General features: G+C 73.4%; 210 protein-coding genes, 4 tRNA genes and 3 pseudogenes (1 of these 217 cut by a window edge). 127 read left to right on the top strand and 90 right to left on the bottom strand.

All coding sequences use genetic code 11. The features are described from left to right. Nucleotides 1-757, top strand: the 3' portion of a protein-coding gene (locus K7640_RS10470) for a hypothetical protein (RefSeq protein ID WP_222954560.1). Its footprint begins 557 nt before the window's first position; only the last 757 of its 1,314 coding nucleotides appear in the window; its start codon lies beyond the left edge, outside the window; its stop codon occupies nt 755-757. Between the two features lie 36 nt (nt 758-793). Here the strand turns inward: K7640_RS10470 and mgrA are convergent, their stop codons facing one another. Further along, nucleotides 794-1,792 (bottom strand): L-glyceraldehyde 3-phosphate reductase, encoded by a 999-nt coding sequence (mgrA, locus tag K7640_RS10475; RefSeq protein WP_222954561.1) that lies wholly within the window; start codon nt 1,790-1,792, stop codon nt 794-796. Nucleotides 1,793-1,847: 55 nt separating this feature from the next. On the opposite strand from mgrA, the gene K7640_RS10480 reads away from it, so the two are divergent. From K7640_RS10480 to K7640_RS30570, 7 genes are all read left to right on the top strand, one after another. Further along, entirely contained in the window at nt 1,848-2,816 is a 969-nt protein-coding gene (locus K7640_RS10480) for an aldo/keto reductase (protein ID WP_222954562.1), read from the top strand. Nucleotides 2,817-2,820: 4 nt separating this feature from the next. Then, nucleotides 2,821-3,318 (top strand): hemerythrin domain-containing protein, encoded by a 498-nt coding sequence (locus K7640_RS30565; RefSeq protein ID WP_222954563.1) that lies wholly within the window; start codon nt 2,821-2,823, stop codon nt 3,316-3,318. A 56-nt stretch (nt 3,319-3,374) separates the two neighbouring features. Then, nucleotides 3,375-4,700, top strand: coding sequence for a histidine kinase (locus tag K7640_RS10490; protein ID WP_222954564.1), 1,326 nt, complete (start codon nt 3,375-3,377; stop codon nt 4,698-4,700). After that, on the top strand, nt 4,697-5,347 hold the full coding sequence (locus tag K7640_RS10495) for a response regulator transcription factor (protein WP_222954565.1): 651 nt from the start codon (nt 4,697-4,699) through the stop codon (nt 5,345-5,347). Before K7640_RS10490 ends, K7640_RS10495 begins: the two co-directional genes overlap by 4 nt. Before the next feature lie 290 nt (nt 5,348-5,637). Then, entirely contained in the window at nt 5,638-5,772 is a 135-nt protein-coding gene (fxsA, locus tag K7640_RS10500) for an FxSxx-COOH cyclophane-containing RiPP peptide (protein ID WP_308042500.1), read from the top strand. After that, nucleotides 5,754-6,956, top strand: a complete 1,203-nt coding sequence (locus K7640_RS10505; protein WP_308042501.1) for an FxsB family cyclophane-forming radical SAM/SPASM peptide maturase — start codon at nt 5,754-5,756, stop codon at nt 6,954-6,956. The genes fxsA and K7640_RS10505 overlap by 19 nt, the downstream gene beginning before the upstream one ends. Then, nucleotides 6,953-9,226, top strand: coding sequence for an HEXXH motif-containing putative peptide modification protein (locus tag K7640_RS30570; protein ID WP_222954567.1), 2,274 nt, complete (start codon nt 6,953-6,955; stop codon nt 9,224-9,226). Before K7640_RS10505 ends, K7640_RS30570 begins: the two co-directional genes overlap by 4 nt. On the opposite strand, the gene fxsT is transcribed toward K7640_RS30570, so the two are convergent. Next, complete coding sequence (gene fxsT / locus K7640_RS10515) at nt 9,195-13,250, bottom strand: FxSxx-COOH system tetratricopeptide repeat protein (protein ID WP_222954568.1); 4,056 nt, start codon at nt 13,248-13,250, stop codon at nt 9,195-9,197. The two genes, K7640_RS30570 and fxsT, sit on opposite strands and share 32 nt — an antisense overlap. Further along, nucleotides 13,237-14,526 carry a TIR-like protein FxsC gene (locus K7640_RS10520; protein ID WP_222954569.1) on the bottom strand — a complete coding sequence of 430 codons (1,290 nt, stop codon included), beginning with the start codon at nt 14,524-14,526 and terminating at the stop codon, nt 13,237-13,239. The genes fxsT and K7640_RS10520 overlap by 14 nt, the downstream gene beginning before the upstream one ends. Before the next feature lie 250 nt (nt 14,527-14,776). Between K7640_RS10520 and K7640_RS10525 the strand changes: the two genes are divergently transcribed. From K7640_RS10525 to K7640_RS10545, 5 genes are all read left to right on the top strand, one after another. Beyond that, a complete protein-coding gene (locus tag K7640_RS10525; protein ID WP_222954570.1) occupies nt 14,777-15,841 on the top strand; it encodes a hypothetical protein in 1,065 nt (354 codons plus the stop codon). Nucleotides 15,842-16,005: 164 nt separating this feature from the next. Then, a complete protein-coding gene (locus tag K7640_RS10530; RefSeq protein ID WP_222954571.1) occupies nt 16,006-16,398 on the top strand; it encodes a hypothetical protein in 393 nt (130 codons plus the stop codon). A gap of 50 nt (nt 16,399-16,448) precedes the next feature. After that, nucleotides 16,449-18,020 (top strand): magnesium chelatase, encoded by a 1,572-nt coding sequence (locus tag K7640_RS10535; protein ID WP_222954572.1) that lies wholly within the window; start codon nt 16,449-16,451, stop codon nt 18,018-18,020. A 3-nt stretch (nt 18,021-18,023) separates the two neighbouring features. Continuing rightward, nucleotides 18,024-19,976 (top strand): VWA domain-containing protein, encoded by a 1,953-nt coding sequence (locus K7640_RS10540; protein WP_222954573.1) that lies wholly within the window; start codon nt 18,024-18,026, stop codon nt 19,974-19,976. A gap of 146 nt (nt 19,977-20,122) precedes the next feature. Further along, nucleotides 20,123-20,608, top strand: a complete 486-nt coding sequence (locus K7640_RS10545) for a hypothetical protein (RefSeq protein ID WP_255608596.1) — start codon at nt 20,123-20,125, stop codon at nt 20,606-20,608. A gap of 255 nt (nt 20,609-20,863) precedes the next feature. On the opposite strand, the gene K7640_RS10550 is transcribed toward K7640_RS10545, so the two are convergent. Further along, a complete protein-coding gene (locus K7640_RS10550; protein ID WP_222954574.1) occupies nt 20,864-21,859 on the bottom strand; it encodes a GlxA family transcriptional regulator in 996 nt (331 codons plus the stop codon). A gap of 53 nt (nt 21,860-21,912) precedes the next feature. On the opposite strand from K7640_RS10550, the gene K7640_RS10555 reads away from it, so the two are divergent. Beyond that, nucleotides 21,913-23,214: an MFS transporter gene (locus K7640_RS10555; protein ID WP_222954575.1), complete on the top strand. Its 1,302-nt coding sequence runs from the start codon at nt 21,913-21,915 to the stop codon at nt 23,212-23,214. 13 nt (nt 23,215-23,227) lie between these two features. Here the strand turns inward: K7640_RS10555 and K7640_RS10560 are convergent, their stop codons facing one another. Together K7640_RS10560 and K7640_RS10565 are read right to left on the bottom strand one after the other, a co-directional pair. Then, the gene (locus K7640_RS10560; protein WP_222954576.1) at nt 23,228-23,983 is read right to left on the bottom strand and encodes an RICIN domain-containing protein; all 756 of its coding nucleotides are present in this window, start codon (nt 23,981-23,983) and stop codon (nt 23,228-23,230) included. Between the two features lie 80 nt (nt 23,984-24,063). Continuing rightward, nucleotides 24,064-24,348, bottom strand: a complete 285-nt coding sequence (locus K7640_RS10565) for a DUF427 domain-containing protein (RefSeq protein WP_222954577.1) — start codon at nt 24,346-24,348, stop codon at nt 24,064-24,066. Nucleotides 24,349-24,479: 131 nt separating this feature from the next. On the opposite strand from K7640_RS10565, the gene K7640_RS10570 reads away from it, so the two are divergent. From K7640_RS10570 to K7640_RS10595, 6 genes are all read left to right on the top strand, one after another. Next, on the top strand, nt 24,480-25,877 hold the full coding sequence (locus tag K7640_RS10570; protein ID WP_222954578.1) for an FAD-binding oxidoreductase: 1,398 nt from the start codon (nt 24,480-24,482) through the stop codon (nt 25,875-25,877). Then, complete coding sequence (locus K7640_RS10575; RefSeq protein WP_222954579.1) at nt 25,874-27,217, top strand: class I SAM-dependent methyltransferase; 1,344 nt, start codon at nt 25,874-25,876, stop codon at nt 27,215-27,217. Before K7640_RS10570 ends, K7640_RS10575 begins: the two co-directional genes overlap by 4 nt. 94 nt (nt 27,218-27,311) lie before the next feature. Next, a complete protein-coding gene (locus tag K7640_RS10580) occupies nt 27,312-27,872 on the top strand; it encodes a helix-turn-helix domain-containing protein (RefSeq protein ID WP_222954580.1) in 561 nt (186 codons plus the stop codon). Next, the gene (locus K7640_RS10585; protein WP_222954581.1) at nt 27,865-28,725 is read left to right on the top strand and encodes an SRPBCC family protein; all 861 of its coding nucleotides are present in this window, start codon (nt 27,865-27,867) and stop codon (nt 28,723-28,725) included. The genes K7640_RS10580 and K7640_RS10585 overlap by 8 nt, the downstream gene beginning before the upstream one ends. A gap of 196 nt (nt 28,726-28,921) precedes the next feature. Then, a complete protein-coding gene (locus tag K7640_RS30575) occupies nt 28,922-33,286 on the top strand; it encodes a VWD domain-containing protein (RefSeq protein ID WP_222954582.1) in 4,365 nt (1,454 codons plus the stop codon). Nucleotides 33,287-33,357: 71 nt separating this feature from the next. Next, nucleotides 33,358-34,446, top strand: coding sequence for a hypothetical protein (locus K7640_RS10595; RefSeq protein WP_222954583.1), 1,089 nt, complete (start codon nt 33,358-33,360; stop codon nt 34,444-34,446). 12 nt (nt 34,447-34,458) lie between these two features. On the opposite strand, the gene K7640_RS10600 is transcribed toward K7640_RS10595, so the two are convergent. Beyond that, nucleotides 34,459-34,986 carry a DUF6244 family protein gene (locus K7640_RS10600; protein ID WP_222954584.1) on the bottom strand — a complete coding sequence of 176 codons (528 nt, stop codon included), beginning with the start codon at nt 34,984-34,986 and terminating at the stop codon, nt 34,459-34,461. Nucleotides 34,987-35,154: 168 nt separating this feature from the next. Between K7640_RS10600 and K7640_RS10605 the strand changes: the two genes are divergently transcribed. The 10 genes from K7640_RS10605 to K7640_RS10650 all read left to right on the top strand — a co-directional run bounded on the left by K7640_RS10605 (nt 35,155) and on the right by K7640_RS10650 (nt 45,912). Continuing rightward, on the top strand, nt 35,155-36,033 hold the full coding sequence (locus K7640_RS10605) for a S1C family serine protease (RefSeq protein ID WP_222954585.1): 879 nt from the start codon (nt 35,155-35,157) through the stop codon (nt 36,031-36,033). A gap of 73 nt (nt 36,034-36,106) precedes the next feature. Beyond that, entirely contained in the window at nt 36,107-36,340 is a 234-nt protein-coding gene (locus tag K7640_RS10610; RefSeq protein WP_222954586.1) for a zinc-ribbon domain-containing protein, read from the top strand. A gap of 270 nt (nt 36,341-36,610) precedes the next feature. Next, nucleotides 36,611-38,005 carry an MFS transporter gene (locus K7640_RS10615; protein ID WP_222954587.1) on the top strand — a complete coding sequence of 465 codons (1,395 nt, stop codon included), beginning with the start codon at nt 36,611-36,613 and terminating at the stop codon, nt 38,003-38,005. Between the two features lie 70 nt (nt 38,006-38,075). Further along, nucleotides 38,076-38,558: a SigE family RNA polymerase sigma factor gene (locus tag K7640_RS10620; RefSeq protein WP_222954588.1), complete on the top strand. Its 483-nt coding sequence runs from the start codon at nt 38,076-38,078 to the stop codon at nt 38,556-38,558. Beyond that, nucleotides 38,551-39,261: a hypothetical protein gene (locus K7640_RS10625; RefSeq protein WP_222954589.1), complete on the top strand. Its 711-nt coding sequence runs from the start codon at nt 38,551-38,553 to the stop codon at nt 39,259-39,261. Before K7640_RS10620 ends, K7640_RS10625 begins: the two co-directional genes overlap by 8 nt. An 89-nt stretch (nt 39,262-39,350) precedes the next feature. Then, entirely contained in the window at nt 39,351-40,439 is a 1,089-nt protein-coding gene (locus tag K7640_RS10630; protein WP_222954590.1) for a hypothetical protein, read from the top strand. Between the two features lie 70 nt (nt 40,440-40,509). Then, the gene (locus K7640_RS10635) at nt 40,510-41,967 is read left to right on the top strand and encodes a hypothetical protein (RefSeq protein WP_222954591.1); all 1,458 of its coding nucleotides are present in this window, start codon (nt 40,510-40,512) and stop codon (nt 41,965-41,967) included. Between the two features lie 176 nt (nt 41,968-42,143). Beyond that, on the top strand, nt 42,144-44,432 hold the full coding sequence (locus K7640_RS10640) for a bifunctional diguanylate cyclase/phosphodiesterase (RefSeq protein WP_308042502.1): 2,289 nt from the start codon (nt 42,144-42,146) through the stop codon (nt 44,430-44,432). A 354-nt stretch (nt 44,433-44,786) separates the two neighbouring features. Then, nucleotides 44,787-45,545, top strand: a complete 759-nt coding sequence (locus K7640_RS10645) for a MerR family transcriptional regulator (protein WP_222954592.1) — start codon at nt 44,787-44,789, stop codon at nt 45,543-45,545. Between the two features lie 82 nt (nt 45,546-45,627). Next, nucleotides 45,628-45,912 carry a putative quinol monooxygenase gene (locus tag K7640_RS10650; RefSeq protein ID WP_222954593.1) on the top strand — a complete coding sequence of 95 codons (285 nt, stop codon included), beginning with the start codon at nt 45,628-45,630 and terminating at the stop codon, nt 45,910-45,912. Between the two features lie 23 nt (nt 45,913-45,935). Here the strand turns inward: K7640_RS10650 and K7640_RS10655 are convergent, their stop codons facing one another. Both K7640_RS10655 and K7640_RS30770 read right to left on the bottom strand, forming a co-directional pair. Further along, complete coding sequence (locus K7640_RS10655) at nt 45,936-47,492, bottom strand: GntP family permease (protein WP_222954594.1); 1,557 nt, start codon at nt 47,490-47,492, stop codon at nt 45,936-45,938. A gap of 53 nt (nt 47,493-47,545) precedes the next feature. After that, nucleotides 47,546-49,087: a gluconokinase gene (locus K7640_RS30770; protein WP_222954595.1), complete on the bottom strand. Its 1,542-nt coding sequence runs from the start codon at nt 49,085-49,087 to the stop codon at nt 47,546-47,548. Nucleotides 49,088-49,340: 253 nt separating this feature from the next. Here K7640_RS30770 and K7640_RS10665 point away from each other — a divergent pair, with 253 nt between their 5' ends. The 5 genes from K7640_RS10665 to yidD all read left to right on the top strand — a co-directional run bounded on the left by K7640_RS10665 (nt 49,341) and on the right by yidD (nt 52,499). Further along, nucleotides 49,341-50,465 (top strand): hypothetical protein, encoded by a 1,125-nt coding sequence (locus tag K7640_RS10665; protein ID WP_222954596.1) that lies wholly within the window; start codon nt 49,341-49,343, stop codon nt 50,463-50,465. Between the two features lie 69 nt (nt 50,466-50,534). Then, the gene (locus tag K7640_RS10670; RefSeq protein WP_222954597.1) at nt 50,535-50,729 is read left to right on the top strand and encodes a hypothetical protein; all 195 of its coding nucleotides are present in this window, start codon (nt 50,535-50,537) and stop codon (nt 50,727-50,729) included. A gap of 120 nt (nt 50,730-50,849) precedes the next feature. Next, a complete protein-coding gene (locus K7640_RS10675) occupies nt 50,850-51,716 on the top strand; it encodes a hypothetical protein (RefSeq protein WP_308042503.1) in 867 nt (288 codons plus the stop codon). Further along, entirely contained in the window at nt 51,713-52,093 is a 381-nt protein-coding gene (locus K7640_RS10680) for a GntR family transcriptional regulator (protein WP_222954598.1), read from the top strand. The genes K7640_RS10675 and K7640_RS10680 overlap by 4 nt, the downstream gene beginning before the upstream one ends. A gap of 52 nt (nt 52,094-52,145) precedes the next feature. Continuing rightward, nucleotides 52,146-52,499, top strand: a complete 354-nt coding sequence (gene yidD, locus K7640_RS10685) for a membrane protein insertion efficiency factor YidD (protein WP_255608600.1) — start codon at nt 52,146-52,148, stop codon at nt 52,497-52,499. A 32-nt stretch (nt 52,500-52,531) separates the two neighbouring features. Here yidD and K7640_RS10690 read toward each other — a convergent pair whose 3' ends face one another. The 5 genes from K7640_RS10690 to K7640_RS10710 form a co-directional block, all read right to left on the bottom strand. Further along, nucleotides 52,532-52,831 carry a hypothetical protein gene (locus K7640_RS10690; RefSeq protein ID WP_222954600.1) on the bottom strand — a complete coding sequence of 100 codons (300 nt, stop codon included), beginning with the start codon at nt 52,829-52,831 and terminating at the stop codon, nt 52,532-52,534. 35 nt (nt 52,832-52,866) lie between these two features. Next, the gene (locus K7640_RS10695; protein WP_222954601.1) at nt 52,867-53,916 is read right to left on the bottom strand and encodes a hypothetical protein; all 1,050 of its coding nucleotides are present in this window, start codon (nt 53,914-53,916) and stop codon (nt 52,867-52,869) included. Beyond that, nucleotides 53,913-54,272, bottom strand: coding sequence for a hypothetical protein (locus K7640_RS10700; protein WP_222954602.1), 360 nt, complete (start codon nt 54,270-54,272; stop codon nt 53,913-53,915). Before K7640_RS10700 ends, K7640_RS10695 begins: the two co-directional genes overlap by 4 nt. 217 nt (nt 54,273-54,489) lie before the next feature. Continuing rightward, nucleotides 54,490-54,924, bottom strand: a complete 435-nt coding sequence (locus K7640_RS10705) for a VOC family protein (RefSeq protein ID WP_222954603.1) — start codon at nt 54,922-54,924, stop codon at nt 54,490-54,492. A 79-nt stretch (nt 54,925-55,003) separates the two neighbouring features. Then, nucleotides 55,004-55,381: a VOC family protein gene (locus tag K7640_RS10710; protein ID WP_374198080.1), complete on the bottom strand. Its 378-nt coding sequence runs from the start codon at nt 55,379-55,381 to the stop codon at nt 55,004-55,006. A 74-nt stretch (nt 55,382-55,455) separates the two neighbouring features. Here K7640_RS10710 and K7640_RS10715 point away from each other — a divergent pair, with 74 nt between their 5' ends. From K7640_RS10715 to K7640_RS10730, 4 genes are all read left to right on the top strand, one after another. Next, complete coding sequence (locus tag K7640_RS10715) at nt 55,456-56,727, top strand: RNA polymerase sigma factor (protein WP_255608601.1); 1,272 nt, start codon at nt 55,456-55,458, stop codon at nt 56,725-56,727. Nucleotides 56,728-56,804: 77 nt separating this feature from the next. Continuing rightward, nucleotides 56,805-57,176, top strand: coding sequence for a YciI family protein (locus tag K7640_RS10720; protein ID WP_222954605.1), 372 nt, complete (start codon nt 56,805-56,807; stop codon nt 57,174-57,176). 90 nt (nt 57,177-57,266) lie between these two features. Further along, nucleotides 57,267-58,100 carry a PPOX class F420-dependent oxidoreductase gene (locus tag K7640_RS10725; RefSeq protein ID WP_222954606.1) on the top strand — a complete coding sequence of 278 codons (834 nt, stop codon included), beginning with the start codon at nt 57,267-57,269 and terminating at the stop codon, nt 58,098-58,100. Nucleotides 58,101-58,203: 103 nt separating this feature from the next. Continuing rightward, complete coding sequence (locus K7640_RS10730) at nt 58,204-60,357, top strand: MMPL family transporter (RefSeq protein WP_222954607.1); 2,154 nt, start codon at nt 58,204-58,206, stop codon at nt 60,355-60,357. Nucleotides 60,358-60,413: 56 nt separating this feature from the next. Here the strand turns inward: K7640_RS10730 and K7640_RS10735 are convergent, their stop codons facing one another. Further along, nucleotides 60,414-61,352, bottom strand: coding sequence for a DMT family transporter (locus K7640_RS10735; protein ID WP_222954608.1), 939 nt, complete (start codon nt 61,350-61,352; stop codon nt 60,414-60,416). Nucleotides 61,353-61,432: 80 nt separating this feature from the next. Between K7640_RS10735 and K7640_RS10740 the strand changes: the two genes are divergently transcribed. Then, entirely contained in the window at nt 61,433-62,008 is a 576-nt protein-coding gene (locus K7640_RS10740) for a TetR/AcrR family transcriptional regulator (RefSeq protein WP_222954609.1), read from the top strand. A gap of 1 nt (nt 62,009) precedes the next feature. Here the strand turns inward: K7640_RS10740 and K7640_RS10745 are convergent, their stop codons facing one another. Together K7640_RS10745 and K7640_RS10750 are read right to left on the bottom strand one after the other, a co-directional pair. Beyond that, the gene (locus tag K7640_RS10745; RefSeq protein ID WP_222954610.1) at nt 62,010-62,672 is read right to left on the bottom strand and encodes a response regulator transcription factor; all 663 of its coding nucleotides are present in this window, start codon (nt 62,670-62,672) and stop codon (nt 62,010-62,012) included. Then, on the bottom strand, nt 62,669-63,856 hold the full coding sequence (locus tag K7640_RS10750) for a sensor histidine kinase (protein WP_222954611.1): 1,188 nt from the start codon (nt 63,854-63,856) through the stop codon (nt 62,669-62,671). Before K7640_RS10750 ends, K7640_RS10745 begins: the two co-directional genes overlap by 4 nt. Before the next feature lie 171 nt (nt 63,857-64,027). Here K7640_RS10750 and K7640_RS10755 point away from each other — a divergent pair, with 171 nt between their 5' ends. Next, nucleotides 64,028-64,528 (top strand): DUF1772 domain-containing protein, encoded by a 501-nt coding sequence (locus tag K7640_RS10755; protein WP_308042504.1) that lies wholly within the window; start codon nt 64,028-64,030, stop codon nt 64,526-64,528. 35 nt (nt 64,529-64,563) lie between these two features. Beyond that, nucleotides 64,564-64,968 (top strand): hypothetical protein, encoded by a 405-nt coding sequence (locus K7640_RS10760; RefSeq protein ID WP_308042505.1) that lies wholly within the window; start codon nt 64,564-64,566, stop codon nt 64,966-64,968. A 24-nt stretch (nt 64,969-64,992) separates the two neighbouring features. On the opposite strand, the gene K7640_RS10765 is transcribed toward K7640_RS10760, so the two are convergent. Continuing rightward, nucleotides 64,993-65,346, bottom strand: a complete 354-nt coding sequence (locus tag K7640_RS10765) for a nitroreductase/quinone reductase family protein (RefSeq protein WP_222954613.1) — start codon at nt 65,344-65,346, stop codon at nt 64,993-64,995. Nucleotides 65,347-65,612: 266 nt separating this feature from the next. Between K7640_RS10765 and K7640_RS10770 the strand changes: the two genes are divergently transcribed. After that, nucleotides 65,613-66,170, top strand: coding sequence for a class IV adenylate cyclase (locus K7640_RS10770; protein ID WP_222954614.1), 558 nt, complete (start codon nt 65,613-65,615; stop codon nt 66,168-66,170). On the opposite strand, the gene tmk is transcribed toward K7640_RS10770, so the two are convergent. From tmk to K7640_RS30130, 6 genes are all read right to left on the bottom strand, one after another. Next, complete coding sequence (gene tmk, locus K7640_RS10775) at nt 66,128-66,781, bottom strand: dTMP kinase (RefSeq protein WP_308042506.1); 654 nt, start codon at nt 66,779-66,781, stop codon at nt 66,128-66,130. The genes K7640_RS10770 and tmk overlap by 43 nt on opposite strands. Next, nucleotides 66,778-68,175, bottom strand: coding sequence for a B12-binding domain-containing radical SAM protein (locus tag K7640_RS10780; RefSeq protein WP_308042507.1), 1,398 nt, complete (start codon nt 68,173-68,175; stop codon nt 66,778-66,780). Before K7640_RS10780 ends, tmk begins: the two co-directional genes overlap by 4 nt. 49 nt (nt 68,176-68,224) lie before the next feature. Continuing rightward, nucleotides 68,225-69,028, bottom strand: coding sequence for a hypothetical protein (locus K7640_RS10785; protein WP_255608603.1), 804 nt, complete (start codon nt 69,026-69,028; stop codon nt 68,225-68,227). A 90-nt stretch (nt 69,029-69,118) separates the two neighbouring features. Beyond that, complete coding sequence (locus K7640_RS10790) at nt 69,119-72,193, bottom strand: DUF3427 domain-containing protein (protein WP_222954615.1); 3,075 nt, start codon at nt 72,191-72,193, stop codon at nt 69,119-69,121. 134 nt (nt 72,194-72,327) lie between these two features. Then, a complete protein-coding gene (locus tag K7640_RS10795; RefSeq protein WP_222954616.1) occupies nt 72,328-72,879 on the bottom strand; it encodes a GNAT family N-acetyltransferase in 552 nt (183 codons plus the stop codon). Further along, nucleotides 72,879-74,021, bottom strand: coding sequence for a hypothetical protein (locus K7640_RS30130; RefSeq protein WP_308042522.1), 1,143 nt, complete (start codon nt 74,019-74,021; stop codon nt 72,879-72,881). The genes K7640_RS10795 and K7640_RS30130 overlap by 1 nt, the downstream gene beginning before the upstream one ends. 702 nt (nt 74,022-74,723) lie before the next feature. Between K7640_RS30130 and K7640_RS10805 the strand changes: the two genes are divergently transcribed. From K7640_RS10805 to K7640_RS10825, 5 genes are all read left to right on the top strand, one after another. Further along, a complete protein-coding gene (locus K7640_RS10805) occupies nt 74,724-74,969 on the top strand; it encodes a hypothetical protein (protein WP_222954617.1) in 246 nt (81 codons plus the stop codon). Then, complete coding sequence (locus tag K7640_RS10810) at nt 74,966-75,232, top strand: DivIVA domain-containing protein (protein ID WP_222954618.1); 267 nt, start codon at nt 74,966-74,968, stop codon at nt 75,230-75,232. The genes K7640_RS10805 and K7640_RS10810 overlap by 4 nt, the downstream gene beginning before the upstream one ends. Beyond that, nucleotides 75,220-75,477 (top strand): hypothetical protein, encoded by a 258-nt coding sequence (locus K7640_RS10815; protein ID WP_222954619.1) that lies wholly within the window; start codon nt 75,220-75,222, stop codon nt 75,475-75,477. Before K7640_RS10810 ends, K7640_RS10815 begins: the two co-directional genes overlap by 13 nt. Before the next feature lie 218 nt (nt 75,478-75,695). Next, complete coding sequence (locus K7640_RS10820) at nt 75,696-76,697, top strand: FAD-binding oxidoreductase (protein ID WP_308042508.1); 1,002 nt, start codon at nt 75,696-75,698, stop codon at nt 76,695-76,697. 274 nt (nt 76,698-76,971) lie between these two features. Further along, nucleotides 76,972-77,466, top strand: a complete 495-nt coding sequence (locus K7640_RS10825) for a hypothetical protein (protein ID WP_222954620.1) — start codon at nt 76,972-76,974, stop codon at nt 77,464-77,466. Here the strand turns inward: K7640_RS10825 and K7640_RS10830 are convergent. Next, nucleotides 77,450-79,831 carry a hypothetical protein gene (locus tag K7640_RS10830; protein ID WP_222954621.1) on the bottom strand — a complete coding sequence of 794 codons (2,382 nt, stop codon included), beginning with the start codon at nt 79,829-79,831 and terminating at the stop codon, nt 77,450-77,452. The two genes, K7640_RS10825 and K7640_RS10830, sit on opposite strands and share 17 nt — an antisense overlap. Before the next feature lie 251 nt (nt 79,832-80,082). On the opposite strand from K7640_RS10830, the gene K7640_RS10835 reads away from it, so the two are divergent. Together K7640_RS10835 and K7640_RS10840 are read left to right on the top strand one after the other, a co-directional pair. Next, the gene (locus K7640_RS10835; RefSeq protein ID WP_222954622.1) at nt 80,083-80,997 is read left to right on the top strand and encodes an S-4TM family putative pore-forming effector; all 915 of its coding nucleotides are present in this window, start codon (nt 80,083-80,085) and stop codon (nt 80,995-80,997) included. A 74-nt stretch (nt 80,998-81,071) separates the two neighbouring features. Further along, entirely contained in the window at nt 81,072-81,455 is a 384-nt protein-coding gene (locus tag K7640_RS10840; protein WP_222954623.1) for a hypothetical protein, read from the top strand. On the opposite strand, the gene K7640_RS10845 is transcribed toward K7640_RS10840, so the two are convergent. Further along, nucleotides 81,452-82,273: an alpha/beta fold hydrolase gene (locus K7640_RS10845; protein WP_222954624.1), complete on the bottom strand. Its 822-nt coding sequence runs from the start codon at nt 82,271-82,273 to the stop codon at nt 81,452-81,454. The genes K7640_RS10840 and K7640_RS10845 overlap by 4 nt on opposite strands. A 130-nt stretch (nt 82,274-82,403) precedes the next feature. Between K7640_RS10845 and K7640_RS10850 the strand changes: the two genes are divergently transcribed. Then, nucleotides 82,404-83,396, top strand: coding sequence for a sigma-70 family RNA polymerase sigma factor (locus K7640_RS10850; protein WP_308042509.1), 993 nt, complete (start codon nt 82,404-82,406; stop codon nt 83,394-83,396). Here the strand turns inward: K7640_RS10850 and K7640_RS10855 are convergent. Together K7640_RS10855 and K7640_RS10860 are read right to left on the bottom strand one after the other, a co-directional pair. Continuing rightward, nucleotides 83,310-83,669, bottom strand: coding sequence for an STAS domain-containing protein (locus tag K7640_RS10855; RefSeq protein WP_222954625.1), 360 nt, complete (start codon nt 83,667-83,669; stop codon nt 83,310-83,312). The two genes, K7640_RS10850 and K7640_RS10855, sit on opposite strands and share 87 nt — an antisense overlap. A gap of 50 nt (nt 83,670-83,719) precedes the next feature. Beyond that, nucleotides 83,720-84,646, bottom strand: a complete 927-nt coding sequence (locus K7640_RS10860) for an NAD(P)-dependent oxidoreductase (protein WP_222954626.1) — start codon at nt 84,644-84,646, stop codon at nt 83,720-83,722. A 233-nt stretch (nt 84,647-84,879) separates the two neighbouring features. Between K7640_RS10860 and K7640_RS10865 the strand changes: the two genes are divergently transcribed. Continuing rightward, nucleotides 84,880-86,172, top strand: coding sequence for an FAD-binding oxidoreductase (locus K7640_RS10865; RefSeq protein ID WP_222954627.1), 1,293 nt, complete (start codon nt 84,880-84,882; stop codon nt 86,170-86,172). Here the strand turns inward: K7640_RS10865 and K7640_RS10870 are convergent. Next, nucleotides 86,121-86,885 (bottom strand): SDR family oxidoreductase, encoded by a 765-nt coding sequence (locus tag K7640_RS10870; protein ID WP_222954628.1) that lies wholly within the window; start codon nt 86,883-86,885, stop codon nt 86,121-86,123. The genes K7640_RS10865 and K7640_RS10870 overlap by 52 nt on opposite strands. Before the next feature lie 100 nt (nt 86,886-86,985). Between K7640_RS10870 and K7640_RS10875 the strand changes: the two genes are divergently transcribed. Further along, a complete protein-coding gene (locus tag K7640_RS10875; RefSeq protein ID WP_222954629.1) occupies nt 86,986-87,831 on the top strand; it encodes a helix-turn-helix domain-containing protein in 846 nt (281 codons plus the stop codon). A gap of 92 nt (nt 87,832-87,923) precedes the next feature. On the opposite strand, the gene K7640_RS10880 is transcribed toward K7640_RS10875, so the two are convergent. Next, nucleotides 87,924-88,247, bottom strand: a complete 324-nt coding sequence (locus K7640_RS10880) for a hypothetical protein (RefSeq protein ID WP_222954630.1) — start codon at nt 88,245-88,247, stop codon at nt 87,924-87,926. A gap of 103 nt (nt 88,248-88,350) precedes the next feature. Here K7640_RS10880 and K7640_RS10885 point away from each other — a divergent pair, with 103 nt between their 5' ends. Together K7640_RS10885 and K7640_RS10890 are read left to right on the top strand one after the other, a co-directional pair. Next, nucleotides 88,351-88,692, top strand: coding sequence for a DUF2695 domain-containing protein (locus K7640_RS10885; RefSeq protein WP_308042510.1), 342 nt, complete (start codon nt 88,351-88,353; stop codon nt 88,690-88,692). A gap of 9 nt (nt 88,693-88,701) precedes the next feature. After that, nucleotides 88,702-88,974, top strand: coding sequence for a DUF4240 domain-containing protein (locus K7640_RS10890; RefSeq protein ID WP_222954631.1), 273 nt, complete (start codon nt 88,702-88,704; stop codon nt 88,972-88,974). 27 nt (nt 88,975-89,001) lie between these two features. Here K7640_RS10890 and K7640_RS10895 read toward each other — a convergent pair whose 3' ends face one another. Both K7640_RS10895 and K7640_RS10900 read right to left on the bottom strand, forming a co-directional pair. Next, entirely contained in the window at nt 89,002-89,469 is a 468-nt protein-coding gene (locus K7640_RS10895; protein WP_222954632.1) for an SRPBCC family protein, read from the bottom strand. 196 nt (nt 89,470-89,665) lie between these two features. After that, the gene (locus tag K7640_RS10900; protein ID WP_222954633.1) at nt 89,666-91,873 is read right to left on the bottom strand and encodes a choice-of-anchor J domain-containing protein; all 2,208 of its coding nucleotides are present in this window, start codon (nt 91,871-91,873) and stop codon (nt 89,666-89,668) included. Between the two features lie 246 nt (nt 91,874-92,119). Between K7640_RS10900 and K7640_RS10905 the strand changes: the two genes are divergently transcribed. After that, nucleotides 92,120-94,465: an acylase gene (locus K7640_RS10905; protein WP_222954634.1), complete on the top strand. Its 2,346-nt coding sequence runs from the start codon at nt 92,120-92,122 to the stop codon at nt 94,463-94,465. 43 nt (nt 94,466-94,508) lie between these two features. On the opposite strand, the gene K7640_RS10910 is transcribed toward K7640_RS10905, so the two are convergent. The 3 genes from K7640_RS10910 to K7640_RS10920 all read right to left on the bottom strand — a co-directional run bounded on the left by K7640_RS10910 (nt 94,509) and on the right by K7640_RS10920 (nt 96,761). Next, a complete protein-coding gene (locus K7640_RS10910; RefSeq protein WP_222954635.1) occupies nt 94,509-95,594 on the bottom strand; it encodes a macro domain-containing protein in 1,086 nt (361 codons plus the stop codon). Beyond that, complete coding sequence (locus tag K7640_RS10915; RefSeq protein ID WP_255608706.1) at nt 95,591-96,241, bottom strand: DUF4433 domain-containing protein; 651 nt, start codon at nt 96,239-96,241, stop codon at nt 95,591-95,593. The genes K7640_RS10910 and K7640_RS10915 overlap by 4 nt, the downstream gene beginning before the upstream one ends. Before the next feature lie 199 nt (nt 96,242-96,440). Beyond that, nucleotides 96,441-96,761 carry a GYD domain-containing protein gene (locus K7640_RS10920; RefSeq protein ID WP_308042511.1) on the bottom strand — a complete coding sequence of 107 codons (321 nt, stop codon included), beginning with the start codon at nt 96,759-96,761 and terminating at the stop codon, nt 96,441-96,443. Nucleotides 96,762-96,904: 143 nt separating this feature from the next. On the opposite strand from K7640_RS10920, the gene K7640_RS10925 reads away from it, so the two are divergent. The 6 genes from K7640_RS10925 (at nt 96,905) to K7640_RS10950 (ending at nt 105,367) form a co-directional block, all read left to right on the top strand. Then, nucleotides 96,905-98,230, top strand: coding sequence for an AAA domain-containing protein (locus tag K7640_RS10925; protein WP_222954638.1), 1,326 nt, complete (start codon nt 96,905-96,907; stop codon nt 98,228-98,230). 42 nt (nt 98,231-98,272) lie between these two features. Beyond that, entirely contained in the window at nt 98,273-98,959 is a 687-nt protein-coding gene (locus tag K7640_RS10930; protein WP_222954639.1) for a hypothetical protein, read from the top strand. Continuing rightward, entirely contained in the window at nt 98,956-99,453 is a 498-nt protein-coding gene (locus K7640_RS10935) for a GNAT family N-acetyltransferase (protein WP_222954640.1), read from the top strand. The genes K7640_RS10930 and K7640_RS10935 overlap by 4 nt, the downstream gene beginning before the upstream one ends. Nucleotides 99,454-99,595: 142 nt before the next feature. Then, nucleotides 99,596-100,282: a hypothetical protein gene (locus K7640_RS10940; protein WP_222954641.1), complete on the top strand. Its 687-nt coding sequence runs from the start codon at nt 99,596-99,598 to the stop codon at nt 100,280-100,282. 3 nt (nt 100,283-100,285) lie between these two features. Further along, nucleotides 100,286-101,101 carry a cobalt transporter gene (locus K7640_RS10945; RefSeq protein WP_222954642.1) on the top strand — a complete coding sequence of 272 codons (816 nt, stop codon included), beginning with the start codon at nt 100,286-100,288 and terminating at the stop codon, nt 101,099-101,101. A 45-nt stretch (nt 101,102-101,146) separates the two neighbouring features. Next, nucleotides 101,147-105,367 (top strand): LamG-like jellyroll fold domain-containing protein, encoded by a 4,221-nt coding sequence (locus K7640_RS10950; RefSeq protein ID WP_222954643.1) that lies wholly within the window; start codon nt 101,147-101,149, stop codon nt 105,365-105,367. A gap of 58 nt (nt 105,368-105,425) precedes the next feature. Here K7640_RS10950 and K7640_RS10955 read toward each other — a convergent pair whose 3' ends face one another. Continuing rightward, the gene (locus tag K7640_RS10955) at nt 105,426-106,136 is read right to left on the bottom strand and encodes a hypothetical protein (RefSeq protein WP_222954644.1); all 711 of its coding nucleotides are present in this window, start codon (nt 106,134-106,136) and stop codon (nt 105,426-105,428) included. Nucleotides 106,137-106,325: 189 nt separating this feature from the next. On the opposite strand from K7640_RS10955, the gene K7640_RS10960 reads away from it, so the two are divergent. The 4 genes from K7640_RS10960 (at nt 106,326) to K7640_RS10975 (ending at nt 112,944) form a co-directional block, all read left to right on the top strand. Further along, complete coding sequence (locus K7640_RS10960; protein WP_222954645.1) at nt 106,326-107,564, top strand: hypothetical protein; 1,239 nt, start codon at nt 106,326-106,328, stop codon at nt 107,562-107,564. 120 nt (nt 107,565-107,684) lie between these two features. Further along, entirely contained in the window at nt 107,685-111,212 is a 3,528-nt protein-coding gene (locus K7640_RS10965; protein ID WP_222954646.1) for an AAA family ATPase, read from the top strand. A gap of 372 nt (nt 111,213-111,584) precedes the next feature. Further along, nucleotides 111,585-112,793 (top strand): glycosyltransferase family 2 protein, encoded by a 1,209-nt coding sequence (locus tag K7640_RS10970; protein ID WP_255608609.1) that lies wholly within the window; start codon nt 111,585-111,587, stop codon nt 112,791-112,793. 10 nt (nt 112,794-112,803) lie between these two features. Then, on the top strand, nt 112,804-112,944 hold the full coding sequence (locus tag K7640_RS10975) for an LPXTG cell wall anchor domain-containing protein (RefSeq protein ID WP_222954647.1): 141 nt from the start codon (nt 112,804-112,806) through the stop codon (nt 112,942-112,944). 78 nt (nt 112,945-113,022) lie between these two features. Here the strand turns inward: K7640_RS10975 and K7640_RS10980 are convergent, their stop codons facing one another. The 6 genes from K7640_RS10980 to K7640_RS11005 all read right to left on the bottom strand — a co-directional run bounded on the left by K7640_RS10980 (nt 113,023) and on the right by K7640_RS11005 (nt 117,898). Next, nucleotides 113,023-113,880, bottom strand: coding sequence for an ABC transporter permease (locus tag K7640_RS10980; RefSeq protein WP_222954648.1), 858 nt, complete (start codon nt 113,878-113,880; stop codon nt 113,023-113,025). Next, on the bottom strand, nt 113,877-114,890 hold the full coding sequence (locus K7640_RS10985; protein WP_222954649.1) for an ATP-binding cassette domain-containing protein: 1,014 nt from the start codon (nt 114,888-114,890) through the stop codon (nt 113,877-113,879). The genes K7640_RS10980 and K7640_RS10985 overlap by 4 nt, the downstream gene beginning before the upstream one ends. Nucleotides 114,891-114,916: 26 nt before the next feature. Then, nucleotides 114,917-115,471, bottom strand: coding sequence for an NADPH-dependent FMN reductase (locus tag K7640_RS10990; RefSeq protein ID WP_222954650.1), 555 nt, complete (start codon nt 115,469-115,471; stop codon nt 114,917-114,919). Nucleotides 115,472-115,685: 214 nt separating this feature from the next. After that, on the bottom strand, nt 115,686-115,853 hold the full coding sequence (locus K7640_RS10995; protein ID WP_222954651.1) for a hypothetical protein: 168 nt from the start codon (nt 115,851-115,853) through the stop codon (nt 115,686-115,688). A 10-nt stretch (nt 115,854-115,863) separates the two neighbouring features. After that, nucleotides 115,864-116,940: a glycosyltransferase gene (locus tag K7640_RS11000; protein ID WP_222954652.1), complete on the bottom strand. Its 1,077-nt coding sequence runs from the start codon at nt 116,938-116,940 to the stop codon at nt 115,864-115,866. A 208-nt stretch (nt 116,941-117,148) separates the two neighbouring features. Further along, a complete protein-coding gene (locus K7640_RS11005; RefSeq protein ID WP_222954653.1) occupies nt 117,149-117,898 on the bottom strand; it encodes an SDR family oxidoreductase in 750 nt (249 codons plus the stop codon). Nucleotides 117,899-118,143: 245 nt separating this feature from the next. Here K7640_RS11005 and K7640_RS30775 point away from each other — a divergent pair. Next, nucleotides 118,144-118,200: pseudogene (locus K7640_RS30775) on the top strand (hypothetical protein); the annotation flags it as partial. A 3-nt stretch (nt 118,201-118,203) separates the two neighbouring features. Then, complete coding sequence (locus tag K7640_RS11010; protein WP_308042512.1) at nt 118,204-118,842, top strand: transcriptional regulator; 639 nt, start codon at nt 118,204-118,206, stop codon at nt 118,840-118,842. Here the strand turns inward: K7640_RS11010 and K7640_RS11015 are convergent. After that, nucleotides 118,836-119,921, bottom strand: a complete 1,086-nt coding sequence (locus K7640_RS11015; protein ID WP_222954654.1) for a hypothetical protein — start codon at nt 119,919-119,921, stop codon at nt 118,836-118,838. The two genes, K7640_RS11010 and K7640_RS11015, sit on opposite strands and share 7 nt — an antisense overlap. Before the next feature lie 179 nt (nt 119,922-120,100). After that, nucleotides 120,101-120,952: an aldo/keto reductase gene (locus tag K7640_RS11020; protein ID WP_222954655.1), complete on the bottom strand. Its 852-nt coding sequence runs from the start codon at nt 120,950-120,952 to the stop codon at nt 120,101-120,103. A 211-nt stretch (nt 120,953-121,163) separates the two neighbouring features. Here K7640_RS11020 and K7640_RS11025 point away from each other — a divergent pair, with 211 nt between their 5' ends. Then, complete coding sequence (locus K7640_RS11025) at nt 121,164-121,703, top strand: DUF1697 domain-containing protein (RefSeq protein WP_222954656.1); 540 nt, start codon at nt 121,164-121,166, stop codon at nt 121,701-121,703. 32 nt (nt 121,704-121,735) lie between these two features. On the opposite strand, the gene K7640_RS11030 is transcribed toward K7640_RS11025, so the two are convergent. Then, complete coding sequence (locus tag K7640_RS11030) at nt 121,736-122,728, bottom strand: MBL fold metallo-hydrolase (RefSeq protein ID WP_222954657.1); 993 nt, start codon at nt 122,726-122,728, stop codon at nt 121,736-121,738. A 155-nt stretch (nt 122,729-122,883) separates the two neighbouring features. After that, a complete protein-coding gene (locus K7640_RS11035; protein WP_222954658.1) occupies nt 122,884-123,768 on the bottom strand; it encodes a serine hydrolase in 885 nt (294 codons plus the stop codon). Between the two features lie 38 nt (nt 123,769-123,806). On the opposite strand from K7640_RS11035, the gene K7640_RS11040 reads away from it, so the two are divergent. After that, on the top strand, nt 123,807-124,787 hold the full coding sequence (locus tag K7640_RS11040; protein WP_222954659.1) for a LysR family transcriptional regulator: 981 nt from the start codon (nt 123,807-123,809) through the stop codon (nt 124,785-124,787). Nucleotides 124,788-124,814: 27 nt separating this feature from the next. Here the strand turns inward: K7640_RS11040 and K7640_RS11045 are convergent, their stop codons facing one another. Together K7640_RS11045 and K7640_RS11050 are read right to left on the bottom strand one after the other, a co-directional pair. Continuing rightward, nucleotides 124,815-125,309, bottom strand: a complete 495-nt coding sequence (locus K7640_RS11045) for a Rho termination factor N-terminal domain-containing protein (protein WP_222954660.1) — start codon at nt 125,307-125,309, stop codon at nt 124,815-124,817. Beyond that, nucleotides 125,306-126,238, bottom strand: a complete 933-nt coding sequence (locus tag K7640_RS11050; RefSeq protein WP_308042513.1) for an AAA family ATPase — start codon at nt 126,236-126,238, stop codon at nt 125,306-125,308. Before K7640_RS11050 ends, K7640_RS11045 begins: the two co-directional genes overlap by 4 nt. A gap of 127 nt (nt 126,239-126,365) precedes the next feature. Between K7640_RS11050 and K7640_RS11055 the strand changes: the two genes are divergently transcribed. Then, complete coding sequence (locus K7640_RS11055; RefSeq protein WP_222954662.1) at nt 126,366-127,370, top strand: hypothetical protein; 1,005 nt, start codon at nt 126,366-126,368, stop codon at nt 127,368-127,370. Nucleotides 127,371-127,466: 96 nt separating this feature from the next. Here K7640_RS11055 and K7640_RS11060 read toward each other — a convergent pair whose 3' ends face one another. The 4 genes from K7640_RS11060 to K7640_RS11075 form a co-directional block, all read right to left on the bottom strand. Beyond that, a complete protein-coding gene (locus K7640_RS11060; RefSeq protein WP_222954663.1) occupies nt 127,467-128,303 on the bottom strand; it encodes a hypothetical protein in 837 nt (278 codons plus the stop codon). A 113-nt stretch (nt 128,304-128,416) separates the two neighbouring features. Further along, nucleotides 128,417-129,133, bottom strand: a complete 717-nt coding sequence (locus K7640_RS11065; RefSeq protein ID WP_308042514.1) for a hypothetical protein — start codon at nt 129,131-129,133, stop codon at nt 128,417-128,419. 2 nt (nt 129,134-129,135) lie between these two features. Then, entirely contained in the window at nt 129,136-129,927 is a 792-nt protein-coding gene (locus K7640_RS11070; RefSeq protein ID WP_222954664.1) for an ABC transporter permease, read from the bottom strand. Then, nucleotides 129,924-130,823 (bottom strand): ABC transporter ATP-binding protein, encoded by a 900-nt coding sequence (locus K7640_RS11075; protein WP_222954665.1) that lies wholly within the window; start codon nt 130,821-130,823, stop codon nt 129,924-129,926. Before K7640_RS11075 ends, K7640_RS11070 begins: the two co-directional genes overlap by 4 nt. Nucleotides 130,824-130,955: 132 nt before the next feature. Between K7640_RS11075 and K7640_RS11080 the strand changes: the two genes are divergently transcribed. The 3 genes from K7640_RS11080 to K7640_RS11090 all read left to right on the top strand — a co-directional run bounded on the left by K7640_RS11080 (nt 130,956) and on the right by K7640_RS11090 (nt 133,468). Further along, entirely contained in the window at nt 130,956-132,221 is a 1,266-nt protein-coding gene (locus K7640_RS11080; RefSeq protein ID WP_222954666.1) for a histidine kinase, read from the top strand. A gap of 68 nt (nt 132,222-132,289) precedes the next feature. Then, the gene (locus K7640_RS11085) at nt 132,290-132,898 is read left to right on the top strand and encodes a response regulator transcription factor (RefSeq protein WP_255608716.1); all 609 of its coding nucleotides are present in this window, start codon (nt 132,290-132,292) and stop codon (nt 132,896-132,898) included. 123 nt (nt 132,899-133,021) lie between these two features. After that, a complete protein-coding gene (locus K7640_RS11090; RefSeq protein ID WP_222954668.1) occupies nt 133,022-133,468 on the top strand; it encodes a hypothetical protein in 447 nt (148 codons plus the stop codon). A gap of 128 nt (nt 133,469-133,596) precedes the next feature. Here the strand turns inward: K7640_RS11090 and K7640_RS11095 are convergent, their stop codons facing one another. Further along, complete coding sequence (locus K7640_RS11095) at nt 133,597-134,379, bottom strand: D-Ala-D-Ala carboxypeptidase family metallohydrolase (protein ID WP_222954669.1); 783 nt, start codon at nt 134,377-134,379, stop codon at nt 133,597-133,599. Nucleotides 134,380-134,598: 219 nt separating this feature from the next. Here K7640_RS11095 and K7640_RS11100 point away from each other — a divergent pair, with 219 nt between their 5' ends. Both K7640_RS11100 and K7640_RS11105 read left to right on the top strand, forming a co-directional pair. Continuing rightward, nucleotides 134,599-135,240 carry a DUF6642 family protein gene (locus tag K7640_RS11100; RefSeq protein ID WP_222954670.1) on the top strand — a complete coding sequence of 214 codons (642 nt, stop codon included), beginning with the start codon at nt 134,599-134,601 and terminating at the stop codon, nt 135,238-135,240. A 55-nt stretch (nt 135,241-135,295) separates the two neighbouring features. Continuing rightward, entirely contained in the window at nt 135,296-135,760 is a 465-nt protein-coding gene (locus K7640_RS11105; RefSeq protein ID WP_222954671.1) for a PPOX class F420-dependent oxidoreductase, read from the top strand. 2 nt (nt 135,761-135,762) lie between these two features. Here the strand turns inward: K7640_RS11105 and K7640_RS11110 are convergent, their stop codons facing one another. Beyond that, complete coding sequence (locus tag K7640_RS11110; RefSeq protein WP_222954672.1) at nt 135,763-136,404, bottom strand: NAD(P)-dependent oxidoreductase; 642 nt, start codon at nt 136,402-136,404, stop codon at nt 135,763-135,765. Between the two features lie 78 nt (nt 136,405-136,482). Beyond that, the gene (locus tag K7640_RS11115; protein WP_222954673.1) at nt 136,483-137,715 is read right to left on the bottom strand and encodes a serine hydrolase; all 1,233 of its coding nucleotides are present in this window, start codon (nt 137,713-137,715) and stop codon (nt 136,483-136,485) included. Nucleotides 137,716-137,782: 67 nt separating this feature from the next. On the opposite strand from K7640_RS11115, the gene K7640_RS11120 reads away from it, so the two are divergent. The 3 genes from K7640_RS11120 (at nt 137,783) to K7640_RS11130 (ending at nt 139,922) form a co-directional block, all read left to right on the top strand. Further along, nucleotides 137,783-138,376, top strand: a complete 594-nt coding sequence (locus K7640_RS11120; protein WP_222954674.1) for a pentapeptide repeat-containing protein — start codon at nt 137,783-137,785, stop codon at nt 138,374-138,376. Between the two features lie 121 nt (nt 138,377-138,497). Further along, nucleotides 138,498-139,493 (top strand): hypothetical protein, encoded by a 996-nt coding sequence (locus tag K7640_RS11125; protein ID WP_308042515.1) that lies wholly within the window; start codon nt 138,498-138,500, stop codon nt 139,491-139,493. Nucleotides 139,494-139,607: 114 nt separating this feature from the next. Further along, nucleotides 139,608-139,922, top strand: coding sequence for a hypothetical protein (locus tag K7640_RS11130; RefSeq protein WP_222954675.1), 315 nt, complete (start codon nt 139,608-139,610; stop codon nt 139,920-139,922). 48 nt (nt 139,923-139,970) lie between these two features. Here K7640_RS11130 and dacB read toward each other — a convergent pair whose 3' ends face one another. Both dacB and K7640_RS11140 read right to left on the bottom strand, forming a co-directional pair. Beyond that, nucleotides 139,971-141,551: a D-alanyl-D-alanine carboxypeptidase/D-alanyl-D-alanine-endopeptidase gene (gene dacB, locus K7640_RS11135; protein WP_222954676.1), complete on the bottom strand. Its 1,581-nt coding sequence runs from the start codon at nt 141,549-141,551 to the stop codon at nt 139,971-139,973. Nucleotides 141,552-141,615: 64 nt separating this feature from the next. Next, complete coding sequence (locus tag K7640_RS11140) at nt 141,616-142,341, bottom strand: MIP/aquaporin family protein (RefSeq protein ID WP_222954677.1); 726 nt, start codon at nt 142,339-142,341, stop codon at nt 141,616-141,618. 248 nt (nt 142,342-142,589) lie between these two features. On the opposite strand from K7640_RS11140, the gene K7640_RS11145 reads away from it, so the two are divergent. Continuing rightward, entirely contained in the window at nt 142,590-142,871 is a 282-nt protein-coding gene (locus tag K7640_RS11145) for an iron-sulfur cluster biosynthesis family protein (RefSeq protein ID WP_222954678.1), read from the top strand. Here the strand turns inward: K7640_RS11145 and K7640_RS11150 are convergent. After that, complete coding sequence (locus tag K7640_RS11150; protein WP_222954679.1) at nt 142,855-143,970, bottom strand: beta family protein; 1,116 nt, start codon at nt 143,968-143,970, stop codon at nt 142,855-142,857. The genes K7640_RS11145 and K7640_RS11150 overlap by 17 nt on opposite strands. Nucleotides 143,971-144,288: 318 nt before the next feature. Here K7640_RS11150 and K7640_RS11155 point away from each other — a divergent pair, with 318 nt between their 5' ends. Both K7640_RS11155 and K7640_RS11160 read left to right on the top strand, forming a co-directional pair. Continuing rightward, the gene (locus K7640_RS11155) at nt 144,289-144,681 is read left to right on the top strand and encodes a cupin domain-containing protein (RefSeq protein WP_222954680.1); all 393 of its coding nucleotides are present in this window, start codon (nt 144,289-144,291) and stop codon (nt 144,679-144,681) included. 63 nt (nt 144,682-144,744) lie between these two features. After that, the gene (locus tag K7640_RS11160; RefSeq protein WP_222954681.1) at nt 144,745-146,529 is read left to right on the top strand and encodes a glycoside hydrolase family 15 protein; all 1,785 of its coding nucleotides are present in this window, start codon (nt 144,745-144,747) and stop codon (nt 146,527-146,529) included. Nucleotides 146,530-146,582: 53 nt separating this feature from the next. Here K7640_RS11160 and K7640_RS11165 read toward each other — a convergent pair whose 3' ends face one another. Continuing rightward, nucleotides 146,583-147,764 (bottom strand): threonine synthase, encoded by a 1,182-nt coding sequence (locus K7640_RS11165; RefSeq protein WP_222954682.1) that lies wholly within the window; start codon nt 147,762-147,764, stop codon nt 146,583-146,585. Between the two features lie 19 nt (nt 147,765-147,783). Beyond that, nucleotides 147,784-148,806 (bottom strand): DNA polymerase ligase N-terminal domain-containing protein, encoded by a 1,023-nt coding sequence (locus tag K7640_RS11170; protein WP_222954683.1) that lies wholly within the window; start codon nt 148,804-148,806, stop codon nt 147,784-147,786. 116 nt (nt 148,807-148,922) lie between these two features. Between K7640_RS11170 and K7640_RS11175 the strand changes: the two genes are divergently transcribed. Further along, nucleotides 148,923-149,708, top strand: coding sequence for an aldo/keto reductase (locus tag K7640_RS11175; RefSeq protein ID WP_222954684.1), 786 nt, complete (start codon nt 148,923-148,925; stop codon nt 149,706-149,708). 98 nt (nt 149,709-149,806) lie between these two features. Here K7640_RS11175 and K7640_RS11180 read toward each other — a convergent pair whose 3' ends face one another. Further along, complete coding sequence (locus K7640_RS11180) at nt 149,807-150,952, bottom strand: cellulose binding domain-containing protein (RefSeq protein WP_222954685.1); 1,146 nt, start codon at nt 150,950-150,952, stop codon at nt 149,807-149,809. A 300-nt stretch (nt 150,953-151,252) separates the two neighbouring features. Here K7640_RS11180 and K7640_RS11185 point away from each other — a divergent pair, with 300 nt between their 5' ends. Together K7640_RS11185 and ctaD are read left to right on the top strand one after the other, a co-directional pair. Beyond that, entirely contained in the window at nt 151,253-152,359 is a 1,107-nt protein-coding gene (locus K7640_RS11185; RefSeq protein WP_222954686.1) for an FAD-dependent monooxygenase, read from the top strand. 139 nt (nt 152,360-152,498) lie between these two features. Then, the gene (gene ctaD, locus K7640_RS11190) at nt 152,499-154,256 is read left to right on the top strand and encodes a cytochrome c oxidase subunit I (protein ID WP_222954687.1); all 1,758 of its coding nucleotides are present in this window, start codon (nt 152,499-152,501) and stop codon (nt 154,254-154,256) included. Between the two features lie 80 nt (nt 154,257-154,336). Here the strand turns inward: ctaD and K7640_RS11195 are convergent, their stop codons facing one another. The 6 genes from K7640_RS11195 to K7640_RS11220 all read right to left on the bottom strand — a co-directional run bounded on the left by K7640_RS11195 (nt 154,337) and on the right by K7640_RS11220 (nt 162,954). Further along, complete coding sequence (locus K7640_RS11195; RefSeq protein ID WP_222954688.1) at nt 154,337-155,101, bottom strand: alpha/beta fold hydrolase; 765 nt, start codon at nt 155,099-155,101, stop codon at nt 154,337-154,339. 190 nt (nt 155,102-155,291) lie between these two features. Beyond that, nucleotides 155,292-156,725, bottom strand: coding sequence for a M28 family peptidase (locus tag K7640_RS11200; RefSeq protein WP_255608612.1), 1,434 nt, complete (start codon nt 156,723-156,725; stop codon nt 155,292-155,294). A gap of 334 nt (nt 156,726-157,059) precedes the next feature. After that, nucleotides 157,060-158,313 (bottom strand): MFS transporter, encoded by a 1,254-nt coding sequence (locus K7640_RS11205; protein WP_222954689.1) that lies wholly within the window; start codon nt 158,311-158,313, stop codon nt 157,060-157,062. A 65-nt stretch (nt 158,314-158,378) separates the two neighbouring features. After that, a complete protein-coding gene (locus K7640_RS11210) occupies nt 158,379-158,960 on the bottom strand; it encodes an isochorismatase family protein (protein ID WP_222954690.1) in 582 nt (193 codons plus the stop codon). 15 nt (nt 158,961-158,975) lie between these two features. Then, nucleotides 158,976-160,262, bottom strand: a complete 1,287-nt coding sequence (locus K7640_RS11215; RefSeq protein WP_222954691.1) for a nicotinate phosphoribosyltransferase — start codon at nt 160,260-160,262, stop codon at nt 158,976-158,978. A 16-nt stretch (nt 160,263-160,278) separates the two neighbouring features. Continuing rightward, complete coding sequence (locus K7640_RS11220; protein ID WP_222954692.1) at nt 160,279-162,954, bottom strand: LuxR C-terminal-related transcriptional regulator; 2,676 nt, start codon at nt 162,952-162,954, stop codon at nt 160,279-160,281. A gap of 201 nt (nt 162,955-163,155) precedes the next feature. Here K7640_RS11220 and K7640_RS11225 point away from each other — a divergent pair, with 201 nt between their 5' ends. The 11 genes from K7640_RS11225 (at nt 163,156) to rdgB (ending at nt 172,441) form a co-directional block, all read left to right on the top strand. Beyond that, a complete protein-coding gene (locus K7640_RS11225; RefSeq protein ID WP_222954693.1) occupies nt 163,156-164,718 on the top strand; it encodes a hypothetical protein in 1,563 nt (520 codons plus the stop codon). Nucleotides 164,719-164,833: 115 nt separating this feature from the next. After that, a complete protein-coding gene (clpS, locus tag K7640_RS11230; protein WP_222954694.1) occupies nt 164,834-165,124 on the top strand; it encodes an ATP-dependent Clp protease adapter ClpS in 291 nt (96 codons plus the stop codon). Further along, nucleotides 165,121-165,627 (top strand): DUF2017 domain-containing protein, encoded by a 507-nt coding sequence (locus tag K7640_RS11235; protein ID WP_222954695.1) that lies wholly within the window; start codon nt 165,121-165,123, stop codon nt 165,625-165,627. The genes clpS and K7640_RS11235 overlap by 4 nt, the downstream gene beginning before the upstream one ends. Before the next feature lie 54 nt (nt 165,628-165,681). Then, a complete protein-coding gene (locus tag K7640_RS11240) occupies nt 165,682-166,170 on the top strand; it encodes a Mov34/MPN/PAD-1 family protein (RefSeq protein WP_222954696.1) in 489 nt (162 codons plus the stop codon). Nucleotides 166,171-166,238: 68 nt separating this feature from the next. Continuing rightward, nucleotides 166,239-166,640, top strand: coding sequence for a MoaD family protein (locus tag K7640_RS11245; protein ID WP_222954697.1), 402 nt, complete (start codon nt 166,239-166,241; stop codon nt 166,638-166,640). 11 nt (nt 166,641-166,651) lie between these two features. After that, the gene (locus tag K7640_RS11250) at nt 166,652-167,617 is read left to right on the top strand and encodes a PLP-dependent cysteine synthase family protein (protein WP_222954698.1); all 966 of its coding nucleotides are present in this window, start codon (nt 166,652-166,654) and stop codon (nt 167,615-167,617) included. A gap of 206 nt (nt 167,618-167,823) precedes the next feature. Then, nucleotides 167,824-168,570, top strand: a complete 747-nt coding sequence (locus K7640_RS11255; RefSeq protein WP_222954699.1) for an MBL fold metallo-hydrolase — start codon at nt 167,824-167,826, stop codon at nt 168,568-168,570. Nucleotides 168,571-168,661: 91 nt separating this feature from the next. Next, the gene (locus tag K7640_RS11260; RefSeq protein WP_222954700.1) at nt 168,662-169,801 is read left to right on the top strand and encodes a glycosyltransferase family 1 protein; all 1,140 of its coding nucleotides are present in this window, start codon (nt 168,662-168,664) and stop codon (nt 169,799-169,801) included. Next, complete coding sequence (locus tag K7640_RS11265) at nt 169,798-170,991, top strand: glycosyltransferase (protein ID WP_222954701.1); 1,194 nt, start codon at nt 169,798-169,800, stop codon at nt 170,989-170,991. The genes K7640_RS11260 and K7640_RS11265 overlap by 4 nt, the downstream gene beginning before the upstream one ends. Before the next feature lie 60 nt (nt 170,992-171,051). Further along, nucleotides 171,052-171,777: a ribonuclease PH gene (rph, locus tag K7640_RS11270; protein ID WP_222954702.1), complete on the top strand. Its 726-nt coding sequence runs from the start codon at nt 171,052-171,054 to the stop codon at nt 171,775-171,777. A 46-nt stretch (nt 171,778-171,823) separates the two neighbouring features. Beyond that, nucleotides 171,824-172,441: an RdgB/HAM1 family non-canonical purine NTP pyrophosphatase gene (gene rdgB / locus K7640_RS11275; protein WP_222954703.1), complete on the top strand. Its 618-nt coding sequence runs from the start codon at nt 171,824-171,826 to the stop codon at nt 172,439-172,441. Between the two features lie 275 nt (nt 172,442-172,716). On the opposite strand, the gene K7640_RS11280 is transcribed toward rdgB, so the two are convergent. From K7640_RS11280 to K7640_RS11310, 7 genes are all read right to left on the bottom strand, one after another. Next, the gene (locus K7640_RS11280; RefSeq protein ID WP_222954704.1) at nt 172,717-172,881 is read right to left on the bottom strand and encodes a hypothetical protein; all 165 of its coding nucleotides are present in this window, start codon (nt 172,879-172,881) and stop codon (nt 172,717-172,719) included. A gap of 115 nt (nt 172,882-172,996) precedes the next feature. Further along, entirely contained in the window at nt 172,997-174,532 is a 1,536-nt protein-coding gene (gene hutH / locus K7640_RS11285) for a histidine ammonia-lyase (RefSeq protein ID WP_222954705.1), read from the bottom strand. Next, the gene (gene hutI, locus K7640_RS11290; RefSeq protein WP_222954772.1) at nt 174,529-175,698 is read right to left on the bottom strand and encodes an imidazolonepropionase; all 1,170 of its coding nucleotides are present in this window, start codon (nt 175,696-175,698) and stop codon (nt 174,529-174,531) included. Before hutI ends, hutH begins: the two co-directional genes overlap by 4 nt. Further along, a complete protein-coding gene (locus tag K7640_RS11295) occupies nt 175,698-177,050 on the bottom strand; it encodes a formimidoylglutamate deiminase (protein ID WP_222954773.1) in 1,353 nt (450 codons plus the stop codon). Before K7640_RS11295 ends, hutI begins: the two co-directional genes overlap by 1 nt. Further along, nucleotides 177,047-178,267, bottom strand: coding sequence for an allantoate amidohydrolase (locus tag K7640_RS11300; RefSeq protein ID WP_222954706.1), 1,221 nt, complete (start codon nt 178,265-178,267; stop codon nt 177,047-177,049). Before K7640_RS11300 ends, K7640_RS11295 begins: the two co-directional genes overlap by 4 nt. 11 nt (nt 178,268-178,278) lie before the next feature. Beyond that, complete coding sequence (gene hutU, locus K7640_RS11305) at nt 178,279-179,928, bottom strand: urocanate hydratase (protein ID WP_222954707.1); 1,650 nt, start codon at nt 179,926-179,928, stop codon at nt 178,279-178,281. Between the two features lie 12 nt (nt 179,929-179,940). Then, nucleotides 179,941-180,792: a MurR/RpiR family transcriptional regulator gene (locus K7640_RS11310; RefSeq protein WP_222954708.1), complete on the bottom strand. Its 852-nt coding sequence runs from the start codon at nt 180,790-180,792 to the stop codon at nt 179,941-179,943. A 140-nt stretch (nt 180,793-180,932) separates the two neighbouring features. Between K7640_RS11310 and K7640_RS11315 the strand changes: the two genes are divergently transcribed. The 3 genes from K7640_RS11315 (at nt 180,933) to K7640_RS11325 (ending at nt 185,736) form a co-directional block, all read left to right on the top strand. Next, entirely contained in the window at nt 180,933-182,819 is a 1,887-nt protein-coding gene (locus tag K7640_RS11315; protein ID WP_222954709.1) for a trypsin-like peptidase domain-containing protein, read from the top strand. Next, on the top strand, nt 182,816-184,600 hold the full coding sequence (locus tag K7640_RS11320; RefSeq protein WP_222954710.1) for an O-antigen ligase: 1,785 nt from the start codon (nt 182,816-182,818) through the stop codon (nt 184,598-184,600). Before K7640_RS11315 ends, K7640_RS11320 begins: the two co-directional genes overlap by 4 nt. Before the next feature lie 236 nt (nt 184,601-184,836). Beyond that, complete coding sequence (locus K7640_RS11325) at nt 184,837-185,736, top strand: glycosyltransferase (RefSeq protein ID WP_222954711.1); 900 nt, start codon at nt 184,837-184,839, stop codon at nt 185,734-185,736. A 49-nt stretch (nt 185,737-185,785) separates the two neighbouring features. On the opposite strand, the gene K7640_RS11330 is transcribed toward K7640_RS11325, so the two are convergent. After that, nucleotides 185,786-186,808: a glycosyltransferase gene (locus K7640_RS11330; RefSeq protein ID WP_222954712.1), complete on the bottom strand. Its 1,023-nt coding sequence runs from the start codon at nt 186,806-186,808 to the stop codon at nt 185,786-185,788. 25 nt (nt 186,809-186,833) lie between these two features. Beyond that, nucleotides 186,834-188,399: a lipopolysaccharide biosynthesis protein gene (locus K7640_RS11335; RefSeq protein ID WP_222954713.1), complete on the bottom strand. Its 1,566-nt coding sequence runs from the start codon at nt 188,397-188,399 to the stop codon at nt 186,834-186,836. 162 nt (nt 188,400-188,561) lie between these two features. Between K7640_RS11335 and K7640_RS11340 the strand changes: the two genes are divergently transcribed. Then, the gene (locus K7640_RS11340; protein WP_222954714.1) at nt 188,562-189,782 is read left to right on the top strand and encodes an endo-1,4-beta-xylanase; all 1,221 of its coding nucleotides are present in this window, start codon (nt 188,562-188,564) and stop codon (nt 189,780-189,782) included. Nucleotides 189,783-189,905: 123 nt separating this feature from the next. Beyond that, nucleotides 189,906-191,459, top strand: a complete 1,554-nt coding sequence (locus tag K7640_RS11345; protein ID WP_308042517.1) for a sugar transferase — start codon at nt 189,906-189,908, stop codon at nt 191,457-191,459. Nucleotides 191,460-191,523: 64 nt separating this feature from the next. Here K7640_RS11345 and K7640_RS11350 read toward each other — a convergent pair whose 3' ends face one another. Further along, the gene (locus K7640_RS11350) at nt 191,524-192,594 is read right to left on the bottom strand and encodes an LCP family protein (RefSeq protein WP_222954715.1); all 1,071 of its coding nucleotides are present in this window, start codon (nt 192,592-192,594) and stop codon (nt 191,524-191,526) included. A gap of 121 nt (nt 192,595-192,715) precedes the next feature. On the opposite strand from K7640_RS11350, the gene K7640_RS11355 reads away from it, so the two are divergent. Both K7640_RS11355 and K7640_RS11360 read left to right on the top strand, forming a co-directional pair. Beyond that, nucleotides 192,716-193,534, top strand: coding sequence for an MOSC domain-containing protein (locus K7640_RS11355; RefSeq protein ID WP_222954716.1), 819 nt, complete (start codon nt 192,716-192,718; stop codon nt 193,532-193,534). Between the two features lie 113 nt (nt 193,535-193,647). After that, complete coding sequence (locus tag K7640_RS11360) at nt 193,648-194,646, top strand: expansin EXLX1 family cellulose-binding protein (RefSeq protein WP_308042518.1); 999 nt, start codon at nt 193,648-193,650, stop codon at nt 194,644-194,646. Nucleotides 194,647-194,960: 314 nt separating this feature from the next. Here the strand turns inward: K7640_RS11360 and K7640_RS11365 are convergent, their stop codons facing one another. The 4 genes from K7640_RS11365 to bcp all read right to left on the bottom strand — a co-directional run bounded on the left by K7640_RS11365 (nt 194,961) and on the right by bcp (nt 197,095). Then, a complete protein-coding gene (locus K7640_RS11365; protein WP_222954717.1) occupies nt 194,961-195,491 on the bottom strand; it encodes a GNAT family N-acetyltransferase in 531 nt (176 codons plus the stop codon). A 125-nt stretch (nt 195,492-195,616) separates the two neighbouring features. Beyond that, a tRNA-Leu gene (locus tag K7640_RS11370) sits at nt 195,617-195,703 on the bottom strand. A gap of 5 nt (nt 195,704-195,708) precedes the next feature. Continuing rightward, entirely contained in the window at nt 195,709-196,593 is an 885-nt protein-coding gene (locus K7640_RS11375) for an HNH endonuclease (protein WP_222954718.1), read from the bottom strand. Between the two features lie 31 nt (nt 196,594-196,624). Then, complete coding sequence (gene bcp / locus K7640_RS11380) at nt 196,625-197,095, bottom strand: thioredoxin-dependent thiol peroxidase (protein WP_222954719.1); 471 nt, start codon at nt 197,093-197,095, stop codon at nt 196,625-196,627. Nucleotides 197,096-197,494: 399 nt separating this feature from the next. Between bcp and K7640_RS11385 the strand changes: the two genes are divergently transcribed. The 4 genes from K7640_RS11385 to K7640_RS11400 are packed head-to-tail and all read left to right on the top strand — an operon-like array spanning nt 197,495 to nt 200,257. Next, the gene (locus K7640_RS11385; RefSeq protein ID WP_222954720.1) at nt 197,495-198,214 is read left to right on the top strand and encodes an energy-coupling factor ABC transporter permease; all 720 of its coding nucleotides are present in this window, start codon (nt 197,495-197,497) and stop codon (nt 198,212-198,214) included. Then, nucleotides 198,211-198,699 carry a PDGLE domain-containing protein gene (locus K7640_RS11390; protein ID WP_222954721.1) on the top strand — a complete coding sequence of 163 codons (489 nt, stop codon included), beginning with the start codon at nt 198,211-198,213 and terminating at the stop codon, nt 198,697-198,699. Before K7640_RS11385 ends, K7640_RS11390 begins: the two co-directional genes overlap by 4 nt. 17 nt (nt 198,700-198,716) lie before the next feature. Then, nucleotides 198,717-199,487, top strand: a complete 771-nt coding sequence (cbiQ, locus tag K7640_RS11395; RefSeq protein ID WP_222954722.1) for a cobalt ECF transporter T component CbiQ — start codon at nt 198,717-198,719, stop codon at nt 199,485-199,487. Continuing rightward, nucleotides 199,484-200,257 carry an energy-coupling factor ABC transporter ATP-binding protein gene (locus K7640_RS11400; protein ID WP_222954723.1) on the top strand — a complete coding sequence of 258 codons (774 nt, stop codon included), beginning with the start codon at nt 199,484-199,486 and terminating at the stop codon, nt 200,255-200,257. Before cbiQ ends, K7640_RS11400 begins: the two co-directional genes overlap by 4 nt. On the opposite strand, the gene K7640_RS11405 is transcribed toward K7640_RS11400, so the two are convergent. The 4 genes from K7640_RS11405 to K7640_RS30780 all read right to left on the bottom strand — a co-directional run bounded on the left by K7640_RS11405 (nt 200,221) and on the right by K7640_RS30780 (nt 203,478). Further along, a complete protein-coding gene (locus K7640_RS11405; RefSeq protein ID WP_308042519.1) occupies nt 200,221-201,342 on the bottom strand; it encodes a hypothetical protein in 1,122 nt (373 codons plus the stop codon). The two genes, K7640_RS11400 and K7640_RS11405, sit on opposite strands and share 37 nt — an antisense overlap. Continuing rightward, nucleotides 201,339-202,055 (bottom strand): thioredoxin domain-containing protein, encoded by a 717-nt coding sequence (locus K7640_RS11410; RefSeq protein WP_222954724.1) that lies wholly within the window; start codon nt 202,053-202,055, stop codon nt 201,339-201,341. The genes K7640_RS11405 and K7640_RS11410 overlap by 4 nt, the downstream gene beginning before the upstream one ends. Beyond that, a complete protein-coding gene (locus tag K7640_RS11415; protein ID WP_222954725.1) occupies nt 202,048-202,569 on the bottom strand; it encodes a MauE/DoxX family redox-associated membrane protein in 522 nt (173 codons plus the stop codon). Before K7640_RS11415 ends, K7640_RS11410 begins: the two co-directional genes overlap by 8 nt. A 132-nt stretch (nt 202,570-202,701) precedes the next feature. Beyond that, the gene (locus K7640_RS30780) at nt 202,702-203,478 is read right to left on the bottom strand and encodes an AraC family transcriptional regulator (protein WP_222954726.1); all 777 of its coding nucleotides are present in this window, start codon (nt 203,476-203,478) and stop codon (nt 202,702-202,704) included. A gap of 97 nt (nt 203,479-203,575) precedes the next feature. Here K7640_RS30780 and K7640_RS11425 point away from each other — a divergent pair, with 97 nt between their 5' ends. From K7640_RS11425 to K7640_RS30970, 4 genes are all read left to right on the top strand, one after another. Then, a complete protein-coding gene (locus K7640_RS11425; protein ID WP_222954727.1) occupies nt 203,576-204,424 on the top strand; it encodes an NAD(P)H-binding protein in 849 nt (282 codons plus the stop codon). 163 nt (nt 204,425-204,587) lie between these two features. Further along, nucleotides 204,588-206,252, top strand: coding sequence for a copper resistance CopC/CopD family protein (locus tag K7640_RS11430; protein WP_222954728.1), 1,665 nt, complete (start codon nt 204,588-204,590; stop codon nt 206,250-206,252). Between the two features lie 14 nt (nt 206,253-206,266). Continuing rightward, complete coding sequence (locus K7640_RS11435; RefSeq protein ID WP_222954729.1) at nt 206,267-207,004, top strand: YcnI family protein; 738 nt, start codon at nt 206,267-206,269, stop codon at nt 207,002-207,004. 150 nt (nt 207,005-207,154) lie between these two features. Next, nucleotides 207,155-208,213, top strand: a complete 1,059-nt coding sequence (locus tag K7640_RS30970; RefSeq protein ID WP_222954730.1) for a hypothetical protein — start codon at nt 207,155-207,157, stop codon at nt 208,211-208,213. Between the two features lie 51 nt (nt 208,214-208,264). Here K7640_RS30970 and K7640_RS11445 read toward each other — a convergent pair whose 3' ends face one another. Further along, nucleotides 208,265-209,515, bottom strand: coding sequence for a glycosyltransferase family 87 protein (locus tag K7640_RS11445; RefSeq protein WP_222954731.1), 1,251 nt, complete (start codon nt 209,513-209,515; stop codon nt 208,265-208,267). 76 nt (nt 209,516-209,591) lie between these two features. Between K7640_RS11445 and orn the strand changes: the two genes are divergently transcribed. Both orn and K7640_RS11455 read left to right on the top strand, forming a co-directional pair. After that, on the top strand, nt 209,592-210,182 hold the full coding sequence (orn, locus tag K7640_RS11450; protein WP_222954732.1) for an oligoribonuclease: 591 nt from the start codon (nt 209,592-209,594) through the stop codon (nt 210,180-210,182). A gap of 89 nt (nt 210,183-210,271) precedes the next feature. Continuing rightward, nucleotides 210,272-210,347: transfer RNA gene (locus K7640_RS11455), tRNA-His, on the top strand. A gap of 96 nt (nt 210,348-210,443) precedes the next feature. On the opposite strand, the gene K7640_RS11460 is transcribed toward K7640_RS11455, so the two are convergent. Both K7640_RS11460 and K7640_RS11465 read right to left on the bottom strand, forming a co-directional pair. Then, nucleotides 210,444-211,694 carry an Ig-like domain-containing protein gene (locus K7640_RS11460; RefSeq protein WP_222954733.1) on the bottom strand — a complete coding sequence of 417 codons (1,251 nt, stop codon included), beginning with the start codon at nt 211,692-211,694 and terminating at the stop codon, nt 210,444-210,446. A 190-nt stretch (nt 211,695-211,884) separates the two neighbouring features. After that, entirely contained in the window at nt 211,885-213,171 is a 1,287-nt protein-coding gene (locus K7640_RS11465) for an Ig-like domain-containing protein (RefSeq protein WP_222954734.1), read from the bottom strand. Between the two features lie 184 nt (nt 213,172-213,355). Between K7640_RS11465 and K7640_RS11470 the strand changes: the two genes are divergently transcribed. Both K7640_RS11470 and K7640_RS11475 read left to right on the top strand, forming a co-directional pair. After that, nucleotides 213,356-213,431: transfer RNA gene (locus K7640_RS11470), tRNA-Lys, on the top strand. 174 nt (nt 213,432-213,605) lie between these two features. Beyond that, nucleotides 213,606-214,133 carry a DUF4395 domain-containing protein gene (locus K7640_RS11475; RefSeq protein WP_222954735.1) on the top strand — a complete coding sequence of 176 codons (528 nt, stop codon included), beginning with the start codon at nt 213,606-213,608 and terminating at the stop codon, nt 214,131-214,133. A gap of 55 nt (nt 214,134-214,188) precedes the next feature. Here the strand turns inward: K7640_RS11475 and K7640_RS11480 are convergent, their stop codons facing one another. Next, nucleotides 214,189-214,917, bottom strand: a complete 729-nt coding sequence (locus tag K7640_RS11480; RefSeq protein ID WP_222954736.1) for a hypothetical protein — start codon at nt 214,915-214,917, stop codon at nt 214,189-214,191. Between the two features lie 234 nt (nt 214,918-215,151). Between K7640_RS11480 and K7640_RS11485 the strand changes: the two genes are divergently transcribed. From K7640_RS11485 to K7640_RS11495, 3 genes are all read left to right on the top strand, one after another. Then, entirely contained in the window at nt 215,152-218,136 is a 2,985-nt protein-coding gene (locus K7640_RS11485; protein ID WP_222954737.1) for a glycoside hydrolase family 3 protein, read from the top strand. Between the two features lie 129 nt (nt 218,137-218,265). Further along, nucleotides 218,266-218,341, top strand: a tRNA-Lys gene (locus K7640_RS11490). A 150-nt stretch (nt 218,342-218,491) separates the two neighbouring features. Continuing rightward, nucleotides 218,492-218,917, top strand: coding sequence for a DUF4326 domain-containing protein (locus K7640_RS11495; protein ID WP_255608616.1), 426 nt, complete (start codon nt 218,492-218,494; stop codon nt 218,915-218,917). On the opposite strand, the gene K7640_RS11500 is transcribed toward K7640_RS11495, so the two are convergent. Then, the gene (locus K7640_RS11500; RefSeq protein WP_222954738.1) at nt 218,907-219,797 is read right to left on the bottom strand and encodes a hypothetical protein; all 891 of its coding nucleotides are present in this window, start codon (nt 219,795-219,797) and stop codon (nt 218,907-218,909) included. The two genes, K7640_RS11495 and K7640_RS11500, sit on opposite strands and share 11 nt — an antisense overlap. A gap of 514 nt (nt 219,798-220,311) precedes the next feature. Here K7640_RS11500 and K7640_RS11505 point away from each other — a divergent pair. From K7640_RS11505 to K7640_RS11545, 9 genes and pseudogenes are all read left to right on the top strand, one after another. Continuing rightward, on the top strand, nt 220,312-220,602 hold the full coding sequence (locus K7640_RS11505) for a DeoR family transcriptional regulator (protein ID WP_222954739.1): 291 nt from the start codon (nt 220,312-220,314) through the stop codon (nt 220,600-220,602). Continuing rightward, entirely contained in the window at nt 220,578-220,778 is a 201-nt protein-coding gene (locus tag K7640_RS11510; RefSeq protein ID WP_308042520.1) for a hypothetical protein, read from the top strand. The genes K7640_RS11505 and K7640_RS11510 overlap by 25 nt, the downstream gene beginning before the upstream one ends. A 56-nt stretch (nt 220,779-220,834) precedes the next feature. Further along, nucleotides 220,835-221,659: pseudogene (locus K7640_RS11515) on the top strand (radical SAM protein); the annotation flags it as partial. Then, nucleotides 221,656-221,838, top strand: coding sequence for a multiple cyclophane-containing RiPP AmcA (amcA, locus tag K7640_RS11520; protein WP_222954740.1), 183 nt, complete (start codon nt 221,656-221,658; stop codon nt 221,836-221,838). The pseudogene K7640_RS11515 and the gene amcA, both read left to right, overlap by 4 nt. A 63-nt stretch (nt 221,839-221,901) precedes the next feature. Next, entirely contained in the window at nt 221,902-222,564 is a 663-nt protein-coding gene (locus K7640_RS11525) for a pentapeptide repeat-containing protein (protein WP_222954741.1), read from the top strand. A gap of 15 nt (nt 222,565-222,579) precedes the next feature. Next, nucleotides 222,580-223,150: pseudogene (locus K7640_RS11530) on the top strand (kinase). A gap of 93 nt (nt 223,151-223,243) precedes the next feature. Continuing rightward, nucleotides 223,244-224,752 (top strand): methyltransferase domain-containing protein, encoded by a 1,509-nt coding sequence (locus tag K7640_RS11535; RefSeq protein WP_222954742.1) that lies wholly within the window; start codon nt 223,244-223,246, stop codon nt 224,750-224,752. Beyond that, on the top strand, nt 224,749-226,488 hold the full coding sequence (locus K7640_RS11540; protein WP_222954743.1) for a BTAD domain-containing putative transcriptional regulator: 1,740 nt from the start codon (nt 224,749-224,751) through the stop codon (nt 226,486-226,488). The genes K7640_RS11535 and K7640_RS11540 overlap by 4 nt, the downstream gene beginning before the upstream one ends. Before the next feature lie 510 nt (nt 226,489-226,998). Beyond that, nucleotides 226,999-227,474: endo-1,4-beta-xylanase (locus K7640_RS11545; protein ID WP_222954780.1), on the top strand; the 476-nt coding region annotated here is incomplete at its 3' end.

Raw genomic sequence — 227,474 nt, forward strand, 5'->3', positions numbered from 1 at the left:
CGCCTCCTGGTTCGGGACCGGTACCGACACCGACCGGCACTGGCCGGCCATCGTCCGCGGCGCGCAGGACACCGGGTTCGCCTGGGCCCCCTACTACGAGGCCGAGGGCAGGTCCGACCCGAGCCCCGACCGGATCGCCACCGACCTGCACTACCTGCGGGCCAGCTACGGCGGTGACCGGTCCGCGCTGGCGGTGCTGCCCGGCCGCGGCATGGTCGTCTTCGTCTACAACGCCGGTGATCTCACCACCGCCCAGGGCTGCGGCACGGTGGACCGCTGGAACCGGGCCCGCTCGCTGCTGCGCCAGCGGTACGGCGAGACGATCTACCTGAGCCTCAAGGTGTTCCCCGGCTATGCCGGCTGCCCCGGCACCCCGGCCGTGGACGGCTGGCACCAGTACGGCCCGGCGCGGCCCGAGGCGGACTTCAGCCGGGCGCCCGGCGCCGGCTCGTACACGATCTCCCCGGGCTTCTGGAAGGCCGGGCTGCCGTACACCCGGGCGCCCTTCCTCTCCCGCGACCTGGTCCGGTGGACGGCCGGCATCACCCGGATGAACGCCTCCGGGGCCCGGTGGCAGCTCGTCACCACCTACAACGAGTGGGGCGAGGGCACCGCCGTGGAGAGTTCCTCCGGCTGTCGCGGCCCCGCGCCGGCGGGCGCGCTCTGCGACTGGAGCGGCGGCGGGCGGTCGCTGTTCGTGCAGGCCCTGCACGCGCAGCTACCGCCCGGCTCGGCCGGCGCGGCGGCCCGGCGGTGAACCGGCGCGGCGGCCCGGCGGTGAGCCGGCGCGCCGTCAGCGCGCGCCGGCCAGCAGCCCGTCGATCTCGGCCAGCTCCTCGGCGGTGAAGTCGAGCCGGTCCAGCGCGGCCACGTTCGTCTCCAGCTGGGCCACGCTGCTCGCCCCGATGATCAGGCTGGTCATCCGCTCGTCCCGCAGCGCCCAGGCCAGCGCCAGCTGGGCCAGCGACTGCCCGCGCCGCTCGGCGACCGCCGCCAGCGCCCGGATGGTCGCCAGCCGCTCCTCGCTCAGGTCGCTCTCGTTGAGGAACACGCTGGTGCGCACCCGCGAGTCCGCCGGGATGCCGCCCAGGTAGCGGTCGGTGAGCAGGCCCTGCGCCAACGGGCTGTACGCGATGCACCCCGCGCCGACCTCGGCGAGGGTGTCGAGCAGGCCGTCGTCCTCGGTCCAGCGGTTGAACATCGAGTACGACGGCTGGTTGATCAGCAGCGGCGTGCCCAGCTCGCGCAGGATCGCGGCGGCCCGGGCGGTCTGCTCCGAGTCGTAGTTCGAGATGCCGACGTAGAGCGCCCTGCCGGAGCGGACGATCGCGTCGAGCGCGCCCATCGTCTCCTCCAGCGGGGTGTCCGGGTCGAACCGGTGCGAGTAGAAGACGTCGACGTAGTCGAGCCCGAGGCGGCGCAGCGACTGGTCCAGCGACGAGATCAGGTACTTGCGGGAACCCCACTCGCCGTACGGGCCGGGCCACATCAGGTACCCGGCCTTGCTGGAGATCACCAGCTCGTCCCGGTACGGGCGCAGGTCGGTGGCGAGCAGCCGACCGAAGTTCTCCTCCGCCGAGCCCGGCGGCGGGCCGTAGTTGTTGGCCAGGTCGAAGTGGGTGATCCCGAGGTCGAAGGCGCGCCGGACGATGTCCCGCTGCCGCTCGAACGGGCGGTCCGGGCCGAAGTTGTGCCACAGGCCCAGCGAGATGGCGGGCAGCCGCAGCCCGCTCCGGCCGCTGCGCCGGTAGGTCATCGATTCGTAACGGTCGTCGCTGGCGAGGTAGGTCACGAGTCAAGACCCTAATCCCCGCCGGAGCCCGGCCGGCTTGGGTAGCTTCGAGACCATGCGCTTCGTCCCGATCGACACCCCCAAGCCCGTTTCCAAGATCGGCCTCGGCACCTGGCAGTTCGGTTCGAAGGAGTGGGGCTACGGGCCCGACTACGAGCACCGGGCCGCCGACATCGTCCGGCGCGCGCTCGACCTGGGGATCACCCTGTTCGACACCGCCGAGCTGTACGGCTTCGGGCGCAGCGAGCGGATCCTCGGCGCGGCCCTCGGCGACGACCGGGACAAGGTGGTGGTGGCCAGCAAGATCTTCCCCGTGCTGCCGGTCGCCCCGGTGGTGCAGCAACGGGCGGTCGCCTCCGCCGCCCGGCTCGGGGTCCGCCGCCTCGACCTCTACCAGGTGCACCAGCCCAACCCGGTGGTCGCCGACACCACCACCATGCGCGGCATGCGCGCGTTGCAGGACGTCGGCCTGGTCGACGAGGTCGGGGTGAGCAACTACAGCCTGCGCCGCTGGGAGTTCGCCGAGGCCGCCCTGGGCCGGCGGGTGCTGTCCAACCAGGTCCGCTACAGCCTGGTCGACCGCGGCCCCGAGGACGACCTGATCCCGTACGCCGAGCGCACCGGCCGGATCGTCATCGCGTACAGCCCGCTGGCGCAGGGCTTCCTCTCCGGCCGGTACGACGCGACGCACCCGCCGAGCGGGGCGGTGCGCCGGGCCAACCCGTACTTCCTGCCGGAAAACCTGGCGCGTGGCGCCGCGCTGATCGACACCGTGCGGCAGGTGGCCGACGCGCACGACGCCACCCCCAGCCAGATCGCCCTGGCGTACCTGATCCGGCACCCGAACGTGGTCGCCATCCCCGGCGCGTCCAGCGTGGAGCAGGTGGAACGCAACGCCGCCGCCGCCGAGATCGACCTCACCGACGACCAGTACGCCGCGCTTGTCGACGCCGCCGGCCGGTTCCGTCCGGTCACCGGGCTGGCGGCGGCGCCCAAGCTGATCCGTGCCCGCCTCCGGAAGTGAGCCGATGGACGACATCACCGCGCTGATCCTCGACGACCACGCCGCCTTCCGGCGCGGCTTCGCCCGGCTCGACGACGCCCGGGACGACGCCGAGCTGCTGGCCGTGTGGGAGGCCCTCGCGCTGCACCTGGACATCCACGCCGAGGCCGAGGAGGCCATCCTCTATCCGCACCTGGTGCGGCACGGCGACGACGGCGCGGACGAGACCGCCGACGCCATCGGCGACCACAACAAGATCCGGGACGCGATCGCCGAGGCGAAGCGGCACCCGGTCGGCTCGGAACAGTGGTGGGCGGCGGTCTGGCGGGCCCGCCGGGAGAACAGCGAGCACCTGGCCGAGGAGGAGGACGAGGCGCTGCCCGACTTCCGGCGGCACGCCAGCGTGGAGCTGCGCGCCGAGCTGGGGGCCCGCTGGCTGACCTTCTACGGCGAGCACAAGTCCGGCCGCAACCTGCGCTTCGCCGACAAGGACCCGCAGGGATACGTACGCGACCACCGCTGAGGATCTCCCCGAGGTGGGGGAGTCGGGCCGGTGGTCGGCGGCGGCAGAATGAGGCGGTGACGGTCCGGAGGGTGCTGGGCCCGCTGGTGCGCGGGAGCACCTGGCGGCGGGGCGTGTTCCTGCTGCTGGGTGGGGTGCTCGCGCTGCCGTACGCGCTGCTCGCGGCGACCTTCGCGCAGATGTTCGGCAGGGCGGTGGTGCCGCTGCCGACCGCGGTCGTCCTGTCGCTGGTGGCGGCGGTGATCGCCGCCGTGCCGGTGTTCCTGGACGGCAGCCGGTCGCTGGAGATCGCCGCCGCCCGGTCGCTGCTCGAGGTGGACCTGCCGGACCGCGCGGACGGCTACCGGCTGGACCGGGAGACCCGGATCCGGGCCGCGCTCTGGATCGCCCTGCACCTGGTCAGCGGTGGCCTGGTGCTGTTCGCCGCGATCAGCGCCTTCCCGATGGCGGTGGTCTTCATCGCCCAGCAGTTCGGCCTCGACACCGGGGCCGGGCAGGCCCTCGGGCCGCTCGCCGGCCGCCACCCGGCGTGGCAGACCCTCGTCGGAGTAGTCCTGCTGGTCGGCCTCGGCTACGCGGTCGCCGGCCTGGGCGCGCTCGCCGCGTCGATGGCGCCGGTGCTGCTCGGCCCCTCGCCGGCGGAGCGCATCGCCGCGCTGGAGGCCCGCGCGGCCCGGCTGGCCGAGCGCAACCGGTTGGCCCGCGAGCTGCACGACTCGGTCGGCCACGCGCTGACCGTGGCCACGCTCCAGGCCGGCGCGGCCCGGCAACTGCTCGACGACGACCCGGAGTTCACCCGCCGGGCGCTGACGGCGATCGAGGAGACCAGCCGGCAGGCGATGGACGACCTGGACCACGTCCTCGGCCTGCTCCGGCAGACCGAGCGGGGCGACCCGCCGGTGGCGGAGAAGGTCCCGCAGCGCACGCTCGCCCAGCTCGCCCGGCTGGTCGACGACACCCGGGCGACCGGGCTGCCGGTCCGCGCCCGGATCGGCGGCGACCTGGCCGGGCTGCCCCCGGCGGTGTCCCGCGAGGGCTACCGGATCGTCCAGGAGGGGCTGACCAACGCGGCCCGGCACGGGCGGGGGCCGGTGCGCCTGCGGGTGGGCGTTACCGCCGGGCCCACCCCGGCGGACGGTGGCGGCGCGTCCGGCGGCGGTCGTGGGTGGGACGGTGGCGGCGCGTCCGGCGACGACCGGCGGCTGGAGATCGAGCTGGAGAACGAGCTGGCGGTCGGTGGTGGCCGGGGTGGTGGCGGGCGTGGGCTGGACGGCATGCGGGAGCGGGTGTTGTTGCTCGGCGGCCGGATGACCGCCGGGCCCGACGGTGGGCGGTGGCGGGTGCGGGTCGGCCTGCCGGTGCCCCGGGGGGAGCCGCGGTGAGCACCGACGTGCTGATCGTCGACGACGACGCGCTGATCCGGGTCGGGCTGCGGGCGATCGTGGCCGCCCAACCCGACCTGCGGGTGGTGGGCGAGGCCGCCGACGGCGCGGAGGTGCCGCCGCTGGTGGCGAAGCTGCGGCCCCGGGTGGTGCTGATGGACGTCCGGATGCCGGCGATCGACGGCATCCAGGCCACCCGCCGGCTGCTCGCCGCCTCCGCCGACCCACCGAAGGTGCTGGTCATCACCACGTTCGCCAACGACGAGTACGTCTACGAGGCGCTGCGCGCCGGGGCGAGCGGGTTCCTGCTGAAGCGGGCCCGCCCGGACGAGGTGGTGGAGGCGATCCGGGTGGTGGCGGCCGGCGAGTCGCTGCTGTTCCCGGCGGCCATCCGGCAGCTCGTCGGGGTGTACGGCGGGCGGGGCGGGGACCGGCTGCGGTCGGCCCGGCTCACCGAGCGGGAGGCCGAGGTGCTGCGGTTGATGACCACCGGGCTGTCCAATCCGGAGATCGCCGCCGAGCTGGTGGTCGGGGTGGAGACGGTGAAGACCCACGTCGGCAACGTGCTGGCCAAGCTGGGCGTGCGCGACCGGACCCAGGCGGTCATCGCCGCGTACGAGTCGGGGTTCGTCGTCCCCACCGGCTGACCCGGTGGCCGGGGCATCCCGTCCGGACGCTGGATTTCGGGTGGCCGGACGGCCGACGACAATGTCCGCGGCAACACTGGGGCGTTGAACCGGATGACCCGCCCGATCCCCCGCGTGATCCGCGTGATGCCGCTAGGATGACCCGGTTCGTCGGCGGGTTCGGCGGTTGGGGACGGGCTCTGGTCCGGCGGCTCCCGCACAAAGTCATCGCCCATTTTCGGGCGCGAGTCCCTTTCGCGGGTGGACGGATCACTATGGATAGCACCGAAGACGGCTCCCAGGGTGTCCTCGTGGACCTCAGCGACGTGAGCCTGGCCGATCTGCCGGAGCTGGACCAGTCGGCGTTCGCCTGGTCGCTGCGCCGGATCCTGGAGGAGGTCGACCGCCCGCGCGACGCGGTCGCCGGGTGGAACTCGGCGATGTGACCGTGCCGGGCGACGGGCGCGGCGCAGCGGTGGCGGATCGGCCGGCCCCGGCGCGGCCGGTGCCCTTCTCCGAATTCATCCTCAAGGTCCACAGTCGGTGCAACCTGGCCTGTGACTACTGCTACATGTACGAGCTGGCCGACCGCAGCGCCCGCACCGACCCGCCCCGGATGTCGCCCGAGGTGTTCGCGCGCACCTGTTGGCGGATCGGCGAGCACGTCCGTACCCACGGGCTGGACGCCGCGCGGGTGGTGCTGCACGGCGGCGAGCCGTTGCTGGTCGGCGCCCCGGCGCTGGCTCGGATGGCCGACCGGCTGCGGGCGGCGGTCCGGCCCGCCACGGCCCGGATCACGGTGCAGACCAACGGCACCCGCCTGGACGAGCCCGCGCTGTCCGCGCTGGTCGGTGCAGGGGTGCGGATCGGGGTGAGCCTGGACGGCGACCGGACGGCCAACGACCGGCACCGCCGGTACGCCTCGGGACGCGGCAGCTTCGACCAGGTCGACGCGGCGCTGCGCCGGCTGGCCGACCGGCCGGAGGCGTACGCCGGGATCCTCTGCGTGGTCGACCTCGCCGCCGACCCGCTGGACACCTACGCGGCGCTGCTGGCGTACCGGCCGCCGGTGGTGGACTTCCTCCTGCCGCACGCCAACTGGGAGAGCCCGCCGGCCCGGCCGGACGGCGACGACACCGGCTACGGGCGGTGGCTGGCCCGCGTCTTCGACGCCTGGTACGACGCGCCGGTGCGGCGTACCCGGGTCCGGCTCTTCGAGGAACTGATCAACCTGCTGCTCGGTGGGGCCAGCCGGACCGAGTCGCTGGGGTTGAGCCCGGTGGCCGCGGTCGTGGTCAACACCGACGGCGGGTACGAGCAGGTGGACACCCTGCGGTCCAGCTATCCGGGCGCGGTCGACACCGACCTGACGGTGTTCGCGCACTCCTTCGACGAGGTGTTGCGGCACCCGGCGGTGGCCGCCCGGCAGGCCGGGGTGTCGGCGCTGGCCGCCGGCTGCCGGGCCTGCCCGGTGCACCGGGTCTGCGGGGGCGGCAACTACCCGCACCGGTACCGGGCGGGCAGCTTCACCAACCCGTCCGTCTACTGCCACGACCTGCGGCTGCTCATCGACCACGTGGCGGGCCGGCTGCGGGCCGACCTGGTGGGCCTGCGGGGGCGGGACGGGTGACCGGCTACCACCGGCTGCGGCCGGCCGAGTTGGACGCGCTGGCCGCCGGCCCGGCGGACGCGGAGATCGTCCGTACCCTGCGGGCCGGCCAGCTCAGCAAGCGGATGCTCCAGTTGCGGGCGGTGCTGGACCTGGCTGGTCCGGGGCCGGCCGGCGGGTGGTTCGCGCTGCTCGCCGCCGCGGTGCGGCACGAGCCGGCAGTGGGGCCGGCGGTGCTGGCCCTGCCGCACACCGGGGCCTGGCTGGCGGTGACCCTGCACCGGCTGCGGCACGACACCGCCCGCGTCGCGGACGCCAGCGGTGTGGCGGGTGAAGCGGGCACCGACGGTGTGGCAGGTGACGCGGGCGCCGGCCCTGTGGCGGGTGTCAGCGGTGTGGTCGGCGCCGGCCCTGTGGCGGGTGCTGATGGCCTCGCGGGCGCCGGCGGCGGCGAACCCGGGGTGCCGTCCGGCCGGACCACGGCGGGCCTGGACGGCGTGCCGGCCGAGCCGGTCCGGCCGGCGGGGCCCGACCTGGGCTATCTCGCCGGGCTGGCGGCCGCGGCGGCGATCCGGGCCGGCCTGGACTTCGAGCTGACCGTGCCGTCGGTGGACGGCACCGTCTTCCTGCCGTCGCTCGGCCGGGCCCGGGTGGGCGGTGCCGGGCCGGTGCCGGTGTCCCGGGCGGGCGGCCGGGTCCGGGTGGGGCCGGTCGAGGTGCCGCCCGCCGCCGCCCTCGGCGGGCTTTTCGCGGCTGCCGAGACCGGCCGTCCGCCGGCCGACGAGCCGCCGGGGGCGGGCGTCGAGGCGGAGGGCTGGTCGGGGCTGCACCGGCTGGCCAGCACCGCCGACGGCCTGACCGTGCGGCTCTGCCTCGACGACCTCGACCCGTACCGGGACTGCCACCGGCTCTGCGCGACCGACCGGCTCGACCCGGCGGCGGTGCGGCGCTGGCAGCGGCTGCTCGACGATGCCTGGCCGATCCTGGTGCGGCACCACCGTGGGCACGCGGCGGCCCTCGCCGAGGGGCTGCGGGTGGTGGTGCCGTTGCGGTCCGACTCGGCCAGCGCCGGGGTGAACGTCACCAGCATGGACGCCTTCGGGGCGGTGTCGATGACCCTGCCGGCGGACGGGCCGGCCCTGGCGCTGGGCCTGCTGCACGAGTTCCAGCACGCCAAGCTCGGCGCCACCATCGACGTCGAGCCGCTGTACGCCCCCGACGACCGGCGCTACTACTACGCGCCCTGGCGCGACGACCCCCGCCCGCTGGGCGCCGCCCTCCAGGGGGTGTACGCCTTCGTCGCGGTCACCGAGTTCTGGCGGACCCGGCGGACGGTGCTCGCGGACGGCGGGGCCCGGCTGGCCGAGGTGGAGTTCGCCCGGTGGCGGGACCGGGTGGCGCGGACCTGCGCGGACATCGAGTCGTCCGGCCGGCTGACCCCGGCCGGCCGCCGGTTCGTCGGCGGCGTGCGCGCCGTCATCGACGGCTGGCGGGACGAGCCGGTGCCCGGGGCGGCGGTCGTGCTGGCCCGGGAGGCCGCCGAGGACCACTGGACGGTGTGGCGGCTGCGCAACCGCCGCCCCGACCCGGTGGCGGTGCGACGGCTGGCCCGGGCGTGGCGGGCGGGCCGGCCCTGCCCGGCGGTCACCGTCCGGGTCGAGGTACGCCCGGCCGACGGCCGGTGGTTGAGCCGCAGCCCCCGGCTGGACCTGGTCCGGCTACGGCTGGCCGACCCGGAGCGGTTCGACCGGCTGCGCGGCGGCAGCGAGCGCCTCGCTGACGCGCTGCCCCAGGCGTCGGCGGGTGATCTGGCGCTGGCCGCCGGGGACAACCTGGCCGCCCGGGCCTGGTATCAGCGGGAGCTGGGGCGCGACCCGGATCGGTTGGCGGCCTGGGTGGGACTGGCGCTGGCCGACCAGCGGTTGCCGCCCGCCGAGGCGGCGGTGCGCGTCGATCCGGAGCTGTGCCGGGCGGTGCTGTGCGCGGTGGCCGCGACCGGCGCGGCGGCGGACCCGCTCGCTCTGGCCCGCTGGCTGGCCCCGGTGCGCTGCGTGCCGGCGACGGACGAGCCGACGCCCGTCCCGGCGCCGCCGCACCAGCCGAACCCGGCCGACCCGGCGTCTCGGCCCGACCCGGCGTCTCGGCCCGACCCGGCGTCCCGGCCCGACCCGGCGTCCCGGCCCGACCTGGCGTCTCGGCCCGACCCGGCGGGCGGCCCGGGCTCGGTGGGCGGTCCGGACCCGGCCGGGCCGGCGCCCGTCACGTCGGTGGCGGCTCCAGATCGCAGTTGAGCCGGTTCGCCTCGACCAGGGCGATGGTGTTCGGGTGCTCGTCGCCCAGCACCCGGCGGAACGCCGGCATGACCTCGTCGCGCAGCGTACGGGCGCCGCGGTGGTCCCCGGTGACGCTGAGGCTGGTGGCGAGGTTGTTCGCCACCGCCAGGGTGTCCGGGTGCGACGCCCCGAGGATGCGGCCGGCCCGGTCGTACGTCTCCTGGTCGCTGGCCAGGGCGGCGGCGAACTCGCCCCGGTCGAACCAGCAGTTGGCCAGGTTGATGTTGGCCGCCAGCGTGTACGGGTGGTCCGCGCCGATCCGCTCGGTGAACCGGGCGACCACGTCGTCGGAGAGCGCGAAGGCCGCCTCCGTCTGGCCCGCCTTGCGCAGGAAGATGGCCAGGTTGTTGGCGTAGGCGAGGGTGAACAGGTGGTCCTCGCCCATGTGCTGCCGGTACCACTGGTGCACCGGCCGGGCACGGCGCAGCGCGCCCGCGTCGTCCCCGATGGCCGACTCGTCGCAGGCCAGGTTCATCGCGCTGGCCTGCACGTCGGGGTGGTCCGGCCCGTGCCGGCGGCGGGATCGCACCAGCACGTTCGAGCTCAGCTCGTGCGCCTGTTGCAGTTCGCCGAGCTTGCGCAGGGTCACCGCGTAGTTCTTCAACACCCGCAGCGTCTCGCCGTCCTCCTCGCCCAGCACCTGCCGGTGCGCCTCCACCGCGGTTTCTAGCACCCGGCGGGACTCGAACAGGTCGCCGGTGTCCCGCAGGTCACGGCCGTACTGGCCGTAGGAGAAGAGGGTGTACGGGTGCATCGGGCCGAGCCGCTCCCGGCGGCGGGCCAGGGTGCGCTCGTCGAGGCGCAGCGCGCCCCGCAGGTCGCCGACCAGCCGCAGTGAGATGGCCAGGTTGTGCGCCGCGATCAGGGCCCGCGGATGGTATTCGTCGAACACCTCGCGGGCCAGTTCCTCGGTGCGGGTGTCCAGGTCCCGGGCGCGTTCGAAGGAGCCCAGGGCGCGCAGGTCGGCGGCGAGGCTGCCGGCCACGATCACGGTGTATTCGTGGTCCTCGCCCAGGGTGCGGCGCAGCCGGTCGTGCACGTCCCGGTCGATGTCGTACGCGGCCTGGTAGCGGGCCTCCAGCCGCAGGGCGTTGGCCAGGTGGAACCGCATCAGCAGCGTCTGCGGATCGTCCGGGCCGTACCGCGCCTGCCACAGCGTGATCGCCCGCTCGGCCAGCTCGGCGCAGGCGGCGAAGTCGACCCGGCTCCACATGTAGCGGGCCACGTCCAGCAGCAGTTGGCGCACCTCCGGCTGCTCAGAGGTGAGGGTCTTGGACGGCAGCACGTGGGGCCAGAGGTCGGCGTAGACCTGCCAGTAGTCGGGGTGGTCGGGGTCGTTGGGGTTGGCGGCGGCCAGGATGGCGTGCACGTGCCGGCGGTTGGCGTCCTTCTCCTCGTCGGAGAGCGACTCGCGGATCAGCTCCTGCACCAGCGGGTGCATCCGCAGGCTGGTCTGCCCGGCGTCGTCGGCGCGTTCCGGCCCGCGCCAGCGCCCGCCGCCCCGGACGCTGTCGATGCGGGCCAGCGCGTACCGGCCGACGTCGCGCAGGGCTCGTCCCATCAGCAGCGGGTCGCGCAGCGAGGGGTCGTAGGGCAGTAGCACGGTGATGAACGTGTGGCCGGTGATCAGGCTCATCGGGATCGGTTCGGCGGCGAAGAAGGCGCAGACCTCCAGCAGTTTCGCCGCCGCCGGGTTGCGCTCGCGCAGGCTGTCCAGCGAGACCAGCCAGGGCTCGGCGCCGGTCTGCCGGTAGTCGGCCGGCAGTTCGCTGGCGAGCATGTCCGGCAGGTAGCGGCGGACCCGGGTGAGGTACTGGTCGGGGGACTCGCCGGTGGTGGCCAGCCACGCGCCGGCCTGCTCGATGGCCAGCGGCAGGTCGCCCAGCCGGGTGGCGATCCGCTCGGCGTCGCCGATGGGCAGGTGGTGGGCGCGCCGGCGGAGCAGGGCCACGCTCTCGGTGCGGTCGAACGCGCCCACCTCCAGCGTCCGGGCCTGCCCGGACCAGGAGTGGTTGCGGGTGGTGACCAGCACGTGCCCGGGGCCCTGCGGCAGCAGGTCGTGCAGCTCGGTGGGCTCGTCGGCGTTGTCCAGGATGAGCAGCCAGCGCCGGTACGGTCGGCCGCGGCGCAGCGCGTCGAGGACCCACAGCACGCGGTCGCTGACGTTGCCGCCGAGCGTGGTGTCGGTCTCGGCGGCGATCCGGTCGGCCAGGTCGCCCAGGGCGAGCCGCAGCACGCTCGGCTGCTGGGCGGAGATCCACCAGACCACGTCGTACTCGGCGCGGAACCGGTAGGCGTACTCGAGGGCGATCTGGCTCTTGCCGACGCCGCCGAGGCCGTGCAGCGCCAGCGGCGCGTGCTCCGCCTCGGCGGAGGAGAGCCAGTCCCGCATCTCCTCCAGCAGCGGGCCGCGCCCGACGAACTGCACGTTGCGCGGCAGCGGCACCCGCCACACCGGCGGCTCGTTGCCGGGGAAGCGGCGGCGCCGCTGGCCGTCGTCCTGCTCGGGCGCGGGCCGGGCCGGGTGGTCCAGCGCCTCCAGCAGCCGGGCGGTGGCCTCCTGCTCGGTGAGGCCCACCAGGTCGACGGGGATGCGGTCCAGGAACAGCCCGGGGGCGCGCGAATTGTCCAACCGGACCGGCACCAGGTAGCCGCTGGCGGTGCCGGGGTCGTGGCTGGTCGCCCGGGTCCAGAGGTCGGCCGCGTTGGGCGACTGCATGTATTCCTGGGACAGCAGCACGACCAGCCGGGCCGCGTCGGAGAACCCGACGCCGGCCCGGTCGCCGCGCGCCGGGTCGGCCGGGAAGTCCACCTCCCGCATCACGGCCCGCAGGCCGGCGGCACGCAGCTCGTCGCAGATCCACTCGGCCCAGGCCCGGTCGAGGGCGGCGTAGCTGACGAAGACGTCGGGGGTGCCGCCGGTGGGCCGCTGCCGCTCGAACTTCGCCAGCCACTGCCGGCGGAGCCGGTCGTCGAGCTGCGGCAGGTCGTCGACCGCGCCCTCGGTGATCGCGCGGGTCAACCGCTCGTACGCGGCCAGCAGCGTGCCCTCCTGGTGGGGGCGGTCGCCGAACGCGGCGAGGATCTCCTCGTACGCGTAGTAGGGCAGGTAGGGGACCTCGATCTCGCCCCAGTACCGGTCGGACTCCTCGGCCGAGAGGCGGGGCAGCAGCGGGGTGAACCGGCGGCGTGCCTGGTCCCGGCCGGCCTCCAGCTTGAGCTGTTCGGCGTTGTCCACCCGCATCGGCACCGGCAGGATCCGCACCGGCCGGTCGCCGCGCTGCCGGACGATCGACCGGGCCACCGCCGCCGCCCCGTCGATGCTCTGCTCGTTGAGGGTGAACGAGGTGACCACCGCGTCCGGCAGCCGGACCGTGCAGATGCCGGCCGTGTCGCTGACCCCGGTCCGGCTGTCGATCAGCACAAAGTCGTAGTTGGCCCGCATGCTGGCGGCCAGCGCGTCGAGGAAGGTGTTGCCGCCGAGCCGCTCGAAGAACGCCTGCCAGTCGAAGGTGCTGACCGCCTTCGTGTACGACGAGTCCTGCCGGCCGGCCGGCAGCAGGTCGAGGTAGCCGGGCCGCAGCGGCCGGGCACCGCCGGTCACGTCCCGCTCCGGCGCGGGGAAGCGCCACTCCAGCGACACGGCGTGCCGCAGCACGTCGGAAGCGGCGTCGATCCAGTCCGGATCCTCCGTCTCGGCGGACGGGCGGACGGCCGCGTCGGCGAAGTCCCGGGCCATGTCGATCACGCCGCGGGAGGTGCGCAGGTCCTTGTCCAGCAGGAACGGGTGAAAATATCGGTGCAGGCCGGGTGATTCCAGGTCCCAGTCCACGGCGAGCACCCGGTAGCCGTTGGCGGCGAGGATCCAGGCCACGTTGGCCAGCGCCATGGTGCGCCCGGTCCCGCCCTTGTACGAGTAGAACGTGATGATCCGGCCTTCGCTGCCGCCGGTGCTCGTGCCGAGCGGGTCACTGGTCGTCACGTCGTTCCTCCGTTCCGGGCTCGTCGCCGCCCCAGGGCCCGTCCAGACGTGGTGGCGAGGTGTCCGTCGACGGGTCGGGGGGCCGGTGCACCGTCCCGCGCCGGAACACCCGGTTGCGGGCCACCTCCAGCACCTCCGGAAGCTCCTCCTCGAAGGCGCGGTGGGTGATGATGTTCGACCGGTACAGCTCGTCGTCGGAGGTCAGCTCGTCGAAGATCTCCCGGCAGGCGCGGGAGAGCGACTGCCAGTGCTCGCGGGTCTCCGGGTCGTCGCGGCTGCTGGGGATGAGCACGGCGGTGGTGGCCCCCTGGTCGCGCAGCGCCGCCGAGGCGTGCGCCACCAGGACCTCCCGGCGCTGCGGCAGGCGGGTCAGCCAGGCGTCGACGATCAGCACCAGGATCTGGTTGTACCGGGCGGCCAGCTCGGCGCTGCGGGGCAGCCGGTCCAGGTGCACCACGGTGGAGCGGTAGCTGTGGTCGGCGGCGATCTCCCGGGCGTAGTCGACGAGCGGCTCGGGCATCGGTGGGCGGTAGGGCGCCCACTGCAGCGGGTCGTCGCCGTAGCCGGTGACGTCCTGCCGCACGCCCTGCATCTCGTCGCGGTCGGAGGCGGCCACGATGAAATGGACAAGCATCGGGCTGGTGGTGCTGTCCGTCCCGCCGGTGGTCACCCGGCCGGGCGGGCCGGTGGTCGGGCCCTGGTGGAAGGCGCTGGTGACCGTCTCCAGGTCGATCGGGCGGCGGTGGTCCGGCAGTGGGTGGGCCTCCACGCTGGACACGATCTGGCTGGCCAGTTCGAACAGGAAGGTGCGGTAGTCGTCGCTGTGCCGTTGCAGCCGCATCAGCTGCCGTACGCCGAGTCGTTGGTAGAGCTCGCCGAGGCTGTCGGAGGAATATTGCAGCGGCTCGGCCACCGGGTGGATCCGGCCCGGCTGCGCGGGGATCCACATCAACGGCTTGAGCAGGGAGGTGTCCACCCGGCGCTGGTTCTCGAACCGGGCGGTGCGCTCGGCGAACAGTTGCCACTCCTGGCCGCACGCCTTGCTCTGGAAGTATCGCGGGGTCATCAGGGCCAGAAAGGACCGGCAACTGCCGAGCGCCTCGACCAGCCGCTGCGGCCACCGCTCGCCGAGCAGGATGGTCCGGTCGACGAACCCGACCTGCTCGTCGCGGGCCAGGCCGGCGATCAGCCGTACCTCTGCGCTGAGATCTTCGTAGAACCGTTGGACGAGTGCGTCCTCGTCGCCCCTCGCATAGCTGAGGAAGAAGTACAGCACCGCACCTCCGCGCCTGGGACTCTGGCCATGGGGGTGGCCGGGTCGTGGCCGTCGCCGGGCGGGCCAGTGCCAGTGGCCTTGGCGGCGGGAGCTTAACCGCGAGTATAGGGGCGGAAGCGGGGTGCGACAGCCCGCCGATCGGCGTATCCGGAGCGCCTCTCGGATCTCGCCCCGCCGGTCCCCCGGCCGGGGGACCGGGCTGCTCCCGGCGCGGGAGGAGAGTCACCGCCCGCCGGCCGACGCTGGAGCCATGGACACCACCGACCTTGTTCCCGTCCGCCGCCGGCTCGACCTCGTCCCGCCGCTGGCCGCCGCCTGGCTCGCCGGGTGGGGCCTGCTCGCCCTGGTGGGCACGCTCACCGGCGCCGGCTACCCGTTCGGCGCCAACGACCCGTACGGTGACGGCGCCAACCTGCTGCGGCTGGTCCCGGTGCCGGCCGGGCCGCCGGTCTTCGCCGGGCTGCTGCTGCTCGGCGCGGTCGTCGCCCTGGTGGCGACCGGCGCCGCGCCGGTGCGCGGCCCGCTGCGCGCCCTGGTGCTCGGGTACGGCTGGACGCTGGCCGCGTTCCTGGCCGTGGTGGTGCCGGACGTGCGGGTGCTGATGATGCTCGGGTACGCCCCGATGCTGCTGCTCGGCGCCCCCTTCGGCTGGCCGCCGGTCGACTACTCCGCGCTGTTCACCTGGGCGCTGTTCGCCCGGGTCGCCGCCCTGGCCGGCGGGGTGCTGCTGGCCGGGGCGCTGCTCGTCTGGCGGCGGCGGACCACCGCGGCCTGCCTGGCCTGCGGCCGGGGCGGCGCGGCGGGCGGCTGGACCGAGCCGGCCGCGGCGGCCCGGTGGGGCCGCTGGGCGGCGTGGACCGCGGCGCTGATCCCGCTGGTGTACGCGGCCACCCGCTTCGCCTGGCTCGCCGGGATCCCGCTCGGCATCGGCGCCGACTTCCTGGCCGAGATGCGGGAGACCGGGCTGGTCTGGGCCGGCGCCGGGTTGGGCGCCTTCGCCACCGTCGGGGCGGTGCTCACCGTGGGTCTGGTCCGGCCCTGGGGGGAGCGGTTCCCGCGCTGGCTGCCCGGGTTGGCCGGTCGGCGGGTGCCGGTGGCGGTCGCGGTGGTCCCCGCCACGCTTGTCGCGCTGTCGGTGACCGGGGCGGCGCTGGCGCTGTTGAGCGCCCCGCAGTTCTGGCGGCTCACCGAGGACTTCAGCGCGGCCGAGGCGCCGATGCTGCTCTGGCCGTTCTGGGGTCCGGCGCTGGGGGCGGCGGCACTGGCGTACCACCTGCGCCGGCGGGGCGGCTGCCGGCGGTGCGGCCGGGGTTGACTCCCATTGGCGCACCCTGATGGACGAGATGGCTGAGCTCGTCGACGACCGGTCCCGTTCTCGGCAGGATGGGCCGTACCGGGACGGCTCCGTGGCCGGAGAGGAGGCAACGGGATGGAAAGCGATCTTCGGCTTGCGGGCCGGCGAGCACCCGGGAGGCTCCGGTGACGACCGAACCCGTCCCGGCACCGCGCTCCGGGTCCCGCCCGGCGCGCTGGGCGTACGCCTGGTGGGCGGCCGTGGGCGCCCTGCTCGGCCTCGGTCTCGCGGCGATCCTCACGATCGGGCCGGTGCTACTGCTCGTGGGCGGCGTGCTCGCGGGGGCGGGGGTCCTGCTCAGGGCGGCGCGGAACCGTTCGGCCGTCGCGGTGGTGGGTGGTCTGGCCGCCGCCCCCGGCTATCTGGCCTGGCTGAACCGGGCGGGGCCGGGGTGGGTGTGCGAGACCACGGCCACCCGGACCTCCTGCGTGCAGGCATGGAGTCCGTGGCCGTTCCTGGTGGTCGCGCTCCTGCTCGTCGCCGCCACCGTTTTCCTGCTCCGCCGCGTGCGGCCCTGATCAGGGGGCGGCGCACGCGGGCTCGGCGGGGGTGGCCGCAGCGCGCTAGCGTGAGTCGGGTGACTGCGCCCAACCAGGCAATTCCGGTCCCGCCCGCCGACCTGCCGGGCACGCTCGGCGCGCTGCGCGCGGCCGGACACCGCTACCGCACCGTCAAGCAGGAACTCCGCGACAACCTCCTGGCCCGGATGCGCACCGGGCAGGAGCGCTTCCCCGGCATCGTCGGATACGAGGACACCGTGCTGCCGGAGGTCGAGCGGGCCCTGCTCGCCGGCCACGACATGGTGCTGCTCGGCGAGCGCGGCCAGGGCAAGACCCGGCTGATCCGGTCGCTGGGCGCGCTGCTGGACGAGTGGACCCCGGTGCTTCCCGGCTCGGTGCTCAACGAGCACCCGCTGCACCCGCTCACCCCGGCGTCCCGGGCCCTGGTCGCCGAGGCCGGCGACGACCTGCCGATCGGCTGGCTGCACCGGTCGATGCGCTACGGCGAGAAGCTGGCCACCCCGGACACCAGCGTCGGTGACCTGATCGGCGACGTGGACCCGATCCGGCTCGCCGAGGGGCGCACCCTGGGCGACCCGGAGACCATTCACTTCGGGCTGGTGCCGCGCACGAATCGGGGCATCTTCGCCGTCAACGAGCTGCCCGACCTGGCCGAACGCATCCAGGTGGCGCTGCTCAACGTGCTGGAGGAGCGGGACATCCAGGTTCGCGGCTACCAGCTGCGGCTGCCGCTGGACCTGCTCCTGGTGGCCAGCGCCAACCCGGAGGACTACACCAACCGGGGCCGGATCATCACCCCGCTCAAGGACCGGTTCGGGGCGGAGATCCGTACCCACTACCCGGTGGAGCTGGGCATGGAGCTGGCCCTGATCCGGCAGGAGGCCGACCTGGTCGCCGAGGTGCCGGAGCACGTGCTGGAGGTGCTCGCCCGGTTCGCCCGGGCGGTGCGCGAGTCGCCGTCGGTGGACCCGCGCTCGGGCGTCTCGGCCCGGTTCGCCATCGCCGCCGCCGAGACGGTCGCGGCGACCGCGTTGCGCCGCGCCGGTCTGCTCGCCGCCTCCGCCGGCGCGGGCGCCGCCGCGGGCGCTGCCGCCGCTGGTGCCGCCTCTGCCGACGGCGGCTCGGGTGAGGTGTTAAGCGGGGGCCCCTATACAACGGAAAGCGTTAACAAGGGCACCCTCCTTACCGGGCCGGAGGAGCCGGTGGCGCGGGTGGGGGACGCGGTGTCGGTGACGTCGACGCTGCGGGGCAAGGTGGAGTTCGAGAGCGGTGAGGAGGGGCGGGAGACGGAGATCCTGGCCCACCTGCTGCGTACCGCCACCGCGGAGACCTTCCGGGCCCGGCTGGCCGGGCTGGACCTGTCCGGGTTCACCGCGCTGGTGGCCGAGGGCGGGTTGATCGAGACCGGTGAGCTGGTGCCGTCGGCGGAGCTGCTGCGGCAGGTCGGCACCGTGCCGGGGCTGGCCAAGGCCCTCGACCGGCTCGGCCTGGGCGACGCGCCCAGCCCGGCGCAGGCGGCGGCGGGGATCGAGTTCGTGCTGGAGGGGTTGCACCTGACCCGCCGGCTCGGCAAGGACGTCACCGAGTCCGGCCGGACCGTCTACGGCGGCCGGGGCTAGGCGATGGCCGGCAACCGGTTCCGGTACGGGCAGTGGCGGGGTGGCCCCGACCCGCTCGCCCCGCCGTACGACGTGCGGGCGGCGGTGGACGCGGTCGGCGCGGAGGTGCTGGCTGGCGGCAGCCTCCGGGAGGCGCTGCGCGACCTGCTGCGGCGTGGCCCGCGGGGGCGGGGTGGCCTGGACGAGCTGGCCGCCCGGGCCCGGCGGCTGCGGCGGGAGGCGCTGCGCCGGGGCGACCTGGACGGGGCGGTGACCCGCTCTCAGGCCCTGCTGGACCAGGCCCTCGCCGCCGAGCGGGACGCGCTGCGCGAGCGGGCTGACGACGACGCCCGGTTCGCCGAGGCGGTGCTGGACAACCTGCCCCGCTCCACCGCCCGGGCGGTCCAGGAGCTGGCCGGGTACGAGTGGGCCAGCGAGCCGGCGCGGCAGACGTACCAGCGGATCCTCGACGGGCTGCGCGGCGACGTGCTGGAGCAGCGCTTCGCCGGGCTGCGGGACGCGGCCCGGGTGGCCAGCGACCCGGCGGTGCAGCGGCAGCTCGCCGAGATGATGCGCGACCTGAACGACCTGCTGGCCCGGCACGCCCGCAGCGAGGACACCACCGACGCGTTCGCCGAGTTCATGCGCCGGCACGGGGAGTTCTTCCCGGAGCGGCCGAAGGACGTCGACGAGCTGGTCGACGTGCTGGCCCGCCGGGCCGCGGCCGGTGAACGGCTGATGCGTTCGCTGTCGGACCGGCAGCGCGAGGAGCTGGCCGGGCTGATGCAACAGTCGCTCGGCGACCGGCTGGCCGGGGAACTGTCCCGGCTCGACGACCACCTGCGGGCGTTGCGCCCCGACCTGAACTGGCAGCGCGGCGAGCGGGTCCGTGGCGACCGGCCGCTCGGCTACGGGGAGGCGACCGGGGCGCTGGACGAGATCGCCGAGCTGGACGAGCTGCTGGACGGGCTCGACCAGGACCAGCCGGGGGCGACGCTGGACGACGTGGACGTCGACGCGGTGGCCCGAACGCTGGGCCGGGAGGCCGCCGACGACGTACGCCGGCTGCGGGAGCTGGAGCGGGAGCTGCGCCGGCAGGGCTGGGTGAGCCGGGACGCGGACGGGTTGACGCTCAGCCCGAAGGCGCTGCGCCGGCTCGCCGCCACCGCGCTGCGCCGGGTCTTCGCGGACCTGACGGCCGGCCCGCGCGGGCAGCACGACCTGCGCTCGGCCGGCGCGGCGGGCGAGGTGAGCGGGGCGTCGCGGCAGTGGGAGTACGGCGACGAGCAGCCGCTGGACGTGGTGCGCACGCTGACCCGGGCGGTCCGCCGGGCCGGCCCCTCGGTGCCGGTGCGGCTGGCGGTCGAGGACTTCGAGGTGGTGGAGACCGAGCGGCGGGCCTCGGCGGCGGTGGCGCTCTGCGTCGACCTGTCGTACTCGATGATCTCGCAGGGCCGGTGGGGCCCGATGAAGCAGACGGCGCTGGCGTTGTCGCACCTGGTGGCGACCCGGTTCCCGCAGGACGCGTTGCAGATCGTGGGGTTCGGGCGGGAGGCGGCGGCGCTGACCCAGCAGGAACTGGCGGCGGTCGAGCCGGAGCTGGAGCAGGGCACCAACCTCCAGCACGCGCTGCGGCTGGCCGGCCGGCACCTGCGCCGGCACCCGGGCGCCGAGCCGGTGGTGCTGGTGGTGACCGACGGTGAGCCCACCGCCCACCTCGACCCGGAGGACGGCGAGGCGTACTTCCACTGGCCGCCGCTGCCGGAGACGATCGAGGCGACCATCCACGAGGTGGACCGGCTGACCCGGTACGGCGCCACGATCAACCTGTTCATGCTCGGTGACGACCCCGGCCTGCGCCGCTTCGTCGACGCGGTGGCCCGCCGCTCCAACGGCCGGATGTTCACCCCCGACCCCGACGACCTGGGCGAGTACGTCGTGGCCGACTACCTCCGCGCCCGCCACGGCCGCCCCTGACCCCGCCCCCACCCCCACCCCCACCCCCACCCCCCCCTCGCCCCCGCCGATCATGGACTTGTGGCACTGGGCAAAAGCCACTCATCCGGATGAACCAGGCGCCATAACTCCATGATCGGCGAGGGCGGGCGGGGTTGAGTGGGGGGATGGACGGGGTGGACGGTGGTCAGTTGCGGCGGGCGTACGGGGAGGTGCTCGCCGAGCTGGACGGGGGCGGGTTCGGGGCGCCCGAGGAGGGCGGGTTGAGCGCCGATCAGATCGTGGCGCACCTGGCCGCCAACGACGAGCTGATGAGCGAGGCCACCGAGGCGGTGCTGGCCGGGTCGCCGTTCGCGTACTACGACCTGGAGACCATCCACCGGCCGCAGCTCGACGCGCTGGTCGCCGAGTGCGGTGGCCTGGACGGGCTGGCCGCCCTGCTGCGGGCCACCAGCCAGAAACTCTGCGCGCTGGCTGACCGGCTCGGCCCGGCGGCGGAAACCCCGGTGGACACCGTGCTGCGGGAGGGCTTCGACCTGGACGTGGACGAGTCGCTGCCCTGGGGCCGAGTGCTGGACCTGCACACCCGGGTGCACCTGCCGATGCACCTGGCCCAGCTGCGCGCCCTGCGCCACCACCCCCACCCGGCCTGACCCCGCCGTCCAGAGCGACGGCGGACGGCGCTGCCTGCCGCACGTCGGGCCTTCCTGAGGCGGGGATGCCCCGCCTTGCCGCGCCTCGGGCCTTCCCGGGGCGGAGGTGCCCGCGTTGTCGCAAGCTGGGCCTTCCTGGGGCGGGGATGGCCCGTTCTGCCGCACACCGGGCCAACCCGGGCCCGAGGCGCGCGGCCCGTGCCCGGGGCCCGTGCCCGGGGGCCCGCGCCTCGGGCCCGAGGCGTGGGGCGCGGGTCAGGTGGGGACGCGGCGGAAGGTGCGGCGGTAGGCGGACGGGGAGACGCCGATGCGCAGCTGGAGTTGCTGGCGCAGGGCGGCGGCGGTGCCGAAGCCGGACCGGTGGGCGATCTGGTCCACGCTCAGGTCGGTGGTCTCCAGCAGCAGCCGGGCGTGGTCGGCGCGCTGCTGGGCCAGCCACTGCGCCGGGCTGAGGCCGGTCTCGGAGCGGAAGTGCCGGGTGAAGGTGCGGACGCTCATCCCGGCGTGCGCCGCCAGGTCGCGCAGCGCGACCGGCTCGTGCAGCCGTTGGCGGGCCCAGTCCCGGGTGGCGCCGGTGCCGTTGCGCGCCTTCGGCGGGATCGGCCGTTCGATGTACTGGGCCTGGCCGCCGTCCCGCCAGGGTGGCACCACGCAGCGCCGGGCCGACCGGTTGGCCACCTCGCTGCCGTGGTCGGTCCGGATGACGTGCAGGCACAGGTCGATCCCGGCGGCCACCCCGGCGGAGGTGAGCACCGGGCTGTCGTCGATGAAGAGCACGTCGGGGTCGAGGTCGACGCCGGGGTGCAGGCGGCGGAACCGGCTCGCGTACGCCCAGTGGGTGGTGGCCGGGCGGCCGTCGAGCAGGCCGGCGGCGGCGAGGACGAACGCGCCGGTGCAGATGGACATGATCCGTACGCCCCGCCGGTGGGCGGCCCGCAGCGCCTCGGCGACGGCCGGTTCGACGGTGCCGTCGGTCAGCGGCGGGCCGGCGTGGATGCCGGGGACGACGACGGTGTCGGCGGACTCCAGCAGCTCCAGCCCGTGGTCGGGGAGGACCTGGAAGCCGGCGGTGCTGCGGACCGGCCGGCCGCCGGGGGTGCAGGCGGTGACGGAGTAGAGCGAGGTGCCCTGGTCGGTGCGGGCGGTGCCGAAGACCTGGGCGGGGGTGCCGAGGTCCAGGCCCACCACGTCGTCGACGGCGAGCACCGCGACCCGGTGCCGAGCGATGGTCATGGCCCGATTATTGCGCATGATGGCTTTCCGGCCACTCGTCGGCGGCCCGCCGGCCCCGCAGACTCGACAACGTGATCCGACACCGCCTCCATCCGGCCTGGTACGTCGCCGCCGTCGCCTTCGTGGCGCTGGTCGGCGCGGCCGGCTTCCGCGCCACCCCCAGCGTGCTGCTGCACCCGCTGCACGCCGAGTTCGGCTGGCCGCTGGCCACCATCTCCGCCGCCGTCTCGGTGAACCTCCTGCTGTACGGGCTGACCGCCCCGTTCGCCGCCGCGCTGATGGACCGGTTCGGCATCCGCCGGGTGGTGGCCGCCGCGCTGCTGCTGGTCGCCCTCGGCAGCGGGCTGACCGTGTTCATGAGCGCGAGCTGGCAGCTCGTCATGTGCTGGGGCGTGCTGGTCGGGCTGGGCACCGGCTCGATGGCGCTGGCGTTCGTGGCGACCGTCACCGGCCGCTGGTTCATCAAGCGGCGCGGGCTGGTCACCGGGGTGCTGACCGCGGGTGGCGCGGCCGGGCAACTGGTCTTCCTGCCGCTGCTCGCCGTGCTGGTACGCGACCACGGCTGGCGCACGGCGGCGCTGGTCGTGGCCGGGGCGGCGCTGGCCGTCGTACCCCTGGCGGCCTGGCTGCTGCGGGAGCACCCGGCGGATCTGGGCCTGCCGCCCTACGGCGGCACCGAGGTCGTCCCGCCGCCACCGGCCACCGGCGGAGCGGCGGCCCGGGCGGTCGGCGCGCTGGCCGCGGCGGCCCGGACCCGGCCGTTCTGGCTGCTGGCCGGCGGCTTCGCCATCTGCGGCGCGACCACCAACGGGCTGGTCGGCACCCACTTCGTGCCGGCCGCCCACGACCACGGCATGGCGGAGACCACCGCGGCCGGGCTGCTGGCCCTGGTCGGGCTCTTCGACATCGCCGGGGCGCTGCTCTCCGGCTGGCTCACCGACCGGGTGGACGGCCGGCTGCTGCTCGGCGTCTACTACGCGCTGCGCGGCGGGTCGCTGCTGGTGCTGCCGAGCCTGTTCGCCGGCACCGCCGAGCCCAGCATGCTGGTCTTCATCGTCTTCTACGGCCTGGACTGGGTGGCCACCGTGCCACCCACCGTGGCGCTGTGCCGGGAATACTTCGGCGCCTCCGGCGCGGTGGTCTTCGGCTGGGTGTTCGCCGCCCACCAGTTCGGCGCGGCGATCGCCGCGACCGGCGCGGGCCTGGTCCGCGACCGGCTCGGCGACTACGCCCTGGCCTGGTACGTGGCCGGCGCGCTGTCGATCGGCGCGGCCGGGCTCTCCCTGCTGCTGCGCCGGCGGGGCGCGGTGCTCCCGCCCGTCCCGCCGGCGCCGGTGGCCGCCGGCCGCCGCGCCTGGAGCTACCGGGGCTGACCGCCGGCGGCCGTCAGCCCAGGGTCCACTGCTGCTCGGCGGTGGCGGTGCAGGTGGACTGCTCCAGGACCGCCCCGGCGGTGGTGGCGTTGTCGCGCACCTTCACGCACTTGCCGCTGTGTACCGGGGTGAGCAGCACCGGTCCGGTGCCGATGGCGACCACCCGCCACTGCTGGTTGGGCTGGCCGTGGCAGGACCACTGCTGCAGCACCGCGCCGTCGTCGCCGCTGCCGCCGTCCAGGTCGAGGCACTTGCCGCTGGCGGCGTTGGTCAGGGTGACCACCTCGCCGTCGACCGGGGTGGCCACCCACTGCTGCTCGGGGCCGCCGGTGCAGTCGACAAGCATCGCGTCGGCGCCCTCCGGGTCGCCGCCGGCCACGCCCACGCAGAGCCCGGAGGTCGCCGCCCGGAACACCTGGGGGCCGGTCGGCGGCCCGGCCGGGGCGGGCGGCGGCGGAGGCGCGGTGCTGGCCTCGGGGGTGGGTGACGGCTCGGCCGTGGGCACGGCCTCCTCGGTCGTCTCGGCGCCCGCCGACGACTCCTGGGCCGCCGGCTGCGGGGTGGCCGCGGCGGCCGGGATCACCGGCTCGTCGCCGCCACCGCCGAGCGCGCCGGAGGCGAAGAAGGCCCCGAGGAGTACGCCGATCACGCCGATCGCCAGCGCGGCCCGCAGCAGCGGGTCCCGGGGCAGGCCGGGCAGGCCAGGACGGCGGCGGGCGGCGCCGTAGACGGTGCCGGCCGGGTCGTTGCGGTCATCGGAGACGGCCATGGGGGCATCCTGACGCACACCGCCGTCCCGGGGCCAATCGCCGCCCCGTGCGGTCACCCACCGTCAACCGGCCGGCCCGGTCAGTCGACGACCGTGACGTCCTTCCAGAAGGCCACCCGGTCCCGGACCATCTCGGCGTCCGGCTTCGGCTCCGGGTAGTACCAGACCGCGTCGGCGCTGCGGTGGCCCTCGTGTTCCAGCGTGTAGTAGGAGGCGGTGCCCTTCCAGGGGCAGACCGTGTGCGTGTCGGAGCCCCGGAGCACGTCCTCGCGCAGCGTGGCGCGGGGGAAGTAGTGGTTGCCCTCGACCAGCACCGTGTCGTCGCTCTCGGCGATCACCAGGTCGTTCCACACAGCTTTCGGCATGCCCTCCACGCTATGCCCGGCGCCGCCCGCCGGCCACCGCTGGCGGGAACGCCGCCAACAACGCTCGGCGGACGCGAAACGGCCACCGTGGACGTCCCCCCGTCGGGCCGATCATGGCGTAATGTGATCTCATGCGCGCTGAGCGTGTGGATCATCCGGTTGACCATGATCAGGCGGTGGACACGCTGCGACGGTCGTACGCCGCGGTGCCCGCCGGCGAGCCCGTACGGCTGGCCAAACGCACCTCCAACCTGTTCCGCCCCAGGTCCACCCCGCGCACCCCGGGGTTGGACGTCAGCGGCCTGACCGGGGTGCTCGGCGTGGACCCGCGGGCCGGCACGGCCGACGTGCAGGGCATGTGCACCTATGAGGACCTGGTCGACGCGACCCTGCCGCACGGCCTGATGCCGCTGGTCGTGCCGCAACTGCGCACCATCACCCTGGGCGGGGCGGTGACCGGGCTGGGCATCGAGTCCACCTCGTTCCGCAACGGCCTGCCGCACGAGTCGGTGACCGAGCTGGACGTGCTCACCGGTGCCGGTGAGATCGTCACGGCCCGGCCGGTCGGCGAGCACGCCGAGCTGTTCCGCGCGTTCCCCAACTCGCTGGGCAGCCTCGGCTACGCCACCCGGCTGCGCATCGAGCTGCAACCCGTCCGGCGATACGTGAGCCTGCGCAACATCCGGTTCACCCGGCTGGAGGAGCTCACCGACGCGATCGCGGAGGTGGTCGAGAAGGGCGCCTGGGCGGGCGAGCCGGTCGACGCGATGGACGGGGTGATGTTCAGCCCCGGCGAGGCATACCTGGTGCTGGGCACGTTCACCGACGAGGCCGAGCGGCCCAGCGACTACACCGGGCAGGACATCTACTACCGGTCGTTGCGCCGGCGCACCCGGGACGCCCTCACCGCGTACGACTACCTGTGGCGCTGGGACACCGACTGGTTCTGGTGCTCGGCGGCGTTCGGGGTGCAGCATCCGGTGGTCCGTCGGCTCTGGCCGCAGCGCTACCGGCGCAGCGACTTCTACCACCGGCTGGTCCGTCTCGAGCACCGCCACCAGGTGGCCGCCCGGGTGGACCGGTGGCGGGGCCGGCCGGCCCGGGAGCGGGTGGTGCAGGACGTGGAGATCCCGCTGGCCGAGACGGCCGGCTTCCTGCGCTGGTTCGCCCGCGAGGTGGGGATGACGCCGGTGTGGCTGTGCCCGCTGCGGCTGCGCGAGCCGGCCGGTCCGGGTTCCGCCCGGGCCTGGCCGCTGTATCCCCTCCAACCGGGCGAAACGTATGTGAACATCGGGTTCTGGGGGAGTGTGCCGATCGCCGGGGCGGCGGCGGACGGCGACGTCAACCGCTCCATCGAGCGGGCGGTGTCCGAGACGGGTGGGCACAAGTCGCTCTACTCGGACGCGTACTACGACCGGGAAACGTTCGACCGGCTCTACGGCGGCGCGGTGTGGCGCGCCGTGCGGGACCGCTACGACCCGGAACACCGGCTGACCGGACTGTACGAGAAGGCGGTAGCACGGAAATGAGCCTGACCGACCGAACTCAGGGGGCGGCGAGCACGCCCTCGACACCGCCGCCGGGGGGCCGGCGGGGCGGAACGACCGTGGCGGACGTGGTCCGGGCGGTCACCACCGGCACCCTGCCGGTGCGGATCACCGCGTACGACGGCAGCGCCGTCGGGCCGGCCGACGCCGGGATCACCCTGTCCATCCGCACCGAGCGGGGCCTGTCGTACCTGCTCACCGCCCCGGGTGACCTGGGCATGGCGCGGGCGTACGTCAGTGGTGACCTGGGGTTGGACGGGGTGCACCCGGGCGACCCGTACGAGGCGCTGCGGGTGCTCAAGGACGACCTGCCGCTCCGGCTGCCGTCGGTGGCCGAGGGGCTGGCCCTGGTCCGCGGGCTGGGCTGGGAGCGGCTGCTGCCGCCGCCGCCCCCGCCGCAGGAGGCGCTGCCGCGCTGGCGGCGGGTGATGGGCGGGCTGCGGCACTCGAAGAGCCGGGACAGCGCGGTCATCTCGCACCACTACGACGTGTCGAACGCCTTCTACGAGAAGGTGCTCGGGCCGTCGATGACGTACACCTGCGCGGTGTTCCACACGCCGGGCGACACGTTGGAGCAGGCCCAGGCGGCCAAGTACGACCTGGTGGCGAACAAATTGGCGCTCAAGCCGGGGATGCGGCTGCTCGACGTGGGCTGCGGCTGGGGCGGCATGGTCCGACACGTGGCCCGAGAATACGGCGTCAGGGCGGTCGGGGTGACCCTGTCGAAGGCGCAGGCGCAGTGGGCGCAGGCGGCGATCGAACGGGAGGGGCTGACCGAGCTGGCCGAGGTGCGGCACCTGGACTACCGGGACGCGCCGCGCGAGCAGTTCGACGCGGTCTCCTCGATCGGGTTGACCGAGCACATCGGGGTGCGCAACTACCCGTCCTACTTCCGGGCGTTGCGGGAGCGGCTGCGCCCGGACGGGCGGCTGCTCAACCACTGCATCACCCGGGCCGACAACCGGGCCCCGCACCGCTCCGGCGCGTTCATCGACCGGTACGTCTTCCCGGACGGCGAGCTGGCCGGTCCGGGGCGGCTGATCGGTGAGATCCACGACGCCGGGCTGGAGGTGCACCACGAGGAGAACCTGCGCCAGCACTACGCGCTGACGCTGGCCGCCTGGTGCCGGAACCTGGTCGAGCACTGGGACTTCTGCGTCTCGGAGGTCGGCGTGGGCACCGCCCGGGTATGGGGGCTCTACATGGCCGGGTCGCGGCTGGCGTTCGAGCGCAACGGCATTCAGTTGCACCAGGTGCTGGCCACCCGCACCGGGCCGGACGGCGAGTCGTCCTACCCGCTGCGCCCGGACTGGACGCCCTGACCCCACCCGGCGTCACGAAAGGCCGCGCGGCCCGCGCGGCCTTTCGTCGACCCTATTGACAAGAAGATTTTGTACGTACAAACTTGTTTTTGCCATGAGAGACGTCCTGTACCTGGAGCAGATCGAGCAGGCCGAGACCCTGCTCAAGCCGCACCGCGTCGACGTGCTGCGGCAGCTGGCCGAGCCGCGCACCTGCACCGAGGTCGCCGCCCGGCTGGACCAGACCCCGCAGCGGGTCTACTACCACGTCAAGCAGCTCGCCGCGGCCGGCCTCGTCGAGCAGGTCGCCACCCGCAGGGTGCGCGGGATCAACGAGGGCATCTGGCAGGCCGCCGCCCGGTCGTACTGGCTGTCGCCCCGGCTGGTCGGCCGCATCGGCGGGCTGCGCCGGGTGCGCGACGAGCTGAGCCTCGGCCACCTGCTGGACCTGATGGAGGAGGTCCAGGCCGACGTCGCCGCACTCGACCGGTCCGCCCCGGAGCTGCCCTCCATCGGCGTCTCCGGCGAGATCCGGGTGCCGGCCGAGCGCCGGCAGGAATTCCTGCACGACCTGCAGTCCACGCTGCGGGACCTGTTCAGTCGCTACGGGGGCGCCGAAGGCGACGCCTTCAAGCTCGCCGTGGCCTGCTATCCGAAGGGCGAAGCACATGAGTGACCTGCTGACCATCCGCGTACGCCTGGCCGCGCCCGTCGAGGCCGTCCGGCGGGCGCTGACCGACCCCGCCGAGCTGCGCGTCTGGTTCGCCGAGCACGCCGAGGTGGCGCTGCCCGACCGGTACGAGTTCTGGGGCCGCTACACGCCCGAGGGCGACGCCCCGCACCAGCGCCCGCTGCACGTCGACGCGCACACGCTGCGCTTCGCCTGGCTGCTCGACGGGGTGGAGACCACCAGCGAGCTGACCCTGGCCCCGGACGGGCCGGACGCCACCGTCCTCACCCTCACCCAGTCGCACTGGAGCTTCGCCGACGCGCTCGCCGGCACCACCATCCGGGGCGTCCTGCAAACCTGGTGGTCGCTGTCGCTGGCCAACCTCGCCGCCCACCTGGAGGGGCAGCAGCTGCTGCCGCGGACCGACTTCACCTCCGCCGACCTGCGCGGCGAGCTGCTCATCGGCGCGCCCACCGACAAGGTATGGACGTCGCTCACCGACTCGGAGCAGGCCAGCGCCTGGTTCGGCCACCCGATCGGCATCGAGCCCTGGGTCGGCGGCCGGTACGCCATGGGTGGCTTCGACGCGGGCTACGCGGCCAAGGTGGTCGACCTGGAGCCGGGCCGCAGGATCGCCGTCGACTGGGGACCGACCGGCGTCACCACCTGGGAGCTGGCCGAGTCTGGCGGACAGACCAGGCTGACCTTCGTGCAGAGCGGCTTCGACGACGCCAACCCGCCGTACGGGGCGTGGAGCGGCACGGTCTCCGGGCTGCACGAGCTGCGGCGCTTCCACGAGGTGGCGGACTGGCAGCCGATCTGGCTCGACGTGGAGATGCCGTCGGAGGCCCCCGCCTGACCGGCGCCTGCCCCGTCCGCGCCTCCCCGCCCTGACCGGCGGGGAGGCGCGCTCCACTCTGGACGGTCTGGTGCGAGCGTGCCACCTGACATAGACTCCGCTCGCTGCACAGTGACGATCAGCTTCGATGTCACTACCGGCGATCACGGGGGAATACATGTCAATAGCTCGCTCAGTCCTTGCTGCCCTGGTCAGCTTGTCCCTGGTCGTGGGCGTCCAGACGGTGCCCGCGCCCGCGGCGGCTGCCGCGTTCGCACCGGCCGCCGCGCCGGCGGCCGCCAAACCGGGCGATCCCTGCACGCCCAACAGCACCGACGTCACCACCGCCGTCGGCCTGCGCTGCGTCAACAAGGTCCTGCTCCGGACCCGGGGTCGGCTCAAGCCCGGCCCGACCTGCCTGCTCGGCCGCCCGGCCGGGCGGATCTATGTGTCCCGGGAGTGCGGTGGTAACGGACGCGGCCTGGAATACATCGCCCAGGCCCGCGCCGTGGCGTACCTGAACGAGAAGCTCGAACCGGCGCTCGTCGGGACCGGGGTGACGCCCAAGGTCCAGTGGGAGGTGGAGGTCGGCTCGCCCTCGGACCGGGCGGACATCCTCTACTACGAACCGGACGCGGCGACGCCGAGGATGCACGTCATCGAGGCGCGGTCCTCGGCGACGGGGCGGTTCGCCGCCGCACCCGGCGATGTCGCCCGGTACGTCGCCAAGCTCAAGGCGTTGCCGATGGCCGACGTCGTGCCCGGCACGATCCTCGACAACTGGGGCAAGTACGCGGACACCTTCGAGCTGGCGTCCGGCGTCTGCCGCTCCGGGGCGCGCCGCATCTACAGCTACTACGCGGCGATGGCGCCCAACCTGCCCGGCGTGCTCCAGATCGACACCATGCGCAAGACCCGCTGCGAGGACGGGTCCAAGGACGAGCAGGACGTCGGCAACGAGGGCGAGGAGGCGCACGACCCGCCGCACGTGATCCCGCTGCCGGGCAACACCAACGGCGACGGGGAGAGCGAGCCCGAGGCCCCGCCGAACGTCATCCCGTTCCCGCAGGCCCGGCCGCTGCCGCAGCCCACGCCGCTGGACCCGGCGGCCTCGGTGGCCGACCAGTGCTCCTGGCTGTGCGTGACCGCCGAGGGCCTCGCCGCGCTGTGGGCGCTCAACGAGGCGTTCTGGACCGGCACGGACGCGCTCACCCGGGTCTTCATGAACCTGGCGATCAGCCACATCGAGGCGAACGTGCAGTTCGCGCACGATTTCCTCCGGGCGCTGGCCGGCAGCACGAACGGCTACGGGGACCCGCACCTGGTGACGGTCGACGGCCGGTACACCTCGTTCCAGTCCGCCGGCGAGTTCGACCTGGCCGTCTCGGAGCGCTACGACATGGACATCCAGACCCGCTTCAAGCCGATGAGCAACTGGTCCGCGTTCGACCGGGCGGCGATGGAGGTCAACGGGCACCGGGTGGAGTTGACCCAGGACGGCCGGCTGCTGGTCGACGGGGCGGTCGTGGACCTGCCCGAGAACTCGCTGCTCGACCTGCACGCGAACGCCGCCGTGGTGCACACCAAGAAGGGCCTGTTCACGGACACCTACTACGTCATCTGGCCCGGCGCCGGGGAGCGGCCGATCTTCTCCTGGCAGCCCGGACCGGGGTCGCCCCGGGTCGGCCTCTACTTCCCCCGCTCGGCCCAGTCGGACCTGCGTGGCCTGCTCGGCGACGCCAACGGTGACCCCGCCGACGACCTGCGGCTGCGCGACGGCACCCGGCTGCCGGCGGACACCTCCCCGTCGACGATCCACGGCGCGTACGCCGACTCGTGGCGGATCACCGACGCCACCTCGCTGTTCACCTACGGACCGGGGGAGAGCACCGGCACCTTCACCGACAAGACCTTCCCGCACCAGATCGTGACGGTGAACAGCCTGACCCCGTCCGAGATCGCCCTGGGTACGGAGGTCTGCACCACCCACGGCGTCGCTCCCGGCCCGCAGTTCGACGCCTGCCTGGTCGACCTGGCGCTCACCGACAACAACGAGTTCGCGGCGATGGCGGCCGAGCGTCAGGAGATCGCGGTCGACTACTCCGGCGTGCGGCCGGACGCCCAGGGCAAGCTCACCGTCGACTACGAGGCGGCGACCGTGCCCAACAACTTCTATCCGGCCCAGTTGACCCGGGACCCCGCGGCCGGTTCCTTCGCCGGCCCGTACACCGGGCGGGGGACCTACCGGTTCTACGTGCAGACGATTCCCGGGCACGTGACCGGCACGCTCAGCTTCGACGTGGTCGCGGTCGGCGACTGGGCGGCCGACGGCTCGGCGGAGACGATGGCGTTGCAGGTGGACCGGACCGAGGTTTGGCGCAAGACCGTCGACGCCAGCACGCCGCCGGTGCGCACCGGGACACTGGCGAACGGCAAACCGTATGCCGTGTACCGCTTCCAGGTCCCGCTCACCCACTCCGCCTCGCAACTGGAGGCGGTCTTCTCCGCCAGCGGGGTGGACGGTCTTGCCGGGGAGGGCTTCGGCATCGACAACGTGTCGCTGGCGTTTCCGGTGATCGCGCCGCAGCGCTTCGACGTCACGCTGCCCTTCTCGGTCTCGAACGGCTCGCCGGGCACCGGCGCCGGCAACCTCGAGACGCCGGTCTCCGTGGACGAGTACCGCTTCACCGTGGCCGCCGGCCAGTCGGTCTTCGTGGACGTCCAGTCCTGCCCGGCGACCTACTACCTGAGCTGGCAGATCGTCGCCGCCGACGGTCGGACCGTCGGCTCGTACGCCTGCGGTGACGACGAGGTGGAGAACCTGCCGGCGGGGACGTACCGGTTGGTGGTGACGCCGATGTTCGACCGGACGGGCACGTATTCGTTGTCGGTGTTCGCGGTGCCGGCGGCGCAGGTGTTCGACGTGTCGTTGCCGTTGTCGGTGGCGGAGAACGTGCCGGGACCGGGTGCGGGCGTGCTGGAGACGAAGGCGTCGCGGGACGAGTTCCGGTTCACGGTGGCGGCCGGGCAGTCGATCTACGTGGACCCGGTGACCTGCCCGACCTCGTCGCCGCTGAGCTATCTGAGCTGGGAGCTGATCGGCCCGACGGGTGCCACGGTGCTGTCGAGGATGCTGTGTTCGGACGAGCAGATCGACAACCTGCCGGCGGGCACCTACCGGCTGGTGGTGTCCCCGGACAGCGGTCTGATCGGGAAGTACACCCTCCAGGCGTTCGTGGTGCCGGCGCCGCAGGTGTTCGACGTGGCGCTGCCGGTGACCATCTCGAACGGGGTGCCGGCGGTCGGGGCGGGCAACCTGGAGACGAAGGCGTCCCGGGACGAATACCGGCTCACGCTGGCCAGCGCCGGCACGATCGACGTCAACCCGCAGACCTGCCCCTCGGGCGGCGCGTACACCGGCCTGAACTGGCAGGTCGTCAACTCCGCCGGGACGACGGTGGACACCGGGTTCTGCGGACACGAGCGGACCGTGCCACTGGCCCCGGGCGCCTACCGGTTCGTGGTCAGCCCCGCCTACGGCCTCACCGGCGCGTACAAGATCGGGTTGACGGCGGTGCCGGCCCCGCAGGTGTTCGACGTGACCCTGCCGGCGGCGGTGTCGAACGGGGTGCCCGCCGCCGGGGCGGGCAACCTGGAGACGACCCTGTCCCAGGACGAGTACCGGTTCAGCGTGACCGCCGGCCAGTCGGTGTACGTCGACATCCAGAACTGCGTGGGGGGCTACTACCTGGCCTGGAGCCTGGTCGACGCCGCGGGCCGGTCGGTCAACTCCGGCGCGTGCTCCGACCTCCAGGTCGACGGCCTGGCGGCGGGGACGTACCGGCTGGTGGTGACGCCGATGTGGGACCGGACGGGTACCTACTCGCTGGAGCTGTTCGTCGTGCCGGCGCCGCAGGTGTTCGACGTGTCGTTGCCGTTGTCGGTGTCGACGAACGTGCCGGGGCCGGGCGCGGGCGTGCTGGAGACGAAGGCGTCGCGGGACGAGTTCCGGTTCACGGTGGCGGCCGGGCAGTCGATCTACGTGGACCCGCAGACCTGCCCGACGTCATCGGTGCTGGACTACCTCGACTGGAAGGTGGTCGGCCCGACGGGTGCCACGGTGAAGTCGAGCAGCCTGTGTTCGGACGGGCAGGCGGACAATCTGCCGGCGGGGACGTACCGGCTGGTGGTGACGCCGGGTAGCGGGGTCACCGGTGCGTACACGCTGCACGCGTTCGTGGTGCCGGCGCCGCAGGTCTTCGACGTGGCGTTGCCGGTGACCATCTCCAACGGGGTGCCGGCGGTGGGCGCGGGCAATCTGGAGACCAAGGCGTCCCGGGACGAGTACCGGTTCACCCTGACCACCGCCAAGGCCGTCAACGTCGATGTCCAGAGCTGCCCCTCGCAGAGCGTCTACACCGGGCTGAACTGGCAGGTCGTCGATTCCGCCGGGACGGTCCTGAAGAGTGGTACCTGTTCGGACGACCGCACCGCGAGCCTCGCCCCGGGCACCTACCGGCTCGTGGTGACGCCGTACCTCAACCTCACCGGCCCGTACCGGATCGCGCTGGCGACCGTCTAGGGTCACGCCCCGGGGTGGCCGACCCGCCGCCCCGGGGCCCCAGGACCGGAACGACCAGGAAGGCGGCGGCGGTGACCACGATCGACAACGCGCTCTGGGACGCCTGGTTCGACGACGACCGGATCGAGCCGGGAATCGTGGTGCGGCTGGCCGGCGTGGGGCCCGAGGTGGCCCTGGTGCCCCGGATCCGGGAACTTGTCGAGCAGACCCTGGCCGAGGCGACCGAGCACGCGGAGGCGCTGCCGCTGGTGGCGGAGGTCGTGGTCACGCCCGACGGCATCTGCCTCGCCGTCGTCGACGGAGAGGACGCCCGGCCGCTCCTGGAACCACTCGCCGTGCGGCTGACCTCGGCGGGAGTCGGCGGCGTGTTCGTCCCGTACCCGGTGGGCGCACCGTCGTTCGAACTCGACAGTGACCTGCTGGAGTGCCGGGTGGTGCTCCCGGCGACCCACACCCCGGCGGACCTGCCGAGTTGGCGGGCGTCGCCGGGGGCGCTGCGCGACGCCGTACGCGCGGCGCTGTCCTGGCTGGCCGTGGACGACTGGGCGCGGGCGACGGTGACGGTCGGTACGGTCCCGTGGGCCACCGCCGGACCAGACCTGGTCGCCGACCTGCTACCGGTGGCCCTGGCGGCGTCGAGCCGGGAGGGCGCCGGCATCGTCGTACGGGAGCACGGCCGGTTCCGTGCCGTCGCCTTCCTGCCCGACGAGGGTCACCTGGCCTTCGCGGTCGGTCCGCTCGCCGCGACCCGCCCGCCCGGGGAGGTCGACGTGGCGCGGGCCCTGGCGGCCCTGGAGGCATGCGCGCCCTGGTCCCGGTACGGCTTCGTCCGGCGCAGCCGTGGCCTGGTCGGTCTCGGTGCCGAGCTGAAGCTCGGCCACGAGCAGCCGGACCTGCTGACCGATCCCACCGGCGCCAGCCAGCGCGAGATCGAGGAGCATCGCCCGCTCGACGCCTTCGGCGCCCAGTTGATCGCCCGCGCCTGGCGGTCGCTCGTGCCGGGTGAGCGCTGGCTGGACCGCCCCACCGGCCCGGCGGACCTGATCGTGGCGCGTGACCTCAGCCAATGGTGGGCCGCGCCACGACCCGGGCCGCAGGCGCTGGCGCGGGGCCGGGCGGACCTGGCCGGCCTGCTGGGGCGGGGCGGCCCGGTGGGGTGACCGCGCGCGGGCTCATTCGCCTGCGGCGCCGAGGTGGCGGGCCTCGGCGATGGCCGCCTCCACGGCCTGCCGGGCGCCGGTGGTCCGCTGCACCACCAGCGTGAGCACCTGCTTGACGCTCTCCAGCGCCGCCAGCAACGGCCCCGGCTCGCCGCCGAGCAGCACCGTACGGGCGAGTTGCTGCACCTCGCCGACCTGGGCGATGGACCGGGCGGTCGCCTGCCGCGCGGCGTCGACGGCCTGCCGCACCGGGGCCAGCCCGGCGATCGTCTCCTGCGGGGTGGCCCGCTGCGGCACGGTCGCGGTGCCCCTGGTCGCCTCGTTGAGGGAGGTGGCGAGCCCGCCGAGCCCGCCCTGGACCTCGCCGATCGCCCCGCGTACCCGGACCACGCCGGCGGCGACCGCCGCGAAGCCGGCGCCGGCGGCCCGCAGCGCGACCTGCTGGGCCTGCTTGTCGGCGGCGCCGACGAGGCCCTGCGCGCGTTCCACGCCGGCGGTCAGCGCCCGCAGTTCACCGGTGATCTGCTCGATGTGCGACACGGGAGCCGGCTTCCTGATCGACGAGGGTGAGGATGCCGTCGAACCTACCGGGGCGGCGCCGGCCCCACCAGGCGGCGGACCGACGCACGGCATTCCCACAGGAAGCGCACAAGCGGGCTCCAGTGAAACGAGCGACGGTTCACCTGTCGCCGGATTCGAGGAGGAGCCATGCCTGACACGTTGATTCGCCCCACGCCCACCGAGCCCGTGGGGCCCGACCTCCCGTGGGGCGCGCCGGAGCCGGTTCCGCCGTCTGCCGCCCGGCCGGACGAGCCGCCGCCGCCGGACGGCACCACGACCGCGGCGGTGCCGCCGCGTCGGCGCCGCCGACTGGCCGCGGCGGGGGTGGCCCTCGCGCTCGCGCTGGGCAGCGGGGCGTCCGGCGCGCTGGTCGCGGAGCGCCTGGCCGGCGACGGTACGGCCGTCCGCGTCACCCCCGCCACGAACGCCGTCGCCAGCGTCGACTCGCTCTCCGGGGTGGTCGCCTCGGTGTCGCCGAGCATCGTCACCGTGCAGGTGACCGACGGTGGTTCCGCCACCCTCGGCTCCGGGGTGGTCCTCGACCGGGACGGGCTGATCCTCACCAACGCGCACGTCGTCTCCTCCGGCGGCCAGGTCACCGTCGAGCTTTCCGACGGCCGTACCGCCGCGGCCACCGTCGTCGGCCGGGACAGCCGGGAGGACATCGCGCTGTTGCGCGCGTCGGGCCTGTCCGGGCTGACCCCGGCGACGCTGGGCAGCGACGCCACCCTGCGGGTCGGCGACCAGGTGTTGGCGTTCGGCAGCCCACTCGGCCTGCAGGGCACGGTGACCTCGGGCATCGTCTCCGCGCTGGACCGGACCGTGGACGAGATGTCCGGCCTGGTGCAGACCGACGCGGCCATCAACCACGGGAACTCCGGCGGTGCGCTGGTGGACACCGCCGGGCGGGTGGTGGGGATCAACGTCGCCATCGCCACCAGCGGGCAGGACAGCGGCAGCATCGGCCTGGGCTTCGCCCTCCCGATCGACACGGTGCGTACGGTGGTCACCCGCCTCGAAGGGTGACTGGCGGTCGTGGGGCCCGTCCTTCCACACCGCGGCAGGTGCAAAACGCGAGCCGGGTGGGTAATGGCCGGCGATGTTCTTCATCTTCGGTCTGCGGACCAAGGTCGACCGGTCGGGCGTGCGCCAGGAGGTGTGCCGCAACTGCGGCAACCGGGCTGCCCAGGTGATCACCCGGCGGGTCACCAAGTTCAGCCTCTTCTTCGTCCCGCTGATCCCGGTGCGGACCCGCCACACCCAGCAGTGCAGCTTCTGCGGCGCCGAGTACGACATCTCCCGCGCCGACGCGCAGCGCCTCCCGGTCGGCTGACCGTGGCCCGCTTCCTCTGCTGGCTGATCGGCCGGCAGCCGGCCCTCCCGCCGGCCGCGCCGGTGCACACCGTCTCCCGGCCGCCGTGCACGCCCGGCCGCCGGCACCGGCGCCGCCGCCGGCCCACGGCCGGCGCCGGCTCGCCCCGCTCCCCGTGGAACCGCTCCGCCGGCCGCTGACCGCGCGCCCGGCTGTGATCTTCGACCCGCTTCCGACCGACCCCGACCTGCCCGAACTAGGCTGAGGCGGCCGCGAAGAACGGGGAGAGTCGTGCGCAACCACCCGGCCGTCGTGCTGGTCGCCGTCCTGCTGTCCACGCTGTCGCTGCCGGTCTCGCTGACCGGCGCGTCCGTCGCGCTGCCGGACATCGGCCGGGACCTCGACGCCAGCCTCTCCGCCGTGCAGTGGGTGGTGAACGGCTACAACGCCACCTTCGCCAGCTTCATGCTCGCCGCCGGGGCGCTGGCCGACCTGTTCGGCCGCCGCCGGGTCTACGCCATCGGCCTGGCCGTCTTCACCGTCGGCGGGCTGCTCGCCTCGGTCGCCGGGGACATCCTGCTGCTCGACCTGGCCCGGGCCCTCGCCGGGGTCGGGGCCGCCGCCGCCGCGACAAGCGCCTCCGCCCTGCTCGCCGGGACGTTCCACGGCCGCGCCCGGGCCCGCGCCTTCGCCGCCTTCGGTACGACGATCGGGGCCGGGCTGGCCTTCGGCCCGTCGATCGCCGGGCTGCTGATCGAGGCGTTCGGCTGGCGGTCGGTCTTCGCCGCACCGGCGTTGGCGGCCGGAGCGGTGCTGGTGGCGTTGGTGCCGCTGCTGCCGGAGTCCCGCCAGCCGCACCGGGGCCGGGTGGACTGGCCGGGCACGGTCACCTTCACCGCCGCGCTGCTGCTGCTCATCTTCGGGTTCGTGCAGGGCCCCGAGTACGGCTGGGCGGCCCCGGTGATCGTGGCCGCGTTCGCCGGCGCGGTGGCGCTGCTGGTGGCCTTCGTCCGGGTGGAACGCCGCCGCGCCGACCCGATGTTCGACCTGTCCCTGCTGGCCAGCCCCCGGTTCGTCGGCATCTGCCTGGCGGCGGCCACCATCGTGGCGGTGCTGGTGCCGCTGCTGGTCTACCTGCCGTCGTACCTGACCACGGTGGTCGGGCTCAGCCCCGGCGCGGCGGGGGCCACGCTGATCCTGCTGACCGCGCCGACGCTGGTGCTGCCGCTGCTGGGCGGTGCGCTGACCCGGCTGGTGCCGGCCACCTCGGTCACCGTCGTCTCGGTGCTGGTGGTGGCCGCCGGGGCGGCGTGGGCGACGGTGCTCGGCCCGGACGCGGACACCGCCCGGCTGGCCGGCCCGCTGCTGACCATCGGGGTGGGGGTGGGGTTGTCCATCGGGCTGCTCGACGCGATCGCCATCGGCAGCGTCCCGCCGGACCGGGCGGCCACCGGCGCCGGGATGATCAACACGGCGCGGCTGGCCAGCGAGACGGTCGCCATCGCGGTGGTGGGGGCGGTGCTGGCCAGCACCACCGCCGGCCGGCTGGCCGACCCGGGGTTCACCGGCGGGCTGCGTACCGTCCTCTGGACGATGGCGGCGGCGGCGCTGGTCGCCGCGGTGGCCACCGCCCTGCTGGTGCGCCGGGCCCGGATCCGGGCCCGGGAGGACGTGCCGGTCGGCTGAAACCCCGACGCCGTCTCGTGCGCCCTGTCGGTGACGCCCGTCGACGCGACGGGCGGGAAGCGGAGGGGGCATGACGGGCCGTAGCGGGTTGGCGGACGTCGGCGAGGACGTCTTCGGCGCGGCGTACGAGCAGCACTTCCGGGCGATGGTGCGGTTCGCGTACCTGACCACGGGCAGCGCCGCCGCGGCGGAGGACATCGTGCAGGAGGCGTTCGTCGACCTGTACCGCCGGCGGGACGCGGTGACGCAGCCGCAGCGGTGGCTGCGCCGGGCGGTGGCGAACCGCTGCACCTCCTGGGTACGCCGGCGGGTGCTGGAGCGCCGGCACGCCTTCACCGAGCCGCCGCCGCACGCGGCGCCGCCCGGCGAGGACGCGGCGGTGCGGGCGGCGCTGCGCCGGGTCCGGCCGCGGCAGCGGGCCGCCCTGTTCCTGCGCTTCTATCTCGACCTGCCGGAACGGGAGATCGCCGAGGTGCTCGGCTGCCGCCCCGGCACCGTCAAGACCCTGATCCACCGTGGACTCGCCGCGTTGAGGGAGCAGCTCGATGACTGATCCGAGGAACCAGATCCACCGCATCGTCGACCGGTTGGTCCCCGCCGAATCGGTGACCGTCCCGCCGGTGAGCGAGCTGGCCCGGGCCGCGACGGCGCGGCCCCGCCGGAGCTGGCCGAGGCTGGCGCTGGCCGGCGTCGCCACCGCCGCCGTGCTGCTCGCCGGGGCGGCGGGCTGGCAGGTGAACGGGGTGGCCGACCGGAACGCGGAACAGCGGATCGTGCCCGCCACGATGGCCGGGAACGGAGCGGATCTCGCCGCGAGCTGTCCGGTGCCCAGCGGCGACGGCCGGACGATCAACGCGGTGCGCTGGCCGGGCGGTCTCGCGGTGCTCGCCGCCAGTTCCACCACCTTCGCGCTCTGTTTCGGCGGGGAGTCCGGCCCGATGGTGTCCGAGAGCTGGGGCGGTTTCTCCCCGGGCGCCACGTCGTTGGTCTGCCGGCCCGGGGGCTGTGAGGGGGGCGCGCAGCCGGTGACCAGCCGGTTCGCGCTCACCTCCGCAGTGCTGGTGTACGGGGCGACGTGGCCCGGTACGGCCCGGGTGCGCGCGGTCAGCGACAGCGGCGTACGGGTCGAGGTGCCCGCGCAGAACGGCACCTTCCTGCTGCGGCTGGAGACGGCGGGCACCCGCGAGGTCGGGGTGCGGCGGGTGGAGATGTTCGACGCCACCGGAGAGAGGCTGTACACCTGGGACTGGGACTGACCGGGCCGCCGGCCGGGCCCGGCGGCCGACCCGCGGCGCGCCGGCCGGGCGAGGGCCCGGCCGGCGATCGCCCGCTATCGTGGCCTGTCATGACCGACACCGCCCGGCGCCTGGCCGAGATCCGTGGGGACGGGCCGCCGAAGCGGCACAACGCCCGGACCATCGCCGCCCTCACCGGCAACCCCGGCTGCTCGCGGCGGGCGGTGCTGGACAGCGCCGGGGTGGACAAGCCGAAGCTCGCCGAGCGGATCGGCTTCCCGGCCCGGTTCGGCCAGTCCCGGTTCGCCATCGGCCGGGGCAACGCGTTCGAGGCGCAGGTGAAGGCCGACGGCGGCGCGGAGCTGCTGCGGCTGGTGGCCGAGCGGCTGGGCGTACCGGTGCCGGCGGGGGCGAGCTGGACGGACCTGGGCGGCGCCGACGACCTGCCGGACCGGCAGGAACGCTCCCGGGCGGCGCTGACCGCGACGGACGACGGGGCGGCGCTGTTCGACCATCCGCTGCTCGGGCTGGCGGTGGCCGGGCAACGGGTGCACCTGGAGCCGGACCTGGTGGCCGCCCGGCTGGCCGGCCGCTACCACGTCGTGGAGATCAAGTCGTTCCCGGTGGTGGACGGGCAGGCCGACGCGGCGAAGGTCTCCGCCGCCGCCGTCCAGGCCGCCGTGTACGTGCTCGCGCTGCGCGAGCTGCTCGCCGCCGAGGGGCACGACCCGGAGTCGGTGTCGCACGAGGTGGTGCTGGTCTGTCCGCGCGACTTCACCAACCAGCCGGTGGCCAGCCTGGTCGACGTCCGCAAGCAGTTGCTGGTGCTGCGCCGGCAGTTGGACCGGATGGCCCGGGTCGACGACCTGCTGGCCGAGGTGCAGGCGGGCTTCACCGCCGACCCGTCGGCCGACCCGGCGACCCTGGCCGCCGCGCTGTCGCAGGTGCCGGCCCGCTACGCGCCGGAGTGCCTGGCCGCCTGCGAGCTGGCGTACTTCTGCCGGCACGAGGCCCGGGCGCAGACCGGGGCGATGGGCCGTCCGGTGCGCGAGGCGCTCGGCGGGGTCGCCGACGTGGCCGAGGTGCTGGCCCTGGCCGCCGGGGAACGCGCCCCGGAGCCGGCGCAGGCGGAGGCCGCCGCGCTGCTGCGGGCCGCGGCCCGGCTGCGCGCCGAGGCCCTGGCCGGAACCCCCGCATGAGTACGCCCCGGACCGCCGTGTCCGCCGGTGCCGCCACGCCCGCCGGGTCTGCCGGAACCGGGCGGTCGGCGTGAGCACAATGCGCGCGCTGGCCAAGGCGCAGGCGCTCGCCGCCGGGGTGGCCCAGCCGGTGGCCACCGTCCGGCACGTGCACCTGTCGGCCCGGCCGCTGGTGCTGGTCCCGCTGGCCATGGCCGGTGAGGCGCACGCCCCGCTGGCCGCGCTGGTCGGCGCGACGCCAGGCGAGGCGAAGCTGCTGATCGTGCCGCAGCCGCGCAACCGGGACCAGCGGTTCCGGTTCGTCGCCGAGCTGGCCGAGGTGGTGCTGCCGTACCTGGACTCGTTCCGTGGGGTGTCCGAGGCGGTGCCGGTGGACCGGGGCCGCGACGTCCGCTACCGGTACGTGGACGCGCCGCAGCTGCTGGTGCCGAACCCGGCCGGGGTGACCTTCCTGCGGCTGCTGGGCCGCTCGACCCGGTTCCGCCGGCCGGACGGCGACTATCCGGTGCACCCGTCGGTGCCGCTGCTCGGGCAGTGGCTGACCTTCTTCGCCGAGCGGGCCGAGCAGCCCGGCTCGTCGGCGCTGCTGGCGATGACCGAGGCGGTGACGCTGCACTGGGCGACCGGCCAGAGCGCGGTGGAGGATCTGCACCTGCCGGCGCTGCTCGGCTGGCTCGACCCGCCGCCGGGGCTGACCGGGGCGCAGGCCGCCGCGCGGGCCGAGGACCCGACGGTGTGCCCGCCGGCCGGCCCGGCCACCGACCCGGACTTCGACAACCGGGTGCTGGCCCCGGCGATGGCCCGGTACGCCGACGCGGGCGACGACGCCGGGGCGCGCGCGACGGCGTACGCGGAGCTGGAGCGGGTGTTGCGCGATCAGCTCGCGCCCACCTGGGAGCTGATGTGGCGCGGCGTGGGGCTGCTGGCCGGCCTGCCCGCCGGGGCGCGGGTGGCGGGGCGCTGGGACGGCGACAAGGACGCGTTCACCGGGTACGCCGAGCACGTCGACGCCGGCGGCGGACCGCAGCCGCGCCGGGACGGGGCGGTGGCGGCAGCCCGGCGGCTGCACCGGCTGGAACGCGCGCTGACCTCGTACGCGGTGCAGCGCGCCTACGACGACCCGCTGGTGATGGCGGAGCACCGGCTGGCCGGGGAGGCGTTCGTCGGCGAGGTGACCCTGGCCGACCCGAGGCGGGTGGACGACACCGGGAAGCGGCCGGTGCTGCGGCCCCGGATCCAGGTGGTAACCACCGAGCCGGTGGCGGTGCCGGTCGGGGCGACGCTGTGGTCGCCGGCCCGGCCGACCCAGAAGGCGAAGCTGGTCTTCCTGACCCCCGGCGACGGCAAGACCGAGGTGGTGCTGGAGCTCTCCGGTGGGATGGGCCGGGGGCTGACCGCCCCACCGGGCAGCGTGCCCGAGGTGGGGGAGCGGCTCTGCTGGACGACGCTGTCCGACGCATACCTGCCGGCGGGCGCCTTCCCCGAGCCGGACCAGACACCGTGGACCCACGGCGGCCCCGAGGTGTAAGGAGGGGCACCTTATTAACGCCTAGCGTTGTACAGGGGGCCCCTGTTAACACTTCACGCCAGGGTCGGTGGACCCTGGCGGCCGGGGGGAGGGGTGGCTAGGCTTGCCGGGTTCGCCGTCCGTGACCGGTCCTCGCCGTGAGGGTGCCCACCGGAGAGAGAGCCGGAGCGACCGTTGTGCTGTCTCAGGACGTGACCGGGGTGCGTGCCGCCCCGGTCCACCCCGGCCTCGCGGGCCGCGTGGGTCTGGTGGCCGCCGGCGTCGCCGTACTCGTCGAAGCGATCTGGCTGTTCGGGGCCCTGCCGGACGCGGCGCTGGTCAGTGACCTGGGCGGGCTGGTGGTGGCCGGATGGGCGGCGCTGGCCTGCGTCGGCGCGGCCCGCCGGCAACCGGAGCAGCGTCGCTTCTGGACGCTGCTGGCGGTCACCATGGGGCTCGCGGCGCTCGGCCGGACGGTGTGGACGGTGGAACGGCTCGGCGCCGACGACCTGCCGCACACCCCGCTGATCGGCGCGCTGTTCGTCGTCGGCCTGGTCACCGGCACAGCCGCGCTGTTGTGCTCGAACGCGGCGCCGCGCAACGCGGTCGGCCGGGCCCGGGCCGTGCTGGACGGCGTGATCGTCGGCCTGGCCCTGATCCCGATCGGCTGGGTGGTGGTCTTCAGGGACGTCGCCGCCGCCGACCTGACCGATCCACTGCGGACGATCGGTCTGCTCTACCCGATGCTCGACCTGATGCAGCTGACCATCCTGATCGCGGTCGCCGGGCCGTCGCGGCGGATGTGGCCCGCGCTGGCCATGATCGGGGTGGGGCTGGCGATCCGCGCCGTCGCCGACGCCGGGTACGTGTCGCTCGTTGCCCACGGCACGTACGCGCCGGGGCATCCGATCGATCTGTGCTGGCCGCTGAGTTACCTGCTGGTGGGCCTCGCCACCGGCTATCCGCCGCCGGCGGCCGGTGACGCCGTCGACGACACCGTCGAGTCGCCGGTGCCGCCGTGGTGGCGGGTGGCCCTGCCGTACCTGCCGGTGGGTGGGGCGATCGTGGCGGTGGTGCTCTCCCGCCGGCCCACCGGGCAGACCCCGCACCTGGTGTTCTACGGGATGATGACGCTGCTCGGCGTGCTGGCCGTACGCCAGGGGCTGGCCGCCAACGAGAACCTGCGGCTGGTGGCCCGGCTGCGCCGGCTGGCCTACTCCGACCAGCTCACCGGCCTGCCGAACCGGCTGATGTTCACCCGGCGGCTGCGCCGCGCGTTGCGCGACCGCGTCCCGGTCGCCGTGCTGCTGCTTGACCTGGACGGGTTCAAGCAGGTAAACGACCGGTTCGGGCACGCCGCCGGTGACCGGCTGCTGACCGGCATCGCGGAGCGGATGCGGGACGTGGTCGACGGCGCGGGGACCATCGCCCGGCTCGGCGGCGACGAGTTCGCGGTGCTGGTCGACGGCACCCGGGGGGTGCCGCCGGAGCGGCTCGCGGACCGGCTGCTGGCCGCCCTGCAACCGCTGCCCGGGGAGGAGGACCTCGGGGTGCACCCGTCGGCCAGCATCGGCATCGCCGAGTACGGGCCGCAGCACACCTCCCACACCGACCTGCTGCGCGACGCCGACATCGCCATGTACGCGGCGAAGGCGGCCGGGAAGTCGGCGTACCGCACCTGCACGCCGCTGCTGCGCGAGTCGGCGGTGACCCGGGCGGAGCTGATCGCCGACCTGCGCCGGGCGGTGGACGAGGGGCAACTGCACCTGGAATACCAGCCGATCGTGGACCTGGCCACCGGGGCGGTGCGCAGCGCGGAGGCGCTGGTCCGGTGGCAGCATCCGCGGCTGGGCCCGCTCACCCCGGCCCGGTTCCTGCCACTGGCCGAGGAGACCGGGCTGATCCTGCCGATCGACCGCTGGGTGATCCACGAGGCGTGCCGCGCGGCGGGTGCCTGGCGGCAGCACGCCCCGGAAGCCACCGTGGCGGTGAACATCTCCGCCGCGCACCTGCGCCGCCCCGACCTGATCGCCACGGTCACCGGGGCGACCGCCGGGGCGGGCCTGGCGCCCCGCGCGCTGACCCTGGAGCTGACCGAGTCGGCGCTGATCGAGGGCAGCGAGGTGGTGCTGGAGCGGCTGCACCAGCTGCGCGAGCTGGGCATCCGGATCGCCATCGACGACTTCGGCACCGGCTACTCGTCGCTGAGTTACCTGCACCGGATCCCGGCCACCGAGTTGAAGATCGACCGGTCGTTCGTGGCCCGGCTCGACGACGACGCCCGCGCGTACGCCACGGTGGAGATGGTGACCCGGCTGGCCGGGGCGTTCGACCTGGCGGTGGTGGCCGAGGGGGTGGAGACGCAGGCGCAGCACGAGGCGGTCGCGGCGATCGGCTGCCTGCACGGCCAGGGCTGGCGGTACGGCCGCCCGGTGGGCCTGGACGACCTGCTCGGCTCGCTCACCCCGATCGACGCTGGCCGCTGACCGCCCGGCTCGCTGACCGCCTGGCTCGCTGACCGCCTGGCTCGCTGGCCGACCCGGGGTCGTGTTCGGCCCGGTCGTGACCGGCCCGCTGAGACGGGCTGGAGGCCCCGACGAGTACGGGGCGCGCGCGGCATCCGCCGAGGCGAGGGGTCCAGCGCCCGTTGGTGCGTGCCGCGAGGTTCCAGCGCCGTGGGTGGCGTGCCCGCGCGCGGGTCCAGCGCCAACCCCCGCAACCGGGGCGGGCGGCGCTCTCACGTGGGCGGGAGCAGGGCGGGGCAGGGCAGGGCCGGACGGAGTGGGCTTGACCCTCACGTGACGGGAGGCCGCAGGCTGGATCGCGGAAGGGAGGGAACCATGGCCTACACGGTGGGACAGGTGGCGAAGGCGGCCGGCGTGACGGTGCGGACGCTGCACCACTACGACGAGATCAGCCTGCTGTCGCCGAGCGGGCGCACCGCGGCGGGCTACCGCCGGTACGACGACGCGGACCTGGAGCGGTTGCAGTTGATCCGCTACTACCGGGAGCTGGGGTTCCCGCTGGAGGAGATCGCGGCGATCCTGGACGACCCGCGGGTCGACCCGGCGGCGCACCTGCGCCGGCAGCACGAACTGCTCACCGGGCGGATCGGGAAGCTCCAGGAGATGGTCGCGGCGATCGAGCTCGCGATGGAGGCGAGGCGGATGAACATCAACCTGACCCCGGAGGAACGCTTCGAGGTCTTCGGCGACGTCGACCCGGACCAGTACGCCGACGAGGCGGAGCGGCGGTGGGGCGGCAGCGAGGCGTACCGGGAGTCGAACCGGCGGGTCGCCCGCTACGGCAAGGACGACTGGCTGCGGAACAAGGCGGAGAACGAGGACTGGGGGCGGCGGTTCGTCGCGGTGATGGACTCGGGCGTGCCGGCGGACTCGGCGGAGGCGATGGCGCTGGCCGAGGAGCACCGGCAGCTGATCAGCCGCTGGTTCTACGACTGCTCGTACGAGATCCACACCGGGCTGGCCGACATGTACCTGGCGGACGAGCGGTTCACCGCGCACTACGAGGCGATCCACCCGGGCCTGACGGCGTACCTGGCGGAGGCGATCCACGCCAACGCGATCAGCCGCGCCTGACCGCGTCGGGCGCGCGGACGGGCCGCCGGTCCGGCATATTTCATGCCGGAGCGGCAGCCCGCCGCGCGATCGGAGGCTCGTCTTGTTCATCGTCGCCGGCACCCTGTACGTCGATCCGGCCGAGCGGGACGCCTACCTGGCGTCCTGCGTCGAGGCGGTGCGGGCCGCGCGGGCCGCACCGGGCTGCGTGGACTTCGCGGTCAGCCCGGACCTGGTCGAGCCCGGCCGGATCAACGTGTACGAGCGGTGGGAGTCGGAGGAGGAACTGCTCGCCTTCCGGGGCGCCGGCCCGGCTGACGAGCAGTCCGCGGCGATCCGCGGTGCGGAGGTGCACCGCTTCCTGATCTCCTCCGTCGAGGCCCCCTGACCGCGGGGCCCGTGTCGGCACCGCTAGATGAAGATGTCGAGGACCAGCACGCCGAGGAAGCCGACCACCGAGATGATGGTCTCCATCACCGACCAGCTCTTGATGGTCTGCCCGACGGTCAGCCCGAAGTATTCCTTCACCAGCCAGAAGCCGGCGTCGTTGACGTGCGAGAAGAACAGCGAGCCGCAGCCGATGGCCAGGGCCAGCAGGGCCACCTCCGGTCCCTGCAGGGTCGCCGCGAGCGGCGCGACGATGCCGGCGGCGGTGATGGTGGCGACGGTGGCCGAGCCGGTGGCCACCCGGATGCCGACGGCGACCAGCCAGCCGAGCAGCAGCGGCGACAGGTTGGCGCCGTCGGCCGCGTCGGCGACCAGGTTGCCGACCCCGGCGTCCACCAGGACCTGCTTGAAACCGCCGCCGGCGGCGACGATCAGCAGGATGCCGGCGATGGCCGGCAGCGAGCCGCCGACGAAGCCGGAGACCTGGGTACGGCTGAAGCCGGTCCGGTAGCCGAGGAAGATCATCGCGAAGATGACACCGGCGAGCAGCGCCACGATCGGGGTGCCGACGATGTCGAGGGCCTGCCGGCCGGCGGTGCCCTCGGCGAGGGTCAGTTCGCCGATCGCCCGCAGCAGCATCAGCGCCACGGGCAGCAGCACGGTAATCACGGCGGCCCACAGGGCGGGGGCGCGGCGCGGGCGGACGTCCTCGGGGATCGTCTCGCCGGGCCGGCCGCTGCCGGCGTTGGCGAGGTCGTCCTGGCTGACCAGGTCGCCGTCGGAGTCGATCCGGTCGCCGCCGGGGGTGGTGGGGCGGCGGTCCGCGGCGTCATCGCGGTCGCCAAGCGTGGCGCGGGACCGCCGCTCGCCGGTGACCGAGACGGGCCGGCGGGTGGGCAGCAGCGCCGCCGGGGCGGTGGCCGGCACGTAGCGGGCGATGAGGTTGCCGAAGATCGGCCCGGCGATGATCACGGTGGGGATGGCGACCAGCAGGCCGAGCGCGAGGGTCTGGCCGAGGTTGGCGCCGAGGGCGTCGATCGCGACCAGCGGGCCGGGGTGCGGCGGGACCAGGCCGTGCAGCACGGAGAGGCCGGCCAGCGCCGGGATGCCGATCTTCATCAGCGGCACGTTGGTTCGCAGCGAGACCAGCAGCACGATCGGCACCAGCAGGACCACGCCGACCTCGAAGAAGAGCGGGAGCCCGATCAGGGCGGCCACGCCGGCCATCGCCCAGGGCAGGGCGCCGCCGGAGACCCGGCCGACGACCCGCTCGACGATGCTGTCGGCGCCGCCGGACTCGGCGAGCAGTCCGCCGATCATGGCGCCGAGCGCGATGAGCAGGCCGACGCCGCCGACGGTGGAGCCGACGCCGCCGCTGAACGAGGTGACGATCTTGTCGGGGGCGACGCCGGCCACGACGCCGAGCACGGCGGCGCCGAGGATCAGCGCCAGGAACGGGTGGACCTTGCCCCAGGCGATGAGGAGCACCACCGCGGCGATGCCGAGCAGCGCTGCGATGACCAGTTGGGTGCCGCCGGCGTTCGTGAGGGGTTCCGCCGGTGCGGCCAGCAGGGTGGTCACGGGATATCACGACCTTCGTCAGTCGTCGTCCGTGCCGTCTCGGGTACGGGCGATCACATGGGTGGTGCGGTGGGTGGGGGTTCCGCCGGCAGGCTGGGTGCCAGCCGGCGCAGGGACGCGAACGTGGGGACGAGCGCGTCGTACAACTCGTTGAACAACGGCAGCAGCGCCGCGTAGGTGGCGGCGGCGCCCGGGTCGGGGCGTACCGTCTCGTCGATCCGGACCAGTTCGGCGGCGAGGTCGATGGACTCGATCACGCCGAGGGCCTGCATACCCAACAGGGCGGCCCCGAAGCTGGAGCCCTCGTGGCCGGCGGGGAAGCGCACCGGCATGCCGAGGGCGTCGGCCAGCATCTGCCGCCACAGCGGGCTGCGGGCGAAGCCGCCGCTGGCGCGTACCTCGCGGACCTCGTTGCCGGCCGCGCGGACCGATTGCAGGACCAGGGCGAGCTGCTGGCAGACGCCTTCCAGGGCGGCCCGGACGAGGTGTTCGCGCCGGTGGCCGTGGGTCAGCCCGACGTACGCGCCGCGGGGCAGCGCGCTCCAGTGCGGGGCGCGCTCGCTGAGCAGGTACGGCAGCATGATCAGCCCGCCGGAGCCGACCGGCGCCCGGGCGGCGAGGTCGAGCAACTCCTCCTCGGTGCCCTCGCCCAGCTCGGGGGCGAGCGCCTCGCCGGCCCACTGGAGCACGATGCCGCCGTTGTTGATCGCCCCGCCGACCACCCAGCGGCTCTCGGTGAGGGCGTAGCAGAAGACGCCGCCGAGCGGGTCGACGGCGGGTCGTTCCACCGCCACCCGCATCGCGCCGGAGGTGCCGATGGAGCAGGCCACCACGCCCGGTTCGACGGCGCCGAGACCCAGGTTGGCAAGCGGCCCGTCGCCGGCGCCGACGACCACCCGGGTGTCCGCGGGCAGCCCGGTGGCCCGGGCCGCCTCGGCGCTCAGGCCGGGCAGCACGGTGGTGGTGGCGACCAGTTGGGGGAGCTGTTCCTCGGTGATCCCGGCCAGGCCGAGCGCCTCGGCGTCCCAGGCCAGCCGGTGGATGTCCATCAGCCCGGTGCCGGAGGCGACGGAGTGGTCGGTGACCAGCGCCTCGCAGAGGCGCAGCAGCACGTAGTCCTTGATGCCGACCCAGTGCGCGACCTGCTCGAACAGCTTCGGTTCCTGCTCGGCGAACCAGACCAGTTTGGACAGTGGCGCCATCGGGTGCACGGGGGTGCCGGTGCGCCGGTGCAGCGCCAGCCCGGTGGGGACGGCCCGGATCCGTTCGGCCTGCCGGCTGGCCCGGGAATCCGCCCAGGTGACCGACGGGGTCAGCGGTTCGCCGTCGGGGTCGAGGCCGATCAGGCTGTGCATGGCGGTGCTGAACGACAGGCCGGCCACCGGCCCGGGCAGCTCCGCGGCCACGGTACGGATGGTCTCCAGCACGGCGTCGTAGATCAGCTTCGGGTCCTGCTCGGCGTACCCGGGGTGTGGCTCGTCGAGAGGGTAGCCCACCGAGTGGCTGGCGAGCTGCCGGCCGCGTTCGTCGTAGGCCACCGACTTGGTGCTGGTGGTGCCGATGTCGACGCCGATCACCACCGCCGTCTGCGTCACCGATCGCCCCCTCGCCTGTGACCCGGCGGCTGGGACGCCACCGCTGCGGCCGACGTTACCGACGGGGGAGCGTGCCCGCACGGTGGGCGAGACGGGTCGTCGGGAGGGGTCACCCGGCCTTCCCGGACGGACCCATCGTTCCGGTTAGGTCACGGTTCGAGCACAAAGGTGGACTTTGACGTGTCCGTCCCGCTAGGGCCGGCAGTTGAACCGGACGAACACCCCGGTTGGCTCGCGCGGCGAAGGAGTCGGCGTGGCGGAGACGGATTCGACGGGCTCGACCTGGCGGTACCGGTGGGCCCACCGGCAGAACGAGCGGCGGCAGGCCGCGTACCGCGCCACGGCGGCGGCGTGGCAGCAGCGGGACGAGGAGTTGCGCCGGTTGCGTACCCTCGCGGCCGAGCTGCGGGGAACGGCCGGCGGTGGCCTGCCGGTCGAGCTGACCGCCGGCGAACTGGTCTTCTGGACCCAGCCGGCCGCCCAACTGGTGGAGGTTCGGCACACTGCCGTGCTGCCCGCCCCCGACCTGGCCGTCGAACCGGCGCCGGCCCCGCTGCGCCCGCGCCGCCCGGACGGGGTGAAGGTCCTCGACGCCGGGCTCGCCGTGCTCACCAACCGCCGGCTGGTACTGCTCGGCGGTCGCGGCCGGCGCGACTGGTCGTACGCGAAGCTGACCGGGCTGGCCCACGACCCGGCGGCGCCGGTCACCCTGCTCCAGGTCCTCGACCGGCGCGGCACCTCCGGCCTGCTGCTGCCGCCGGCCGCGGCGGCCGAGTTCCGGTTCACCCTGACCCTGGCCTTCGCCGAGGCGATCGAGCAGCGCGACACCGTGATCGCCCGGCTGGACGAGCTGATCGCCGAGCACGGGCAGCGGCAGCCGTTCCGGCCGGCGATCATCACCCCGGCGCAGGCGCGGCTGTCGGCCCGGGTGCCGGGCGGCCGGCGTACGGTCGCGGTGGCCGCCGCCGCGGCGCTGATCATCCCGGCGGTGCTGCTGGAGTCCGACCCGCCGGCGCGCACCGACATCGCGGTCGCCGCCACCCCCGCGCCGACCCACACCGCGACCGGGCTCGCCCCGGCCGGTCCGGCCGGTGCCAAGTCCAAGCCCAAGTCCAAGTCCAAGCCGTCCGCCACGCCGTCGGGCGACGGGCGCTGCGGGGCGCCGCGCAACCCGCTCGGCTACACCTTCTGCGGCGGCGACCAGGTCCGCAAGCCGCCCCGCCAGGTGTGCGACCACTTCGACTGCGCCCCCGGTTTCTGGAAGGGCAAGGGCTTCCTGGTGCAGTGCCGCGACGGCCAGTACAGCCTCAACGGCGGCCGACCCGGCGTCTGCCTGCGCCACGACGGCGTACGCCGCACCGTCTACGCTGCGCGGTAAGGAGGGGCCCCCTGTTAACGCATTCTGCATAGCAGGGGCCCCTTCTTAACAGGCAAGGCACACCGTCGGGTGCGGAAACCGCTGCGCCGGGCCGGCCTGCTGACCGCGATCCTCTCCCCGCTGCCGGTCATCCTGGGCGCGCTCCACGGTGACGCGCCGGTCAAGGTGGCCGCCGTGGCGATCGGGCTGATCCTGGTGCCGCTCGTCGGCTACCTCGGCTACCTCGGGCATCGGGCGGCCGTCACGGTCGACCGGCCGGCATAGCCGCACTTGTGCCACATGCTTGACACAAGTGCGTCCGCCTCGCCAGGCTGTTAAGAGGGGGCCCCGCCTATACAGAATGCGTTAACAGGGGCCCCCTCCTTACAAGCGAGGGGCGAGATCGTGGCGAGAGATCTGTTGCTGGCGGTGGTGGTGCTGGCGCTGGCCGGGGCGGCGGTGGTCGGCCGGCCACCGGCCGGCGAGGACGCCCCGGAGGCGGTCCGCCGTACGCTGCGCCGGTGGCGCTGCGCCGGTCTGATCCTCGGCGTGGTCGCGGCCGGCGTCGCCGTCAACGCCGACGAACTGGGCCGCGGCGTGATGGTCGCCGCACCGCTGTTCGGCCTCTGCGTACTCGCCGGGGTGGTGGTCGGGGAAGCCCGGGTCGTGCGGCTCCCTGGGTCGGTCCGGACGGCCGCGGTCGAGACCCGGCACCTGCGGCACTTCCTGCCGGCCTGGGCGGCCCCCGCGGTGGCCGTCGCCGGCGGTGCCCTCGTCGTCCTGCTGGCCCTGACCACCGTGGCCGGCTCCGCCGACGACCTCGGGCGGGCCGGCCGCCGGCTCAGCTACGCCTGCCCCGACTTCGCCGGCAGTCACGGCCCGTGGGCCGGCTCGTTCTACAGCCTGCCGCTGGCGCTGGTCGTCGGGGCCGGGGTGGTGCTGGCCGTGCTGGCGCTGCGCCGGGTCGTCGGCCGGCCCCGGCCGCTCGACGCCGCCGGAGAGCTGGTCCGCGACGACGCCGAGCGGCGCCGTTCCGGACGCGCCGTCACCGGCGCGTGCGGCCTGCTGGTCACCCTGCCCCTGATCGGCGTCTCACTGACCACCGCCGCCGCGCTGCTGGCCAACCCGTGCCGTCCACTGTGGTGGACCGTGGCGGTATGGCTGCTGCACCTGCTCGTGCCCGCCTGGCTGGCGCTGCTCGCCTGGAGCGTCGCCGCCGTCGTCGCCACCGACGTCCGCCCGGCCCGGGCCACGGTGACGTCCCCGCGATGACGCCGCTCCTCCAGGTCGACGTCACCGACCCGACACCCCCGTACGAGCAGTTGCGCCGGCAGTTCGTCGACCTGATCGGCTCGGGGGCGCTGCCCGTCGGGGAGCGGCTGCCGCCGCTGCGGCAGCTCGCCGCCGACCTCGGGCTCGCGGTCGGCACGGTCGCCCGCACGTACCGCGAGTTGGAAGCCGCCGGGCTGGTCCGGTCCCGGCGTGGCGGCGGGACCCGGGTGGCCGCGAACCCGGCGCGGCCCGCCGGGGAGCGGGCCCGCGCCCTGGACGACCTGGCTCTCGGGTACGCGCGGCAGGCCCGGCTGCTCGGCGCGGACCGCGACGCGGCGCTCGACGCGGTGCGGAGGGCCTGGCCGGCGGAGGGCTGATCCAACCGTTCCGCTGAGCCTCCGCTGGCGCCCGTATCCGATCATGGTCGGCATGTTCCACCGCAAGCGCCGCAAGAAGAAGTCCCGCTCCGATTCGAGCGTCTGTGACGCCCTGGACTGCTGCGACTGCGGCCTGATCTCGCTGTCGCTCACCTTCGCCTCGGTGGTGGCCGGGGTGACCCGGGCACCGGTGGCCGACCGGGCCGGGCGGGCCGCCATCCTCGGCTACCGGCGGTGGCTGTCGCACCGCTGGCCCGGGCAGTGCCGGTTCACCCCCAGTTGCAGCGCCTACGGCCTGGCCGCCGTGGAGCGGTACGGCCTGGCGGTGGGTGGGCGGCTGGCCGCCGCCCGGGTGCGCCGCTGCAAGCCCGGCGTGCCGCGCGGCACCCGCGATCCGCTGCGCTGACGCGGACCCCAACCGTCCGCCGCGGATGCTGGCTAGGCTCGGCTCCTGCTCCGGTGCCGCCGGTACTGCCGCAGGGCCACCCGCACGACGACCACCGGCAGGATCACCAACGCGGGAACGGCCAGCATCGTCCAGTCACCACCGACCAGATTGCCGGTGCCGAGCAGCACGATCGAGGTGCCCTGCCACAGCAGTTCGCGCCCGCTGAACGACTCACCAGGCAACGGGCGCCGGCCCCGGCGGCGCTCCTCCCGCACGAGTTGCGCTCCGCTGAGCAGGAACAGCAGGCCCAGCCCGAGGCAGAGCCAACCCGCCACCACGGCATCAAACATGACGCACCTCCCGCCAACGGCTCACGGCGGCCCGATCATCCCTGCTGGAACACCTCGAAGTCACCCCGGAAGATCTTGTACATGTGCGCCAGGCTGGTGCACATGAACTCGATCTGTTCCTTCCACATGACCGTCTGCTCCCAGATCAGCTTCGCGGTGCCGACGAGGACGTCCCACAGCTCCTTCACCAGGCGGAAGAACGTGCCCAGGTACTTGCGCCAGTCGGTGGCGCTGAGCAGCAACGCCAGCACCCGGCGGATCTTCTTCTCATAGAAGTTGGTGACGAACACCAGCGAGCCGATGATGTACCCGTACGACTGGGCGAGGGCCTCGCACTCCTGCTGGAAGGCGTTGCAGCCCTGCGCCAGCGCGTCGAACCCGGGCACCCAGCGCTGCCGGATGGTCTCCTCGAACAGCTCCGCCGGGCTGCCGGAGTGGTGACCCCCGCTGGTCCAGTGCGGCGCCAGCACGTCCATGCCCTGGGCCAGGTCGCGGGAGATCGCCCGGAAGCCGTGCTCCAGCTCGCCGAACCCCTCGCCGATATACCGCACCCGCCCCCAGTCCCCGACCGCGAACTCCATAATCTTGGAGAAGAGGTCGAAGCCGGTGAGGGCCTTGATGACGCCGTTGATGTCGCCGATCGTGCCGTGCGCCAGGGCCTCGACGTCGCCGAGCGCCGACTCGAAGGCCGGTGGGGCCGGCGACACCTGCGCCCCGCCGGTGAACGCCCCGCCGGCGCTCGACGGGTGCGCCTCCCAGGACTCGTCGACGGTCGCCCAGCGCTGCCCGACGGTCTCCATCGTGGCGGTGTTCGCCTGCTCCGCCCGGTCGTACAGGCCCGCCGAGTAGCGCAGGTTGTACGCCAGGGAGGACATGCCGGCGTGCGCGCCGGCGGCCATGTTCAGGGTGAACTCGACCATGACCTCCAGCGGCGCCCGCGCCGGCCACAGCGTCCCGTCCAGGCCGTCCCGGTTGTCGCAGTGCTCGCGGCAAAACTGTTGCAGGGTGGCGAGGGCGCCGTCCCGGTCGGCCTCGATCTGCTCGGCGTAACCCCGCAGGTAGTCGGGGTCGACCTGCATGCTCATTCCGGCTCACCGACCATCCGCCGCCCCTCCGGCGAGCGCAGATAGTCCCGCATCTGCTGCATCCGGGCGTCCGTCCAGACGTGCACCTTGCGCCCGTCCGGGTCGTCGGTCTGCCCGGAGAGCACCTCGGCCCAGGTCAGCTCGCCGCGGGCGATCTTGTCGCGGACCGCGCGGTATTCCGGTGGGGCGTCCGCCGGCACCGCGTCGTCGTCACCGTCGTCGTCGGGCTCCCGGTCGTACGCCTCGATCCGCGCGTGCAGTTGGTGCCGCCACTCGACGGCCGCCTGCTGCATGGCGTCGCGCCGGCCGCGCAGCCGGTGTTCGATTTCCCCCATGATCCCCAGGATTTCTGACATGCCAGACATGCTGGCAGCCGGCGGCTCGCCGCGAGGCCCGCGCCGGCGTCCTTTGTGGCCGGCCGGGCGGTTTGTGCCTTCACGCTGTCCCCATCCCGACGACCGCACCCGCCCCTCGACCTGCGGCGGCGCCGGGCCGGTCGGGACGTGCCGCTCGACGGCCGCGGCACGCCGGGCCGGTGACGAGGCGCCGAGGTTCGGCCTTGAGCCGGGCCGGTCAGGGCGGGCCGAAGTCCGGCACGGTCAGCGACCCGTCCTCGGCCAGCGAGAACCCCGGGTTGTGCGCGATCTCCCACACGTGCCCGTCCGGGTCGGTGAAGCAGCCGGCGTACCCGCCGTAGAAGGTCTCCCGGGCCGGTCGGGTGAGCGTCGCCCCGGCCGCCACCGCGTCGGCGAGGATCGCGTCGACCTCGGCCCGGGAGCGGACGTTCTGCGCGAGGCTGAGCCCGCCGAACCCGTCGACGCCCCGGTCGGTCACCCCCGCGTCCTCGGCGAGTTTGCCGCGCCCCCACAGCACCAGCGCCAGCCCGCCGGCCTGGAAGAAGACGGTCTCCTCGACCTCCTGGCCGCGCCAGCCGAGCCGCTGATAGAAGGCGCGGGCCCGGCCGACGTCGGCGACCCCGAGGGTGATCAGGCTGATCCGCTGCTCCATGCCCGCCAACCTAACCGCCGGACCGGCGCGGCCGGCGTGGGCCGTGCCGCTTGCACCGACATGGTCGACAGGACGCGGGCTACTCCGGGCGGTGGCAGACCGCCTCGACGTTGTTGCCGTCCGGATCGCGGACGAACGCGCCGTAGTAGGTCGGGTGGTATTCCGGCCACAGCTTCGGCTCGTGCAGCACCTCCGCCCCGGCGGCGACCGCCGCGTCGCGGAACGCCCGCACGGCCGCCCGGTCCGGGGCGGTGAACGCGATGTGCGCCGGCAGCGGCTGGTTGCCGTCGCCGGCCGGCTCCAGCCAGAAGTCGGGGGTGTCGACCCCGTAGCCGATCGGGCCGGGCTCCAGCATCCGCCGCCCGCCGAGCGGGGCCAGCACGGCGTCGTAGAAGGTGGCGCTGGCCGGCAGGTCGCGCACCTGGACGGAGAAGTGATCGAGCACGTCAGCCCCCATTTCATCGTGTCGGCCCGGCCAGCCTAGGCGCGGGCGGTGACATTTCCTTGAGAACGTCGGACCGGGCTGCTGTCATGAGCCCTGTGACGGAGCCGGAGGCAGCGCGGCGCACGGTGGAGACGGTCTGGCGGATGGAGTCCGCCCGGGTGGTCGCCGGCATCGCCGGGGTGGTGCGGGATGTCGGCCTGGCCGAGGAGTTGGCGCAGGACGCGCTGGTCGCGGCCCTGGAGCAGTGGCCGCGCGACGGGGTGCCGGCCAACCCGGGGGCGTGGTTGACGGCCGTGGGCAAGCGCCGGGCCGTCGACGCGCTGCGCCGCCGCCGGACGCAGGAGCGCACCCTGGCCGAGTTGGGCCGCGACCTCGACGATGGGGTCACGCCGGATCTCGACGCGGCCGTCGAGGAGACCATCGACGACGACCTGCTGCGGTTGATCTTCGTGGCCTGCCATCCGGTCCTGTCGCCGATCGCCCGCGCCGCGCTCACCCTGCGCCTGCTGGGCGGGCTCACCGTCGGCGAGATCGCCCGCGCCTTCCTCACCTCCGAGTCGACAGTCGGGCAGCGGATCACCCGCGCCAAGCAGACCCTGGCCACCGCGCACGTCCCGTTCGAGGTGCCCGGCCCGGCCGAGCGGTCCGAGCGCCGGGACTCGGTCCTCGAGGTCGTCTACCTGATCTTCAACGAGGGGTACGCGGCTACGGCCGGCGACGACTGGGTGCGCCCCGCGCTGTGTCAGGAGGCGCTGCGGTTGGCCCGGCTGTTGCAGGCCCTGATGCCGGGCGAGCCGGAGGTGCACGGGCTGGCCGCGCTGCTGGAGATCCAGGCGTCGCGCACGGCTGCCCGGTCCGGCCCCGACGGCGCGCCGATTCTGCTCAACGACCAGGACCGCGGCCGCTGGGACCAGCTGCTCATCCGCCGCGGGCTGGCCGCCCTCGACCGCGCCCGGACGCTGGGCGACCCCGGCCCGTACACGGTGCAGGCGGAGATCGCGGCCTGCCACGCGCGGGCGCGTACCCCGGAGGAGACGGACTGGGCGCGGATCGCCGGGCTGTACGCGGACCTCGCCCGGATCGTGCCCTCGCCGGTGGTGGAGCTGAACCGGGCCGTCGCCGTGGCCCAGGCCGACGGCCCCGCCGCCGGCCTGGAACTGGCCCGGAGGCTGGCCGACGAGCCGGCGCTGGTGCACTACCACCTGCTGCCCAGCGTGCTCGGTGACCTGCTCGCCCGGCTGGGCCGGCACGAGGAGGCCCACGCCGAGTTCGCGCGGGCGGCCCAGCTCACCGGCAACGCCCGGGAGCGGGCGTTGCTGCTCGACCGGGCCGCCGCGTGCCGCTCGAAAAAATCTTGAACCGCGATGTCGGATCCCGGGTGAGCCGTTCGACGCGTCGGTGAAAGCGCAGATGCGAGATGAGAGGAACCACTGCGATGCGTTACATGCTCATGCACAAGCTGGACGAGAACACCCCCGGCGCCTTCGACCCGAGCCCTGAGTTCATCCAGGACATGGGCGGCTACATCGAGGAGGTCGCCAAGGCCGGCGTGCTGTTGGCCGCCGAAGGGCTGGAGAAGAGCAGCGAGGAGTCCGCGCGGGTCACCGTGACCAAGGGCAAGGCCACCGTCATCGACGGGCCGTTCACCGAGACCAAGGAGCTCATCGCCGGCTTCGGCCTGCTGGAGGTCCGGTCGAAGGAGGAGGCGGTCGAGTGGGCCAAGCGGTACGCCGACCTGTTCGGCCGGCACGGCATCGACGTGGAGGTGGACGTGCGTCGGGTCAGCGAGGGCCCGATGGAGAGCTGACAGCGCCGACGGGGGGCCACGGGGGTGCCCGATCGGGAACCCCCGTGGCCGGCTCGGTCACATGCCCGGGCGGTCCGCCGTCAACCCGGCATGAGAAACCTGGTACGCGCCCTCACCGCCCTGCTCGGCCTGATCACGGTGGCGGTGGGGGTGTGGGCGCTCACCGCGCCCCGGTCGTTCAGCGAGTTCGTCGGGTTCCCGCCGCACGAGCACTTCGTGCACGACATCGGCGCGTTCCAGTTCGGCATCGGCGCCACCCTGCTGTTGGCGCTGATCTGGGCGGACCCGCTGCTGGTGGCGCTCGCCGGCTTCCTGGTCGGCGCGGTCGCCCACACCGTCAGCCACCTGATGGACGACAGCCTCGGGCAGAGCGTCCAGGTGGCCCTGTTCGCCGTGCTCGCCACCGTCGCCCTGGTCGCGCGCTGGCGGGAGCGGCGCTTCCTGGTCGGCCGGCTCGGCCCCGCGCCCGCCCCGGGCTGGGCGGCGTTGCACGGGCAGAAGACCGTGGCGTTGACCAGTCGCCGCCGCGACGGGACCCCTGTCGCCACGCCGGTCAGCATCGCGGTGGCCGGGGACGTCGCGTACGTGCGCAGCTTCGAACGGGCCTGGAAGACCGTGCGGATCCGCAACGACCCGCACGTCACGGTGGCGCCGTCGACCGCGCGCGGTGTCCCGGTGGGACCGGCCGTCCCGGCCGTCGCGCGCCGGCTCACCGGTCCGGAGTACGCGGCCGCGCGGCGCGCGCTCGCCGCCAAGTATCCGTTGCTGCACGGCGTGCTGGTGCCACTGTTTCATCGGGTGGGCCGGCGGCGCACCGGGCGGACCGTGCACTTCGCGCTGACCCGGGAACCGGAACCGACCCCCGGCGCCGCAGAGCCGGCGGAGGGGCAGGGGCGACCGGTCCGGCTCACCGTCACCGGCTGACGCCAGCGCGACCGTCGGCAGGCCGCTCCGCGAGGCGTCCGAAAAGGATTGCTGCCGGACGGTAGGATTCACTCGGAGTGACGCGACCGACACGGGGGAAGCGATGTTCGAGCGGTTGGGCAGTTTCGTCGTACGCAGGGCATGGTGGGTGATCGGCGGCTGGCTGCTCGCCGCGGTGGCGATCATCTTCGCCACCCCGTCACTGAGTGACATCACCTCCGCCGACCAGGAGAGCTTCCTGCCGCACAGCTACGAGTCGGTGCAGGCCACCGAGTTGGGCAAGAAGGCGTTCCCGCAGCAGGTCACCGCCACCGCCGCCATCGTGGTCAAACGCGCCGACGGCAAGCCGCTCACCCCGGCCGACGAGGCGCGGGTGGGTGAGTTCGCCCGGACGTTGCAGGGCCGGAACATCGCGCACACCTCCGGCTACCTGACCGGCCCGCAGGCCGTCGCGCCGGACAAGTCGGTGCAACTGGTAAACGTCGGCCTGGCCGCGCCCACGCCGGACGACCCGGCGCTGCTCGACGCCGTCCGTGAGGTGCGGGCCGCCGTCGGGCCGGCGCTGGACGGCAGCGGGCTGACCGCCGGGGTGGGCGGCGACGTGGCCACCTTCGTCGACAACGAAAACACCTTCAACGACGCCTTCGCCGTCGTCGGCATCGCCACGTTCGTGCTCATCATCGGGCTGATCCTGATCATCTTCCGCAGCCCGATCGCCGCGCTGCTGCCCATCGTGGTGATCAGCGTCGTGCTGTCCGTCACCACCGGGCTGGTCGCCGCGGCCGGCAAGGCGTTCGACCTCAACGTCAGCCAGGATCTGCAGACGATCCTGCTGATCGTGCTCTTCGGCATCGGCACCGACTACATCCTGTTCCTGCTGTTCCGCTACCGGGAACGGCTGCGGGCCGGCGACGACAAGCGCACCGCGATGGTCGTCTCGGTGCGGCGGGTCGGCGAGGTCATCACCTCCGCCGCCGCCGCGGTCATCGTCGCCTTCCTGGTGCTGCTGCTCGCCTCGCTGGGCTTCTTCGGCTCGCTGGGCCCGGCGCTCGCCATCGGCGTCGGCGTCATGCTGATCACCTCGCTCACCCTCATCCCGGCGTTGGTCTCCCTGCTCGGCCGGTTCGTCTTCTGGCCGTCGAAGGCGTGGCAGCGTACGCCGAAGGCCACCCTGGCCCGGCGGCTCGGCGGCGCCATCGGCCGCCGGCCGGCGCTGGTGGCGTTGGGTTCCGGCGCCCTGCTGGTCGCGCTGGCCGCCGGGGTGCTCGGCTACAAGGCCGACTACGACTTCAGCGCCGGCTTCCCGCAGGACACCGAGTCGGCGAAGGCCGCCGCCGACCTGCAACGCGGCTTCGCCGCCGGCGCGCTGGCCCCCACCGAGGTCTACCTGACCACCGGCAACGGCACGCCGCTGACCGACCAACAGGTCAACGACTTCTCGGCGGCCGCCGCGGGCGCCCCCGGGGTGGGCCGGGTGCAACCGGCCGAGCGGGGCAGCGACCCGAGCGTGGCCCGGATCAACCTGCTGCTCAACGAGAACCCGGTCTCCAACGAGGCGATCACCCTGGTCCGCGGCGACCTACGCGACGCCCTGCACGCCGCCGCCCCCGCCGGCACCAGCGCACTGGTCGGTGGCACCACCGCGATCTTCGCCGATATCAACTCGGCAAACAACCGGGACCTGTCGGTCATCCTGCCGGTCGCGGCCGGCCTGATCGCGCTGATCCTGGCGTTGCTGCTGCGCAGCCTGGTCGCCCCGATCTATCTGGTCGTGGCGGTGCTGCTCAACTTCGCCGCGACGCTCGGTGCGACGGTCTATCTCTTCCAGGGCTTGCAGGACAAGCCGGGCGTGACGTTCCAGTTGCCGATCATCCTGTACCTGTTCGTGGTGGCGATCGGCACGGACTACAACATCCTGATGATCGCCCGGTTGCGGGAGGAGGCCCGGGAGGGCAACGAACCGCACGAGGCCGCCGCGATCGGGGTGGAACACGCCGGGCCGACGGTGGCCGCGGCCGGGGTGATCCTGGCCGGGACGTTCGCGGTGCTGATGCTCGCGCCGATCTCGTTCCTCCAGCAGATGGGGTTCGCGGTGGCGATCGGGATCGTGCTGTCGGCGTTCGTCATGTCGATGTTCTTCGTGCCGGCGTTGACGGCGTTGATCGGGCACGCGGCGTGGTGGCCGGGGCACGGCGACCGGCGGCGCAACGGCGGCCGGCACGCCGAGCCGGAACCGGAGGCCGTGGCGCAGGCGTAGGCCCGGCCCTGGCGCGGGCCGGCGCCGAGCACGGCGAGGACCGCGACGCGGGCCGGTCAGCGCCGGGCCGCGACGGGTCCGGCCGGCGACCGGCGGCGCGGTGACGGGCCGCCGGTCGCGGCTGGTGCGCTGTCGGGGCGGCCCGCGCGGTGCACGACGGCGACCGCCGCGAGGGCGATCGCCAGGCCCACGGCGGTCTGCCCGGTGAACGGCTCGTCGAACATGGCCGCGCCCCAGACCGCCGTGACCGGGGCCATCAGGAACATGAGCGTGTTGACCCGGGTCACCCCGGAACGCTGGAGCACCAACCAGTAGAGCCCGTAGCCGCCGAACGTCGAGAGGATCACCAGCCACCCGATGGCGAACCAGAACGAACCGGCGGGCGGGGGCGTGGCGGCCCCGAAGGCTGCGGCGGCGGCGGTGAATACCACCGCGCTGGTGGCGCAGTGGATGGTCAGCGCCGTCCACGGGGTGACCCGGGTCCGGGACCGCTGGTCGAGGAAGGTGGCCGCGACCAGGGAGAGCATGCCGGCGAACGGGATGAGGTAGGTCCACCAGGCGACGGTGCTGTTCGCCGCGGCGTCGGCGGTGGTGACCGTGACGACCCCGGCGAGCCCGAGGCAGAGGCCGAGCCACTGCCGGCCCGAGACGTACTGGCGCAGCAGCGGGCCGGCCAGCGCGCCGGCGACGAGGGGTTGGGTGCCGTCGATCAGGGCGGTGGTGCCGCTGGAGACGCCGAGCTGGATGGCGTAGTAGACGGTGAGCAGGTAGCCGCTCTGGGAGAGCAGCCCGATGACCGCCTGCCGCCCGACGTCGCGCGGGGTCAACCCCCGCCAGCCGGCCCGGGCGGCGGTCACGGCGGCGAGGACGAGCGCCAGCGGCAGGAACCGCCACATCAGGAGCGTCACCGCGTCCGCGCTGCCGGTGCCCAGCTTGGCGCCCACGAACCCGGAGCTCCAGCACAGCACGAAGGCGGCGGCGAGGAGGAGGTTCATGCTGGTCACCCACAATCACTAAACAGATCGGTATACCTGGCGTAGGGGAGCCACTATACAGATCGGTATACGATGGGGTGATGGCGACCAGGCGGATCACGATGACCCCCGGCGCGCGGCGCGTGCTCGCCGCCGCCGGGCGGCTGTTCTACGCGCGCGGCATCCACGCCGTCGGCGTGGACCTGATCGCCGCCGAGGCCGGGGTGACGAAGAAGACCCTCTACGACCGGTTCGGCTCCAAGGACCAGCTCGTCGTCGAATACCTCGCCGACCGCGACGAGCGCTGGCGGGCCTTCCTCGCCGACCGGCTCCAGCAGGTCGAGCCGGGCTCCGCCGACCGGGTGCTCGCGGTCTTCGACGCCTCCCGCGCCTGGATGACCGACAGCAGCCCCCGGGGCTGCGCCATGATCAACGCCTCCGCCGAGATCAGTGACCCCGACCACCCCGCCTACCCGGTCATCACCGGGCAGAAGACGTGGATGCTGGACCTCTTCGCCGAACTGGTCCGCGAGTTCCACCCCACCGGCGCCGAGGAACTGGCCCGCACCCTGCTGCTGCTGCACGAGGGCGCGCTCGTCGCCCACGGGCTGCGCACCTTCCCCGACCCGATCGGCCACGCCCGCGACCAGGCGCGCACCCTCCTCGACCGGGCGTAGCTCAGCCGTCGCCGGGGCGGACCAGCCCACTCTCGTACGCGATCACCACGAGCTGGGCGCGGTCGCGGGCCCGCAGCTTCTGCAACAGCCGGCTGACGTAGGTGCGGGCGGTGTCCGGGCTGAGGAACAACGCCGCGCCGATCTCCGCGTTGGACCGGCCGGCGCCCACCTGCGCCAGCACCTCCCGCTCCCGCGCGGTGAGCCCGGCCAGCCGCGCCGGATCCGCCACCGGCGAGCGGGCCGCCGCGGCGAGCACCCGCCGGGTCACCGCCGGCGACAGCAGACCCTCCCCGGCCGCCACCACCCGTACGGCGTCGCGCAGCGCGTCCGGCGGGGTGTCCTTGAGCAGGAAACCGGCCGCCCCGGCGCGGATCGCCTCGAACAGGTACTCGTCGTCGTCGAACGTCGTCAGCATCACCACCTGCACGCCGGCCAGCTCCGGGTCGGCGAGGATCCGGCGGGTCGCCTCGATGCCGTCCCCGCCGGGCATCCGCACGTCCATCAGCACCACGTCGGGGCGTTCCGCCCGGACCAGCCGTACCGCGCTCGCGCCGTCACCGGCCTCGCCGACCACGGTGAGGTCCGGGGCGCGGTCGAGCAGCGCGCGCAGGCCGGTGCGCACCAGATGCTGGTCGTCGACCAGGACGACCCGGACGGCACTCACGCGGTGTCACCCTTCGTTCGCGACTGCGCGGCTCGCACCCCCGGCCCTGGTGCACCCCGGGCCAGCGGCAGCTCCACGTACACCCGGAAGCCGGCGGCCCCGGTGCGGCCGGCCTCGACGGTGCCACCGAGCAGCGCGACCCGCTCGGACATGCCCCGCAGGCCCTGGCCGGGGCCGCCCGGCGACGCGCCGCGACCGTCGTCGACCACCGCCACCGACAACCGCTCCGGCGTGGCCTCGATGGTCACCGTCACGCGGGTGGCGTCGGCGTGCCGCAGCACGTTCGTCAACGCCTCCTGCACCACCCGGTAGACGGTGGCGCCCACCACCGCGGGCAGCGTGTCCACCGCGCCGTCCACCCGCAGCTCCACCGCCAACCCACCCCGGCGTACGCCGTCGACAAGCGCCGCCAGCTGGGCCGGACCGGGCACCGGCTCGCGCGGGCTGGGCTCGCGGCGCAGCGTGCCCAGCGTCGCGCGCAGCTCCGCCATCGCGGTGCCGCTCACCGACCGGATCGCGTCCAGCGCGGTCGACACCTGCGCCGGCTCGTCGTCGACCAGGGCCTCCTGCGCCACCGCCGACTGCAACGTGATCACCGACATCGTGTGGCCCAGGGTGTCGTGCACCTCCCGGGCGATGCGCAGCCGCTCCGCCTCGACCTGCCGGGCCGCCTCCCGCCGCTGATCCTCGGCGGCCGTCACCGCCTGCCGGACCAGCGCCGCCCGCAGCGACCGCCGGTTACGCACCGCGTCGCCGAGCGCGATCACGGCCAGCATCAACGCCGCCTCCGACCCCAGCTCCACCCCGACGACCACCGAGACGGCGTCGCCCTCGACCAGCCGGGCCGCCACCGACACGGCCAGCAGGCCCCCGCCCACCACCGCCGCCGGCACCACCCGCCCCCGCTCCGCCACCCGGAACAGCACCGCGGCGGCCGGCGCGGCCAACCCCACCGGCGGCAGGTCCAACACGTAGTAGCCGAGGATGCCCGCCGCCGTCGCCAGCAACGCCGGCACCGGCCACCGCCGCGCGGCCAGCAGCAACCCGCCCAACCCCACCCCGAAACCGCAGGCCAACGCCGCGCGCGGCAGCGCCACGCCGTCGGCCGCCACCGCCGCCGCGACCAGGCCGAAGGTGGCCACGGCGAGCAGCGCGTCGCCGCGGGTCGGTGAGGTGGCCTGCACATCAGCCAGCGTAGGGCCGCGCGGGCCACGGACGCTGTCGCCGGCAGGCGTCAGGGACCACCCCCAGGCGTACGCCGAGAAGCGATCCCCGCTCGCGCGGCCGCGCGGCAGACGGCCGACCGGCGCGAACCTAGCGTCGACAGCATCCCCTCGAAGTGAAGGAGAACCGTCGTGCGTGCCAAGCTCACCTGGGCCGCGCTGATCGCGCTGACCTGGACGGCGATGATGTCGTTCGGCGGGGTCGCCGCCGAGACCGTCATGCTCTATCCGAACATCTTCGGCGACCCGCCCGCCTCGCTGGACCGGGCCCGGGAGTTCCTGGTCGACGGCGGTCCCAGCGACTACTTCCCGCCGCTGGGCGCCAGCGTGGTGCTGTTCAGCCTGGCCGCGACCGTGCTCACCTGGCGGGACCGGCGGCTGCGGTGGCTGGTCGCCGGCGCCGCCGCCGTGTTCATCGCGTGCGAGTTCCTGTTCTCGGTGGCGTTCTTCTGGCCGCGCAACGAGATCATGTTCGTGGACCCGCCGGGGACACACTCCGCTGAGTACCTGCGTCAGGTGGCTCGGGAGTTCGTCGCCGGGCACTGGGTACGGCTGGCCGGCGGGGCGGTCACGGCGGCGTTGGCCTTTGTCGCCCTGCTGCGGTTCGCTCGGCAGAACCCGGTGTCGCGATGAGCGGGGCTCGGCGGGCGCTCGGGTTCTCCTGGCCGGTGCTGATCGGGTTGGCGGCGTTGGCGGCGCCTCGGGTGGTGCTGCACGACCTGCGGCTGGTCTCAAGTCCGTTGGTCGCGGGGCTGCTGGTGGTGGTGCCGGCGGTGTGCTGGATCGGGGCGGTGGTGTGGCGGCGACCGCCGCACCCGTTCCTGACGGTGCTGGTGATCGGGGCGATCTACGGGGTGTTTCTCGCCGTCGGGCATCAGGTGTTGTGGGATCGGGCGTTCGACGGGCGTCCGCCGTCGCTTGATGTGGTGGATACCTGGGCGCAGGGGCCGATTTTGCGGGTGGCGGCGTTCGTGTCGAGTGTGTTCACCGGGGTGGTGGTGGGGGTGGTTACCGGGGCGGTGGCGGCGCTGCTGTGCCGGGTGGTGCCGGCGTCCCGTCGAGCCGAATCGTGATCAACCGCGCCTGCTGCCGGCCAGCTATGTCAGCGAGACCTGGACCGCGACATCGTGCTTCGGGTAGTGCGCGTCGATCTGGTCCGAGCCGTACTTCTCGCGGAACATTCGCACGATGCGGTCGACCCGGTCCGCGTCGGTGATCGGGGTCGCGGTGCTGCTCACCGCCGTCCCGTTGACACTCAACTGCACCATCGGCGTCTCGCGTACGTTCTTGTACCACTGGCTGTCCGAGCCGGTGATCGGGACGAGGAAGGCGCTCTCCTCCTCCTGGACGAACCAGACGGGGCGGGTGATCTGCCGACCGGTCCGACGGCCGGTCACGGTCAGCTCGACCTCGTTGGCGTCGCTGAGGGCTTCTCTGACGGCCTTGGTCACGGCGTCCTCCGGGCAACATCTCGGCATGCTCTCCACTGGCAGGCTATTGACGTTTGCCGCCGGTCGAGGCGTGATCCGCGAACACGGCCACGTCAGGTTCCGGGGCGTGGTGGCGCTGCTGTGGGCGGGTGCCGCCGAGGTGGACTGGCCTCTCCGTGTGAGCCGGTATGACCGGTTGGTGGGGTATCGGGGTGTCGTCAACCGACAGCACGGCGGCTGTGATTGAGTACCCCGGGTACGCGGCGGCCCACAGCCATGGAGACGTGATGACCGACGGCATCCGGGAGATCGAGGTCAAGTACCGGGTCGCGGAGCCCGCCGCCCTGATCCGGGCGCTCGCCGTCAAGGGAGTGGCCTTCTCGGCGGCGTCCCGGCAGGACGACCAGGCATACGCGGCGAACGGCTGGAGCTACGGGCAGAGCAAACAGGGCCAGGCCTTCGCCCGGCTGCGAACCCAGGACGGCCGGCATCTGTTCTGCGTCAAGACTCCGCTCGACAACGAACTGGCCTGCCAGGAGCACGAGACCGAAGTGCTTGGCCGCAGCGAGATGCACGCCGCGATCCTGGCGATGGGCTTCTATCCAACCGTACGGATCGTGAAGACTCGCCGCACCGCCCGGCTCGGGGACATGGTGCTCTGCCTGGACGAGGTGGACGGGCTGGGCGCCTTCTTCGAGATCGAGGTGATGGTCGGCGGGGGCAGACCGGCGCAGCAGGTGCAGGCGGAGCTGGATGGGTTCGCCCGCTCGCTCGGTGTCGAGCTGGAACGCAGCACGGAAGGCTACGACTCGTTGATCAGGTCGGCGTCGACCGTCGGGGTCTGAGACGCCCCGGCGAGGACGCGCCGTACCTCGGCAAGCAGCGCGGCGGCGACCTGGTCGGGGAACTGTTCGCCCACGTCGTGCAGATGAACCCGGAAGCCCACCCCGATCAGTTCCTCGGCGACCTGCACGTAAAGGTCACGCTCCTGCCGGCCGGCCTCGGGTCCGCCGCGATGAAAGCGGCTATGGATGCCGCGTTCCGCGGCCCGAGTGCGGGAGCGGGTCGGGTCGCCGGTGAGGATGATGGTCAGGTCGGGGCGGTCGGCATACCGGTTGAGTCGCCAGATGTAGTCGGACTCGACGCCGTCGAGGCGTTGCAGCACCAGCGAGGTGGGCAGGTAGCGGTCGCAGACGACGATCTTCCCGGCCTTGAGCGCTGGCCGGATCTCCGTCTCCAGGTGGTGGTAGCGGTCGGCGGTGACGAGGCAGGCGAGCGCCAGGCCGCGGTATTCGTCGGTGCCGTGGCGGGCGGTGCGGCCCAGCTCCGAGTTGGTCGGTTCCTTGGTCGGATGGACCGGCCAGCCCTCGCTGGCAAGTAGCCGGGTGAGCAGGGCTGCGACGGTGGTCTTCCCGACTCCGCTCGGGCCGTCGACAACGACGAAGACGCCGGTCACGATCGCACCAGGCGATCATGCTGGGCCCGGGCCAACTCCACCAGTTTGCGCCGGACGTACGCGACCTCCGCCTCACCGAACTGCAGGTTGACCGAGAAGTTGAACTCGTCGCGTTCTCGCATTGCCTCGTCCAATCCGTCGTTGGTCAGGTCGACCGCGGCGTAGTCCAGCAGTCGCGCCGGGTCGTACCGACCGGTGGCGAGCAGCCGGTTCCACTCCGGGGTGCCCGGGTACGGGCGGAACTCGAAGACACTGGCCCGGAACCGGCCCGGCGCGTCATCGGTGAGCTCCCACAGCTCGTGAACGTGCCGGACGGTGGCGTCCAACTCGGCGCGGGTCTCGGTCGGCAGGCCGAGGATGAAGTAGCCCTTGACCCCGATGCCGACTTCGGTGAGCCGGCGAACCACCTGCCGGGTCAGGTCCGGGTGAATCCGCTTGCCGATGTGGGTCAGCACCCGTTCGCTGCCGGACTCGATGCCCAGCGCCACCTCCCGGCAGCCGTTAATCGCCAATGTCTCGAGCAGCGCGTCGTCGGCGCGGGCCAAAACGTTGATCCGGCCGGTCGCGTCCCAGACGTACCGGCTGCCCACGTCGGCCTCGGTGAAGGCCGCCATGCAGCGGCGAATGAACCGCTCGTAGCCGAGGAAGAGGTCGTCGACGAACCGGAACGCGGTCACTCCGAGGTGGGCGTGCAACTGGTCCATCTCGGCGACGATGTTCAGCGGGTCCCGGGTCCGGATGGTCACATCGGGATTCGCGCTGACCGCCGCGCCACAGAAGGAACAGTCGTACGGGCAGCCCCGAGCGCCTACCATCGCCGCCTCCAACGGACCGTCGGCCGGCTGGTACGGGTCGGCAGCGAAGAATCGGCGGTCGACGAAGGGCAGCGCGTTGATGTCCGGTGCCAGGTGGCCCATCGAGCCGGGCACGCCGCCCGTCACCGGTGTCTTGAGAATCGGGTCGCGCCACATGACGCCGGGCAACCGCGACCGGTGACCGCGATCGCGTAGCAGCTCCACGACTCGGCTCTCCGCCTCGCCGACGACGAGCGCTTCCAACCGCCGGAACCGCTCATCCTCGATGACCACCTGCGGCATGGCCTTTGCCTGGTGACCACCCACCATCACCTGGATGGCCGGGTCGATCCCGGCGGCGATGCGGGCGCTCAACTCGTAGGTCGGCGCCAGGAGGTTGAAGCCCACCCAGCGTGGTGCCGATTCGTCGATGACGCTGATGATCTGATCGATGCCCAGACCCGACGCCTCACCGTCAAGGACTCCGATGTTGAATCCGTGAGCCGACGCGGTCGTGGCGATGTAGCCCATTCCCAGGACCGGCAGGGTGAAGTCGTTGACCCGAGGGCGCAGCGCGTAGTCCCGTAGCGGCGCGTTCACCAGAAGCAGATCGAGCGGGGCCCCCGGCCGGCTGCCGAGGATGGGTCGCTCAGACCGCTCCGACCTGCTGGCATCCGAAGGCGAGGGTGAGGAGGGTGTACGTACCGAGCTGCTCACCGGTCACCCGCCGCCAGCTCGCGGCAAATGCTGGCTCGTCAGCTGGCCAGGCTGCCCCGGGGTCGGCGTGCCGGGCCCAGGTACGCACGGCCAGGTCACCGTAGGGGTAGAGAGCCCAGTCATGGCTCCAGTCGGCGACGGCAGCGCCGGCACTCCACGGCCCGATGCCGCTGACAGTCTGAAGCTCCTTGACCAGGACCGGAGGGGACAGGCGAGCCCAGTGGGCACCGTGCGCCAGGAACGCCTCGGCAGCCCGACGCAATGGTCGACGCTTGAACGCCATGCCACTGTCCGTGAAATCACCATCGCTTAGAGTTAACACACGTTCCGGGGATGGGAAAGAGTGAATGTCCGTCTCATCGGATCGCGCGACGGCAGCCCCGAAGCGGTCGCAGAACTCGCGATACAGCTTCCGCGCCTGGCCGGCCCGGATGACCTGCCGGACGATGGCGGTGCCTAGCGCGTCCCAGAGGCTGGGGTTACGTAGCCGGACCACGTCGCCGAGCTGCGCCAGGGTGGCGTCGAGGGCTGCCGTCCGCGGCCGGGATGGCGGTCGAAGTCGGAAAACCTCCGTCACCGGAACCGAGCCGCCTCCCGAAATGGTCGTCCAGATAAGCCGCGCCCCGTCCGCCTCGACCAACCAGGACGGCCCGGTGTCGGCCATCAAGAGACGTAGATGGCGGCCGTGGACGGATCGCCATCCTGGGTGATCGGTCATGAGGAAGTCGAAGCTCATGCCGCCTCCTGTGGACCAACAATCCGGCGATTGTGTCAGCTCGATCAAGCGATTGCGGTAGCGGCTCGCCGACTGTCCGGCTGCGACAGCTCAGGCAGCGATGGCGCGGGCGGCGGCGTACATGTCAGCGGGCAGCGGATGGTGCAACCGCCACAGGATCCGCATCGGCCGGTCCCCGGTGTGCTCCTGATATGTCATCGGCCCGGCATACAGGTACGGCGGCGCACCCAGGTCACGATCGGCGACCCGGGTCTCCCGCACGAACAGGTGCACTGTCGATCCGCGCTCGGCGTGCTGCGTGTATCGCTGGCCGGTCGCCGACTTCGAAGACGTGGTGCTCTGCGACTCCCACTGGAACAAGCTGTCGGTGATGGCCCGGTCGGCGTACATCGTCGTGGGGGAGTAGTGCTGCTCGGACTTGACCAGGGTGACGAAGAAGAGGTCGGCATTCTCATCTTCCAGCCACTTCACGCCCTCGCGCAGCGATCCCGGGTTCGGCATACCGAAGGCCGCGCACGCCTCGTTGCGGCTGTAGCGGGCGTGCACCCGCAGCGGCACCCGATCCGACGCGGGCTCCTCGGTGACCCGGTGGATGCGATCCCGCAGCACCTCGGCGACCTGCCGCAGCTCGGCGCAACGCGCCGGCTCCGCCCAGAGCCGCTTTAGCCGGGCGTCGCGCTCGGTCAGCGGCACCGACGGCCCCCAGAGGCTGAAGTGCAACATGTCGAGCAGCCGCCCGCCGCCGACCGATTCGCCGTTCGCGATCCGGGCCAACAGGTCCAGCCGGTCGACGTCGTCGAGGTGCAGCATCCGTCCGATGGCGCGTCCCAGCTCGCGGTCGGCCGGACCGCCGGTGGAGCTGTCGATGCCGGCCAACCGACGCAGCCCGGCCCATCCGCCGAGGCTCGCCGACCGATAGACGTCCTCGATCTCCAGCCCGCTCTCGCGTAGGAACTCGGGCAGGCTCACGTCACCGAGCTGTCGCAACTCCGCCACCAGGCCGTTCTTTAAGGTCGGCAGAGCGGACTTCAGGTTGGCAAGAACGATGTCCTTCGCTACCCGGTCAAGTTCGATGTGGCAGCCGCTGGGCAGCGACGGAAAGTCATGTCGCACGGCCGCCTCGACTGTCCGCCGGCTCACCCCGGCCAGCGCCCGCCAGCGCAGGTCGAAGCGGAAGTTCGCGTGCTGCCCGCCAATGAAGTCGAGTACGGTCAGACAGGGCTTGTCGTCGTCCAGGCGCAGACCACGACCGAGCTGCTGAAGGAAGATCGTGGCGCTCTCGGTGGGCCGCAACATGAGGATCGTGTCGACCATCGGCAGGTCGACGCCCTCGTTGAACAGGTCGACGGTGAAGAGCACCCGCAACTCGCGCTTGCGGAACCGGTCGATCAGCGCGTGCCGCTCGGCGCGGTCAAGCGTCGACGTCACCGCCTCGGACGGCACACCGTGCCGGGTGAACCAGTCGGCCATGAACTCGGCGTGCCCGATGCTGACGCAGAAGCCGAGCGCCCGCATCCGCCCCACGTCCGCGATGCGCCTGACGGCTTGCAGGACGAGCCGGGCCCGGGCGTGATTGCCGGTGTAGACACCATCCAGGTCGGCCTTGTCGTAGCCCTGCCCACGCTTCCAACGCACCCGCGTCAGATCCACCTCGTCGTGGAGTCCGAAGTATTGGAAGGGTGCGAGCAACTGCCGTTCCAGCGCTTCCCACAGGTGCAGCTCCACCGACGCGCGCCCGTCAAACCACCGGCGCACGTCCCCGCCGTCACTCCGGTCGGGAGTCGCGGTCAACCCGAGGAGTACGCGTGGCCGCAGCCGTTCCAGCAGCCGCGTGTACGTGGGGGCCTCGGCGTGGTGAAACTCATCGACGATCACCATGTCGAATGCCTCGGGGTCGATCTCCTGCCGGTGGAGCGACTGGATCGACGCGAACACGTGCTTCCATCTCTGCGGCCGATCACCACTGACCAAGGTTTCGCCGAAGGTGCCATCACCCATCACCTGGCGGAACACGGAACGGCTCTGCCGCAGGATTTGCTCCTGATGGGCCACGAAGAGCAACGAGTCGACGCGGTCATCCTTTCGGAGCCGCCGGTAGTCCAGCGCCGCCACGACCGTCTTGCCGGTGCCGGTCGCCATTACCACCAGGTTGCGCCAGCGGCCGTGGATCAGTCGCTCGGCGTCGAGGTCATTCAAGACTTCCTGTTGGTACGGGAACGGCCGGACGTCCAGGTTCGCGATCTCGGTAGGTGCCTCGTCGGCGCGCTCCCCGCGCAGCGCTAAGCGCAGCCGCTCGGCGTCCTTCGCCGGGTCGTACGGTTCGAACGCCGAATCGTTCCAGTAGTCGGCGAAGGTCGCCTCGAACGTGTCTATGACGTGCGGCTGCTCCACGTTCGAGATGCGCACGTTCCACTCGACGCCGTCGACCAGCGCGGCCTTGGACAGGTTGGACGAGCCAACGTACGCGGTGGTGATGCCGTTGTTGCGCCGGAAGAGCCATGCCTTGGCATGCAGGCGGGTGGTCCTGGTTTCGTAGGAGACCTTGACGTCCGCGCCGAGCTCAGCGAGTCGGTCGAGGGCGCGCTGGTCGGTAGCGCCCAGGTACGTGGTCGTGATGACGCGAACCCGACCGCCTCGGGCGATGAGATCTTTGATGGCGGGCTGGATGATGCGCAGGCCGTGCCATTTGATGAAGGCACACAGCAGGTCGACCGCGTCCGCCGAAGCCATCTCGTGGCCGACCTCATGCCCGATCCGCGGCTGATGGCGGCCGTTGACCAGCAAGGCGCCGGTGGAGAGCGGCGTAGAGGGGCGGATCGGGAACACCGGCGCGGCCGGCGGTGTGGGACGCGCGGCGATGGCGTGCAGCAGACGTTGGGCGTCGGCTACCTGGTCCTCGGCGGTGACAGCACGAGGCTCAGCCTGAGCAATGTGCGCGGCGATCCGGTTTGCTAGGTCGATCTGCCGAACCAACTTGTTCTCGCCGCCACCGACGGCGAGAAGCGCTCGTCGCGCGAGCGCCGCGATGTGTCGGGCCAATAGGTCGTGCGCGTCAGCGGGATCAAGCTTCCCGTCCTGGACAAGGTGGCGGTCGACGTGCTGGAGCTGTTTTGCCAGCTCCTCCGTGATCAAGTGTTCGTAGATGCCCTGCTCAAGATCCCCCACGAAGGCAAGCTAGCCGCAACGAAGGCCCTGTGGAAGACGGCACAATCTCGGAATCGGTAGGTGTCGGGCGCTTCGGCCGTGGGATGTCAGATCTTCGACATCGAAAATGAGGCGGTGGATGCACCCCGGCGATGCTATCCGCCGCTTGGCATGGTGGGCCTCGTGCGGACCTCGAACAAGGGTGCGCCTTCCCACGACGGCCTAAGCCGGGCGATGAACTGCCATCCCCAGGAGTCGTACGCGCGGCGAGCAGCAGAGTTGTCCGGCCGTACAAGCAGTGTGGCGCGTTCTTCTCGTCTTGTGGTCAGGAGCCGGTCATGCAGGGCCTTCGCGACGCCCCGGCGCTGCCAGGAGCGCCGGACTACCAATTCGCAGATCCCGAACGTCCGGTGCCCGTTCTCGTTCGTGAAGCCGTCAGGAACCTGGCCCTGGATTCCGTCCCACCAATGCGTGTCGACAGCCAGCGGAAATCCGTATATATACCCGATCAGTTCGTCACCGATCGACGCCGTCACCATCTCCCAGCCGTCCCGTGGCATGTGCATGGCGAGCTGGCGCTCGTACCGCTCGGCGGTGTAGAGCGGCCCGTCGTCGGCATGCGCGTCGAGATAAACATCCACAAGCTGTGCGACCATGCTCTCGGCCTGCGAGGCTGTGTGATGGCGCAGCCGGAGGTTCTCCACCATCAGGCCAGCGCCCCGTCGTACGCGTCGACGAAATCACGTGCCTCGGGCACCGAGCGGTGCGTCGCGAGACTGGATCGGACCTCGGAGAGCACCCGAAGCGTTCGCCCCGATCGAACCTGGGCAAGCTCTGGTAGTACATGCAACCCGGCTTCAACTCCACCAGCCAGGTCACCCTCCCGAATAGAAGCTCGGGCGAGCTGCACGGTGTAGTGAACCCGATTACGCCGGTGGGCGTCGGACTGGACGGTGATGGCTGAGCGGAAGCAGGCGGCAGCACGGTCAGGCCGATCGAGTTCGAGGTATGAAAGCCCCTGGATGCCGGTAACCTCCTGCGCGGTCACGAATGAGATGAACGGTAGATCATCCTCGTGGCTGCCACCCTCGAACGCCCGGCGTGCTCTGGTCATTTCTTGTTCGAAGCCGAAGGTGTCCTTGAGTACGGCGTGCGCGTGGGCCGAGCGGAGGTGAAGGAGCGCAGTCAGTCGAGGAGTGGACCAGCCGGCAGCCGTGCGCAACGCAGCCTGCGCGCAATGCATCGCCTCGGTCGGCTGGTCCTCACGGAGTAGCAGAGACATGCAGGCGAGGGCGCGTACCTCGACCCGCGAGTCATCTGCGATCCGAGCCCGGGTGATGGCCTCATTCAAATAGGGCCTGGCCTCGGCGCGCCGGTCCGCGTCGATGGCGAGCCAGGCTGCCTGGATAGCCAGTTCCGCCAGGGTGCTCTGCAATGCCTCGCCCACCGACCGGCTGTACGGAGATTGCGCCGCCCAGGTGGAGAGGCGCTGGTGCACCTGCATGGCGATGTCGCAGAGGGCGTCCGCACCCACGGCCGCATCCGCCGAACGGAACTGGTCGACGAGTGAGGCCGCATACCGGACCTGATCCATGCCGAGAGCCGACGGCGGCTGTCCGCTTGTGGTCAGGAGGTCCATGACGCCGCTGGCCTCGATGCCGGCTAACGCGGCCAGGGCATGGAACTGCCGGCGATTCGTACTACCACCTTCTTCGATGCGCATGCCTGACACCACTGTAGGCGCCGGCTCGCCTGGCAGGGCGAACCAGAGGCGTACCGGTGGCATGCCGAGCAGTTTTGCCCAGTGCGTCAGCCGGTCGAGGTGCACCAGTGGCGGCCCGTTCTCCACCCGGCTCAACTGGGCCTGCGTGATCCCCAGCCACCCCGCCACCACGCCCTGCGGCAACGGCCCCCGCCCGTGGTAAGGGTGGTGCCGGTACGCCCGAATGACCCGCCCGAGGTGCCTCTCCGCGAGCGCCACCCGTACCGGCTCGTGGTCCCAGAAGGACGCCGGCACCGATGGCGGGGTGCTGAGCCGGTCCCGCTCCGCGGCCTGGCAGGGCGCGCACCGTCCGGTGTCGTTGTCCCGGGCCAGGCGTCCGCCGCAGCGGGGGCAGTTCGCTGATGTCACCGGCAACCTCGCCAATCGCGGGAAGCTGTGTCCGAACAGAGCCTATCCATTCAAGCCGCTATCTGGACGGACGGTATGCGTGCCGCGCATATCGACGATCCTCGCCGTTTCATGCCCGGTGGAATGTTCGGCGCGCAGCCTGGCGGCGCGGGCCGTTCCTCGACGCCGCCCGCCGCTGGCATGACCACCGATGAGTCCCCAACCGCCGTCGACCCTATCGTCACCGAACGTATACGGAACGTGCATGGCCGTCACGATCATCGCGGCATAAATGCGCCCCTGATCAGCCCCGACAGTGATCCGCATGGCCCGGGGCGGGTGCCGGGCTCCGGTGGTGTCGCGTCCCCCGATCGCGGCTACCCGCCGTCCCCGCCCGCCCCGGCGCCACTCCATCGATCACCACTCCGGAGGCGCCCACCGGTGTCCGCCGTACTCGCCGACTTTCCCGTGCTCACCCCGGTCACCGACGAGGACCTGACCCTCGCCGCGCTGGCGGTCCGCGTCCACACGCCCGAGAGCTGGCCGCACGGCCTGCTCTGCCGCAGTGAGCGCGTCCCGTACCCGTGTCGGCTGGCTCGCTGGGGCAGGGCGACCCTCGACGCGGCCGGGTTGCCCGACGGCGAGGTCGAGGCGCTGGCCGGCGGTGCGGGAGTGATGGGGTCATGATCTACGTGACCGGGGAGCGCCTTCAGGCGTACCAGATTCGGGCGGCCGTCTTCGACACGCGCTGGCGTGGTCTCGACCCCGCCCAGGTCCATGCCTATCTCACCCGGGCGGCCGACGAGCTGGACCGCCTGCACCGCGACCTGACTACCGCGAACACCGAGGCGGAGCGGATCCGTCAGGCGCTGCGCCAGTGGCAGTCCCACCACGCCGGCTGCCGTCAGCCGGACCCCGACGGGACGCCGAACAGCCGGTGGCAGCGGTGACCGCGCCGCGCTGGGTCGTCCACCTACCCACCACGCTGACCAGTCGGGAGGCCGCCGCCGGCCTGGCCGCCGTGCTCCGGCAGTCCCTCGCCCACGTGGAGGCCATCGACTTCGCCGAGACCACGCTCAGCGAGGAGGACGCGCAGCACCTGCGGCACCGGGTGTGGTGCGATACCCGGCTCGACGGCGGCCGGCGCTGCGGCCTCGGCCACCGGCATCCCGGCCGGTGCGGGACCACACCATGAATGACGACTTGGCGAGAACGGATCCCGCTGCGGCGCTCGCTCGGCATCTGGTGAGTTGGGAGAGAGCAGCATGATCCTGCGGGGAAGCCGGACATCCCGGATGCGTGACCTGCGACAAGCGGCAGCGGGGCAACGGCTGCGCCTGCCGGACTACGAGGCCGATTTCTGCTCGACGGTTGATTCCGTGGACGGATCGGCTTCGGTGCGGGGCAGCTGCCGTGAGTGACGCGGCGGCCGGCGGCTTCTGGGCGGCGGTGGAGGACCGCTGCCCGGGGTTGCTGCCGGAGCGGGACGCGCCGCTGCTCTTCGCCTCGTTGCTGCGGCTGCTGGAGGGTGGCGACGATCGGGCGGGGCGGCTCGCACTGCTGCGGGTGCTCGGGTGCGCGTACCGGTGGTTCGGGTTGCGGACCCGGCACGTGGTGGTGATCGGTGACGCATTGCGGCCCGCGGTGGGGGCGCCGGGCCTGAACTGGTGGCGGGCGTGGCGGCTGGTCGAGCGGGCCGCCGCCCGGGCGGGGGACGGGCCGGCCTGGTGGCCGGTCGAGGTGCTCGGCCACGAACGCGCCGCCGACACGGTGGCCGTGCTGACGGTACGGCCGAGGTGGCGGCTGCCGTTCCGGGCCGGGCAGGCCGTGCCGGTGTGTACGCCGAGCATGCCGGGACGGTGGCGCTGGTTGTCGCCGGCCGGGATACCGCGTGCCGACGGGACGGTGAAATTCCACGTCCGCGCCGTCGCCGTCGGGTCCGTCTCACCCGGCCTGGTCCACGAGGTACGCCCCGGCGACCTGCTGCACCTCGGCGCACCGATGGACTCCGGATTGGAGCTGGTCGACGGCGACGATCTGTTGCTGGTGGCCGGCGGCACCGGGCTGGCACCGCTGCGCGCCCTGGTGGAGCAGGTCGCCACCGCCCCAGCCGGGCGGCGGGTGACGCTGATCGTCGCGGCCCGCACGCTCACCGATTCGTACGGCTCGAACGCGCTGGAAGAACTTCAGCAGGCCCACGACTGGTTGACCGTCGTACCGGCGTTCTCCGACGACCCGGAAGCCGCACCCGCCGAGCAGGGCACCGCCATCGCGTTGGCGACCTACCACCACCGGCCCGGCCAGCACGTCTACGTCTGCGGCCCACCCGCCATGATGGTCGCCGCCCGCCGCTGGCTGACCATCGCCGGGGTGCCCGCCGACCGCCTGCACCTCCCGGTGATCGGCGACCGGTGACGGTCGTCCACCGCAGCCGCGACGCCCGGCCGGGCCCGCTTGCGGTGCGCCGGCTCGGGCCGGGGGCCGCGACGCGGGCTCAAAATGCACTGCGCAATTGGCGGGCGGAAAATGGCGACGCTGGAAATTCCACCGAGTCGACGACCGATTGAACGGCGGCGAAGAATGTCGACGTGGCGACAGGATGTGCTCGGTGCTGGCCCTGGTGATCAGGGAAGACGTCTGCCTACTCTGATTAAAGAGAGGAATTAATCAATATTAACGGGGGTCTGGAATGGCTCTTTCTCGGGCGTACCGAATGGTGGTGGCCGCCGTCCTCGGCGGCGTCCTGATCGTCGCCGGCGCTCCCGTTCCCACGCCGGGGATGGCCGCCGCCTCGCGCGAGATGTCCGACTATCTGGCGGCCCACCCGGGCGGGGTGCCCGTGAGCGCCAACGAGATCAGCTACGGCGACGGCGCGGTCCTGGTCACGCTGCGCCCGCCCGTCGGCGTCTATGCCCTGGCCGACTGCCCCTGGGGCTGGTACTGCTTCTACGACCGGCCCGACTTCGGCTACCCCCGGGGAAAACTCTCCTCCTGTGGTCGGCAGAACCTCGCCGACTGGCAGTGGCAGTTCCGGATCGGGTCCGCGCACTACAACATGGCCAGCGGATCGGCCACGTTCTACTACAACGACACCGCCCTGTTCAGCGTCGGCGTCGGCAACCCGGTCCGCGCCGACGCGGCGCCGTGGCGGGACTGGGCCAACTACGTCAACCGCCGCTGTTGACCGTGGCGGGATCGCCGCACGCCTCATCGGTGATGGTGTCGGTTCGATAACTGGCCAGGAACAGGTAGTAGCCGAGCACCTTGTCGTTGGCGCTGGTCTTCGTGTGGCTGAGCAGCCTTCCGGTCTTCTCGTCGAACAGGAGCGTATCCCGCTGGCCCGCGCCGTTGTCCGCGCTGATCGCGTACCCGTACCGGCCGGCGCGGTCCGGGGACTTGCCCTGGTGGACGATGCCATCCGTGCTGCCGAGCAGCCGTAGCAGCGTCGCGCGCTGGGAGGCGGTGAGCGGCCGGTAGCGGTAGATCCAGGCGACCGTTTCCAGCGTGCCGGCCGCGTTGCGCAGCGCCGGCGGCTTCCCCGCCAGCTGTTCGGCCATCTGCTTGCGCAGCGTGGCCAGCTCCTCCGATGGGTTCGGTGGCACGTCGGTCAACTCGTCTCGGTCGTACCAGGTGTCCTGGTCCTTGGCCCGCTGGCCGTCGGCGACGTCGATGACGGTGTGCCGGCCGGACTGCTCCCGGGTCCACCAGCGCCACTCCTCCCGGTAACGCATCAGGTCGTCCGAACCAGGTGGCGACCACACCCGCAGGCAGGTGAACGCGTACCGGCCCCGGATGGGGCGCTCCGACAGGCGGGCGACGCGGTCGGCGATCTGGCTTAGCTTGACGCTCGGATCCACCAGCATGGGCGGCACCGGATCACGAGAGTTGTCACGGCTGGGCGGCGTCTGATCGCGGCTGGGCGGCGGCACCGTCACCGGCGGCCGGAAGTCCCGGCCAGACCCACCGTCCGACGTGAGGTATGCGGCGAGACTGCTGCCGAGCGCAAGGAACACCACCAGGCGGATGGGCAGCCGGCGCTTGCCGGCCACTCCGGTGGGCCGGCCGGCCAGCGGCCCGGTTTGTGGGTGCCGCATCCCGGCGGCCGGCCCCCCGGCGAGTTCCCGTCGGTTGTTTCGGTGGACCGGCCGTCCGGCCTGGTCCGGTTCGATGCCGGCGGGGGCCGCGTTGCGTGGGCCCGCTGCGGCCCGGTGCCGCCCCGGAGCGACCGGCTCGTGCCGCTGCCCCGGTGGCATGTCGTAGGTGAGGGCGTTGTTGAGTGGCCAGGACTGGTCGACCGGCCGGGGTCGGGGCGTGTCGGTGGAAATGGCTTTCGGGGCTGCCACCTCCTGGCGGTAATCCTCCCTGCGGTATGCCTCCGTCGCGTGCGCGGCCAGCCGGAGGCACCACCTGCGGGCCTCCGGGCCGAGGTTGTCGAAGGTGGTGGCGGTGAGCGCCGTGGCGATCAGCGACAGCCGGTACTGTCGCCGCCACTCCGGCCGCCAGTTGCCCGGCGTCGCATACGCCAACCCGGCCTCGTGGGTGAGCCGGACCAGCCCGGCCAGCACCCGCAGCAGCCGGGTGGGCGCGGTCTGGTCGGGTCGGATCAGCTGGGTCAGGAGAGCGTCGGCCTGGTCGGAGGGGAGCCCGTGCGGCGGCCTCCCGTCCGAGGCGGCCTGAGGTGCGACCCACCGGAGCACAGTGGAGATCAGGAGGACGACCGGGTCGCGACTCACCGGAGCTTCATGCTCGTACGACTCGAAGTCGATCAGGGTGAACGTGTTCGGGTGGAGAACGCCCTCGGCCGTCTTCGCGATCAGCAGGTTCCCCCCGTGCGGGTCACCATGGCTGAACCCGTGGATGTAGCGGAGGTGGCTCTCACCAAAGGGTCCGTCGGGCTCGGCGAGGCGCAACGGGTTCGGCAGCGGCGCACCGTCGATCTCCAGCCAGTCGCTGTACGGGTCGCTCTGCCCTAGGTCGCGGACGGCGGCACGGACCGCCGCCAACTCGCTCCTCGCCGCCAACTCGCGGCGGACGTACTCACAGACGGTGGTGGGGGCGGTGGACGGTGGCCCCTGGTTCCAGTCCGTCAGGAAAGCGGTGATCACCGTCCGGTAGACGTCGACGAGGTCGCCGTCGTCCTCGATCTCGTCCATGGTGACCACCGGGTCACCGCCGTTGGCGACATCCTGGAAGGAGAGATGGCGGCCGTCCCCGACCGGGTGCCAGCCGTGGTGTTCCTCGACCATGTGCCGTGCGGCGAAACCGGGCGCATCCGCTTTCGCCTGGATGTGGCGGCCCGATTCCGGCTGGCCTTTCCCACCCGGTGGGTGCACCTTGACCAGCATCTTGCTGTCCTCGGTGCGGCCGGGGCCGGTCGGGCTCTCCCGCCTGACGGTGAAGAGGTATGCGCCGGTGTAACCGTGCAGGGGGTTGCCCTGCGGCAGCACCTCGATCACGCTGCCTTTGCCGGCCGCCCACTTCCACAGCGCTTCCAGCACAAGATTGTCCCGCTTGAGCCACTCCGGCACGGTGCCGAGACTCTTGTCCATCTTCGTCGTTGAGCCTTCTGCTGATGAGGGGTGTCGGGGCGCGGGCGACCGTTACGTCCGCAAAGGGGGAGCGCTCCGGGGAGCGCCGCCCGAAACTACCTGAGCTTGCATCAAAGCGGTACTAACTCGCGCCTCAGTATTTAAACGTACTTATCGGTAGTTCAAAGATCACCGAGAGGTGACCTGAGGTGACCATGGGTCACATCTAGCCTGCTGGATGTAAGATCGGGTCGGCGGACCGGGAGGTTGACGTGACGGACCGGACTGATTCCCTGCTCAGACGCCAGACCGACCCGGCGATGATGTCGTTGCTCAGGGCCATGTCGGTCTGCCACACCCGCGCCCAACGCCTCGACGGGCTGCGTGTCGTGGTCTCCGTGACGATCGCCGGCGCCGGCGCGGTGGTCGCGTTCACCGGCGTGTCGTCGACAGCCGTCACCGCGCTCGGCGCGTTGTGGGCCGTGATCAACGCGCTCGGGCTCGCCTCCTGGTCACGCGGGCAACTCCGGCGGGCAGCCACCATTCAGGAGATGTTCGACGTGGATCTGTTCGGCCTGCCGTGGAACGAGCTGGCTGCCGGGGAACGGGTCGCCGCGCCCGAGGTGAGCCGGCTCGACCGGGCGTTCCGGGGCACCGAGCGCTACCTGCGTGACTACTACGAGATCCCGGACCTGCCCGCGCCGTACGACGTGCTGGCCTGCCAGCAGCAGAGCCTCGGTTGGGGCGCTAGGCTGCGCCGCCGCTACGCGTACACCGTGCTCGCCGCCGTGGCGACCTGGGCGGTGGTGGGCGTCGTCTACGGCGTGCTGGCCGGACTGACCGTGGCCCAACTGCTGCTTACCTGGTTCGTGCCGTCGCTGGGCGCGCTGCTGCTTGGCGTCGAGATCTACCGGGGGCAGCGGGATGTCGCGGTCGAGCGTGACCGGGCTATGGCCATCGTCCACGGGTACATCGTGTCGGCCGTCCGCGTCCCCGCCGCCGACCTGCTCACCGTGGCCCGGCAGGTGCAAGACCTGCTTCTACGCAGTCGCCGCACCCAGCCCCGCGTGCCGAACTGGTTCTTCCGGCGGTTCCACGCTGCCGACCGGATCGACTTTCAGTCCACCATGAGCGGCGTCAGTCAGTTGCTCAACGCACCGGCCGCGGTGGCGCGACTCGACGGCTGAGTGACCGCGGGCGCACGGTGATTCCGGTTCGCGCGGGACGGCGGGGCAGGGCTTATCCCGGTACCGTCCGCAGGATGATCGACGCCGATGACCTCCTGGCCGGCTTCACGCCGCCGCAGGCGTACACCATGGAGACCGCCGCCGGCGCGCCCGCCGCGCCCGGCGTGCATGTGGTCTTGGACGGCGGCACCGTCATCTACGTCGGCCGGACCGGCAACCTGCGCGACCGGCTGCGGCAGCACCTGACCGGCAACCGCGACTCGTCGGTGCTGCACCAGCAGGTCGGCGCCGAGCTGGACCGGCGCGGCCCGGCGGCCACGGCCCGCGACATCGCCGGCTGGCTGGCCGGGCGCGAGGTCCGCTGGCAGCAGACGGACAACCCGGAGGGTACGAAGGAAGCGCTGGTCCTGGCGCTGCGACCGCGTTTCAACCGGCAGCTGCCGAAGCCCCGCAATTAGCTCTGCTGGTCGAGGAAGGCGAGCGCGACGGCCGCGAACAGCGGCGACATGAAGATGCTGTAGTGGGTGAGCCCGGGCAGGATGGCCAGCGCGTGCCCGCCCTTGGGCCGGCCCTCGCCCATCCAGCCGCCGTCGCGCAGCCCGCCGTCGAGCAGCGTGAACACCTCGGCGAAGTGGCTCGGCGGGGCCAGGTCGGCGTCGGCGGCCACCACCAGGGTCGGCACCCGCAGGCCGCGGACCTCCTCGGTGAAGTCGAAGTCCTGCGCGAGCGCCTCGCCGATCTTGTCGAGCAGCCGGGGGAAGTCCTCCGGGCGGGGCGCGACCCGCGCGTACAGCTCGTACATCGGGGTGTCCTTCAGGAATTCGGCGGCACCGGCCCCCATCTGGCCCTGCTGGGCGAGGATCTCCGGGTAGGTGGCGTCGCGGCGGATCTGCGCCGACGCGCAGACCAGGCGGCCCACCTTCGCCGGGTGCCGGACGGCGAGCTGGAGCCCGACGCCGCCGCCGAGGGAGTAGCCGACGACGTCGGGCTGCTCCAGGCCGAGGTGGTCGATGAGGGCGGCGATGTCGTCGGCCATCAGCGTCAGGTCCAGCGGCCGGTCGACGTCGGCGGTGCGGCCGTGCCCCTGGAGGTCGGGCAGGATGACCTGGTGCTGCTCGGCGAGGGTGGGCAGGATGGGCGCGAACATCTCGCCGGAGCCGAGCCCGCCGTGCAGCAGGATCAGCGGGCGGCCCTGCCCGTGCGTCTCGTAGTAGAGGTGGACGCCGTTGACGTCGGCGTACCGGCCGGTGGCGGTGGCCTGCTGCGTGGTGGTCATCGCGGGTTCCCTCGGGTCGGGTGCGGTGCTGACGACCGGGTTGATCGGCCGGGCGCCGGAAACTCATCGGTGCCGGCGACACGACTTTCCGCCGACCCGGGTTGTCGGGGGTGCGGGCTAGATTGGCGGCGTGAGTGACGTGGCGACCAGCACAGGAGCGACCAGCACCTCCGTCGAGACGCTCCTGGAGCCGTTCCGGACGGAGCTGACCGGCTACTGCTACCGGATGCTCGGCTCGGCCTTCGAGGCCGAGGACGCCGTGCAGGACACCTTCGTGCGGGCCTGGCGCAGCTTCGAGCGGTTCGAGGGCCGGTCGGCGCTGCGCACCTGGCTCTACCGGATCGCCACGAACGTCTGCCTGACCATGCTGGGCAGCGCCCAGCGCCGGGTCCGTCCGATGGATCTCGGCCCGGCCGGTTCCGGCACGGCGACCAGCGCGGGGGAGCCCCGCCCGGAGGAGATCTGGGTCGGCCCGGTGCCGGACAGTCGGGTCCTGCCGGAGGGCAGCGACCCCGCCGAGGTGGTCGCCGGCCGCGAGTCGGTCCGGTTGGCGTTCGTCGCCGCGCTTCAGCACCTGCCGCCGAAGCAGCGGGCCGTGCTGATCCTGCGCGAGGTGCTGGCCTGGTCGGCGCAGGAGGTGGCCGAGCTGCTCGACACCAGCGTGGCCGGCGTCAACAGCGCCCTGCAACGGGCCCGGGCCACCCTCGCCGCCGCCGACACCCGCGCCGACGCCCACCGGCCCCTCGACGACGAGCAGCGGGCGCTGCTCGCCCGCTACGTGCGGGCCTTCGAGGCGTACGACCTGACCGCGCTGACCGCGTTGCTGCACGAGGACGCGACGCTGTCGATGCCGCCGGTGCCGCTGTGGCTGCGCGGCCGGGACGACATCTTCGCCTGGATGACCGGCGCGGGCAGCGGCTGCCGGGGTTCCCGGCTGCTGCCGGTGGCGGCGAACGGGCTGCCGGCGTTCGGGCAATACCGTCCCAACCTCGACGGCCCCGGTCACCACCCGTGGGCGGTGATCCTGCTGGAGACCTCAGCCGGGCGGATCACGGGCGTCAACAGCTTCCTCGACACCGACCGGCTGTTTCCGCTGTTCGGGCTGCCGGACCGGCTCGCCTAGCGCGTCGGCCAGGCCGAGCAGGTCGATCAGCTCGCGCAGCCCGCCGCCGCCGCTGCCGACCACCAGCCGCCAGCCGTGCCGCCGGGCGGTCAGCAGCAGCCGGGCCAGGGCCTCCACGGTGACCACGTCGGGGCAGGCCACCGCGGTCACGTCGCAGACCACCACGCCGGGGCCCCGGTCGCGCAGCACCTCGGCCAGGTCGGCGCAGAGGGCCGGGATGTCCGCCCGGCCCAGCGCCCCGCGTAAGACGAAGGTGATCGCGACAGTGCTCACCCCGGTAGGACCGGCGGATACCGGCGAATTCATCGGTCCCGGGTGGACGGTCAGCGGCTCGCCTCCGCGATCAGCGGGATCCCCTCGCGGTAGGTCGGCACCGACGGAGCCCAGCCCAGCTCGCGCTTGGCCTTCGCGTTGGACACCCGCATCGAGGTGCCCATCAGCGCGTGCAGGTACGGGACGGGGCGCAGCAGCCAGCTCGGCACCCGCCACGGCCGGCGCGCCCCGACCGCCGCCGCCAGCGTGTCCAGGTAGTCCCCCCAGCGCACCGGCTCGTCGTCGACGACGTTGTACGCCTGCCCGGCGCGCCCCTTCTCCAGCGCGCACACGGTCGCCGCGGCGGCGTCCTCCAGATAGATGAAGTTGACGAAACCGGCGGACGCGGGCACCGGCAACCGGCGCCTGCGCACCAGGTTGACGAGCATGCTGGTCATGCTGTCCCGGCCGTAGAAGAGCCCGTACCGCAGCACGACGCCGTCCAGCTCGTCGGCCGCGAACGTCTGCTCCTCGGCGGAGCGCATCGCGGCGACGGCCTGCCCGAGCGTGCCGCTCACCGGCTCGCCGAACGGGTCGTCCTCGGTGATCACGCGCGGGCCGTGGTCGTGGTAGCCGTACCCGAACATGATCGACTGGGTGACGAAGCGGTGGGCGCCGACCGTCCGGGCCGCCGCGAGCAGGTTCGCCGTCCCGGTGGTACGCAGGGCGTTCGTGCCCTGGAACGCGTCCCGCATCTTCGTGTTGCCCAGCGCGGTCAACTCGTGGATCACCGCGTCGGCCCGCTCGCCCCGTACGGCGGTGAGCAGGCCCTCGCGGTCCAGCACGTCGGCCACCACGGCCTCCGCGCCGGCCCCGCGCAGCCGTTCGGCGTTGGTCCGGCTGCGGCTGATGCCGACCACCTCGTGACCGGCGGCGACGAGGCGGCGGGTCAGCGGCATACCGACGGCACCCGAGGCGCCGGCGAGCAGGACTCTCATGGCTTCGGTTCCTTCCTGCGGGTCATCACGCCCACAAGACGCGGCACCGGACCGGCATGTGATGCCCGGCGGGTGTGCCGTCCCGCACAACGGCGGCCTGCGCGGCATGGGTTCGGCCCGGCGCCCCGCGAAGGCGAGCGCGGCGGTGCCCATCCCGGGTCGGACCGGCGAAAACCGTCGAACTCATCGGTGCCGGAACGATGAATCCCGCCCCGCGCCCCGATCTCACCGGCATGACGATTCGACGCACCCTCCGCATGGACGGCCCGGTCCACTGGCCCGGCGACGACGGCTACGACGCGTACCGCAAGCCCCTCAACCCCGACCTCGACCCGCGGCCCGCCGTCGTGGTCCGGGCCGCCGGCCCCGCCGACGTACGCCGGGCGGTGCTGGCCGCGCGCCGCGACGCGCTGCCGCTCGCCGTGCAGGCTACCGGCCACGGCACCCACGTCGCCCACGACGGCGCGCTGCTGCTGCACACCGGCGCGATGACCTCGGTGCAGGTCGACCCGGACCGGCGGGTCGCCCGGGTGGCCGCCGGCACCCGCTGGCGGGACGTGCTGGACGCCACCGCGCCGTTCGGGCTGGCCCCGCTGTCCGGCTCGTCGCCCGACGTTGGCGTGGTCGGCTACACCCTCGGCGGCGGCCTGGGCTGGCTGGCCCGCGCGCACGGCCTGGCCGCCGACAGCGTGCTGCGCGCCCAGGTCGTCACCGCCGACGGCACCCTGCGCACCGTCGACGCCGACCGCGAGCCCGAGCTGTGCTGGGCGCTGCGCGGCGGCGGCGCCTCCTTCGGGGTGGTCACCGCGCTGGAGTTCCGCCTCCACCCGGTCGACCGGGTGTATGCGGGCGCGGTCACCTTCGGCCGGGACCGGGCCGCCGAGACCCTCGCCTGCTACCGGCGGTGGATCGAGCGGGTGCCCGACGCGCTCAGCACGGCAGTGCTGCTCACCCGGGACGGGAAGCTCGTCGTCAAAGCCATGTACGCCGGCGACCCGGACCGGGGCCGGGCGCTGCTCGCCCCGCTGTGGCGGGCCGCCGGGCCGGTCGTCGACGATGGCATGCGGGTCGTCGAGTACGCGCGGGCGGCGATGGGTGGCACCTTCGCCCGTACCTTCGATCAGGTCCGTGCCCTCGACGACGAGCTGGTGGCGGCGCTGGTGGCCGAGCCGGACGCGGGCGTCGAGATCCGGCACTGGGGTGGCCGGATCGCCCGCGACTGCGGCGCCGCCGCTCACCGCGACGCCCCGCTGTCGGTCATCCTCGACACGGTCCCGTCGCCGCGGGTCGCGGCGGCGCTGCGCGGCGCCGGACTGGGCAGCAGCTTCCTCAACTTCCTGCCCGACCCGGCCCGCACGGCGACCGCGTTCACGCCGGAGAACTGGACGGCGCTGCGCCGGGTCAAGGCCGCCTACGACCCGGAGAACTTCTTCCGCGCCGGCCACGCCGTGCCACCCGCGCCGGCCGACCCGAATTACCTGCCGTGCGGGTCGGCGGCGTTGAGCGCCGCGACCACCTTGTCGTAGTCGCCGCGCGCCTCGGCGTACCGGAGGAACTTCACCCGCTCGACCTGGATCTCCGTCGCGTCCGGCTGCGTCTCGATCAGCCCGACCACCTCGGCCACGAACTCGTCCAGCGGCATCGCGAACTCGCTGCTCTCCTGCCCGGGCAACAACCCGGTACGCACCGCCGGCGGCACCAGCTCCACCACCTTGACGTTGGTGTCGGCGAGCTGGAGCCGCAGCGACTCGCTGAGCAGGTGGATCGCGGCCTTCGACGCGTTGTAGCTGGGCGTGGCCTTCAGCGGCGCGAAGCCGAGGCCGGAGGAGACCGTCATGATGGTGGCGTCCGGCCGGGACCGCAGGTGTGCGATGAACGCGGCGATCAGGCGGATCGGGCCGAGCACGTTGGTGGTCACCACCGACTCGGCGGAGTCGAGGAACGACTCCGGCTGGTGCCAGTCCTCGACCCGCATCACCCCGGCCATCGTGATCAGCACGTTCAGGTCCGGATGCCGGGCCAGCACCTCCTGGGCGGCCGTGGCGATGCTCGCCGGGTCCGCCGTGTCGATCGTGACCGTGTCGATGCCGGGATAATCCGCCGCGATCTTGCCGAGCAGGTCGGTGCGCCGGCCACCGAGGATCACGGTGTTGCCCCGGGCCTGGAGTTCCAGGGCCAGCGCGAGGCCGATCCCGCTCGTCGAGCCCGGGATGAAGATCGTGTTTCCGGAGATGTCCATGCCCTCAGCCTGCCCCCGGCGGGGGTCACCGGGGCAGAGATCAGTGATCGGGGGATCGGCGATCCCTGGTTCCCGCCGGCCGCCGCCGGATACTGGGAGCATGGACCGCGCAGCACTTGCCGACTTCCTGCGCCGCCGCCGGGAGGCGCTGCGACCCGGCGACGTCGGCCTGCCCGTGGGCGCCCGCCGACGCGCCCCCGGCCTGCGCCGCGAGGAGGTCGCCGCCCTCGCCACCATGTCCACCGACTACTACACCCGCCTCGAACAGCGGCGCGGCCCGCAGCCGAGCACCCCACTGCTGGCCGCCCTCGCCCGGGCGCTGCGGCTGACCGGCCAGGAACGCGACTACCTGTTTCGGGTGGCCGGGCACAACCCGCCGACGCCGGTCTCCGACACCACCCACGTCGCCCCGGCGCTGCTGCGGGTGCTGGACCGGCTGGCCGACACCCCGGCGCTGATCCTGTCCAACCTCGGCGAGACCCTCGTGCAGAACCGGCTGGCCGAGGCGCTCTTCGGCGACCGGTCCGGCTACACCGGCCTGGCCCGCAGCGAGATCTACCGCTGGTTCACCGACCCGGCCGAGCGGCTGCGCTATCCGCCCGACGACCGGGATCGGCAGAGCCGCGCCCAGGTCGCCAACCTGCGCGCCGCGTACGGGTCGATGGGTCCCCGCTCCCGCGCCGGTGAGCTGGTGCGCGCCCTGCAGAAAACCAGCCCGGAGTTCGCGGCGCTGTGGGAACGGCACGAGGTCGCCCAGCGCTTCGCCGACCACAAGACGCTGATCCACCCGGAACTCGGCCCGATCGAGCTGGACTGCCAGGTGCTGTTCACCGAGGACCAGTCGCAGGCGCTGCTGGTGCTGACCGCACCGCCGCGCAGCGAAGGGGACGAGAAACTGCGGCTGCTCGCGGTGCTCGGCACCGAACGCTTCCCCGCCGGCGCGTAGTCAGCGATCCTGGCCGCGCGCCTTGCGGCTCAGCGGTCCTGGCCGCGCGCCGTGCGGCTCAGCGGTCCTGGCGGCGCGCCTGCGGCCAGGCGTCAGCGGTCCTGGCCGCGCGCCTTGATGACTTTGAAGGTGCCCTGGATGGTCCAGAAGATCCCCAGCAGGACACCGATCGCGCCGAACGCGAGCAGCACCAGGATCAGGAAGCCGACGAACTTCACGCCGGGGAAGTCGTGCCCGGTCGCGAGGTAACCCACCCCGCAGCCGAGGACCAGCAGGACCAGACCGCCGCCCAGGAACGCCAGCCCGTCCTTCAGCTTGTCGCTGGCGACCTTTGCCGGCTCAAGGTGGGGCGGTACGGGCGGGGCGGGGTTCGGCTGTGCGGGCGGTTCCTGACCAGGCTGCGGCTGATCGGTCATTGCGGGGCTCCTGTCCACGTGATCGGGGCGAAGGGTAGCGTGCCGAGCCGGTGGAGGTCTGCCCCGGTCCGATCGACATCCAGCGATCAATCGGTGGGGGCGGGTGGCCGGGCGTCTGGCGCTTGGCGGCGAGGCGCAGCCACCGGAAGATGGGCCGGTGGATGATGCGCGACGTCGGCAGCTCCGCGCCGCCTACCGGAACGCCGAGGCGGCGGCGCGCGCCGCCCTGATGCCGATCAGCGAGGAGCAGCTCACTGCCCTGATCGGGTACGTGGACGAGCGGGTTGTCACGGACGGCTGTGACCACACGACCCGGTTCGCCGAGCTGTGGGCCGAGCGGAATCCGGTGGACTGGGCGCGGCTCGGCGCCGGGCTCGCGGAGTTCGGCGGCTACTGCGACTGCGAGATCGTGATGAACTGTGCGCCGGAAGACGTCTTCCGCTGAGCCACCGACATGCCGGCCGTCGGCGAGCACGGGCGACCCGAACACCTCAGCGATGACAGCTTCCTCTACGCCCGGTGCGCGGTGGTGGTCGCCGGGCGCAGCGCCTTTGCCTCGGTTCTCGACAACCCGGCCAACTTCGCTCGCTTCACGACCGCGGAAGCCGCGCACGCCGAGTCGATCCTGGACGTGGCCTCCGACGCGTACCAGGAGAAGACAGGGCGCGACTGGGACCATGTCGAGGAGTACGACTACGAGACCGGCTCCAACGAGGAATTGTGGTAGGGCCGCGCTGGCGGCGCTGACCGCTGGTCAGCGCGCCGTTTCGACGTACGCCGCCAGGTTGGCCAGCGAGGAGGCGATCCCCGCCTCGTGGTCCGCCTGGTCGATGCCGGGTGGCACGCCGGTGGCGGTCACCGTCACCTCGGTCCCCGCGCCGGTGGCGGCGAGGTGCCAGGTCATCGTCATGGTGCCCGCGTACGCCGGGTCGTCGGAGGCGAACACGGCCCGCTGCACCACCCGCTCGGCCGGCACCAGGTCGGCGAAGTCGACGTCCACGACGTCCGTCGCGTCGCACGACTTGCCCGGGCTGTCGGCCGAGTCGAGGTAGGTGAGGACCATCCGGAACCCGCCACCGGGGCGAGGATCCCACCGCGCGATCCGCCCGCGCATGCCCTCGGGCGGCAGCCACGCCTCCAGCGAATCCCGGTCGAGCAGGGCGTCGTAGATCGTCGCCGGTGGTGCCCCGATCACCCGGCTGGCCCGGTCGGTCCTGTCCATGGCCCGATCCTATGACTCGGCTTCGGCCGGCCCACGGCGATCGTCCGCCGGATGAACGAGGTCTGAGCCAAGCGAACGCCCGGGTGCCTGCCGTGTGGGGCAGACACCCGGGCGTTCGACGCTCCCCGGCGAGCGGGGTGTTAAGAAGGGGCCCCTGCTATGCAGAATGCGTTAACAAGGGCACCCTCCTTTCACCTCAGCCGGGCTGGACTACGTTGTTGACCTTGAGGGTGTAGGGGGCGTACTGCTGGACCTGCTCGGTCGGCTCGTCGTAGGCGACCACGGCGACCACCTTCGGGAACAGGTAGAGCAGCGCCAGCTGCACCGGGTTCAGCGTGACGCTGGACTTGCCGTCGAACTGGAGCTGGAGCGCGATCGAGTGCTTCTCGTCCAGGCCGATCAGCCGCAGGTTCCAGTTGTGCACGGTCGCCGGCTTGATCTCGCTGGGCGAGTCGAACGGGGCGAGGCTGCTGCCGTCGCTGACCGTGCTGCCGCCGACGGTGATGTCGTCGATGAGCAGGCCGCCCTCGTTGACGCCGCCGTCGCTGACGTACCGGAAGCCGAGCAGGATGCTCTTGCCGGCGTACGCGGACAGGTCGTAGCTGTGCGGCTCGAACCCGTCGGTGGTGCCGTTCAGCGCCGGGCCGAGCGGACCGTCGACGGTCTTGTCACCGGGAATCGCGGTGTAGGTCGCGCCGCCGTCGGTGGAGACGGTGACGTACCCGTAGTCGAAGCCGGCCTCGGCGCCGTACTTGGCGAGGAAGCGCAGCGTCGGGTCGGTCGTCGGCACGGTCACCGGGGTGACCGCGGCGGCGTCGGTGTTGTTGGCGTTGCCGGAGAAGAGCACCGGGTTGCCGGGCCGGTCGGGGTCGTTGTTGACCACGGTCCAGGCCAGCGGCTGCGACGGCAGGGTCTTGGCGCCGGTGAACGACACCGACCGCAGGTCACGGCCGCGCAGCACCGTGCCGTCGGCCTTCTGCAGCGGGACGAAGTCGGCCCCGTTGGGCGCCGCGCCGGGGGTGGCGTAGGCGGCCGGGTTGGCCAGGTTGACCGTGGAGCGCAGGCTCTTGGCGGTCACCCGGCTCTTCGGTACGCCGAGCATGACGCCCTTGCGCTCGCCGACGATCTTGTCGACCAGCGTCATCGTCTGGTAGTCGTGGATCACCTGGTACATGTCCTTGGCGCCCTCGGCGGCCAGCGCCGCCTTGAGGCTGGCCAGCCCCTGCCGCTCCCCGTCGCGGTGCAGCCGGGACAGGATGTCCGCGCCGTACCGGTCGTACAGGAACTGCATGAACGAGTACGCGTTGCCGTAGTCGGCGAGCACCGCGTTCGGGTTCGGGCTCTCGCCCCACAGGGTGAGCGAGTTCTCCGGCCCGCCGCAGTCGCGCGGGTTGGTGTTGTACGGCGTCTGTACCGTGCCGAAGCCCTGGTAGCAGTAGAGGTGGCTGTCGGCGCCCCGGTCGTAGACGGTGGCCGTGGTGTCGACGTAGCCGACCAGCGTCTGCGCGTAGTCCGACAGGCCCTCGTTGATCCAGGACGTCTCGAACGGGTCGGTGTAGTAGTGCGCCAGGTGCTGCCACTCGTGCGCGAAGGTGCCCTCGTACAGGTGCGGGCGGGCCGGGCGGCTGGTGCACAGGTCGTCGGTCGGCTCGTTCGGCGGGTTGGCGCCGGTGCGGTGCGCCCAGTCGAACGCGTCGATGGTCATCACGTTGCGGTCGAACAACTCGTTGAGCTGCGACGAGAAGAAGCCGGCGATGTAGGTCGGGGCGGCCGGGAAGGTGTAGTAGTTGTCGTCCCGTACGTTGTCGACCAGGGTGACGGTCTTGTTGCCGCCGCCGGTGTAGTCGCCGCCGTTGCCGCTGGCGTCCGGCCCGAGCAGCGCGTTGCTGCCGTCGCGGTCCGGCGGCGTGCTGAACGCCGCCGTCTCCTTCGGGTACATGTTGTTGTCGAACTCGTCGACCAGGGCCGTCACCTGCGCGTCGGTGACCTCGGTCGAGTTGGCGATCTGGGTGCGGCAGTCACCGGCTGGGAAGGCGATGTCGTTCGCGACCCAGACCTCGATGTTCTTGCCGACGCCGCGCAGCGTGTAGTTCTTGCGGTAGTACGTGCCCTGGTAGTCGTCGAGCCCGAGCCACTGCCGGACGGTGCCGACCGGCGGGGTGTCGGCCGCCGCCTGCCGCTGCGACCGGGCCTGCGCCCGCGCCTGGTAGCGCGACGGGGTGTCGACCTTCTTGCCGTCGACGCTGAAGTCCTTGCGGGGCAGTTCCCGGACGTCGCTGGTCCGGGACTGCTTGCCCGCGTCCGGCGCGGCGGGTGCGGCCGACGCGCCGGAGGCGGGGATGACGCTGAGCAGAGGTGCGACGAGTGTGATGGCTGCTGCGCCGGCGAGGCGGCTGCGTGCCATTGGCCCCCCTATGGGTGAGGTTGGTCCGATCCGCCGGGAGCTGTGTCCGCGCGGCCGGGATGCCATCCACGTTCGTACTGCTAAACGTTGCCTTTGGCAACATCTGCGCCAGGACAATTTTCTGCGGAGGGGGTGCCCGGCGGCGGATGACGCGGCCTGCCGCGACGGCTAGCGTCAGTCGGGAATGGACACCCGCACCCCCGGAGGACCAGCGATGTTCCACCCCCACCGGCGGCGGACGGCCCGATGAGGTCACGCCTGCTCGCCGCCACCACCACCCTCGCCTGCCTCGGCGCCGCCGCGCTCACCGTCGGCTCCGGCACCGCCGCCGCGCACGCCGGCGGCTACTCCGCCCTCATCCAGCGCGCCTCCTACGGCGTCCCGCACATCACCGCCCGCGACTTCGCCGGCCTCGGCTTCGGCGTCGGCTACGCCCAGGCCGAGGACAACATCTGCCTGATCGCCGAGAACATCGTGACGGTCAACGCCCAACGCTCCCGCTGGTTCGGCGCGACCGGCACCGCCGCCCGCAACGTCACCAGCGACCTGTTCCACCAGAAGGCGATCGACGACCGGACCGTCGAACGGCTGCTCGACGGCCGCCGCGACGGCCTGCACGCGCCCTCGCATGAGGTCCGCGACCAGGTCCGCGGCTTCGCCGCCGGCTACAACGCCTACCTGCGCCGCACCGGCGCCGCGAAGCTCACCGACCCGGCCTGCGCCGGCCAGCCCTGGGTACGCCCCATCACCGAACTCGACCTGTGGCGGGCCAACTGGGCGCGGATGGTCCGGGCCAGCTCCGGCGCGCTCGCCGACGGCATCGTCGCCGCCGCCCCACCCACCGCCGGGGCCACCGCGCTGCCCGCGCCCGGGGCCGCGGCGGTCGTCGCCGCCCGCGACGGCGCGCCCGCCGGAGTGGGCAGCAACGCGTACGGGCTGGGCCGCCAGGCCACCGCCGGCGGCGGCGGGATGCTGCTGGCCAACCCGCACTTCCCGTGGGACGGCAACGAACGGTTCTACCGGATGCACCTCAAGGTCCCCGGCCGCTACGACGTCGAAGGCGCCGCCCTGGTCGGCGACCCCCTGGTCGAGATCGGCCACAACGGGCGGCTGGCGTGGAGCCACACCGTCTCCACCGCCCGCCGCTTCGTCTGGCACCGGCTCGCCCTCGTCCCCGGCGACCCGACCAGCTACTACTACGACGGCAAGCCCCGCAAGATGACCACCCGCACGGTCACCGTGCAGACCCCCGCCGGACCGGTCAGCCGCACCCGCTACGACACCCACTTCGGCCCGGTCGTGGTGGTGCCCGGCACCTTCGGCTGGACCGCCGACGCCGCGTACGCGATCACCGACGCCAACGCGACGAACAACCGCGCGCTGGACGGCTGGCTCGCCATGGGCCGGGCCCGGTCCGTGGCTGAGCTGCGCACCGAGCTGGACCGGCGGCAGTTCCTGCCCTGGGTCAACGTCATCGCCGCCGACCGGGACGGCAAGGCCCTCTACGCCGACCACTCGGTCGTGCCCCGGGTGACCGACGACCTCGCCGCCGCCTGCATCCCGGCCCCGTTCCAGCCGCTCTACGCCAGCAGCGGCCAGGCCGTCCTGGACGGCTCCCGCTCCGCCTGCGAGCTGGGCCGCGACCGGGACGCCGCGGTGCCCGGCATCCTCGGCCCGGCGCACCTGCCCACGCTGGTGCGCGCCGACTACGTCACCAACTCCAACGACAGCTACTGGCTGGCCAACCCCGCCCAGCGCCTCGAAGGCTTCCCGCGCATCGTCGGCGACGAGCGCACCGAACGCAGCCTGCGTACCCGCCTCGGCCTGCTCCAGGTCCAGCAGCGCATCGCCGGCACCGACGGCCTCGGCCGCGCCGGCTTCACCACCGGCACGCTCTGGTCGGTCATGTTCGGCAACCGGGCGTACGGCGGCGAGCTGGTCCGCGACGACCTGGTGCGATCGTGTACGGCCGACCCGGCCGCCACCGCCTCCGACGGCACCCCGGTCGACCTCACTGCCGCCTGTGCGGCGCTGCGCGGCTGGGACCTGCGGGTCGACCTGGACAGCCGGGGCGCGCACCTGTTCACCGAGTTCGTGCTGGCCGGCGGGCTGCGCTTCGCCGACCGGTTCGACGTCGCCGCCCCGGTCACCACCCCGGCCCGGCTCGGCGACGACCCGAAGGTCCGCACCGCCCTCGCCGACGCCGTCCGCAAGCTGGCCGGCATCCCGCTCGACGCCCGTTTGGGCGACATCCAGACCGAGCCGCGCGGCGACCAGCGCATCCCGATCCACGGCGGGCGCGCCGAGGCCGGCATCTTCAACATGATCATCAACGATCGGGTCCCCGGTGTCGGGTACCCGAAGGTGCGGCACGGCTCGTCCTTCGTGCTGGCCGTCGAGCTGGGCCGCGACGGGCCGTCCGGCCGGCAGATCCTCACCTACTCGCAGTCCGCCAACCCCAACTCACCCTGGTACGCCGACCAGACCCGGCTGTACTCGGGCAAGGGCTGGGACACCATCAAGTTCACCGAACGGCAGTTGCGCGCCGACCCGAACCTGGTCTCCTACCGGGTGGGGGAGAGCCGCCGCTGACCTTGTGGAGCGCGGGCCGCTGGTCGGCCCGCGCTCCTTCCGGTCACGCGGAGGAGGCCGCCATGCTCGGCAACAGGCCACCGGAGGCCAGCCGCTCGTAGGCAGTCGTGATGTGCGCCGCGGTGAAGAGCCGGGCTTTCCGGCCGCTCCAGGCCTGCACGCGTTCGATGAGCTGATCCAAATCGCGCGTCGGCGGATCCGACCGGGCGGCGTAGTGCACGGTGGCCAACAGTTCCAGGCTGTACGGGGATTCGAAGCCGTGGACCAGCTCCGCCAGCCGGTGCAGCGTGGCCGGAACCCGTCGACCCGGGGCGTCGAACCAGGCGGCTACGGCATCGCTCGTGCCCTCGGTGAGTTGGATCGGGCGCAGTTCCTCGACCCGTGCCGAGCGGTCCCCGAACCCGATCAGGTAATGCCCTTCGAGCAGGTCGAGGACGTGGTTCAGGCCCTCCGCGTACGGCCCGTAGCGCCCTCGGTCGAAGGAGAGGCGCAGCGGCTCACCCATGGCTTGGAGGAAATAGGCGATCTTCTGGACTTCCAGGGTCGTGATCCCGTCCCGCGGCTCCAACGCGCGTGCCTGCTCGAGATACCGCTCGATGGCGCGAAGCAGCGTCGCCCGGCCGGGCGTCAACGGCGGCTTAGGGGTCGCGACCGGCATGTCCGACGGCTCGGGAGCGCCTTCGGGGGGAAACAGCAGCACCCGGACGTCGGGCAGATCCGCGAACGCATCTTCGATCATCGGCCGGACCTGTTCCCAGTCGAGACCGCCGTTGCCGCAGCCGAGGGCGGGCACGGCAACCGAGGAGATGCCGCGTTCGCGCACCACCTGGACAAGATGGGCGAGCCCGGCCTCGATGTCGGGCAGCTTCGAGGCGGTCCGCCAATGACCCTTCGTCGGGAAGTTGATCACGTAACGCCGGGGGCCGATGCGGGCGGAGTCGAAAACGTACATCTCGCCGAGCCTGACCTGCCCCGCCGCGCAGGCGGCGCGGTAGGCGGCGTAGTTCGCCGGGTAGGCGCGCTTGAACTGGAGGGCGATGCCCTTGCCCATGACGCCGACGGTGTTGACCGTGTTGACCAGGGCTTCGGCGTCGGCGGTGAGCAGGTTGCCGTGACTGATCCTGATCATTCGCGCACCTCCCCCCGTCGGAATCCGTAATACCAGTGCCGCCTGACAACAACGTACGGGTCGATGATGCCAGCGTGGTGGAGGATCTGCTTCAGCTGTGTGAGCCGTTCCGGCGTGCGGGCGACATATCCGGTCACCAGTTGGAGAGGGAATTCACGGTGAACCAGGAACTCGGCCGCCCTCCGGCGTACCCGATCGAGGTCCTCGGGCGTGTCCTTCCAGATCCGCTCCCTGAGTAGCGGCCAGTCGACAAGCTGGGTGAGATCCTCGTAGCTGGGTGAGAAGCGGGTGAGGGCGGCTGCGCAGTTGCCGTCGCTGGCGACCCACGGCAGCCTGGCTGCCCGCACCCGCTCGACCGAACTCACCAGATAGACCAACGGGTCGTCACCGTCGGGGTAGCAGCCCGCCTTCCCCTGCTCGTGCTCGCGGGCGATTCGGTACATCATCGGCGAACGGGGCGCGAAGTAGAACGGCACGTAGTCGGCGACCACACCACCCGGTGGGCAGGGAACGACGCGCGTCCGCCGGCCCGCCTTGATGTCCACGGCACCGACGTTCGTGGCCAGCCGTCGACCCACCAGCGTGTCGGCGAACAGGCGGCCGTGGGCCAGGACCGTGGGCAGGTTGTCGATATGCGTGAAATGCATGATCAAGGTTGGCTGCTGCGCTCCGGCCGCTGGAGTCACGCTCACCCTGCCGCCGGGTCGCGCGCGATCATGCCCACGTCATTCCTGCTGTGTAGCGAAGGGTGATGGAGTCATCACCCTAATGGAGGTGCCGTCGGGCGGCGACCCCGGGTGGGCCGGAACCGTGAACTATGCGCGCGACTCGCGAGCCTGCTGCCGGTCACCTCCCCGGCGGCTCGTAGAAGACCGGAAGCTGGGTCACCGCGTCGACCTCCTCCGGAGTCATCAGCGGGGTGATCCGCACGTCCAGCCCGCGCCCGGCCCGGATCGCGATGGTCAGGCTGGCCGCCGTCATGTTGTCCGGCAGCTCGCACAGCACGTACGCGTCGTGCTCCTCGAAGGCGAAGTACAGCGCCTCCACCCGCCCGCCGGCGTTCTCGATCATCGCCTGGACCACCTCGGCGCGTTTCGTCCCGCCGTCGCGGCGCAGCCCGCTGATCCCCTCGGGGGTGTAGCTCGCCTTGAGCAGGAACCTGGCCACCTCGGCACCCACCTCCCCGATCTCCGCGTCGTGTCTGCCGCGGCTACCCGTTCCGCGCCCCGCCATGCCTCGCCGCCGGGGAGGATCCGGCCGGCCGGCGTGCGGCCGGTAGGGTGCCCAGCACCCGGTGGGAGGGGGAGAGGATGCTCGGGCTGGAGGTGCCGCCCGCCGTCGAGGCGGAACGGGTGATCACCGCCGTCCTGGCCGACCTGCGCGGCGGCGAACACCGCGGCGTGGTGGTCGACTCCCCGCCCGGCGCCGGCAAGTCGACGCTGGTGGTCCGCGCCGCCACCGAGCTGGCCGCCGCCGGCGAGCCGCTGATCATCGTCGCGCAGACCAACGAGCAGGTCGACGACCTCGTCGACCGGCTCGCCCGCAGGGCTCCGCAGCTGCGCATCGGCCGGCTCTCCGCCACCGAGTACCGGCCGTCCGAGCGGGTGCGGGCCCACGACCTGGTCCGGGTCGCCGCGAAGGTCACCGACCTCGCCGACTCGGCCGTCATCATCGGTACGGCCGCCAAGTGGGCCACCGTCGCCGAGGGCGTCTGGCCGTGGGCGATCGTCGACGAGGCGTACCAGATGCGCTCGGACGCCCTGCTGCGCGTGGCCGGACGCTTCGACCGGGCCCTGTTCGTGGGCGATCCCGGCCAGCTCGACCCGTTCTCCACCGTGGAGACCGCCCGCTGGACCGGCCTCACCTGGGATCCGATGCAGTCGGCGGTGGCCACCCTGCTGCGGCACAACCCGGACCTGCCCGTACACCGGCTGCCGGTGTCCTGGCGGCTGCCGGCCAGCGCGGCGCCGGTGGTGGCCGCCGCGTTCTATCCGTTCACCGGCTTCCGCGCCGGCACCGGCCGCGCCGACCGGGCGCTGACGTTCGGCGCGGCGGGGCCGGGCGACGAGTACGACACGGCCGTGGAGCTGGCCGCCGCCACCGGCTGGGCGCTGCACGAACTGCCCGCCCGGCACACCCTGCGTACCGATGGGGAGGCCGCCGCGGCCTGCGCGGAGCTGGCGCTGCGGGTGCTGCGCCGCGGCGCGGTCGCCGTCTCCGAGCAGACCCCCGAGGGCACGCCGGTGACCGCCGACCGGATCGCCGTCGGCGCCGCCCACCGGGACCAGGTCGCCGCGATCCGGTCCCACCTCGGCGCGGCCGGCGCCGGCATCACCGTCGACACCGCCAACCGGCTCCAGGGCCGGGAGTACGACGTGACCATCGTGCTGCACCCGCTGTCCGGGCGGCGCGACGCGACCGCGTTCCACCTGGAGTCGGGGCGGCTGTGCGTGCTGACGTCGCGGCACCGGCACGCCTGCGTGGTGGTGGCGCGGGCCGGGATCGGCGAGCTGCTCGACGCGCACCCGTCGACCGAGGTGGTGCACCTGGACGTGCCGGTGAAGTTCCCGGACGGCTGGGAGGCCAACCAGACGATGCTCACCGCGTGGCAGCGGGACCATCTCGTCACGCGGTAAAGGGGACCACGCGCGGCAGCGGAAGACACTAACGTCGCTGCGGTGACCCCGACCGTGCTGCGCCGTACCGCCCGGGCCCTGCTCGTGTTGCTCGCCCTGCTCGCCTTCGCGACCTTCGCGCTGCCCTGGCTGACCCGGGCCAACGGTGACGTCCTCATCGGCTTCGACATCGGCTACCTGGCCTACGGCCTGGGCCGGCAGCCGTATCCGGTGACGCAGCTGTTCACCGAGGTGGCGCCGCTGCCGGCGCTGCTCGCTCTGCTGCTCGTGCCGGGGGTGGCGGTGCAGTCCCGGCGGGGCCGAGGGGTCGCGGTCGCGCTCGGGCTGCTCGCCGCCGGGCTGGCCGGGTTCGCGGCGACCGGCCTGTTCAACAGCATCGAGGACTACTGGGAGCCGGCGCGCAGCACCCGGTACCAGCTCTTCGCCGTCGCGGTGGCCGTGGTCGCGGCGCTGGTGCTGGCCGCCGTGGTGACCCTCGCCGTCGGGCGCCGCCGGGCGTACGCGAGGGCGGTGGCGTTGCTGCTGGTCGGCGCGGCCGCGTTCCACCTCGCCGGCGTCCTGGTCATCTCGTCGGTGCGGTCGATCGGCGTGGAGCTGAGCCCGCTGGCCTGGATGCCGGCGGCGGCGTACCTGCTGGCGGCCGCCTGCGCGTTCCTCGCCGCCAGCCAGGACACCGTGCCCGTGGCCTCCGCTCGGATGTCGGGGGCCCCGCTTACGCTCGGGCGGTGACGGAGCTGCGCATTACGCCGTGGGGCGAGGACGACCTGGAGTTGCTGCGGCGGCTCAACCAGCCGGCGGTCCGGGCGCACACCGGCGGTCCGGAGACCGACGAGCAGGTGATCGCCCGGCACGGCCGCTACACCCGCGGCATCGAGGACGGTCAGATGTTCGCGATCGTGCTGCCCGACGGGGTGCGGGCCGGCAGCGTCGGCTACTGGCCCCGGGTCTGGCGCGACGAGCCGGTCTACGAGATGGGCTGGGCGGTGCTGCCCGAGTTCCAGGGCCGGGGCATCGCCACCGCCGCCGTCCGCGCCGCCGTCGAGGCGGCCCGCGCCCGGGGCGACCGGCGGTGGGCGCACGCCTACCCGTCGGTGGACAACCCGCCGTCCAACGCGGTCTGCCGCAAGGCCGGTTTCGAGCTGCTCGGCCCGGTCGACTTCGAATACCCGCCGGGGCGGTTGATGCGCTCCAACGACTGGCGGCTCGACCTGTTCGTCCGCTGAGGACGGCGACGAACTGGTGTTTTCGTAGTCCGGCAACCTCACCGTAAGAGATCGCTCAGCTTCCGTGACCAGGTTGGTCACTCGCGGCCGAAACAGTCAGGGCGTTCCCCCCGCCCGACCGCGAGTTTAATGAGGATCTGCCGTGTCCGGACCACACCATGCCCTCCGGTACGCCTGGCGTGGCTCCTGCCTGCTGGTGCTGGTGGTGGTCGCCGGGCTGGTGCCGGCGCCCGCCTCGGCTCATCCCTTCGGCGCTCCACAGCAGATCGAGGTGGCGGGTCAGGGTGACCGCGGGGTACGGGTCCGCTGGCTCGCCGGCGGCACCGACGACCTGACCCTGCTCGGCATCGCCCTCGGGGTGCTGCCGGAGGACCGGGTCATGCTGGACGGCGCGGTGAGCTACCGGGCCTCCGACGCCGAGGCGGTGGCCGGCGCGCCCGAGTTCGCCCGCTACCTGACCGAGCGGATAGCCGTGGTCCAGGACGGGCGGCCCTGCCCGGGGCGGGCCCGGGTCGGTGCCGACCTGGCCGGCGACGGCGCCGAGGTGGCGTACACCTGCCCGGCGCCGGTGGGCACGGTGACCGTGACCTCGCGGATGCTCACCGACCTGCACACGGCCTATCGCACCCTGGCCAGCGGCCCCGACGGGCAGAAGACGGTGTACGACGCCGCGCACGAGTCGGCGGACTGGACGTTCGGTCCCGGCGGCGGGTCGGTTCGGTCCGCGACTCGGGAGAGCGCGTGGCAGCTCGCCGTCGCCGGGGGTGCCGTGCTGGTCGCCGTCGTGGCCGGGGTGCTGTGGCGGCGCCGTCGGGGACGGAGGGGCTGACCCGTGAACAGTCTCCTCGGTGCCGCCGACCTCGGCGATCGGTTGGTCGGTGCGGTGCAGTCGCCGGGCTTCGTGCCGGTGGCGCTGGTGACCGCCGTCGTGGCCGGGGCCGCGCACGGGCTCGCCCCCGGCCACGGCAAGAGCCTCGCGGCGGCGTACCTGATCGGTTCCCGCGGCCGGGTGCGCGACGCCGCCTGGCTGGGCTTCTCGGTGGCCGCGATGCACACGGTCTCGGTGCTGGCCGTCGCGTTGGCCTGGACCTTCTTCTCCCTCTCCGACCTGGTCAGCCTCGAACGGCTGACCACCGGGCTTCAACTGGCGGCCGGCCTGACCGTCGTCGCCGTCGGGCTCTGGCTGCTGCGCCGCCACCTGACCGGCCACCGCCACGACCACGGGCACGACCACGGCCACCCGCACAGCCACGGCCACAGCCGCAGCCACAGCCACAGCCACAGCCACAGCCACAGCCACAGCCACGACCATGATGGCGGCTCCCGGCCCGGGCTGTTCCTGCTCGGTGTCTCCGGCGGCCTGACCCCCTCGCCGGCGGCCTTCCTCGTGCTGGTCACCGGCATCTTCGCCGGCCGGGCCGGGTTCGCCCTCGCCCTGGTGGTCTGCTTCGGCCTCGGGCTGGCCGCGGTGCTCTTCACCGTCGGGGTCATGGCGCTCACCGGCCGCTCCCTGGTGGCGCGGGTCGCCGGGTCGCGTGCCCTGCTGCGCGCGGCCACCCGGGTCGCTCCGGTGCTCGCCGCGGCCGGAATCACAGTCATCGGCGTGGGCATCTCCGCCGCCGCCGTGGCCGGCCTGCCCGGCACCTGACCGCAGACCCTCCTCCTGACAGCAACCCCCAACGAAGGAGATGTCGTGACGACACCACTTCATGCCCTCGCCCGGAGGTGGCGCCGTCTCGGCGCGGCCACCCTCGGGCTCGCCCTGGCCGGCGGCGCGCTCGTGCTGCCCGCCCAGGCCGCCCCGACGTCGACCGGCGCGGCGCTCACCGCCGCCGGCACCAGACAGGCGGTCGCGGTCCCGGCGGCCGACGTGCTCGACGTCGCCTTCGGCGGCGGCGCCAGCACCGACCGGGCCCAGGGACTGCCGGCGACCACCTGGGGCGCCCCCGCTTACGCCACCGACGCGGCGTTCGGGCACGACATCCTCCGGGTGGACGGCGTCGACGACGCGGTCTCGTTCGACTTCGCCGACCAGTGGGGGCGGTTCTCGGCCGGCTTCGCCATCGAGTGTGTCTTCCGGGTCGACACCACGATGCCGGTCAGCGGTGAGAAGGACCTCTGCTCCGACAAGGAGGCCGGCGGTTTCTCGGTCTACGTCAACGGCGGCAACCTGGGCACGATGGCCCACATCGGCGGCGGCTACAAGTCGGTGCTGACCCCGATCAGCGGCAACCGCTGGTACCACGCCGTCTCGGTCTGGGACGGCCAGACCCTGAGCCTGTACCTCAACGGCCAACTGGCCGGCTGGACCGCCGCCACCGGCGCGCTCACCCCGCCGGCCGCCACGTCGCGTCGCTTCGTGGTCGGCGCCGACGCCGCCCCGACCGGCATCGGGCAGGTCGCCCCGCCCGCCTCGTTCGCCGCGAGCAAGGTGTGGAGCGCGGCGCTGACCGGCGCGCAGGTGGCCGAGCTGGCCTCGGCGTACGACACCCGGCCGCCGGTCCCGGTGGCCGACGTGCTGGACGTCGACTTCGCCGACGGCACCCCGAAGGACGACGCGCAGAACCTCGCCGTCACCGTCCACGGCGCACCGGTGATCGCCGCGGACACCGCAGTGAAGGCGCCGGTGGCCACCTTCGACGGCGCCGACGACGCCTACTCGTACGCCTTCGGCGACCAGTGGAGCAAGATCAGCAGCCGGGTGTCCATCGAGTGCACCCTGAAGTCCAACGGCACCCTGCCCAACAGCGGTGAGCACTCGGTCTGCTCGGAGAAGGAGAGCGGCGGCTACTCGATCGTCATCTACGGCGACAAGCTGACCTTCACCGCGTACGTCGGCGGCGGTTACAAGCAGGCGCAGGCGCCTATCGTCTCCGGCCGCTGGTACCACGCCGTCGGCACCTGGGACGGGCAGTACGTCCGGCTCTACGTCGACGGCGCCCTCGCGGCGCAGACCCCGGCCGCCGGCACCCTCGGGCTGCCCAGCGGCGCCGCCCGCAACGCCTTCTATCTCGGCGCCGACGCGGTCAACCAGTTCTGGGCGCCGGCCTCGCTGCGCAACGCCCGGGTCTACTCGAAGGTGCTGACCCTCGACGAGGTCAAGGCGCTGGAGATCGCCGCCTTCGGCGACGTCCGGGACGCCGGCGTCGCCGTCACCGCCACCGTCCCGGCGCAGGGCGCCCACCTCAGCCGGCCCACCGAGTTCCAGGCCACCATCGCCAACCAGGGCAACGCCACCGGCTGGCGGTACCTGCTCGACGGCCAGCCGATCCAGCTCGGGCAGGAGATCGGCGCCGGCCTGCGGTCCGGCGGCCACACCCTGCAGATCTCGGCGACCGACGTCTTCGGCAAGCCGATCAGCCGGACGGTGACCTTCACCTCCGACGCCATCCCGACCGGCGGCGGCACCGACGTGGGCCAGGGCAGCGGCAGGGTGACCCTGTCCGCGATCGCCCAGAACCCGGACGGCGGCCCGGTCACCACCACCTTCAAGCAGGCCACCGCGAGCGTTCCCGCCGGCGGCGTGCAGGGTGTCGTTCCGGTGATGCCGGCCGCGCTGGACTTCTCGTACACCGAGGGCGGCCAGATCGGCACCGCGCCGCGACCGGATGGCAGGACCGTCGACAGCCCCTCCACCGGCGAGATCCCCTTCCAGCGGTACGACGTGCGGGTGCCGGCGTCGGCCGAACGTCGCCAGCTGCTGTGGAACGGCGTGGTCGACCCGGAGCGGGCGGTCGCGCTGCACGCCTGGAACACCACCACCGGGACGTGGACCGAGCTGGCCACCGCGCGCGGCCAGGCCGAGGGGGAGACCACGCTGAAGGCCACCGTCCGGCCGGAACTGGTCGACGACGGGGTGGTCCACGTCCTGGTCACCGGCCAGGACCCGTTCGCCGACGACCTGGCGCCGCGCGACGCCACCGCCGGTGACCCGGCCAACCGGGACCACTTCGAGGACCCGTCGGACTACGACTTCTCGCTGGCCCACTTCACCGACACCCAGTACCTCGCCGAGGGCGCGGTCGGCGGCACGTACGACGACTTCGACGGCGTCGACGAGCCCAGCGACAAGATGACCATGGAGGAGCGGGCGCTCTGGGCGAAGTCCTACCGGGACACCACCCAGTGGCTGGCCGACAACGCCGGCAAGCGCAAGATCGCCTACACCGCGCACACCGGCGACATCATCGAGAACGACTACAGCAACCCGCTGGCCACCGACTCCAGCGGCAAGCTGCTCTACCCCGGTCTCGACGAGCAGGTGACCAAGGAGTTCCAGTTCACCGCCGAGGCGCAGCGCACCATGGACAAGGCCGGGCTGGTCAACCAGGTCGTCGCCGGCAACCACGACAACCAGGGCGGCAACGAGACCGGCCCGACGTCGCGGTTCAACAGGTACTACGGCCCGGAGCGCTACTACGAGGGCGCCAAGCTGTGGCCGGCCGAGGCCAAGGCGTCGTACCACGCCTGGGACGAGACCACCGACGACTCGGGCGCCGTGGTCACCCGCGGCCGGGACAACCAGAACAACTACGTCCTCTTCTCCGCCGGTGGCCTGGACTTCGTCGCGGTGGGCCTGTCCTACGGCGTCACCCAGGCCGAGGCCGACTGGGCCAGCTCGATCTTCCGGCGCTACCGCGACCGCAACGGCATCCTGCTGACCCACGCCTACCTCGCCCCGTCGGGCACCCCCGACGGCCGGGGCGCGAGCTTCTCCACCGACGGCTCGCGGGCCTTCTCCACCATCGTGTCCGCCAACCCCAACGTCTTCCTGGTCCTCGCCGGCCACGAGCACGGCGTCGGCACCAACCTCAAGACGGGCGTCGGGGTCACCGTCGAGCACAACGTGGTCGAGCTGCTCGCCGACTACCAGTTCTACAAGATGACGGCCGGTGAGCTGTGGCCGGAGAAGGTCGACGCCAACGGCAACCTGGATCTCGACGGCGACGGCACCGTCGACCACCGCAAGGGCGACCTGCTGCAGTTCGGCGCCAGCTTCCTGCGGCTGCTGCAGATCGACGTCGACCGGGCCCGGATGAGCGTCGACACCTACTCGCCGATGCTCAACAACTTCGGTGCCACCGAGTACGACGACCGCAACCGCTACAACGGCGCCGAGGACAACATGGTGCTGCCCATCGACCTGTCGTCCCGCAAGACCAGCTTCGGCACCGACGGTCTGGTGCTGGTCACGCCCACCGACACCGTCATCGGTACGGCCACCGCCCGGTCCGGCTGGCCGGCCACGGTGCAGTGGAGCGGGCTGAGCGAGGGGGAGCTGTACGCCTGGACCACCACCAGCCGGACCGGCGACGGCGAGCAGGTCGGCTCGGCCGACCAGTTCGGCGGCGTCTTCGTGGCCACCGCGGCCGGCACCGACGTCACCCCGCCGGTGCTCACCGTCCCCGCCTCGACCACCGTCGAGCAGGGCAGGGCCTTCGACCCGCTGGCCGGAGTCACCGCGGTCGACAACACCGACGGCGACATCACCGACCGGATCCAGGTGATCGGCGCCGTCGACACCACCACCCCGGGCAGCTACGCCCTGACTTACCTGGTCGCCGACACCAACGGCAACCAGGCGGTCGCCAACCGGGCCGTCACCGTCACCCGGAAGCCGGCGGTGGAACTCACCCCGACCTCGGTACGCGCGAACGACGTGACGGCCACCTGGGGCAAGACCCTGAAGCTGACCGCGGCCGTCACGCCGACCAAGGCGACCGGCCCGGTGCAGTTCCTGCTCGGTGAGGACGTGCTCTGCGAGGCCCCGGTCAAGAAGGGCACCGCCTCCTGCACCGTCAAGATGCTGCCCAACCCCGGCACCCACCAGGTGCGGGCGGTCTACGGCGGCGACAAGACCCACGCGGCGTCGTACGACGACTTCACGCTGACGGTGGTCGAGCGCAAGCGCTGACGGACACCCGGGCGGGGCCGGTCCTACGGGGTCGGCCCCGCCCGCCGGGCGACCCGGCTCAGCCGTCGACGCGAGCTGGCCGGCGCAGCCGGCGGACCAGCAGGACCCCGATGATCGCCACCGGGAGCGCGCCGAGCAGCCAGCCCGGCACCAGCCCGACCGGATAGAGCGGGCTCTCCTCCCCGTCGTACGTGTCGGTGAAGGCCTTGTCGCCCCACGCGTACGCGGCGATGGCCCCGGTGCCGGCGTCGTGGCCCTTGGTCCCCCAGTCGCCGCCGCCGGTGTAGAGGGTGCCGTCGACCGTCTCGCCGTCGGCCTGCCAGGTCGCGTCGCAGGTCGTGTAGTTGGTGTCCTGCCGCATGTTCGAGTAGTTCCAGCAGTCCTGCTCGCCCTCGACCTGGACCTGAGTGCCGTAGTGGCGGGCGAAGGCGTAGCTCTCCCGCTGCGCGAAGCCCAGCACCGCCAGGGCGGTCAGCACCAGCGACGCGGACACGGCCAGGGTGGCGACCGCCTTGCCCCAGTTCGGCGACCGGTCGGCGGCTTCGCCGGCGGTGGCCGGCCGCCGAGCGCTGCCCAGGGCCAGCACCGTGGGGATCACCGCCACCAGGACGGCGGCCACCACCAGCGCCACCAGCCGGGTGGACCGGTTGAGATACAGCACGACGGTCGCGATGCCACCGACGAGGCTGAGCACGCCGACCACGTTCTCGAAGCGGTTCTTCGGCGTGGGCGCCGGGCCGGGCGTGGGCGTGCCGTGCTGGCTGGTCATCGTGAACCCTCCCCTGGATCGTGCCACCGCCCCGGGCGGACGGCCGTCCCCCGAGGACGGCCCGGATCGTACGCGGGCGACCGGCCCGGCGCTGCCCGCCGTCGAGCGACGGGGCTGATACGACGGCCGTCGATCGATAGGGTGGGCCGCTGATCGACCCGCGCCGGCGGGTCGGGAGGGAGAACACCCATGAGGCGCACCGGACGCATCGCGCTGGTGGTGGCGGTCGCGGCGGCCACGCTGGTCGGCCCGGCCGGCCCCGCGCGGGCCGCGGACCCGCCACCGACGAAGCTCTCCGCCTCGGGCTATCCACTGCAGACCCCCCGCGACTACGGCAACGCGGACCTGCTCGGCGGGGCCATCGGCGCCGCCAAGAAGCGGGGCGTCGACTGGGTCCTGGCCAATGCCAACCGGTCGCTGGAGCCGCTGTCCTGCCAGACCGGCAGCGGCAAGGCGATGTACCACCTGGCCGCCGGGGGCACCGGCGAGTACGGCTTCTGCTGGGACGAGACGGGCAGCTCCACCGACGACCCGAGCACCACGGTCTGGTACCCGCAGGGCATCACCACCACCGCCGACGCGTACGACAACCGCACCTACGACGGCGTGCAGGCCGTGGCCACCACCTGGTACAGCAGCGACGCCGGGCACGTGCGGGTGTCGCTCGCCCCGGCGGCCGGCTACTCCAGCGGCGCGAAGTACCGGCACCTGCTGCTGGTGAACCCCGGCTCCGGTGGCACCTTCAGCGCGGTCAGCGACTGCCACGCCGGCGGCGCGATGTGGTACGGCACCATGCTCTACGTCGCCTGCACCGACCACATCAAGCTGTTCAGCTGGGATCACCTGTGGAGCGCCGACACCACGTCGTACTGCGCCGACCGGGTCGGCCGCTACTCCGACAACGGCACCACCCGCTTCTGCGCCAGCGGATACGCGTACCTGATGGCGCAGGTCGGGCAGATCACCCCGACCAGCGGCAACGTGCGGTTCTCGTCGCTGGCGCTGGACCGGGCCGCGTCGCCGGACAAGCTGGTGGTCTCCCAGTACTCCACCAGCAACGGCGGCAAGATCTGGCGGTACGACCTGGACTACACCACCCGGCTGCCCAAGGTGACCGCCCCGTCGACCACCACCCAGGCGTACGACGTGTGGTCGATGCCGTGGGCCCGGGTCCAGGGCGCGGTGACCCGGGGTGACAACTTCTGGTTCCACAGCAGTGGCGGCTCGGACTTCTACGGCAAGCTGCGGTACTGGAACGCCACCGCCGGCAACCCGGTCAAGACGTACAACGGCGCGCACGGCGCCGAGGCGATCTCGTACTGGGGTTGGGGCGACGGCGCCGGCGGGCAGCCGGACATGCTCTACACGCTGAGCGAGCACCCCGGCTACCGGGCGGTGATCGCCATCCGGCAGGGCGACTTCAACTGAGTACGGTCCGTCCCGGCCGGCGTCCCGGGCGGCCGCCGGCGCGTTCGAGTGACCGGTCGGGGTGGACCACCGCGTTGACGGATCGGCGTTGTCGGACCGGTCCGCTACCGTCGGTAGGTCATGGAGCCGTGGCCGGTCGAGACGCTCATCGGGCGGGAGCACCCCGCGGGCCTGCTGCGCGCCGAGGTGGATCGGCTGACCACCAGCCACGGCGGCCTGGTCCTGGTCGCCGGCGAGCCGGGCATCGGCAAGACCACCCTGGTCACCGCCGTGGCGGCGGAGGCCCGGCGGCGGGGCGCGCTGGTGCTCGGCGCCGCCTGTTGGGATTCGGACAGCGCACCCGGCTACTGGCCGTGGGTGCAGGTGCTGCGACGGTTGCGCCGCTCCGCCGACGACTGGGCGCCGGCCCGGGAGGCCGCCGAGCCCGCCCTGGCCGTGCTGCTCGGCGAGAGCACCGGTGACGGTGACCGCGCCGGCCCGCGCCGCGACGCCGACGGCGACCCCGGCGACGGCGACCGGGAGGAGTTCCGCCTGCACGACGCGGTGACCAGCGCGCTGGTCGCGGTCGCCCAGCGGCGGCCCGTGGTGGTGGTGCTCGACGACCTGCACTGGGCAGACCGCGCCTCGCTGCGGCTGCTGCGCTTCGCCGCCCAGCACACCTGGTTCGAGCGGCTGCTGCTGGTCGGCACCTACCGCGACGCCGAGCTGGAGGCCGGCGAGCACCGGCTCGCTCCGCTGCTGACCTCGCTGACCGCCAAGGCGACCACGATCACCCTCACCGGGCTGGGCCGCGACGAGGTGGCGGCGCTGATCGCCCGCACCGCGGGCCGCACGCCCGACGCCGGTCTGGTCGACGAGGTGCACCGGCGCACGGGCGGCAACCCGTTCTTCGTCGAGCAGACCGCCCGGCTGTGGCGGGCCGACGGCCTGGTCACCACCATCGCCCCGGGAGTGCGGGAGGCGGTGCGGCGGCGGCTCGCCCAACTGCCCGCCCCGGTGGTCGAGGCACTCACCGTCGCCGCGGTGCTCGGCCCCGCCTGCCACCGCCAGCTCCTCGCCGCCTGCGTGCCCGGCCCGGCCGCGCAGATCGACCGGCTGCTGGACCGCGCGGTCGCCGCCCGGCTGGTGGTCGCCCGTGGCGGCGGCCGGTTCGCCTTCGCCCACGACCTGGTCCGGGAGACCCTCTACGACGGGCTGCCGGACGACGAGCGGCGGGCCCGGCACGCCGCCGTGGTCCGCGCCGTCGACGGGTCGGCGTCGCTCGCCGAGTGGCTGATCCCGGCGGAGCTGGCCCGCCACGCCTGGCTCGCCGGGGCCGACCTCGACCCGTCCCGGGCCGTCGAGCTGCTGGTCGCCGCCGGCCGCGACGCCGGTGGCCGGCTGGCCGGGGAGGAGTCGATCCGGCATTTCCGCCGCGCGCTGGAGCTGGACCCGGTGCCGGTGGAACGGGTGAAGATCATGATGGAGCTGGCGGAGATGCTCCGGCACACCGGCGAGTCCGCGCAGGACGAGTCCGACCGGCTCTTCGCCGACGCCGCGGCGCTCGCGCTCACCCTCGACGATCCGGTGCTGCTGGCCCGCGTCGCGGTCGCCACCCACCGGCGGCAGCGCCTCGCCCACCATCCGGTCGACGCGCGACCGCTGCTGCACGAGGCGTACCGGCGGTTGATCGGGGAGCCCGGCGCCGACGTGCCGGTCAGCGCACTGCTGGCCGACCTGATCACCGCCACCGAGACGCTGGCCCGCCGCGGCCAGGACGACGAGGCGCTCACCTTCAGCCTCTGGGCCCGGCACGACACGACCTGGGGCCCGGGCACGGCCGCCGAGCGGGCCGCGCTCACCGCCGAAATCCGCGAGGTGGCCCGCCGCACCGGTGACCGGGACACCGAGTTGTGGGCAACCTCGCTGCGCTGGGTGGCGCTGCTGGAGCTCGGCGACCCGGGCTACCACCACGAGCTCACCGCGTTCGTCACCGGCTGCCGGGCCGGTGACGTCGCCCTGCGGCGGGTGGCGGCGGCCGTCGACTCCGGGATCACCGCCGGCTTCCGGGGCGACTTCGCGGCGGCGGACGCCGACCTCGCCGAGGTGGACTCCTTCGGCGAATGGGAGCACACCGACCACGCCTACCTGGGCCCGCACCTGCGCTGGGCGCGACTGCTGTTGCAGGGGCGGTTCGACCAGGCGGCCCGGCTGCTGGACGGGCCGGACGTCGCCGCCCACCCGCACGCGGAGCTGCTGCGGGCGATCACCGCCGCCGAGCGCGGCGACGCGGACGAGGCGGTCCGGTTGACCGCCGGCATCGAGGCGGCGGGGACCATCTACTCCCGGGCCCAGTCGCCGCTGTGGCTGCGGCTGCGGGCGCAGGCCGCCGCGTTGAGCCGGGATCCGCGCCGCTGCGACGAGGCGCACGCCGCCCTCGCGCCGTACCGCGGCCAGTGGCTGGTGGCGCTCTTCGGCTGCGACCTCAGCGGCCCGGTCGACCACTGGCTGGCCGTCCTGGACGCGGCGCGGGGCCGCTGGGACGACGCCGTCGCCGGGTTCACCGCCGCCCGCGACGCCGCCGACCGGATGGCCGCCCGGCCCTGGTCGCTGGTCAGCCGCGCCGGCCTGGTGGCGGCGCTGTCCGCCCGGGGCCGGGCGGGTGACGCGAGCGCGGCGGCCGAGCAGCGGGCCGCCGCCGTGGCCGAGGCGCGGGCGCTGGGCATGACCCAGGTCCTGCACCGGCTGGGGGCGACCGGGCCGCCCGACGAGGCGGGTTCGGCGGTGCCGTTGGCCGATCCCGCCGTGGCCGGGGGCATGGCGGGCTCGGGCGCGCCCGCCGGGGACGCGGTGGGCGCGGGCGTGCCCGCCGGTGCCGCGGGGACCGGGAACGCGGTGGGTGCGGGCGTGCCGGCCGGTGCCACCTCGGCCGGTGCCGCCTCGTCCGGTGCCACTGCGGCCGGGGTCGCCGCGTCTGGTGCCGTGCCGGGCGAGGCCGGCGCCGGGGGCACCGTGGCCGCAGCGATCGCTGCCGCGGCCGGGTCCGTCGGGGCGGAAGCGGCCGGCGCAGGTGCCGCTGCGGCCGAGGCCGCCATGACCCAGCCGGCCGGTGTCGCCGTGGCCGGTGCCGAGTTCCGGCGCGACGGCGCGGTGTGGCGGCTCGCGTACGCCGGGACGGTGGTGCACCTGCCCGACGCCAAGGGCCTGCACGACCTGCGCCTGCTGCTCGGCCGGCCGGGCGTCGACGTGCCGGCGGTGGAGTTGCTCGACCCGGCCGCCGGCCCGGAACTGGTGGCCGCCCGGCGGTACGGCGGCGATCCGGTCCTCGACGACGAGGCGAAGGCCCGCTACCAGCGGCACCTGCGCCGGCTCGACGAGGAGATCGACCGGGCCGCCGCCCGCGACGACCGGGCGAAGCTGGCCGCGCTCGACGCGGAACGGGAGGCGCTGCTCGACCAGTTGCGCGCCGCGGCGGGGCTGGCCGGGCGCACCCGGCGCCTCGACGACCAGGCCGAGCGGGCCCGCAAGGCGGTCACCGCGCGGATCCGGGACACGCTGCGCCGCATCGACGAGCGGCACCCGGTGCTCGCCGCCCACCTGCGAGAAACGGTGTCCACCGGCAGCGCCTGCCGCTATCTCCCGCCGGAACCGCCACCCTGGCGGCTGTGACCCGCCCGCCGCCACCCGCTGCCTGCCGCCCGCCACCCGCTGCCTGCCGCCACCCGCTGCCTGCCTGCCGCCTGCCCGCCGGGACGGGGCGGGGCGGCCGGTCCGGACGGCGTAGCGGGGGCGCCGGACGGGCGAGGCGCGTCCGGGCGCGAAGGTTGAGGGGATTTCCGCTGGTCAGAGCGGTGCTGGTCCGGCTGCCCGGTTCCGGCCGTGCGACCCGGTCGCCACGCGCCGTTCGGGCGGCGGCTCGCGGCGCATGTCCGCAGGTCAGCGCCATTAGGTGGGGTCACCGGCACCGCCGCGAAAGCTACCTTCACCGCAGGTGAACCCGAGCCGCTCTCGGGGCGCGTCGGTGGGGGGAGAGAGCGGGCCTTGCTTCGTGTCTTCCTGATCGCATCCGTCGTCTTCGCCGGCGTCGTGCTGTCGGCGGCCGTCGTCTCGTTCTGCTATGGATTCCTCCGCCCCGAGCGGGCGGCGCGCGGCGCGCACCGACGGCCGACCCACCCCCGCTACGGGCCGGTCCGCGCCGACGAGGTGGCGATCCTGATCGCCTGCCGCAACGGCGCCGCGACCATCGCCACTGCCGTCACCGCCGCCCGGGCGACCGGAGCGCCGGTGTACGTCGTCTCCGACGGCTCCACCGACGACACCGCGCGGGTCGCCGCCGAGGCGGGCGCCCGGGTCCTCGCCCTCGGCACGAACGTCTGCAAGCCCGCCGCCCTGCAGATCGGCTTCGTCTTCTTCGCGCTCAACGTGACCCGGCGCGCGGTGGCCATCATCGACGACGACGTGTCGGTCGCGCCCGACTTCGTCACCGCCGCGCTGGCCCGGCTGGACGACGACGTCGCCATCGTCGTCGGCCACAACGTCACCTGGTGGCCGCCGGAACACCGGTGGAACCCGTGGCTGGCGAAGCGGGCGTACAGCTACTGGAACTATCAGGTGATCACGCGGCGGATCCAGAGCCACTTCAACGTGATGAACTGCATCTCGGGCAGCAACTCCCTCTACCGGGTGGAACTGCTGGACGAGGTGCTGCCGCAGCAGCCGCCGTACATCGTCGACGACACCTTCTGGGTCCTGGAGACCCACCGCCGCCGGCTCGGCCGGATCGTCTACGCCCCCCGGGCGGTGGCGTACCTCCAGGATCCGACCAGCATGGGGGACTGGTACCGGCAGAACCTGGGCTGGATGTGGGGCACCTTCCAGGGCATCATCGGCCACCGGGTCGGCCGGGTGCACAGCCGGTTCGACTACGCGTACCTGCTGCTGATGGCGCACTGGGCCCTCTATGTCGCCGGTGGCCCGCTGACCCTGTGGGTGCTCGCCGCCGCCGGTGCCGGGGTGGGCCCGGGCCTGCTGCTGATGCTCGGCGGTCAGGGGATCTGGGTGGTGCTGGCCGCCTGGCGGCTGTCCCGCCCCCGGCTGGTGCTCTTCCTGCCGTTCATCGTCGTGGCGGACCTGCTCTATCGGGTGGTCCTGGTGCACGCGTTGGTGAAGGCGCTGCGCCGGCCCACCGTCGACCGCTGCGTGTGGGCCTCGCCGGCCCGCATCGGCGCCACTGACCCGGCCAGCGCGTGAGGAGGTGAGTATGTCCGCGAATCAAGAGCTGCCCCTGACGGGCGCGTCGACCGCTGCTGTGGGGGTGATCGGTGCGATCGCCCTCAGCATCGGCGCCCTGTTGGTGACGGCGGCCCAGTGGGGCGCCAGGACCCGCCGCCGGTTCCGGTGACACCCTCGCCGGCCTGCTGGGGCGCGGGCCGGCGAGGTGGGGGCCGCGGACCCGTCGCCGGGTCCGCGGCCCCGCCGGTCAGCGCCGGTTGTAGCGGTACATGGTCAGCGTGCCGAACACCAGCACGAACCCGGCGCTCCACAGCAGCAGCCACATGACGTTCGTCGCGTCGAACGTGCCGGCGGTCGCCCCGCGCACCGCCGACACCAGGTGGGTGATCGGGTTGACCTTGACGAACGCCTGCAACCAGCCGGGCATGGTGGCCGGCTCGACGAACACGTTGCTCAGGAAGGTCAGCGGGAACAGCACCATCATGCTGACCCCCATCACCGACTTCTCGCTGCGCAGCACCAGGCCGAAGAAGGTCCAGACCCAGGAGAAGGCGAACGAGAAGACCACCAGCAGGCCGATCCCGCCGAGCACCCCGAGCACGCCGCCGCTGGGGCGGAACCCGAGCACCAGGCCGACGCCGAGGATGACCAGCGCGGCGAGGATGTAGCGCAGCAGGTCGCCGAAGATCATGCCGACCAGCGCGGCCGGCCGCCAGACGGGCAGCGTCCGGATCCGGTCGAAGACGCCCTTCTCGATGTCGTTGTTCAGCCCGACCCCGGTGTACATGGTGATCATGACGACGCTGGTCACCATGATGCCGGGCAGGAAGAACTGCAGGTAGTCCCGGGGACTGTCGGCGAGCGCGCCGCCGAACAGGTACGTGAACATCAGCACCATGATGATCGGGAAGGCGGTCACGTCGAACAGCTGCTCCGGCACGTGCTTGATCTTCAGCAGGGCTCGCCAGCCGAAGCTGAGCGACGCCGACAGCGGCCCCGGTCGCGCCGGCCGGCTGCCCGGCGCGAGGACCGTGGCAAGTGCCTCCGCGGAGGGCACGTACACGGACGGGGCCCGCCCGGTGGTGGTGGTCGCGGTGTCGCTCATCGGGCCGCCTCCAGCTCGTCGTCCCGCTCGTCGGCCGCGCCGGCGGGGTGGTCGGTCAGGGCCAGGAACACCTCGTCCAGACTGGGCTGGCCGAGGGAGAAGTCGTCGACGACGATGCCGGCGCGGGCCAGCTCGCCCAGTGCCCGGGCGGCCTGCTCGCTCGCCTCCAGGTCGGTGCCGTCCTCGCCGACCCGGGCGGTCATCGCCACCGGGTCCGGCTCCAGCTGCACCGGCACGCCCAGCGCCGCCCGCAGCACCTTCTCCGCGTCCGGCCGCCGGCCGGCGTCGCGCAGTCGCAGGTGGATGGTGCCGGAGCCGACCGACGACTTCAGCTCACCCGGCGTGCCCTCGGCGATCACCCGCCCGTGGTCGACCACCGCGATCCGGCCGGCGAGCTGATCGGCCTCGTCCAGGTATTGCGTGGTCAGCAGGACCGTGGTGCCGTGCGCCACCACCGCCCGGATGATCTCCCACACCTGGTTGCGGCTGCGCGGGTCCAGCCCGGTCGTCGGCTCGTCGAGGAAGAGCAGGTCCGGAGTGTTGAGGATGCTCGCCGCGATGTCGATGCGCCGCCGCATGCCGCCGGAGTATTTCTTCACCTGGCGGCCCGCCGCCTCGGTCAGCCCGAACGCGGCCAGCAGCGCCTCCGCCCGCTCCCGGGCCGCCGGTTTGCGCAGCCCCAGCAGCCGGCCGAGCAGCACCAGATTCTCCGAGCCGGTCAGGTCCTCGTCCAGAGAGGCGTACTGGCCGGTCAGGCTGACCCGGGCGCGGACCTGGTCCGCCTCGGCCACCACGTCGTGCCCGAAGACCCGCGCCTGGCCGCCGTCGGGGCGCAACAGGGTGGCCAGCACCCGGACCGCGGTGGTCTTGCCGGCCCCGTTCGGGCCGAGCACACCGTAGACGGTGCCGGCGGGGACCCGCAGGTCCAGGCCGTCGAGCGCGCGGGTCGCGCCGAACGACCGGACCAGGCCGTCGGTCTCGACGGCCAGACCGGTGTTCCGGTTGCTCATGATCACTACCTCTCTTCAGCGATGCCTCAGCAGACGTACGGGCGCGCCGCGCGGCCCTCGCGCAGCGCCAGACCCCACCAGCAGAGCTCGTCCAGCAACACCCGGGCGTCCTGCCGCAGTTGCTCCTGCGCCTGCGCGCCGGGCGGGTCGGCGAGCAGGTCCACGCCGACGGTGTCGCGCACCGTGACCGCGTGCAGCGCGGTGAAGACCGTGCGGAGCTGGTCGACCGCGTACCGGCCGACCGAACGACAGCCGTACGACACGAAGCCGACCGGCTTGGCCTGCCACTCGTCGTACGCGTAGTCGATCGCCTGTTTCAACGAGGCGGGGAAGCTGTGGTTGTACTCCGGGGTGACCAGGACGAACGCCTCCGCCCGGCCGACCTGCCCGACGAAGGACCGGATGGCCGGCGTCGGTTCGGCGGGATAGCGGACGGGGAAGTCGTATCCGGCCAGGTCGACGACGCTGACCGCCAGGTCGTCCCGCCGGCGCGCCTGGTCGACGAACCAGCGGACCACCCGGTCGCCCAGCCGCCCTTCCCGGGTGCTGCCGACGATCACAGCGAGCCGCAACGGCGACATGCTCCCTCCCCGCGTGTCGTGGGATCTCACCCGGAAGGCGCGAGACGCCCGCCAGATCACATCTGGCGGGCGCGGAAGTCGCCGACGAGCACGGCGCGGCGGACCGTCGAAGGGCACAGCGCGGCGGCCCGTCGAAGAGAGCAGAGCGCGGCGGACCGTTGAAGAGAGCACGGCGCGGCGGCCCGCCCCGGGCCGCCGCGCCGTGCTCGCCGGGTCAGCGTTCCTGGGGGCGGCGCCGGATGACCGGGGCGAGGCGGACCAGCGCCAGGCCGGCGATGAGCAGGGTGGCCCCGGCGATCACCGACCAGCCGATGCTGACCCCGGTCAGGGGGAGGGTGGCGGTGCAGCCGGCGGCGGCCGCAGTGCATCCACGGGTGTACATACAGTTCCTCTCAGGAGTTGATCCATACGCGGTCTGTTCCGCGTACGGTCTGGGCCAGCGCCCGCCAGTAGGCGAAGGAGCGGACCTGCTCGTAGCACCATTCGGGAAGCAGTGCGGCGGCGGTGAGCAGCGCCCACCAGCCCTGCCGGCGGACGGTCAGCACCCGCTCGGCGACGAAGATGCCGGTGATCGGCAGCCAGCGCGGATCCCATGGCAGGTAGCCGAGCAGGTACCAGCCGGCCACCAGCGAGACCAGGTAGAGCGGCACAAGGAGAGAACTGCTGTAGATGCCCAGTTGGCGCAGCCAGTTGCCGGCGTTCCACCAGCGGAAGCCGTACAGCCGCAGCGAGTCGAGCATGCCGCGCTGCCAGCGCACCCGCTGGGTGATCAGCGCCTGCACGGTGGGCATCGAGTCGGTGATCGCGTCGAAGCCGGGCGCCACCCGGGGCCGGTAGCCCAGCGAGCGCACCGCGAACGTCATCTCGATGTCCTCGGTCGCCGGGTCCCGGTGGTAGAACTCGCCCGGGTAGCCGGGCAGCCGTCCGCTCGCCCGGCCGGCGAGGATCTGCCGGACCACCGGGACGCGGAACACGGTGGCGACGCCGGAGAGCACCACCGCCTTGCCGTCCTTGCGCCACACCCAGCGGGAGAACCGGGCGTACTCGTTGCGCTGGAGGATGTCCAGCAGCCGCCGCCCGTCGTCCAGCCGGTAGTCGGCGCAGACCGCGCCGACCCCGCGCCGGGTCAGCGCCCGGACGGCGGCGGCCACCGCGCCCGGGGCGAGGATGCTGTCCGCGTCGGTGACCAGCAGCAGGTCCCGGTCGTGCAGGTGCGGCAGGAGCAGGCCGATGGACCAGTTCAGCGCGCCCGCCTTCTTGTGCGGGTTGGGACCGGGCATGTCCCACACCTCGGCGCCGGCCGCCCGGGCGATGGCCGCGGTGTCGTCGGAGCAGTTGTTGGGCACCACGATGAGCCGGTCCACCGGCCGGGTCTGGGCCAGCAGCGCGCGCACCGTCGCGGCGATGGTGGCCGCCTCGTTGTAGGCGGGCACCACCACCACAATCCGGGTGTGCCGGTACGTGCTCATGTGATCCTGCCGCCCCCACGCCGCTGGTCAACCAGGAGTGGAACACGCTCTGACCTGCAGCGCCATGGGACGTGAGAGGGATTACGGGGGCACCGGTGGTGCCATCGGAGGGATCATGAGGGCCGGTGGCGCCCGGCGAAACGGACGGCCCCGCTGACCGGGTGACCAATCGGGCGCGGCCGATCGGGCAAACCCGCCTTCGACGGCCTCACCAGGGCAGCACCCCGTGGTCGCCACCGTTATCCATTCGGTATCCCCAGAGCAGGCCGCTCGGCCCATCCGCCGGCAGCGTCGCCAGGTGCACGCTCACCTCCGCCCCCTGCTCCGCCGTGCGGAAACCGGAGTGGTGGTTGAAGTCGGTGGCGCAGTAGCCCGGGTTGGCGGCGTTCACCTTGATCGGGGTGTCCCGCAGCTCCTTGGCGTACATCGCGGTGACCATGTTCAGCGCGGTCTTCGACGCGGGGTACGGCACCGACGTCAGCGCGAACAGGGCGCCCTGCGGGTCGGTCATCACCCCGATCGAGCCGACCTCGCTGGAGACGTTGACGATCCGCCCCGCCGGGGCCCGCCGCAGCAGCGGCAGCAGCGCGTTGGTCACCGTCACCACCCCGAACACGTTGGTGTCGAAGACCTCCCGCAGCGTGGCGAGGGTGGTCTCGCTGGGCAGCGCGGTGCCGTCGGCCCGGACGATGCCGGCGTTGTTGACCAGGACGTCGAGCCGGCCGTACTCCCGCTCCACCAGCTTCGCCGCCGCCGCGACCGACTCCGCGTCGGTGACGTCCAGCGGCACGAACCGGGCGTCCGCGCCGCCGGCGCGCAGCGTCCGTTCCGCCTCCCGGCCCCGCGCCTCGTCCCGCGCGCCGAGCAGCACCGTGGCGCCGCGCGCGGCGAGCTGCTGGGCGGTGGCGTACCCGATTCCCTTGTTGGCCCCGGTGACCAGGGCGAGTGTCGTCGTCATGGGGTCGAGGCTGCCGGCGGGACCGGCCGGCCGGGAGAGACCCGGCGAGCCTGGTACCGGTGGTACCACCCGGGACCGCCCGGGTTGCGGCAGGCTGGTCGGCATGACGACGCTGCGCCGGGCGGAGCTGGCCGACTTCCTGCGGGCCCGCCGCGCCCGGCTGCGGCCCGCCGAGGTCGGCCCCCGAGGGGGTACGCCGGCGCACCCCCGGCCTGCGCCGGCAGGAGGTCGCGCAACTCGCCGGCATCTCCGTCGACTACTACATCCGGCTGGAGCAGGGGCGCGGGCCGCACCCGTCCCGGCAGGTGCTCGCCGCGCTCGCCCGGGCGCTGCTGCTCAACCGGGACGAGCGGGCGTACCTGTTCCGGGTCGCCGGGGTGGCGCCACCCGAGCCGGCCGGTCCGAGCCGGACGGTGCCCCCGGGGCTGCGGCACCTGCTGGACGCGATGACCGGCACGCCCGCGTACCTGGTCGACGCCGCGTACGAGGTGCTGGCCTGGAACCGGCTGGCGGGCTGGTTCGTCGGCGACCTGTCGACGGTGCCCGCCGGCGAACGCAACATGGTCCGCTGGATGTTCGCCCGGGGAGTGCCGGCGGCATACTGGCGCGATCCGGAGGTGCTGGCCTTCGCCCGGACGACGGTGGCGGACCTGCGCGCGGCGTACGGTCGCCACCCGGCCGACCCGCCGCTGGCCGCGCTGGTCACCGAGCTGCTCGGGGTGTCGCCGCGGTTCGCCGCGCTCTGGGCCGAGCACGGGGTGGGGGAGCGCCGCCCGACCGTCAAGCGGGTCGCCCACCCCGAGCTGGGTCCGCTGGAGTTCGAGTGCCGGGTGCTGCACGTGCCGGAGACCGACCAGCGGCTGATCGTCTACGTCCCCGAGCCGGGCTCGCCGACCCAGGCGGCCTTCCACCGGGCCGGCGAGCGGCTCACCGCCGGTCAGTAGCCGACGAACAGGCTGCCGGTGGCGGTCCGGCCCTGCCAGGTGGCGGTGACGGTGCCGGTGCTGGACGGCGGGAGGGTGCTCGGCCCGGTGATCGGAAAGACCGCCCCCGGGCTGCCCGGCGGCACGTCGACGGTCGCCGGCACGGACACCCCGGGCAGGTCGACGGAGAGCGACACCCGGGTCCCGTCCGGGTTGGGCGTGTCGCCGATGCCGACCACCCCGGTGGTCGTGCCGCCCACGGGGACGTACGCGCCGCCGACGGCGAAGGTCGTCGGCACCGCCGCGACCGGGCTGCTGTCCCCGGTGCTGCCCAGGTACGCGCCGGGTCTGCCCTCGCCGGGGACGTTGTCGCCACGGACCGGCACCGTGAAGCTGACCGTGGTCGCCCCCTCGGGCACGACGACCAGCGCCGGCACGAACACGCGTACCCCGGTGTAGGCGGTGTTGGACCAGAGGTCGACGTTGATGCCACCGGCCCGGGCCGGGGCGGTCAGCTCCACCGTCCCGGTCACGTCCGATCCGTTGAACACCACCCGCCGGTCGAAGCGCAGGTCCTTGACCCCCTGCACCGCCGGATCCTCGGGCACGACGGTGACCGTGCCGGCCGGGACGAGGCCCTGCCCGGTCGCCTGGGCGTGCAGCGTGCGGTGCAGCGTGGTGTTGATGCCGGCGGCGAGCCGGATCGGGAAGGTGATGCTGGTCCGCCCCTCGGGCACGTGCACGCTGCTGCCCACGAACGCCCCGTAGACCACGTCGGCGCTCAGGTACACCCACAGCCCGCCGGCCGGGGCCGGACCGGTGAGGGTGATCGTCTGGGTGGCCAGTTGACCCGCGACGATGGTCGACGGGGTGATCGTGCCGCCGAGGACCACCGGGGCCGGGCTGGGACTGGCGGTCGGTGTCGGGGCGGGACTCTGGGTCGGGCTCGGTGGCGGGACGGCGGTGGGGGACGGGGTGGGTTTTCCGGGCTTGCCGGGCTTGCCGCCGGGAGCGGCGCCGGCCGTGACGGGGACGGCGGTGAGCAGCGCCACCGCCAGCGCGGCGGCGCCGAGTGGGCGGAGCAGGGTGGACACTCGCATGTGGTACTCCGTTCCGGTCGGAAGGGGAGACTCCCCGAGCCAACCGGCCCCGCCGGCCGCCCACCAGCCGGGCGGCGGGTCCGTAGCAGTCTCGTAAGAAGTGGCCGGACCTGCGGCGGACGCGGGGAAGGGGGCCCGATCGGGCCCCCTTCCCGGCTGCGTCGCGCCCGCCGGCCGCGTCAGCTCGGTACGTAGTCGAAGGTGTCCGGGTTCGGGCCGCGGCGACCCGCCTCGCCCTTGTCCAGGGCGGTGATCCGGTCCATCGCCGCGTCGTCCAGTTCGAAGTCGAAGATCGCGAAGTTCTCCTCGATCCGCTTCGGGGTGACCGACTTGGGGAAGACGATGTCGCCGCGCTGCACGTGCCAGCGCAGCGTCACCTGGGCCGGCGTCCGGCCCACCTGCTCGGCGATGTCGACGACGGTCGGGTCGCCGAGCACGTCGCCCTGCGCGATCGGTGACCACGCCTCGGTGAGGATGTTGTGCGCCTTCCCGTACGCGCGCACCTCCTCGTTGCCGAGGTACGGGTGCACCTCGATCTGGTTGACCGCCGGCACGACCTCCGCCTCGGCGGCCAGCCGCTCCAGGTGCGCCACCTGGAAGTTCGACACGCCGATCGACCGGGCCCGACCGTCGCGCTGGAACTCCTCCAGCGCCTTCCAGGTCGAGACGAAGTCGCCGTCGTAGAGGGTGGGCGGCGGCCAGTGGATCAGGAACAGGTCGAGGTAGTCGAACTTCAACGCCGCGAGGGTCTGCTCGAACGCCTTGCGGGCGTCGTCCGGCCGGTGGAAGCCGTTGTTCAGCTTGCTGGTCACGAAGACGTCGTCCCGGTCCAGCCCGGACTCGCGGATCGCCTGCCCGACCTCGGCCTCGTTGCCGTACATCTCGGCGGTGTCGATGTGCCGGTAGCCGACGTCCAGCGCGGTGCGGACGGCCTGAACGGTGTCCTTCGGCTCGATCTGGAATACGCCGAAGCCCAGCTGCGGGATGGTGTTGCCGTCGTTGAGGGAAATGTTCGGGATCGTGTGCGCCATTCGGCTTGTTCTCCCATCGTGTCGGGGCGGTCCGGCGCGGGAACGTTCCCACCTTCTCCCGGCCGGATCAGGCCACCGCAGCGAGTTACCCGCTGCGGTGGCCGTGTCACCCGGATCGGTGACGTGATCTGCGCCAACCCGGGCGGCCGGGCCGCTCGCACCGGGAGTTCCGGTCCGGCCGGGGGGCCGCTCGACGCCTAGGCTGGACGGCATGAACCGCTACGTCGCGCTGCTGCGCGGGATCAACGTGGGCGCCGGCCCCCGGGTGGGGATGGCAGACCTGCGCCGGGTGGTCACCGACCTCGGCCACGAGGACGTGCGGACCCACCTCCAGTCCGGCAACGTGGTCTTCGGCAGCCGGGCAGGCGACGCCGGCGCGCTGGCCAAGGGCCTGGAGAGGGCGATCGCCGAAGAGTTCGGACTGACCGTGCCGGTGCTGATCCGCGACGCCGGCGAGCTGGCCGCTGTCGTGGACGGCAACCCGTATCCCGGGCAGGACGACCCCACCCGGCTGTTGGTGGCGTTCCTCGCCGCCGCGCCGGCGAAGGCGAAGGCGGCGGCGCTGACCGTGCCCGGCAACGAGAACGTCGAGTTCATCATCGCCGGGCGGGAGGTCTACCAGCACTTCCCCGACGGCGGCTACGGCCGGTCGAAGTTCACAAACGTCCACCTGGAGAAGCGGCTCGGAGTGGTGGCCACCACCCGCAACTGGAAGACCGTCCGAGCTCTGAGCGAGCTGGCCACTGGCTGAGCCGGGACCGGCCGGCGCCGGCTCCCGTTCCGTCAGAAGTGGTACGCGGTGTGGTACTCGGGCAACAGCACCCGGCTGCGCGGCGAGACCCGCCGCACCTCGGTGATCAGCGCGTCGAGGCGGGTACGGTCGTTCGGCTCCACCCGCGGCGGGTTCGTCAGCGGCGTCTCGAAGTTGTCCCAGTGCACGGGCACCACCACCTTCGGGAAGTCCAGCGCCGCCATCAGCCGGGGCACGTAGTCGGCGGTGGCGGTGGTGGCCGCGGTGGCGATCATCGCCACGTCCGGGGCCAGCCCGGCGAGGTTGCGCTCGTTGAGGTCGCTCGCCCCCATGAAGAACACCGACGGGCCGTCCACCACCCGCAGCTGGAAGGCCAGGGTGTCCCCCTCGGGCAGGTCGGAGATCTTCGTCGGCTTCGGCGGCGGGGTGATCCGTACGCCGGGGAAGGCCATCGACCAGGAGCCGTTGCGGCTGTGCAGCGAGCTGACCACCTCGACCGTGTAGTCGCCGAAGTCGAGCATCTCCCCGCCCCGGACCGGCGCGAGTTTCCCGGCGGGCAGCCCGTAGGCCAGCCCCAGGTGGTACGCGGTCAGCGTGCCGAAGACCCGGGCGCCGGTGCGCCGGGCGAGGTACGGAACGTCGTTGAAGTGATCCCAGTGGGTGTGCGTGACGAAGATGTTCTCCGCCCGGTCCACCAGCGGGTCGATCACGCCGGCGTCCACGGTCAACGGGGTGTCCTCGTCGAACGCCCTGCGGAACAGCCCGGTGTCGAAGCGGCTCAGGTACGGGTCGACAAGGACGGTGCGGTCGCCGATGTCGATCCGCCAGCCGGACGTACCCCACCAGCGGAAGCTGACCGCTCCCCGGCGGCGTGACCGGGCGGCGGCGGGCGCCGCGACGGTGGGCGCCGCGGCCTGGGCCGGGGTGGTGAGCGCGGCGCCGGCCAGCCCGGCGGTGGTCAGCGCGGCGGTGCCGGCGGCGGCGTCGCGCAGCAGTCGGCGGCGGTGGATGCGAGGTGCGGGCATGCGGATGCCTTTCGGTGCGGTGTGGAGCGTGGTCGGCACCGACCTCACCATCGCACCCGCCGTCGCGTCCAAGATCGACCGGCGGTGGCGGCGATATCCGGACCGATATCACCGCAGGTCGGAGGCAGCGCGCGGGAACGCCATGAGCTGAAAACTCATCCGTCGCGCAGCACCTCCACGGCGACCCGGGCGGCCCGGCCCAGCGCCAGGTCGACGTCGATTCGCCGGACGCTCAGCCCCACGGTCCGGGCGTGCACCAGGATCGCGTACCGGCGGCCGTCGGGGTATTCGGCGACGCCGGCCTCCAGGTGCAGGCCGGGCAGGTTGCCGGTCTTGCCGGCGACCCGGACACCGGGCGGAAAGCCGGCGGCGAGCCGGGTCCAGAAAAGTTGGCGGTCCATCAGCTCGCGCACCATGGCGCAGGCAGCCGCCGGCCCTGCCTCGTCCCGCCAGATCAGCCCGAGCAGGTGGGTGATCTCCCGGGCGGTGCTGGACGTGGTGTGCGCCGGGTCGAAGACCCGCATGGACCGGACCCGTTCGGCGGACAGGGTGGGGAAGATCCGGGCGAACTCCTCCTCGTCGCGGGCACCCACGTCGGCGAGCATCACCTCGACCAGTTGCCGGGGGCCGCCGACGATCCGGGTGCGTGGCAGGCCCAGCTCGGCGGCGAGCATCGCGGGCACGTCCGGCCCGACCCGACGCAACAGCAGGTCGGCGGCGGTGTTGTCGCTGACCGACATGGTGAAGTACGCGAGGTCACGCAGAGAGATCTCGACGTCGTCGGCGCAACCGGCGACTCCCCAGCCGCCGAGCCGGTCCTCGGCGCGCACCAGCACCCGTTCGGCCGGGTCGAGCTGTCCGGCGACAGCCTGCCGGGCGAACTCCAGCACCAGCAGAATCTTGAACACGGACGCGATGACGATCTGCTCGTCCGCCCGGAGGGCGACCTCCCGCCCCGCCTCGTCGACGTCCGCCACGTGCAGCGCCCCGCTGATGCCCGCCCGGCCGTAGATCTCCTCGATCCGCTCTCCGATCCCCATGCACCTCACGCTAACCACCGCCCCCGTAGGGTCGGGGCGTGGATCTGCTGCGGCACCTGGGGCATTTCGTGGTGGTGGCCCGGGAGCTGCACTTCGGGCGGGCGGCCGAGCGGCTGGGGATGGCGCAGCCTCCGTTGAGCCAGTCCATCCAGCGGCTGGAGCGGGAGTTGGGGGTCGAGCTGTTCGACCGGTCCCGGCGGCAGGTGCGGCTGACCACCACCGGGCAGCTCCTGCTCGGCGAGGCCGACGAGCTGCTCGGCGCCGAGCGGCGGCTGCGCAACCTGATCCGACAGGTCCGCGACGGGCAGTTGGGGGTGCTGCGGGCCGGCGTACCGCCGGAAACCCCGGCGGTGATGCTGCGGGCGCTGCTGGACGGGATCACCGCGCGGGCCCCGGGCCTCGATGTCGACCTGCACGAGCTGACCAGCGCCGAACAGGTACGGATGCTCGGCGAGGGGCGGCTCGACGTGGGGCTGCTGCACCACCCGGTGGACGACGCGGGGCTGCGCCTCGGGCCGGCCGTGGACGTGCCGCTGGGCGTGCTGCTGCCTCGGGCGTCGCCGCTGGCCCGCGACCGCGCGGTCAGCCTCGCCGCGCTGGCAGGACTGGACCTGGTCACCGCGCCGCGGGCCACCGCGCCCGGCTGGCACGATCACCTGCTGCGGGTGTGCGGGGAGCAGGGATTCACGCCGGGACGAGTCCGGCCGGCGAGCAACCCCGAGTTCCTGTTCGGGCTGCTGCTGGCCGGGGGCGCGGTGGCCGTCGAGCCGGCTGCCCTCGCCCGGCGGGAGCCCCGGTTGGCCTGGCGGCCACTGGCCGGCGTACGGCTGGCGAAACGCACCTCGGCGGCCTGGCCGGACCGGTCGGCGCACCCGGCGGCGCCGATGTTCGGGCAGCTGGCGGCGGAGGTACTGGCGGTCACCGAGCCACCCGGGCCGGCAGCGCTCGCGTCCGCCGCCCGACCGTGGCCGGTGCTCTTCGAGGCCGGGCAGGACGAGCGGCCGGCCGCCGTCACGTGACCACGCGGCCCGGCGCCGTCACGACGCCTAGCGTCCGCGGACGGCGGTCGAGTCGAGCCGGAACCCGATGGTGCGGTCGACGATCCGCTCGACCAGGTCGCCCTTGCGCAGCCCGGTCACCCCGCGCAACCCCGCCCGGGCGGCCAGCGCCCGCAGGTCCCGGGCCGTCCAGCCGGCCAGGTACGCGGTGCCGTCGGTGCGCCGGGACATGGCGGCCAGCGCGGCGTGGGCCCGCTCGACGTCCCGGTCGGGTCCGGTGGCCGGCGGGTCCCCGGCATGCCGTGCGCCGACGGGCGCGGGGGCCGGCCGGTCCTCGGCCCGCCGTGCGCCGACGGGTACGGGGGCCGGCGCGTCCTCGGCGTGCCGGGGCCCGACCGGCGCGGGGGCCGACGGCGGGGGGTCGGCCACCGGCAGGACGGCCAGTCGGGCGCGGCCCTGCGTCAGGTCGGTCAGCTCGGCGGTGGTGAGGCCGGCCAGGAACTCGGCCACCCGGGCCAGCGCGGTCCGCGTCGGGTCGGTCACGCGTCCGCCCCGGCCGGCTGGAGGTGGTCCCAGAACTCGGTGGTGATCTGCCGCAGCTCCTCGCGCACCGGCGGGACGGTGACCCGGTCGCGCAGCACCACCGGCACGCCGCGCGGGGTGTTGGTGGCGAACAGGGTGACGTTCTCCCGCAGCGCGGTGGGGAAGACCGGCACGCCCAGCGCCCGTACCTGGTCCATGTAGCCCTGGTGCGCGGCGATCGGGCGCTGCGCCATCAGCTGGATCATGGTGAACACCACCCCGGCGATGTCCGGGGCCACCTTGTGGTGCCGGCGGATCCGGGCGAATCGGCGGGAGTCGGCGTTGTATCGCTCGACCAGCTCCCGCACGTTGCCGTGCAGGTAGTCGATGCCGAGGGTGGACAGGTAGTCGGCCTTCGCCGGGATGAGCAGGTGGTCGCTGGCGATGATCGCCGACTGGGTGACCACGTTGAAGTTCGGCGGGCAGTCGATGAGCACCAGGTCGTACGGGGCCAGTGCCGGGTCGTGCAGGCCCTGGTCGAGCGAGCCGCGCACCCGGAACAGCTCGGCGTCGTACTCCTCGCCGTCGGCCACGCCCCGGGCCAGCGCCAGGTCGATGTCGACCAGCTGGAGGTGCGAGGCGATCAGGTCGAGCCGCCCGGCGCCCTTGAGGTGGGCGTTGGCCGGGCCGGGGGAGACCACCAGCTCACCGAGGTTCACCGCCGGGGTGTCCCCGCGCAGGCCGTCGTACCAGCGCTTGACCGTGCGCTCGTCGCGCAGCCGGTCCCGCCAGTCGTCCGGGTCGTAGAAGCTGAACGTCAGGCTGGCCTGCGGATCGAGGTCGATCAGCAGCACCTTGAGTCCCCGGTTGGCCAGTTCGGCCCCGAGGTTGGCGGTGACCGTGGTCTTGCCGACCCCGCCCTTGTAGTTGATAACCGATACGACGTACACCGATACCTCCCCGACCGGGAACGGTAACGGTCGGCCCGGGGGCGTGGCACACCTGCCCGGCGCCTCGGTCGCCCCCGCCGTCCGGCGCGGCCGGCGGGGGTCGGCCGCGCGGCATATCCTCGCGGCCATGCGAGCCGACATCCGGTACGTGGCCGGCCTGGTCCTCGCCGCGGTGGCGGCACTGTGGTGGGCGGTCGGCGTGACCGTGCTGCAACCACTGACCGAGCCGCTCGGTCCCTGGTCGGAGCTGCTCCTGCGGGGCAATCCGTACTGGGCCCGGGAGCTGCGCTGGGGCACCGTGTTCGCGGTGGCGCTGGCGTTGATCCTCGCCGCGGGTGGCGACCGCCGGCACACCGGTGCGGCGGTCCTGCTGGCGGGCGCCTGGGTCGCCGCGGACGTCCTCGCCGACCGGGCGCAGCCGCAGGGCGCCCCGGCGACCGTGCTGCTGGCCGCCGGTGGGTGGCTGGCGATCGCCGGCACCGTCCTGCTGGCGCAGCGGGGGAGGAGCCGGCCCGGCGAGGTCCGGGGCTGGCCCGAGCGACGTACCCTCACCGCCGCCGCCTGCGTCGCGGCGGCGCTGCTGGTGGTTACCGCGCAGCTCGGCGACCCGGGTGGTCGGGCGGCGGACCTCGCCCCGGCGGCGTACGTCACCGGGGCGCTCCTGCTCGCCGTGACCGTCGGCTGCGCGCTGGCGGCGGCGCCCTCGCCCGACCGGGTCCGGCCGGCGCTCGCGCTGGCCGGGGTGGGCGCGCTCGGCTTCTGGCTGGCCCGGCTCGCCCCGGCCGGCGGGTTGCTCGTCGCCGCGCTGCTGGGTGCGGTCGTGCTCACCGGGGTGACCGTGCTGGCCTGGGACCGGGCGGCGGAGGGGTCGCGGTGGAAGCGGTCCGCCCTCGTCGCGTTCGGCACGCTGCTGGGCGTGCCCGTGCTGCTCGTCCTGGCGGCGCTCGTCGTCCAGTGGCTCCGGCTGGGCGCCCTGTTCACCTCGCTGGCCGGCAACGTCGTGGTCAGCAGCGACGACGGCGACGTCCCCTACGCGTTCGCCGGGCTGCTCGCCGGCCTGGTGATCGCGCTGGTGCTGGCCTGGCCGAACGCCCTGGGCCAGCGGCCGCCGCACGCGGTCCGCCGGCAGTAGCACCCCGCCGTCCGCCGGCACTGGAACACGGAAGTAGTGGCCTCACCCGAGTCGCGAGGCCACTACTTCCAGGATGGAGCGGGTGCGGTGATCCGGTCAGCGGGCCGCGGCGTGCCGGCGGCGGCGGGTGGCCACCAGCAGCAGTGTGCCGATCGCCAGGCCGGCCGTCCCGGTCCCGCCGAGGAGGTGCAGCTCGGCTCCCGAGGTGCCGGTCCGGGGCAGCTTCGGCCGGTGGAAGAGCTTGGCCGGCCCGGCCGACGGCGAGCCCTTCGCCGGGATCCGGACGGTGTCGACGAGCCAGAACATGTTGTCCCGCGGCACGGCGCTCAGGCTCCAGTCCCCGGTGGCGGCGAGCCGGATCGGCGGGGACGTCCACGCGCCGTCGGCGTCCACCCGGACGTCGCCGGAGACCCGGGTCCACCGGCCGCCCTGGTCGGGGCGCTCGGGGTTCGTCTCGTCGACGCCCTTGGTGAAGAAGATCGAGACGGGCCCGGTGAAGGTCTGCCGGCAGTGCGGCCGGCCCTTCCAGTGCATGGTGGCCGTCCAGGCGTCCTCACCGGCCGGCTTCACCACGGTCTCGAAGCAGTTCGGCGCGACCGGTTCGGCCTTCGGGGCCGCGCCGCCCCACTCCGGCCCGCCCGGGCTCCACGGCTGCTGGCCGCCCCACTCCGGCCCGCCGGGGGTGTCCGGGTGCTGGCCCCCCTCCTCGGGCCAGGGCCGCTGGCCGCCGCCGTCGGAGGGCAGGCCGCCGCCGTCGCCGCTCGCCTCGGGCGTGGCCGGCTGGCCCGCCTCGTCGTGCGCGGCGGCCATCGACGCCTGGTGGAACCGGACGGCACCGTCGTCGGCCTTCGCCGCCGGCGGTGCGCCCAGCACCGTGGACAGGACGAGCGCGGCGGTTCCCAACAGCAGCTTCGGGCGGTACAGCCTTCTCATGCAACGTTCCTTCAAGTAGGGCAGACGTGCCCACCATTGAAGGCGTTATCTGGGCTTCTGTCCTATTTATTGGCAAACTGGGGATCGAATCACCCGATCAGCGGTACGTCGACTCAGGACTCCCCGTCCGTCGCCGCGGTCCCGCTCAGCCGCCAGTACTGCCGTTTGTCGTCGTCGCGGACCACCACGCCGAGCCGGGCCAGCTCGCCCCGCAGCTCCCGGGCCTCGCCGCGCCGGTCCCGCTCGACCGCCCGCTGCCGGGCCCCCAGCAGCACGTCCGCCCCCGCCGGCAACCCGGGCAGCCCCGCCACCCACCGCCGGTACGCGTCCCGGTGCGGATCCCCATCCGTCCACGGCACGCCGTGCCGCCGGAAGGCCGCCGCCAGCCGCGCGCCGTCGAGGTCGGCCCGCTCCCGGACCAGCTCCTGCTCCCGCGCGCCGAGCAGGACCAGCGCCGTGCCGTCGAGGAAGGCCGCCCGCACCGCCGTACGCGGGAACTCCTGGACCTGGCCCGCCCGGCGCATCCGCACCCGGTGCCGCTCGACGCTGACGGTGAGCCGGTCCCGGTGGCCGGCCGCGGCCACCGCCACGCCGGCCAGGACGCCGACGGCGACCGCGCCGATCAGCGCCGTCCGGTCGGGCAACTCGGCGACCGCCTTGAACAGCCCGCGAAACGGCACCCAGCGCAGCTCGGTGGCCACCCACGGCGCGACGGTGGCGAACAGCCAGCCCACCCCGGCGCCCAACAGCGGAAAGCCGCCCCACAGCACGGCCAGCTCGGCGGCGCCGCCGGCCACGGTCACCGCGTCGTCCCCGCCCGGCGTCGACACGGTCAGGACACCTCCCGCCGCACCGTGCGCAGCAGGCCGGCGACCAGCGGCACGACCACCCAGACCAGCCACGACACCGCCATCCGGCCCCACTGCCCGGCGGTCACGTCCGGACCGAACAGCGGTTCCATCGTCACCGACGTGTCGAGCCAGCCGGCCGGCCCACGCAGCGCCGTCACCATCGCGGCCAGGACCGACCAGATGGTCGGCAGCACCAGATAGCTGACGATGGCCAGCGGCGGGTTCAGCAGCAGCAACCCGAACGCCGCGCCCAGCAGCACGTTGACCACCTGGAGCACGGCGGCGTGCAGCAGCAGGGACCACGCGAACTGCCAGCTGCCGGCCCCGCCGGTCGCTCCGGAGAGCAACGTGCCGGCCGCGGCCACCGCCAGGCTCACCAGCACCGACACCAGCGCGGCCAGCACCACCGCGGCGAGCTTGGCCACCACCACCCGCTCCCGGCGGGGCACCAGCGCGTACGTGGTCAGCGCGGTGCGCTGCGACCACTCCGCGGTGATGGACAGGATGCCCACCACCGGCAGCAGCAGCCCGACCGGCAGCAGTGACGGGGTGAAGAAGGCGGTGAACGTCTGCCGCTCGTCCGGGACCACGAACAGCTGCACGGTGACGATGGCCGCCGCGATGACCCCGATCGTGATCAGCAACCAGCGGCCGGCCCGGGTGTCGACCAGCTTGCGCAGCTCGACCTCGGTCAGCCGGGCGAGGGTGGGCGCCCGGTCGGCGGGGCGTACCGGGGTGGGGGGCGCGGGGGGCGCGGTGGCGACGGTGCTCATTTCACGGACTCCTTGGTCGACGAGCCGGCGGTGAGGGTGAGGAACAACTGCTCGAGGCCGCCCGAGTCGGCGGGCCGCAACTCGGTCAGGACCAGGCCGGCGTCCGCCGCCGCCTGCCCCACCGCGCCCGCCTCGGCCCGCACCACGAACCCGCCGTCGGTGCCGGCGGTGGCGTCCAGGCCGGCCCGGTCCAGGGTCAGCCGCAGGGCATGCGGATCCCGGGCGCGGACCAGGGTGCCGGCACCGGCCAGCAGCTCGTCCCGGCCGCCCTGGGCGACCACCCGGCCACCACCGATCACCACCAGCCGGTCGGCGACCGCCTCCACCTCGCGCAGCAGGTGCGAGGAGAGCAGCACGGTGCCGCCCCGGTCGGCGAAGTCGCGCAGCAGGCCGCGCATCCAGAAGATCCCCTCCGGGTCGAGGCCGTTGGCCGGCTCGTCGAGGATCAACACCCGGGGGTCACCGAGCAGCGCGTGCGCCAGGCCGAGCCGCTGCCGCATGCCCAGCGAGTACGCCCGCACCCGGCGCCGGGCCGCGGTCGGGTTCAGCCCGACCTTGTCGAGCGTGTCGGCCACCCGCCCCCGCTCCACGCCCATGGTCCGGGCGGCCACCGCGAGCACCTCCCGGCCGGTGCGGCCGGCGTGCTGGGCGGAGGCGTCGAGCAGCACGCCGACCTCCCGGCCCGGGTTGGGCAGCCGGCGGTAGGGCCGCCCGCTCACCGTCGCACTGCCCGCCGTCGGTGCGGTGAGGCCGCAGATCATGCGCATGGTGGTGGACTTGCCGGCACCGTTCGGGCCGAGGAAACCGGTCACGGTGCCCGGTTCGCAGCGGAACGAGACATCCTCGACGGCGGGGTGCGGGCCGTACCGCTTGGTGAGGTTTTCGACTTCGATCATGTGTCGAGCCTGCCGGCGCCACCCGGCCGGGCGCTGCGGCCGGCGGTCGAGCGGGGCACCGTCTCCGGTCTACGGCGGGCGTCGACTTTGGTAGCTGGTGGCCCCGACCGGCGGCTCCCTACCATGGGCTGGGTGAACAGCGTCGCCGTACCGGATCATCCCTGGCTGCTGCCGGGCTCGTTGGCCGCGGCCGGCCGCGCGGCGCCCGCCGCCCGGGTCGTGCGCCGCACCCCCCGGGACTGGCTCGTCGACGGCCTGGCCTTCCTCGTCGCGCTCGGGTGGGTGGCGCTGACCTGGAACGACTCGCTGTCGGCGGACCCACAGGTCGCGCTGAACGCCGGGCCGTCGTGGCTCAACGAGGTCGACGTGGTGATCGGCGTCCTGGCCGGCGCGGCGCTGTGGCTGCGCCGGCGGTGGCCGGTCGGGCTCGCCGTGGCCACCGCCCCGCTGGCGTTGTTCTCGGTCAGCGCGGCCGCGGCCCTGCTGATCATCCTGTTCACCGTGGTGGTGCACCGGCCGCTGCCGGTCGCCGCGGCGCTGGTCGGCTGGCACCTGCTGACCAGCCCGATCTACGTCGCGATCCGGCCCGACCCGACGATGCCGTTCTGGGCGAGCATGGCCTGGACGGTGATGTTCATCGGCGTCCTGGTGGCCTGGGCGCTGTTCGTCCGGGCCCGCCGGCAGCTCGTGCTCTCGCTGCGCGACCGCGCCGAACGGGCCGAGGCCGAGCAGCAGCTGCGGGTCGCCCAGGCCCGGCAGCTGGAACGCACCCGGATCGCCCGCGAGATGCACGACGTGCTCGCCCACCGGATCTCCCTGCTCAGCCTGCACGCCGGCGCCCTGGAGTTCCGGCCCGACGCGCCGGCCGACGAGGTCGGCCGGGCGGCCGGGGTGATCCGGTCCAGCGCGCACGCCGCGTTGCAGGACCTGCGCGAGGTGATCGGCGTGCTGCGGGCCGGGACCGGCGACGGGGAGACGGCCAGCCCGGAGCGCCCCCAGCCCACCCTGGCCGAGGTGCCGACGCTGGTCGCCGAGTCCCGCGCCGCCGGGGTCCGGGTCTGCGTGCTGGACGAGGTGGTCGACGCGGCCGGCGTGCCGGTCGCGGTCGGGCGCAGCGCGTACCGGATCGTGCAGGAGGGGCTGACCAACGCCCGCAAGCACGCCCCCGGGGCGGTGGTGACCGTCCGGCTCGCCGGTGGCCCCGGGATCGGCCTCGCCGTGGAGATCCGCAACCCGTGGCCGGTGGGGGAGGCGGCGGGCGTCGCCATCCCGGGCACCGGGACGGGACTGGTCGGCGTCGCCGAGCGGGTCAGCCTGGCCGGCGGCCGGCTGGAGCACGGGCGCGACGCCGGCGGCGACTTCCGGCTGGCCGCCTGGCTGCCCTGGCCCGCCGCGTGAGCGCCGGGCAGCCGCCGGTCCGGGTCCTGATCGTCGACGACGACGCGCTGGTCCGGGCCGGCCTGTCGATGATCCTCGGCGGGGTGCCGGAGGTGCTGGTCGTCGGCGAGGCGGCCGACGGCGCCGAGGTGCCCGCGGCGGTCGCCGCGTACGCCCCGGACGTCGTGCTGATGGACATCCGGATGCCCCGGGTCGACGGGCTGACCGCCACCGAGGCGCTGCGGGCCGCGCCGGACCCGCCCGAGGTGCTGGTGCTGACCACCTTCGACGCCGACGAGCAGGTGCTGCGGGCGCTGCGCGCCGGGGCGGGTGGCTTCCTGCTCAAGGACACCCCGCCGGCCGAGATCGTGGCCGCCGTGCGGCGGGTCGCGGCCGGCGAGGCGACCCTCTCCCCGGCGGTGACCCGCCGGCTGATCACGCACGTGACGGCCCCGGCGCCGGCCACCGGCCCGGACGCCCGGCGGGACCGGGCCCGGCGGCTGCTGGACGGGCTCACCGCGCGGGAGCGGGAGGTGGCCGTCGCCCTCGGGCAGGGCCGGACGAACGCGGAGATCTCGGCGGAGCTGTTCATGAGCGTGGCGACGGTCAAGGCGTACGTGTCCCGGCTGCTGGCCAAGCTCGACCTGAACAACCGGGTGCAGGTGGCCCTGCTCGTGCACGACGCCGGCCTGGTCTGACCGGCTCCCCACCGAGGGCCGGCCACCGGGTTTGAACCGCTGCCGCTCACCCTCCGTACCACCTGCCGAGGATGCGGTACGGCGCTTCCGCCGTCACCGATGCCGAGCTGCGGGAGGCCTGCCGTGCGAGTTGGTGAGCAGTCGACGGATCCCATCGACCTGATCCTGGGCGAGGTGCCGGTGCCGGCGCCGTTGACCCCCGAGGACGTCCGGCTCGCGGTGCGCGCGGTCGTCGTGCACACCGCCGAGGAGTGGCCGAGCGGATCGCTGTGCCGCAACGACGGCGCCACCTACCCCTGCCGCCTGCACCGGTGGGGCCGGCGGGTGCTGGAGGCGCACGGGCTCAACGAGCGTCAGATCGAGGCGCTGATCCGGCACGGCAACCCGTTCGTGCACGTGCCCTTCCCGTTCGTGATCAACGGTCCGGCGCGCCCGGACCGTACCGCCGTCTCCGCCCCGCGCGGCCCGGTCGGCCGGGGTGTCCCGCCCGCGGCGCGGCCCGCCTTCCGGCCCGGCGGGCCCGGTCGGCCGGCCCCGGCCGCCGCGCCGCGCTGGCCCCGGGCGAGCTGACGGCGCCGCGGCCGGGCGTCGGGGAGACGGCCCGGCCGTGGTGGCCGGATCGGGGGTACGCCCGATCGCCCGGGTGCCGCGACGCCGGCCCGGCCCAGGACCCCCACCCGGGGCCGGGCCGGCGTCGCTCACCTGCCGCGGATCCCGCACTCCGACGCGGACCAGCTGGTCGTGTTCCGGGACCGGTCGTCGTTGTTTTCCCGCCGGGAGTCCAGGTGCACGTGGTCGTCGTGGTTGGGGTAGCCGGGCCCGTAGAGGCCGCTGAACCCGTGGTTGCGGGCCTGCCGGGCGATCTGGCAGAGGGAGACGCCGCGGGCGGTCACGTCGGCGGCGTTGCCGTAGAGGTGCTGGCTGTCGCCGGCCCCGCCGGCCCGGTTGTTGCAGGCCCGGCTGCGGAACCCGCTGGACACGGAGAGCGGCTTGTCGCCCAGGCCGCGGCGCAGCGCCTCCAGCTTCCACATGGTCCGCACGCTGTTGAACCGGGTACGCGGCGCGGACAGCGGCCCGCCGTTCCACCCGGTCCGCCCGCAACCGTCGTCCAGTTGGGCGTAGTCGAAGTGCCGGGGTGTGCAGTCGTCGTCCTGGAGCTCGTACAACTTGCCGAAGGTCTGCGGGCCGGCGACGCCGTCGACCCTCAGCCCGTACGCGGCCTGGAAGCGCCGGACGGCGGCGGCGGTCTTCGGCCCGTACCGGCCGTCGTTCTCGACGACGTCCCGGTAGCCCGCCCAGCCGGCGACCCGGATCTGGAGTTGGCGGACGTCCGCACCGGTGCGCCCCTGGCTGAGGGTGCGTTTCCAGGTGTAGCAGCCGTCGGCGTGGGCGGCCGGCGCGGCGGCCAGGGTGGCGATCGCCGCTCCGGGTAGGGCCAGGGCGAGCGCGACGGCGGCTCGGCGCACAATGGTGAGACGCACGGGAATCCTCCAGGTTGCGGAGCGAAATGGAATGGCGGGACGCCGGTCGGCGTCGCCATCACCCTCGCAAGCTCCGCTCGCATTTGATGGCAAATGGTGAGAATCGCTCGCGCCGCCGCGCGATGCCGTAAAGGTGGCGTACCGCCACCGTGGGTGACTCCCCTCCCTTTCCCGCCGCGAGGTACCGTCACGACGGGCCCGCGGACGGGGGAGGTGGGCGTGGCGCGCGGAGGGGTCTTCTGCGTCGAGGGGCAGTGGCACCGCGATCTGAACGAGCGCGGTTCGGTGCTGCCCACGTTGGAGCTGCTCGAACGACTCGGCCGGATCCGCTTCATCCACAAGGACGCCGCCACCCGCGACGAGCTCTTCTACTTCCTGGACCGTTGGCTGCTCAAGCAGTACGCCGACTACCGGGTCGGCTTCTTCGCCATGCACGGCGAACCCAGCCGGCTCTGCCTGACCGACTGGGACTCGGTCGAGCTGACCGACGTGGCGGAACGGATGGCCGGCCGGTGCGACGGGCGCCGACTCTATTTCGGCAGCTGCTCGGTGCTGCGTGCCTCCGACGCCACGCTGCGCGATTTCCTGGAGGTCACCGGAGCCGCTCTGATCTGCGGTTTTACCCGCGATGTCGACTGGGTTGAATCGGCCGCCTTCGAAACGGTGCTGCTCGACGTGCTCGCCAACGGCCAGCGGCACAACGCCGCCGAGCTGCGGATGGGCTCGGCGCACTGGGCGCCGCTCGCCTCGTACCTCGGCTTCCGGGTGATCTACGCCAACGGCCGGGCCTGGCGGCCCAGCGGCCGCCCCCGGGTGCCCAACCAGGCCACCGCCCGCCGGGCCCTGGGCCGCCCGCGCTGAGCCGCACCGGCTCCCGGCCCGGGCGGCCGGCGCCGGCGGCTGGTAGAACCGACACATGGCACGCAGCATCGCGAGCAACACCCGCGTCGACCGGGACGCGCTCACCGAGTTCCTCCGCCCCCGGCACCGGGTGCTGCTGATGACCACCCGGGCCGACGGCCGGCCGCAGTCCTCGCCGGTCTCCGGCGGCGTCGACGCGCAGGGCCGGCTGGTGATCTCCACCTATCCCGAGCGGGCCAAGGTGACGAACATCCGGCGCGACCCCCGGGTCTCGGCCTGCGTGCTCTCCGACGACTGGAACGGCCCGTGGGTGCAGGTCGACGGCACCGCCGAGGTGCTGGACCTGCCGGCTGCGCTGGAACCGCTCGTCGAATACTTCCGCAGCATCTCCGGGGAGCATCCGGACTGGGACGAGTACCGGGCGGCGATGGTCCGGCAGGGCAAGTCGCTGATCCGGGTGACCATCGAGGCGTGGGGGCCGATCGCCACCGGCGGCTTCCCCGCCCGGCTGGCCGACTGAGCTCAGTACGCGGCGGTGAACCGCATGTTCTCGAACCGCGGCTGCTCGATCTCGTCGACGACCGCCACCGCCAGGTCCTCGTAGGTGAGCACCGAGCGGCCCTGCGCGTCGGTCACCGGCTGCTCGGTGCCGGTCCGGTAGTGACCGGTCCGCTCGCCCGGGTGGAACTCCAGCGGCGGCGGCGAGACGTACGTCCAGGTCACGCCGTCGGCGGCGGTGCGGTAGACGGCCAGCGCGTCGGCCTGTCCCAACGCCGCGTCCCGATATTCGTCGGGGAAGTCCGGCTCGTCGAGGAACGGGGTGCCCTGCGGGGTGAGCAGCGTCGACCCGCCCCCCACGTGGATGATCCGCGGGGGCGCCGGCAGGTCGCGCAGCACGGTGACCAGGTTCTGCGCCGCGTCGCGCCAGAGCGCCCGCTCACCGCCGCCGACCGCCACCACCAGCACGTCCGCGTCCGGCGCCAACTCCCGTACGCTGCGCGCCGAGGTGACGTCGCCGGTGACCAGCCGTACCCCGGCCGGCAGGTAGTTGGTCGCCTCCGGGCGGCGCACCGCGGCGGTGACGCGGTGCCCCCGGTCGAACGCCTCGGCGGTGATCCGCGACCCCGCGGTGCCGCCGGCACCGAACACCACCACGTTGCTCATCGCCTGACCGCCTCCCGCCCGTGCCACCGTCCGCCTCCCAGGCTAGGGAGGCGGCGGGCGTCGGCGGGCGGTAACGGCTCAGTCGATCAGCGCGGCGTAGACCAGCTGGCGCAGCTGCGAGCGCAGCGGGTACGTGCTCGACGGCATCAGCTGGGTGAACAGCAGCGCGGTGACCTCCTCCACCGGGTCCACCCAGAACGCGGTGCTGGCCAGCCCGCCCCAGTAAAATTCGCCGACGCTGCTCGGCACCCGCGACGGCACCGGGTCCAGCACCACGGCGAAGCCCAGCCCGAAGCCGATGCCGTCGAGGATCGTCTCGGAGAACCCCTCCGGGGCGAAGGAGGCCAGGTCGCCGCCGCCCGGCAGGTGGTTGCGGGTCATGAAGCGCACCGTGCGCGGGCCCAGCAGGCGGACCTCGTCCAGCTCGCCGCCGCGCAGCAGCAACTGGGTGAACCGGTGGTAGTCGGCGGCGGTGGAGACCAGCCCGCCACCGCCGGAGAACCAGCTCGGCTCGGTCAGCGCGGCCCGGCCGATGCCGTCGGCCCGGACCGCCTGCCCGGTGGCCGGGTGCGGGGCGTAGAGGGCGGCCAGCCGCTTGGCGTCCGTCTCGTCGACCCACCAGCGGGTGTCGGTCATGCCCAGCGGGCGCAGGATCCGCTCGGCCAGGAACACGTCCAGGGACTGCCCGGAGACCACCTCCACCAGCCGGCCCAGCACGTCGGTGGCGACGCCGTAGTTCCAGCTCGTGCCCGGCTGGAACAGCAGCGGCAGCCGGGCCAGGCCGGCCGACGCCGCGGCCAGGTCCGCGCCCGGCGGCACCCCCAGGTCGAAGCCCGCCTTCCGGTACAGGCCGTCGACCACCGAGGTCTGCGCGAAGCCGTACGTCAGGCCGGCGGTGTGGGTGAGCAGGTGCCAGATGCGGATCGGCTCGACCGCCGGCACGGTGTACGGCTTGAGCAGCGAACCCTTGTCGAAGACCCGGACGTCGGCGAACTCCGGCAGCCAGCGGCTGATCGGGTCGGTCAGCTCGAACCGGCCCTGCTCCCAGAGCATCATCGCGGCGACCGAGGTGAGCGGCTTGGTCATCGAGTAGATCCGCCACAGCGTGTCCGCCTCGACCGGCGTGCCGGCCTCCCGGTCGCGCAGCCCGTACGTGGCCGAGTGGGCGATCTCGCCGCGCCGGGTCACCACGATCTGCCAGCCGGCCAGCCGGCCGTCGTCGACGTACCGGCCGAAGTGCTCGTCGATGCGGGCCAGCCGCGCGGGGTCGAAGCCGATCCGGTCCGGGTCGATGGTGCGCGCCACAGTCACCCGTCGAACCTACTAGTGGGTACTCCGGCATCGGAAGGGTGTCGGTGGGCGGCGCTAGCCTGGGTCGGTGCCGGAGCCGACCGAGGACGCGACCTTCCATGACGACGACTGGTATGCCGAGGAGTTGGTGGACCGGCACTTCGTCCGCTGCTCCTTCCAGCGGGTCGACCTGACCGAGGCGCTCACCCAGGGCGCGGTGTTCACCGAGTGCGACTTCGGCAACGTCCGCTTCAACGCCTCCCGACACACGGCCTCCGCCTTCATCCGGTGCACCTTCCGCCGGTGCAACTTCTTCGACGCCGAGTTCACCGGCTGCAAGCTGGTCGGCAGCAGCTTCACCGACTGCGACCTGCGCCCGCTGCGGATCGACGGCGGGGACTGGTCGTTCGTCACCCTGACCCGGGCCGACCTGCGCGACGCGCGGCTGACCGGGGTGCGGATGCGGGAGGCCGACCTCGTCGGGGCGGACCTGACCGACGCCACGGTGACCGGGGTGGACCTCTCCGGCGCGCAGCTCGACGGCTGCCGGCTCACCCGGGCCGACCTGCGCGGCAGCGACCTGACCGCGCTCGACCCGAGCGCGGTGGAGCGGGCCGGTGCGCTGATCGACCCGGAGCAGGCGGTCGTGCTGGCCCAGGCGCTCGGCTTCCGCATCGGCTGAGCCCGCAGGTGGCGCGGTGCCCGGCCGGGGCGCCAGGCCCAGCCCCGGGAATACCGGATGGTAACGAACTGGAAACGCCCACCGTCCGACATATGGCGCGCAGCGCCCCGGCGATGACACCGTGAGGGGCCTCGCGTTCCGTGGGGCGGAGCACCGGGAGACGGAGGTGCGGGTGGGGGAGCGGGACCCGGCCGGCGAGTTGCGGCCGCTGAAGGCCGGCGAGCGGCGAGGGGCGGCCGGCGGCGGAACCGGCCACGGCGCACACCGACCGGCACCGACCGGGCGGGGCCGGCGCCGGGTGGACGTGCTGGTCGGGCTGGCCGTGCTCGCCTGCCTGATCGCCCTGGTCAACTACCTCGGCGTGGTGCGCGACCGGGAGGCCGGTCCGTCGACCGCCGGCGCCCCACCGGGGACCGGGCTGCCCGGTGCCGCCTTCCCGGCCCCACCGACGGCCGACGCGGCCTCGCCCGGGCTGCGCCCCCGGCAGCAGCACCCGAGCACCCGGCCACCCGCCCCGACACCCTCGGCCCGGCCCACCCGCCCGCCGGCGTCTCCCGCGCCGCCGCCACCGGCGATGCCACCGCCGATCGCGGTGGGCCAGACCGACGTGCCGGCGGTGGTCGACCTGACCGCCGTCGGCGGCACCGACTGGGCGCACTGGGGTCTGGGTGGCGGGGCCGCGGTGCGCAAGCGCGGCGGCTCCGGCGAGATCGCCGACGAGGGCGGCCCCGGCGGTCGGGCCGGCTACGACACCAACCCGGAGGGGTTCAGCTGGCGCGACGGTGACCCGGTGGACCGGGTCGACGCCACCATGACCGGGGTGTACTCGTGCGACGTGGGCAACGGCTTCCGGCTGTCGGTGGCGGGCGACGGGACGACCCGCACCGCCGTGCTCTACGCCGGGGTGTGGATGGCCCGCGGCCGGCTGGACGTGCGGCTCTCCGGCGGCGGCCCGACCACCACGCTGCGGCTGGAGGATCCGCACACCACCCACACCGCGCAGTTCACCATCCGGTTCCGGGCGGCCCGGGGCGCGAAGCTGTTGATCGCGTGGACCACCGAGGAGTCGTTCACCCGGTGCGGCAACGTGAACCTCCAGGCCCTCGCGCTGCGCTAGGGGTTCTGCCCGGAGCGGTCCGGGGCGCGGGACAGTTTGTCCGTCGCCCGCCGGTCAGCTGGCCGTAACTTCTGGCTGTCCGGCTCCGACCATCCTCTGTGGAGGCCCGTTCCGATGACCAGCAGTGCCGTCCGATCCGCCCCGCCGTCCGAGGGTCCCGACGTGCTCCGGGAGATCCCGATGCCGCCGTACGTGACCGGCGAGGACGTCCAGTTCGCCGTCCGCGCGGTGGTGGTGCACGCGCCACGGCGCTGGTCGGGTGGCACGGTGTGTCGCAACGACGCCAGCCCGTACCCGTGCCGGCTGCACCGGTGGGGCCGGCGGGTGCTGACCCTGCGCGGCCTGCCGCCGGCGGAGATCGACGCGCTGGTGGCGCAGGGCGACCCGGCGGCGCCGGTGGCGTCCGGTCCCACCCGGCCGGTGGCCTGACCCGACCCGCCGGTGCCCCGTCCCCCGGCCCGGGGCACCGGCGGTCGCTCAGCAGGCGATCGGCTTCACCCACGAGCACTCCAGGCCCTCCGGCACGCGGGGGGCCTCCGGCGCGACCGGGACCGCCACCCGCGCGGTGGTCGGGCCGCCCGTCCGGTACGACGCCAACGCGATCGCGATCTGGTCCTCCAGGCTCTTGACCGACGACGCCAGGTAGCTGTTCAGCACGATCGAGAACGCCAGCAGGTGACCCGCGCCGTCGGTGGCATACCCGGAGAGGCCGGAGACCCCGGTCAGGCTGCCGGTCTTGGCGTGCACGTTGTTGGCGGCGGCGGTGCCCCGCATCCGGCTGCGCAGCGTGCCGCCGACGAACCGCTCGGCGTTGCCGGCGACGGGCAGCGCCGCGTACCAGGTGTCGAACCAGGGCTCGTCCCGGACCGCGGTGAGCAGCGAGACGAACTCGGCCGGCGGGATCAGGTTGCGTCGGGACAGCCCCGACCCGTCGCGCTGGCGCAGCGTGCCGGTGTCCATGCCGGCGTCGGCGACGTACTCGCTGATCGCGGCGAGCCCGGTGGACCAGGCGCCCCGGCCGGAGATGATCCGCCCGATCTCCTTGGTCAGCACCTCGGCGTGCCCGTTGTTGGACAGCTTCAGGAACGGCGTCATCAGCTCGCCGAGGGGCATCGAGTCGTGCTCGGCCACCGGGGCCGCCTGGGCCGGGGTGGCCCGGCCGAGGACCGTCGGGCCGAGCACCCGGACGCCGTGCCGGCGCAGCGCGGCCCGGAAGACGTCGGCCGCGTATCCGGTCGGTTCCCACACGGTCATCCACTCGTCCACCGGGTCGTCGCCGAGCGCGATCCGGCCGGTCACCACGACGGTGTTGCCGCCGTGCTCCCGCTCGAAGGAGAGCTCGGTGCCGCCCTCGGTCACCGTCTCGGCCCGGTTGTCGATCTTCACCCAGTTGTTGGCCGGGGTCATGGTCACCGTCGGCCGGTCACCGGCGGCGCCGCCGGGCGCGGCGTGCATGATCACGGTGCCCGCGTCGTAGTCGGTGTCCGGCGCGACGGTCAGCGCGGAGACCTGTGCCGCGTAGTAGTAGGACTCGTCGTCCCAGGTCCAGTCCGGCCCGAGCCGGGTGTCGTCGTAGCGGGTGTCGTCGGCGACCAGTTTGCCGGTGACCATCCGGACGCCCGCGGCGGCGACCTGGGCGGCGAGCGCGTCGTAGTCGGCGGCGAGCATCGTGGGATCCCCGCCGCCGCGCAGGTAGAGGTCGCCGGAGAGCACCCCGGCCCGGCGGTTGCCGGTGCTGCGTACGTCGGTGGTGAAGCGGTGGCCGGTGCCGAGCAGTTCCAGCGCGGCGGCGGAGGTGAGCAGCTTGGTGTTGGAGGCGGGCACCAGCCGGCGGTCGCCGTTGCGGTCGTAGAGCGTCTCCCCGGTGGCGGTGTCGACCACCACCACCCCGGCCTGCGCCCCGTCCAGCCGGGGGTCGGCGAGGACCGCGTCGATGGCGGCGTGCAACCGGAGCTGTGCCGGGTCGGGCGCCTCGGCGGTGGCGGGTGCGCCGGCGCCGGCGGTGGCGACGAGCAGCGCGGTCAGCGCCAGCCCGCGGGTGAAGAGACGTCGTTGCATCTGTCGATGTTCGCACGGAGTTTTCTGTCAGTGAAGCCTCTGCGATGAAGATTTGTTACCACGTTCAGGCGGTACGCGGAGCCGGGCCGGCCGGTTCCTCCGGCTCGGCCCGGTAGCGCGGGTTCCGCCGGATGATCAGCGGTGCCACCAGCGCGGCCAGCGCCCCACCCAGCAACGGGAAGGCGATGAAGACCCAGAGTTGGCGCAGCGCCGTCCCGCCCTGGAACACGGCCGGGCCGAACGACCGGGCCGGGTTGACCGAGGTGCCGTCCAGGGTCACCCCCACCAGGTGCGCGGCGGCCAGCGCCAGCCCGATGGCCAGACCGGCGAAGCCGGCGTGCTCCGCCCGGCTGGTCACCACCAGCACCACCAGGACGAACAGGAACGTCAGTATCGTCTCCAGCACGGCGGCGCCGCCCCGGTTGATGTGCACGCCGTAGCCGTTGCTGCCCAGCGCCCCGGTCTGGTCCACCACGTCACCCCATCGGGTGAGCCCCCAGATCACGAAGCTGGCGACGGTGGCGCCGGCGAACTGGGCGATCCAGTACGCGACCGCGCCGATCAGGGAGATCTTGCCGGAGAGCAGCACCCCGAGCGTCACCGCGGGATTGACGTGGCTGCCGGAGAGCGGGCCGATCGTGTAGACCAGCGCCAGCATGACGAAGCCGAACGCGAGCGCGACCACCACCACGCCGCCCTGCACCCGGGCGAAGACCGCGCTGCCGACGCCGAAGAAGACGAGCAGCAGGGTGCCCAGGAACTCGGCGGCGTACCGGCGGGCAGCGTCCATGACCTGAGCATATGGATGGATCCGACATTTGCGGGCCAAATCCCCAGGGTGTCGCCCGGCTGTCGAGTCACCCGGCTCTATTTGACGGATGGCTGGTCAGGGGGCACCGTGGGGGGTGAGGGACGGCCCCGGCCGGCCCCGACCCCGCCCGCGGCGGCCGTTCTGGCCCCGCGCTCCCGGCCCGACGCACGGGCCGTCTCCGGCCCCGTCGAACGGCCGTGATCCGACACCCACGAGGAGTCCTCAGCATGCTCACCATGACCGACAACGCCGTGCTCGTGATCCGCGACCTCGCCGCACAGCAGGACGTCGCCCAGTCCGGTGGGCTGCGCATCGCCGCCGACACCGAGGCCGGCTCGCTCACCATCGAGCTGGTGCCCGAGCCGGCGCAGGGCGACCAGGTGGTGGACAACCAGGGCGCCCGGATCTTCCTCGACTCCGACGCGGCCGAGCTGCTCGGCGAGACCTCGGTCGACGCGATGGTCGACGACGAGGGGGTCGTCCAGTTCGGGTTCAGCGAGCAGGAGTGATCCGCCGGGCGGGCCGCCCGCGCTCGGTGTCGCGGCCCGTCCGCCACGGGCCCGGCCCGCCCTCCGGTGCCGGGTCCGCGAGCGCGCGCAGCACGTACGCCAGGTGGTGCGAGGTGCTCCACGCGATCCAGTTCGCGGCGGAACTCGCGCCGGCCCCCCGGCGCGCCCGGCGCAGCAGCTCGTGGTCGCCCCAGGAGAACGCCGCCCCGGCGGCCGGCCAGTGCGGCGCGGCGACCAGCTCCCGGCACAGGTCCGCGAAGCGCTCGTCGCCCCGCCCGCCCCGGCGCGACCAGCGGTAGACCCACCACTCGGCGTCGCCGGTGTACGCCACCGTGGGCAGCCGGTCACCCGCCGGCGCCGAGCCCGGCGCCGCGCAGCCGACCCCGTAGTCGCCGTACCCGACGCCCAGCTCGGCGAGCCGTTGCCAGAGCAGCCAGTCCCAGCGCGGCAGCCGTACCGGCTCGTCGGTGGGCAGTCGGGCCAGGGACGGCGGCAACCCGCCCGCCGCCAGCGTCACCGAGCGCCAGGCGTGCCGGCGGGCCCAGTCCAGCAGCCGGCGGGCCCGCGGCTCGGCCTGCCGCACGTCCGCCGGGCAGCACACGTCCCCGGCGTCGATCAGCAGGTCGCACTGCTCGGGCACCAGGCCGGTGAACCGCCAGACCCGCTCCACCGCGGCGGTCGTGGCGTCCGGGCCGGCGCGGTCCTGGCCGGTGCGCAACCTGACCACCGCCCGCCGGGCGTACGCCCGCGCGGCCAGCCCGTGCGCCAGCATCCGGCGGTCGGCGTCCGCCAGCCCGATCACCGGGACCAGCGGTACGCCCAGCCGGACCACCTCGGCGGCGGTCTCCTCCGGCAGGGCGGAGACGTCGACCGCCGGCAGCAGGCCCTCGGGCAGCCGGCGCAGACCGTCCACAACGGAGCCGTCCATGGTCGACAGCACCAGGATCGGGGCGAGCAGCGGGAGCGCGGCCGGGTCGAGGTGACCGAGCGCCTCCAGCTCGCCCCGCCGGCCCGGGAGAACGGGCCGGTAGACCGGGTCCGCAGCGAGGCGCCCACCACCAGGTGGTCGTACCGCCCGGCCCACGTAGGCGGGCACCATACCTCAATGTAGCCAGACGGGAGCGTTCCGCACAGGCCCTTTCGGGCCGGGAACCCTTGCCCTGGAAGGCGGCCGGCGGGCAGACGAGCGCACGGCGCCGCCGGACCCGAGTCCCAACGTCGCCGCGCTCGGCCGTCTCCCACCACCGCAGCCCGACGGCGAGTACGTCGGCGGGGACCTGGCACCGACCGGTGCGCGCCCGCACCGGTCGTAGCACTCGATCCCCCGATCCGGCGCGACCAAACCTGGGAACCGTGGCGAATTCCACCATCTGCCAGTCCCGGCGTGAGCCGCCCCCGCACCGGGTATGAGCGCGGCATGGAGCATTACACGATCGCAACCGTCGCGGAGAAGAGCCCGGACTTCCGGCGCGTGCTCTGGACCGGCGGACACAGCCAGTTGGTGATCATGACCATCCCGCCGGGTGGCGAGATCGGCGAGGAGGTCCACGAGGGCATCGACCAGATCCTCACCTTCGTCAGCGGGACCGGCGAGGCCCGGGTGGCCGGCGAGAAGAAGGAGGTCGTCGCGGGCGACCTGGTGGTCGTGCCGGCCGGCACGAAGCACAACTTCGTCAACACCGGGCCGAACCCGCTGGTGCTCTACACCGTGTACGGGCCGCCGGAGCACGCCGACCAGGTGGTCCACCGGACCAAGGAGGAGGCCGACGCGGCCGAGGCCGCCGGCGAGGACGAGCCGCCGACCTCCTGACCCGGAGCTGCCCCGTCCCGCTCCCGGAAGCATCCCGGCGCGTGGGACGGGTACCCGGCGCTCGTGGAGCAGCCGGCCATCTCCGACTACGGGTTCCTCTCCGACTGCCGCTCCGGCGCGCTGGTCGGCCGGGACGGCTCGATCGACTGGTGGTGCCCGGACCGGTTCGACAGCCCGTCGGTGTTCGGCCGGATCCTCGACCCGGACGCCGGCCACTGGCGGCTCGCCCCGCTCGCCGCCGGCCGGGTGGAGCGGTCGTACCACCCGGACACGCTGGTGCTGCGCACAGTGCACCACACCCCGGAGGGCAGCGTCGCGGTCACCGACGCGCTCGCCGCCGAGGTCGGCGCCCGGGGGCACCAGCTGGGCATGAACTCACCCGCGGTGCTGCTGCGGGTGGTCGAGGGGCTCAGCGGCCGGGTCCGGATGCGGCTGGACTTCACCCCACGGCCGGAGTACGGCCTGCTCACGCCGTACCTGCACGAGCAGGACGGCGGCGGGGTGCTGGCCACCGCCGGCCCGGTCACGCTGGTCCTGCGCGGCGGCGGGCTGCGGCTACGCGCCGACCGCGACGGGGTCCGGCACGGCTTCGAGGTCGGCGCCGGCGAGACGGTCGGCTTCGACCTGGCGTACGCCCCGGCGTACGGCCCGCCGCCGGCCCGGCTGGACCCGGTCTTCACCCTCGCCGAGACGGTACGGGCCTGGGAGGCGTACCGGGAGACGCACACCTACGACGGGCGGTACCCCGAACCGGTCCGGTTCAGCGCCACCGTGCTCACCGGCCTGACGTACACCCGCAGTGGCGCGGTCGCGGCCGCGCTGACCACGTCGTTGCCGGAGCAGGTCGGCGGCGACCGCAACTACGACTACCGCTACTCGTGGTTGCGCGACTTCTCGCTGACCATGCGCGCGTTCTGGGTGGCCGCCTGCCCCGACGAGACGACCCGGCTGTTCGCCTGGGCCGCCCGGTCCATCGGCCGGATCGGCGACCGGCCGGTGCCGGTGCTGTTCGGCCTGGAGGGGGAGCGGGACATCGCCGAGCACGAGCAGGACCAGCTGCGCGGCTGGGCCGGCAGCCGGCCGGTCCGGGTCGGCAACGACGCCTGGCGGCAACGCCAGCTCGACGTGCCCGGGGAGATGCTGCACGCGGTCTGGCGGCTGCGCGACTACCTCGGCGAGCCCTTCGACGAGCAACTGCGGGAGATGGTGGTCGGGCTGGCCGAGGAGGTCGCCGCGAACTGGCGGCGGCCCGACCGGGGCATGTGGGAGACCCGGGACGCCGAACGGCACTACCTGTCGTCCAAGGTGCTCTGCTGGGCGGCCCTGGAGAAGGCGGTCACCCTGGCGCCCCGGTTGGGTGAGCGGGCCGACCCGCGCCGGTGGGCGGCCATCCGGGACGAGATCCGGAGCACCGTGCTGCGGGAGGGCTGGAACGACCGGATCGGCGCGTACACCGGGGCGTTCGGCTCCGCCGAGCTGGACGCCTCGGCCCTGTTGCTGCCGGTGCTGGACTTCCTCGACGCCCGGGACCCGCGGATGCGCTCCACCATCGAGGCCGTCGAGCGCGAGCTGGGCACCGACGACGGCCTGGTACGCCGCTGGGCCACCGACCCGGCCGGGTTCGTGCTCTGCTCGTTCTGGCTGGTGGAGTGCCTGGTGCTGGCCGGGGAGCGGGAGCGCGCCCGGGTGCTGTTCGAGAAGGTGCTCGGGCACGCCAACGACGTCGGGCTCTTCGCCGAGCAGATCGACCTGACCACCGGCGCGCAGCTCGGCAACACCCCGCAGGCACTGTCGCACATCGGGCTGATCAACGCCGCCTGGCGGCTCACCGACCCGGACTGGACCTGAGGTGTTAACAGGGGGCCCCTGCTATACAAAATGCGTTAACAAGGGCACCTTCCTTACACCACGGGCACGGTGGAGACGTCGATGGTTTCGGGGTATTTCAGGCCGGCGCCGGTGTTGAGCACCACCACCCGCTCGTCCGCCCGGATCCAGCCGCCGGCCCGCAGGTGCCGGGCGGCGGTCAGGCAGGCCGCCCCCTCCGGGCAGAGCAGCAACCCCTCCACGGCGGCGAAGTCGCGCAGGTCGGCCAGGATCTCCGCGTCGTCGACCGCGACCGCGGTGCCCGAGCTGTCCCGCAACGCGGCCAGGATCAGCTCGTCGCCCAGCGGCGCCGGCACGGTGATGCCGAACGCGACGGTGTACGCGTCGGCCCACGGCCGGGCCCGGTCCTCGCCGGCGGCGAAGGCGCGCACGATCGGGGCGCAGCCGGTGGACTGCACCGCCACCAGCCGCGGCAACCGGTCCTCCACCCAGCCCAGCTCGCGCAGCTCGTGCAGGGCCTTGTGGATGCCGATCAGCCCCACCCCGCCGCCGGTCGGATAGATGATCACGTCGGGCACCTGCCAGCCGAGCTGCTCGACGATCTCGTACCCCATCGTCTTCTTGCCCTCCAGCCGGTACGGCTCGCGCAGCGTGCCGGCGTCGAACACCCCACCGGCGGCGACCAGCTCGGCCACGTGCCGGCCGGCGTCGCCGATCAGGCCGTCGACCAGCCGCAGGTCCGCCCCGGCGGCCAGGCACTCCCGCCGGCAGATGGTCGGCGCGGACAGCGGCATGGCGATGGTCGCGCCCAGCCCGGCCCGGGCCGCGTAGGTGGCCCACGCCGCGCCCGCGTTGCCGTTGGTCGGCATGGCGATCCGCTCGACGCCCAGCTCCCGGGCCCGGCTCACGCCGACCGCCGCGCCCCGGGCCTTGAACGAGCCGGTCGGGGTGAGCCCCTCGTCCTTGACGATCAGGTCCGGGATGCCGATCCGGGCGCCGTACGCCGGGGTGCGCAGCAGCGGCGTCCAGCCCTCGCCAAGCGTGGTGACGTGCCGGGGATCGGCCACCGGCAGCAGCTCCCGGTACCGCCACAGGTCCGCCGGCCGCAGGGTGAACCGCTCCGGGGTGACCGCCGCGGCCACGGCGGCCAGGTCGTAGCGGGCCAGCAGCGGCGCGCCGCACTCGCAGAGGTTCTGCGGCTGGTCCGCCGGGTGGCCCCGGCCGCAGCGCGAGCATTCCAGGTGGGTCAGGTACACGTCGCGCTCCTCGCAGGTCTCAGCTCGCGTCGATGCTGCGCCACTGCCGGCTGCGCCGGCCCGGCTCGTAGACCGAGTCGAGGCGTTTCGCCACCACCCCGGGCAGGCCCTGCTCCCGGCCGGCCCGCAGGGCGTCGGCGCCGGCGCCGGGAAACCACGGCGGAGTCTGCCAGTGCGGCCCGGCCAGCGCCAGGCCGTCGAGCAGCTCACGGCGCTGCGCGTACGGCAGGTCGACGCTGCCCGCCCCCTCCAGCCAGAGCAGGTCGAACAGCAGGAACTGCCCGTCGCGCCGGGTGGGCTCCCGCACCCGGCCGGCGCCGTCGACGCGGACCAGCACGCCGTCCAGCACCGCCTCGGTCGGCGCCAGCTCCTCGGCCAGGCCGCGCAGCCACGGGTACCCCCCGGTGATCTCCTGGTCCGCCTCGTCGAGCAGCCGCAGCCGCCCGCCGGAGACGTACGCCACCGCCCGCACGCCGTCCCAGCGCAGCTCGTACCCCCAGTCGGCGTCGTCGCCGGGCAGCCGGCGGGCCGGCGTGGGGTGCATCGGGCGGACCAGCTCCGGCATGCTCGTCCAGCCGGGCGGCGGCGGGTCGGTGCGGCGGATCATCCAGTCCCGGCCGCCGGTGCCGAACAGCACGTACCGGCCCTGCGTGCGCCGGCCGTCGAGGACCACGATCACCTCGTCGTCGCGCCACTTCTCCGTCCGGTACGTGCCGGTGTCGTGGACGGTCATCTTCCCGCCGCCGTACTCGCCGGCCGGGATCTCCCCGTGGAAGGTGAGGTACTCCATCGGGTGGTCCTCGGTGTGCACGGCCAGGTGGTTGCGCCCGGGGTCCCGGGGCAGCCCACGCGGCACCGCCCAGGAGACCAGCACCCCGTCGCGTTCCAGCCGCAGGTCCCAGTGCAGGCTGCGGGCGTGGTGCTGCTGGATGACGAACCGGTCCCGGCCCCGGCCGCGCCGGGCGGGGCCGCGCTCCGGCACCGGCTCGGGGGTACGCCGGGCGTCCCGTCGCCGCCGGTACTCCTCCAGCCGGTCCGCCATTCTGTGCATTCTGCGGCAGAACGGGGCGCTCGGCACGGCACGCCGCCCGGTTCCCGCCCGGCCGGGCGCGGCGTGCCGCCGGCATGGCCGGCCGGATCACGGGTAGAACAGCCGCCATGACCACCGTTGACCAGCCCACCGCCCTGCTGCCCGGCGACGTACGGATGCCGCTGCTCGGTTTCGGCACCTGGCAGGCCACCGGCCAGGCCGGGTACGACGCCGTGCTGGCCGCGCTGGACGCCGGCTACCGGCACATCGACACCGCCACCATGTACGGCAACGAGAAAGAGGTGGGCCGGGCGATCAAGGAGAGCGGGCTGCGCCGCGAGGACGTCTTCATCACCACCAAGCTGCCCCCGGACCGGGTCGGCCGGGAACGGGAGACGATCGAGGCGAGCCTGCGCGCGCTGGACACCGACCACGTGGACCTGTGGCTGATCCACTGGCCGCCGTCGTCGCCGGCGGACAACATCCCGGTCTGGCGGGAGCTGCTCGCCGCCCGGGAGGAGAACCTGACCCGGGCGGTCGGGGTGAGCAACTACTCGATCGCGCAGATCGACGAGCTGATCCAGGCGACCGAGGAGAACCCGGCGGTCAACCAGATCCGCTGGAGCCCCGCGTTGTACGACCGGCAGGTGCACGCCGCGCACCGGGACCGGGGGGTCGTGTTGGAGGGCTACAGCCCGTTCAAGACCAGCGACCTGGCCGACCCGGTGCTGAGCCGGATCGCCGGCGCGCACGGCGTCTCCCCGGCGCAGGTGGTGCTGCGCTGGCACATCGACCACGAGATCGTGGTGATCCCGAAGTCGGTCACCCCGGACCGGATCCGGGCCAACGCCGACGTCTTCGGCTTCTCGCTCACCGCCGAGGAGATGCGCGACATCGACGCCCTCGGCGGCTGAGGTGCAAGGAGGGGCCCCCGCTTAACGCATTCGGTATAGGCGGGGGCCCCGCTTAACACATCTGCGTCAAGCGGGGCCCCGGCGATCATTCGGACGGGTCAGGCCCGGGCGCAGGTGGTGCCGTTCAGGCTGAAGCTGCTCGGCGCGGAGTACGAGCCGCTGAGCGTCGCCTGGTAGCCGAAGTTGGTCGAGGCGCCGGGCGCCAGCGTGCCGTTGTAGCCGGCGTTGCGCGCGGTCACCGCCGACCCGCTCTGCGTCACGGTGGCGTTCCACGAGTTGGTGATGGTCTGCCCGCCGGGCAGGTTGTAGTTCAGCGTCCAGCCGTTGATGGTGCCGGAGCCGGTGTTGGTGATCGTCACCTCGGCGGTGAAGCCGTTGTTCCACACGTTGGTCGAGGTGTACTTCACCGAGCAGGACGAGCTGCCGCTCGGCGGCGGGGTGGTGGGGTTCGGCGGGGGAGTGGTGGTCGGCGGCGGGTTGGTGCCGCCGGTGTTGACGCTCTGCGAGAACGAGTTCACCGCGAGGCCGACGCCGCCCTGCCACGGCTCGAAGCCGGCCTGGATGCTGGTCAGGTACCAGTCGTTGGTGATCGCGCCACGGTTGCGGGTGTCGTTGATGAACGCCATCGCGTCGAAGCTCAGGCTCGGGATCGGCGACGACGCGACGTACGAGATCACGTTGTTCGAGCCGTTGCTGCCCCGCCAGACCTCCCAGGTGCGGCCGGCCACGCTGGCGCTGCCGACCGGGGAGCCGATCGGCTGGATGGAGCCCTGCCGGTTCAGCCAGATCATGATCTCCATCTGGTTCACCCCGTCCCGCTTGGGCGAGGGGTCGAGCCAGATGTCGTACGAGGCGTTGTAGGTGGCGCCGCTGACGTAGTTGTAGCTGATGCTGCCCGGCGCGCTGCTGATGTTCTTGACCTGGACCGGCAGGTTGGTGCCGGGCGAGCAGTTGGTGTAGTGGCACCCGAAGAAGATCGACGGGTACGACACCGGTGCGCCGTTGGTCGGCGCGACGCCGTCCTGGCGGGTGATGGAGAAGCCGGTCGAGGTGACGTTGATGCACTGCTGGGCGCTGGTGCCCCAGCGGTTGTTCTGCACCACGTACCGGTTGCCGATGACGGTCGAGCCGTACTGTTCGCAGATCTGGGTGTCGGCCGAGGCGTTGCCGCCGAGGGCGACGGCGACGATCGTGCCGGCGGCCAGCAGGCCGGCGGCGGCGATGGCCCGGAGGGGACGTCTCATGATGCTCCTTGGCTACGGCGTGGGCGCGCCGAACGGGTCGGGGGATACGGCCGGGAGCGCTCCCAGGTTCAACCGACACATTTACATGCCTGAAACCGTTGCGCAACCGCGCCGGGTCCGGCCCGGCGCGGAACGGCTGGTGGCGGGCGGCCGATCGACGGCCCGGCCTGCGCTGACCTCCCCGGCGGGCGGCGGGGCGGCGCGCCGGGCGGGCCGATCGGCCCTGGCGTGCCGGCGGTCGCTCCGAGTAGTGTCTTGCCTCCGACGCGTTCCGAATCCCCTCCGGAGGCGTGCAACCCCATGCGTGGTTCCCCCCTGCGCATCCTCGTCGTCGGCGCGGGCCTCGCCGGCCTCGCCGTGGCCCGAGCCCTGCGGCTGGCGGGCCTGCGGCCCGACGTCACCGAGAAGCTGCCCCCGTCCGAGCGACCCGATTTCGGCCTCTACCTGCCCGGCAACGCCGAACGGGCGCTGCGCCGGCTCGACCTCGACGGCCCGGTACGCCGGCTCGGCCAGGTGATCCACCGCCAGCGCTTCCTCGACGCCACTGGCGCCCCGCTCTGCGAGGTCGACCTCGACGGGTTCTGGGGCGGGGTGGGGGAGTGCCGCGCCCTGCCCCACCGCGACCTGTACCGGGTGCTGCTGACCGGCGCCGGCGGCGCCGTCCGGCATGGCGCCGAGGTCAGCGCCGTGGAACCGCTGCCGGGACGCGTCGGGGTGACCTTCACCGACGGCACCGCCGCCGAGTACGACCTGGTCGTCGGCGCCGACGGGCCGCGCTCGTCGGTCCGCGCGCTGGCCGCCCTGGGCGGCCCGCCCCGCCCCGCCGGGCAGGTGGTCTACCGCAGCGTCGTGCGGGACGGGCCGGCGGTCGCGGACTGGACCGCCCTGCTCGGGCAGCGCGCCGGCTTCCTGGTGGTGCCGATCGGCGCGGGGCGGCTGCACTGCTATGCCGACGAGGCCGGCGGCACGCTGCCCGCCGACCCGAAGGCCCGGCTGCGGGAGGTCTTCAGCGGGTACGGCGGGCCGGTGCCCGAGGTGCTCGACGCCCTGGACGAGGTGCACGTCGAGCTCTCCGACGAGGTCGAACTGGGCCGCTGGTCGCGGGGGCGGGTGCTGCTGGTGGGGGACGCCGCGCACGCCACCGCGCCCGCGCTGTCGCAGGGTGCCGCGATGGCCCTGGAGGACGCCGTGGTCCTGGCCGAGTCGCTGGCCGCCGCCGGCAGCGTCGAGGCCGCGCTGCTGGCGTACGAGAGTCGCCGCCGGCCGCGTACCCGGTGGGTGCGGGACCGGACCCGGGACCGCAACCGGACCCGGGACGTCCCGCCGGCGCTGCGCGATCCGTTGCTGCGCGGGCGCGGCGGGCGGATCTTCCAGGAGCACTACCGACTCCTGGTCGGCCCGCTCTGAGCGCGTACGGCGCGCCGCGATCCTCCCACGCGACCCCGTTCAGCACTGCCACCTGCCGGGGACTATCCTCCTTGCGGATGACGGCTGCGCAGATGATCAGCGCGTGCCGAGCGGGACAACCCAGAACCGGAGGCCACTCGTGACCACCGTCGCACCCAAGCCGGTCGTGACCCGGCCCTGGCCGGTCCGCGAGCCGGTCAAGGGGTCGGCCCTCGCGCGGCTGCTGCGCACCACGGACGCGAAGCAGATCGGGATCATGTACATGGTCACCGCGTTCGCGTTCTTCATGATCGGCGGCCTGATGGCGCTGATCATGCGTGCCGAGCTGGCACGCCCGGGCCTGCAGTTCCTCTCCCCGGAGCAGTACAACCAGCTCTTCACCATGCACGGCACGATCATGCTGCTGTTCTTTGCGACGCCGATCGTGTTCGCCTTCGGCAACTACGTCGTGCCGCTGCAGATCGGCGCGCCCGACGTGTCGTTCCCCCGGCTGAACGCCTTCGCCTACTGGCTCTACCTCTTCGGCGGCACCATGGCCACCGCGGGCTTCGTCGCCCCGGGCGGCGCCGCCGACTTCGGCTGGTTCGCGTACGTGCCGCTGAGCAACGTGCAGCACTCGCCGGGTGTGGGCGCCAACATGTGGATCGTCGGTCTGGCCATCTCCGGTCTGGGCACCATCCTCGGCGCGGTCAACATGATCACCACGATCCTGACCCTGCGCGCCCCCGGCATGACCATGTTCCGGATGCCGATCTTCACCTGGAACCTGCTGGTCACCAGCCTGCTGGCGATTCTGGTCTTCCCGCTGCTGGCCGCCGCGCTCTTCGCGCTCGCCGCGGACCGCCTGCTCGGCGCCCACGTGTACGACCCGGCCACCGGCGGGCCGATGCTCTGGCAGCACCTGTTCTGGTTCTTCGGGCACCCCGAGGTGTACATCATCGCGCTGCCGTTCTTCGGCATCATCTCCGAGATCATCCCGGTCTTCTCCCGGAAGCCGATCTTCGGCTACAAGGGCCTGGTCGCCGCCACCATCGCCATCGCCGCGCTGTCGATGAGCGTCTGGGCGCACCACATGTTCGCCACCGGCCAGGTGCTGCTGCCGTTCTTCAGCTTCCTGAGCTTCCTGATCGCCGTGCCGACCGGCATGAAGTTCTTCAACTGGATCGGCACCATGTGGCGGGGCCAGGTGAGCTTCGAGTCGCCGATGCTCTTCTCGATCGGCTTCCTGGTCACCTTCCTCTTCGGCGGCCTCACCGGCGTGCTGCTGGCCAGCCCGCCGCTGGACTTCCACCTGTCCGACTCGTACTTCGTGGTGGCGCACTTCCACTACGTGCTGTTCGGCACGATCGTGTTCGCCGTCTTCGCCGGCATCTACTTCTGGTTCCCGAAGATGTTCGGCCGGATGATGGACGAGCGGCTCGCCAAGATCCACTTCTGGCTGACCATGATCGGCTTCCACACCACCTTCCTGGTGCAGCACTGGCTCGGCGCCGAGGGCTTCCCCCGCCGGTACGCCGACTACCTGCCGGGTGACGGCTTCACCGGGCTGAACATGCTCTCCACCGTCGGCGCGTTCGTCACCGGCATCTCGACGCTGCCGTTCATCTACAACTGCTGGAAGTCGTACAAGGCCGGCCCGGTGGTCGAGGTCGACGACCCGTGGGGTCACGGCAACTCGCTGGAGTGGGCGACCAGCTCGCCGCCGCCGCTGCGCAACTTCGACCGGATGCCCCGGATCCGCTCCGAGCGGCCGGCGTTCGACCTGAAGTTCCCGGAGCTGGCCGCCGGCCGGAGCCTGGCCGGCCCGCCGGAGGGCGGCGCCAAGCCGCTGAGCCGGGAGTCCAACGGTGGCGCCAGCTACCAGGAGGACACCGACACCACCGTCGAGCGGAACTGACCCGCGCCACGACGTCCGACGGGCGCCGCCCCCCCAGCACCTGGGGAGCGGCGCCCGTCGCCGTTAGGGTGCGCCGGGGCTCAGGCCGGCGGCGCGTGCTCGGTGAGGAAAGCGGCCAGCTTCTCGCGGAGGTCGGCGTCGCCGGTGCCCGGGTTGACCAGGCTCACCCCGTGCGCGACGGACGGGGCGAGCACCAGCTCCCGCGCGGCGGTCTTCGGAGTGGTCTCGTACAGCCGGCGGGTGGACTCCGCGAAGCTCGTCTCCTGCTCGCCGACGCCGTAGAAGACCGGGACGGTGATCTTCGGGGTGGCCGCCGCGGCGTCCGCGTCGCCGTACCCGGCCGGCGGGGAGAGGGCGACGACCGCGACCGCCGCCGGGTCCAGCGTCGGCGTCGCGGCCAGCACGGCGCTGCCGCCCATCGACGCGCCGACCAGCACGATCTTCGCGGCCCCCTCGGCGCGCAGGGCGGCCGCCGCCGCCTCGACCTGGCGGGCCATCGGCACCCCGTTGCCCAGCGAGACACCGGACCCGAGGAAGTCGAAGGCGAGCACCCGGTAGCCCCGGTCGATCAGCTCGCGCCCGTAGGGCAGCCACTGGCAGACGTCGCCGGCCGCCTGATGCGCCAGCACCACGCCCGTCGAGCCGGACCCCAGCACGACCCCGCCCAGCTCGGCGCCCACCTCGTCGCCGAAGACGACCTGCTGGCCGCCCTCGGTCAGCTCGGGGCAGGCGGCGCCCGCGCTCAGCCCGGTCGGCTCCGGCTCCGGCTTCGGCTCGCTGGCGCAGGCGGCGGCCACCCCGACGACGAGGGTGGCGGCGAGCAGGGACAGGGCGCGGCGTCTCATGGCGGCTCCTCGGCGGTCGGTGGAAGCGCTCCCATCGTCGCCTGCGGAGCGCCCGCTGTACCGACCCGGTCGCCGGTTCCGTGGCGAAACTGTTACCGCCCGTCAGCGCCGCCCCCGCTGGGGGGACGGCGCTGACGGGCGGTGCGACCCGTCCGTGGCGTCAGCTCCGGACACCGCGGGCGGGAGCGGCTCAGCGAGCCGTCGCGTACATCGCGCAGCCGATCAGCTCGAGCGAGACCTGCAGCCGCTCCAGGCTGATGTTCTTGGCGATGGTGTCCGCCGGCGTGTGGTACGGCGGCTCCAGCAGCGCCGGGGTCTCCTCGCCCCGCCAGGAGAAGTTCGCGCTGGCGATGCCGACCTCCTGGAAGGACTGGTGGTCGCTGGAACCGCGCAGCGTCACCGGCGAGATCCGCGAGTCGTAGCCGAGCCGGGCGGCGGCGGCCGACACCTCGTCGGTAGCCCGGTTGGCCTGGCCGGTGAAGGAGAGCAGCCAGTACCGGGTCGCCGGGTCCCAGCTGGTGGCGACCATGTCGTTCTGGTAGACCGCGAGGAACCGGTCCCGCTCGGCCTGCGGCAGCTGGGCGACGTGGTAGCGGGAGCCGATCAGCCCCTGCTCCTCCGACCCCCACAGGGCGAACCGGATGGTGGCGTCCACCGGGATCGCCCGCAGCACGCGCGCCAGTTCGAGGCAGAGCACCGTGCCGGAGCCGTCGTCGTTGGCGCCGGGCGCGCCGATCACCGAGTCGTAGTGGGCGCTGACCATGACCACCGGCCCGTCGGCGCCGGCCCGCCCGACCCGCTCCCCGATCACGTTGTGCGAGGTCAGGCCGCGGTGCGCGGAGGTCGCCACACTGAGCGTGTACCGGCCGGCGGCAGCCATCGCGCGCAGCCGCTCCTTCTGCACCTGGGCCACCCCGACCACCGGGATCGGCACCGGCGAGCTGGCCGAGCCGGGCAGGGTCGGCGAGAACGCCGACGCGCTACGCGGGTACGCCTGGTCCGCCGGCAGGAAGACGACGGCGGCGGCGCCCCGGGCCACGGCGGTGGCGACCAGTTGCTCGCGCTGCGCCGCCACGTAGTCGACGAGCACGACGCGCCCGGTGACCTCCGCCGGGTAGTTCGCGGGGGCGCCCGCGCCGACGTCCACCACGTCGCCGCTGACGCTGGTGTCCAGCGCGGCGTGCGGCGAGGCGCCGACCTGCCAGCACAGGTCGGCGGGGAGGCCGGTCGGCGAGTCGAGCTGGGCGAGGAACTTGTCCGCGACGGCGAACGGCTGCAACTGGGTGTCGTAGCCCAGGTGGTCCAGCTGCCGGGCGATGTAGTCGGCGGCGCGGCGCTCGGAGGCCGTACCCCCGATCCGGGGGCCGATGTCCTCGCTGAGCACCCGCAGGTGCGACAGCGCCCGCTCGGCCGAGACCTGGGCGATGATCTTCCGATCGTCCGGGGTGAGGGCCGGCGGCCGGACGGCACCGGGCCGCTGGTCGGTGGCCGCCCAGGCCGGCGCGGGCAGAGCGACGGTGGCGGCACCGCCGAGGGCGACGGTGAGCATCCGCCGGCGGGTCACCGCGGAACGCGACGAGTCGGCCGAAGGGCTGGCGGGGTGTCCGCTGTGGTTGGTGGTCAAGGGGTTCTCCTCCTGATCCAGGGCTGAGCCCGGTGCGACCGATGGGTGACCGGGCTCACAGGCCCCCGACGCTATCCCGAAGCCAGCAAAAGGCCAAGATCCAAATCGGACGTCACCCTGGTCACGCCGCCATCGCCGTCGCCATCGCCGTCGCCATCGGGCGGAAAGCCCGACATGCCGCATGTCGCGCCGTCGTCGTCCGGGTAGGGCCCGACGTGCCGCATGTCGGGCCGTCGTCGTCGGGGGAGGGCCCGGCGTGCGGCATGTCGCGCCATCGTCGTCGGGGGAGGGCCCGGCATGCCGCATGTCGGGCCGTCGTGCGTTGGGGTGGCGGTCAGCGGGCGGCCGGCTCCAGGCCGGGTGCGGCGAGTGGCTCCTGGTCGGGTGCGGCGGGCGGGCCATCGTCGGGGGTGCCGGCGGCCGCGCGGCGGCGGCGCAACTCGACCGGGAGCACCAGCAGCGTCACCACCAGGCCCACCGCGCCCGTCACGGCGAAGCCCCAGAACGGCGTCGAGGCGTCGATCACCGCCCCGGCCAGCGGGGCGCCCAGCGCGATCCCGACGGTGACCGCCGAGCCGTGCAGGCCGATGGCGACCCCGCGCACCCCGGCCGGCGCGAGCCGGCTGACCGCGTCGGAGGTGGCGGCGAGGGTCGGGGCGCAGAGCGCGCCGGCCGGGATCAGGGCCAGGCAGAGCAGCCACCAGTGGCCGCCGCCGAAGCCGACCGGGATGGTGCACAGGCTCAGCGCGGCGGCTAGCGCGAGCGGCGAGACCGGCCGGCTGGCCGTCCCGTACGCGAAGCCGCCCAGCAGCGACGCGACCGCCCAGATGGCGAGCACGGCGCCGGTCCAACCCACCTCACCGCCGGCCCGCAGCACGGCGACCACCGCGACGTCGGTGCCGCCGAGGACCAGCGTGGCGGCGGCGCTGACCGCCAGCACGGCCAGCAGCCGGGGGGTCAGCCACTCGCGCCGGGGCACCCGGGCCGGTGGCCCGGCGGCCTCGCCGGCACTGCGGACGGGCGGGTTGAGCACCAGCAGGGCGAGGCCGGAGGCGACGATGCCCGCGCCCACCGCCCAGAGTGTGCCGCGCGGGGAGAAGCCGGTGGCCAGCGCCACCGCGAGCGCCGGGCCGGCCATGAACGACAGCTCCACCGACATCGAGTCCAGCGCGTACGCCGGGCGGCGCTGGCTCTCCGGCACCAGCGCGGCGATCGACTGCCGGATCACCGAGAAGACCGGCAGCGCCAGCAGCCCGGCGAGGAACGCCGCGGGCAGCAGCAGTGGATAGCTCAGCACGGGGGCGGCCGCCCAGAAGACCGCCTCGGCGGCGGTGGTCAGGGCCAGCACCGGCCGCAGGCCCCGCCGGTCGACGAGCCGGCCGAGCAGCGGGGCGCCCAGCGCCGAGCCGATGGTCAGCGCCGCGCCGACCAGACCGGCGGCGCCGTAGCCGCGGCCCAGGTCGAGCACCACGAAGAAGGTGAGCGCGACCCCGGTCATGGTGAACGGGATGCGGGCGGCCACCGACGCCAGCAGCAACGAGCGCAAGCCGGGCAGGGCGAGCGCCCGCCGGTAAGGCGTCAAGTTCATCGTGGTCCGTACCTCCGGCCGTCATCCTCGGCCCGGGGTACGACAACGGCAAGCGGTTTGCCGCCTCAAGCGGCCCTGATCACAGGCTCCCCGACCGTGGTGACGCCGGCGCCGTCCAGGGCCCGCAGCGCCACGTCGAGGGTGGCCGGGGCGACCGCGGCGGTCAGGTCAAGCAGCACGGTGGTGGCGAAGCCCTCCCGGGCGGCGTCCAGCGCGGTGGCCCGTACGCAGTGGTCGGTGGCGATGCCGACCACGTCCACCCGGTCGACGTCGCGCCGGCGCAGCCACTCGGCCAGGCCGAGGCCGTCCCCGGCGTGCCCCTCGAAGCCGGAGTACGCCGCCGCGTGCTCGCCCTTGTGGAAGATTTCCTCGACCCGGCCGGTCTCCAGGCGCGGGTGGAACTCGGAGCCGGCGGTGCCGACCACGCAGTGCCGCGGCCACGAGTCGATGAAATCCGGCGGATCGCCGAAGTGCGCGCCCGGGTCGACGTGGTAGTCCTTGGTCGCCACCACGTGGTCCCACCGGTCGGGCTCGGCGGCGAGCAGCCGGGAGATCCCGGCCGCCACGTCGGCGCCACCGGCCACCGCGAGCGAGCCGCCCTCGCAGAAGTCGTTCTGCACGTCGACGATGATCAGTGCGTTGGCCATCGGAGCGGCCCTCCCTCAGCTGGCTGGAACCACGGTGACCGGGACGGCGGGGTCCCCGCCGGACAGCTTCAACCCCTCCCACGGGATGGAGATCAGGCACTGCCGCAGGTGCTCCCGGGACTCGGTCAGCGACGGCAGCGCCACCGGCTCGCCCTCGACCACGAACGAGCGCTGGAGCAGCCGGTCGTTGGGCATCCGGTCCGGCACGCCCTGCGGGACGATCACCTCCTCGGTGGCGGTCCCGGTGGGCTTGTGCCGGCGTACGGCCACCTTGCGGCCGCCGATGGTCGCCTTCTGCTCGGAGCGCTTGACCACCGGGCGCCCCTCCACCTCGACCAGCTTGTAGACAAGTCCGGCGGTCGGTGCGCCGGAGCCGGTGACCACGGCGGTGCCCGCGCCGTACATGTCCACCGGCTCGGCGGCCAGCGCGGCGATGGCGTACTCGTCGAGGTCGCCCGACACGATGATCTTGGTCTCGGTGGCGCCGAGCGAGTCGAGCAGCTCGCGGGACTGCTGGGCGATCACCGCCAGGTCACCGGAGTCGATCCGGACCGCCCGCAGCTCCGGCCCGGCCACCTCGATCGCGTTGCGGATGCCCTGGCTGATGTCGTACGTGTCGACCAGCAGCGTGGTGTCCTTGCCCAGCGTGGCGACCTGGGAGGCGAACGCGGCCTTCTCGTCGTCGTGCAGCAGGGTGAACGCGTGCGCGGCGGTGCCGGCGGTGGGGATGCCGTACCGCGCCCCGGCGGCGAGGTTGGAGGTGAACTGGAACCCGGCCAGGTACGCCGAGCGGGCGGCGGCCACCGCGGCCTCCTCGTGCGCCCGCCGCGAGCCCATCTCGATCAGCACCCGGCCGCGGGCCGCGGTGACCATCCGGGCGGCCGCGGCGGCCACCGCGCTGTCGTGGTTGAGCACCGACAGCACCAGCGTCTCCAGCACCACGCACTCGGCGAAGCCGCCGGAGACGGTGAGGATCGGGGAGCCGGGGAAGAAGAGCTCACCCTCGGCGTATCCCTCCACGTCGCCGGTGAAGCGGTAGTTGCTCAGCCATTCGGCGCCGGCGTCGTCGACCACCCCGGTGCGGCGCAGGAAGTCGACCTCGGCCGGGTCGAACCGGAAGTCCCGGAGCAGGTCGACCAGCCGCCCGGTGCCGGCGACCACGCCGTACCGGCGACCGGCCGGCAGCCGCCGGCTGAACACCTCGAACACGCAGCGGCGGTCGGCGGTGCCGTCGCGCAGGGCGGCGCCGACCATGGTCAGCTCGTAGTGGTCGGTCAGCAGCGCGGGGCGAAGGGTGCTCACCCGCCCAGCCTAGGGTTCACTCCCCGGCCGTGTCGGTCCGGCCCGGTATCGACCGCAGGACCGCGCCGAGCTCGGCCCGCCCGGTCACCCCGAGCTTGCTGTACACCCGTTGCAGGTGGTTTTCCACCGTGCGGCTGGACAGATAGAGCCGTTCGGCGATGACCCGGCTGGTCACCCCCTCGGCGGCGAGCCCGGCGATCTCCCGTTCCCGGCTGGTCAGGGTGGGCCGGACCAGGCGCAGCGCCGGGGTGTCGAGGTCGTCGGCGGCGCTGAGCAGGGCGGCCAGCCGCTGGTGGGCCACCCCGGCCGCGCCGGAGCGGTCCCGCCGCAGCCGGTGCAGGGCCATCGCGGTGGCCTCCGCCGCGTACAGCGGGAGCCCCAGGTCGGTGAAGCAGTCGGCGACCGCGAGCAGGCCGTCGGCGGAGTCCTCCACGGCGGCCCGGGCCTGCCGGGCCAGCACCGGCGCGAGCGGCCCGTCGACCGACTCGGAGAGCTCGGTCAGGCGTTGTGCGACCGTCCGGCGGGTGCCGTCGGTGCAGGTCGGGCCGACCAGTGTGGTGGCCCGCTCGTACCGGACCAGGTCGTGCAGGACGAGCGTCTCGTGACCGGCGAGGCCGTCGGCGCGCAACCGGTCGGCCAGCTCGGCGAGCTGCCGGGTGGCGGCGGCCAGATCGCCGGCGGCCGCGAGGGCTGCCCCCCGGGCCTGCTCCAGCCAGGGGTAGAGCACCGCCATCCCGGGGGCGTGGATCCGGTCGGCCTCCGCCACCGCCTCCGCGGCGTGCGGCGCGTCGCCGCGCAGCGCCGCCGCCTGGGCCCGCTCGGCCTGGCCGAGGCTCGCGTAGACCCGGCTGGTCGCCAGCACCGCGCAGGCGCCGAGGCTGATCTTCAGGGCGTCCCCGCTCTGCCCGCGCAGCCGCGCCGCGTACGCCCGCAGGATGGCCAGGTAGCCGGTGCCGAGCCGGAAGTCACCCGCCCCGGCGAGGTCGGCGAACTCGTCGGCGACGATGGCGTCGATGCCGGCCAGGTCGCCGGCGAGGGTGAGCTGGGTGCCCCGGGCCAACTCCATCGCCAACTGGAGATATGGCATGTCGGTGCGCCAGGCCGGCGCCTCCGCGGCCACCCGCGCCACCGCCTCGGCGCTGCGCCGGAAGTGGCCCTGGGCGGCCTGCAGGTGCGCCACGGTGCAGCGGGCCAGCTCCCGGGCCGACGCGCCGGCCGCCGGCCGGTCCAGTACGCCCCGGCCGAGCCGCAGCGCGGCGTCCGTGTCGAGCCGGTGCAGCCGCATGATCGCCTCGAACGCGCGCACCCGGGCGACGTCGGCCGGGTCGGTCAGCTCGTCCGCCCGGCGGGCGAGCTCCTCCACCGTGGACTCCTGACTGAGCCCCCAGTAGGTGACCATGCCGCGGGCGGTGAGCCAGCGGGCCCGCCGCCCGTCGCCGGGGATCTCGTCGGCGACCGCGTCGAGCACCCCGAGCGCCTCGGTGGGCCGGTCGCCGAACATCAGGATGGTGGCGAGCAGCTCGGCCGCGTCGTACCCACCGTCGGCCTGCAACGCGGCCCGGGCGAGCCGGGTCGCCAGCGGCACGTCGTAGCGGGTGAACGCCTGCACCGCCGCGTCGAGCAGCAGCGCCGGATCCTGCGCGGTGCCCGAGTCCAGCCGCCAGACGGCCACCCGGAGCAGGTCGTCGCGGCGCCGCTTGCCGGCCTTCTCCAACAGGTCGGCCAGCCGGGCCTGCAACCGGCGGGTACGGCTGACCGGGCAGCGGCGGCGCAGCACCTCGCCGTAGAGCGGGTGGGCCAGCCGCACGTTCACCCGGCGGTCCTGCTGGATCACGCTGATCAGGCCGCGTTCCTCGGCGGTCTCCACATCGGTCGGCTCGACCGCCTCGTTGAGCAGTTGCAGGCCCAGCGGTTCGCCGAAGGCGACCAGCTCGACCACGGTGCGGACGCCGGAGCTGAGCTGGCCGACCCGGGTGTCGATCAGCTCGGTCAGGTTGGGCGCCAGCTCCAGCCGCCCGGTCCAGGTCCACACCCCGTACGTCTGGTGCAGCTCGCCGCCGGCGGCGGCCATCACCAACTCGCGCAGCAGCAGCGGGTTGCCGCCGGAGAAGCGCCACAGCCGCTCGGCGGCGCCGTCGTCGACCGGGCCGTCCAGGATTTCGGCGAGCAGCTCGGCGGTCTCCGGCCGGCCGAGCGGGCTCAGCTCGGCCAGGTCGACCAGGTCGTCGGTCCAGAGCGCGCGGATCGGCAGCGGCAACTGCTCGCCGTCGCGCAGCGTGCCGACCACCGTGGTGTTCTCGGCGCGGGCGACCAGGTGGACCAGGGCCGCCGACGGCGGGTCGAGCAGGTGGGCGTCGTCGATCGCCAGCACGATGGGCCGGCCGGCCGCCTGCTCCCGCAGCGCCTGCACCGCCCAGCGCAGCAGCCCGGCCGGGGAGAGCCCCTGTGGCTGCTCGGCCGGCAGCACCTGCACCAGCCCGCCGAAGGGCAGCGCCACGGTGGTGGCGCTGGCCGCGACGAACGAGATCGCGTACCGGTCGGTGGGCAGGGCCGCCATGCCCTCCCGGAGCAGCCGGCTCTTGCCGATGCCGGCGCTGCCGCTGAAGAAGATGCCGCGCCGCCCGATGTCGGTGATCGCCGACAGCAGACGGTCGAGTTCATCCGTTCGGCCGACGAAGCTCCACCGACTCATCAGGGCAGCATATCGACGCGAATCGGGCTGCGCGTAGACCGTCACGCAGTGAAGTTGAGTAATCTCGTGGTTACCGCTGAGTATCGGAGGTATTCGTCACGGAGTCGCTGCGCTCCGTAGGCTTCCGTCATCCGGGCTCAGCGCCGGATATGTCGACGCGACCGGCTCGCGACCGGTCGCCCCGCACCCGGAGGGCACCGGATGAAGCCACGTCCTCTCTCCTCGGCCGACCACCCGGGCGTCGCCTCCGACGACGGGGACCGGCCGGTGGACCTACCCCGCTGCGGTCCGCTGCCGGAACGGCTCGGGGCGGCCGGGCCCGGGTCCGAGGAGCCGCTCGCCGTGGTCGCCGCCGGGCCGGCCGGGGCCGGTCGCAACGAGGTGCTGGCCGCCCTGCTCGGCCAGCCCGCCGGGATGCTCGCGGTGACCGCCGGCGCCTGCCTGGTGGTCCGGCACGCACCGCAGGCCACCCGCGCGGCGTACGTGCCGGGTTACCGCCAGCCGCTCGGGTACGGCGCGGACCAGCTGGCCGCCGGACCCGCGCTGGCCCGGCCGCCGCGCCGGGTCGAGTTGAGCCTGCCGGTGCCGCTGCTGCGGCACTTCACGCTGGTGGACACGCCGGACTCGGGCACGCTCGGCATGGCCGGCGGCCGGCTGCTGCTGGACGCGGCCGGGCGGGCCGGCGCGCTGCTCTTCGTGATCGCCGCCGACCAGGCGTTCACCGCCGCCGAGCTCGACCTGCTGGCCGAGCTGGGCTCGTCCACCGTCGAGGTCTTCTTCGTGGTCACCCCCGGGGTGGCCGGCTGGGAGCCGGGGCCGGGCGGTGCGGCGACGGGGGACACGGGGGCCTCCGTCCCGCCGACCGTCCGGTCCGGCATCCCGGAGGACGCGGTCGCGCTCAGCGCGGCGGCGCACCGGGCCGCCCTGCTGGCCGCCGTGCCCACGCTGGCCCGGGCGCCCTGGTTCCCGGCCCGCAGCCCGGTGCTGCCCGAGCTGCAGCGGGCGCTGGTCGGCTGGGCCGCCGACGAGGGGCTGCGCCGGGCCAGCGCCGAGCCGCCGGTGCCGCCGGGCACGCACGAGCGGGTGGCGGTGGCACCCGCGGCGGCCCGGGGCGACTGGGCCGACCGGCTGGACCGGCAGGCCCGCGCCTGCGCCCAGCGGATCCGCCAGGACCTCGCCCTGGAGCTGGCGAAGATCCACCTCAGGGTGGTCCAGGAGATCGTCTTCGGGGTGGGCAGCGCCGGCCTGCCGCAGCTGCTGGACCGCGAGATGGAAGCGCTGTCGGCGCTGGCCACGGCGCAGTGCGACCAGGCGGTACGGAGGCTGCTGCACGACGCCTCGACCCGGGTCCTCGGGGCGCCCCCGGCCGAGGGGGTGCGCCGGCGCATCGCCGGCGCCGTGCGCTGGGGGCTGGCCGAACACGCCGCCGGCCGGGAACTCGACCGCGTGCTGCTGGTCACCAGCACCGCCGGGGTGGCCGACCTGGCGGGCGCCGGAGCGATCGACGCGCTGGCCGGCTACCCGGGGGCCGAACGCACCGAGGTGCTGCCGCCGCTGGCGGTCGCCCTCTCCGGGGGCTGCTGGCAGCACTGGCGCAGCCCCGGCAACGACGATCCGGCCGGGGCCCGGTCCTGGGCGCAGCGGGCGCTGCGCGAGGTGGAACTGGAACTGACCCGCGAGGTGTCGCGGCGGTTCGAGGTGATCCGTCTCTCGATCTTCACGGTGCTCACCGATGCGGTCGATCACGGCATCCTGCTCGCCTGAGCGCGGCGGGAGCATCGACGCCGGTACGGCGGCACCGGCCCTGCGGCACGCCGATCCCGGCCGTCCCGGCGTTCCGGTTCATCGGTTCGCCGATTCCGGTGGCACGATGGGGGGCATGGCGGCTCCGCAGGTTGCACCGGTCGAGACGCCGGCCACCGAAGAGGTGCCGGTCTCGGACCGGCCATGGGTGACGATCGTGTGGGACGACCCGGTCAACCTGATGACCTACGTGACCTGGGTCTTCCAGAAGTGTTTCGGCTACAGCCGGGAGAAGGCCGAGCGGCTCATGTTGGACGTGCACCACAAGGGCAAGGCGGTGGTCTCCAGCGGCGCCCGGGAGCGGATGGAACACGACGCGTCGCAGCTGCACGCGTACGGACTGTGGGCGACGGTGGACCGTTCATGAGCATGTTCCGTTGCCAGGGCGGGCGGTACGTCGCCACCTTCGCCGTGGACGAGGTCCGGGTGCTACGCAAGGTCGCCTCCGAGGTGGTCGGCCTGCTCACCGACGGCTTCGACCACACCGACCCGGTGGTCGGCCGGCTCTTTCCCGACGTCTACCCGGACGACACGGCGAGCACCGTCGAGTTCCGCCGCTACACCGAGGGCGACCTGAAGACGGCCAAGATCGACCAGGCCGGGGCGATCCTCGCGGCGCTGCCCGACTCCGCCGAGGCGGGTGGTGAGGTGCGGCTCGACGCGGAGGCGGCGGAGGCGTGGCTGCGGGCGCTCAACGACGCCCGGCTGGCCATGGGCGTCCGGCTCGACATCTCCGACGGCACCGACCTGGGTGAGGAGCTCGACGAGGCGGTGGCCGCCGACCCCACCTCGTCCCGGGTGTTCCAACTGTCGGTCTACGCATACCTGGGCTATCTCCAGGAATCCCTGCTCAACGCCCTGATCGACTGATTGGTGAGCGCCGCCACTTCGCCGCCGTCGCCGGTCGGCGCTAGGCTGGTCGGCGTGCTGAGCATCGACCGGTCGATCATCGACGCGATCGTGGCCCACGCGCGCCGGGACCACCCCGACGAGGCGTGCGGCGTGGTCGCCGGTCCCGTCGGCGCTGACACCCCCACCCGGCACATCCCGATGGAAAACGCCGCCCGCTCGATGACCTTCTACGAGTTCGACTCGATGGAGCAGCTGCGGGTGTGGCGGGAGATGGACGACCGCGACGAGGAGCCGGTCGTCATCTACCACTCGCACACCGCCACGGAGGCCTACCCGTCCCGCACGGACATCTCCTTCGCCGGTGAGCCGGGGGCGCACTACCTGCTCGTCTCCACCCGGGAGAGCGACACGGAGGAGATCCGCTCCTTCCGCATCGTCGACGGCGTGGTCACCGAGGAGCCGGTGCGGATCGTGGACGCGGCCGTGGACCCGCACGCCGTCCAGTCCTACATGTTCGGGCAGAGCCCGGCGACGGTCGACTACGAGTGTTCGGGCCGCTGACCTCCTCAGCGTCCGGCCAGCTCCCCCTTCCCGTCACCGTGGCACACCCGATCAAGGAGTACGACACCATGTCCATCGAGGTTCGCATCCCCACCATCCTGCGCAGCTACACCGGCGGCGCGAAGGTCGTCGAGGGCGCCGGGGACACCCTGGCCGACCTGCTCACCGACCTGGACTCCCGGCACGCCGGCCTGAAGGCCCGGCTGGTCACCGAGGCCGGTGCGCTGCACCGCTTCGTCAACGTCTACGTCAACGACGAGGACGTCCGCTTCCTGGGCGCGCTGGACGCCAAGCTCAACGACGGTGACAGCGTGACCATCCTGCCGGCCGTCGCCGGCGGCGCGTTCGGCTTCGCGGCGGCAGCCGCGATCTCGCAGCACCGCGCGGCGGCAGCCGCGATCTCGCAGCACCGTGCCGCGGCCGCGACCGTCGCCTCGCACGCGGCCGGTCTGCGCGCCGCCGCCCGCTGAGGGCGGTCGCCATGGCGCGCTACGACAGCCTGCTCGACGCCTGCGGCGGCACGCCCCTGGTGGGCCTGCCCCGGCTGTCGCCGACGGTGCCCGACGGGGCGCCGCCGGTGCGGCTCTGGGCGAAGCTGGAGGACCGGAACCCGACCGGCAGCATCAAGGACCGGGCGGCCCTGTTCATGGTCCGCGCGGCCGAGGCGGCCGGCCGGCTCCGCCCGGGCGACACGATCCTGGAGCCGACCAGCGGCAACACCGGCATCTCGCTGGCCATGGTGGCCAAGCTGCGGGGATACCGGCTGGTTTGCGTGATGCCGGAGAACGTCTCCACGGAGCGGGTCCAGCTCCTCAGGATGTACGGTGCGGAGATCATCTTCTCGCCGGCGGCCGGCGGCTCGAACCAGGCCGTCGCCAGCGCGAAGCAGATCTCGGCCGAGCACCCCGACTGGGTGATGCTCTACCAGTACGGCAACGAGGCCAACGCCCGGGCGCACTACGAGACCACCGGGCCCGAGCTGCTGCGCGACCTGCCCACGATCACGCACTTCGTGGCCGGCCTGGGCACCACGGGCACCCTGATGGGCACCGGACGATACCTGCGGGAGAAGGTCGACGACATCCAGATCGTCGCCGCCGAGCCCCGCTACGGCGAGCTGGTCTACGGGCTGCGCAACATCGACGAGGGGTACGTCCCCGAGCTGTACGACGCCGCGGTGCTGTCCCGGCGGTTCTCGGTGGGCACCCGGGACGCGGTGCTGCGCACCCGGCAGCTCGTCGAGGTGGAGGGCATCTTCGCCGGGTTCTCCACCGGCGCGATCCTGCACGCCGCCCTCGCCGTGGCGCACGAGGCGGTGCGCGACGGGCGCGGTGCCGACGTCGCCTTCGTGGTCTGCGACGGCGGCTGGAAATACCTGTCGACCGGCGCCTACGGCGGCACGCTGGCCGACGCCGAGGACGCCCTGGAAGGGCAACTCTGGGCCTGACCGGTCCGGTGCGGGCCGTCCGGCGGCCCGCACCGGCCACCCCGGCGACCGCGACACTGTGTCACCTTGATGACAACTTCGGGGAGACGATTCTTGCCGCCGCCCACCGCGCGTAGGCTGCGCAGCGTGGCGTACGCGTCGGTAGAGATCATCGGCGGGCCGAGGGCCGGGACGGCGACTACTAGGCGTGAGCGCGGGACGACCGGATGCGACTGACCGTTCTGGGTTGTGCCGGGAGCTTCCCGGGCCCCGACTCCCCGTGTTCGGCATACCTGGTCGAGGCCGACGGGTTCCGGCTGCTTGTCGACTTCGGTCCCGGTTCGCTGTCCACCCTCCAGCGGTACGTCGGGCTGCACGCCCCGGACGCCATCCTGCTGACCCACCTGCACTGCGACCACTTCCTCGACGCGCTCAACTACGTGGTGGTCCGCCGGTACGCCCCGGACGGCCCGTACCCGCCGCTGCCGATGTACGCGCCGCCCGGCGCCCCGGACCGGCTGGCCACCGCGTACGGGCAGGACGACAGCACGGTCGAGGACGTCTACCAGTTCTACGGGCTGCAACCGGGCACCTTCCCGATCGGCCCGTTCACGGTCACCGTCGACCGGATGAACCACCCGGTCGAGACGTACGGCGTGCGGCTGGAGCACGGGGGCCGGGTGCTCTGCTACTCGTCCGACACCGCGCCCTGCGACGCGCTGCTGCGGCTCGCCCAGGGCGCCGACGTGTTCCTCTGCGAGGCGAGCTACCTCGACGGCGTGGAGAACCCGCCGGACCTGCACCTGACCGGCCGGGAGGCGGCCGAGTACGCGACCAAGGCCGAGGTCGGCCGGCTGCTGCTGACCCACCTGGTGGCGGCCTGGGGCAGCGAGGCGCACACCGTCGAGTCGGCCGCCGCCGCGTACGCCGGGCCGCTGGAGGTCGTCCGGGCCGGCGCCAGCTACGAGGTCTGACCCGGCGCGCGGAGCGTCTTGTGCCGCACTGTTCGCCGGCCGGTCAACCCCGTGTCGCCTGGTGCACCCGTGCCGCCTCCACGGTGGGCCCATGCGCATCGCCATCGTCACCGAGTCGTTCCCACCGGACGTCAACGGTGTGGCGCACTCGGTAGTGCGCACCGCCGAGCACCTGGCGGCGCGCGGCCACGAACCGGTGGTCATCGCGCCGGCGCCGCCCGGCGGCCGCCGGTACGCCGAAGAGCGGCACCCCTATCCGGTGGTCCGGATCCCGAGCGTGCCGCTGCCCCACTACCAGGGGTTCCGGCTGGGTGTGCCGAGCCCGCGGCTGGCCGGCACGCTGCTCGGGCACGCCCCGGACGTGGTGCACCTGGCCAGCCCGTTCGTGCTCGGCGCCCGGGCCGCCGCGCTGGCGTCCCGGCACCGGCTGCCCACCGTCGCGGTCTACCAGACCGACGTCGCCTCGTACGCCCGCGAGTACCGGATGGGCTGGGGGGTCAGCGCCGCGTGGCGGCGGATCCGGGAGATCCACAACTCGGCGGACCGGACCCTGGCCCCCTCCACCCGGGCGGCGGCCGACCTGATCGCCCACGGCGTACAGCGGATCTGGTTGTGGCGGCGCGGCGTGGACGCCGACCGGTTCCACCCGGACCGGCGCTGCCCGGCGCTGCGGCGCGAGCTGGCCCCCGGCGGGGAGCTGCTGGTCGGTTACGTCGGGCGGCTCGCCCCGGAGAAGCGGGTGGACCTGCTGGCCGGCGTCGCCCGGTTGCCCGGGGTGCGCCTGGTGGTCGTCGGGGACGGCCCGGCCCGGCGGCAGCTGGAACGCCTGCTGCCCGGCGCCCGTTTCCTCGGCGTCCGGCACGGCGCGGAGCTGGCCCGCCTCTACGCCAGCCTGGACCTCTTCGTCCACGCCGGTCCGCACGAGACGTTCGGGCAGACCATCCAGGAGGCGCTGGCCAGCGGGGTGCCGGTGGTGGCGCCGGCCGCCGGCGGACCGGTCGACCTGGTGGAGAGCGGCGTCACCGGCCTGCTGGTGCCCCCCGGTGACCCGGCGGCGCTGACCGGCGCGGTGGCCGCGCTCGCCGCCGACCGGACCCGCCGGGCGGGCTACGAACGCGCTGCCCGCGACGCGGTCAGCCGCCGGGGCTGGGCCACCGTCGGCGACGAGCTGATCGACCACTACCGCGCCGTGCGGGCCGGCACGCGGGCCGCCGACCTGAGCGCGGCGTGACCGTCCCCGAGCCCCGGCCCACCCGGCCGGCCGCCGCCGACGGTGACCGGAGCCTCCGGATCGTCCGGCTGGCCAACTTCGTCACCGGCCGCTCGGGGGGCCTGCGGACCGCGCTGCACCACCTCGGCGCCGGCTACCTCGCCGCCGGGCACGAGCCGGTCCTGGTCGTCCCGGGCGACCGGTACGCCGACGTCCGCCGTCCATGGGGGAGGGTGATCACCCTGCCCGGCCCGGAAGTGCCCGGCACCGGCGGCTACCGCCTGCTGACCGGGCGGCGTCGGCTCGCCGCGCTGCTGGACGACCTCGCCCCGGACCGGCTGGAGGTCTCCGACCGGTCCACCCTGCGCTGGACCGGCCGGTGGGCCCGGTCCCGGGGCGTCGGCTCGGTGATGGTCTCCCACGAGTGCCTGACCGGCCTGCTCGGGCAGTGGCGGATGCCGGCCACCGCCGCCCGCCGGACGGCGGACCGGCTGAACCGGGAGACCGCCCGGGCGTACGACCGGGTGGTCTGCACCACCGGGTGGGCGGCCGAGGAGTTCCACCGGCTGGGCGCGGCCAACGTCGACCTGGTGCCGCTCGGCGTGGACCTGGCCACCTTCCGCCCCGACCGGGCCGACCCGGTCCTGCGCGAGCGGTACGCCGACCCCGGCGAGGTGCTGCTGGCGCACTGCGCCCGGCTCTCCCCGGAGAAGCGGCCGGACCTGGCCGTCGACGCGGTCGCCCGGCTGCGCCGCGCCGGCGTACCCGCGGTCCTGGTGATGGTGGGGGACGGCCCGCTGCGGCCGGCGCTGGCCCGGCGGGCCGAGGGGCTGCCGGTGACCTTCACCGGCTTCTTGCCCGACCGGGACGCGGTGGCCGCGGTGCTGGCCTCGGCCGATGTGGTGCTCGCCCCGGGCCCGGTGGAGACCTTCGGGCTGGCCGGACTGGAGGCGTTGGCCTGCGGCACACCGGTGGTGGTCAACGCCGCCAGCGCGCTGCCGGAGGTGGTCGGCCCGGCGGGCGTCGCCGCGTACGGCACGCCGGCCGCGATGGCGGCGGCGGTGACCCGGCTGCTCGGCCGGCCGCGCGCCGACCGGGAGCGCGCCGCGCGGACCCGGGCGGAGCAGTTCGGCTGGGACGCGGCCGTCGCCGGTTTCCTCGGGGTGCACCGGGCGGCGCCGGCGGGCCGGGACCCGGGGACCGCCGGCTGATCCTCGGGCGGGCGGGGCACCCCGGCGGCGGTCGATCACCGCACCACATAGGGTGCAGGCATGGCGCGACCTGACGGGCGGCAACCCGACCAACTCCGACCGGTGACGTTGACCCGGGGCTGGAGCACCCACCCGGAGGGATCGGTGCTCGTCGAGTTCGGCGGCACCCGGGTGCTCTGCACGGCGAGCGTGACCGAGGGCGTCCCCCGCTGGCGCAAGGGCTCGGGCCTCGGCTGGGTCACCGCCGAGTACGCGATGCTGCCGCGGGCCACGAACACCCGCTCCGACCGGGAGAGCGTCAAGGGCCGCGTCGGCGGGCGGACCCACGAGATCTCCCGGCTGATCGGGCGCAGCCTGCGGGCCGCCATCGACCTCAAGGCGCTCGGCGAGAACTCCGTCGTGCTCGACTGCGACGTGCTCCAGGCCGACGGCGGCACCCGCACCGCCGCGATCACCGGGGCGTACGTGGCGCTGCACGACGCGGTGAGCTGGCTGGCCGCCCGCAAGGCCCTCTCCGGCCGGCCGGAGAAGGTGATGCGCCGCTCGGTCGCCGCGGTCAGCGTCGGCATCATCGCCGGTGAGCCGCGACTGGACCTGTGCTACGAGGAGGACGTGGCCGCCGAGGTGGACATGAACGTGGTCTGCACCGGCGCCGGCGAGTTCGTCGAGGTGCAGGGCACCGGCGAGGACGGCGTCTTCGCCCGGGACCAGCTCGACGCGCTGCTCGACCTCGGGCTGGCCGGCTGCGCCGAGCTGGCCGAGGTCCAGCGCAAGGCTCTGTCGTGATGACCGCGCGGGGTGGCCATCCCCTCGCGAACGGAAGGTGACCGGCATGAACAAGGTCCTGCTCGCCACCCGCAACCGCAAGAAGCTGATCGAGTTGCAGCGGATCCTGGACGGCGCGCTCGGCGCGCACCGGGTCGCCTTGCTCGGCCTCGACGACGTGGACGAATACCCCGAGCTGCCCGAGTCCGGGCTGACCTTCGGCGAGAACGCCCTGATCAAGGCGCGGGAGGGCTGCCGGCGGACCGGGCTGCCCACCATCGCCGACGACTCCGGGTTGGCGGTGGACGCGCTCAACGGGATGCCGGGTGTGTTCAGCGCCCGCTGGGCCGGCTCGCACGGCGACGACCTGGCCAACCTCCAACTGGTGCTGGACCAGATCGCCGACCTGCCCGACGAGCACCGGGGCGCGTCCTTCGTCTGCACCGTGGCGCTGGTGCTGCCCACCGGCAAGGAGCACCTGGTCGACGGCCGCCAGCCGGGGCGGCTGCTGCGCGCGCCGCGCGGCGACGGCGGCTTCGGCTACGACCCGATCTTCCTCGGTGACGGGCAGGAGCGGACCAACGCGGAGCTGACCCCGGAGGAGAAGGACGCGATCAGCCACCGCGGCAAGGCGCTGCGCGAGCTGGCCAAGCTGGTGGCGAAGGTGCTGCCACCGACCGCCTGACCGGCTGGCCCCTTTCGCGCCGACGATCAGCCGTTCCGTCACGGAAAGTCACCTGAGTCCGGGAGTCGAGGGCCGGGTCCGCAGCCTTTGCTCTGCTGCCCCGCACGCAACAGGCACGCAGGGTAGCTACATCCTGGTCCGCCCGTCGGCCGCCGCGACCGGTTGTTCCTGGTCGGATGCGGTGTTGCCGGCAGGGCAGCAGAGCAAAGGCGGCGATGAGGGTCGGCTGCGCCCGCAGGATGGCGACGGAGGGTAACGGCCTGCTGGCTGGCCGGTCAGGAACGCAGGTACGCGACGACCGCCAGCACCCGCCGGCGGGCCAGCACGGCGGTGAGATGGGCGAGGACCCGCCACCACCGGCGCAACCGGCGATCGGGCCCGAGGAACAACCGGCCGGCCGGCCCGGGCCGGTGTGGTCGGTGGAGCTGCGCCGTCGTCATGTCGTCCCCCTCGGATGGGCGGGCAGGGCGACTCCGACGCTATGAACCCCGCTGCGCGGGGGTACCGGGCTGACCTCCGACCTTCCTGGGGGACAGCCCCCGGGTCGGGTCCCGCTCAGTCCAGCGGGCCCACCTCGCGCTCGATCGCGGCCCGCAGCTGCGGCCCGGCCACCACCGCCCGGGCGGCCTCCATCACCGGGGCGAGGAACACGTCCGGCCCCGGCTCGCCCGCCGCGGCGCCCAACGCGGCCAGCGCCGCCCGGCCGGCCGGCGACGGGGTCAGCGGAGCGCGCAGCTGGAGGCCGCGTACGGCGGCCAGCAGCTCCACCGCGAGCAGGCTGGTCAGGTTGTCCAGCACCGTGCGCAGCTTCTTGGTCGCCGCCCAGCCCATCGAGACGTGGTCCTCCTGCATGCCGCTGGTGGGCAGCGAGTCCACCGACGCGGGCGCGGCCAGCCGGCGGTTCTCCGCGACGATCCCGGCCGCCGTGTACTGGGCGATCATCAGCCCGGAGTTCACCCCGGCGTCGGGGGACAGGAACGCCGGCAGGTCCCGGGACCGGGTCACGTCGAGCAGCCGGTCCACCCGCCGCTCGGCGATCGCGCCCACCTCGGCGGCGGCGATGGCCAGGTAGTCGGCGGCGAAGCCGAGCGGCGCGCCGTGGAAGTTGCCGGTCGACTCGACCCGCCCGTCGGGCAGCACCACCGGGTTGTCCACCACCGACAGCAGCTCCCGGCCGGCGACCGTCTCGACGAAGTCGAGGGTGTCCCGGGCCGCGCCGGCGACCTGCGGCGCGCAGCGCATCGAGTACGCGTCCTGCACGGCGTGGGCCAGGTCGTCGCGGTGCGAGTCCATCACCGCCGAGTTTTGCAGCAGCCGGTGGATGTTCGCCGCCGACGCCGCCTGGCCGGGGTGCGGCCGGATCGCGTGCAGCTCCGGCAGGAAAGGCCGCTCCGAGCCGAGCATCGCCTCGATGGCCAGCGCGGCGGTCACGTCGGCCATGGCGAACAGGTGCCGGGCGTCGTGCACGGCCATCAGCAGCATGCCGAGCATGCCGTCGGTGCCGTTGATCAACGCCAGCCCCTCCTTGGCGGCCAGCTCGATCGGGGCCAGCCCGGCCCCGCGCAGCGCGTCGGCGGCGGGGAGCCGTTCGCCGGCCGGGCCGAGCACCCAGCCCTCGCCGAGCAGCACCAGCGCGCAGTGCGCGAGCGGGGCCAGGTCACCGGAGGCGCCCAGCGAGCCGTGTTCCGGCACCCACGGGGTCACCTCGTGGTTGAGCAGGTCGACCAGGGCCTCGGCGACCAGCGGCCGGACCCCGGAGCGGCCCAGCGCCAGCGAGCGCACCCGCAGCAGCATCATCGCCCGCACCACCTCGCGGGGCATCGGCGCGCCGACCCCGGCGGCGTGCGAGCGGATCAGCGCGTGCTGGAGCTCGGCCCGCCGCTCAGGGGCGACGAACGTGTTGGCGAGCGCGCCGAAGCCGGTGGAGACGCCGTACACGGGCCGGCCGGCGGCCTCGATGCGGTCCACGATGGACCGGCTGGTCCGCATCGCCTCGACGGCGGCCGGGTCGAGGACGACCTTGGCCGTGCCGCGCGCCACGGCGAGCAGGTCGGCGGGGGAGATCCCGGTGGGCTGGATGGTCACGGTCATTGCGGCACTCCGTTGTGCAGAACCTGGCGGATCAGTGGCACACCGGGCCGGTAGGCCAGGTGCAGATGGCTGGGGGCGTCGAGGATCGTCAGGTCGGCCCGGGCGCCGGGCCGCAGCACCCCCACGTCGGCGCGGCGCAGCGCCGCCGCCCCGCCGGCGGTCGCCGCCCAGACGGCCTCCGCCGGGGTCATCCCCATCTCGCGTACGGCGAGGGCGAGGCAGAACGGCATCGACGAGGTGTACGACGAGCCGGGGTTGCAGTCGGTGGCGAGGGCCACGGTGACCCCGGCGTCGAGCAGCCGGCGGGCGTCCGGGTACGGCGAGCGGGTGGAGAACTCCGCACCCGGCAGCAGCGTGGCGACCGTCGCCGAGCCGGCCAGCGCGTCGACGTCGGCGTCGGACAGGTGGGTGCAGTGGTCGACGCTGGCCGCGCCCAGCTCCACCCCCAGCCGCACGCCCGGCCCGGGGCCGAGCTGGTTGGCGTGCACCCGCACGCCCAGCCCGGCGGCCTGCCCGCAGGCCAGGATCGCCCGGGCGTGGTCGGCGTCGAAGGCGCCCCGCTCGCAGAACACGTCGATCCAGCGGGCGTGCGGGGCGGCGGCGGCGAGCATCGGCCCGCAGACCAGGCCGACGTAGTCGTCGGGGCGGTCGGCGTACTCGGCGGGCACCACGTGCGCGCCGAGGAAGGTGGTGTCCCCGGTGAACTCGGCGGCGATCCGCAGCGAACGGGCCTCGTCGGCGATGGTGAGGCCGTACCCGCTCTTGATCTCGATGGTGGTGGTGCCCTGCCGCATCGCCTCGTCGCGCAGCCGGCGCACGTTGGCGCGCAGCTCGTCGTCGGTGGCGGCGCGGGTGGCGCCGACGGTGGTCCGGATGCCACCCCCGGTGTACGGCTCGCCGGCCATCCGGGCGGCGAACTCGGCGGCCCGGTCCCCGGCGAAGACCAGGTGGGCGTGGCTGTCCACGAAGCCGGGCAGCACGGCCGCGCCGCCGGCGTCGATCCGGCGGTCGGCGGCCGGCGCGTACCGGGCCGGGCCGATCCAGGCCACCTCGCCGTCCTCGACCAGCAGGGCGGCGTCCCGGCGCAACCCCAGCGGGTCGGCCACGCCGTCGCGGGGGGCGTTGGTGACCAGCTCCCCGATGTTGTCCACCAGCAGGCTGCCGATCATGCGGTCACCGCCGCGATCGCCGCCCGCAGCTCGGCCGGCACGTCGACGGTCAGGTGCCGGCCGTCGGCGACCACCTGCTTCCCGTCGACCACCACGTGGCTGACGTCGGCGGCGGTGGCCGCGAAGAACGCCCCGACCGGCGGCACCCCGGCCGTGCGGGCGGTGTCCAGCCGTACGGTGACCAGGTCGGCCCGGTCGCCGACGGCGAGCCGGCCGGCGTCGCCCCAGCCCAGCGCGGCGTGCCCGCCGACGGTGGCGGCGGCCAGCAGTTCGGCGGCGGTGAAGTGCCCCCGCTTGCGGGTGCGCAGTCGCTCGTCCAGTTCCACCGCGCGGGCCTCCTCGAAGAGGTCGATCACGGCGTGGCTGTCGCTGCCGAGGCTGACCGGGCTGCCCGCCTCGGCCAGCCGGCGGGCCGGCCCGATCCCGTCGGCCAGGTCCCGTTCGGTGGTGGGGCAGAGGCAGACCCGGGTGCGGCTCTCCCCGAGCAGGGTGACGTCCGCACTGGTGGGGTGGGTGGCGTGGATCGCGGTGGTGTGCGGGCCGAGCGCCCCGTGGTCGGCCAGCAGCCGGGTCGGGGTGCAGCCGTGCACGGCCCGGCAGGCGTCGTTCTCGGCGGGCTGCTCGGAGAGGTGCACGTGCAACGGCACGCCGTTGCGGTCGGCCCAGCCGGCCACGGTGGCGAGCTGCTCGGCGGGCACCGCGCGCACCGAGTGGATGGCCGCGCCGAGGCGGGCGTGGCCGTTCTCCGGGCGGTACGCGTCGACCCGGGCCGCCCAGCGCAGCGCGTCGCCGTCGCCGAACCGGCGCTGCGGCCCCTGAAGCGGCGCCCCGTCGACGCTCGCGGTCAGGTATGCGGTGTCCAGCAGGGTGAGCCGGATCCCGGCCTGCGCGGCGGCCTCGACCAGCGCCGCCGACATCGCGTTCGGGTCGTCGTACGGCTGGCCGCCCGGGCCGTGGTGCAGGTAGTGGAACTCGCCGACGCAGGTGACCCCCGCCAGGGCCATCTCCGCGTACGCGGCCCGGGCCAGCGCCAGGTACGAGTCGGGGTCGAGCCGGCCGGCGACGTCGTACATCACGTCCCGCCAGGACCAGAAGTCGCCCCGGCCGCCGTGGGTGCGCCCGCGCAGCGCCCGGTGGAAGGCGTGCGAGTGCGCGTTGGCCAGCCCGGGCAGGGTGAGGCCGGGCAGCCGGGCGGCGTCGCGCAGCACCTCCACCCCGGCGGTGGGCCGGCCCCCGCCGGTCAGCGGGGCGACCGCGGTGATCCGGCCGTCCTCGGCCTCGATCAGCACGTCCGGGGTCGGTTCGGCGTGCTCGGGCAGCCAGGCGTACTCGGCCAGCCAGCGGGTCAACGGCATGCCAGCTCCTCCAGCACCCGGGCCAGGGCGGTCACCCCGGCGGCGCAGTCGGCGTCGGTGGCGGACTCGGCGGGGGAGTGCGACACCCCCGTCGGGTTCCGTACGAACAGCATGGCGGTCGGCAGGTGCGCGGCGAGCACTCCGGCGTCGTGTCCCGCCCCGGTGGGCAGCACCGGCGCGTCCAGCAGCCCCGCCAGCCGGTCGGCCAGCCCGCCGTCGAACGCGACGAGCGGGGTGGCCGACTCCTGGGTCAGGGTCAGCTCGGTGCCGTCCCGCTTCGCCCGCTCGGTGGCCTTGGCGCGTACCGCCTCGACCAGACCGTCAAGCGTCTCCGCCTCGGCGGCCCGGGCGTCCAGCCAGCCGGTCACCCGCGCCGGGATGGCGTTCGTGGCGTTCGGCTCGACCGCCACCCGGCCCACGGTGGCGTGCGCGTCGCGCAGCCGGGCCTCCTTGTTCGCCGCGAGCACGGTGAACGCGTAGGTGAGCATCGGGTCGCGGCGGTCGGCCATCCGGGTCGTACCCGCGTGGTTGCCCTCGCCGTGCACGTCGAAGCGCCAGCGGCCGTGCGGCCAGATGGCGGAGGCCACCGCGACCGGCGCGCCCTGGTCGACAAGCGCGCGGCCCTGCTCGACGTGCAGCTCGACGAAGGCCGCGAAGCGGCCGAGCAGGCCCGGGTCGGCGCCGGCCGGCGGCGCGCCCAGCGCCTCGGCGAAGCTCACCCCGTCGGCGTCGCGCAGCCCGGCCGCGCGGTCGACCGCGATCTCCCCGGTGAGCAGCCGGGACCCCAGGCAGGGTACGCCGAACCGGGCGCCCTCCTCCTCGACGAAGGCGGCCACCACCACCGGCCGGTCCGGGGTGACCCCAGCGGCGCGCAGCTCGTCCACGGCGAGCAGGGCGCTGACGATGCCGAGCGGCCCGTCGTACGCCCCGCCGTGCGGCACCGAGTCGAAGTGGCTGCCGGTGAGCACCGCGTCGCCGGCCGCCGGGTCGCCCCACCAGGCGAACAGGTTGCCGTTGCCGTCCTGCTGCACGGGCATGCCGCGGGCGTCGGCCTGGTCCCGGAACCACGCGCGCAGCCGCAGCTCCGGCTCGGTCAGCGCGTAGCGCAGGTAGCCGCCGCTGCCGGCGTCCCGGCCGACCGGCGCGATCTCGTCCCACAGCTTCCGGAACCTGTTAACAAGGGGCCCTTCACCTACCGAATGCGTTAACAAGGGCACCTTCCTTACGCCTCGGTCATGGGGACGCGGACGCCGGTGCGCTGGGCGACCTCGCGGGCGTCGTCGTAGCCGGCGTCGACGTGCCGGATGACGCCCATCGCCGGGTCGTTGGTGAGCACCCGCTCGATCTTCTGCCCGGCGAGGGCGGTGCCGTCGGCGACGCAGACCTGCCCGGCGTGGATGGACCGGCCGATGCCGACCCCGCCGCCGTGGTGGAGGGACACCCAGGACGCCCCGCTGGCCGTGTTGACAAGCGCGTTGAGCAGCGGCCAGTCGGCGATCGCGTCGGAGCCGTCGGCCATCGCCTCGGTCTCCCGGTAGGGGCTGGCCACGCTGCCGCAGTCCAGGTGGTCCCGGCCGATCACCACCGGCGCGCTCAGCTCGCCGGCGGCGACCATCTCGTTGAACCGCACCCCGGCGACGTCCCGCTCGCCGTAGCCGAGCCAGCAGATCCGGGCCGGCAGGCCCTGGAAGGCGACCCGTTCGCCGGCCATCCGCATCCACCGGGCCAGGGACTCGTTCTCCGGGAACAGGTCGAGGATGGCCCGGTCGGTGGCCGCGATGTCCTTCGGGTCGCCGGACAGCGCGGCCCACCGGAACGGGCCCTTGCCCTCGCAGAACAGCGGCCGGATGTACGCCGGCACGAAGCCGGGGAAGTCGAAGGCTCGCTCGTACCCGCCGAGCTTCGCCTCGCCGCGGATCGAGTTGCCGTAGTCGAAGACCTCCGCGCCGGCGTCGAGGAAGCCGACCATCGCCTCGACGTGCTTCGCCATCGAGGCCCGGGCCCGGTCGGTGAACTCGGCCGGCTTCGCCGCGGCGTAGTCCCGGGCGTCGGCCAGCTCCACCCCCTCGGGCAGGTAGGACAGCGGGTCGTGCGCGCTGGTCTGGTCGGTGACGACGTCGATCGCCACCCCCCGGCGCAGCAGCTCCGGGAAGACGGTGGCGGCGTTGCCGACCACGCCGACGGACAGCGCCCGGCGGTCCCGCTTCGCGGCCAGCGCCCGCTCGACGGCGTCGTCGAGGGAGTCGGCGATCTCGTCGAGGTAGCGGTCGTGCGCCCGGCGCTCCAGCCGGGACCGGTCCACGTCCACGATCAGGCAGACGCCGCCGTTCATGGTGACCGCGAGGGGCTGCGCGCCGCCCATCCCGCCGCAGCCGGCGGTGAGCGTCAGCGTGCCGGCCAGGGTGCCGGTGAACCGCTTCGCGGCGACGGCGGCGAACGTCTCGTAGGTGCCCTGGAGGATGCCCTGGGTGCCGATGTAGATCCAGGAGCCGGCGGTCATCTGCCCGTACATGGTCAGGCCGAGCGACTCCAGGCGGCGGAACTCCGGCCAGGTGGCCCAGTCGCCGACCAGGTTGGAGTTGGCCAGCAGCACCCGGGGCGCCCACTCGTGGGTGCGCATGACGCCGACCGGGCGGCCGGACTGCACCAGCATCGTCTCGTCGTCGCGCAGCTCGGTGAGCGTCCGCACCAGCGCGTGGTACGACGGCCAGTCCCGGGCGGCCTTGCCGGTGCCGCCGTAGACCACCAGGTCGTCGGGGCGCTCGGCCACCTCCGGGTCGAGGTTGTTCATCAGCATCCGCAGGGCGGCCTCCTGCGGCCACCCCTTCGCGGTGCGGGTGGTGCCGCGGGCGGCGCGGACGGGCTGGTGCATCTCGTACTCCTCTCAGCCGAGGAACAACTGGCGGCGGGCGGCGGACGACTCGAACGCCTCGAGCCGGGCCTGGGTCTCGGCCGGGGTGGCGTCGCAGATCGCCTGGAGCACCACCATGGCCAGGGTCATCGGGGCGGTGTGCAGGTCGAAGACGAGGCCGGTGCCGACGGCGGCGGGCAGCACCAGCGCGGCGTACTCGGCGGCGGGGCTGACCGGCGAGTCGGTGATGGCGACCACGGTCAGCCCGGCGTCCCGGGCGGCGCGCAGCGCGTCCAGCGTCTCCCGGGGGTAGCGGGGCAGCACGAAGGCGAGCAGGGCGCGGGCCCCGGCCGCGGCGGCCTGCTCCAGGCGGTCGGTGAGCAGGCTGCCGCCGTCGTCGAGGACCCGCACGTCGGGGTGCACCTTCGCGGCGAAGTACGCGAAGTAGGCGGCCAGCGGCGCGGCGGCGCGCAGCCCCAGCACGGGCAGTGGCCGGCTGGTGGCGAGCAGCCGGCCGGCCTCGGCGATCCGGTCCCGGTCGGCCAGCTCGCCGGCGAGCCGGTCCAGGTTGCCCATCTCGGCGCGGACCGCCCGCTGGAGTTCGTTGCCGGCGTCCGCGCCGTCGGGGCCGCCGGCCGGGGTCAGTTCCCGCAGCCGGCGGCGCAGCGCCGGGTAGCCGTCGTGGCCGAGCGCCACCGCGAACCGGGTGACCGAGGGTTGGCTCACCCCGGCCAGCTCGGCCACCTCGGCGGCGGACAGGTACGCCGCGGCGGTGGCGTGCTGCACGAGGCAGTGCGCGATGCGCCGCTGGGTCGGGGTGAGTCGGACGCCCTGGAACAGGTCGAGCAGCCGGTCCGGCGCCCCGGCGACAGCTCCCTCATTCATGCCGCGACTCTATGCATAAAAACTTTCAGAGGCAACCGTCCGCGCGGACCGGGCGCCCGTCCCATCCCGCCGCCCACGGGTCGGTGCCGGTGCGCGTTCTCTGTACTATCCGCACGGCGGGTGAGCAGAGGAGTCGTGGCATGCAGCCGGTTGGTCCGTACAGGTTCACCGAGGCGCTGGGCGTCTGCCAGGTGGGTACGGCCTGGTGGGCCGTCGACGGGCAGGATCGGCTGGTCACAGTGGCCCTGCTCGAGGGCGCCGCCGCGACCGATGTGGCCTGGCGACAGGCCTTCGGCAACGCGGCCAACGCGATGGCGCAGGCGCCGGGCGGTCAGCGGTACGTCAACGCCGACCTCGACGCCGCGCAGCCGTGGGTCGCCTACCCCTCCGAGGAGGGGATGGGCGCCCAGCGTCTCTTCCAGACCCTCGGCATGGACCTGCACCCGCCCGAGGCGCAGGCGACCGTGCTGATCCCGGCAACGGACGCGATAACCTCACCGCCGCGCCCGGTCTCCGGCGCGCCGACGTCCGGCTCGCCCACGCCCACCTCCGGGCCGCCGCACCTGCCGTGGGCGATGCACGCCACCGGTCAGCAGCCGACCGTCCACGTGCCCCAGCAGCCGGCGCCGCAGGTCGCCGTACCGTCCACACCGGTCCCGGCGCCCACGGACCCGGCACCCGCCGACCCGTTCGCCGACCCGACCCGCCGCATCCAGCCGCTGCCGGCCGGCAGCGGCCCCGCCCGCTCCGGCGCGGCGCTCTGGCTCGCCGTCGCCGCGCTCGTGCTGGGCATCCTCGCCGGGGTCGGCGCCGTCGGCGTCGCCACCGCCGGCGGTGACGAGGCCGGCGACCCCGCCCCTGCGACGGCGTTCCCGGCCGACGACGCGGTGCGGCCGGGGCTGAGCCCGTGGGCCAACGCCGCGCCGTCCAGCCCGCAGGAGCGGGCCCTCGCCGCGGCCGGGCCGTCCCTGGTGTTCCTCGAGGCCGTCTTCACCGGCTACCTGCGGGACCGCGCCACGAACGCCCCGGTGCGCACCACCCCGATCACCTTCAGCCGGCGGTGCACCGGCTTCGTCGTCGACCCCAACGGCCACGCCCTGACCAGCAGCTCCTGCGTGCGCCCCGGCGAGGAGTACGCCCGGCGGATCGCCCTGGACGCGGTGGCCCGGATGCTGGTGCGCGAGGGCAAGCTCGCCGAGAACCAGGTCGAGAACTACGTCACCACCAACCTGGAACGGACCGTGTTCACCGGGGTGGACCAGGGCACCGAGCCGGCGACCCAGCTCTTCGCGCAGCTCAACGAGGCCAAGGGCAACGTCACCGAGGACCCGGCCATCGGCGGGCAGGTGGTCTCGGCGCAGACCGAGGAGACGGGCAACGTCGCCCTGGTCAAGCTGAACCGCACCGGCCTGCCCGCGGTCGGCCTCGACCCCGGGGCCGTGGTCAGCGAGAGCGGCAACCTGCTCGTCCTCGGCTTCGCCACCACCGACGCCGACTTCCGGACCGCCACCTACCGGCCCCGCACCATGAGCGTCAAGATCGCCGGCACCGGCCGGCGCGGTGACGTGTCGATGTGGCGCATCGGCGAGGACCTCGGCAACACCTCCTACGGCGGCGTCGCCATCGACCCCGCCGGCCGGGTCATCGGGCTGATCGACCAGGACCTGGCCCGGCCCGACCGGGCGAACCGGGTGGTGCTGCCCGCGTCCGCCTTCACCGGCCTGCTCGGCGAGGCGGGGGTCAAGGCCGAGCCGGGCGAGTCCGACCGGCTCTACCGCGCCGGGCTGGACGCCTACTTCACCGGCCGGTACGCCACCGCCGCCGACGACCTCGCCACGGTGGCCCGGCAGGTGCCCGACAACCGGCTGGCCGAGGCGTACCGGCAGCACGCCGACAGCCGGGCACAGCTGGAGGGCGAGCCGGCGAGCGCGCCGGCCTGGGCCTGGTGGCTGCTTGCCGGCGCGGGCGGCCCGCTGCTGGTGCTGCTGGTCCTGCTCGTCGTGCTGAACGCCCGGCGTCGGCCGTGAGCGCCGCCGCCCCGACCCGGCCCGCCACCGACGGCTACCGGTCCCGCGGACTGTCGCACCTGCTGTCGGTCACCATCGTCGTGGTGGTCGGGATCCTGCTGGTGCACGTGCTGGTCGAGACCTGGGCGCAGGTGCTCAGCGGGCCGACCAGCACCGACCCCCGGGCCAACCTGGACAACGCGGCGCAGTGGCCCAAGCAGCTCAAGACGCTGCTCTATCTGGGGCTGGCCGGGCTCACCGTGGTGAAGGTGGTCGTCGACCGGCTCTGGCACCGGTTCCGGACCGGGGCCGACCTCGCCCTGCTGGTGCTCGGCCTGATCATGGTGCTCGCCGGCCTGGTGAACGACTCCTCGCTGAGCCTGATGGGCCAGGCGCTGTTCGTCTACTTCCGTGGCGTCCTGGTCTTCTACGCCCTGCGGGCCGCCGACCTGGCACCCGGCCTGGTCCGCCGGCTGCTGCTGGTGGTCGCCGCCGTCGTCGGGGTCAACGTGCTCCTCGCGCTGGTGCAGATGCTCGTCGGGGCGCCGGCCTACCGGATGCTCGGCTGGGTGGACATGACCTGGGCCGAACAGAGCCGGGCCCAGGGCCTGCAACCCCACCCGAACCACCTCGGGCACCTGCTCGGGCTGGCCCTGCTCGGCTTCATCGCCTGGGTCGCGGTGCGGCCGCGGGTCCACCGCGCCTGGTGGGCGGTGGCGGCCGTGGTGGCGCTGGCGCTGTCGGCGAGCCAGTCCCGCGAGTCGTTGCTCGGCGTGCTGGTCGCCGGGGTGCTGATCGCGATCCTGGTGCGCGGCAGCGCCCGGCGCGTCCTCACCGTCTGCCTCATCCTGGCGCTGTGCACCGCCGCGCAGATCGCCGCCCGGCCGGACAACCGGGCCGAGTGGGAACGGCGGCTGGGCAACGCCTTCACCAGCTTCCTCCACCCGGCCGGCAGCGAGCACCGGACCGCGGCGCCGCCGGCGGCCGGCCCGGCCTCCCCGCGCCCCGCCGGCTCGCCGGCCGCCGCGCCGAGCCGATCCGCCGCGCCGAGCGGGAAGCCCACCGGGAAGCCGAAACCGTCGGTCACGGCCACCCCGAAGCCCACCGCGCAGCCGTCCGGGCCGGCCGCCGGGCCCGCGCCGAGCCCGTCACCGGCACCGGTACGCGAGATCCGGGTGCTCTATCTCCAGCAGGCCGCCGACATCCTGCCGCGCCAGCCCCTCCTCGGCTTCGGCATCGGCCAGTTCGGTGGCGTGGTCGCCGAGAAGAACAACCCGGACTGGCACAAGAACCCGAAGCTCGGGCCGAAGGGCTTCAACCGCTACGGCTTCCAGGCCGTCCAGATCGACTCGTTCTGGCTGCACCTGGTCATGGAGGCCGGCGTACTCGGGCTCATCGCCTTTATAGTGTGGCTCTACTTCGTGCTGCGGCCCCTGCTGGCCGCGCTGCGGCGGCGGGGCCGGGAGCGCACCGCGCCGCCCCCGTCCGCCGCGGTGGTGTGGGGCGTCGGCGCGCTGGTCTTCGCCGCGCTGGTCGCCTTCCTGTCCCCGGCCTTCGAGGACCCGCTGTTGCCGGCTCTGCTGTGGACCGTGGTCGGGCTCGCCTGGTGGGCCTGCCGCCGCTCCCGCGAGGAGGAGGCCTCGATCTACACCGCGGCGACGGAGATGCTGCCGGTGGTCCGCCGTCCCTCGGACACCGGCGACGTCAACACCCACATCCTCGCCACCGACGACATCCTGGCCCTCGCCCGCCGGTCCCGGCGGCCGGGCGGGAACCGGCCGGACGGTGGAAGCGCCCACTGAGAACAGCCGTTCGGCGGACCTCCGACCAGCGGACCGGTGCATAGAATCCGGGATGCAAAGCGGCGACATGTGTCGATCCGGTGACGCTTCGGGGTGACATCCGGGGCGTTCCGGACGCCAGGTCGGACAAGAGAACGTGCACGGGGGGCGGTTATCGACATGGACGTACGGGAATGGGCGTCGACATCGGACGGTGACTCACCGGCCGTCGACGCGGCAGGTGACGATCGCCGGTGATGGTCCAATCTTCTGATCCGCCGGCCCTCGGCCCGTGGCCGGCGTCGTACGGCGCCCAGTGGCGACCGGAGGTCATCGCGCCCGGCGCCCGATCGGCCCACCGGGAACGGCCCACGACCCCGGTCATCTCGGTCTGCATCGCCGTCCGGAACCGGCCGGACCTGCTGGTGAAGTCCGTACGCAGCGTCCTCGCCGGCGACTTCCCCGACTACGAGGTGGTGATCGTCGACGACGGTTCCACCGTCCCGGTCCAGGAGAGCCTCGCCGGGGCCGGTCTGCTCGCCGACGACCGGATCCGGCTGGTCCGCCAGCCGCCCGCCGGCATCAGCGCGGCCCGGAACACCGCGTTGCGGGTGGCCCGTGGCCGCTACGTCACGGTGCTGGACTCCGACGACGAGCTGGCGCCGGACGGCCTGAGCCGGATCCACGCGGCGCTCGCGGGCACCGGGGCGCGCTGGGTCTACACCGACTACGAGGAGCTCACCAGCGCCGGCAGCCGGGTCATCCGGCTGCCGTCGTTCGACTCGCCACGGCGGATGCTGTGGTCCGTGCTGACCCGGCCGCGGCTGCCGTTCAAGCACTCCGGCATGTCCATGGAGCGGGAGCTGCTCACCAGCATCGGCGGGTACGACGAGCACACCCCGATCAAGGTGGACGTCGAGCTGGTCCTGCGCGCGCTGGCCAGCGGAGTGCACCTGGCCCACCTCGGCCACCCGGTGGTGCGCTTCCACCGCCACGACACGAACATCAGCCGCCGCCGGCTGGCCGGCCTCGCGGTCTGGTACCGGCTGATCAACACGTACGGCGACAGCCGGGTGCCCGGCGTCGCCCTGGCGGTGGTGGCGGCCCGCGCGGCCAGCGAGATCGGCAAGGCCGTGGTGACCGCCCTGGGCAGGTGAGACCGGGCCGGAGCCGGGCCCGTGGCCCGGCTCCGGCCGGCTCGCGACCTCAGCTCGCCAACACCCGCCGGTAGACCGCGGCGATCCGCTCCGCCACCAGCCGCTCGTCCAGCCAGGCGTTCTTCTCCCGCCCGTCGGCCCGCCGCCCGGCCCGCAGCACCTCGGCCGTCCGGTCGGCCAGGTCCCGCACCAGCCGGTCCCGGTTGGCGCCCTCGACCGGGCCGTCCGGGAAGCCGACCACCGCGCCCGGCCGCACCCCGTCCAGCACCTCGGCGACGTCACCCACGTCCACCGACACCACCGGAAGGCCCATCGCGGTGGCCTCCTTGACCACCGTGGGCGAGCCCTCCTTGCCCCGCCGGGAGGTGAACAGCAGGACGTCGGCGGCGTCGAACTTGCGGACCAGGTCGGTCTGCAACTGGCCGGGCGCGTGCAGGATCAGCTCCCGCACCGCCGGATCCCGCCGGCGCAGCTCGGCCACCACGTCGGCGAAGACGTCGTACCCCTTCACCTCGCGGGCCGGGTCGGCGGCGAAGAGCACCACCCGGGACGGTTCGGGAAGGCCGAACTGGCGGCGGGCGGCCGCCCGGTCGCCCGGCCGGAAGAAGGAGAAGTCCACGCCGTTGGCGATGATGTGCCCCTCCGGGTCGCCGGCCGTCTCGGCCAGTCGCCGGGAGACGTAGATCCGGGCGCGGGTGCCGCCCCAACCGGCCTTGGTCATCAGGCGCTGGCGCGGCACGTTCACGTCGCTGCCGTACAGGGAGAGCACGGTCGCCGGATGGTTGGCCAGCCGGGCGGCCGGCGCGGCCATGCCGTAGTGCACGTGCACGATGTCGTAGCCGCCGTCCTGCACCCGGCGGCGGACCCGGGGACCGGCGGTCAGGTAGTCGAGCTTGCCCCGCGACTGCGCGATCACCTCCACGTCCACGTGGTGGCCCAGCGCCCGCAGCGCGGTCACCTGGCGCTGCACGAAGATGCCCCGGTAGCTGGTCGGGTCCTCCGGCCAGAGGTTGGTCACCGCGAGGACCCGCAGCGGGCGGGTGGTCGTGGCGGGGTCGATCAGGTGCGTCAACTGTGCTCCCAGCAGAGATCCGGCGTCATTCGGCGCCCGCGCGGCGGCGGGACGGCAGCACCGCGAGCAGCCCGACCAGTTCGGTACGCAGCACCGCCAGCGCCACCAGCGGCGCGACCACGGCCACCAGCCCGGCCGGCCACGACCAGACCCGCAGGGCGTCGAGGCTGGCCACCAGCGCGCCGGCGGTCATCAGCCCGAGGCACCGGGCCAGCGGACCCGCCCACGACAGGCGGTGCAGCCGCCACACGGTGAGGATCGGGACGAGCGCGGTGACGGCGGTGCCCACGAGGTAGCCGAGGCCGACGCCGGTGGCCCCCAGCGGCCCGGCCGCGACGGCCACCACCCCCAGCCCGACCAGGCACCCGGTCACCGCCGAGGCGACCGGGATCCGGCTCTGCGTGGCGGCCCCGGCGGCCAGCGCGTTGACCGAGGGCACCTGGAGGATGCCGAAGAAGGAGGCGCAGAGCATCAGCCGCAGCACCGGCGCGCCGCCGGCGTACCCGGCGCCGCCGAAGAGCGTCAGGATCAGCGGCGCGGCCGCCAGACCGACCAGGAACACCGGGGTCATCACCACGGCCAGCGCCCGGGTCGACACGTCCACCTGCCGGCGGACCGCCGAACGGTCCCCGGCGCCGTGCGCGCCCGCCATCGCCGGGAACAGCGCCAGCGCCATCGCCCGGGGCAGGAAGTACAGCGGGGCGATCAGGGCGACCGCCGCGACGAGATACGCCACCTCGGCCGGGGCCGCGAAGTGCCCGGCCAGCAACTGCGTCGCCTGTAGGAACCCGGCGCTGGCGAGCGTCCCCACGCTGGCCAGCAGCGCGAACGACACCACCTGCCGCCGGTCGAAGGAACCCGGTGCGGCGGACCGCTCCCGGCGGCGCTGCTGACGTAGCTGCCGCCGGCACAACACCACGAAGGTGCCGTAGCCGAGGCAGAGCGGCAGCAGGTAGAACGTCCGGCCGGTGACGATCACCGCCACCGTGGCGGCGATGGCAAGCGCGGACGTGCCCAGCTCGATCCGGGCGTACCGCGGGACCAGGCCGTGCCCGTACATCGCCGCCTTGTCCACCGTGTACAGCGCGTAGCTGGCGGTCAGCACGGCCAGCGACGCGGTGTCCACCGGCCCCAGGTCGTGCAGTTGCCGGACCACCAGCGCGGTGAGCAGACCGAGGACCAGCGAGGACAGCACGCCCACCCGGGACAGGAACCGATGCACGGCCCACGCGCCCGGCACATCGGCCGCACCCCGGTGGAAGGCCACGAACTTCGACATGCCGGCGGACACCCCGCCCGGCAGCAACAGACTGGCGATCATGCTGGCGGCCAGCATGATGCCGACCACGCCGTACGTCGCCCGGTCGGTGTGGTGGCTGGTCAGCGAGCCGTGCACCAGGCGGGTCAACCCGACGGCGAGCAGCGCGAGCATGGACAGCGCGCCGGCCTTGACGACCGAGGCGGACCGGCCGCCGGTCGGCGGTGCCGGCTGCCCGGCGGCGGGCGCCGCCACCTCCAGCAGCGGCCCGGCGGCCGGCGGTGGGGGCGCGGCGGGCGGCTGCGCGGGCTGCGACGCGGGTACTCGTGGCAAGGTCGACCACCTGAGGGGTGAGGTGCGCGGATCCGCCCGCTGCTGCGGCGTCGAGCAGCGAAGGTAGCAGCCGACACCGACCAGTGGGGACCGGGACGTAGGATGGGCCCGGCCAGCGGTCATTTTTCGTCAGCCACCGTGCTGTCTCACCCGAGGATGGTAATGGCCGAAGACGCCCGCCGCGGGGCCCGGCCCGCCAGTGGTCCGAGCGTCCCCGCCGACGCTCCCACCGGCCGCCCGGTCTGGCCCGCCACCGGCCGGCTGACCGGGCTGCGGCTGACGGCCCGGCGGTGGACCGCGCTGGCCGTGGCGTCGGCGCTGCTGCTCACGGGCGGGCTCACCGTGGCCTGGTCCGGCGCGGACGAGCCGGACCCGGCGGACCAGGTGGCGATCGGCTGGCACACCTCCGAACCCCCGGGCCGCCCCACCCTGCGCGGCCTCGCGCCCGCCACGGTGCGGTTCGGCACGGCGGTCAGCGCCCGGATGCTCGACGACGTGCCGTACCGGGCCACCCTGGCGGCGGACTTCACCGCCGTCACCCCGGAGAACGCCATGAAGTGGGAGGTCCTGCAACCCACGCCGGACCGCTACGACTGGACCGACGCCGACCGGATCGTGGAGCTCGCCCAGGCCAACGGCCAGGCCGTCTACGGACACACCCTGGTGTGGCACAGCAGCGTACCGGCGTGGGTGTCGGAGTCCTGGTCGCGGGAGCGACTGCGGTCCCTGCTGCGCCAGCACGTCATGACGGTGGCCGCCCGCTACCGGGGCAAGGTCTGGGCGTGGGACGTCGTCAACGAGGTGCTGGCCGAGGACGGCTCGCTGCGCGACACCATCTGGCTGCGCCGGCTCGGCCCCGGCTACATCGCCGACGCGTTCCGCTGGGCGCGGGAGGCCGACCCGGACGCCCGGCTGTTCATCAACGACTACGACACCGAGGGCCGCACCAGGAAGGCCGACGCCCTGTGGCGGCTGGTGCGCGACCTGCGGGCCGCGGGCGTGCCGGTGCAGGGCGTCGGCTTCCAGAGCCACTTGCGGTCCGGCCGGCAGCCCCGCGACGTGACCGGCAACCTGCGCCGGTTCGCGGCGCTGGGGGTCGCGGTCGCGATCACCGAGCTGGACGTGCGGATCCCCCTTCCGGTCAGCCAGGAAGAGCTGGTCAACCAGGCGCTGCTCTACCAGCACATGCTGGCCGCCTGCCTGGCCGTGCCGACCTGCGAGTCGTTCACGGTCTGGGGCTTCACCGACGCCAGCAGCTGGATCCCGCACCGCTATCGCGGCTACGGCGCGGCCTGCCTGTTTGACGCCGAGATGCGGCCCAAGCAGGCGCACCGGGCGCTGATCGCCGAGCTCCAGGGCCGGGCGCCGGGCGCGCCCCGCTGAACCCGCGGCCCCGGCCGCGATCGATGCATCATCGACCGAACCGCCGATGGCCGTGGCCGGCCGGCAGACGTACGGTGCATGCCGCGATCTCCCGACGGGGGCTGTCGTACAGGAAGGACGATCGTGTCGCTGAACACCCGGGTGCCCGCGCAGCAGACGGCGGCGAAGCGCGGCGCTCACGTCGACGCCGGCGTGATCACACCCTCACACGGCTTCGCCAGGGCGGCCTTCGGCCGCCGAGTCACCCCACGGGTGATGTGGCACCGCCCGTACATCCTCTGGCTGCTCGTGCTCGACCTGCTGGCCGCGTTGGCGGCCTCCCAGACCGCCGTGGGCCTGCTGGAGAAGGCGGACGCCGGCTTCCACAACCCGGCCGCCCCCGGCGGCGTCGACGGCCTCTTCGTGCTGGTGGCCAACCTCGGCATCCCGCTCGGCTGGGTGCTGCTGCTCGCCGCCTGCGGCGCCTACGACCGCCGGGCGTTGGGCACCGGCACCGAGGAACTGAAGCGGGTGGTGCGCGCCGACATCGCGATGGCCGCCACCGTCTCGCTGCTGGCGCTGGGCTTCAAGAAGGACCTGTCCCGGCTGACCGTGCTCCTCGTCGTCACCGCCGCCCTGCTGTACACCCTGATCGGCCGGTTCGTCGCCCGCTGCGTGCTGCGCCACCTGCGCCGCACGGGCGCGCACGCGTCGCAGAAGATCCTGCTGGTCGGGAAGCTCTCCGACGCGCTCGCCCTCTATGACGTGGCGACCCGCAATCCGGCCGCCGGCCTGCGGCCGATCGCCATCCACCTGCCCCAGCACCCGCGGCCCGGCGAGACGGTGACCGCGCCGGTCCCGGTCTACGTCGGGTGGGAGCTGGTGCCTCTGGTGCAGGAGATCGGCGCGGACACCATCGCGGTCTGCGGACCGGCCAGCCTCGAGTCGTACGAGCTGCGGAAGCTGGCCTGGCAACTGGAGGGGACCGGGCTGGACCTCGTCGTCGTGCCGCAGGTGACCGACGTGACCGGCCCGCGCATCCACGTCCGGCCGGTCGACGGGCTGCCCCTGCTGACCGTCGAGGAGCCCACGCTCTCCGGCCTGTCCCTGGTGGCGAAGAGCGCCCTCGACCGGATCACCGCCCTGTTCGGGTTGATCCTGCTCAGTCCGGTCCTGTTCGGCATCGCCCTGGCGATCAAGCTGACCGACCCGGGGCCGGTGATGTTCCGGCAGAGCCGCATCGGCTACCAGGGCAAGGCGTTCAAGGTGTGGAAGTTCCGCACCATGTACACCGACGCGGAGCAGCGGCTGGAGGCCCTGCGCGGGCAGAACGAGAGCGACGGCCTGCTGTTCAAGATGAAGGACGACCCACGGGTCACCCCCATCGGCAAGCACCTGCGGGCGCTGTCCCTCGACGAGCTGCCCCAGCTGATCAACGTGCTGACCGGGCAGATGTCCCTGGTCGGGCCCCGCCCGCTGCCCACCGAGGACGACGACTACCAGGGCGACGTGCGGCGCCGGCTGCTGGTCCGGCCGGGCATCACCGGGCTCTGGCAGGTCTCCGGCCGCTCCGACCTGACCTGGGACGACGCGGTACGACTCGACCTGCACTACGTCGACAACTGGTCGCTGACGTACGACATCGGCATCCTGTGGCGCACGGTCAGCGTGGTGCTGGCCCGGCGGGGCGCGTACTGACCCGGGAAACGTCGGGGGGCCGCGGGCGGAGTGACCTCCGCCCGCGGCCCCCGAGGCCGTTCGGCTAGTTCTTCTTGTCCTTCTGCGCCGCGTCGATGATCTCCTGGACCGAGTCCCGGCGGACCGCGTCGTAGCAGATCCGGACCTTCTCGGGGTCGGCGAAGACCACGCTCTGACCGCCGGCGTTGCCGGTGCCCTTCGTCGGGCTGGTCAGGAAGGTGACGTTGCCGCCGCGCAGCCCGCGCAGGTCGGTGGCCGTGGAGAGCAGGGACATCTGCTCGTCCACCGACACCGCGCTGGACGTCGCCTTGACGAAGTCGTTGAGCTTGCCGGGGCTGCTCAGGATGCCGCCGGAGGCCGCCTGGTCCAGGATCGCCCGGATAACCTGCTGCTGGTGCCGGATCCGGGCGAAGTCCCCGTCGGCGAACTGCTTGCGCTGGCGGGAGTAGTCCAGCGCCGCCTCGCCGTCCAACCGCTGCGGGCCGGCCGGGAAGGTGCGGAACGGTGGGTGGATGGATTTGAACTGCTTCTCCGCGGTCACCTCGATGCCGCCCAGCGCGTCGACGATCTCCTTGAAGCCGGCGAAGTCCACCATCATCACGTTGTCGACCCGCACCCCGGTGAACTTCTCCACGGTCTGCACCATCAGCGGCACCCCGCCCCAGGCGAACGCCGCGTTGATCTTGGCCTTCCGGCCGCCGTGCCGGCCGTCCTTCGACTTCGGCACGTCCACCCAGGTGTCCCGCGGAATCGAGATCAGCTGCGCGCTGGAATGGTCCGCCGGAATGTGCGCCAGGATGATCGTGTCGGTCCGCGACCCACCGGTGCTCTCCGGGTCCCGCGAGTCACTGCCCAGGATCATGAAGTTCCGGGCACCCTTGGCGCCGGCCTGCGGCCGGCCCTCCTCCGGGACGTCCTTGAAGGCGTCCACCCGGTCGATGTCCTTCTCCACCGACCGCAGATAGAGTGCGCCACCACCGACACCCGCCCCCACCAGCAGCACCACGGCCAGCAGGCTGAACAGGAGGATCCGGCGCCAGCGGCGGCGCTTCGGCGGAGGAGCGTCGCTGCCCGCCGGGTCTTGCCCGCCGGCCCAGAGAGCCGGCTCGGGTTCCGTGTACTGCTGAGGATGCATGCGGCGATGCTACTGAGTTCGAAGAATGCTCGCGTGCCCCGTCCGGCCCTCGTCCGGGTCCGCCGGGCGGGCTGAGCCGACGAGCCCCCGGAGCACCCGTCCACAGTGGTAGAACAACGGCATGACCGCGCCGACCGTCGTCGCCATCCACACGTACCCGGTCAAGGGCTGCCACCGGCTCGACCACCGCGACGCCCGGGTCGAACCGTGGGGCCTGGCCGGCGACCGGCGGTGGCTGCTGGTCGACGCCGACGGCGTCGGCGTCACCCAGCGCGAGACCACCGATCTGGTCCGGCTGCACGCCCGGCCACGCCCCGGCGGCCTGCTGCTCACCGCGCCCGGCCGGCCCGACCTCGACGTCGCCGAGCCGACCACCGCCGCCCCGCTGCCGGTGCGGGTGTTCCGGAGCCGGCTGCCCGTCGACGCCCTACCCGCCGGCGCCGCCGCCGACCGGTGGCTCACCGACCTGGTCGGCCGCCCCGTCCGGCTGGTCTGGCTGGCCCACCCCACCCGGCACGTCCGCCCCGACGGGCGCGCCCACGACACCGGAGACCAGGTCAGCTTCGCCGACGAATACCCGCTGCTGCTCACCAGCACCGCCTCCCTCGCCGCGCTGCACGACTGGCTCGTCGAGGCCGGCGAGGAACCGGTGCCGATGACCCGCTTCCGCCCCAACCTGGTCATCCAGGGCGCCCCGGCCTGGGCCGAGGACGACTGGGCCGGCCGCCGGCTGCGCATCGGCGAGGTCAGCTACCGCGCCGCCGGGCCGTGCGACCGCTGCGTCGTCACCACCACCGACCAGGAAACCGGGGTACGCGGCAGGGAGCCGCTGCGCACCCTGGCCCGGCACCGCAACATCGACCAGCAACTCCTCTTCGGGCTGCACCTGGTCCCCGAAGGCACCGGCCAAGTGGCCATCGGCGACCCGGTTGCGGTGTAAGGAGGGTGCCCTTATTAACAGACGTCTGTTAATAAGGGCACCCTCCTAACGCGGCTTATCTTTCGCTTAGCTCGCTTGTCCCGCCGCCGGCCACTGCGGCAGCATGCACGGACGTGACCGACCTCGCCCCGCCCGGCGGCCCCGGCCGGCGGCGTGCCCACCCCCGCCACGTCCGCCGACTCGCCGCCGTCGGCGTGACCGCCCTGGCCGCGCTGGTCGGGCTGACCCTCGCCCTCCGGTCCACCGCCGCGCCCGCCTGCGCCGTCCCGCCCGCCCCCGGCAGCGTCCACAGCGGAAAGGCCACCTTCTACGACTCCGCCGGCCAGGGCGGGAACTGCTCCTACCCGAGCGCCCCCGCCAACCACCGCTACGTCGCCCTCGGCCCCAGCGAGTACGCCGCCGGCGCCGCCTGTGGCGGCCACCTCGACGTCACCGGCCCCCAGGGCACCGTCCGGGTCCTCGTCATGGACCAGTGTCCGGAATGCGCGCCCGGCCACCTCGACCTGTCCGCCGAGGCGTTCGCGCAGATCGCCGACCCGGTCAAGGGTGTCGTACCGGTCAGCTACCGCGCCGTGGTCGACCCGCCGCTGTCCGGCCCGCTCACCTTCCGGATCAAGGAAGGCGCGTCCCAGTGGTGGTTCGCCGTGCTCGTCGGCGACCACGGCAACCCGCTGCGGGCCGTCGAGGTCCGCCAGGGCGACACCTGGCGCGCGGCCAGCCGGCAGGACTACAACTACTGGCTCATCGACTCCGGTGCCGGCCCCGGCCCGTTCACCATCCGGGTCACCGACACGAACGGACACCGCGCCACCGCCACCGGCATCCAGCTGGCGCCGGGCCGCACCCAACGCGCCGACGTCCGGATGTACGGCGGCACGACGGCCACCGAGAAGCGCTCCGCCGCGCCCAGCCGGTCGGCCTCGGCGCGCCCCTCGGCCACCTCCAGCGCGCGGGTCAGCGCCAGCGCCAGTGCCCGCCCTCGGGGCAGCGCCAGTGGCACGCCGGTCGGGTCGCTGTCGGCGGCCCCGTCCACGGCGGTGCTGGACGCCGCGGCCGGTGCGACCGGTGCGGCCACCCCACCGGCGGCCGAGCCGGCCAGCTGCGCCGGCTGACGGGCCGGCCGGGTCGCGCGGACTGACCCACCGGTACCCCGCCGCACCCCGCATGCGACTCCCGGCCCTGTCGCCGCCCGGGCCTGGCGTCGCCCAGTCATGCGGCGTCTGTGGCGCGTCCCTTCTCGCGAGTGGCCGGGTTGCAGCGTGTCGCGTTGTCCGGTCGCTCGAAGTGGCCGGAATGCGGCGGATGGGGTGGACGTCGCTGCGCGGCGGCTCGCTAGCCGTTCACTGGCGCGTTGATCGGCTGGGGCTGGGGCTGGGGCTGGGGCTGGGGCTGGGGCTGGGTGGCGTGACGGCAGGCGGGCCGGCGGTCACCCGGCCGTCGCCGGCACCGCACGCCAGAGGAACACCTCGTCGCGCTCGTCGCCCGGGGCCACCCGCAGCGAGCGCGGCAGCCGGCCCACCTCCCGGAAGCCCACCTTGCCGTAGAACCGTTCCAGGCCGTGGCCGCCGCGCACCGTCACCAGCAGCGCCTCCCAGCCCAGCTCGGCGGCGAGTCGGATCGCCTCGCTCATCAGCGCCAGGCCGTAGCCGCGGCCCTGGGTGTCCGGGGCGACCATCACCCGCTTCACCGTGCGCCAGTGGCCGGCCAGGTGGAACCGGTTGTCGGCGAAGAACAACACCGCCACCGGCCGGTCGCCCGCGTAGCCGACCAGCAGGCGGTCCGGGCCGTCGGTGACGTCCGCGACGGCGCGCTCGGCGACCGGGCGGACCTGGTCGGCGGTCACCGGGGCGACGAAGCCGATGGAACCGCCGGCGTTGGTGGCGTCAACCCAGAGGTCGACGATCCGGTCGCGGAGGGCGGGGGTGAGCTCGGGGTCGAGGACGAAGCGCAGGGTCACCGGGCCATCCTGCGGCAGCCGAGAGTCCGCAGTCGTCGGACTGTGGGCTCAATGACACCGCACAGCCGGCTGCCGGGCACGGCCAGCCGTGCAGCTCTTGACCTTGGCGCGCCACGGGGAAGAATTGGTGCGGGAGAGGGGACTCGAACCCCCACGTCCTCACGGACACAGGATCCTAAATCCTGCGTGTCTGCCCATTTCACCACTCCCGCTCGGATCAGAGTCTAGAACGTCGATCGGCGCGGGTGGGAAGGCCGGCTCCGCGCAGGATGTTTGACACCATCCCATGGCTGACCGCACATGCCCCCTCCGTGGCCTCCTCGATGACCCTGGCCAGCTTGCGGGGCCCGAGATCGGGCTGCGCCAGGGCGTGCTGGATGACCGTCTCCCTGATCGCGCCTCTAGCCGCAGCCGTAATGGCAGAAGGGGGAGACACCGTGCCCGTGGTGGCGAGGCGTTGCCGGAGCCGCCGCACCTGACCGCGGTCGCAGCCAATGTGCCGTGCGGCCTGGCTCGGGGTGAGCGCGCCCGCCTCGACCAGTTTGATCACCTCGGTCACCTGCTCGGTTGTCATCGGCAGATCAGTGGCAACCGGTAACGGAGGCGGTGGCGGAGGCGGCGGCGGGATGGAGGGTTTCCGGTTGCGCCCCGCGTAGGTCGATGTCTGGCTGTGGCAGTTGGGGCAGAGCAGCCGCAGGTTGGGCGGCCGATTGTCCAGAAAGTCACCACTGATGTGGTCGACGTGCAGGATCAACGGCCGGTCCCGCCAGCGCGGGCCGATGCCGCACTCTTCGCACTCCTCGGGGACGCCGATGTCGCGCAAGGCCCACTTGAGCCGCACACCGGGCGTGCGGCGGGACCCTTCGGGCAACCGCAGCAGCAGTTGTTGTGACGTCGTGCGTCGCTCCCCGCGGCGGCCCTTGTTGTGCGCGCTGCCGGTGAAGTGCGAGGTGTCGATGCCGAAGCGTTTGAGCTGCCGGCTGATGTGCGCGTGCGAGCCGCCGCTGGCCCGTACGCCGAGCAGCCGCAGCACCTCGGCGATGCTGTGCGCGCCGGCGGCCGCCGCGGCGAGCGCCTCGGGGGTGTACCGGTACCGGACCACGTACGCACCGTAGTGGCCCGGTCCGACAGGATCAGTCCAGCCCGAGGTCGCGGCGCAGCTTGGCGACGTGCCCGGTGGCCTTGACGTTGTAGAGCGCCCGTTCGATCTTGCCGTCCGGGTCGATGACGAAGGTGGAGCGGATCACCCCGGTCACCGTCTTGCCGTACATCTGCTTCTCGCCGTACGCGCCGTAGGCGGTGAGCACCGTCTTGTCGGTGTCGGCGACCAGCGGGAAGGTGATGGCGTCGCGCTCGCGGAACTTGGCGAGCTTGGCGGGCTTGTCGGGGGAGATGCCGACGACCTCGTAGCCGGCGGCCTGGAGCGAGGCGAGCGAGTCGCGGAAGTCGCAGGCCTGCTTGGTGCAGCCGGGGGTCATCGCGGCCGGGTACGCGTACAGGATGACCCGGCGGCCGCGCAGGTCGGCCAGGGAGAGCGTCTCGCCGGTGTCGGTGGGCAGGGTGAACTCGGGCGCGGGGTCGCCGGGGCTGAGGCGGTCGGTCATGGCGCAGACGATACCGCCGGCGCCGGTGCCGCCCCGTGAGCCGACCCGGTGGTTGGCGCGACATGCCGCAGGTCGCGGGTTCCGGTGCCCTGGATGGCCCCACCTGTCGGCGTGTCGCGCCCTCGGGCCACGAAGGGGCCGCGAGGGGCCGAAGGGGCCGCGCCCACCGAGGGCCGGGGCCACCGAGGGCCGGGGCCACGGAGGGTCAGGGCCACGGAGGGCCGGGGCCACGGAGGGTCAGGGCCACGGAGGGCCGGGGCCACGGAGGGTCAGGGTCACGGAGGGTCAGCCGGGTGATCAAGGCCATGCCTTGTTGCAAAGGATTGGCAACAGCAGGGTGCGGGAAATACGCTGACCCGTGCCGGCGTGGACCCGCCACGGCGGGCGGCGGGAGGTCGCGTGCAAACCCTGGCTATGCACATCTCGAACGGGATCATCAACGGTCCCGTCGCGGCGGTGTTCGGGGCCCTCGCCCTCGCCGCGTTGACGTTCTGCGTGTTGCGCGCCCGCGCCGACCTGGACGACCGGTTGGCGCCGATGGCGGGCCTGGTGGCGGCGTTCATCTTCGCCGTGCAGATGCTCAACTTCCCGATCTTCACCGCCGGGGTCAGCGGCCACCTGCTCGGCGGGGCGCTGGCCGCGCTGCTGGTCGGCCCGTGGGTGGGCGCGCTCTGTGTGGCCGTCGTGCTGGTCGTGCAGGCGCTGGTGTTCGGCGACGGCGGGGTGGCGATGCTCGGCCTGAACATCACCAACATGGCCCTGCTGGGCACCGCGGCGGCGTACCTGCTGATCGCCCTGCTGCTGCGGGTGCTGCCGCGCACCCGGGCCGGGCTGGCGGTCACCGCGTTCGTCTCCGCGCTGGTCAGCGTGGTCGTCGCGAGCCAGGGCTTCGTGCTCCAGTACGCCCTGGGCGGCACCACCGACCTCGGCGGCAACCTGGCCGGGCTGGCCGGCACGATGGCCGTCGCGCACCTGCTGATCGGCATCGGCGAGGGCCTGATCACCGCGACCACCGTGCTCACCGTGGCCAAGGTCCGGCCCGACCTGGTGTACGCGCTGCGGTCCCGCCGGGCCGCCGCGCCGGCCGTCGCCGTTCCGGTCGCCGGGGGTGTGCGATGAGGAAGCGGACCTGGGGTTTCGTCGGGGTCGGCCTGCTGGCCGCCCTGCTGCTGGCCGGCGTGGTCAGCAACTACGCCTCGTCGCACCCGGACGGGCTGGACTCCTCGCTGCTCAAGGGCTGCACGGTGAACGCCGACCACGAGATCACCGGCGGCAGCTGCCCGGCCCAGCAGGCCCGGGAGCACGAGCTGGCCGACAGCCCGCTGGCCGACTACGGGATCAAGGGCGTGGACAGCGACTTCCTCTCCACCGGGCTCTCCGGCGTGGTCGGCGTGCTGCTCACCTTCGCCGTCGGCGGGGGCGCGTTCTGGCTGCTCCGCCGCCGCACCCCGGCCGGTGACGGCCCGACGACCGCCGCTGGCCCGACGACCGGTGACCGTCCGACGACCGCCGCCGGCCCGACGACCGGTGACGAGCCGGGGAACGACCGGGACACCGACACCGACCGGCCGGCCGTGGACGCCGGCCGGGGCCCGACCGGCTGAGCGGGGCGGACCGGCCGATGGGCGCGGGACACGCGCACGTGCTCTACCGGGCGGGGGACACCCCGGTGCACCGCCTGCCGCCGGAGGTCAAGATCGCCGCGATGGTGCTCTTCACCCTGGCGGTGGTGGCCACCCCGCGCGAGGCGTTCTGGGCGTTCGGCGGGTACGCGCTGCTGGTCGCCGTGGTGGCCGCGCTGGCCCGGGTCGGGGCGCGCTGGCTGCTGCTGCGGGCCATGATCGAGCTGCCGTTCGTGCTCTTCGCGTTCGCGTTGCCGTTCCTCGGGGCGGGGGAGCGGGTCGGGCTGGCCGGCCTCCAGCTCTCCGTCGACGGCCTGTACGGCGGGTGGAACATCCTGGCCAAGGGCACCCTGGGCGTACTCGCGTCGTTGCTGCTGGCGGCGACCACGACGACCCGGGACCTGATCCTCGGCCTGGACCGGCTGCGCTGCCCGCAGGTGCTCACCCAGATCGCCACCTTCATGCTGCGCTACCTGGACGTGTTGGTGGCCGAGGCGCGGCGGATGCGGGTGGCCCGGCTGTCCCGCGGCGACGATCCCCGTTTCCTGTGGCAGCTGCGCGGCTTCGCGGCCGGCGTCGGCGCGCTGTTCCTGCGCGCGTTCGAGCGGGGTGAGCGGGTCTACCTGGCGATGCTCTCCCGGGGCTACACCGGCCGGATGCCGGTGGTGTGGCAGGGGGCGGGCGCGGCCACCGCCGGGCAGTGGGCGGTCGCCGCGGTGGTGCCGGTGGTGGCGGTGGCGATCGCCGCCGCCGCGCTGGTCCTGACATGATCGGGGGCGTGCAGACCTCCGCTGTCTCCCTGGACGTGCGCGGCGTCCGGTACGCCTACCCGGACGGCTATGTCGCGCTGCACGGCGTGGACCTGGCGGTGCCGCGCGGCGACCGGGTGGCGTTGCTGGGGCCGAACGGGGCCGGCAAGACCACCCTGGTGCTGCACCTCAACGGCATCCTGACCCCGACCGAGGGGACGGTCACCGTGGGCGGGCTGACGGTGCGCCCGGACCGGGCCACGCTGGCCGAGATCCGCCGCCGGGTGGGCGTCGTCTTCCAGGACCCGGACGACCAGCTCTTCCTGCCCACGGTCGCCGAGGACGTGGCGTTCGGCCCGGCCAACCTGGGGTTGCGCGGGGCGGAGCTGGCCGAACGGGTGGACGAGGCCCTCGCGGCGGTGGGGATGGCCGAGCACCGGGACCGGACGCCGCACCACCTGTCGTTCGGGCAGCGCCGCCGGGTGGCGGTGGCCACCGTGCTGGCGATGCGCCCGGAGATCCTGGTGCTGGACGAGCCGTCGTCGAACCTGGACCCGGCGGCCCGGCGGGAGCTGGCCGAGATCCTGCGCGGGCTGCCGGTGACCCTGCTGATGGTCACCCATGACCTGCCGTACGCGGCGGAGCTGTGCGACCGGTCGGTGGTCCTGGACGGCGGCCGGGTGGTCGCCGACGGCCCCACCCGGGAGGTGCTCACCGACGAGGCGCTGCTCGCCCGGCACCGGCTGGAGCTGCCCTACGGTTTCAACCCCCACGCGCTGCCCCGCCCCTGACCGGCGTCGACCGGGGTCGGTGCGGGTGCCGGGGCGCGGCGGGCGGCGGCGTGCAGCCGGAGCAGTCCGGCGCCGAGCGCGCCGAGACCGGTGCCCAGGGCGAGGACGACCAGCACCCGGGCCCACCCGGCCGGCCACGGCACCGGGGCCACCGCCCGGGACAGCATGGCCAGGTTGGCGAAGCCGCCGAAGAGGGCGAGGCCGGCTCCGGCCAGGGCGAGCGCGAAGTCGGCCGCCGGCCGGCGGGCCAGCGCCCAGCCGCCGGCGGCGATCGCGCCCACCGCGGTGGCGAGGGCCCAGATCCGGTCGGTGAGCAGCCCGGCCAGCAGGCCGCCCGCGCCCTGCGCGCCGGCGTCCAGCTCCCGGCCGACGAGCAGGACGACCAGGCCGATCCCGCCGGCGGCCAGCAGCGCGCCGACCGCGCCGAGCCCGCGCGCCCCGGCGCGGCCGGGCAGCAGGCCGGCCCCGGCGACGGCCAGGAAGCCGAGCGCGGCGGCCACCCACCACGGGTACGGGTCGGGTGGCGGCAGCCAGTCCAGGGTGCCGCGTACGGTCAGCTCCTCGTCGGCGTCGCGCAGCGGGACCGTCCAGTCGCGTACCCGGTGTTCCCGGGTCGGGTCGGCGGCCACCTGCGCGGGGGGCGCGTCGTCGAGCCACCGGGTCCGCTGGTCGTGCCAGCGCACGGCCGGCCCGTCGTCGACCCGCCGCCACACCGGGGTGGCCGCCGGGTCGGCCTCGGGGGAGAGCTGGGTGTCGCCGGCGAGGGTCCGGTTCAGGTACGTGGCCGGGGAGCGGGTGTTCTCGTACACCCCGGACGGCCCGACCCGCAGGTACGGCTCGCCGGAGTAGCCGATCACCACGACGTCCCGCCCGGTGCGGTTGACCAGCTCCAGCCGGGCGCCCGCCTCGATCACCCGTACGGTCAGCTCGGGACGGGCCGGGGTCACGGCGGTGACCTCGGTGCGGTAGTCGGTGGCGTCGGGGGCGTCGGCGCCGTGCGCGGCGGCGGGGGCGGCGAGGGCGAGGGTGGCGGCGAGGACGGCGGCGAGCACCGTGCCCGCGCGGCGCAGTGGGGCGGGGATCACTTGCCGGCCGCCTCCACCGCGGCCCTGATGCCGTCGGGGGACCGGTCCTGGACCGGCTTGCCGTCGACCAGGATGGTCGGGGTGCTGGTCACGCCGGCCCGGCCGGCGTCGTCGGTGACCCGCTCGGTCCACGGCTTGTACGTCCCGTCCCGCACGCAGGCGCCGAAGTCGTCCCGGTTCAGCCCGACCCCGGCGCCGATGTCGATCAGCTCGTCGTCGCTGAGCCCGGCGCTGCCCTCGGCCGGCTGCCGGGCGAAGAGCTGGTCGGTGAACTCCTTGAACTTGCCGCCCTTGGCGGCGCAGCCGGCGGCGGCCGACGCCCGGGTGGAGTATTCCGTGGTGGAGAACCGGTTGAGGAAGGCGACCGGGTGGAAGATCACCTTCGCCTTGCCCTCGTTGACCAGCTGGTCGACGGTCGGGCCGCTGGTCTGCTGGAACTGCCGGCAGGCCGGGCAGAGGTAGTCCTCGTAGAGGTCGATGGTCACCTTGCCGGTGCCGAGCACGATGCCGTTGCCGGCGTCGTTGGCACCCGGCGGGGCGGTGAAGGTGTCCGACCGCTGGCTGCGGAAGACGCTCCAGCCGATCAGGCCGGCGATCACCAGCACCACCACCGCCGCCACGCTCGTCCAGAGCGCCCGCTTGCGGCGCTTCTCCCGGGCGATCTGCTCGCGGACCACCCGGTTCGCGGATTTCTGCCCCTTGCGACTACTCATCGTCGTCCTCCACGGCGGGTTCGCCCGCCAGCCAGCCGTCCACCGAGAACGGCGTGCGGGGCCAGCGCAGCAGGTAGCCGGCCAGTACCAGGAAGCCCAGGTCCCGGAGGATCTCCGGAAGGTAGCTCGGGGCCTGGCCGGCGGCGAGCTGCCCGCCGCTGCCGAAGCACCCGCAGTCGATGGCGAGTCCGCGCGCCCAGGCCGAGGCGATGCCCGCGACGAAGACCACCAGCAGGGCCGCGGAGACGGCGGCGGCCAGCCGGGTGGCCAGGCCGAGCAGCAGGAGCAGCCCGAGCGCCAGCTCCACGAACGGCAGCGCCGCGCCGATCACCATGGCCAGGTCGTACGGCATCACCTGGTACGCGTTCACCGCCCGGCCGGAGGCGGCCAGGTCATCCACCTTGGCGCCGCCGGCGATCAGCCAGACGGCGGCCAGCCCCAGCCGGACGGCGATGCCGAACCACGGCCGGGCGGCGGCCCAGCGGGCCCTCCTGCGCTCGGTGGTCACGGTCATTTGTCGTCCTGTGTCCGGGGAAAGTTCCCGCCGCGTGGGCGCGGGTGTCGGCGGCGGGATCACGCTTGTGAAGGTTACGCGGCGGTCCCGGCCGGGGCAGGGTCCTTGGTCCCTTCCGTAAAACGCAGCGGCCTAACAGCGTTGCGCTGGAGGCCGGCGACCCGCGAAGTAGGCTGCGGGCGGCACGCCCATCATTATGCTGAAATCGGCAGACATGTGCGACTGGTCGTAGTAGCCGGCCGTGATGGCGAGCTGCGCCCAGCGGGGGGCGGGCCGACCGGCACGGGCGAGCACGCCGCGCACGCGGGTGATGCGTGCGAACCGCTTGGGCGAGAGCCCGACGCAGTCGGCGAACAGGTCACGCAGGTGGCGCTCACTGACCGCGAGGCGTCGAGCGAGCACCGGCATGCGCTCCGGGCGGCCGGTCAGGGCCTTCGTGGCGGTACGTACGAGTTCGCTGCGGGCCAGTTCGGTGCCGGCCGCCGTGGCGATGCGGGCCAGCAGCACCGGCTCCAGGTGCGCGAGCAGGCGCGCCGGATCGGGCCCCAGTTCGCTCAGTCGGTTGTTCAGCCCGTTCGCACCCGCCCACACCTCGCTCACCGGTATGACCTGATCGACCAGGTCGCTTGCCGGAACCCCGAGCAGGAGCCGCGCGACGCCAGGGCGTAGCCGCAGCCGCAGGCAGAGCGGGAACTCCTTGCCGACAAGGTACGACGCACGGGTACGCGGGCCGACCACCAGCAGGTTGGCATGCCGGCTGGACACCGTGCGGAGGACCAGCGACGTGGCGGCATCGGGTACGTGTACGAGCGGCCGGCGTGCACCGGACCCGTCGGCGGTCAACACCGTGACGTCGTCGACCCATCGGCGCAATCCGCCGGGCACGGGCATCGGTGAATGGATGCTCACCAGCTCACGTTACCCACCGGCCGTGCCCCGCGACGAGCGCTCCGGTCATGCCGAAAGTTCCTATAACGCCTGGTCGAGGCGGGGCAGGGTGAACACCATGATTCTTGTTACGGGTGCCACCGGCACCATCGGTGGTGAGGTCGTCCAGCTCCTGACGGGCCGGGGCGAGCCGGTACGGGCGATGACGCGGAACCCGGCGCGGGCCACCCTGCCGGCCGGCGTCGAGGTGGTACGGGGTGACTTCGACGACCCGGAGAGCCTGGCCAAAGCGGCGACCGGGGTCGAGGCCCTGTTCCTGCTCGACGCCCCGGGACCGTGGATCGCCCAGCACGATCGGGCGATGCTTGCCGCAGCGCGGGCGGCGGGCGTACGGCGGGTGGTGAAGCTTTCGGCGATCGGCACCGGCGAGCAGGCTGCCAAGGTCGGCGACTGGCACCTCCCGGGCGAGCAGGAGCTGGGCTCGAGCGACGCGGAGTGGACGGTGCTCCGCCCGTCCAGCTTCGCCTCGAACGCGCTGCGCTGGGCCCCCGCCATTCGTGCCGGGCAGCCGATCCCCAACCCCAACGGCACCGGAATGCAGGGCATCGTGGACCCGCGGGACGTGGCCGAGGTCGCCGTCCGGACACTGCTGTCGGAAGAGCACGTGGGACAGGTGCTCACCCTGACCGGGCCCGAACTGTTGAGCGTTCCCGAACTGGCCGTACGGCTCGGCGAGGTACTTGGGCGTACCGTCGCGACGGTCGATGTGTCGCTGGACGCGTACCGCGAAAGGATGCTCGCCGGCGGGCTCGATCCCGTCTTCGTCGAGATCGCCGTCAACGGCGCCAAGCTGGTGGAGGAGGGCGGCAACGCCCAGCTCACCGATGAAGTGGCGCAGGTGCTGGGTCGCCCGCCGCGCACGTTCGCCGTCTGGGCGTACGACCACCGCGACGCCTTCGCCGGTTGACGAGTAACGGAGCCGATGTGCGTACCACGGGTGGTCGCCGCCACGTCGGGAACTTTTCGGGGCGCCCGGCCGACTACCCGCTCATGACAGGTGCGGACGTCCCGCCGAAAAGATCGCCGACCGGGCTCGCCGAAGCGGGCGCCGGTCGGCGAGCATGGCCGTCATGACTTCCGCCACCCGCCGCGCCCCCGCGTGGCTTCTCCGGTTCGGCGCCACCGCCGGCCTGCTGGTCGCCGTCGTCGCCCTGCTGCTGGGCCCGGCGGGTCCGGCCAGCGCGCACGCCGTGCTGGTCAGCAGCAGCCCGGCCGGTTCCGCCGTGGTGCCCGAGGCCCCGTCCGAGGTGGTGCTCACCTTCAGCGAGCCGGTCCGCAAGGTCACCGGCAAGATCCGGGTGCTCGCGCCGGACGGCTCCCGCGCCGATCGCGGGGAGCCGACGTTCGACGGGACGGTGGTGACCATCCCGGTCGACGGGTCCGGCCCGCGCGGCACCTACCTGGTGAGCTACCGGGTGATCTCGGCCGACAGCCACCCCGTCTCCGGCGCCCTCACCTACTCGGTGGGTGCGCCGTCGACGCCGCCCACCGACACCGGCAGCGACAGCCGGGCCAACCCGGTGGTGGACAACGCCGTCAAGGTCGCCAAGTACCTGGGCTATGCGGGCCTGCTCCTGCTGGTCGGCCCGGCGCTGGTGCTCGCCGCGCTGTGGCCGCGCCGGCTGTCCCGCCGGGGTCCGGCCCGGCTGGCCTGGACCGGGCTCGGGGTGCTGGCCTTCGCCACCCTGGCCGGCATGTGGCTCCAGGTGCCGTACACCGCCGGCGGCGGGATCTTCGACGTCACCGGTTCCGGTTTCTCCGAGGTGCTGGGCAGCACCTTCGGCGCCGCGCACCTGGTCCGGTTGGGGCTGCTCGCCGCGGCGGCGTTCCTGCTGCGGCCGCTCTTCGCCGCCCCCGCCGGGCGCACCGACCTGATCATCCTGGCGGTGTTGGGTGGGGCCACCCTGTTCACCTGGCCGCTGGCCGGGCACGGCGCGGCCTCGCCGGCGCCGGCGGTGTCGGTGGTGGTCGACGCGGTCCACCTGGGGTCGATGGCGGTCTGGCTGGGCGGCCTGGTGATGCTCGCCGCCTTCCTGCTGCCCCAGGCCGACGAGCGGGAACTCGACGCGATCCTGCCGATCTGGTCCCGGTGGGCGGCGCTGGCGGTGGCCGCGCTGCTGCTCGCCGGCACCGTCCAGGCGCTGATCGAGGTGGCCACCCCGCAGGCGCTTGTCGACACCACGTACGGGCGGCTGGTGTTGGCCAAGATCGTGCTGTTCGCGCTGGTGATCGCGGTGGCCGCGTTCTCCCGGCAGTTGGTGCGCCGGCGCACCGCCGCCGGCCGGCCCACCCCGATGCGCCGGTTGGTGGTGGCCGAGCTGGCGATCACCGCGGTGGTGCTCGGGGTCTCCGCCGTGCTGGTGCAGACCACCCCGGCCCGTACCGCCGCCGCCGAGGTGGCCGGCACGCCGGAGGGCTACTTCACCAGCACGTTGACCAGCCCGCTCTACACCATGCAGGTGGAGCTGGACCCGGCGCGGCGGGGCCCGAACTCGCTGCACCTGTACGCGTACACGAAGGACAACAAGCCGCAGCCGGTCGCGGAGTGGAAGGCCACCGCCGCCCTGCCGTCGGCCGGCATCGAACCGATCGAGGTGCCGCTGCTGCCGCTGACCGACAACCACGCCACCGGTGAGGTCATCCTGCCCGCCGCCGGCGAGTGGCAGTTCCGTTTCACCGCCCGTACCACCGAGATTGACCAGGCCACGGTGACCGTCACCGTGCCGATCCGCTAGAGAGGCAATCCCCGATGATCCGTTTCCGGCGTACCGCCGCCGCGTTCACCCTCGCCGCCGTCGGCGCGGCCGTGTTCGGCCTGGCCGGGGCGGCCTCGGCACACGTCACGGTCAACCCGAAGGAGGCGACCCAGGGCGGCTACGGCCGGCTCGCGTTCCGGGTGCCGAACGAGAGCGACACGGCCTCCACCGTGAAGGTCGAGGTGAACCTGCCGGAGAACGCCCCGGTCGCCTCGGTCTCCACGATGCCGGTGCAGGGCTGGACCGTGGCGGTGGAGAAGCGCAAGGTCGACCCGCCGGTGAAGGTGCACGGCAGCGAGGTCAGCGAGGTGGTGGCCAAGCTGACCTGGACGGCCACCAGCGCGCAGACCGGGGTCAAGCCGGGCGAGTTCCAGGAGTTCCCGGTCTCGATGGGGCCGCTGCCCGAGACCGACACGATGGTGTTCAAGACGGTGCAGACCTACTCCGACGGCAACGTGTCCCGGTGGATCGAGGAACCCGCCGCCGGCGGGGAGGAGCCGGAGAACCCGGCGCCGGTGCTCACCCTGACCGCGGCGGCCCCGGCCTCCCCGTCCGCCGGGGCGGCTCCGCCGGCCGCTGCCGCGAACGAGGCCGACGACGACGCCGACGACGACTCGTCCGGCCTGGCCGTCGGCCTCGGCGTCGCCGGCCTGGTGGCCGGGTTGGCCGGCCTGGCGCTGGGCGGGCTGGCGTTCGCGCGTACCCGGAAGGCGTCGCAGCCGACCTCCTGAGCCGCCGCTGCCCCGCGGGCCCGCCGGAAGATTTCCGGCGGGCCCGCCGTCTTTCGGGAGCCTTGCCCTGGTTGCCGTGGATATCCGCTGATCAGACGGTTTGCCTGGGTAAGGTCGGCCGGGTACTCGGCGACGGAGGGGACTGGACGGATGCGTTTCGGGCGGGCGCTGGCCGGGCTGCTGCTGTTGATCGTGGGAATCCCGGCGCTGCTCGCCGGGGGCGCGTTGGGGCTCGTGGCCCGGCACACCGACCCCGGCGGCACCTTCGGCGCCCGCCTCGACCGGATCCACGCCGACGGCCAGGCGGTCGTCGTCCCCGACGTGGACCGGCTGCTGCACGCCGAGGTGCCGTTCGCCCGCACCGACGGCTCCCGGCTGCGGCTGACCGCCCGGACCGCCGACGGGCCGGCGTTCCTCGGGCTGGCCCCGGCCGACGAGGTGGCGCGCTGGCTCGGCCCGGTCCCGCACGCCACGGTGACCCGGGTGGCGCTGGCCCGCGGCCCGCTGCCGGTCCGCGTCGAGCCGGCCGGCCCGCCGATGGGCGCGCCCGCCGCGGCCGGCGCCGGCACTCCGGTCAGCAGCACCATCTGGGTACGCGAGGGGATCGGCTCCCTGGAGTGGAGCCCGGCCGACCTGACCGGCCGTCCGCTGAGCCTGGTGGTGATGCGCCCGGACGGGCAGGCCGGGCTGGCCGTGGACCTGCGCGCCGAACTGCGCGTCGGCTGGTTCGCCGCGGTCACCTACGGGCTGCTGGGCGCGGGGATCGTGCTGGTGGCGATCGCGGCGCTGGTGCTGCTGCGACCGGTCCGCCCCCGCGAGGTGGTCTTCGTGGTCGAGCCCGACCAGGTGCCGGTGCTGGCCGGGCGGCTCGGGGTCAGCTCGCTCAGCGGCCTCGGCGCGCGGCCCGGCTGGGAGCCGCCGCCCGCCCGCGACCGGGAACTCGTCGGGGCGGTGGCCGCCCCCCGCTCCCGACCGGCCCTCGGGCCGGTGCCCCCGGCCCGCCCGGACACCCTCGCCGATCTGCCGCCAGGGCCCGGATCGCCCCCGCCCGCCGGCCCGCCGTCGACCTCGACCAGGCCCACCGACGACCGACCCGACCACCCCGCCGTGGCACTCACCCTGACCTGGCCCCCCGCCGCCCCCGAGGCGACCAGCCGCCCGATCCCGACGGCCACCCTCCGCCCACCCACCCCGGACCCGCCGCGTTGATCATGAAGTTCTGGTCGCGAATCGCCGGGATGCCCGGCGCGAACCTCATGATCAACTTTGCTGGCGGTGGGCGGCGGGGCGGATCGGGAGGGTGGCGAGCAGGGCCAGGGCGAGCAGGACGTAGGCGTTGCGGAGGAGGAACTCGGCGGGGGTGTCGGTGTGGGTGGGGGCGACTCCCCAGTCCAGGAACGAGACCACGCCGTAGCCGATGATCGCGGTGGTGGCGGCGGCCAGGGCGTACCGGTGGACGCGTTGCCGGCGTCCGGTGCGGGTGGTCGGGTCGACGGAGAGTCCGGCGTCGACCAGCACCACCACCGCCGGGATGAACCAGTAGATGTGGTGGGTCCAGGTGATCGGGCTGATCAGCGCGCCGACCAGCCCGGTGAGGGTCAGGCCGGTGAGCCAGTCGCCGGCCCGGGCCGCCCGGCCCGCCCGCCACAGCCCGTACCCGGCGGCCAGCAGGACCAGCAGCAGCCAGAGCGGGCGCGGCGGCGGCTCCGGCGCGGTGAACCGGCTCAGCAGCCCGAACAGCGACTGGTTGCCGGTGTAGTCGGTGCGCCCCACCCGGTCGGTGGCCCACAGCTCGTGGGTCCAGAACCGCCACGAGTCGCGCGGCGTGACCGCCGCCGCCAGCAGGGTGGCCGCCACGGCGGTCAGGCTGGCCAGCGCCGCCGCCCGCCAGCGTCGGGCGACCAGCAGGTAGCCGATGAAGACGGCCGGGAAGAGCTTGAGCGCGGCGGCCAGCCCGACCCCCACGCCGGCCCACCGCCGGGCCCGGGGTGCGGCGATGAGCAGGTCCGCCAGGATCAGCACCACCAGCAGCATGTTGATCTGACCGAAGGTGATCGTCTCCCGGGTGCTCTCCACGGCGAGCACCAGCAGCACCGCCACGGTCAGCGTGAACAGCCGGGGCAGCCCGTGCCGGGTGATCACCGGGTCGACCAGCCAGCGGGTGGTCACCACGATCCCGACCAGGGTCAGCGCGGTGAAGACCGCCACCGTGGCGCCCAGCGGCAGCGCCGCGAACGGGCGCAGCAGCAGCGCGGCGAACGGGGGATAGGTGAAGTACAGCGCGCCCTGCACCCGGTCCGGCTGGACGTAGTCGTAGAGCGGGTGCCCGGCCGCCCACCAGTGCATCGCCCGCATGTAGATCTTCAGGTCGAAGAAGTCGTGAGCCCGTCCGGGCAGGTAGAGGGCGGGTAGCACGGCGGCGAGCGCCAGCACGGTGACCACCCGCCGGGCCGTACGCGCGGCGCGGTCCCCCTCGACGACGGCGGGTGGCGCGGCGGGTTCGGCTGGCACAAGGGAAAACCCTAGCCCGCTGGGGGTCGACGGTGCGCCAGGCGCGGGTGTCGGCCCGGCGCGTAGTCTGGTCCGCGTGGCTGATCTTCTCGTCTGGATCGACTGTGAGATGACCGGACTCGACCTCGGCAAGGACGCGCTGATCGAGGTCGCCGCGCTGGTCACCGATCCGGATCTCAACGTGCTCGGTGACGGCGTCGACGTGGTGATCCACGCCGACGAGCAGACGCTGGACGGCATGCCGGAGATTGTCCGGACCATGCACGCCAAATCCGGGCTGACCGAGGAGGTACGCCGCTCCGCGGTGACCCTCGGCGAGGCGGAGGACATGGTCCTCGACTACGTCAGCACGTACGTGAAGGACCCGCGCACCGCGCCGCTGTGCGGCAACTCGGTCGCCACCGACCGGGGCTTCATCACCCGCGACATGCCGCGCCTCGACGCGCACCTGCACTACCGCATGATCGACGTCTCCTCGATCAAGGAACTGTGCCGCCGCTGGTATCCCCGGGTGTACTTCGGGCAGCCGCAGAAGGGCCTGGCGCACCGGGCGCTTGCCGACATCCGGGAGAGCATCCGGGAGCTGGAGTACTACCGCAGGACGATCTTCGTCCCGCTGCCCGGACCGGACGTGGAGAGCGCCAAGGCGATCGCCGCGCAGCTGTGAGCCGCCGGCGGTGAACCCGCTGGACGGGCCGGGCACCGGTGTGGCTATTATTAGTCCGCGCCGCCGGGTCCGCCCGAGCGGGACGCATGGTGGCTGTAGCTCAGTTGGCAGAGCACCGGGTTGTGGTCCCGGTTGTCGTGGGTTCAATTCCCATCAGTCACCCCAGCGACGAAAGCCCCCTCCGGTGGAGGGGGCTTTCGCGTTTCCGAGGGGCCGTCCGGGAGACCGGTCCCGGCCGCGCGGCCGGGACCGGAGCCCAGATCAGTTCGCCGGGGTGTACGGCAGGGCGCTGCCCTTGACGTATTCGGCCCAGCTGATGTTCCAGTCCGTCCAGCCGTTGCCGAGCTGAAGTTTGCGCTCGGTGCCCTTGACCGTGATCGGGTCGCCCATCCGGGTGTTGGCGAACAGCCACGCGCCGTCGGCCATGGACACGTTGACGCAGCCGTGCGAGACGTTGACGCTGCCCTGCTGCCCCTCCGACCACGGCGCGGCGTGGATGAACTCGCCGCCCCAGGTCAGCCGCTGGGCATAGTCGATCTTCGTCCGGTAGCCCTCCTCGGGGCCGAGCTCCTCCATGGTGTCGAAGACCGTCTTGCGCAGCTTCTCGATGACCACCATCGTGCCGCTGGACGACGGGGTGCTCTTCTTGCCCAGGCTGACCAGGATCGTCTTGACGGGCTTGCCGTCCTTGGTGACGGTCATCTTCTTGGTGGAGTTGTCCACGGTCATCACGAACGACGGCCCGATCTTGACGTCCACGGTGAAGTCGGAGCGGCCGTACCAGCCGTCGCCCAGCGGGACGCCCTTCGCCCGCACCTGGTACGACACCTTGGTGCCGGCCTGCCAGAACTTCTTCGGCCGGTACCGGACCTCGGTCGGGCTGGACCAGTGCCAGACGCCCTCCTGGGCGGGGACGGAGGTGACCGACATCCGGCGCTGGATGTCGTCGCGGTACTCCGCCGGGATGGCCCGGCCGAACCGCACGATCATCGGCATCCCGACGCCGACCACCTGGTTGTCGCCGAGGAAGCTGCTCACCCGGACCAGCTTGCCGGGCTGCTTCATCACGGTGAACTTGTTGGTCGCGGTGAACGGCTTGTCGTCGTCGCCGGTGGCGGTGACCGTCGCCGTGTACGTCTCGCCCCACTTCAGCGCGTCCTGCGGGGTGAACTTCCCGCCGTTCTCGGCCAGCTTGCCCTTCACCTCCGCGCCGGCGGAGTCGGTCAGGGTGAACTCGGTCTGCTCGGCGTCCTTCGCGGTGAAGGCGACGGTGGTCAGCGGGGGCACCTCGGTGGCGTCGGCGGCGGGGGTGGTGACGGTCGCCGACGCCTTCGGCGGTTGCTCGCTGGGACTCTGCCAGGTGGACGGCTGGTCGCCGCCGCCCTTCTCGTCCGCCGTGCAGGCGGAGGTCAGGGCCAGTGTCGCGGCGAGCACCGCTGCCGCCCACCCGCGGCGCCGCCCGGCGCGACGGGCGTGCCCGGGCCCGATCGGTCGGTCCTGGTCAGCTCGCATGATTCCCTCACAGTCGTCGCCCCGTCCCATCGTCTATCTCCGACGCGTGGGCTCGGGTAACAGTTGCGTGGGGTGAGCGGGAACACCCCGGTCAATGATGTACCCACGTTGACGGCGATCCGGCATCGGGATGCCGACAGGTTTCGCCACGCCCGGTGCTCGGCGTGGCGCGTACGGTGCCCGGCGCCGGTCAGCGTAGTGCCGGGCCGGCCCCGCCCGCCGGCACCGGCAGGGCGCTGCCCTTGACGAACTCCGACCAGCTCAGGTTCCACGCCGTCCAGCCGTTGCCGTGCGCGAGCCGGCGCTCAGTGCCCCGCACGGTGACCGGGTCGCCGATCCTGGTCCGATCGAACAACCAGCGGCCGTGCGCCATCGAGACGTTCACACAGCCGTGCGAGACGTTGCGTCGGCCCTGCTGCCCCTCCGACCACGGCGCGGCGTGGATGAACTCGCCGCCCCAGGTCAGCCGCTGAGCGAAGTCGATCTCGGTGACGTACCGGTTGTCCGGGTTCGGCTCGTCGCGGGTGTCGAAGGTGGTGTGTTCCTGCTTCTCCATCACCACCAGGGTGCCGCTGGAGGAGGGGGTGCTCTTCTTGCCCAGGCTGACCGGCAGCGTACGGATCACCTTGCCGTTCTCGTACACGGTCATCTTCTTGGTGGCGTTGTCCACCTTCATCTCGAAGGCCCGGCCGATCTTGACGGTGGCGGACCGGTCGACGTTGCCGTAGCGGCCGTTGCTCAGCGGGATGCCGGCCAGCGCGATCCGCACGTCGATGGTGGTGCCCGGCCGCCAGTACTCCGGGGCCCGGTAGTAGGCCTGCGTGCCGTTGCTGAACCAGTGCCAGGCGCCCGGCTGCGGCGGGTCGGTCCGGACGAACATCCGCTTCTGCACGGCGGCGCGGTCCTTCTTCGGGATGCCCGGGTGGAACTCGGCGACCACCGGCATCGCCACGCCGTACGTCTTGTCGTCGAAGAGGTAGAGCCCGGAGCTGATCATCGAGCCGGGCTTCGCCATCGTGGTGAAGGTGCTGGTGCCCTCGCGGCGCTCGCCGTCCGGGCCCGTCCCGGTGACGGTGGCGGTATAGCGGGTGCCGTACCGCAGTGGCTTGTTCGGCACCCAGGACGACCCGTCGGCGCGCCACCGGCCGGCCACCCGCTCGCCGTTCGCGGCCACCAGGGTGACCTCGGAGAGCTTGCCGCCGCTGGGGACCTTCGCGCTGATCTCGGTGCTCACCGGGCGCTTGGTCGCCCCGCTGGCCGGCGTCACCGGCAGGCGCGGCGCGGGCGACGTGCCGGGTTCGGCCGTCGGCGTCGGGTCGGGCTGCCCGGGAGCGGCCGTGGACGTGGGGGTGGTGGTGACGAATGTCCCGTCGGCCCCGTTCGCCGGCTTCTGCCCGTCGCCGCACCCGGTCAGTGCCAGCGACGCCGCCAGGACCAGAGCGCCCACCATCGCCCCGGACCGCGTGAACCTGCCCATCCCCACCCCTGTTCTCGCGCCTGGCGGACATCGTGCCGCATCGCTGCCGTCCCGTTCCCCCCGCACCCGCGCCGCCGGGGGGTTATGGGAGTTTTGCCGGGAAATCTCGGCCGAAGGGTGGAGTGGGGGATCGGATTGGAACCAGGTTCCGGGCCCGTGCTAATCTTCTTCCCGTTGCCAACGAGCGCCGCTAGCTCAACTGGCAGAGCAGCGGACTCTTAATCCGCGGGTTCGGGGTTCGAGTCCCTGGCGGCGCACCAACGAGCAAGGCCCTTGACCGGGTGGTTCCCTGCCGGTCGGGGCCTTTTTCGTGTCCGAGGCGCTGCGTGGTCGATCGCTGAGGGTTCAGCGGAAGGCGGCGCGGTGTGGCCGAGGTAACCTACTAAAGCTGTGGGGATAGTAGGTATCGTTCCTCGGGTCGAAGGAGTGGACCCATGCGCGCATCCCTGTTCAGCTTCCCGAACCCGGTGAACGAGGTGGCGGCCCGCGTCGTCGCCGGCGGGGTGGTGGCCCTGTCGGTGGCGACGATCGTGCTGGACCAGCCGTGGCTCACGGCCGTCATCGCGTACGGGTTCGTCGCGCGGGTGCTGACCGGCCCCAAGCTCAGCCCGCTGGGCCTGCTCGCCACCCGGGTGATCGTGCCGCGGCTCCCGGCCCGGGAGAAGCTCGTGCCCGGTGCGCCCAAGCGGTTCGCCCAGGGGATCGGTGCCGTGCTGAGCACCACCGCGGCCGTGCTGGCACTCGGGTTCGGGCAGCACGTCGCGGCGTACGCCGTCCTGGGCGCGGTGGCCGTGGCGGCCACGCTGGAGTCGGTGTTCGGCTTCTGCGTGGGCTGCACGATCTTTGCTGGCCTGATGCGGCTCGGTTGGGTGCCCGAGGAGGTCTGCGCCGAGTGCAACGACATCTGGAACCGCGGCGCGACCTCACCGGTCTCGCGGCCGGCGCGGCCGCAGCCCCGCTGAGGGCGGGACGGCCCCGCCGTTGGGCCAGGAGAGCGGAGTAAAGGCCCGCTGCCGGTCAGGGCCGTTTGTCGAGCGCGCCGGCGCGCGCCCGGAGCAACGCGACGGTGACCGACGACGCGATCAGGCCGAGCAGTGCGCCCTGGGCGACGCCGAGCACCCAGAGGTGCCCGCCGACGCCCGCCATGGTCTCCCGGGTGACGTAGGTCGACAGGTCGGTGCCCGAGCCGAGCCGACGCCACTCGGCTCGCATCAACGGATCGTTCTCGACGGACGGGCGGAACGCCGCCAGCAGGAGCGCGCCGCCGAGCGCGGCACCCAGCCCGCTGCCCACGCCCGACCAGACGCCGGCCCGCAGGCCGGACCGCCAGCGGCGGGTGCGGGCCGCGACCCGGGCGGCGACCACGGCGGTGACGACGCCGACGACAGCCCAGCTCAGATTGTCCAGCACGCCCCGCGCGGCGGCGGTGGAGATCGTGTGCGGGGTGAGGTTGTTGAAGGCGATCTCGGCGAGCCACACACCGCCGAGGGCGAATCCGGAGCCCAGTCCCCAGGCCAGCACCAACCGTCGGTCCCGCACGTGCGCCCGGCCCGTCAACCACCAGGTCAGCGCGGCGAGCGCGACCGCCGACCCGGCCACCACCAGGGCCTCGGCCCAGACGGTCGAATCGGGGGCCGGCAGGCGAACCGCGGCCAACGCGGCGGCGAGCGCGACCAGGCCACCCGTCGCGGCAAGGACCGGCCGCGGCCAGGCCGGAGGAGCGTCCGTCACGCCGACTGTCGCCACGGCGGGCAGCGTAGCCCCGTGCCGACGGAATGGGAACGGGCCTGCCACGGGGTTGCCCAGCAATAGCCGCCCATCTATAGTTGCGCGGATCACTGGAAACCTGGCCGTAACGTCGTGGACCCGTTGTCGAAGCGCTTCGACGATCGCCCGCGACGCACGATCCGGGCGTCGAGCGGGGGCCAACGCCGGTTCACCGCAACCCCGGCGTCTGCCGGACGACCCGAGGAGAACCGCATGCGTAACGGGCGCCTCCGGCGCACAGTCACCACGCTCGCGCTCACCCTGTTGGCCCTGCCGGCCGTGCCCGGCGCGGCGCTCGCCGAGCCCAGCTACCCGTTCCGGGACCCGCGGCTGCCCGTGCAGACCCGGGTCGACGACCTGCTCGGGCGGCTCACCCTGGACGAGAAGATCTCGATGCTGCACCAGTACCAGCCGGCCGTGCCCCGACTGGGCATCGGCCTGTTCAAGACCGGCACCGAGGCGCTGCACGGCGTCGCCTGGTCGACCGACATCGACAACGGCGGCGCGGTGGTGAAGGCCCGCGGCACGTCCTTCCCGCAGCCGGTCGGCATGGCGAGCACCTGGAACCCCGACCTGATCCAGCGGGTCGGCTCGGCGGTCGGCGACGAGGCGCGCGGTTACCACGCGCAGAACTCCCGGGTCTGGGGGCTCAACCTCTGGGCGCCGGTGGTCAACCTGCTGCGCGACCCGCGCTGGGGCCGCAACGAGGAGGGCTACTCCGAGGACCCGCTGCTCACCGGCGCGATCTCCACCGCGTACGGCCGGGGGATGACCGGCGGCGACCCGGACCACCTGAAGACCGCGCCGACGCTCAAGCACTACCTGGCCTACAACAACGAGGTCCGGCGCGACGTGACCTCCTCCAACGTGCCACCCCGGGTGCTCAACGAGTACGACCGCGCCGCGTTCGAGCCGGCCATCGCCGCCGGCGCGGCCACCGGCGTGATGGCCTCGTACAACCTGGTCAACGGGCGGCCCGCCACGGTCGACCCGGACCTGGCGACCACGGTGCGCCGGTGGGCCGACCGGCCGCTGATGAACGTCACCGACGCCTGGGCGCCGAACAACCTGATCTCCTCGCAGGGCTACTACGCCACCCAGGCCGAGGGGAACGCCGCGATCGTCAAGGCCGGCCTGAACAGCTTCATCACCGACGACACCAACGCCCAGCCCACCATCACCGCGATCAAGCAGGCGCTGGGCGCCGGGCTGCTCAGCGAGCGGGACATCGACGCCCGGATCTCCGAAACCCTGAACATCCGGTTCCGGCTGGGCGAGTTCGACCCGGGCGGCGGCCGGTACGGCGGCATCACCCCGGCGGTCATCAACAGCCCCGCCCACCAGCAGTTGGCCCGGCGCGCCGCCGGTGAGGCGATGGTGCTGCTCAAGAACTCCAAGCAGGCGCTCCCGCTGGACGCGGCCCGCACCAAGAAGGTCGCGGTGCTCGGCCCGCTGGCCGACACCCTCTACACCGACTGGTACGGCGGCGACCTGCCGTACCAGGTGACCGCCGTGGACGGCATCCGCGAGCGGCTGGGCGGCTCGGCCACCGTCACCGGCGCCGACGGGGCGGACCGGATCACGCTGAAGGTCGCCACCACCGGCCGGTACGTCACCGCGACCGGCACCACCGACGCGGACCAGGTCACCGCGAGCGCCACCACGGCCACCGCCGCCGCCCAGTTCGACGTGGTCGACTGGGGCCAGGACGTGGTGACGCTGCGCAACGTGGCCAACGGCCGCTACCTCGGCTACAACTGGGGCCCGTTCATCACCCGCGACGACCAGCCGAACGGCTGGTTCGTGCAGCAGCAGTTCAAGCTGGAACCGCAGGACGACGGCAGCGTGCTGCTGCGCTACGCCGGCTACGAGACCAAGGAGAGCTGGTTCGGGCCCAACCGGTACCTCACGGTCGGCGCCGACGGCGCGCTCACCCTCGGCGCGGCCACCGCGGAGACCGCCACCCGGTTCCAACGCGAGGTGCTCAGCAGCGGCATCGACCGGGCGGTCGCCGCGGCCCGGGCCGCCGACACCGCCGTCCTGGTCGTCGGCAGCAACCCGTTCATCAACGGGCGGGAGGCGCACGACCGGACCTCGATGGGGCTCGGCGACGGCCAGGAGGCCCTGGTCCGGGCCGTGACCAAGGCCAACCCGCGCACGGTGCTGGTGCTCCAGACCAGCTACCCGATCACCCTCGACTGGGCGCAGGAGCACGTCCCGGCCATCGTCTGGACCACCCACGCCGGGGCCGAGACCGGGCACGCCATCGCCGACGTCCTGTACGGCGACCGCAACCCGTCCGGCAAGCTCACCCAGACCTGGTACCGCTCGGCCGACCAACTGCCGCCGGACCTGCTGGAATACGACATCATCTCGTCCCGGCAGACCTACCTGTACAACAACGCGCGCCCGCTCTATCCGTTCGGCCACGGGCTGTCGTACACCCGGTTCCGGTACGGCCAGCCGCGCGCCGACGCCCGGACCGTGACCGCCGACGGCACCGTCACCGTCAGCGTGGACGTGACGAACACCGGCAGCCGGGTTGGGGCCGAGGTGGTCCAGCTCTACACCCACCAGCGCACCTCCCGGGACCGGACCCCGATCCAGCAGCTCAAGGCGTTCCAGCGGGTCGAGCTCGGGCCGGGGCAGACCCGCACCGTGCGGCTGCGGCTGCCGGCCGCCGACCTGGCGCACTGGGACGTCACCCGGGACCGGTGGGTGGTCGAGTCGTCCACCTACGACCTGCTGGTCGGCGCGTCCGTGCAGGACATCCGGGGCCGGACCGCCGTGCGGGTGCGCGGCGAGACGATCCCGGCCCGCGACCTGTCCCGGCCCACCCGGGCGGAGAACTTCGACCGGTACGCCGGGGTCCGGCTGGCCGACGAGACCAAGGTCCGGGGCACGGTCGTCGAGGCCACGGCGGCCGGCCAGTGGGTCTCGTACGCCGGTTCCGCCCTGCGGCCCGGCGAGCGCACCCTCACCGCGAAGGTCGCCAAGGCCGATCCGGGCACCGCGACGATCCAGGTCCGGCTCGGCTCACCCACCGGCAAGCTGCTGGGCACGGTCGCCGTGCCCAGCACCGGCGACGACTACCGGTACGTGACCGTCCGGGCGGACCTGGCCCGGGCCGCCGGCGTGCACGACGTGTACCTGGTGTTCGGGGCGCCGCTGCGGCTGGCCGAGTTCACCCTCAGGTGACCAGGCCGGCCGGCCCGGGGTGCGCGGGAAACCGTGTGCTCCGGGCCGGCCGACCCGCGGAACGGGGGCCTGCTCCCGCGGCGTCGCCCACCGGCGGGGCCTGCTATCGTTTCTCCCCGTTGCCGGCGAGCGCCGCTAGCTCAACTGGCAGAGCAGCGGACTCTTAATCCGCGGGTTCGGGGTTCGAGTCCCTGGCGGCGCACCAACGATTAAGGCCCTGGCCTGGTGGTTCACACCGGGTTGGGGTCTTTTTCGTGTACGTGGGTGGTGGGTGGTCGCTCGGTGGGTGCTCGGGCGCCGTTGGACCGGGCCGGGGTTGCGGGGACATGTGGTTATTCCGTGGACGCCTGCGCTCATGGTCATCTCTGAGGCGGCCAGCCTGCATCGGGCCTTCGGGGTCATTGGGGCATCCGCCAGTCCGGGCGTCGATGCGCTTCCTTCGAGCATCCACTCGGGGCCGATCATTGGCGATTACGCTGGCGGCGTGGGGGGACAGGCTCGGGTGCGTGTGCAGGGGGATCTCTATCATCCGGTGGTACCACCGGGTGCCGTGTATGTGGGGCGGCAGGGGTTCGGGTTGCGGCGTTCTCCTTGGGCCAATCCGTTCAGCCTGCGGAAGCATGATCGGGCGGAGGCGTTGCGCCTCTATCGGCAGTGGCTTGTGGGGCAGCCGGCCCTTGTTGACCGGGCGCGGCGGGAGCTCACGGGGAAGCAGTTGGCGTGCTGGTGTCGGGTCGAGGATGCGTGCCATGCCGACGTGCTGGCCGACGTCATTGGTTGACGTGCAGCCGGTGCCGGGTTGTGGGCCGTCTCGGTGCGTAAACGCCGCCGATGCTGAAGGACTGCGGTCTTGCCGCTTGGTTGCCCACGTAGAAGGCGACGTCGCGGTCGGCGGCGCAGAGCTGGGTGAGGAACTTGTTTCTCAGCTGCTCCTGGGCCTCCGGGTCGGTGAGCTGGTCCAGGCGGCGTTGGAGGGCGACGAACTCCCAGTCCCAGAGTGTCTGCTGGTGACCGCGGCAGTGACGGTCCGCGCAGCGGTAGCGGTAGGCGCCGATGAAGCGTGGTGCTTGCAGCGGGCTGCGTTTGGCCGGTTCCAGTAAGTCGAGCTGGTTGAGGTAGCCAGTGATCTTCCTGCGATCCTCCGCCGACCATCCGGGATGTCGCTTGACCTGCAGAGCCGAGATGTCGGCCACGCGAATCAGCGCGATCGATCGTGCGCTCGGGTCGTCGCGGGCCTGTTTGTTGAGCCGGCACATGGAATCTTCGACGAGTGGATCAAGGAGGTTTCGACGCGACTGCCGACTGGCGAGGTGCCGTTCGGTGGTGATGGTGTCCACGATCGGCTTCCAGCTCTCGCGTCGCTGGTCCTGCCTGGCTGGCAGTGCGTCGACGTGGATGATGTCGTACTTGTGGAACTTGCCGTCGTCGTCGAGGTCTCGATAGTGGACTGGGTAGAGGCGAATCCAGCCCGTCCAGGGTGGGTCCATGCCCAGTGCCCCGACGCAGACCGTCTCCCCGTACCGCGCGGAGGGGTTGGGTGCCGCTTTCACCGTGATCAGGAGGCGCAGTTTTGCTGGTCGTGCCAGGACTGGCTTCGGTCTCGGCTCTTCGTCGGTGCTCGGTCCCCACAACGGAAGCTGTTCCAACGGAACCACCCACATTGCTCAACGCAGCTGAAGATGCACTTTTAGTTACATAGACAGTCTCACATCTGGGGATCTGGTGCTAGCCGGCCGGGGGCGAAGGCGGCTGCCCAGCAGAGCGCGGGTGCGGAGAGTTCTCCTGAATTGATGACTTTCAGTAACCACTGTCTCGGTGGGTGGCGCATCATCGCCGAGCCGGGCAGGCGCGCGTCAGGCGATCGGTACCGAGGTGCGGTGCGCTCCGTGAAGATCAACTTTTGGTGGCCCGGTTTAACCGCTTCGCTTCCTTCGTCCTCGGCTCTTCGGCTGATTCATTGAACAGTGATCTGCAAAATCGGCCCCAAAACCACGGTTTGGGTATGTGGGTGCTCGCACGGCTCGCCGGCGCCTGGCCCAACGGCCCACGGCGGGCGCTGTCTCCGGCCACGGCGTTCCCAACTTCCGATCTCCCGGTCAGAGCATCGATCACTCTCTGTTGCAGCTGTGGGAAACAGGATGTCGGACCGCCGGGGCTCGGGGGGATCATCAGGGGATGGGCGACCAGGGTGCCGCGCGGCGGTTGTCCCCGCGGCGGTGGCGGATCCTGTCGTACCTGGCGCAGCACGGTTCCGCGTCGACGCTGGACGTGGCGCTCGTCTGTGCGGTGTCGCGGCTGACGGCCCACCGCGACCTGGTGTGGCTGCACGAGGCGGGGCTGGTGCGCCGTGAACGCTCGCCGGAGGGCCGGACCCACACCTGGTGGTACGAGGTCACGGCCGAGGGGACGCGTTGGCCGGCTACCGGCGTGCGGACCGGCTGGTGCCGTTCGGGGCGGTTCTGCTGATCGCGCAGGACTCCGAGCGGGAGGAACGACTGCAGGCCGACCTGTTTCGTGGGCCGCTGCCGAACGTTGTCGCCACGACCACACGGCAGCTGTTGTATCGCCACTGGCCGGACGAGCAGGTGTGGCAGGTGCCAGGCGAAGGCGGCAGGCGTTGCCTCGTCGAGGTCGGATACTGACCGCACCCATTCGTGATGCCTTGGCCGCCGCCAGCCCTCTGGTCCTGACGAGGTCAGCGGTTCAGACGAACGCGACGCTGATCAACCGACAGTGGTGCGAGCTGTTCACCGCTTACGGGTTCGAGGTCGGTGTCAGCATCGACGGACCGGGCGCGTTGAACCGGAACCGCCTCGACCGGGCCGGCAAGCCCACCGATGCCCGAACCCTGCGAGGCATGCAGACCCTGGCCGACGCAGGGGTGCCGTACTCGGTGATCTGTGTGGTCACACCAGAAACCATCGACCACGCGGAATCCCTCGTCGACTTCTTCGCCGGCCTTCCCGGCTGTCAGTCGGTGGGCTTCAACATCGAAGAGCAGGAGGGCGCCGACCGGGCACCGGTGTCCGAGTATGCCGCGTACCGGTTCTGGCAGCACCTCATCGCACATCGCGTCGGCGGCAGCCCGCTGCGGATCCGGGACGTGGACCGGCTGGCCGACTACCTTGCCGCCACCCGCGCCGGACACGTCGACCACGCGCCGTACGAGCCGATCCCGACCGTCTCCTGGGCTGGACAGGTAGTGCTGCTGTCACCGGAACTGCTCGGCATCACCGAGCCGCGATACGGCGATTTCATCGCCGGCAACGTCCTCCAGCAACCCATCACCGCCATGCTCGCCCGCGCCGGCGACTTGGACTACGTCGCCGAATTCATCACCGCCCTCAACCACTGCGCCGACCACTGCGCCTTCTACGACTTCTGCCGCGGCGCCCAGGCCGGCAACCGTTACTTCGAGCACGCGACCTTCACCGCCCGCGAGACCACCTACTGTCGGACCACCCGACAGGCCCTCGTCCGCGCCGCCGCGGACCACCTCACCACTCAAGGAGGAGCACCATGACCAACGCTCTCGCGGTCCTCGTCAACGCCGCACCCGAGCAACTCGCCCGCCTCGGCGTCGACCCTGAGCGGTCGGTAGCGTCGATCGACGCGGCGAAGTTCGACAACCGCCCCGCCTGGGCTAACAAGGGTAAGTTCGACAGTCGGCCCGGCTGGGACAACTGGAACAAGAAGAAGTAGCCCCTGGCCACGGGAACGCGCGGGGTGGCGTGCTCACCCCGCGCCCGCACACGTTGAGGACACATGCGTACCACCACGATCGGCGACGTGAAGGTCCTGCTGCCGGACCTCGAACCGGACGACCTCGACACCATGACGGACCTGACGGGCGGCCTCACCGAGGCCCTCGTCGAGGGTGCCGCGTGGCACGGCTCGCACCTTGAGGACGTCCGCATCAGTAGCAGCCTGGTCACCGGCGTGGACCTGAGCGAGAGCACCTGGGAAGCCGGCAGCCTCTACGGCTGCGAGGTCAACCGCACTGACTTCTCCGGCGTGATCCTGACCGGCGTCACTATTGAACGCTGCGCGATTACCGGCTCCCGGTTCACCGGCACCAGACTCACCGACGTACGCCTCAAGGACGTCCTGTTCGACGGATGCCGCTTCGACTACGCCACCTTCCACCGGGTAACCGCCGCCGGCTCGGTCGCGTTCACCGATTGCACGCTCACGTACGGCGCGTGGTCTTCCTGCCGCCTACCGCGCATCGCACTGCGGTCCTGCGACCTGAGTGGTCTGGAGCTGGACTCCTGCCAGCTCGATGGCACCGACCTGCGGGGTAGCCGCCTCCACGGCATCAAGACGCCGCTGGACAACCTGCGCGGCGTCACCCTCGCCGAGGACCAACTTCCTGACCTCACCCAGCTGACGGTCGCCGCCCTTGACCTCGCCGTGCGCACCGACTGAAGCCGAGGAGGCATCGTGCTCGCTGGACCCACCGGCAGTTCGGACACGATCCTGGTCTGCGTCCGGGGCAACTCCGGCTCAGGCAAGAGCAGCATCGCGCGCGAGCTACGACGCCGGCACGGCCGGGGCTGCGCCCTGGTCGAGCAGGACTACCTGCGCCGCATCTTGCTGCGCGAGCGAGATAGGCCCGGCGGCGCGGCACCGGCGTTGATCGGGCAGACCGTCCGGTTGGCCCTTGACCACGGCTACCACGTGGTGCTGGAAGGCATCATGCACTCCAGCCGTTACCGAAGCATGCTTACCGCCCTGCGAGACGGCCACCGCGTCCGGTCGCTGTTCTGCTACCTGGACGTGTCCCTGCCCGAGCCGCTGCGCCGGCATCTCACGCGCCCGCAGGTGAACGAGTTCACCGCCGAGCACATGAGCGGGCTGGTACGCCGCGCACGACGTCCTGGGCTGGTCCGACGAACTCGTCCTACCCGAGACCACGGGACTGGATGAGGCCGTCGAGGCCATCGCGGCTGCCGCCGGGCTGCCCCAACCCGGACGCGACGACGATCTGCTTCCGAACGTTCCGTCGCCGTAGTTCAGTCCACCGGCCAGCGGTGTCGCCGTTCGCTGGCGTCGGCCTCGAATGGCCGGGCAACCCCTCGTCACACGTTCCGTCACACGGTGCCGCGTGATCCTGGATTCCACTGACGGATCCACCGAGGCGGAGTGTGCGATGCGTGTCGTATCTGCAAGCGAGTCGGGCATGAGCGACCTGGGCGGCGACGAACCGCAGTGGAAGCTTCCCGACGCGGGCTGGGGCCGCAAGGCCGCCGACGCCGCGACCCTGCACGAGCCGCAGAACATCCGCGAGTACGTCGCGATGCACCAGCACCTCAAGGTCGGCAACGGCACCCGGCTGCTCGACGTCGCCTGCGGTGCGGGGCTGGCCGTCGAACTGGCCACCGCGCGCGGAGCGACGGCGGCCGGCATCGACGCGTCGCCGCGGTTGGTCGCCGTCGCCCGTGACCGCAGTCCGGGTGCTGATCTCAGGGTCGGGGACATGCGGGCGCTGCCCTGGGCCGACGACGCCTTCGACGTGGTGACCAGCTTCCGCGGGATCTGGGGTACGACACCTGAGGTCCTCGACGAGGTGCGGCGGGTGCTGCGGCCCGGCGGGCTGTTGGGGCTCACGGTCTGGGGTCACGTCAAGGCGTCCCCCGGGGCCTGGGCGCTGCGGCCGTTCCGGTGGGCCGAGTCGTCCCAGGTCGCCCACCAGGCGGCGATGAACAGCCTGGGCAAGCCCGGCGTCGGGGAACAGCTGCTGACCCGCCACGGGTTCGAGGCGGTCAGGCGGGTCGATGTCCCGTTCGTGTGGGAATTCGCCGATCCCGAGTCGTTCGCCCGGGCCCTTGCCTGCACCGGGCCGGGATATGAGGCGATCCAGACCATCGGCGAGGAGCGCTTCAGGTGCGACGCGGCGCAGCTGGCCGCCGCGTATGCCCGTGACGGGCTGCCGTTGCGGGCTGAGATCAACCTCGTCGGTTTCGTGGCACGGGTTCCGGCGGTGGTCGGCGCAGGCTCGTCGTTTCTCGCCGAACCGGAGGAGCTGACGCCCGCGGCCAGCGCATCCTATGCCGATGACAGCGCCGAGTTAGGGTACGTCATGAATGCCACGCGGATGTGGGCTCATGACACCGAGGCGTTGGAGTTGGTGTTCAAAGCTCTGGGCCGAGTCACCAAGACCGCCGAGCTGAGCAGGCGCGACCGTGGCATCCTGGTCACCGCTGCCGCGTCGGCGCTGGGCGACTCCTACTGCTCACTGGCATGGGGCACCAAGCTGGCAGCGGCGGCGTCCGCGCAGCTGAGCGCGGGGGTGCTCGCGGGCGACGACAGCCTGCTGGCCGACCGCGAACGGGCGTTGGCCAGGTGGGCCCGGCTGGTCGCCGCAGACCCGAACTCCACCGCCGTCGCCGACGTCCAGCCGCTGCGCGAGGCGGGCTACGGCGAGGCGCAGATCCTCGCGATCACGGCGTACGTCGCGCTGCGGGTCGCGTTCTCCTCCGTCAACGACGCGCTGGGCGCCGTCCCCGACTGGCAACTGCGGAGCAGCACGCCCGAGGCGGTGCTCGAGGCCGTGACGTTCGGTCGCGCACCCGCACCCGCACCCACGCCGGTGGCCGGACCGGGCAGCTCATGACCACCGCGGTACGCCTGTTGGGACCGCCGGAGATCGTCAGGGACGGGGTGGTGGTCGCCGGTCCTCGTGGCTACAAGGCCTGGGGACTGCTGGCGTTCCTGGCGTTGGCCGAGCGCCCACCGAGCAGGCAGCGGCTGGTGTCGATGCTTTTCGAGCACGCCGACGACCCGCGTGGCGCGCTGCGGTGGAACCTGGCGGAGATGCGCCGTGCACTCGGCGGGCGGGTGGCGGTCGGTCGCGATCCGCTGACCTTCACCGCCGAAAGCGATGTTTCCATCGATGTCATCGGCCTCGCCCGCACGACCGGCGTACTCCAGGGTGAACTGCTCGAAGGTCTCAGCTTCGAGGACTCGCCCGCCTTCGACACCTGGCTCAGCGTCGAACGGCAGCGGCTCATCGCGGACTGCCGGGCGTTGGCCCATCGTCGGTCGATCGAGTTGTTGACCAGCGGGCAGCCCGAGCAGGCAGCCCACATCGCGGTTCGCGCGCTCGAAGGCGATCGGCTCAACGACGAGTTGCACGCGGTCCTCGTCACCAGCCTGGCGCGCTCCGGCGACCAGGCGGCAGCACGGATGCACCTGGCCAGATGCGCTGACCTGTATCGCCGGGAGTTGGGCGTCGGGCTACCCCCGGCCGTCGCCGCCGCTGCCACCGGCGCTCCCGCCGAGCCGACGGCCAGCGCCGCCGCCGTCCGGTCACTGCTCGACCTCGCCGACGCATCCCTGTCCGCGGGCACCGTGCCGACCGGGATCGACCAGCTCCGTCGCGCCGTGGCAGGGGTGGCCGACACCGACCAGCAGCTGTCCGGCCGGGCTCGGCTCGCCCTCGCCTCCGCGCTCATCCACTCCGCCGGCGGTCGGGGCGGCGACGTCACCACGCTGCTGCACCAGGCAATCGTGCACGGCCGACGCAGCGGCGACGCCGCCATCGGCGCCGCCGCCTGCCGGGAACTCGCCTTCCTCGCCGTCCAGGCAGGACACCGGATCGAGGTGGAGCACTGGCTCGACCTGGCCGAAGCCTGGGGCCCGAGCGAGGCGGAGAAGGCACGGATCCTCGGCGTGCGCGGCATGAGCCTCAGCGACACCGGTGCATACGATGAAGCCCTCACCGCCCTCGGCGGGTCCGTGGACGCGGCTCGCCGCTGCGGCAACCGTAGGCAGGCGGCCTGGTCGCAGGCGATGGTCGGGCGGGTCCGACTGCTGCGGGGGGAGGCTTCCCAAGCCGCCCTGGTGCTCGACGAGGCGCTGCACGACATCCGGGCCGAACGCTGGACCGCGTTCATGCCCTTTCCGCAGGCCCTGCGTGGCGAGGCGGCGGTGGCCGTGGGCGACGCCCGGACGGCACACGAACTGCTCGACTACGCCTGGGTGCAGACCGTCGAGTCCGGCGACCAGTGCTGGGTCGCCGCCGTCAGCCATGCCCAGGCCACCCTCGCCCTGCACGAGAAGCGCGACGCGCTGACCTGGTGCCGGACCGGCCTCGCCGCGGCCCCCTGGTATCTGTGGCTGCGAGCCCGCGTCATCGAGTTGACCACCCGACTCACTCTCGGTACCCGCGAAGGCGCCGACCTGCTCGACGAGCTGGAACGCATCGCCAGCGCCGGAACCATGCGCGAGCTCGTCGTCCGGGCGCTGATCCAGCGCAGCCGTGTCGACGGCACGCGACACCTGGCCCATGCCCGCGCCATGGCAACCGACATCACCAACTCGGCGCTGGCTGCCGAACTTCTCCCCTGATCCGCGAGCCGGGGTTCGTGCCCCCGCACAGCCGGGTCGACCCGAACGGGAACTTGATCTTGAGCTTCGAGCTCACCGCGCCGGCCGATCCTTCGTCAGTGGGCGGTCCATGCCCACGAGATGTTCGCGTGCACATTCCACGCGACGAACCGGGCCCGGCGGGGTGGCAATCCTCGCCGCCTCGGGGGTGGATCCGTGGACCGCGGGTTCGCCAGATCGCAGATGTGGCAAGTGATCCGTCAGGGCGGCAGGGAGAGCGCGAAAACAAGGGATGTCTCGGCTCAAATGCATCGAAGTTCTTGAGTGCTTCGAAACAATGTGGCAATCTCGACTTCATCGATGTGTAGCGTTCTCTCATCCCTGTGGTCTGCCCGACGAGCGCCCGAGCCGGCCGGTGATGTTAGCGCTAACCCCGTTGAGCCGCCCCGACTCTGAAAGGTGCTGAGACAGGTGAAGAATCTCGAACATCCGAGCGGTTCTCCGCAGCGACCGTGGTCCGCCGGAGCGACGCTGCGTGCGCTGGCGGTCGGGTTGCTGGTGGCCGGCGCGGCGCTGGTGCCCACCGGCGCCGCCCAGGCGGGCACCACGTTGGGCACCTCGGCGGCGGAGAAGGGCCGCTACTTCGGTGCCGCCGTCGGGACGTACAAGTTCAATGACAACACGTACATGACGGTGCTGAACCGCGAGTTCAACAGCCTCGTCGCCGAGAACGAGATGAAGTGGGACGCGACCGAGCCGCAACGGGGCGTGTTCAACTACGGCGGCGGCGACCGCATCGTCAGCCACGCCCGCTCGCAGGGCATGTCGGTACGCGGGCACACCCTGCTGTGGCACGCCCAGCAGCCCGGCTGGGCACAGGGCCTGTCCGGCGGTGACCTGCGCAACGCCGCCATCAACCACGTCACCCAGGTCGCCACCCACTTCCGCGGGCAGATCTATGCCTGGGACGTGGTGAACGAGGCGTTCGCCGACGGCGGCAGCGGCGC

Origin of the sequence: Micromonospora sp. PLK6-60 (genome assembly GCF_019890675.1) — a bacterium.
Lineage (GTDB): Bacteria > Actinomycetota > Actinomycetes > Mycobacteriales > Micromonosporaceae > Micromonospora.

Excerpts from the sequence above, each read along its gene's own strand:
- K7640_RS11430 (WP_222954728.1), top strand. The coding sequence starts at position 204,588 with ATGACTTCCGCCACCCGCCGCGCCCCCGCGTGGCTTCTCCGGTTCGGC.
- hutU (WP_222954707.1), bottom strand. The coding sequence starts at position 179,928 with ATGCACCAGCCCGTCCGCGCCGCCCGCGGCACCACCCGCACCGCGAAG.
- K7640_RS10995 (WP_222954651.1), bottom strand. The coding sequence starts at position 115,853 with ATGTACACCCGTGGATGCACTGCGGCCGCCGCCGGCTGCACCGCCACC.
- amcA (WP_222954740.1), top strand. The coding sequence starts at position 221,656 with ATGACCAACGCTCTCGCGGTCCTCGTCAACGCCGCACCCGAGCAACTC.
- K7640_RS10585 (WP_222954581.1), top strand. The coding sequence starts at position 27,865 with ATGAGTGACCTGCTGACCATCCGCGTACGCCTGGCCGCGCCCGTCGAG.
- K7640_RS10740 (WP_222954609.1), top strand. The coding sequence starts at position 61,433 with ATGGCGACCAGGCGGATCACGATGACCCCCGGCGCGCGGCGCGTGCTC.
- K7640_RS10480 (WP_222954562.1), top strand. The coding sequence starts at position 1,848 with ATGCGCTTCGTCCCGATCGACACCCCCAAGCCCGTTTCCAAGATCGGC.
- K7640_RS10700 (WP_222954602.1), bottom strand. The coding sequence starts at position 54,272 with ATGTCAGAAATCCTGGGGATCATGGGGGAAATCGAACACCGGCTGCGC.
- K7640_RS11250 (WP_222954698.1), top strand. The coding sequence starts at position 166,652 with ATGGCGCGCTACGACAGCCTGCTCGACGCCTGCGGCGGCACGCCCCTG.
- K7640_RS10830 (WP_222954621.1), bottom strand. The coding sequence starts at position 79,831 with ATGGACAAGAGTCTCGGCACCGTGCCGGAGTGGCTCAAGCGGGACAAT.
- K7640_RS11075 (WP_222954665.1), bottom strand. The coding sequence starts at position 130,823 with ATGATCGAAGTCGAAAACCTCACCAAGCGGTACGGCCCGCACCCCGCC.
- K7640_RS10860 (WP_222954626.1), bottom strand. The coding sequence starts at position 84,646 with ATGAGAGTCCTGCTCGCCGGCGCCTCGGGTGCCGTCGGTATGCCGCTG.
- K7640_RS11020 (WP_222954655.1), bottom strand. The coding sequence starts at position 120,952 with ATGGCGCACACGATCCCGAACATTTCCCTCAACGACGGCAACACCATC.
- K7640_RS11180 (WP_222954685.1), bottom strand. The coding sequence starts at position 150,952 with ATGAGACGTCCCCTCCGGGCCATCGCCGCCGCCGGCCTGCTGGCCGCC.
- K7640_RS10725 (WP_222954606.1), top strand. The coding sequence starts at position 57,267 with ATGAGAAACCTGGTACGCGCCCTCACCGCCCTGCTCGGCCTGATCACG.
- K7640_RS11500 (WP_222954738.1), bottom strand. The coding sequence starts at position 219,797 with ATGTGGGTGGTTCCGTTGGAACAGCTTCCGTTGTGGGGACCGAGCACC.
- K7640_RS10720 (WP_222954605.1), top strand. The coding sequence starts at position 56,805 with ATGCGTTACATGCTCATGCACAAGCTGGACGAGAACACCCCCGGCGCC.
- K7640_RS10795 (WP_222954616.1), bottom strand. The coding sequence starts at position 72,879 with ATGGTGGAGAACCTCCGGCTGCGCCATCACACAGCCTCGCAGGCCGAG.
- K7640_RS11015 (WP_222954654.1), bottom strand. The coding sequence starts at position 119,921 with ATGCGAGTGTCCACCCTGCTCCGCCCACTCGGCGCCGCCGCGCTGGCG.
- K7640_RS10680 (WP_222954598.1), top strand. The coding sequence starts at position 51,713 with ATGACGCCGCTCCTCCAGGTCGACGTCACCGACCCGACACCCCCGTAC.
- K7640_RS10625 (WP_222954589.1), top strand. The coding sequence starts at position 38,551 with ATGACTGATCCGAGGAACCAGATCCACCGCATCGTCGACCGGTTGGTC.
- K7640_RS10890 (WP_222954631.1), top strand. The coding sequence starts at position 88,702 with ATGCCGGCCGTCGGCGAGCACGGGCGACCCGAACACCTCAGCGATGAC.
- K7640_RS11400 (WP_222954723.1), top strand. The coding sequence starts at position 199,484 with ATGATCGGGGGCGTGCAGACCTCCGCTGTCTCCCTGGACGTGCGCGGC.
- K7640_RS11220 (WP_222954692.1), bottom strand. The coding sequence starts at position 162,954 with ATGAGTCGGTGGAGCTTCGTCGGCCGAACGGATGAACTCGACCGTCTG.
- K7640_RS10915 (WP_255608706.1), bottom strand. The coding sequence starts at position 96,241 with ATGCATTTCACGCATATCGACAACCTGCCCACGGTCCTGGCCCACGGC.
- K7640_RS10905 (WP_222954634.1), top strand. The coding sequence starts at position 92,120 with ATGAGGTCACGCCTGCTCGCCGCCACCACCACCCTCGCCTGCCTCGGC.
- K7640_RS11425 (WP_222954727.1), top strand. The coding sequence starts at position 203,576 with ATGATTCTTGTTACGGGTGCCACCGGCACCATCGGTGGTGAGGTCGTC.
- K7640_RS11460 (WP_222954733.1), bottom strand. The coding sequence starts at position 211,694 with ATGCGAGCTGACCAGGACCGACCGATCGGGCCCGGGCACGCCCGTCGC.
- K7640_RS10545 (WP_255608596.1), top strand. The coding sequence starts at position 20,123 with ATGGACGGGGTGGACGGTGGTCAGTTGCGGCGGGCGTACGGGGAGGTG.
- K7640_RS10705 (WP_222954603.1), bottom strand. The coding sequence starts at position 54,924 with ATGGAGCAGCGGATCAGCCTGATCACCCTCGGGGTCGCCGACGTCGGC.
- K7640_RS11485 (WP_222954737.1), top strand. The coding sequence starts at position 215,152 with ATGCGTAACGGGCGCCTCCGGCGCACAGTCACCACGCTCGCGCTCACC.
- K7640_RS11005 (WP_222954653.1), bottom strand. The coding sequence starts at position 117,898 with ATGACGACGACACTCGCCCTGGTCACCGGGGCCAACAAGGGAATCGGG.
- K7640_RS10880 (WP_222954630.1), bottom strand. The coding sequence starts at position 88,247 with ATGACCGATCAGCCGCAGCCTGGTCAGGAACCGCCCGCACAGCCGAAC.
- K7640_RS10840 (WP_222954623.1), top strand. The coding sequence starts at position 81,072 with ATGATCGACGCCGATGACCTCCTGGCCGGCTTCACGCCGCCGCAGGCG.
- rdgB (WP_222954703.1), top strand. The coding sequence starts at position 171,824 with ATGAACAAGGTCCTGCTCGCCACCCGCAACCGCAAGAAGCTGATCGAG.
- K7640_RS11055 (WP_222954662.1), top strand. The coding sequence starts at position 126,366 with ATGCGAGCCGACATCCGGTACGTGGCCGGCCTGGTCCTCGCCGCGGTG.
- K7640_RS10570 (WP_222954578.1), top strand. The coding sequence starts at position 24,480 with ATGCGCGCTGAGCGTGTGGATCATCCGGTTGACCATGATCAGGCGGTG.
- K7640_RS10610 (WP_222954586.1), top strand. The coding sequence starts at position 36,107 with ATGTTCTTCATCTTCGGTCTGCGGACCAAGGTCGACCGGTCGGGCGTG.
- clpS (WP_222954694.1), top strand. The coding sequence starts at position 164,834 with ATGGCGGCTCCGCAGGTTGCACCGGTCGAGACGCCGGCCACCGAAGAG.
- K7640_RS11170 (WP_222954683.1), bottom strand. The coding sequence starts at position 148,806 with ATGGCGGACCGGCTGGAGGAGTACCGGCGGCGACGGGACGCCCGGCGT.
- K7640_RS10975 (WP_222954647.1), top strand. The coding sequence starts at position 112,804 with ATGTCCGCGAATCAAGAGCTGCCCCTGACGGGCGCGTCGACCGCTGCT.
- K7640_RS10560 (WP_222954576.1), bottom strand. The coding sequence starts at position 23,983 with ATGGCCGTCTCCGATGACCGCAACGACCCGGCCGGCACCGTCTACGGC.
- K7640_RS11495 (WP_255608616.1), top strand. The coding sequence starts at position 218,492 with ATGGTCATCTCTGAGGCGGCCAGCCTGCATCGGGCCTTCGGGGTCATT.
- K7640_RS10980 (WP_222954648.1), bottom strand. The coding sequence starts at position 113,880 with ATGAGCGACACCGCGACCACCACCACCGGGCGGGCCCCGTCCGTGTAC.
- K7640_RS10735 (WP_222954608.1), bottom strand. The coding sequence starts at position 61,352 with ATGAACCTCCTCCTCGCCGCCGCCTTCGTGCTGTGCTGGAGCTCCGGG.
- K7640_RS11225 (WP_222954693.1), top strand. The coding sequence starts at position 163,156 with ATGAAGCCACGTCCTCTCTCCTCGGCCGACCACCCGGGCGTCGCCTCC.
- K7640_RS11505 (WP_222954739.1), top strand. The coding sequence starts at position 220,312 with ATGGGCGACCAGGGTGCCGCGCGGCGGTTGTCCCCGCGGCGGTGGCGG.
- K7640_RS11035 (WP_222954658.1), bottom strand. The coding sequence starts at position 123,768 with ATGGGGATCGGAGAGCGGATCGAGGAGATCTACGGCCGGGCGGGCATC.
- bcp (WP_222954719.1), bottom strand. The coding sequence starts at position 197,095 with ATGACCGACCGCCTCAGCCCCGGCGACCCCGCGCCCGAGTTCACCCTG.
- K7640_RS11465 (WP_222954734.1), bottom strand. The coding sequence starts at position 213,171 with ATGGGCAGGTTCACGCGGTCCGGGGCGATGGTGGGCGCTCTGGTCCTG.
- K7640_RS11085 (WP_255608716.1), top strand. The coding sequence starts at position 132,290 with ATGATCCTCGGCGGGGTGCCGGAGGTGCTGGTCGTCGGCGAGGCGGCC.
- K7640_RS11060 (WP_222954663.1), bottom strand. The coding sequence starts at position 128,303 with ATGAGAAGGCTGTACCGCCCGAAGCTGCTGTTGGGAACCGCCGCGCTC.
- K7640_RS10770 (WP_222954614.1), top strand. The coding sequence starts at position 65,613 with ATGACCGACGGCATCCGGGAGATCGAGGTCAAGTACCGGGTCGCGGAG.
- K7640_RS11410 (WP_222954724.1), bottom strand. The coding sequence starts at position 202,055 with ATGAGTAGTCGCAAGGGGCAGAAATCCGCGAACCGGGTGGTCCGCGAG.
- K7640_RS10910 (WP_222954635.1), bottom strand. The coding sequence starts at position 95,594 with ATGATCAGGATCAGTCACGGCAACCTGCTCACCGCCGACGCCGAAGCC.
- K7640_RS10690 (WP_222954600.1), bottom strand. The coding sequence starts at position 52,831 with ATGTTTGATGCCGTGGTGGCGGGTTGGCTCTGCCTCGGGCTGGGCCTG.
- K7640_RS10730 (WP_222954607.1), top strand. The coding sequence starts at position 58,204 with ATGTTCGAGCGGTTGGGCAGTTTCGTCGTACGCAGGGCATGGTGGGTG.
- K7640_RS10630 (WP_222954590.1), top strand. The coding sequence starts at position 39,351 with ATGACCGACACCGCCCGGCGCCTGGCCGAGATCCGTGGGGACGGGCCG.
- K7640_RS10870 (WP_222954628.1), bottom strand. The coding sequence starts at position 86,885 with ATGGACATCTCCGGAAACACGATCTTCATCCCGGGCTCGACGAGCGGG.
- K7640_RS10925 (WP_222954638.1), top strand. The coding sequence starts at position 96,905 with ATGCTCGGGCTGGAGGTGCCGCCCGCCGTCGAGGCGGAACGGGTGATC.
- K7640_RS11235 (WP_222954695.1), top strand. The coding sequence starts at position 165,121 with ATGAGCATGTTCCGTTGCCAGGGCGGGCGGTACGTCGCCACCTTCGCC.
- K7640_RS11185 (WP_222954686.1), top strand. The coding sequence starts at position 151,253 with ATGCGTGGTTCCCCCCTGCGCATCCTCGTCGTCGGCGCGGGCCTCGCC.
- K7640_RS10575 (WP_222954579.1), top strand. The coding sequence starts at position 25,874 with ATGAGCCTGACCGACCGAACTCAGGGGGCGGCGAGCACGCCCTCGACA.
- yidD (WP_255608600.1), top strand. The coding sequence starts at position 52,146 with ATGTTCCACCGCAAGCGCCGCAAGAAGAAGTCCCGCTCCGATTCGAGC.
- K7640_RS11310 (WP_222954708.1), bottom strand. The coding sequence starts at position 180,792 with ATGAATGAGGGAGCTGTCGCCGGGGCGCCGGACCGGCTGCTCGACCTG.
- K7640_RS11525 (WP_222954741.1), top strand. The coding sequence starts at position 221,902 with ATGCGTACCACCACGATCGGCGACGTGAAGGTCCTGCTGCCGGACCTC.
- K7640_RS10845 (WP_222954624.1), bottom strand. The coding sequence starts at position 82,273 with ATGACCACCACGCAGCAGGCCACCGCCACCGGCCGGTACGCCGACGTC.
- K7640_RS11415 (WP_222954725.1), bottom strand. The coding sequence starts at position 202,569 with ATGACCGTGACCACCGAGCGCAGGAGGGCCCGCTGGGCCGCCGCCCGG.
- K7640_RS10540 (WP_222954573.1), top strand. The coding sequence starts at position 18,024 with ATGGCCGGCAACCGGTTCCGGTACGGGCAGTGGCGGGGTGGCCCCGAC.
- K7640_RS10900 (WP_222954633.1), bottom strand. The coding sequence starts at position 91,873 with ATGGCACGCAGCCGCCTCGCCGGCGCAGCAGCCATCACACTCGTCGCA.
- K7640_RS11260 (WP_222954700.1), top strand. The coding sequence starts at position 168,662 with ATGCGCATCGCCATCGTCACCGAGTCGTTCCCACCGGACGTCAACGGT.
- K7640_RS10955 (WP_222954644.1), bottom strand. The coding sequence starts at position 106,136 with ATGACCAGCCAGCACGGCACGCCCACGCCCGGCCCGGCGCCCACGCCG.
- K7640_RS11210 (WP_222954690.1), bottom strand. The coding sequence starts at position 158,960 with ATGGCCAACGCACTGATCATCGTCGACGTGCAGAACGACTTCTGCGAG.
- K7640_RS10875 (WP_222954629.1), top strand. The coding sequence starts at position 86,986 with ATGGACCGCGCAGCACTTGCCGACTTCCTGCGCCGCCGCCGGGAGGCG.
- hutH (WP_222954705.1), bottom strand. The coding sequence starts at position 174,532 with ATGACCGTGACCATCCAGCCCACCGGGATCTCCCCCGCCGACCTGCTC.
- K7640_RS10525 (WP_222954570.1), top strand. The coding sequence starts at position 14,777 with ATGGACACCACCGACCTTGTTCCCGTCCGCCGCCGGCTCGACCTCGTC.
- K7640_RS11205 (WP_222954689.1), bottom strand. The coding sequence starts at position 158,313 with ATGAACTTGACGCCTTACCGGCGGGCGCTCGCCCTGCCCGGCTTGCGC.
- K7640_RS10965 (WP_222954646.1), top strand. The coding sequence starts at position 107,685 with ATGGAGCCGTGGCCGGTCGAGACGCTCATCGGGCGGGAGCACCCCGCG.
- K7640_RS11145 (WP_222954678.1), top strand. The coding sequence starts at position 142,590 with ATGCTCACCATGACCGACAACGCCGTGCTCGTGATCCGCGACCTCGCC.
- K7640_RS11325 (WP_222954711.1), top strand. The coding sequence starts at position 184,837 with ATGGTCCAATCTTCTGATCCGCCGGCCCTCGGCCCGTGGCCGGCGTCG.
- K7640_RS11175 (WP_222954684.1), top strand. The coding sequence starts at position 148,923 with ATGACCACCGTTGACCAGCCCACCGCCCTGCTGCCCGGCGACGTACGG.
- K7640_RS10715 (WP_255608601.1), top strand. The coding sequence starts at position 55,456 with ATGAGCCCTGTGACGGAGCCGGAGGCAGCGCGGCGCACGGTGGAGACG.
- K7640_RS10785 (WP_255608603.1), bottom strand. The coding sequence starts at position 69,028 with ATGAGCTTCGACTTCCTCATGACCGATCACCCAGGATGGCGATCCGTC.
- cbiQ (WP_222954722.1), top strand. The coding sequence starts at position 198,717 with ATGGGCGCGGGACACGCGCACGTGCTCTACCGGGCGGGGGACACCCCG.
- K7640_RS10985 (WP_222954649.1), bottom strand. The coding sequence starts at position 114,890 with ATGAGCAACCGGAACACCGGTCTGGCCGTCGAGACCGACGGCCTGGTC.
- K7640_RS11540 (WP_222954743.1), top strand. The coding sequence starts at position 224,749 with ATGACCACCGCGGTACGCCTGTTGGGACCGCCGGAGATCGTCAGGGAC.
- K7640_RS10645 (WP_222954592.1), top strand. The coding sequence starts at position 44,787 with ATGGCCTACACGGTGGGACAGGTGGCGAAGGCGGCCGGCGTGACGGTG.
- K7640_RS10620 (WP_222954588.1), top strand. The coding sequence starts at position 38,076 with ATGACGGGCCGTAGCGGGTTGGCGGACGTCGGCGAGGACGTCTTCGGC.
- K7640_RS11315 (WP_222954709.1), top strand. The coding sequence starts at position 180,933 with ATGCAGCCGGTTGGTCCGTACAGGTTCACCGAGGCGCTGGGCGTCTGC.
- K7640_RS10895 (WP_222954632.1), bottom strand. The coding sequence starts at position 89,469 with ATGGACAGGACCGACCGGGCCAGCCGGGTGATCGGGGCACCACCGGCG.
- K7640_RS30970 (WP_222954730.1), top strand. The coding sequence starts at position 207,155 with ATGCGTTTCGGGCGGGCGCTGGCCGGGCTGCTGCTGTTGATCGTGGGA.
- K7640_RS11280 (WP_222954704.1), bottom strand. The coding sequence starts at position 172,881 with ATGACGACGGCGCAGCTCCACCGACCACACCGGCCCGGGCCGGCCGGC.
- K7640_RS11110 (WP_222954672.1), bottom strand. The coding sequence starts at position 136,404 with ATGAGCAACGTGGTGGTGTTCGGTGCCGGCGGCACCGCGGGGTCGCGG.
- K7640_RS10710 (WP_374198080.1), bottom strand. The coding sequence starts at position 55,381 with ATGGGGGCTGACGTGCTCGATCACTTCTCCGTCCAGGTGCGCGACCTG.
- rph (WP_222954702.1), top strand. The coding sequence starts at position 171,052 with ATGGCGCGACCTGACGGGCGGCAACCCGACCAACTCCGACCGGTGACG.
- K7640_RS11140 (WP_222954677.1), bottom strand. The coding sequence starts at position 142,341 with ATGGACGCTGCCCGCCGGTACGCCGCCGAGTTCCTGGGCACCCTGCTG.
- K7640_RS11390 (WP_222954721.1), top strand. The coding sequence starts at position 198,211 with ATGAGGAAGCGGACCTGGGGTTTCGTCGGGGTCGGCCTGCTGGCCGCC.
- K7640_RS11355 (WP_222954716.1), top strand. The coding sequence starts at position 192,716 with ATGACCGCGCCGACCGTCGTCGCCATCCACACGTACCCGGTCAAGGGC.
- K7640_RS11000 (WP_222954652.1), bottom strand. The coding sequence starts at position 116,940 with ATGAGCACGTACCGGCACACCCGGATTGTGGTGGTGGTGCCCGCCTAC.
- K7640_RS30565 (WP_222954563.1), top strand. The coding sequence starts at position 2,821 with ATGGACGACATCACCGCGCTGATCCTCGACGACCACGCCGCCTTCCGG.
- K7640_RS11245 (WP_222954697.1), top strand. The coding sequence starts at position 166,239 with ATGTCCATCGAGGTTCGCATCCCCACCATCCTGCGCAGCTACACCGGC.
- K7640_RS10565 (WP_222954577.1), bottom strand. The coding sequence starts at position 24,348 with ATGCCGAAAGCTGTGTGGAACGACCTGGTGATCGCCGAGAGCGACGAC.
- K7640_RS10960 (WP_222954645.1), top strand. The coding sequence starts at position 106,326 with ATGAGGCGCACCGGACGCATCGCGCTGGTGGTGGCGGTCGCGGCGGCC.
- K7640_RS11475 (WP_222954735.1), top strand. The coding sequence starts at position 213,606 with ATGCGCGCATCCCTGTTCAGCTTCCCGAACCCGGTGAACGAGGTGGCG.
- K7640_RS11030 (WP_222954657.1), bottom strand. The coding sequence starts at position 122,728 with ATGCCCGCACCTCGCATCCACCGCCGCCGACTGCTGCGCGACGCCGCC.
- K7640_RS10865 (WP_222954627.1), top strand. The coding sequence starts at position 84,880 with ATGACGATTCGACGCACCCTCCGCATGGACGGCCCGGTCCACTGGCCC.
- K7640_RS11130 (WP_222954675.1), top strand. The coding sequence starts at position 139,608 with ATGACCAGCAGTGCCGTCCGATCCGCCCCGCCGTCCGAGGGTCCCGAC.
- K7640_RS11435 (WP_222954729.1), top strand. The coding sequence starts at position 206,267 with ATGATCCGTTTCCGGCGTACCGCCGCCGCGTTCACCCTCGCCGCCGTC.
- K7640_RS10550 (WP_222954574.1), bottom strand. The coding sequence starts at position 21,859 with ATGCGCAATAATCGGGCCATGACCATCGCTCGGCACCGGGTCGCGGTG.
- K7640_RS10580 (WP_222954580.1), top strand. The coding sequence starts at position 27,312 with ATGAGAGACGTCCTGTACCTGGAGCAGATCGAGCAGGCCGAGACCCTG.
- K7640_RS10810 (WP_222954618.1), top strand. The coding sequence starts at position 74,966 with ATGATCTACGTGACCGGGGAGCGCCTTCAGGCGTACCAGATTCGGGCG.
- K7640_RS11155 (WP_222954680.1), top strand. The coding sequence starts at position 144,289 with ATGGAGCATTACACGATCGCAACCGTCGCGGAGAAGAGCCCGGACTTC.
- K7640_RS11150 (WP_222954679.1), bottom strand. The coding sequence starts at position 143,970 with ATGGTGCCCGCCTACGTGGGCCGGGCGGTACGACCACCTGGTGGTGGG.
- K7640_RS11195 (WP_222954688.1), bottom strand. The coding sequence starts at position 155,101 with ATGAGACGCCGCGCCCTGTCCCTGCTCGCCGCCACCCTCGTCGTCGGG.
- K7640_RS11025 (WP_222954656.1), top strand. The coding sequence starts at position 121,164 with ATGAACCGCTACGTCGCGCTGCTGCGCGGGATCAACGTGGGCGCCGGC.
- K7640_RS11350 (WP_222954715.1), bottom strand. The coding sequence starts at position 192,594 with ATGCATCCTCAGCAGTACACGGAACCCGAGCCGGCTCTCTGGGCCGGC.
- K7640_RS10825 (WP_222954620.1), top strand. The coding sequence starts at position 76,972 with ATGGCTCTTTCTCGGGCGTACCGAATGGTGGTGGCCGCCGTCCTCGGC.
- K7640_RS10990 (WP_222954650.1), bottom strand. The coding sequence starts at position 115,471 with ATGTCGCCGTTGCGGCTCGCTGTGATCGTCGGCAGCACCCGGGAAGGG.
- K7640_RS11255 (WP_222954699.1), top strand. The coding sequence starts at position 167,824 with ATGCGACTGACCGTTCTGGGTTGTGCCGGGAGCTTCCCGGGCCCCGAC.
- K7640_RS11340 (WP_222954714.1), top strand. The coding sequence starts at position 188,562 with ATGGCCGAAGACGCCCGCCGCGGGGCCCGGCCCGCCAGTGGTCCGAGC.
- K7640_RS10605 (WP_222954585.1), top strand. The coding sequence starts at position 35,155 with ATGCCTGACACGTTGATTCGCCCCACGCCCACCGAGCCCGTGGGGCCC.
- K7640_RS11070 (WP_222954664.1), bottom strand. The coding sequence starts at position 129,927 with ATGAGCACCGTCGCCACCGCGCCCCCCGCGCCCCCCACCCCGGTACGC.
- dacB (WP_222954676.1), bottom strand. The coding sequence starts at position 141,551 with ATGCAACGACGTCTCTTCACCCGCGGGCTGGCGCTGACCGCGCTGCTC.
- K7640_RS11105 (WP_222954671.1), top strand. The coding sequence starts at position 135,296 with ATGGCACGCAGCATCGCGAGCAACACCCGCGTCGACCGGGACGCGCTC.
- K7640_RS10695 (WP_222954601.1), bottom strand. The coding sequence starts at position 53,916 with ATGAGCATGCAGGTCGACCCCGACTACCTGCGGGGTTACGCCGAGCAG.